General features: G+C 67.8%; 202 protein-coding genes, 1 tRNA gene and 2 pseudogenes (2 of these 205 running past the window's edge). 92 read left to right on the top strand and 113 right to left on the bottom strand.

Annotated elements, in window-relative coordinates; genetic code table 11:
- Positions 1–349: the 5' portion of a hypothetical protein gene (locus ACQY4O_RS18970; RefSeq protein WP_428378006.1), read on the bottom strand. It extends 599 nt beyond the left edge of the window; 349 of the gene's 948 nt are visible here — the first part of the coding sequence; the start codon lies at positions 347–349; the stop codon falls past the left edge of the window.
- A 267-nt stretch (positions 350–616) separates the two neighbouring features.
- Between ACQY4O_RS18970 and ACQY4O_RS18965 the strand changes: the two genes are divergently transcribed.
- From ACQY4O_RS18965 to ACQY4O_RS18955, 3 genes are read left to right on the top strand one after another with little or no spacing between them, the layout of a single operon-like run.
- Positions 617–2077: an alpha/beta hydrolase gene (locus ACQY4O_RS18965; RefSeq protein ID WP_428378005.1), complete on the top strand. Its 1461-nt coding sequence runs from the start codon at positions 617–619 to the stop codon at positions 2075–2077.
- 11 nt (positions 2078–2088) lie between these two features.
- Complete coding sequence (locus tag ACQY4O_RS18960; RefSeq protein WP_428378004.1) at positions 2089–3639, top strand: GMC family oxidoreductase; 1551 nt, start codon at positions 2089–2091, stop codon at positions 3637–3639.
- A gap of 19 nt (positions 3640–3658) precedes the next feature.
- Positions 3659–3985 (top strand): NIPSNAP family protein, encoded by a 327-nt coding sequence (locus tag ACQY4O_RS18955; protein ID WP_428378003.1) that lies wholly within the window; start codon positions 3659–3661, stop codon positions 3983–3985.
- A 161-nt stretch (positions 3986–4146) separates the two neighbouring features.
- Here ACQY4O_RS18955 and ACQY4O_RS18950 read toward each other — a convergent pair whose 3' ends face one another.
- The 7 genes and pseudogenes from ACQY4O_RS18950 to ACQY4O_RS18920 all read right to left on the bottom strand — a co-directional run bounded on the left by ACQY4O_RS18950 (position 4147) and on the right by ACQY4O_RS18920 (position 14087).
- Positions 4147–5256 (bottom strand): IS630 family transposase, encoded by a 1110-nt coding sequence (locus tag ACQY4O_RS18950; RefSeq protein WP_428378057.1) that lies wholly within the window; start codon positions 5254–5256, stop codon positions 4147–4149.
- 84 nt (positions 5257–5340) lie between these two features.
- Positions 5341–5760 (bottom strand): annotated as a pseudogene (locus tag ACQY4O_RS18945) (transposase); the annotation flags it as partial.
- Positions 5694–6110: a transposase gene (locus tag ACQY4O_RS18940; RefSeq protein WP_428375103.1), complete on the bottom strand. Its 417-nt coding sequence runs from the start codon at positions 6108–6110 to the stop codon at positions 5694–5696. The pseudogene ACQY4O_RS18945 and the gene ACQY4O_RS18940, both read right to left, overlap by 67 nt.
- Positions 6111–6306: 196 nt before the next feature.
- Positions 6307–8367 carry an ATP-dependent helicase gene (locus ACQY4O_RS18935; RefSeq protein ID WP_428378002.1) on the bottom strand — a complete coding sequence of 687 codons (2061 nt, stop codon included), beginning with the start codon at positions 8365–8367 and terminating at the stop codon, positions 6307–6309.
- Positions 8368–8408: 41 nt separating this feature from the next.
- Positions 8409–11672 carry an error-prone DNA polymerase gene (locus ACQY4O_RS18930; protein WP_428378001.1) on the bottom strand — a complete coding sequence of 1088 codons (3264 nt, stop codon included), beginning with the start codon at positions 11670–11672 and terminating at the stop codon, positions 8409–8411.
- Positions 11673–11875: 203 nt separating this feature from the next.
- A complete protein-coding gene (locus ACQY4O_RS18925) occupies positions 11876–13399 on the bottom strand; it encodes a Y-family DNA polymerase (protein ID WP_428378000.1) in 1524 nt (507 codons plus the stop codon).
- Positions 13320–14087: an ImuA family protein gene (locus ACQY4O_RS18920; RefSeq protein WP_428377999.1), complete on the bottom strand. Its 768-nt coding sequence runs from the start codon at positions 14085–14087 to the stop codon at positions 13320–13322. The genes ACQY4O_RS18925 and ACQY4O_RS18920 overlap by 80 nt, the downstream gene beginning before the upstream one ends.
- Positions 14088–14344: 257 nt before the next feature.
- On the opposite strand from ACQY4O_RS18920, the gene ACQY4O_RS18915 reads away from it, so the two are divergent.
- Entirely contained in the window at positions 14345–15013 is a 669-nt protein-coding gene (locus tag ACQY4O_RS18915) for a transglycosylase SLT domain-containing protein (protein WP_428377998.1), read from the top strand.
- Here ACQY4O_RS18915 and ACQY4O_RS18910 read toward each other — a convergent pair.
- The gene (locus ACQY4O_RS18910) at positions 15003–16193 is read right to left on the bottom strand and encodes a glycosyltransferase family 87 protein (protein WP_428377997.1); all 1191 of its coding nucleotides are present in this window, start codon (positions 16191–16193) and stop codon (positions 15003–15005) included. The two genes, ACQY4O_RS18915 and ACQY4O_RS18910, sit on opposite strands and share 11 nt — an antisense overlap.
- Before the next feature lie 24 nt (positions 16194–16217).
- The gene (locus ACQY4O_RS18905) at positions 16218–17309 is read right to left on the bottom strand and encodes a glycosyltransferase family 87 protein (RefSeq protein WP_428377996.1); all 1092 of its coding nucleotides are present in this window, start codon (positions 17307–17309) and stop codon (positions 16218–16220) included.
- 442 nt (positions 17310–17751) lie between these two features.
- Here ACQY4O_RS18905 and ACQY4O_RS18900 point away from each other — a divergent pair, with 442 nt between their 5' ends.
- The 13 genes from ACQY4O_RS18900 to ACQY4O_RS18840 all read left to right on the top strand — a co-directional run bounded on the left by ACQY4O_RS18900 (position 17752) and on the right by ACQY4O_RS18840 (position 29165).
- Positions 17752–17937, top strand: a complete 186-nt coding sequence (locus ACQY4O_RS18900; protein WP_428377995.1) for a Flp family type IVb pilin — start codon at positions 17752–17754, stop codon at positions 17935–17937.
- A gap of 87 nt (positions 17938–18024) precedes the next feature.
- Positions 18025–18525: a prepilin peptidase gene (locus ACQY4O_RS18895; protein ID WP_428377994.1), complete on the top strand. Its 501-nt coding sequence runs from the start codon at positions 18025–18027 to the stop codon at positions 18523–18525.
- 3 nt (positions 18526–18528) lie between these two features.
- Positions 18529–19467 (top strand): Flp pilus assembly protein CpaB, encoded by a 939-nt coding sequence (cpaB, locus tag ACQY4O_RS18890; protein ID WP_428377993.1) that lies wholly within the window; start codon positions 18529–18531, stop codon positions 19465–19467.
- Entirely contained in the window at positions 19467–20900 is a 1434-nt protein-coding gene (locus tag ACQY4O_RS18885) for a type II and III secretion system protein family protein (RefSeq protein ID WP_428377992.1), read from the top strand. The genes cpaB and ACQY4O_RS18885 overlap by 1 nt, the downstream gene beginning before the upstream one ends.
- On the top strand, positions 20897–21160 hold the full coding sequence (locus tag ACQY4O_RS18880; protein ID WP_428377991.1) for a hypothetical protein: 264 nt from the start codon (positions 20897–20899) through the stop codon (positions 21158–21160). Before ACQY4O_RS18885 ends, ACQY4O_RS18880 begins: the two co-directional genes overlap by 4 nt.
- Positions 21157–22422 (top strand): AAA family ATPase, encoded by a 1266-nt coding sequence (locus tag ACQY4O_RS18875; RefSeq protein WP_428377990.1) that lies wholly within the window; start codon positions 21157–21159, stop codon positions 22420–22422. Before ACQY4O_RS18880 ends, ACQY4O_RS18875 begins: the two co-directional genes overlap by 4 nt.
- Positions 22419–24044, top strand: coding sequence for a CpaF family protein (locus ACQY4O_RS18870; RefSeq protein ID WP_428377989.1), 1626 nt, complete (start codon positions 22419–22421; stop codon positions 24042–24044). The genes ACQY4O_RS18875 and ACQY4O_RS18870 overlap by 4 nt, the downstream gene beginning before the upstream one ends.
- Complete coding sequence (locus ACQY4O_RS18865) at positions 24041–25003, top strand: type II secretion system F family protein (protein ID WP_428377988.1); 963 nt, start codon at positions 24041–24043, stop codon at positions 25001–25003. The genes ACQY4O_RS18870 and ACQY4O_RS18865 overlap by 4 nt, the downstream gene beginning before the upstream one ends.
- Positions 25000–25938, top strand: coding sequence for a type II secretion system F family protein (locus tag ACQY4O_RS18860; protein ID WP_428377987.1), 939 nt, complete (start codon positions 25000–25002; stop codon positions 25936–25938). Before ACQY4O_RS18865 ends, ACQY4O_RS18860 begins: the two co-directional genes overlap by 4 nt.
- 4 nt (positions 25939–25942) lie before the next feature.
- Positions 25943–26710: a tetratricopeptide repeat protein gene (locus tag ACQY4O_RS18855; protein ID WP_428377986.1), complete on the top strand. Its 768-nt coding sequence runs from the start codon at positions 25943–25945 to the stop codon at positions 26708–26710.
- A 208-nt stretch (positions 26711–26918) separates the two neighbouring features.
- A complete protein-coding gene (locus tag ACQY4O_RS18850; RefSeq protein ID WP_428377985.1) occupies positions 26919–27413 on the top strand; it encodes a TadE/TadG family type IV pilus assembly protein in 495 nt (164 codons plus the stop codon).
- Positions 27410–27976: a TadE/TadG family type IV pilus assembly protein gene (locus ACQY4O_RS18845; protein ID WP_428377984.1), complete on the top strand. Its 567-nt coding sequence runs from the start codon at positions 27410–27412 to the stop codon at positions 27974–27976. Before ACQY4O_RS18850 ends, ACQY4O_RS18845 begins: the two co-directional genes overlap by 4 nt.
- Before the next feature lie 7 nt (positions 27977–27983).
- Positions 27984–29165, top strand: coding sequence for a pilus assembly protein TadG-related protein (locus tag ACQY4O_RS18840; protein WP_428377983.1), 1182 nt, complete (start codon positions 27984–27986; stop codon positions 29163–29165).
- A 3-nt stretch (positions 29166–29168) separates the two neighbouring features.
- On the opposite strand, the gene ACQY4O_RS18835 is transcribed toward ACQY4O_RS18840, so the two are convergent.
- The 4 genes from ACQY4O_RS18835 to ACQY4O_RS18820 are packed head-to-tail and all read right to left on the bottom strand — an operon-like array spanning position 29169 to position 32987.
- Entirely contained in the window at positions 29169–30227 is a 1059-nt protein-coding gene (locus ACQY4O_RS18835; RefSeq protein WP_428377982.1) for a sulfate/molybdate ABC transporter ATP-binding protein, read from the bottom strand.
- On the bottom strand, positions 30224–31066 hold the full coding sequence (locus tag ACQY4O_RS18830; protein WP_428377981.1) for a sulfate ABC transporter permease: 843 nt from the start codon (positions 31064–31066) through the stop codon (positions 30224–30226). The genes ACQY4O_RS18835 and ACQY4O_RS18830 overlap by 4 nt, the downstream gene beginning before the upstream one ends.
- Positions 31063–31980: a sulfate ABC transporter permease subunit CysT gene (cysT, locus tag ACQY4O_RS18825; protein ID WP_428377980.1), complete on the bottom strand. Its 918-nt coding sequence runs from the start codon at positions 31978–31980 to the stop codon at positions 31063–31065. The genes ACQY4O_RS18830 and cysT overlap by 4 nt, the downstream gene beginning before the upstream one ends.
- Complete coding sequence (locus tag ACQY4O_RS18820; protein ID WP_428377979.1) at positions 31977–32987, bottom strand: sulfate ABC transporter substrate-binding protein; 1011 nt, start codon at positions 32985–32987, stop codon at positions 31977–31979. Before ACQY4O_RS18820 ends, cysT begins: the two co-directional genes overlap by 4 nt.
- A gap of 273 nt (positions 32988–33260) precedes the next feature.
- On the opposite strand from ACQY4O_RS18820, the gene rpmI reads away from it, so the two are divergent.
- The 8 genes from rpmI (at position 33261) to ACQY4O_RS18780 (ending at position 42463) form a co-directional block, all read left to right on the top strand.
- Positions 33261–33464, top strand: a complete 204-nt coding sequence (gene rpmI, locus ACQY4O_RS18815; protein WP_114729229.1) for a 50S ribosomal protein L35 — start codon at positions 33261–33263, stop codon at positions 33462–33464.
- Between the two features lie 14 nt (positions 33465–33478).
- Positions 33479–33835, top strand: coding sequence for a 50S ribosomal protein L20 (gene rplT, locus ACQY4O_RS18810; protein ID WP_428377978.1), 357 nt, complete (start codon positions 33479–33481; stop codon positions 33833–33835).
- Between the two features lie 76 nt (positions 33836–33911).
- Positions 33912–34979 carry a phenylalanine--tRNA ligase subunit alpha gene (pheS, locus tag ACQY4O_RS18805; protein WP_428377977.1) on the top strand — a complete coding sequence of 356 codons (1068 nt, stop codon included), beginning with the start codon at positions 33912–33914 and terminating at the stop codon, positions 34977–34979.
- Between the two features lie 3 nt (positions 34980–34982).
- On the top strand, positions 34983–37499 hold the full coding sequence (pheT, locus tag ACQY4O_RS18800) for a phenylalanine--tRNA ligase subunit beta (protein WP_428377976.1): 2517 nt from the start codon (positions 34983–34985) through the stop codon (positions 37497–37499).
- 47 nt (positions 37500–37546) lie between these two features.
- Complete coding sequence (locus ACQY4O_RS18795; protein WP_428377975.1) at positions 37547–39613, top strand: DNA/RNA helicase domain-containing protein; 2067 nt, start codon at positions 37547–37549, stop codon at positions 39611–39613.
- A gap of 48 nt (positions 39614–39661) precedes the next feature.
- Entirely contained in the window at positions 39662–40432 is a 771-nt protein-coding gene (locus ACQY4O_RS18790) for an SDR family oxidoreductase (RefSeq protein ID WP_428378246.1), read from the top strand.
- A 60-nt stretch (positions 40433–40492) separates the two neighbouring features.
- Positions 40493–42298 carry a translation elongation factor 4 gene (gene lepA / locus ACQY4O_RS18785; RefSeq protein ID WP_428377974.1) on the top strand — a complete coding sequence of 602 codons (1806 nt, stop codon included), beginning with the start codon at positions 40493–40495 and terminating at the stop codon, positions 42296–42298.
- A 75-nt stretch (positions 42299–42373) separates the two neighbouring features.
- Positions 42374–42463 (top strand) — tRNA-Ser (locus tag ACQY4O_RS18780).
- A 565-nt stretch (positions 42464–43028) separates the two neighbouring features.
- On the opposite strand, the gene ACQY4O_RS18775 is transcribed toward ACQY4O_RS18780, so the two are convergent.
- Positions 43029–43682, bottom strand: a complete 654-nt coding sequence (locus ACQY4O_RS18775; RefSeq protein WP_428377973.1) for a hypothetical protein — start codon at positions 43680–43682, stop codon at positions 43029–43031.
- 538 nt (positions 43683–44220) lie between these two features.
- On the opposite strand from ACQY4O_RS18775, the gene ACQY4O_RS18770 reads away from it, so the two are divergent.
- The 4 genes from ACQY4O_RS18770 (at position 44221) to ACQY4O_RS18755 (ending at position 50413) form a co-directional block, all read left to right on the top strand.
- Complete coding sequence (locus ACQY4O_RS18770; RefSeq protein ID WP_428377972.1) at positions 44221–44400, top strand: hypothetical protein; 180 nt, start codon at positions 44221–44223, stop codon at positions 44398–44400.
- A 217-nt stretch (positions 44401–44617) separates the two neighbouring features.
- Positions 44618–44992 carry a hypothetical protein gene (locus ACQY4O_RS18765; protein ID WP_428377971.1) on the top strand — a complete coding sequence of 125 codons (375 nt, stop codon included), beginning with the start codon at positions 44618–44620 and terminating at the stop codon, positions 44990–44992.
- Positions 44993–45519: 527 nt separating this feature from the next.
- Complete coding sequence (locus ACQY4O_RS18760; protein WP_428377970.1) at positions 45520–47847, top strand: hypothetical protein; 2328 nt, start codon at positions 45520–45522, stop codon at positions 47845–47847.
- Positions 47848–48481: 634 nt separating this feature from the next.
- Complete coding sequence (locus ACQY4O_RS18755) at positions 48482–50413, top strand: hypothetical protein (RefSeq protein WP_428377969.1); 1932 nt, start codon at positions 48482–48484, stop codon at positions 50411–50413.
- A gap of 269 nt (positions 50414–50682) precedes the next feature.
- Here ACQY4O_RS18755 and ACQY4O_RS18750 read toward each other — a convergent pair whose 3' ends face one another.
- The 5 genes from ACQY4O_RS18750 to ACQY4O_RS18730 all read right to left on the bottom strand — a co-directional run bounded on the left by ACQY4O_RS18750 (position 50683) and on the right by ACQY4O_RS18730 (position 56005).
- Positions 50683–51042, bottom strand: a complete 360-nt coding sequence (locus tag ACQY4O_RS18750) for a hypothetical protein (protein WP_428377968.1) — start codon at positions 51040–51042, stop codon at positions 50683–50685.
- 187 nt (positions 51043–51229) lie between these two features.
- Entirely contained in the window at positions 51230–51886 is a 657-nt protein-coding gene (locus ACQY4O_RS18745; RefSeq protein WP_428377967.1) for a recombinase family protein, read from the bottom strand.
- A gap of 762 nt (positions 51887–52648) precedes the next feature.
- Positions 52649–53095, bottom strand: a complete 447-nt coding sequence (locus ACQY4O_RS18740) for a hypothetical protein (RefSeq protein WP_428377966.1) — start codon at positions 53093–53095, stop codon at positions 52649–52651.
- Positions 53096–53356: 261 nt separating this feature from the next.
- Complete coding sequence (locus ACQY4O_RS18735; RefSeq protein ID WP_428377965.1) at positions 53357–54610, bottom strand: hypothetical protein; 1254 nt, start codon at positions 54608–54610, stop codon at positions 53357–53359.
- Positions 54611–54682: 72 nt separating this feature from the next.
- The gene (locus tag ACQY4O_RS18730; protein ID WP_428377964.1) at positions 54683–56005 is read right to left on the bottom strand and encodes a DUF6538 domain-containing protein; all 1323 of its coding nucleotides are present in this window, start codon (positions 56003–56005) and stop codon (positions 54683–54685) included.
- Between the two features lie 429 nt (positions 56006–56434).
- On the opposite strand from ACQY4O_RS18730, the gene ACQY4O_RS18725 reads away from it, so the two are divergent.
- From ACQY4O_RS18725 to ACQY4O_RS18715, 3 genes are read left to right on the top strand one after another with little or no spacing between them, the layout of a single operon-like run.
- On the top strand, positions 56435–57229 hold the full coding sequence (locus ACQY4O_RS18725; RefSeq protein ID WP_428377963.1) for an ATP-binding cassette domain-containing protein: 795 nt from the start codon (positions 56435–56437) through the stop codon (positions 57227–57229).
- Positions 57229–58263: an ABC transporter permease gene (locus ACQY4O_RS18720; RefSeq protein WP_428377962.1), complete on the top strand. Its 1035-nt coding sequence runs from the start codon at positions 57229–57231 to the stop codon at positions 58261–58263. The genes ACQY4O_RS18725 and ACQY4O_RS18720 overlap by 1 nt, the downstream gene beginning before the upstream one ends.
- A 51-nt stretch (positions 58264–58314) precedes the next feature.
- The gene (locus ACQY4O_RS18715) at positions 58315–59259 is read left to right on the top strand and encodes a sugar-binding protein (RefSeq protein ID WP_428377961.1); all 945 of its coding nucleotides are present in this window, start codon (positions 58315–58317) and stop codon (positions 59257–59259) included.
- A 39-nt stretch (positions 59260–59298) separates the two neighbouring features.
- On the opposite strand, the gene ACQY4O_RS18710 is transcribed toward ACQY4O_RS18715, so the two are convergent.
- Genes ACQY4O_RS18710 through ACQY4O_RS18690 form a run of 5 tightly spaced genes read right to left on the bottom strand, consistent with a single transcriptional unit; the run spans position 59299 to position 64034 of the window.
- On the bottom strand, positions 59299–60465 hold the full coding sequence (locus tag ACQY4O_RS18710; RefSeq protein WP_428377960.1) for an amidase: 1167 nt from the start codon (positions 60463–60465) through the stop codon (positions 59299–59301).
- Positions 60462–61385 carry an acetamidase/formamidase family protein gene (locus ACQY4O_RS18705; RefSeq protein ID WP_428377959.1) on the bottom strand — a complete coding sequence of 308 codons (924 nt, stop codon included), beginning with the start codon at positions 61383–61385 and terminating at the stop codon, positions 60462–60464. Before ACQY4O_RS18705 ends, ACQY4O_RS18710 begins: the two co-directional genes overlap by 4 nt.
- 24 nt (positions 61386–61409) lie before the next feature.
- Positions 61410–62186, bottom strand: a complete 777-nt coding sequence (locus ACQY4O_RS18700; RefSeq protein WP_428377958.1) for an ABC transporter permease — start codon at positions 62184–62186, stop codon at positions 61410–61412.
- Positions 62187–62217: 31 nt separating this feature from the next.
- A complete protein-coding gene (locus tag ACQY4O_RS18695; protein WP_428377957.1) occupies positions 62218–63003 on the bottom strand; it encodes an ABC transporter ATP-binding protein in 786 nt (261 codons plus the stop codon).
- Positions 63004–63029: 26 nt separating this feature from the next.
- Entirely contained in the window at positions 63030–64034 is a 1005-nt protein-coding gene (locus tag ACQY4O_RS18690; RefSeq protein WP_428377956.1) for an ABC transporter substrate-binding protein, read from the bottom strand.
- A 198-nt stretch (positions 64035–64232) separates the two neighbouring features.
- Here ACQY4O_RS18690 and ACQY4O_RS18685 point away from each other — a divergent pair, with 198 nt between their 5' ends.
- Complete coding sequence (locus tag ACQY4O_RS18685; protein ID WP_428377955.1) at positions 64233–64892, top strand: GntR family transcriptional regulator; 660 nt, start codon at positions 64233–64235, stop codon at positions 64890–64892.
- Positions 64893–65062: 170 nt separating this feature from the next.
- Here the strand turns inward: ACQY4O_RS18685 and ACQY4O_RS18680 are convergent, their stop codons facing one another.
- A complete protein-coding gene (locus ACQY4O_RS18680; RefSeq protein WP_428377954.1) occupies positions 65063–66025 on the bottom strand; it encodes an NAD(P)H-binding protein in 963 nt (320 codons plus the stop codon).
- A gap of 197 nt (positions 66026–66222) precedes the next feature.
- Here ACQY4O_RS18680 and ACQY4O_RS18675 point away from each other — a divergent pair, with 197 nt between their 5' ends.
- The 7 genes from ACQY4O_RS18675 to ACQY4O_RS18645 are packed head-to-tail and all read left to right on the top strand — an operon-like array spanning position 66223 to position 74559.
- The gene (locus ACQY4O_RS18675) at positions 66223–67443 is read left to right on the top strand and encodes an SfnB family sulfur acquisition oxidoreductase (protein ID WP_428377953.1); all 1221 of its coding nucleotides are present in this window, start codon (positions 66223–66225) and stop codon (positions 67441–67443) included.
- Positions 67444–67448: 5 nt separating this feature from the next.
- Positions 67449–68837 (top strand): LLM class flavin-dependent oxidoreductase, encoded by a 1389-nt coding sequence (locus ACQY4O_RS18670; protein ID WP_428377952.1) that lies wholly within the window; start codon positions 67449–67451, stop codon positions 68835–68837.
- The gene (locus tag ACQY4O_RS18665) at positions 68834–70030 is read left to right on the top strand and encodes an SfnB family sulfur acquisition oxidoreductase (RefSeq protein ID WP_428377951.1); all 1197 of its coding nucleotides are present in this window, start codon (positions 68834–68836) and stop codon (positions 70028–70030) included. The genes ACQY4O_RS18670 and ACQY4O_RS18665 overlap by 4 nt, the downstream gene beginning before the upstream one ends.
- Complete coding sequence (locus ACQY4O_RS18660) at positions 70027–71538, top strand: sugar ABC transporter ATP-binding protein (protein ID WP_428377950.1); 1512 nt, start codon at positions 70027–70029, stop codon at positions 71536–71538. The genes ACQY4O_RS18665 and ACQY4O_RS18660 overlap by 4 nt, the downstream gene beginning before the upstream one ends.
- Entirely contained in the window at positions 71535–72572 is a 1038-nt protein-coding gene (locus ACQY4O_RS18655) for an ABC transporter permease (RefSeq protein WP_428377949.1), read from the top strand. The genes ACQY4O_RS18660 and ACQY4O_RS18655 overlap by 4 nt, the downstream gene beginning before the upstream one ends.
- On the top strand, positions 72572–73555 hold the full coding sequence (locus tag ACQY4O_RS18650; protein WP_428377948.1) for an ABC transporter permease: 984 nt from the start codon (positions 72572–72574) through the stop codon (positions 73553–73555). Before ACQY4O_RS18655 ends, ACQY4O_RS18650 begins: the two co-directional genes overlap by 1 nt.
- 20 nt (positions 73556–73575) lie before the next feature.
- On the top strand, positions 73576–74559 hold the full coding sequence (locus ACQY4O_RS18645; RefSeq protein WP_428377947.1) for a sugar ABC transporter substrate-binding protein: 984 nt from the start codon (positions 73576–73578) through the stop codon (positions 74557–74559).
- Between the two features lie 54 nt (positions 74560–74613).
- Here ACQY4O_RS18645 and hemA read toward each other — a convergent pair whose 3' ends face one another.
- Both hemA and ACQY4O_RS18635 read right to left on the bottom strand, forming a co-directional pair.
- On the bottom strand, positions 74614–75843 hold the full coding sequence (hemA, locus tag ACQY4O_RS18640; RefSeq protein WP_428377946.1) for a 5-aminolevulinate synthase: 1230 nt from the start codon (positions 75841–75843) through the stop codon (positions 74614–74616).
- A gap of 39 nt (positions 75844–75882) precedes the next feature.
- A complete protein-coding gene (locus ACQY4O_RS18635) occupies positions 75883–76509 on the bottom strand; it encodes a TetR/AcrR family transcriptional regulator (RefSeq protein WP_428377945.1) in 627 nt (208 codons plus the stop codon).
- A 68-nt stretch (positions 76510–76577) separates the two neighbouring features.
- On the opposite strand from ACQY4O_RS18635, the gene ACQY4O_RS18630 reads away from it, so the two are divergent.
- From ACQY4O_RS18630 to ACQY4O_RS18615, 4 genes are all read left to right on the top strand, one after another.
- Positions 76578–77153, top strand: a complete 576-nt coding sequence (locus ACQY4O_RS18630; protein WP_428377944.1) for a hydrolase — start codon at positions 76578–76580, stop codon at positions 77151–77153.
- Positions 77150–78289: an AbrB family transcriptional regulator gene (locus ACQY4O_RS18625; protein ID WP_428377943.1), complete on the top strand. Its 1140-nt coding sequence runs from the start codon at positions 77150–77152 to the stop codon at positions 78287–78289. The genes ACQY4O_RS18630 and ACQY4O_RS18625 overlap by 4 nt, the downstream gene beginning before the upstream one ends.
- Positions 78290–78397: 108 nt before the next feature.
- Positions 78398–79291 (top strand): SDR family oxidoreductase, encoded by an 894-nt coding sequence (locus ACQY4O_RS18620; protein WP_428377942.1) that lies wholly within the window; start codon positions 78398–78400, stop codon positions 79289–79291.
- A gap of 71 nt (positions 79292–79362) precedes the next feature.
- Complete coding sequence (locus tag ACQY4O_RS18615; protein WP_428377941.1) at positions 79363–79761, top strand: luciferase family protein; 399 nt, start codon at positions 79363–79365, stop codon at positions 79759–79761.
- A gap of 281 nt (positions 79762–80042) precedes the next feature.
- Here the strand turns inward: ACQY4O_RS18615 and purD are convergent, their stop codons facing one another.
- A complete protein-coding gene (gene purD / locus ACQY4O_RS18610; protein WP_428377940.1) occupies positions 80043–81323 on the bottom strand; it encodes a phosphoribosylamine--glycine ligase in 1281 nt (426 codons plus the stop codon).
- Between the two features lie 68 nt (positions 81324–81391).
- Between purD and xseA the strand changes: the two genes are divergently transcribed.
- Positions 81392–82915, top strand: a complete 1524-nt coding sequence (gene xseA / locus ACQY4O_RS18605) for an exodeoxyribonuclease VII large subunit (protein ID WP_428377939.1) — start codon at positions 81392–81394, stop codon at positions 82913–82915.
- A gap of 50 nt (positions 82916–82965) precedes the next feature.
- On the opposite strand, the gene ACQY4O_RS18600 is transcribed toward xseA, so the two are convergent.
- The 5 genes from ACQY4O_RS18600 to ACQY4O_RS18580 form a co-directional block, all read right to left on the bottom strand.
- Positions 82966–83694 carry an SDR family oxidoreductase gene (locus ACQY4O_RS18600; RefSeq protein ID WP_428377938.1) on the bottom strand — a complete coding sequence of 243 codons (729 nt, stop codon included), beginning with the start codon at positions 83692–83694 and terminating at the stop codon, positions 82966–82968.
- Between the two features lie 92 nt (positions 83695–83786).
- The gene (locus tag ACQY4O_RS18595) at positions 83787–84683 is read right to left on the bottom strand and encodes a sugar-binding transcriptional regulator (RefSeq protein WP_428377937.1); all 897 of its coding nucleotides are present in this window, start codon (positions 84681–84683) and stop codon (positions 83787–83789) included.
- A gap of 209 nt (positions 84684–84892) precedes the next feature.
- The gene (locus ACQY4O_RS18590) at positions 84893–85444 is read right to left on the bottom strand and encodes an AAA family ATPase (protein ID WP_428377936.1); all 552 of its coding nucleotides are present in this window, start codon (positions 85442–85444) and stop codon (positions 84893–84895) included.
- A complete protein-coding gene (locus tag ACQY4O_RS18585; RefSeq protein WP_428377935.1) occupies positions 85441–86310 on the bottom strand; it encodes an ROK family protein in 870 nt (289 codons plus the stop codon). Before ACQY4O_RS18585 ends, ACQY4O_RS18590 begins: the two co-directional genes overlap by 4 nt.
- Positions 86311–86380: 70 nt before the next feature.
- Positions 86381–87277 carry a hypothetical protein gene (locus tag ACQY4O_RS18580; RefSeq protein ID WP_428378245.1) on the bottom strand — a complete coding sequence of 299 codons (897 nt, stop codon included), beginning with the start codon at positions 87275–87277 and terminating at the stop codon, positions 86381–86383.
- A gap of 546 nt (positions 87278–87823) precedes the next feature.
- Here ACQY4O_RS18580 and ACQY4O_RS18575 point away from each other — a divergent pair.
- The 3 genes from ACQY4O_RS18575 to ACQY4O_RS18565 all read left to right on the top strand — a co-directional run bounded on the left by ACQY4O_RS18575 (position 87824) and on the right by ACQY4O_RS18565 (position 90927).
- Positions 87824–89173 (top strand): ABC transporter substrate-binding protein, encoded by a 1350-nt coding sequence (locus ACQY4O_RS18575; protein ID WP_428377934.1) that lies wholly within the window; start codon positions 87824–87826, stop codon positions 89171–89173.
- Positions 89174–89291: 118 nt separating this feature from the next.
- Entirely contained in the window at positions 89292–90068 is a 777-nt protein-coding gene (locus tag ACQY4O_RS18570; protein ID WP_428377933.1) for an SDR family NAD(P)-dependent oxidoreductase, read from the top strand.
- A gap of 130 nt (positions 90069–90198) precedes the next feature.
- On the top strand, positions 90199–90927 hold the full coding sequence (locus tag ACQY4O_RS18565) for an SDR family oxidoreductase (protein ID WP_428377932.1): 729 nt from the start codon (positions 90199–90201) through the stop codon (positions 90925–90927).
- A 303-nt stretch (positions 90928–91230) separates the two neighbouring features.
- Here the strand turns inward: ACQY4O_RS18565 and ACQY4O_RS18560 are convergent, their stop codons facing one another.
- The 5 genes from ACQY4O_RS18560 to ACQY4O_RS18540 all read right to left on the bottom strand — a co-directional run bounded on the left by ACQY4O_RS18560 (position 91231) and on the right by ACQY4O_RS18540 (position 97131).
- Positions 91231–92334, bottom strand: a complete 1104-nt coding sequence (locus ACQY4O_RS18560) for an ABC transporter ATP-binding protein (RefSeq protein WP_428377931.1) — start codon at positions 92332–92334, stop codon at positions 91231–91233.
- A 95-nt stretch (positions 92335–92429) separates the two neighbouring features.
- Positions 92430–93251, bottom strand: a complete 822-nt coding sequence (locus ACQY4O_RS18555; protein WP_428377930.1) for a carbohydrate ABC transporter permease — start codon at positions 93249–93251, stop codon at positions 92430–92432.
- Between the two features lie 3 nt (positions 93252–93254).
- A complete protein-coding gene (locus tag ACQY4O_RS18550; RefSeq protein ID WP_428377929.1) occupies positions 93255–94169 on the bottom strand; it encodes a carbohydrate ABC transporter permease in 915 nt (304 codons plus the stop codon).
- Positions 94170–94268: 99 nt separating this feature from the next.
- A complete protein-coding gene (locus ACQY4O_RS18545; protein ID WP_428377928.1) occupies positions 94269–95576 on the bottom strand; it encodes an ABC transporter substrate-binding protein in 1308 nt (435 codons plus the stop codon).
- 85 nt (positions 95577–95661) lie between these two features.
- Positions 95662–97131, bottom strand: coding sequence for a carbohydrate porin (locus ACQY4O_RS18540; RefSeq protein ID WP_428377927.1), 1470 nt, complete (start codon positions 97129–97131; stop codon positions 95662–95664).
- Positions 97132–97440: 309 nt separating this feature from the next.
- Between ACQY4O_RS18540 and ACQY4O_RS18535 the strand changes: the two genes are divergently transcribed.
- Positions 97441–98883: an ROK family protein gene (locus ACQY4O_RS18535; protein WP_428377926.1), complete on the top strand. Its 1443-nt coding sequence runs from the start codon at positions 97441–97443 to the stop codon at positions 98881–98883.
- Positions 98884–98972: 89 nt separating this feature from the next.
- Here the strand turns inward: ACQY4O_RS18535 and ACQY4O_RS18530 are convergent, their stop codons facing one another.
- Positions 98973–99356: an MAPEG family protein gene (locus tag ACQY4O_RS18530; protein WP_428377925.1), complete on the bottom strand. Its 384-nt coding sequence runs from the start codon at positions 99354–99356 to the stop codon at positions 98973–98975.
- Positions 99357–99449: 93 nt separating this feature from the next.
- Between ACQY4O_RS18530 and ACQY4O_RS18525 the strand changes: the two genes are divergently transcribed.
- Positions 99450–99875, top strand: a complete 426-nt coding sequence (locus ACQY4O_RS18525; RefSeq protein ID WP_428377924.1) for a hypothetical protein — start codon at positions 99450–99452, stop codon at positions 99873–99875.
- Positions 99876–99917: 42 nt separating this feature from the next.
- Positions 99918–100490, top strand: a complete 573-nt coding sequence (locus ACQY4O_RS18520) for a DUF4112 domain-containing protein (RefSeq protein WP_428377923.1) — start codon at positions 99918–99920, stop codon at positions 100488–100490.
- 129 nt (positions 100491–100619) lie between these two features.
- Here ACQY4O_RS18520 and ACQY4O_RS18515 read toward each other — a convergent pair whose 3' ends face one another.
- The 9 genes from ACQY4O_RS18515 to hpnA form a co-directional block, all read right to left on the bottom strand.
- On the bottom strand, positions 100620–101921 hold the full coding sequence (locus ACQY4O_RS18515; protein WP_428377922.1) for a restriction endonuclease: 1302 nt from the start codon (positions 101919–101921) through the stop codon (positions 100620–100622).
- A gap of 161 nt (positions 101922–102082) precedes the next feature.
- Positions 102083–104737, bottom strand: a complete 2655-nt coding sequence (locus ACQY4O_RS18510) for a glycosyltransferase family 2 protein (protein WP_428377921.1) — start codon at positions 104735–104737, stop codon at positions 102083–102085.
- A 235-nt stretch (positions 104738–104972) separates the two neighbouring features.
- A complete protein-coding gene (locus ACQY4O_RS18505) occupies positions 104973–105626 on the bottom strand; it encodes a hypothetical protein (RefSeq protein ID WP_428377920.1) in 654 nt (217 codons plus the stop codon).
- Positions 105627–105630: 4 nt separating this feature from the next.
- Positions 105631–107598, bottom strand: a complete 1968-nt coding sequence (shc, locus tag ACQY4O_RS18500; protein ID WP_428377919.1) for a squalene--hopene cyclase — start codon at positions 107596–107598, stop codon at positions 105631–105633.
- A gap of 202 nt (positions 107599–107800) precedes the next feature.
- On the bottom strand, positions 107801–109129 hold the full coding sequence (hpnE, locus tag ACQY4O_RS18495) for a hydroxysqualene dehydroxylase HpnE (RefSeq protein ID WP_428377918.1): 1329 nt from the start codon (positions 109127–109129) through the stop codon (positions 107801–107803).
- 47 nt (positions 109130–109176) lie between these two features.
- Positions 109177–110043 (bottom strand): presqualene diphosphate synthase HpnD, encoded by an 867-nt coding sequence (gene hpnD / locus ACQY4O_RS18490; protein ID WP_428377917.1) that lies wholly within the window; start codon positions 110041–110043, stop codon positions 109177–109179.
- Positions 110043–110960, bottom strand: a complete 918-nt coding sequence (locus tag ACQY4O_RS18485) for a squalene/phytoene synthase family protein (protein ID WP_428378244.1) — start codon at positions 110958–110960, stop codon at positions 110043–110045. The genes hpnD and ACQY4O_RS18485 overlap by 1 nt, the downstream gene beginning before the upstream one ends.
- Positions 110961–110965: 5 nt before the next feature.
- The gene (locus tag ACQY4O_RS18480; RefSeq protein ID WP_428378243.1) at positions 110966–112144 is read right to left on the bottom strand and encodes a glycosyltransferase; all 1179 of its coding nucleotides are present in this window, start codon (positions 112142–112144) and stop codon (positions 110966–110968) included.
- Positions 112141–113178, bottom strand: a complete 1038-nt coding sequence (gene hpnA, locus ACQY4O_RS18475; RefSeq protein ID WP_428377916.1) for a hopanoid-associated sugar epimerase — start codon at positions 113176–113178, stop codon at positions 112141–112143. Before hpnA ends, ACQY4O_RS18480 begins: the two co-directional genes overlap by 4 nt.
- Positions 113179–113298: 120 nt before the next feature.
- Between hpnA and ACQY4O_RS18470 the strand changes: the two genes are divergently transcribed.
- Positions 113299–114312: a lysylphosphatidylglycerol synthase domain-containing protein gene (locus ACQY4O_RS18470; protein ID WP_428377915.1), complete on the top strand. Its 1014-nt coding sequence runs from the start codon at positions 113299–113301 to the stop codon at positions 114310–114312.
- 4 nt (positions 114313–114316) lie between these two features.
- Here the strand turns inward: ACQY4O_RS18470 and ACQY4O_RS18465 are convergent, their stop codons facing one another.
- Together ACQY4O_RS18465 and ACQY4O_RS18460 are read right to left on the bottom strand one after the other, a co-directional pair.
- Positions 114317–116353 carry a putative bifunctional diguanylate cyclase/phosphodiesterase gene (locus ACQY4O_RS18465; protein ID WP_428377914.1) on the bottom strand — a complete coding sequence of 679 codons (2037 nt, stop codon included), beginning with the start codon at positions 116351–116353 and terminating at the stop codon, positions 114317–114319.
- Positions 116354–116373: 20 nt separating this feature from the next.
- Positions 116374–117222: pseudogene (locus tag ACQY4O_RS18460) on the bottom strand (GAF domain-containing protein); the annotation flags it as partial.
- Between the two features lie 193 nt (positions 117223–117415).
- On the opposite strand from ACQY4O_RS18460, the gene ACQY4O_RS18455 reads away from it, so the two are divergent.
- A complete protein-coding gene (locus ACQY4O_RS18455; protein WP_428377913.1) occupies positions 117416–118303 on the top strand; it encodes a prephenate/arogenate dehydrogenase family protein in 888 nt (295 codons plus the stop codon).
- Between the two features lie 8 nt (positions 118304–118311).
- Here ACQY4O_RS18455 and ACQY4O_RS18450 read toward each other — a convergent pair whose 3' ends face one another.
- Positions 118312–119349: an aldo/keto reductase gene (locus ACQY4O_RS18450; RefSeq protein ID WP_428377912.1), complete on the bottom strand. Its 1038-nt coding sequence runs from the start codon at positions 119347–119349 to the stop codon at positions 118312–118314.
- A gap of 281 nt (positions 119350–119630) precedes the next feature.
- Between ACQY4O_RS18450 and ACQY4O_RS18445 the strand changes: the two genes are divergently transcribed.
- Positions 119631–120251 carry a TetR/AcrR family transcriptional regulator gene (locus tag ACQY4O_RS18445; protein ID WP_428377911.1) on the top strand — a complete coding sequence of 207 codons (621 nt, stop codon included), beginning with the start codon at positions 119631–119633 and terminating at the stop codon, positions 120249–120251.
- Positions 120252–120412: 161 nt separating this feature from the next.
- Here ACQY4O_RS18445 and ACQY4O_RS18440 read toward each other — a convergent pair whose 3' ends face one another.
- From ACQY4O_RS18440 to ACQY4O_RS18420, 5 genes are all read right to left on the bottom strand, one after another.
- Complete coding sequence (locus ACQY4O_RS18440) at positions 120413–120733, bottom strand: hypothetical protein (protein ID WP_428377910.1); 321 nt, start codon at positions 120731–120733, stop codon at positions 120413–120415.
- A 236-nt stretch (positions 120734–120969) separates the two neighbouring features.
- Positions 120970–122433 (bottom strand): pyruvate kinase, encoded by a 1464-nt coding sequence (pyk, locus tag ACQY4O_RS18435; RefSeq protein ID WP_428377909.1) that lies wholly within the window; start codon positions 122431–122433, stop codon positions 120970–120972.
- Positions 122434–122558: 125 nt separating this feature from the next.
- Positions 122559–123347 (bottom strand): SH3 domain-containing protein, encoded by a 789-nt coding sequence (locus ACQY4O_RS18430; RefSeq protein ID WP_428377908.1) that lies wholly within the window; start codon positions 123345–123347, stop codon positions 122559–122561.
- Positions 123348–123403: 56 nt separating this feature from the next.
- Positions 123404–123793 (bottom strand): hypothetical protein, encoded by a 390-nt coding sequence (locus ACQY4O_RS18425; RefSeq protein ID WP_428377907.1) that lies wholly within the window; start codon positions 123791–123793, stop codon positions 123404–123406.
- Positions 123790–124599 (bottom strand): HesA/MoeB/ThiF family protein, encoded by an 810-nt coding sequence (locus ACQY4O_RS18420; protein WP_428377906.1) that lies wholly within the window; start codon positions 124597–124599, stop codon positions 123790–123792. The genes ACQY4O_RS18425 and ACQY4O_RS18420 overlap by 4 nt, the downstream gene beginning before the upstream one ends.
- Before the next feature lie 140 nt (positions 124600–124739).
- On the opposite strand from ACQY4O_RS18420, the gene ACQY4O_RS18415 reads away from it, so the two are divergent.
- Entirely contained in the window at positions 124740–125315 is a 576-nt protein-coding gene (locus ACQY4O_RS18415; RefSeq protein ID WP_428377905.1) for a DUF2939 domain-containing protein, read from the top strand.
- 103 nt (positions 125316–125418) lie between these two features.
- Here the strand turns inward: ACQY4O_RS18415 and ACQY4O_RS18410 are convergent, their stop codons facing one another.
- The 3 genes from ACQY4O_RS18410 to ACQY4O_RS18400 form a co-directional block, all read right to left on the bottom strand.
- The gene (locus ACQY4O_RS18410; protein WP_428377904.1) at positions 125419–126624 is read right to left on the bottom strand and encodes a purine-cytosine permease family protein; all 1206 of its coding nucleotides are present in this window, start codon (positions 126622–126624) and stop codon (positions 125419–125421) included.
- A 183-nt stretch (positions 126625–126807) separates the two neighbouring features.
- Positions 126808–128139: an NtaA/DmoA family FMN-dependent monooxygenase gene (locus tag ACQY4O_RS18405; RefSeq protein ID WP_428377903.1), complete on the bottom strand. Its 1332-nt coding sequence runs from the start codon at positions 128137–128139 to the stop codon at positions 126808–126810.
- 156 nt (positions 128140–128295) lie between these two features.
- Positions 128296–130512: a TonB-dependent receptor gene (locus ACQY4O_RS18400; protein ID WP_428377902.1), complete on the bottom strand. Its 2217-nt coding sequence runs from the start codon at positions 130510–130512 to the stop codon at positions 128296–128298.
- Positions 130513–130756: 244 nt separating this feature from the next.
- Between ACQY4O_RS18400 and ACQY4O_RS18395 the strand changes: the two genes are divergently transcribed.
- Positions 130757–131275, top strand: coding sequence for a MarR family winged helix-turn-helix transcriptional regulator (locus tag ACQY4O_RS18395; RefSeq protein WP_428377901.1), 519 nt, complete (start codon positions 130757–130759; stop codon positions 131273–131275).
- A gap of 24 nt (positions 131276–131299) precedes the next feature.
- Here the strand turns inward: ACQY4O_RS18395 and ACQY4O_RS18390 are convergent, their stop codons facing one another.
- Positions 131300–132457 carry an AGE family epimerase/isomerase gene (locus ACQY4O_RS18390; RefSeq protein WP_428377900.1) on the bottom strand — a complete coding sequence of 386 codons (1158 nt, stop codon included), beginning with the start codon at positions 132455–132457 and terminating at the stop codon, positions 131300–131302.
- Between the two features lie 211 nt (positions 132458–132668).
- Here ACQY4O_RS18390 and ACQY4O_RS18385 point away from each other — a divergent pair, with 211 nt between their 5' ends.
- Both ACQY4O_RS18385 and ACQY4O_RS18380 read left to right on the top strand, forming a co-directional pair.
- The gene (locus ACQY4O_RS18385) at positions 132669–133910 is read left to right on the top strand and encodes a putative DNA modification/repair radical SAM protein (RefSeq protein ID WP_428377899.1); all 1242 of its coding nucleotides are present in this window, start codon (positions 132669–132671) and stop codon (positions 133908–133910) included.
- A gap of 7 nt (positions 133911–133917) precedes the next feature.
- Positions 133918–135423 (top strand): UdgX family uracil-DNA binding protein, encoded by a 1506-nt coding sequence (locus ACQY4O_RS18380; protein ID WP_428377898.1) that lies wholly within the window; start codon positions 133918–133920, stop codon positions 135421–135423.
- Here ACQY4O_RS18380 and ACQY4O_RS18375 read toward each other — a convergent pair.
- Both ACQY4O_RS18375 and ACQY4O_RS18370 read right to left on the bottom strand, forming a co-directional pair.
- Positions 135390–136037: a hypothetical protein gene (locus tag ACQY4O_RS18375; protein WP_428377897.1), complete on the bottom strand. Its 648-nt coding sequence runs from the start codon at positions 136035–136037 to the stop codon at positions 135390–135392. The two genes, ACQY4O_RS18380 and ACQY4O_RS18375, sit on opposite strands and share 34 nt — an antisense overlap.
- A 50-nt stretch (positions 136038–136087) precedes the next feature.
- Positions 136088–137038 carry a Dyp-type peroxidase domain-containing protein gene (locus ACQY4O_RS18370; RefSeq protein ID WP_428377896.1) on the bottom strand — a complete coding sequence of 317 codons (951 nt, stop codon included), beginning with the start codon at positions 137036–137038 and terminating at the stop codon, positions 136088–136090.
- Positions 137039–137209: 171 nt separating this feature from the next.
- Between ACQY4O_RS18370 and ACQY4O_RS18365 the strand changes: the two genes are divergently transcribed.
- Genes ACQY4O_RS18365 through ACQY4O_RS18345 form a run of 5 tightly spaced genes read left to right on the top strand, consistent with a single transcriptional unit; the run spans position 137210 to position 141259 of the window.
- Positions 137210–137362 (top strand): hypothetical protein, encoded by a 153-nt coding sequence (locus tag ACQY4O_RS18365; RefSeq protein ID WP_428377895.1) that lies wholly within the window; start codon positions 137210–137212, stop codon positions 137360–137362.
- A 43-nt stretch (positions 137363–137405) separates the two neighbouring features.
- Positions 137406–138695 (top strand): LarC family nickel insertion protein, encoded by a 1290-nt coding sequence (locus ACQY4O_RS18360; protein ID WP_428377894.1) that lies wholly within the window; start codon positions 137406–137408, stop codon positions 138693–138695.
- Complete coding sequence (locus tag ACQY4O_RS18355) at positions 138685–139515, top strand: hypothetical protein (RefSeq protein WP_428377893.1); 831 nt, start codon at positions 138685–138687, stop codon at positions 139513–139515. The genes ACQY4O_RS18360 and ACQY4O_RS18355 overlap by 11 nt, the downstream gene beginning before the upstream one ends.
- Positions 139515–140192 (top strand): nickel pincer cofactor biosynthesis protein LarB, encoded by a 678-nt coding sequence (gene larB / locus ACQY4O_RS18350; RefSeq protein WP_428377892.1) that lies wholly within the window; start codon positions 139515–139517, stop codon positions 140190–140192. The genes ACQY4O_RS18355 and larB overlap by 1 nt, the downstream gene beginning before the upstream one ends.
- Positions 140189–141259 carry an aldo/keto reductase gene (locus ACQY4O_RS18345; protein ID WP_428377891.1) on the top strand — a complete coding sequence of 357 codons (1071 nt, stop codon included), beginning with the start codon at positions 140189–140191 and terminating at the stop codon, positions 141257–141259. Before larB ends, ACQY4O_RS18345 begins: the two co-directional genes overlap by 4 nt.
- Positions 141260–141275: 16 nt before the next feature.
- Here the strand turns inward: ACQY4O_RS18345 and ACQY4O_RS18340 are convergent, their stop codons facing one another.
- From ACQY4O_RS18340 to ACQY4O_RS18310, 7 genes are all read right to left on the bottom strand, one after another.
- Positions 141276–141524 carry a hypothetical protein gene (locus tag ACQY4O_RS18340; protein WP_428377890.1) on the bottom strand — a complete coding sequence of 83 codons (249 nt, stop codon included), beginning with the start codon at positions 141522–141524 and terminating at the stop codon, positions 141276–141278.
- Positions 141511–143019 carry an ATP-binding protein gene (locus ACQY4O_RS18335; protein WP_428377889.1) on the bottom strand — a complete coding sequence of 503 codons (1509 nt, stop codon included), beginning with the start codon at positions 143017–143019 and terminating at the stop codon, positions 141511–141513. Before ACQY4O_RS18335 ends, ACQY4O_RS18340 begins: the two co-directional genes overlap by 14 nt.
- A 22-nt stretch (positions 143020–143041) precedes the next feature.
- The gene (locus tag ACQY4O_RS18330; protein WP_428377888.1) at positions 143042–143719 is read right to left on the bottom strand and encodes a response regulator transcription factor; all 678 of its coding nucleotides are present in this window, start codon (positions 143717–143719) and stop codon (positions 143042–143044) included.
- A gap of 135 nt (positions 143720–143854) precedes the next feature.
- Entirely contained in the window at positions 143855–144916 is a 1062-nt protein-coding gene (locus ACQY4O_RS18325) for a purine nucleoside permease (RefSeq protein WP_428377887.1), read from the bottom strand.
- Positions 144917–145082: 166 nt separating this feature from the next.
- On the bottom strand, positions 145083–147677 hold the full coding sequence (locus ACQY4O_RS18320; protein WP_428377886.1) for an MMPL family transporter: 2595 nt from the start codon (positions 147675–147677) through the stop codon (positions 145083–145085).
- Between the two features lie 8 nt (positions 147678–147685).
- Positions 147686–148366: a CDP-alcohol phosphatidyltransferase family protein gene (locus ACQY4O_RS18315; RefSeq protein ID WP_428377885.1), complete on the bottom strand. Its 681-nt coding sequence runs from the start codon at positions 148364–148366 to the stop codon at positions 147686–147688.
- Positions 148363–149409, bottom strand: coding sequence for a lysylphosphatidylglycerol synthase domain-containing protein (locus ACQY4O_RS18310; RefSeq protein ID WP_428377884.1), 1047 nt, complete (start codon positions 149407–149409; stop codon positions 148363–148365). Before ACQY4O_RS18310 ends, ACQY4O_RS18315 begins: the two co-directional genes overlap by 4 nt.
- Positions 149410–149520: 111 nt before the next feature.
- Between ACQY4O_RS18310 and ACQY4O_RS18305 the strand changes: the two genes are divergently transcribed.
- The gene (locus tag ACQY4O_RS18305; protein WP_428377883.1) at positions 149521–150624 is read left to right on the top strand and encodes a 2-aminoethylphosphonate--pyruvate transaminase; all 1104 of its coding nucleotides are present in this window, start codon (positions 149521–149523) and stop codon (positions 150622–150624) included.
- A 53-nt stretch (positions 150625–150677) separates the two neighbouring features.
- Entirely contained in the window at positions 150678–152258 is a 1581-nt protein-coding gene (locus tag ACQY4O_RS18300) for a S53 family peptidase (RefSeq protein WP_428377882.1), read from the top strand.
- A gap of 14 nt (positions 152259–152272) precedes the next feature.
- Here ACQY4O_RS18300 and ACQY4O_RS18295 read toward each other — a convergent pair whose 3' ends face one another.
- Positions 152273–152515, bottom strand: a complete 243-nt coding sequence (locus ACQY4O_RS18295; protein ID WP_428377880.1) for a hypothetical protein — start codon at positions 152513–152515, stop codon at positions 152273–152275.
- 112 nt (positions 152516–152627) lie between these two features.
- Here ACQY4O_RS18295 and rutA point away from each other — a divergent pair, with 112 nt between their 5' ends.
- Genes rutA through ACQY4O_RS18265 form a run of 6 tightly spaced genes read left to right on the top strand, consistent with a single transcriptional unit; the run spans position 152628 to position 158238 of the window.
- Positions 152628–153716, top strand: coding sequence for a pyrimidine utilization protein A (rutA, locus tag ACQY4O_RS18290; RefSeq protein ID WP_428377878.1), 1089 nt, complete (start codon positions 152628–152630; stop codon positions 153714–153716).
- A complete protein-coding gene (gene rutB / locus ACQY4O_RS18285; RefSeq protein ID WP_428377876.1) occupies positions 153717–154475 on the top strand; it encodes a pyrimidine utilization protein B in 759 nt (252 codons plus the stop codon).
- Entirely contained in the window at positions 154475–154873 is a 399-nt protein-coding gene (gene rutC / locus ACQY4O_RS18280) for a pyrimidine utilization protein C (RefSeq protein ID WP_428377874.1), read from the top strand. The genes rutB and rutC overlap by 1 nt, the downstream gene beginning before the upstream one ends.
- Positions 154870–155640, top strand: a complete 771-nt coding sequence (rutD, locus tag ACQY4O_RS18275) for a pyrimidine utilization protein D (protein WP_428377872.1) — start codon at positions 154870–154872, stop codon at positions 155638–155640. Before rutC ends, rutD begins: the two co-directional genes overlap by 4 nt.
- Before the next feature lie 30 nt (positions 155641–155670).
- Positions 155671–156723: an aldo/keto reductase gene (locus tag ACQY4O_RS18270; RefSeq protein WP_428377870.1), complete on the top strand. Its 1053-nt coding sequence runs from the start codon at positions 155671–155673 to the stop codon at positions 156721–156723.
- Positions 156724–156753: 30 nt separating this feature from the next.
- A complete protein-coding gene (locus ACQY4O_RS18265; RefSeq protein ID WP_428377868.1) occupies positions 156754–158238 on the top strand; it encodes a tetratricopeptide repeat protein in 1485 nt (494 codons plus the stop codon).
- Positions 158239–158254: 16 nt separating this feature from the next.
- Here the strand turns inward: ACQY4O_RS18265 and ACQY4O_RS18260 are convergent, their stop codons facing one another.
- The 14 genes from ACQY4O_RS18260 to ligD all read right to left on the bottom strand — a co-directional run bounded on the left by ACQY4O_RS18260 (position 158255) and on the right by ligD (position 175902).
- Complete coding sequence (locus ACQY4O_RS18260; protein WP_428377866.1) at positions 158255–159838, bottom strand: aldehyde dehydrogenase (NADP(+)); 1584 nt, start codon at positions 159836–159838, stop codon at positions 158255–158257.
- 92 nt (positions 159839–159930) lie between these two features.
- The gene (locus tag ACQY4O_RS18255) at positions 159931–161619 is read right to left on the bottom strand and encodes a hypothetical protein (protein ID WP_428377864.1); all 1689 of its coding nucleotides are present in this window, start codon (positions 161617–161619) and stop codon (positions 159931–159933) included.
- Between the two features lie 176 nt (positions 161620–161795).
- Positions 161796–162944: a sensor histidine kinase gene (locus tag ACQY4O_RS18250; RefSeq protein ID WP_428377862.1), complete on the bottom strand. Its 1149-nt coding sequence runs from the start codon at positions 162942–162944 to the stop codon at positions 161796–161798.
- Positions 162945–162958: 14 nt separating this feature from the next.
- The gene (phoB, locus tag ACQY4O_RS18245; protein ID WP_428378242.1) at positions 162959–163633 is read right to left on the bottom strand and encodes a phosphate regulon transcriptional regulator PhoB; all 675 of its coding nucleotides are present in this window, start codon (positions 163631–163633) and stop codon (positions 162959–162961) included.
- 81 nt (positions 163634–163714) lie between these two features.
- Entirely contained in the window at positions 163715–164479 is a 765-nt protein-coding gene (gene phoU / locus ACQY4O_RS18240) for a phosphate signaling complex protein PhoU (protein ID WP_428377860.1), read from the bottom strand.
- A 173-nt stretch (positions 164480–164652) separates the two neighbouring features.
- A complete protein-coding gene (gene pstB / locus ACQY4O_RS18235; RefSeq protein WP_428378241.1) occupies positions 164653–165399 on the bottom strand; it encodes a phosphate ABC transporter ATP-binding protein PstB in 747 nt (248 codons plus the stop codon).
- Positions 165400–165497: 98 nt separating this feature from the next.
- Entirely contained in the window at positions 165498–166385 is an 888-nt protein-coding gene (gene pstA, locus ACQY4O_RS18230) for a phosphate ABC transporter permease PstA (RefSeq protein ID WP_428377858.1), read from the bottom strand.
- Positions 166386–166390: 5 nt separating this feature from the next.
- The gene (gene pstC / locus ACQY4O_RS18225; protein WP_428377856.1) at positions 166391–167323 is read right to left on the bottom strand and encodes a phosphate ABC transporter permease subunit PstC; all 933 of its coding nucleotides are present in this window, start codon (positions 167321–167323) and stop codon (positions 166391–166393) included.
- A 9-nt stretch (positions 167324–167332) separates the two neighbouring features.
- Positions 167333–168370, bottom strand: a complete 1038-nt coding sequence (pstS, locus tag ACQY4O_RS18220; RefSeq protein ID WP_428377854.1) for a phosphate ABC transporter substrate-binding protein PstS — start codon at positions 168368–168370, stop codon at positions 167333–167335.
- Between the two features lie 114 nt (positions 168371–168484).
- Positions 168485–169801, bottom strand: a complete 1317-nt coding sequence (gene ahcY / locus ACQY4O_RS18215) for an adenosylhomocysteinase (protein ID WP_428377852.1) — start codon at positions 169799–169801, stop codon at positions 168485–168487.
- Between the two features lie 72 nt (positions 169802–169873).
- Entirely contained in the window at positions 169874–170878 is a 1005-nt protein-coding gene (locus ACQY4O_RS18210) for a DUF2891 domain-containing protein (RefSeq protein ID WP_428377850.1), read from the bottom strand.
- Positions 170875–172263 carry an amidohydrolase family protein gene (locus tag ACQY4O_RS18205; RefSeq protein WP_428377848.1) on the bottom strand — a complete coding sequence of 463 codons (1389 nt, stop codon included), beginning with the start codon at positions 172261–172263 and terminating at the stop codon, positions 170875–170877. Before ACQY4O_RS18205 ends, ACQY4O_RS18210 begins: the two co-directional genes overlap by 4 nt.
- A gap of 163 nt (positions 172264–172426) precedes the next feature.
- Positions 172427–173365, bottom strand: a complete 939-nt coding sequence (locus tag ACQY4O_RS18200; RefSeq protein ID WP_428377846.1) for a Ku protein — start codon at positions 173363–173365, stop codon at positions 172427–172429.
- Between the two features lie 11 nt (positions 173366–173376).
- On the bottom strand, positions 173377–175902 hold the full coding sequence (gene ligD / locus ACQY4O_RS18195) for a DNA ligase D (protein ID WP_428377844.1): 2526 nt from the start codon (positions 175900–175902) through the stop codon (positions 173377–173379).
- 124 nt (positions 175903–176026) lie between these two features.
- Here ligD and ACQY4O_RS18190 point away from each other — a divergent pair, with 124 nt between their 5' ends.
- From ACQY4O_RS18190 to ACQY4O_RS18180, 3 genes are all read left to right on the top strand, one after another.
- On the top strand, positions 176027–178318 hold the full coding sequence (locus tag ACQY4O_RS18190) for an amylo-alpha-1,6-glucosidase (RefSeq protein WP_428377842.1): 2292 nt from the start codon (positions 176027–176029) through the stop codon (positions 178316–178318).
- Between the two features lie 207 nt (positions 178319–178525).
- A complete protein-coding gene (locus ACQY4O_RS18185) occupies positions 178526–180769 on the top strand; it encodes a putative bifunctional diguanylate cyclase/phosphodiesterase (protein WP_428377840.1) in 2244 nt (747 codons plus the stop codon).
- A 249-nt stretch (positions 180770–181018) separates the two neighbouring features.
- Positions 181019–181426, top strand: a complete 408-nt coding sequence (locus ACQY4O_RS18180) for a response regulator (protein ID WP_428377838.1) — start codon at positions 181019–181021, stop codon at positions 181424–181426.
- 19 nt (positions 181427–181445) lie between these two features.
- On the opposite strand, the gene ACQY4O_RS18175 is transcribed toward ACQY4O_RS18180, so the two are convergent.
- Positions 181446–181796, bottom strand: coding sequence for a hypothetical protein (locus ACQY4O_RS18175; protein ID WP_428377836.1), 351 nt, complete (start codon positions 181794–181796; stop codon positions 181446–181448).
- A gap of 208 nt (positions 181797–182004) precedes the next feature.
- On the opposite strand from ACQY4O_RS18175, the gene ACQY4O_RS18170 reads away from it, so the two are divergent.
- From ACQY4O_RS18170 to ACQY4O_RS18160, 3 genes are all read left to right on the top strand, one after another.
- The gene (locus tag ACQY4O_RS18170) at positions 182005–182355 is read left to right on the top strand and encodes a DUF485 domain-containing protein (RefSeq protein WP_428377834.1); all 351 of its coding nucleotides are present in this window, start codon (positions 182005–182007) and stop codon (positions 182353–182355) included.
- Positions 182352–183941, top strand: a complete 1590-nt coding sequence (locus tag ACQY4O_RS18165) for a cation acetate symporter (protein WP_428377832.1) — start codon at positions 182352–182354, stop codon at positions 183939–183941. The genes ACQY4O_RS18170 and ACQY4O_RS18165 overlap by 4 nt, the downstream gene beginning before the upstream one ends.
- 97 nt (positions 183942–184038) lie before the next feature.
- Positions 184039–185724: a TonB-dependent receptor gene (locus ACQY4O_RS18160; RefSeq protein ID WP_428377830.1), complete on the top strand. Its 1686-nt coding sequence runs from the start codon at positions 184039–184041 to the stop codon at positions 185722–185724.
- 9 nt (positions 185725–185733) lie between these two features.
- On the opposite strand, the gene ACQY4O_RS18155 is transcribed toward ACQY4O_RS18160, so the two are convergent.
- The 13 genes from ACQY4O_RS18155 to ACQY4O_RS18095 all read right to left on the bottom strand — a co-directional run bounded on the left by ACQY4O_RS18155 (position 185734) and on the right by ACQY4O_RS18095 (position 201631).
- Complete coding sequence (locus ACQY4O_RS18155; RefSeq protein WP_428377828.1) at positions 185734–187638, bottom strand: ABC transporter ATP-binding protein; 1905 nt, start codon at positions 187636–187638, stop codon at positions 185734–185736.
- Between the two features lie 153 nt (positions 187639–187791).
- Positions 187792–188598: a transporter gene (locus ACQY4O_RS18150; protein ID WP_428377826.1), complete on the bottom strand. Its 807-nt coding sequence runs from the start codon at positions 188596–188598 to the stop codon at positions 187792–187794.
- A 143-nt stretch (positions 188599–188741) separates the two neighbouring features.
- Complete coding sequence (locus ACQY4O_RS18145) at positions 188742–190709, bottom strand: sigma-54-dependent Fis family transcriptional regulator (RefSeq protein WP_428377824.1); 1968 nt, start codon at positions 190707–190709, stop codon at positions 188742–188744.
- 42 nt (positions 190710–190751) lie between these two features.
- Positions 190752–192389: a molecular chaperone GroEL gene (locus tag ACQY4O_RS18140; protein ID WP_428377822.1), complete on the bottom strand. Its 1638-nt coding sequence runs from the start codon at positions 192387–192389 to the stop codon at positions 190752–190754.
- A gap of 80 nt (positions 192390–192469) precedes the next feature.
- Positions 192470–193282 (bottom strand): iron-sulfur cluster assembly protein, encoded by an 813-nt coding sequence (locus tag ACQY4O_RS18135; RefSeq protein ID WP_428377820.1) that lies wholly within the window; start codon positions 193280–193282, stop codon positions 192470–192472.
- An 18-nt stretch (positions 193283–193300) separates the two neighbouring features.
- Positions 193301–194320: an amidohydrolase family protein gene (locus ACQY4O_RS18130; protein WP_428377818.1), complete on the bottom strand. Its 1020-nt coding sequence runs from the start codon at positions 194318–194320 to the stop codon at positions 193301–193303.
- 202 nt (positions 194321–194522) lie between these two features.
- Positions 194523–194873: an MmoB/DmpM family protein gene (locus ACQY4O_RS18125; RefSeq protein ID WP_428377816.1), complete on the bottom strand. Its 351-nt coding sequence runs from the start codon at positions 194871–194873 to the stop codon at positions 194523–194525.
- A gap of 35 nt (positions 194874–194908) precedes the next feature.
- Entirely contained in the window at positions 194909–196009 is a 1101-nt protein-coding gene (locus ACQY4O_RS18120) for an aromatic/alkene monooxygenase hydroxylase subunit beta (RefSeq protein ID WP_428377814.1), read from the bottom strand.
- A gap of 31 nt (positions 196010–196040) precedes the next feature.
- Positions 196041–197099 carry an NADH:ubiquinone reductase (Na(+)-transporting) subunit F gene (locus ACQY4O_RS18115; protein WP_428377812.1) on the bottom strand — a complete coding sequence of 353 codons (1059 nt, stop codon included), beginning with the start codon at positions 197097–197099 and terminating at the stop codon, positions 196041–196043.
- A 74-nt stretch (positions 197100–197173) separates the two neighbouring features.
- The gene (locus ACQY4O_RS18110; protein WP_428377810.1) at positions 197174–198799 is read right to left on the bottom strand and encodes an aromatic/alkene/methane monooxygenase hydroxylase/oxygenase subunit alpha; all 1626 of its coding nucleotides are present in this window, start codon (positions 198797–198799) and stop codon (positions 197174–197176) included.
- A 443-nt stretch (positions 198800–199242) separates the two neighbouring features.
- Positions 199243–199419 carry a hypothetical protein gene (locus ACQY4O_RS18105; RefSeq protein ID WP_428377808.1) on the bottom strand — a complete coding sequence of 59 codons (177 nt, stop codon included), beginning with the start codon at positions 199417–199419 and terminating at the stop codon, positions 199243–199245.
- Entirely contained in the window at positions 199416–200591 is a 1176-nt protein-coding gene (locus ACQY4O_RS18100) for a WD40 repeat domain-containing protein (protein WP_428377806.1), read from the bottom strand. The genes ACQY4O_RS18105 and ACQY4O_RS18100 overlap by 4 nt, the downstream gene beginning before the upstream one ends.
- Positions 200588–201631, bottom strand: coding sequence for an NAD(P)-dependent alcohol dehydrogenase (locus ACQY4O_RS18095; RefSeq protein WP_428377804.1), 1044 nt, complete (start codon positions 201629–201631; stop codon positions 200588–200590). The genes ACQY4O_RS18100 and ACQY4O_RS18095 overlap by 4 nt, the downstream gene beginning before the upstream one ends.
- 322 nt (positions 201632–201953) lie before the next feature.
- On the opposite strand from ACQY4O_RS18095, the gene ACQY4O_RS18090 reads away from it, so the two are divergent.
- A complete protein-coding gene (locus tag ACQY4O_RS18090; protein WP_428377803.1) occupies positions 201954–203909 on the top strand; it encodes a sigma-54-dependent Fis family transcriptional regulator in 1956 nt (651 codons plus the stop codon).
- A 22-nt stretch (positions 203910–203931) separates the two neighbouring features.
- On the opposite strand, the gene ACQY4O_RS18085 is transcribed toward ACQY4O_RS18090, so the two are convergent.
- The gene (locus tag ACQY4O_RS18085; protein WP_428377801.1) at positions 203932–204438 is read right to left on the bottom strand and encodes a UPF0262 family protein; all 507 of its coding nucleotides are present in this window, start codon (positions 204436–204438) and stop codon (positions 203932–203934) included.
- Between the two features lie 101 nt (positions 204439–204539).
- Here ACQY4O_RS18085 and ACQY4O_RS18080 point away from each other — a divergent pair, with 101 nt between their 5' ends.
- The 7 genes from ACQY4O_RS18080 (at position 204540) to pqqD (ending at position 212073) form a co-directional block, all read left to right on the top strand.
- Entirely contained in the window at positions 204540–205940 is a 1401-nt protein-coding gene (locus ACQY4O_RS18080; protein ID WP_428377800.1) for a helix-turn-helix domain-containing protein, read from the top strand.
- Positions 205941–206103: 163 nt separating this feature from the next.
- Entirely contained in the window at positions 206104–208785 is a 2682-nt protein-coding gene (ppdK, locus tag ACQY4O_RS18075; protein WP_428378240.1) for a pyruvate, phosphate dikinase, read from the top strand.
- Positions 208785–209678 carry a pyruvate, water dikinase regulatory protein gene (locus ACQY4O_RS18070; RefSeq protein WP_428377798.1) on the top strand — a complete coding sequence of 298 codons (894 nt, stop codon included), beginning with the start codon at positions 208785–208787 and terminating at the stop codon, positions 209676–209678. Before ppdK ends, ACQY4O_RS18070 begins: the two co-directional genes overlap by 1 nt.
- A complete protein-coding gene (locus ACQY4O_RS18065; protein WP_428377797.1) occupies positions 209675–210145 on the top strand; it encodes an acyl-CoA thioesterase in 471 nt (156 codons plus the stop codon). The genes ACQY4O_RS18070 and ACQY4O_RS18065 overlap by 4 nt, the downstream gene beginning before the upstream one ends.
- A 10-nt stretch (positions 210146–210155) precedes the next feature.
- Positions 210156–211082 (top strand): pyrroloquinoline quinone biosynthesis protein PqqB, encoded by a 927-nt coding sequence (gene pqqB / locus ACQY4O_RS18060; protein ID WP_428377796.1) that lies wholly within the window; start codon positions 210156–210158, stop codon positions 211080–211082.
- Positions 211079–211804 carry a pyrroloquinoline-quinone synthase PqqC gene (pqqC, locus tag ACQY4O_RS18055; RefSeq protein ID WP_428377794.1) on the top strand — a complete coding sequence of 242 codons (726 nt, stop codon included), beginning with the start codon at positions 211079–211081 and terminating at the stop codon, positions 211802–211804. The genes pqqB and pqqC overlap by 4 nt, the downstream gene beginning before the upstream one ends.
- Positions 211804–212073: a pyrroloquinoline quinone biosynthesis peptide chaperone PqqD gene (gene pqqD, locus ACQY4O_RS18050; RefSeq protein ID WP_428377792.1), complete on the top strand. Its 270-nt coding sequence runs from the start codon at positions 211804–211806 to the stop codon at positions 212071–212073. Before pqqC ends, pqqD begins: the two co-directional genes overlap by 1 nt.
- Here pqqD and ACQY4O_RS18045 read toward each other — a convergent pair.
- From ACQY4O_RS18045 to pqqA, 4 genes are all read right to left on the bottom strand, one after another.
- Positions 212062–212433, bottom strand: coding sequence for a DUF779 domain-containing protein (locus tag ACQY4O_RS18045; RefSeq protein ID WP_428377790.1), 372 nt, complete (start codon positions 212431–212433; stop codon positions 212062–212064). The genes pqqD and ACQY4O_RS18045 overlap by 12 nt on opposite strands.
- Positions 212433–213443, bottom strand: a complete 1011-nt coding sequence (locus ACQY4O_RS18040; RefSeq protein ID WP_428377788.1) for a GAF domain-containing protein — start codon at positions 213441–213443, stop codon at positions 212433–212435. The genes ACQY4O_RS18045 and ACQY4O_RS18040 overlap by 1 nt, the downstream gene beginning before the upstream one ends.
- Positions 213444–213484: 41 nt before the next feature.
- Positions 213485–214612, bottom strand: coding sequence for a pyrroloquinoline quinone biosynthesis protein PqqE (gene pqqE / locus ACQY4O_RS18035; RefSeq protein WP_428377787.1), 1128 nt, complete (start codon positions 214610–214612; stop codon positions 213485–213487).
- A gap of 161 nt (positions 214613–214773) precedes the next feature.
- The gene (gene pqqA, locus ACQY4O_RS18030) at positions 214774–214854 is read right to left on the bottom strand and encodes a pyrroloquinoline quinone precursor peptide PqqA (protein ID WP_428378239.1); all 81 of its coding nucleotides are present in this window, start codon (positions 214852–214854) and stop codon (positions 214774–214776) included.
- Between the two features lie 426 nt (positions 214855–215280).
- Between pqqA and adh the strand changes: the two genes are divergently transcribed.
- The 3 genes from adh to ACQY4O_RS18015 are packed head-to-tail and all read left to right on the top strand — an operon-like array spanning position 215281 to position 217932.
- Positions 215281–216810, top strand: coding sequence for an aldehyde dehydrogenase (adh, locus tag ACQY4O_RS18025; protein WP_428377786.1), 1530 nt, complete (start codon positions 215281–215283; stop codon positions 216808–216810).
- 49 nt (positions 216811–216859) lie between these two features.
- The gene (locus ACQY4O_RS18020) at positions 216860–217282 is read left to right on the top strand and encodes a hypothetical protein (protein WP_428377784.1); all 423 of its coding nucleotides are present in this window, start codon (positions 216860–216862) and stop codon (positions 217280–217282) included.
- Positions 217282–217932, top strand: a complete 651-nt coding sequence (locus ACQY4O_RS18015) for a c-type cytochrome (protein ID WP_428377782.1) — start codon at positions 217282–217284, stop codon at positions 217930–217932. Before ACQY4O_RS18020 ends, ACQY4O_RS18015 begins: the two co-directional genes overlap by 1 nt.
- A 323-nt stretch (positions 217933–218255) precedes the next feature.
- Here ACQY4O_RS18015 and ACQY4O_RS18010 read toward each other — a convergent pair whose 3' ends face one another.
- From ACQY4O_RS18010 to ACQY4O_RS18000, 3 genes are all read right to left on the bottom strand, one after another.
- Positions 218256–219311 (bottom strand): IS110 family transposase, encoded by a 1056-nt coding sequence (locus ACQY4O_RS18010; protein WP_428374762.1) that lies wholly within the window; start codon positions 219309–219311, stop codon positions 218256–218258.
- Between the two features lie 253 nt (positions 219312–219564).
- Entirely contained in the window at positions 219565–219891 is a 327-nt protein-coding gene (locus ACQY4O_RS18005; RefSeq protein WP_428377781.1) for a hypothetical protein, read from the bottom strand.
- Positions 219892–219998: 107 nt separating this feature from the next.
- Entirely contained in the window at positions 219999–220514 is a 516-nt protein-coding gene (locus ACQY4O_RS18000) for a CBS domain-containing protein (RefSeq protein WP_428377779.1), read from the bottom strand.
- 429 nt (positions 220515–220943) lie between these two features.
- On the opposite strand from ACQY4O_RS18000, the gene ACQY4O_RS17995 reads away from it, so the two are divergent.
- Entirely contained in the window at positions 220944–221114 is a 171-nt protein-coding gene (locus ACQY4O_RS17995) for a hypothetical protein (protein WP_428377778.1), read from the top strand.
- 367 nt (positions 221115–221481) lie between these two features.
- On the opposite strand, the gene ACQY4O_RS17990 is transcribed toward ACQY4O_RS17995, so the two are convergent.
- Entirely contained in the window at positions 221482–221628 is a 147-nt protein-coding gene (locus ACQY4O_RS17990; RefSeq protein WP_428377776.1) for a hypothetical protein, read from the bottom strand.
- 284 nt (positions 221629–221912) lie between these two features.
- On the opposite strand from ACQY4O_RS17990, the gene ACQY4O_RS17985 reads away from it, so the two are divergent.
- Complete coding sequence (locus ACQY4O_RS17985) at positions 221913–222236, top strand: hypothetical protein (protein WP_428377775.1); 324 nt, start codon at positions 221913–221915, stop codon at positions 222234–222236.
- 53 nt (positions 222237–222289) lie between these two features.
- On the opposite strand, the gene ACQY4O_RS17980 is transcribed toward ACQY4O_RS17985, so the two are convergent.
- Both ACQY4O_RS17980 and ACQY4O_RS17975 read right to left on the bottom strand, forming a co-directional pair.
- Positions 222290–222487 carry a hypothetical protein gene (locus tag ACQY4O_RS17980; protein ID WP_428377773.1) on the bottom strand — a complete coding sequence of 66 codons (198 nt, stop codon included), beginning with the start codon at positions 222485–222487 and terminating at the stop codon, positions 222290–222292.
- Positions 222488–222619: 132 nt separating this feature from the next.
- Positions 222620–222874 (bottom strand): hypothetical protein, encoded by a 255-nt coding sequence (locus ACQY4O_RS17975; protein ID WP_428377772.1) that lies wholly within the window; start codon positions 222872–222874, stop codon positions 222620–222622.
- A gap of 1092 nt (positions 222875–223966) precedes the next feature.
- Here ACQY4O_RS17975 and ACQY4O_RS17970 point away from each other — a divergent pair.
- On the top strand, positions 223967–224593 hold the full coding sequence (locus ACQY4O_RS17970) for a tyrosine-type recombinase/integrase (RefSeq protein WP_428377771.1): 627 nt from the start codon (positions 223967–223969) through the stop codon (positions 224591–224593).
- A gap of 4 nt (positions 224594–224597) precedes the next feature.
- Here ACQY4O_RS17970 and tnpC read toward each other — a convergent pair whose 3' ends face one another.
- From tnpC to tnpA, 3 genes are read right to left on the bottom strand one after another with little or no spacing between them, the layout of a single operon-like run.
- Positions 224598–226172: an IS66 family transposase gene (gene tnpC, locus ACQY4O_RS17965; protein WP_428377769.1), complete on the bottom strand. Its 1575-nt coding sequence runs from the start codon at positions 226170–226172 to the stop codon at positions 224598–224600.
- A gap of 42 nt (positions 226173–226214) precedes the next feature.
- A complete protein-coding gene (tnpB, locus tag ACQY4O_RS17960) occupies positions 226215–226535 on the bottom strand; it encodes an IS66 family insertion sequence element accessory protein TnpB (RefSeq protein WP_428378238.1) in 321 nt (106 codons plus the stop codon).
- Between the two features lie 23 nt (positions 226536–226558).
- The gene (gene tnpA, locus ACQY4O_RS17955; RefSeq protein WP_428377767.1) at positions 226559–226921 is read right to left on the bottom strand and encodes an IS66-like element accessory protein TnpA; all 363 of its coding nucleotides are present in this window, start codon (positions 226919–226921) and stop codon (positions 226559–226561) included.
- 169 nt (positions 226922–227090) lie between these two features.
- Between tnpA and ACQY4O_RS17950 the strand changes: the two genes are divergently transcribed.
- Positions 227091–227605 carry the 5' portion of a tyrosine-type recombinase/integrase gene (locus ACQY4O_RS17950; protein WP_428377766.1) on the top strand. 19 nt of this gene lie beyond the right edge of the window, so only the first 515 of its 534 coding nucleotides appear in the window; the start codon lies at positions 227091–227093; its stop codon lies off the right edge, out of view.

The raw sequence follows: 227605 nt of genomic DNA, 5'->3' as shown, positions 1-227605 counted from the left end.
CCTGCTCGGTGTGCTTGAGGATGACGATGGAGTTGTTGTGCGCAATGTTGCGGACCGTGTCCTGCAGCGAATGCTTCTCCGCCCGCCCCTGCTCCCACCGCGCCGTCACGTCGATCGGTCCGTTCGACCAATAGACATACTCGTCGGTCTGCGGCAGCCGCTCGGCGAGCGCCGCCACGCCCGGCACGTCGAAGCCGTCGCCGGCGCGGATGCCATGCGGGAACATGAAGCTGCTGCGGTTGTAGTGACGCGCGAACGATCCGTCCGGATCGGCAATCAGCGCCCGCGCCGGTGCGGACCGCGCGGCACGATCGAGAAGCGCTTCGGGTGTGGTATCCATGGCCTGCATCTGGATCTGTCCTGCCTCGCATGACGCCGCCGGCCGATCACGTCGTGCCGCCGCTTAACATACTTCTTCCAGCGCCGGATCGGCCTTCATTGTCTAGCCAATGTATGCCGGCATTTCCAGCCGCGTAAGCCGCCTCGGGCGCCCCTGGGACGCGACAGGATGTTATTACCGCGCCATGCGTCAGGGGCCGGCTCGCACCGCCCAACAAGCCTGTGAGGCGGCCGCCGTCACCTTGTGCGGCGCAAAACCGGTCCCAACCTCTCGGCCATGCACCCTCCCGACGCGATCGGCCCCGAGCGGCCGACCCTGTTCTGCCTGCATTTCCTTGGCGGAAGCGTTCGGAGTTGGCAGGCGGTCGCCGGTGGCCTGGCGGACGTGTTCCGGGTCGTGGCGATCGACCTGCCGGGCTTCGGCGACGCCGTCGGCCTGACCGGCTTCTCGGTGTCGGACATGGCCGACCATGTCGCAGACCGCATCCGCGCCGATGCGCCGGCACGCTGGCTGCTGGCAGGCCACAGCATGGGCGCCAAGGTCGCAATGGTGGTGGCGCGGCGGGCCGAGGATGGCGCGCCAGGACTGTCCGGCCTCGAGCGGCTGGTGCTGCTGGCCGGCTCGCCGCCCGCCCCGGAGCCGATGGACGAGGTGCAGCGCCGGAATCTGCTGGGCTGGTTCGCCGGCACCCCGGAGCAGTCGCGCCGGCAGGCGGACGGGTTCATCACGCGCAATGTCGGCCAGCCCCTGCCCGCCGGCCGGCATGAACAGGCGGTGCAGGATGTGCTGCGCTGCCGGCGCGATGCCTGGGTGGCATGGTTCGATCGTGGCAGCCGCGAGGACTGGCGGCAGCGCATCGGCGTGCTGCGGACGCCGGCGCTGATCATTTCCGGCACGCAGGATGCCGAGCTCGGACCGGCCGCGCAGCAGGCGTTGATGGAGCCGCATGTCGAGCATGCGCGGCTGGTGGCGTTGCCGGGCGCCGGGCACCTGCTGCCGATGGAGCGCCCGGCCGAGGTGGTCCGGCTGGTACGTGAAGCCGCGGCGGATCGCGGGCAGGTGCCGGCAGCCGCGGATCCGACCGGGCCCGATCCGGACGACTATGCCGCACTGATCGCCTCGCCGCGTGTCAGCGCGGCCACCCGCGCGGCGCTGCTTGCGCGCGGGCGCCCCGACGGGCCGCCGGCGCCTCGGGCGCTCGACCATCATGAGTTCGCCATCCTGCAGGCGCTGGTCGATCAGGTCCTGCCGCAGCCGGGCCGAAAGCACATCGACCTCGCCAGCCGGATCGATGCCATGCTGGCGGACGGTGCCGGGGATGGCTGGCGCTTTGCCGCCCTGCCGCCGGATGCCCTGGCCTACCGGCGCGGGCTCGCGACGATCGATGCCGTCGCCCGCGACAGGCACGGCCAGGGTTTTGCCGCACTGGATAACGCCACCCGGGATCTGCTGCTGGGGGACGCCGCGGCGGGATCATGCGCGGACCGGGCCGGCGCGGCGCAGGCAACCCGGCTGGATGCGGCGCAGATGCGTCTGTGGTTTGCGGACGTCTGTGCGGACGCGACCCGGCTCTATGCCTCGCATCCGGCGACCATGGCGCGTATCGGCTACTCGGGCATCGGCTATGGCGGCGACCAGCAGCGCCTGGCCGGCTATCGCGAGATCGGCATCGGGGCACGCGAACCCTGGGAGCCGGTCGCGGGCACCGCTCGCGCACGCGCGTCGCCCGGGCGATGAGGCTCGACGGCATGCGGCACTATCGCGAGCACGAGATCGTGGACGTCGCGGTGATCGGCACCGGCGCCGGCGGGGCACCGCTGCTGGCACGGCTCGCCGGGGCCGGCCTGTCCGCGGTGGCGCTGGAAGCCGGCCGGAACTGGAACCCGCGCGACTTCCCGGCCGACGAGGTGGCCGCCGACGGCATCTACTGGCTGGGCGAGCGGCTGAGTGCCGGCGACACCCCGGAAGCGTTCGGCGCCAACAACAGCGGCACCGGCGTCGGCGGCTCAACCTTGCACTGGGGCGCCTTCACCCCGCGCGCCGATGCGCGCGACCTGCGGCTCGGAACCGAGTTTGGCAGGGCGGTCGACTGGCCGCTCCGGTACGAGGAGCTGGTGCCGTACTACGAGGCAGTCGAGACCGCGATCGGCGTGTCCGGACCGGCTGCATATCCGTGGGATACCGGCCGCCGCTACAAGCTGCCCCCGGTGCGGCTGAACGCGCCGGCGCAAATCATGCAGCGAGCCTGCGAGGCGCTCGGCGTACGCAGTTGCGCGGCACCGGCCGCGGTGCTGCCGCAGGATGTCGTGTATCCGAAGGCGGGGCAGCCGGAGGCGGGATTGCGCCGGGCCTGCATCAATTGCGGCCACTGCCACCAGGGCTGCCGCATCGGCGCCAAGGCGAGCATGGATGTGACCTATCTGCCGCGGGCGGTGGCAAGCGGTGCCGAGATCCGCCCCGGCTGCATGGTGCATGATCTCGAGCGCGACGGCACCGGCCGGATCACTGCGGTGGTGTATCGCGAGGCCGGGTGCGTGCGTCGGCAGCGGTGCCGCGCCGTGCTCCTGTGCGCGGGGGCGGTCGAGACGCCGCGCCTGCTGCTCAATCTCGGGCTGTGCAATTCGAGCGGGCAGGTCGGGCGCAACTACATGGCGCATGTGGCGACCCAGGTCTGGGGCACCTTCGAGCAGGAGATGCGGCCGAACAAGGGCTATCCGTCCTCGCTGATCACCGAGGACATGATGCGCGCGCCCGATTGCGGGTATGAAGGCGGCTACCTGGTGCAGACCCTAGGCGTGCTGCCAGTGACCTGGGCCAACATCCTTGCCCGCGGCGGCGGGCTGTGGGGACAGCGACTGGTCGACATGCTGGACCGCTACAACCATGTCGCCGGCATCGGCATCAACGGCGAATGCCTGGCCCAGGATCGCAACTTCCTTGAGCTGGCCGACGAGCACGACGAAGCCGGCCTGTGCAAGGCGCGTATCCATTTCAGCTATGGCGAGGGCGAAATCGCGATGGATCGTCATGCGGTCGCCTGCATGACCAGGCTATGGGAGGCGGCCGGAGCCAGCGATATCATCGCCGTCGCCCGCTCGGCGCACACGATCGGCACCTGCAGGATGGGGACCGACGCAGACCAGGCGGTGGTCGATCCATTCGGACGCAGCTTCGACATCGACAATTTATGGATCTGCGACAACTCGGTGTTCCCGACCTCGCTCGCCGCCAACCCGGCGCTGACCATCATGGCATTGAGCCTGCGCACGGCGGACGCGTTCCTGCGCGTCGCAAGGTGACAACAAGAAGGAAACACCGATGATCCACGAATTGCGTCTCTACACGGCGGTCACCGGCCGCCTGCCGGACGTACTGGCCCGGTTCCGCGACCACACGCTGCGGATCTGGGACCGGCACGGCATCCGGCAGGCCGGGTTCTGGACCACGCTGGTCGGCGGCGACAGCAACGAGCTCACCTATCTGCTGGCCTGGGAGAGCATGGCCGAGCGCGAGACCCGCTGGGCCGCGTTCCAGGCCGATCCGGAATGGATCAAGGTCAGGAGCGAGACGGAAGCCGACGGCATGATCGTGGCGCGGGTAGCGAATTCGTTCCTGACGCCGACCGCATTCTCATCGGTACGCTGATCACCGCGTCTCGCCGACCTCTATCGTGACGGCATAGAGAATGCACATCCAGCCTTTGAAATCCTTGAATTCAAGAATCGGGGTCTGGGGCCCCCACTGCTCCAGGACGGGGCCCCAGCGGGACCGGGGCAGCGCCCCGACCTCGCTTCTTCAGCGCCCTGCTAGTGTCCTGAACCCGAAGTTCGCTCATTAACTGTATAAGTGGTTCGGGTGCAGAACCTCTCGATGGTTGCGAGGATGTCGTCGGCGGACTTCGTCCAACGGAACGGCTTCGGGTCGGCGTTGTGCTGGTTGATGAAAGTCTCGATCGTCTGGTGGAGGCTGGCGACGCTACGGTGAACGCCGCGTCTGATCTGCTTCTCGGTCAGCAAACCGAAGAACCGCTCGACCTGGTTCATCCACGACGCGCTGGTCGGCGTGAGGTGGATGTGCCACCGGGGGCGCTTGGCGAGCCAGTTGCGGATCAAGGGCGTCTTATGGGTAGCGTAGTTGTCCATCACCAGGTGGACATCGAGCTGGGCCGGAACATTGGCCTCGATCTCGTCGAGAAACTTGCGAAACTCGCCAGCACGATGCCGGGGATAGCAACGGCCGATGACATGTCCGGTGGCGATGTCGAGGGCAGCAAACAGCGATGTCGTGCCGTGCCGTTTGTAATCATGGGTCTGCCGCTCGACCTGCCCCGGCCTCAACGGCAACATCGGCTGGCTTCGATCGAGCGCCTGGATTTGCGACTTCTCATCGACGCAGAGCACAACCGCATGCCGGGGCGGCGAGACGTAGAGGCCGACGACGTCCCGGGTCTTGGCGACGAAATCCGGATCGGTCGACAGCTTGAACGTCTCGACGCGGTGCGGCTGCAGGCTGAACGCCCGCCAGATCCGTTGCACGCTCGTGCTCGACAAGCCCGAGGCGCGGGCCATGCTGCGCGAACTCCAGTGGGTCGCGCCGAGCGGCAGGCTCTCAAGGGTCCGGACAATCACATCCTCGATCCGGGCATCGTCAAGGGTGCGCGGCGCTCCGGAGCGTGGCTCGTCCAGCAGCCCGTCCATGCGATGCGCTGCAAAGCGTCGCCGCCATTTGCTGACGGTGACCTGATCCACGCCGAGGGACGCTGCGATGTCCTTGCCGTAGCCACCATCGGCGCAAGCAAGAATGATCCTTGCACGCATCGCCCGGCCTTGAGCGGTCGACCGCAGCTGGCTTAACGTCAGCAGCTCCGCACGCTCCGCATCGCTCAACACTATGGCGGCAGGCGGTCGACCTCTCATGTTCCGCTCCTCACCAACCAAAGGAGTATCCCATACACAAAGGTCGAGTACAAGAGTTCTCAAGCGAACTTCGGGTTCAGGACACTAGGTCATGTGGACGGATTTGGACAAGATGAGGCCGCAGGCGAAGGCCACGATTGACTCGTAGTTCTGCCGGGTTTTCTCGCATCGCAATGTTACTCGCTTGAAGCGCTTGAGCTTGCCGACTGCCTGCTCGATACGGGCGCGAGTTTTGTAGAGCAGCCTCGGGAAGTGCCTGGGGCTGTGGACGGTGATCTTGCGGACCGGAATCAGTGGGACGATGCCAAGCTTTCGTGCTGCGCTTCGGTTGCTCTTGGCGTCGTAGCCTTTGTCAGTCAGCACGGCACGCGGCTTGATGTCGGGACCGATGCCGAGCAACAGGGGGAACTGCGGGCTGTCGTTGGCCTCGCCGCCGGTCAGATGGAAGGCGAGTGGCTGCCCATCGAAGTCGGTCTTGAGGTGGATTTTGGTCGAGAAGCCGCCGCGCGACCGGCCAAGCGCCTGATTTTGCTGCCCCCTTTTGCACCTGCGGCCGAGACATGAGCGCGAACCGTAGTGCTGTCGAACATCTGCACGAGGTGCGCTCTGGGGCTGAGTTCGGCCAGCGACTGAAAGAATGCCTCGAAGACACCGCTGTTGCTCAGCCGCGAGAACCGCTTCCAGACCGTGTTCCAGAGCCCGTATTCGGCTGGCAGCGCCCGCCACGAGACGTTCTGCAGCGTGAAGAAATGCAGCGCCTCGAGAAAGCGTCTGTCATCACGAGCCTTCTCGCCCCGCCTCGGAAGACAGCCCCGGAAGACCTCCAGAACGATCTCCCAATCCTCCTCGCTCATCCGCGTCAGCATCAAACAGGTCCACTTCTGCCGACCCGCTATGAATCACTGATCGACCGTCTTGTGAATCCCTGGCCGATTCCGTCCACATGACCTAGAGCATGATCCGATCGATCATGCTCCGTTTGTCGTTTGACAGAGCAGCTTTATCGGTCACTTGGGATCGCGAAGCGATTCCAAGTGATCGGATGCTGCTCTAGCGCCACATGCCGCGCATGGCGGCGCCAACATCGACACGGTGCTGGCGGAGCGCCGTCGGGGCCGGTTCTGCCGTGGCCATCGGCCAGGTCACCGCCTCGAACAGCGGCAGCAGGGCCGCGGGGATGAAGCGCGTGCGCGCGGCGTACACATGGCGGTCGCCCTGCCAGTTCTGGCCGTGCGTGAAGAATCGGTGCGGCGTGACCAGGTGCAGGCTCTGCCTGGCCCGGGTCATCGCGACATAGAGCAGCCGCCGCTCCTCCTCGAGATCCGCGGTGGTGCCGGTGCCGAGGTCAGACGGCATGCAGCCATCGACCACGTTCAGCACATACACGGCGTTCCATTCCTGACCCTTGGCGGAGTGGATCGTGGACAGGATCAGGTAGTCTTCGTCGTGCAGCGGCACCCCAGCCTGGTCGCTGGTGGCATCCGGCGGGTCGAGCGTCAGCTCGGTCAGGAACTGGCGGCGCGACGCATAGCCGGACGCGATCTGTTCCAGCTGCAGCAGGTCGGCATGGCGCATGACGGCATCCTCGTGCAGGCGCTCGAGATGCGGCGCATACCACAGGCGCGCGCAGGCGAAATCGGCGGGCCATCCGGCGGCGCCCGAGCGTAGCCGCTGCAGGGCCTGCACGAGGTCGAGCCATGCGGCCCCCGAGCGGGGTGGCTGCGGCAAATCGGCAAGAGCGCCGATCGGGTCGGGCGACGCGGTCATCTGGTCGAGCACGCGCCTTGCCGCGGCCGGCCCGATCGCGGGCAGCAGTTGCAGGACACGGAAACCCGCGACCCGGTCTCGCGGGTTCTCCGCAAAGCGCAACACCGCCAGCAGGTCCTTGACGTGAACAGTGTCGAGGAATTTCAGGCCGCCGAACTTCACGAACGGAATGTTCCGGCGCGTCAGCTCGATCTCCAGCGGGCCACTATGGTGCGAGGTGCGGAACAGCACCGCCTGCTGCCTGAGAGCGATGCCGGCCTCGCGCTGCTCCAGCACGCATTCGGCGATGTAGCCGGCCTGGTCGGCTTCGTCGCGCACGCTGACCAGGGCGGGACGAACGGCCGCCGCGCGGTCGGTCCAGAGCGTCTTGGCGTAGCGCTCGGCCGCCAGCGCGATCACGCCGTTGGCGGCGGCGAGGATCGGCCGGGTCGAGCGGTAGTTGCGATCCAGCGTGACGATCGCGGCCGGCGGGCTGAACTGGTGCGGGAAGTCCAGGATGTTGCGCACGGTGGCGGCACGAAAGGCATAGATCGACTGCGCGTCGTCGCCGACCACGGCGAGACCGGTGCCGCGCGGCTTCAGCGCCAGCAGGATGCTGGATTGCAGGCGGTTGGTGTCCTGGTATTCGTCGACCAGCACATGATCGAAGCGATCGCCGATTTCGACGGCGAGCCACGGATCGGCCATGGTCTGCGCCCAGTACAGCAGCAGGTCGTCGTAATCGAGCACGCCCTGCGCCTGCTTGGCCTGCACGTAGGCGCCGAACAGGGCGCGCAACTGGTCGTGCCAGGCGCCGCACCAGGGGAAGTGCGCCTGCAGCACGTCCTCGAGCGGCATCTCCGCATTCACCGCGCGCGAATAGATGGCAAGGCAGGTGCCCTTGGTGGGAAACCGGCTCGTGGTCTTCGAGTAGCCCAGTTCGTGCCGGACCAGGTTCATCAGGTCGGCGGAGTCTTCGCGGTCGTGGATGGTGAAGTCCGGCGCCAGCCCGATCTGCTCGGCATGCTCGCGCAGCAGCCGCGCGCCGATGGCATGGAAGGTCCCGGCCCAGGCCAGCGCGTCGGTCATGATCCCGGCGGTGTTGCCCGGCTGCTGCATGCCGATCCGCGTTACCCGGCGCGTCATCTCGGTGGCGGCGCGACGCGAGAAGGTCATCAGCAGGATGCGCCGCGGATCGACGCCATGCGCGATCAGGTGCGCGACCCGGTGCGCCAGCGTGTTGGTCTTGCCCGACCCGGCGCCGGCGATGATCAGCAGCGGTCCGCAAGTCTCGTCGGCCAGGCCATGCTCGACCGCCTGCCGCTGCTCGGCGTTCAGTTTATCGAGATGGCTGGTCGAAATCATCGGGCGCAGTTGACCACCATTCGGTTTTTATTCGCAAACATCTACCGGAAGTCCCGAGTCGGGACCTTAATGCCCGACCCGAGTCGCAGGTCCGGCACATAGATATCCCGCGGCGGCCTTCCCACCGGAGGCTGGTCGTCGCGGGCGTCGCGCGCGCCGGACGGATGCGTCGCGACATCGCCGCGGCCGTGCCGGATCGGGAAGCTGCCGTCCTGCCGCCCGACACTGCGCAGCAGGCCGGTCAGGTCCTCCAGCCGGTCGGTCACCACATGGATCACCTCGCCCTCGCGCTGCACCTTGCCGTGGCAGGCGATCATGGCCGCCGACAACACCAGGCGACGCTGCCGCTCGAAACGGTCCGGCCACAGGATCAGGTTGGCAACCCCGGTCTCGTCCTCGATGGTGATGAACATCACCCCCTTGGCCGAGCCCGGCTTCTGCCGCACCAGCACGATCCCGGGCACCACCACCCGCCTGCCGTCGCGGATCTGCCGCAGGTCGCCGCACGCGATCATGCCGCCCGCCTGTAGCGTGGTCCGCAGGAACGAGACCGGGTGCCGGCGCAGGCTCAGCCCGACGCTGCGATAGTCCTCCACCACCTGGCACCCGTCGGTCATCGGCACCAGGGGAACCACCGGCTCGACCAGTTCCGGCTGCGGACGGCGCCCGGCATCGGCGGCGGCGAACAGCGGCAGCACGCTGTCGGCGAGGCCCTTGACCTGCCAGAGCGCCTGCCGCCGGTCGAGCCCGAGCGAGCCGAACGCATCCGCCTCGGCGAGCCGCTGCAGCGCCGCCGCCGGAAGCCTGCTACGCCGCCAGATCTCCTCGACGCTGCGATACGACGCCTCGCCCCGGGCTGACACCAGTTGGGCTGCATGCTGGTTGGCCAGCCCCTTGGTCATGCGCAGGCCCAGTCTCATCGCCATGAAGCTTCCCTTCGCCGGCTCAAGCGTGCAATCCCAGCGCGACGCATTCACGCAGACCGGCCGTATCTCGACGCCATGCTCGCTTGCATCGCGCACCACCTGCGCCGGCGCATAGAAGCCCATCGGCTGGCTGTTCAGCAGCGCCGCACAGAACGCATCCGGATGGTGGCATTTCATCCAGGACGAGGCGTAGGCGATCAGCGCGAACGAAGCGGCGTGGCTCTCCGGAAACCCGTACGAGCCGAACCCCTCGAGCTGACTGAAGGTGCGTTCGGCGAACGGCTGCTCATACCCCCGCGCAACCATGCCGCCGATCAGCTTGTCGCGGAAATGGCTGACCCCGCCGGTGAACTTGAAGGTCGCCATCGAGCGGCGCAGCTGGTCCGCCTCTCCCGGCGTGAAGCCGGCGCAGTGGATCGCCACCTGCATCGCCTGCCCCTGGAACAGCGGCACGCCGAGCGTCTTGCCCAGAACCCGGCGCAGCTCCTCCTTGGGATATGTGACGGCTTCCTTTTTCTCACGGCGCCGCAGGTACGGATGCACCATGTCGCCCTGGATCGGGCCGGGCCGCACGATCGCCACCTGCACCACGAGATCGTAGAAGGTGGTCGGCTTCAGCCGCGGCAGCATCGACATCTGCGCCCGGCTCTCGATCTGGAAGGTGCCGAGCGTGTCGGCGCGCCGGATCATCGCGTAGGTGGCCGGATCCTCGGCGGGAATGGTGGCGACATCCAGGCTGATCCCGCGATGCTGCTCGACCAGCTCGAACGAGCGGCGCATGCAGCCGAGCATGCCGAGGCCGAGCACGTCGACCTTCATGAAGCGCAACGCGTCGATATCGTCCTTGTCCCACTCGATCACCTGCCGGTCGGTCATCGCCGCCGGCTCGATCGGCACCAGGTCGTCAAGACGATCCTGGGTCAGCACGAAGCCACCCGGATGGGTGCCGAGCTGGCGCGGAAACCCGATCAGCGCACGGGCGATCTGCAGCGTGAGTTGCAGCCTGCGGTCTGCAAGGTTGAGGTTGAGCTGCTCGGCATGCTCGTCGGACACGCTGTCGCCGGACCAGGCCGACACCTGGCCGGCGAGCGCTGCGGTCACGTCCTCGGGCAGCCCCATCACCTTGCCGACGTCGCGTATGGCGCCACGCGCGCGGAACCGCATGACGGTGGCACACAAGGCCGCGCGGTCTCGCCCGTAGCGGGCATAGATCCACTGGATCACCTCCTCGCGCCGCTCTGACTCGAAATCGACGTCGATGTCCGGCGGTTCGCGCCGTTCCGCCGACACGAAACGCTCGAACAGCAGGCCGCTGCGCACCGGATCGATCGAGGTGATGCCGAGCACGTAGCAGACCGCGGAGTTGGCGGCGGACCCGCGGCCCTGGCACAGGATGCCCTGCGAGCGGGCGTAGCGGACGATGCTGTGCACGGTCAGGAAATACGGCGCGTACTCGAGTTCCGCGATCAGCCGCAGCTCGTGCCGGAGCTGCTTGTCGACACCCGCCGGCAGCCCGTCCGGATAGCGGAGCGGCAGGCTGGCCGCGACCTGCCGCGCCAGCGCCTGCTGCGGGGTCTCGCCCGGCAGCTCGGCCTCGTCGGGATACTGGTAGCGCAGCGCCGAAAGCGAAAACCGGCAGCGTTCGGCAATCTTGCATGTCTGCGCGAGAGCGTCCGGATAGGAAGCGAACAGCCGCGCCATCTCGGCCGGCGCCTTCAGATGCCGGTCGGTGAACCGCTCGCGCCGGAACCCGGCCGCATCGATGGTGCAGCCCTCGCGTATGCAGGTCACCACGTCCTGCAGGATCCGCCGCTCCGGCGTGTGGTGCAGCACGTCGCCGGTCACCACCGTAGGCACACCGGCCGCCTCGGCGAGGTCGGCGAGCTGCCGCAGCCGGACCGCATCGCCCGGGCGCCGGCGCAGGCCGAGCGAGAGATGGCAGCGCCCGTCGAAATCGCGGCGCATGCGGCGCAGCTCGTCCGCCAGCCGCGCGTCGGGCGCATCCGGCAGCAGCACCAGCAGCAGCCCCTCGCCATGCGCCGCCAGATCCTTCCAGCCAAGGTCGCAACCCCCCTTGCCGGTGCGGCCCTTGCCCAGGGTCAGCAGCCGGCACAGCCGGCCGTAGCTGGCGCGATCCATCGGGTAGGCCAGCACCGGCAGCCCGTCGGAAAGGTCGAGCCGGCAGCCGACGATGAGCCTGATGCCGACCTCCTCGGCACGGGCATGCGCACGCGCGATGCCGGCAAGCGTGTTGTGGTCGGTGATCGCGATCGCCTGCAGGCCAAGGTCCCTGGCCTGCACGAACAACTCCTCGACATGGCTGGCGCCGCGCAGGAACGAGTAGTTCGACGTCACCTGCAGTTCGACATAGTCCGCCATCGGCGATCAGTCCGCGTCCGGATGCCGATGCCGCGTGTGCCGCACCAGCCGCTCGGCGGTGAAAGCCAAGGCCAGGGCTCTGCCCTGGACCCGCTGGGGCCTGAGGCCCCAGACCCGCTTTACTAAGTTAAAGGATTTCAAAGGTTCCGCCTTTGCTGGGCTTGAGCCGCGAAGCGGATCGAGGGGGCAAAGCCCCTGCCTTATTAAAAAAGACCATGCAGGAACCAGGCAAGTTGACCGGTGGCGGGATCGACGCCGTCGCCCTGGCGGAACAGCCAGAAGCGCCGTCCGTGTTGGGTCTCGACGATCCAGTAGTCGCGCACCGCGGCGACCTCGCAGGCATGCCGCCACCATTCGCCGTGGATGCGCTCGGGGCCGTCCGCGCGCACGATGCGGTGGCGCACCCGCCGCCAGGTGAAGGCGCGCGGCGGGTGGTCCGGCAGCATCGCCATCGCCTCGACCGGCTCGGGCGGATCGAGCAGGCGCACCGGGCGCAGCCACACGGAAACCGTTGGAGCAGACGTTTTTTCCATCAAAGCCTGGGCCGGCACCGGCTGCTGCGAGCGTTCCGGCACATCGCTCTCGACCGGCTGCAGGCGATAGACCTTGCCGGAGCCGAGCCGGTTCACCAGCCGGTCGATCAGCTCAGATAGATCGGCTGCTTGCGTCGCATCCGGCGCCAGATCGCCGGCTCGCTGCACATAGGCGAGCGGCTCGACCGAAGGGAGCACGAGGCGCATCGCCTCCACCCCCAGTCCCGGATCGACCGTGTCGATGCGCTCGTCCAGCAGCCGGGCCAGGTGGCGCACGTCGCGCACCGGACGGGCGGTGCCGATGCGCACCACCTGCATCGTCGCATCGATGCGCTCGAACACCAGGTCGAGCCGGCGCGCGCCCTCGCCGCGCTGCTCCAGTTGCGCACACGCCGCGCCGACCAGGGTCAGGATGACGCTGGCGAAGGCCTCGGCGGTGGCGATCGGCTCCACGAAGCTCCGACGCACCATGATCGTCTCCGGCGGCAACACCGGCCGGATCGGTTCGCGCACCCGCCCCAGCGCCTGGTCGAGCCGGGTCAGCGCGGCGTCTCCAAAGCGGCGGGCCAGCGGCCCGCGCGCGGTGTCGGCCAGTTGCCCGATCCGCTCCAGCCCGAGCCGTCGCAGGCCGTCCACCATCCGGGCCTCGAGACGCAGCGCCTCCACCGGCAACGACGCCAGCGCCTGCGCCTGGCGACCGGGTTCGACCACCGTGATCGCCTCGGTGCCGAACCGCGCCATCGCATGCGCGGCGCCCGGCGTGTCGGCGATCGCCACCCGGCCGGAGAGCCGGTGCCGCGCCAGTTGTCCAGCCAGCAAGTCCAGCATCGGCCGCTCGCCACCATGCAGGTGGGTGCAGCCGGTGGCATCGATCCAGATGCCGTCCGGCGGATCGGGCGCGGTCAGCGGCGACAGCCGCAGGCACCAGGCCGCCAGACGCGCCAGCGCCTCGGCATCCTCGGCCGGCGTCGCATCCATGACCAGCAGGTCCGGCACCATCGCCTGCGCATGCGCGAGCGGCATGCCGGCGCACAGGCCGAGCGCGCGCGCAGGCTGGTCGGCGGCGGCGATCACCATGCGGCGCCCGTCATGGCCCTTGGTGACCATTGGACCATCAGCCGGCGCGCTGCCACGCAATTTCCGCAGCCGGTCGGTCGGCCAGAACGGGAGCCAGAGCGAGACGACCCTGCGCATCGCAGCCCTCCACGGTCCAGGTTGCAGCCTCAGCACCTCGGCAGCGGAGCAGTTCGAGCCGCCAGATCGGCCGGCCGACGCCGTCGACCTCCGGCGCATGCCTAAGCGGCGACGGCGACGGCAGGCCGGTGATGCGCCAGCGGCTCCAGGCGCCGGACGGGGCGACCAGCGCCGGATCGTCGAAGCGCCGGCTGCGCCGCAGCACGATGCCCAGCACGTCCGAGGCTTCCGCGGCCAGTTGCAGCCGGCGCGAGGCAACAAGGTCCAGCCTGCCCTCCAGCTCGCAGACCACGCCGGCGAGGTCGGGATGGCGCAGCCCCTCCTCCATCGCCGCCAGCGCGCCTCGCCGCGCCTGCACCAGCACCAGCCGGCCCGGATCGAAGCCGACCTGCGCCAAGGCGGCCGGAAACAGGTCGTGCCGGCCCAGGATCCACAGCACCGGCCCCGGATGCCGCCCCAGCAGCCCGGCCGCGAACAAGGCAGCGGCCGCGCCATGCTCCACCTCCGGACCGCCGCCAGCGACCTCGTGCACCGCGCCGAGGGCGAGGCCGCCGCCGGGCAGGTGCCGGTCGATCGCCTCCACCCCGAACGGCAGCGCGGTGCGAGCCGAGACGCGGCCGCTGCCGTGCTCGATAGCGGCGATCCGCGAGCGGAGAGCTGTAATCCTACCGTTCTGCCCATTCCGCATTGCGCGCCCTCCCCCTCCGGATCGCTTCAGAGACAGGAACGTATAGTGAACATAGAGGCAGCGGGAAGCGCGATTTCAGACGGCCGGTGGCACTTTTTCGGGAAGCCGAGCGAGGTCAGGGGGATAGCCTGCGGTCCGCAGGCAGGGTCTCAGGAACGGACGCACAAGGGAGTTGCGGTTTCGTATCGAAAGGCCGCCCGGCGTGCTATTGTCAAAACGATACCGGATCGATCGGTGGTTGATTTCGTGGACTGCTGATGATGCGCCTGCCCCGCCTGGCCAGGATCAGTCTGGCCTGGATCACCCTGGTCGTACCCAACCAGGCCTTTGCCGACACCGCCTGCAGCGATGCGGCGCGGGACGCCGAGCGCAGCGCCGGGCTGCCGTCAGGCCTGCTTTCGGCCATCGGCTATGTCGAGAGCGGCGGCCGGCCCTGGAGCGTCAATTCCGGCCAGCAGGGCGTGCAGTTCACCACCCGCGACGCGGCGAGCAGCTACGTGCAGGGCCTGCTCGACCAGGGACGCCGGATCATTGATGTCGGCTGCTTCCAGGTCGACCTCTATTACCACCCGGAGGCATTCGCGCGCTGGCAGGACGGGCTCGACCCGATGGTCAACGCGACCGCCGCCTCGCGCATCCTGCAGGACCTGCACGCCCGCACCGGCGACTGGAACCAGGCGGTGGCACTGTACCACTCCGCCGATCCGATGCGCGGCATGCCCTACATGCAGGCGGTGCTGCGCTCCTGGTCCGGCGGCGCGGGTACCGACGCGCCACCGCTGCCGGCCTGGTCCGACCCGTTCACCATCCTGGTCTCGGCGCAGGCCTCGGCCATCACGGTGTGGACGCCGGAGGGCGCGCAGAACGGTGCGCGGGGCCGCAACCGTGGCACCCCGCGCGGCCTGCCCAGGATCATCACGCCGTAGCGACCAACACGTTCGCTCCGCCGTTCACTACAGCACCCTCGTTGCGAACCGCCTGGATTCGGCGAAGAATCACGCACAGCACGGCGAACACCAAGACGCTGCTGAACCGGAAAATCGTCGGGGAGATGGCGCACCAGGGGAGCAGGAAGCCCAGCACCAGGATCGCGACCTCCGGCAAACTGAAGCTGCCGTGCCGCCGCCAGCGCTCGCTGGCGGTGACGATCACCGCGAGATTGAACACCGCGAGGTCGTAGCCGAACGCAAACGGCGTCGCGAGGAAGGTGCCGGCCCCGACGAGTGCCGCCCCAAGCATGCAGACGCCGCCGCGAAAGCAGCGCCACACCAAGATTGCGATTGCCAGCGAACAGACCGCCTGCACCGCATGCGCCTGCAGCGGGTTCGCACCGAACGACAGCAGGTTGGACGTGACGGTTGCCATCAGGAAGCGAAACTCCACCGTCTTTGAGGCGATGGTGGCGCCGATCGAAGGAAGATGCTGCCACCAGCTCACCCAGACCGAGACGCCGAACACGGCGGCACTGGCGAGAAGGAACAAGACGGCGGTAACGCATGCGCTGGCTATTGTGCGCCATTGACGCGAAGCGAGCAAAGCTACCGGCACCAGGACACCGAGTTGCGGTTTGTAGATCATCAGGCCGAACAGGACTCCGGCAAATACCGGCCTTCTAGGCAGCAGACCGAAGCCGCCAAACATCAGGGCCGCCGCGATCATGCTGCTCTGTCCGCAAATCCAAACCAGCAAGGTGGACGGTCCGACGAGCACTGCGAACACAGCGGCCGGATTGCGTGCGACAAATCCGGTGACGGTGGCGCAAGCGACTGTCCCGGTCAGCATCCAGAGCGCATAGCCGAGGGCATACGGCAACTGTGCCAAAGGCCAGACCACGAGCAGCATCTGCGGCTGGTAAAAGTATGGAAAGAATCCGTTCGGCAAGTGCTGGAAGCTGCGAAGCAAGTCATAATCATAGATCAGGCCTGGCGAATGCAGCTTGACGAACGTCGCAAACGACCAGAACGCGAAGTAGTCGTTCTTGACGCCCATCGCCAGAATGTGGCCGCCGACATAAGGCGTCGCGAAGGCAAAGAAGATCAGGAGCATTCTGTAGAGCGTGCGCGCCGGCTGATCGTGGGTTTGCCAGTGGGTCGAGGATTGGGTCATCGCGGTTTCCGTATTGATCGAGCTCTAGGAGGCAATTCGAGACAGCGCTTGCACACGACAAACGATCAGACACAAGAGGGCAGCGACAACCGCACTGCTGAAGCGAAACAAAACCGGTGACATGAAGCACCACGGCATCAAGAAGGCGACGACAAGAACCGCCACCTCCAGAAACGTAAAGACATGGTCCTCCTGCCAGCGCTCTTTGAGCAGCACGAGGACCGCACCGGTGACGAGGACTAGATCATAGTCGAAGGCGAACGGTGTCGTCAGGAAAGTCCCAACCGCGACCGCTGCTGCCGTGAGCATAGGACTGCCACGCCTGGCACAAAACGTAACGGCGACGATGGCAAGCAGTGACGCCACGGACTGTATCAAAGCCGCTCGGTGCAGATCGACCCCAAACACCAGCAGGTTCGATGTCACCGTTGCCATCCAGAAGCGGGATTCCACACCCTTGGCCACGATCGTAGCCCCGATCATCGGCAGATGAGTCCACCAGCTCGCCCAGACAGAGAACCCGAACAAAACGATGCTGGCGAGGATAAACAGCATGGCGGTGACCCCCCCAACGACAATAGTGCGCCACCGGCCACCGGCCAGCAGCGCCACCGGCACCAGGACAAAGAGCTGCGGCTTGTAGATAAGCATGCCGAAAAATACACCGGCCAGTACCGGGCGGCGCTCCAGGAGGCTGAAACCGCCGAACAGCAAGGCTGTAGCAATCAGGCCGCTCTGCCCATTGATGGCAACAACGAGCGTTGATGGCGCAACAAGGAGCGCCATCATGGCTGCGGCACTGCCTTCCATGACGCAGAAGACGAACAGACAGCCGCTCAGCCCAACTGCCATCCAAATCACATACCCGATCGAGTAGGGCAAGTACGCCAGCGGCGAGACCAGGAGCAGCATCAACGGCTGGTAGAAATACGGGAAAGTGCTCCAGGGCGGCAGGCCCTGGAAGCTGTGCAGCAACCGATAGTCATATATCGAGCCGGCCGGATAATGGCGGGCAAAGGCACTGAAAGAGTGGAAAGCGAAAAAGTCATTGACCCGGTGTGGCGGCTTGACCTTCCAAAGCATTGCCGGCGTAACAAAGCTGAACAGCAAAAGCACGGAAATGCAGATCGAGCGGACGTGCGGACCGCGGGCAGGCCAATGGGAGAACGGGCTTCGCATCTGCTTCCAAACCAGCACCGATTGGCTGCTTGCTGAGGTGACCGTGCAAGTATGTTTCCGGGACCGGATACGACCGGATCTGAACATGGTCAGCGCCCGCTAAAGGAGGAGAAGGCGACCTGCCATGTTGCCCGTTAGAGCTAAGTCACGAGTTTTTCAAGCAAGATTTATTCGCTATTTCTGAGCGCTCAAAATCCTCGGTTTGAATATATTTTGGGACGTCCGCCTCGTTCTAAATATCTAGGCCCCGCAGGCTCTACAAAGTTCCGGTACCAAGACGTTTTTCCCTTGAGGTTAACGAACAATTTATAGTTATGTCGGCTGGCGGTTCGGCGCGTTCTGTTTCCGGCTTTCGGCGAACCGTCCAAATGAGGAAGAGATGACCATGATCCAGTATTTGAAGACGTGGCTGCAACTGAAGCCGGACGAGCGTGCCGTCACCGCTCTCGAGTATGCGCTTATCGCCGGCCTCATTGCCGTCGTCATCATCGGTGCAGTCACAACGCTCGGGACCAACATGAGCGCCGTGTTCACCAAGGTCGCCAGCAGTATCACTACTGCCTGACGCGTAAAACGAAAGCCGGGACCGCCGATGGAACTGTCTTGGTTTCATCGGTGTCGGCTCTGAGGACATCGATACGACTACCTGGCCATGCACGCGATGATTGCCGACGCTGCCGTTTTCATTGCGGTCTTGCTGCTGCTCGTCGCAGCGGCTGGTGACGTCGCGACCCGAATGGTTTCGAACAAGCTGTCCATTCTGATCGCTCTCGATGGCATCCTGCTGCAGTCGACAGCCGGGGCGGGTCTTGCTCCCTATGGCGCAGCGCTGGCTGTCTTCGTTGCCGGCGCCATCTGCTGGCGCGTTGGCCTGATGGGCGGCGGTGACGTCAAATTGCTGGCGGCCGCTGCCTTGCTGGTGCCGGCACCCCTGGTGCCCGGACTGATACTCTCAGTCGCCCTCGCAGGCGGCATTCTTGGATTGCTCTATGTCGGACTGCGGCTCCTGGTCGGGAAGCCGTCGGTCCGTCGGTCGCGTGTCCTGCTCTGGCGCCTGCTGCGGATCGAGCAGTACCGCATCTCGCGGGGTTTCTCGCTGCCGTACGCGTCTGCCATCGCCGCCGGCGCCGCTTTTGTTCTGCTGGAGGGCTGATCGATGCTGCTGCGTGTTGCCCTGTTCGCCCTGATGGCAATCGGACTGGCGGGCTTCGGCGCCGTGACCTGGCGCGCCACCCATCTGCCGCCACCGCCGCCGCCGCCGGTCGTGGCAAGCGTGCAGCATGCCGCCCCGCCGCCGCCCGTCACCGCTGCCGTGCTGGTCGCGGGCGCCAGCCTGCAGGGCGGCAGCTTCCTGCGACCGGAAGACATCTCGACCGCGACGCTGGAAAAGGCGACCCTCGCCGCAAGCGTCGAGCTGGACACGAAAGCCAACCGGGCGGCGCTGAACGGCGCCCTCGTGCGACATTCGCTGGCGTCGGGCCAGACGATCACCTCGGCAGACGTCATTCTTCCCGGCGAGCACGGATTTGTCGCCGCCATCCTCGCACCGGGAATGCGCGCGATCATGGTCGGCTCCGCCGAGATCGACGGTGACACGTCACTGCTCTCTCCGGGCGACCGGGTCGATCTCATCCTGACCCAGATGCAGGACGGCGGCGCCGGCGGCAAGGTTGCCCTGGCCCGCGGCTTGTCCGCGGAAACCGTGCTGTCGAATATCCGGGTCCTGGCCGTGGACCAGCAGCTCGTGCAGCGCGCAACCGCGGACAAGGACAAGGACAAGAAAGTCGGTCTGGCGGCTCCCGGGCCGACCGCCGGTGGCCTGACGCTGGAGGTCTCGCCGCTGGACGCCGAGCATCTCGTGCTGGCGCTGAAGCTCGGCAAGATTGCGCTCGCGGTGCGGCCGGCGGAGACCATGGCCGGCACCGGCGGCATCACGCTGGCGCGCGCCGACATCGCAAGCGGGATGGCGCCACCGCCGCCGCCGATCCGCGCCGGGGACGTCATGCACACCCTGAACGCGCCGACGGATGGGCACGGAGCGATCACCGCGGTGCACGTCTTTGACAGCACCGGCGAAAAGGATTTCCAGTTCTGATGCGCCTCGGCCGCGAAACCATGCGCTGCAGCCTGGCTGCCGGCCTGTGCCTGCTGGCGCTGCGCCCGGCGGCGGCCGAGCCGTTCAACCTGGCCCCGGCCGGACACGACTCCGCATCCCGCTCGAACGTGCCGATGGCGTCGGACGAGGACGGCCAGCCGGCGCAGCGCGCCTTCTCGATCGAGGCCGGCACCGGCCGCGTGATGCCGATTGCCGGCATCGCCGCCAACGTCTTCGTGGCCGACCCCAAGATCGTGCAGGTGCGGCCGGCGAGTGCCTCGGCATTGTTCGTGTTCGGCCTGATGCCCGGACGCACCACGATCGCGGCACTCGACGCGTCGGGCCATCCGGTCGGCCAGTACGAGATCACCGTGCGGCCCGGCACCTACGGCGCGGCGAGCGCCGGCCAGGCGATCGCCCGGGCGTTGCCGGACTCCCACATCACCCTGACGACGACACCGGGCGGTATCACCATCAATGGTGACGTCGCCTCCGCCGCCGATGCGCAGGAAGCCCTGGATATCGTGCGCAGCTATATCCCTACCGGCCAGACCGTCACCAACCAGATCAACGTCGCCGGCTCGGTGACCGTCGGCCTGAAGGTGCGCATCACCGAGATGGATCGCCAGGTCACCCGCCAGCTCGGCGTCGACTGGCAGGCGATGGGCCAGCTCGGCAAGTATGCGATCGGCTTTGCCACCGCCAACGGCGTCGCCGCCACCGTTACCAGCGCCTTCGTCAACAAGGGGATCACGGTCGACACCGTGCTCGAGGCGCTGTCGCAGGACAACCTGGTGCGCGTGCTGGCCGAGCCGAACCTCACCGCGCGCAGCGGCGAGAGTGCGAGTTTCCTCGTCGGCGGCGAATATCCGGTTCCCGTGGCGCAGGGCGGCTCGTCGAGCAACGCGATCTCCATCACCTACCAGCAATACGGCGTGTCGCTGTCCTTCGTGCCGACGGTGCTCAGTTCCGGACGCATCAGCCTGCATGTCCGGCCCGAGGTCAGCGCGCTCGCCACCACGGCGGCGGACGGCGCCGTGACCCTCAGCCAGGGCTCCGGAAGCCTGCAGATCCCGGCGCTGACCATCCGTCGCGCCGAGACCACGATCGAGCTCGGCTCGGGCCAGAGCTTCGCCATCGCCGGGCTGCTGCAGGACAACACGACGCAGGCGAACAACGCGCTCCCCGGCCTGGGCGAGGTGCCGGTGCTCGGCGCGCTGTTCCGCTCCGACAGCTACACGCACAACCAGACCGAGCTGGTGATCATCGTGACGCCGTACATCGTGGGCTCGGTGAACGATCCCGACGCGCTGCAGAACACCGACAACCACTACAAGGCGCCAAACGATATCGAGCGGGTGCTGCTGCTGCGCCAGCATGGCGGCAGCTCGGACGTCACGGTTCCCGGCGATGCAGGATTTGTTGTGCAATGACCCGCTTGATCCTGGCTCTCCCGCTGCTGCTGGCTGCCTGCGGCGACCCGTACCAGCGTCCGGGAACCTGGCAGGCCACCGGTGTGAATGACGCCAACCTCAAGACCGAGGCGACCAACAAGACCGACGTCGTCATGGGCCACGGCGATCCCGGCTCGAATGGAACGCTGGATGCCGCCGCCGTCGACCGGCTGCAGCAGGACAAGGCCAAGAAGCTGACCGTCGATCCGACCTCCAGCCTCGCCGGAGGCGGCTCGTGAGCGGCGCCGGAACTCCCGGCCCGTCGGAACCGACGCGCCACGACCGCGCCTCGATGATCGCCTTCGTGACCGACGGCGAGACCGAGACGGCGCTGCGCGAGGGTCTCGCCGAGGTGGCGGGCATGACGCTCGACGTGCGACGCGGCGGCGTGAAGGGCGCCGTCGCCGCCCTGCGCAAGATCGCAACACCGCGCATGCTGATCATCGACGTGTCGGGCGAGCCGCATCCGCTGACCGCGCTCGCGGCGCTGGCGGACATCATCGAACCCGAAGTCCAGGTGCTGGTCACCGGCGACCCGCGCGATGTCGATTTCTACCGGCAGGTGACGCGCGGCCTGGGCAGCGCCGAGTATCTGCCGAAGCCGCTCACCCGCGACATGGTGTCGCGGCATTTCGCGCCGCTGATGGCCGGCCAGACCGCCAGCCACGAGATCATCCAGGGCGGCCGCATGGTCACCGTGACCGGCGTGCGCGGCGGCACCGGCGCCACCACCATCGCGGTGCATCTCGCCTGGCATTTTGCGGTCGACATGCGGCGTCATACCGCGCTGCTCGATCCCGACCTGCACATGGGCAACATGGCCATGCTGCTCAACAGCAAGGCGACCGGCGGCCTGCGCACGGCGCTGGAGAACCCCGACCGGCTCGACGAGCTGTTCGTCGAACGCGCAGCGCAGCCGATCGAGAACTCGCCGCAAGCCGAACGCCTGCATGTGCTCGCCGGCGCCTGCCGCATGACCGACGACCTGAACTACTCGCCGGGTGCCGCGACGCGCCTGACGCAGCTGCTGCAGCGGCGCTACGGCTTTGTCGTCGCCGACGTCCCGTTCCGGCCGTCGCCGCTGTACCGCGACCTGATGGCGCTGGCGCACCAGCGCGTCCTGGTGATGGAACCGAACCTGAGCTCGATCCGCGACACGCTGCGCCTGCTGTCGCTGCCGAACAGCCCAAGCCAGTCCCGCCGCGCGATCATCGTGCTGAACCGCCTGGGCCAGAACGGCGGCCTGAGCCGGCGCCAGGTCGAGGACGCCCTGAAGATGGCGCCCGACGTGGTGATCGCCGACCTGCCCAAGCAGATCTCGGCCGCCGCCACCCTGGGCGAGCCGGCGGCCGCGATGAAAGGCGGGTTCCGCGCCGGCATCCTGGAACTGGCCCGCCAGGCGGCGTTCGAGCGCCTGCTCGACGGTCCGAAGGCCCGCGCGCACGCCGAGAGCAAGCAGAGCGTGCTGCCGCGGCTGCGCCTGTTCGGGCGCGCGGCATGAGCCTCGCTGCACGCAGCTTCGGCCGGCGCGCGGCCGGCCTGCCGCGCGTCCATGACCCCGAGCCGGAGCCCGGCGTCCCGGCCCCGGCGGCCGCCGACCCAGCGAACCCGGCGGAGGATGTCGGGGCGGGCCTTGCACCGGAGCCGGCCCGCGCGCCGCCGCCCATTCCCACCGCACCCCCCGCCATCCCGGCCGGCATCCTCCCGGGCACTGCCGAGACCGTGCCGGCGAGCGTTGCCGACGCCGCTGCGCCGGAGCCGGCCGCCTCGCCGCCGCTGACCCAGGCGCCGCTGAAGCAGGCGCCGTCCGGCGGCTCGTCTGGCGGGTCTTCTGGCGGGTCTTCTGGCGCCCCCTCGCCGACCGCGGCGTTGCGCGAGCTGCGCACGCTGTGCCTAGGCCGGGTCGATCCGGCGGCTGTCGCCAAGATCCCGCAGCACCGGCTCGCCTCCGAGATGGAGCGCCTGGTCTCCGAGATCGCCACCTCGCACCGGCTGCAGCTCAACGGCCGCGAGCAGCGCAAGCTCGCCGAGGAGCTGATCGACGACATGCTCGGGCTGGGTCCGCTGCAGCCGCTGCTCGCCGACGACACCATCGCCGACATCATGGTGAACGGCCCCGACAAGGTGTTCATCGAGCGCAACGGCAAGGTCGTGCTGACCGACGTGCATTTCCGCGACGCCGCGCACGTCACCAACATCTGCCAGCGCATCGCATCGGGCGTCGGCCGGCGCGTCGACGAGAGCAGCCCGACGGTGGATGCGCGCCTCAAGGACGGCTCGCGCGTCAACATCGTGCTGCAGCCGCTAGCACTCGACGGCCCCTACATCTCGATCCGGAAATTCAGCAAGAAGGCGATCGATTTCCCGCGCCTGATCGGCTACGGCGCGCTGACCGCGCCGGTCGCGCGCGTGCTGGAGATCGCCGGGCGCGCGCGCCTCAACATCGTGATCTCCGGCGGCACCGGCTCCGGCAAGACCACGATGATGAACGCGATCTCGCGCATGATCGATGTCGGCGAGCGCGTGGTGACGATCGAGGACGCGGCCGAGCTGCAGCTCCAGCAGCCGCATGTCGTGCGTCTGGAAACCCGACCCGCCAGCCTGGAAGGACGCGGCGAGATCACCCAGCGCGACCTCGTGCGCAACGCGCTGCGCATGCGCCCCGACCGGGTGATCATCGGCGAGGTGCGGTCGGGCGAGGCGTTCGACATGCTGCAGGCGATGAACACCGGCCATGACGGCTCGATGTCGACCGTGCACGCCAACACCACGCGCGACGCGCTCACCCGCATCGAGAACATGGTGCAGATGGGCAATACCGGCCTGCCGTCGCGCGCCATACGCCAGCAGATCGCCAGCGCCGTCGACCTCATCGTGCAGGTCGAGCGCCAGCGCGACGGCGGCCGCCGGGTGACGCAGGTCACCGAGGTCTGCGGCATGGAGGGCGACGTCGTCATCCTCAACGACGTGTTCCAGCTCGAGTTGATCGGCGAGGACCAGAACGGCAAGCTGATCGGCCGCTACAAGACCAGCCTGAGCCGCCCGCACTGCCAGCAGCGCCTGGCCTATTTCGGGCTCGACCGGGCCTGGATCACGGCCCTGGGCGATTCCGCTGCGCAATGAACGCGTTCCTGCTGCCGCTGGCGTTCCTGCTGCTGTCGGTCGTCGGCATCGGCGCGTTCCTGCTCAACCAGCTGCGCGAGCGCCAGCGCAGGCTGCGGCGACGTTTCTCCAAGGCGCTCGACCCCTATGCCAGGCGCCGACGCGACGACCCGGGTGCCGCGTCGACCGCGCGGATTTCCACCCAGGCGCCGAAGCCGACGATGGCCGCCCGCTATGCGCGCACCTTCGGCTTCAATGCGACGCGGCTCGACCTCTATCCGGCGCGCCCGCCGATCATGATCGGGGTCGCCGCGATCGCGGGTTGCCTCGTCGGCTGGATGCTCCAGGTCATCCTGGGATGGATCGCGCTGCTGGGTGTCCCGGTGCTGTGCGTCGTGTTCAGCCGCATGCTGTTCGGCCGCTTCCACCAGCGCCGGGCGCTGACGCTGTTCAAGCAGTTCCCCGACGCGCTCGCGATGATCGTGCGCGCGGTGCGGGTCGGCATTCCGATCAGCGAGGCGGTGCGCGCGGTCGCGCGCGAGAACGAGGCGCCCACCGCCGGCGAGTTCGGCCGCCTCGCCGACCAGATGGCGATCGGGCTGCCGCTCGACGAGGCGTTGCGCAGCATGGCCGAGCGCAACGGTCTGCCGGAATATCGTTTCTTCGCCACCGCGCTGACCCTGCAGGGCCAGACCGGCGGCAACCTGAGCGAGACGCTGGACAACCTCGCCGACGTGATACGCAAGCGCGTGGCCGCTCGGGCCCGCGGCTACGCGCTGGCGGCGGAAGCGCGCACCAGCGCCAATGTGCTGAGCGCGCTGCCGGTGCTGCTGTTCATCGCCCTGCTGTTCATCAATCCCAGCTACGCCGACATGCTGATCGACAGCCATGCCGGGCACATGATCCTCGGGCTGACGCTGATCCTGCTCGGCGGCGGCATGTTCGTCATGCGCCTGATGATCCAGAAGAGCCTGTCATGAACCCGACCCTGCTGATCGGCATCGGCGGCATGACGCTGTTCCTGGTCCCGCTCTGCGCCATCCCGATCATGACGCTGCTGCGCCGGCGCAAGCGCCTGAAGCAGCGTCTGCTGGCGGTCCGGCAGACCGACGGCATCGTGGCGGACACCGGCGTCACGCGGGCCAAGGCGCCGCCGCTGGTCGCCAGCGTGGCCAGCCTCGGTTTCGCCGTCGTGCGCACCGGCCTGCTCTCGAAACGAACGCTCACCGAACTGGAGCAGACGCTGCAGGCGGGGGGCTTCCGCGGCGGCAGCGGGCTCGGCTTGTTCGTCGGCTCCAAGATGCTGCTGGTGGTGATCCTGCCGGTCATCGCCTTCGTGCTGCTGGGCCACGTCCATATGCGGCCGATCCTGCATATCGGGGCAGTCGGCGCCGCCGCGGTGATCGGCCTGCTGTCGCCGGACTATGTGATCCGCAACATGCGGCAGAAATATCTCAAGGCGGTCGAACGCGGCCTTGCCGACGCGCTCGACATGATGATCATTTGCGCCGAGGCGGGCCTCGCGCTGGAAGCCGCGATCCGCCGGGTCGGCATCGAGATCGTCCATGCGCATCCGAAACTTGCCGAAGAGCTCTCCATCACCTCGGGTGAACTGAACATGATCTCGGACAGCCGCGTGGCGCTGACCAACATGGGGGCGCGCACCGGACTGGTCAGCCTCAGGCGGCTCGGCGGCACGCTGGTGCAGACGATCCAGTACGGCACGCCGCTGAGCGTGGCACTGCGCACGCTGGCCACCGAACTGCGCCAGGAGACGCTGACGCGCTACGAGGAAAAGGCCGCCCGGCTGCCGGTGCTGCTGACCGTGCCGATGATCCTGTTCATCCTGCCCTGCGTGTTTCTCATCGTGGCCGGCCCGATCGCGGTCCAGGTCATCCAGAAGTTCAGGCACTGACCGCATGCATAGCCGCTCGACCGTCCCTCTGCTCGTCTCCCTGCTCGGGCTGCTCGCCCTCGCCGCCTGCACGTCCGACAGCCATCAGCCGGCGACCATCAGTCTGGGCCTCGCCGACAGCGCGCTGGCCGGCGGCTCACCGCAACTGGCGCTGCATGTCAGCCAGGCGGTCCTGGCGCAGCATCCGCGCGACGTCGCCGCCCTGCTGCGGCAGGGCGATGCGTACTACGCGCTCGGCGATGGCGGCCGCGCCAGTGCCAGCTACGCTAAGGCGCTCGAGATCGCGCCGAACTCGATCCCGGCGATGCTGGGCCAGTGCCGTACGGCGCTTGCCGAGGACCCCGAGCAGGCGCTGCGGCGGCTCGACCGGCTGCTGGCGATCGATCCGCGCAACCGCGCCGCGCTCACCGACCGCGGCATCGCGCTCGACCTGCTCGGACAGCACACCGAGGCGCAGACCGACTACCGGCTGGTGCTGGCGCAGGGCGGCGAGGTGACGGCGGCGAGAGTCGATCTCGGCCTGTCGCTGGCGATGAGCAACGACGCCACCGCGGCGGTGCAGATCCTGCAGCCGATCGCCGCCGAACCCGATGCGTCCGCGCGGGTACGGCAGGATCTCGCGGTGGCGCTGGTGATGGACGGGCGTACTGACGAGGCCCAGCGCGTGCTGCTGACGCAGATGTCGCCCGACCAGGCGCGCGCCGCCATCACCGCCTACCAGGCGCTGCGCGACCGGCCGTTGACGCCGCAACTGCTCGACCATGCCACTTAGAGCCTGCTTGAAAACGCCTGCTGCTGGCGATCCGACGCGCCGTTTCTGCGCTCCGATGCTCACGGCCAATCGGGCCGCTCCGCTTCGGTGCTCGAAACGTCACGCCGGGCGCGACCCCGAGCATGATGCATGCATCATGCTCTCCTTGGGAGTGAGGCAGAGCAGCGAGCGCTGCTCTGCGGGCCGCTCTCATCCAGCATCAGGCGTTTTGAAACAGGCTCTTAGTGCCCTGGACCGGCTACGCGGCTGTCGTCGAGGCAGCACGGCGCTGGAGTTCGCGATCGCCGGCCCGGTGATGCTGCTGCTGATCTTCGCGATCATCGAGGACGGGCTCATGCTGTTCGCGCAGTCGGTGCTCGACAACGCGACACGGGACGCGTCGCGGCAGATCCTGATCGGTAACATCACCACCGCCTCCGCCTTCCAGGCCAAGTTGTGCAGCGACGTGACATCGTTCTTCGACTGCACGAAATTGCAGTTCAACGTCCAGGCCAGCGCGGTCGGGTTCCCGCCGAGCGTAGTCGCCACCAGCGCTACAGCCCCAGTGTCCGCGGCAGTCTTCGGTCCTGGGACCGGCGGCCAATATGTGACCGTCGAGGTGGTCTATAGCCGCCCGTACATGTTTCCCTGGATACAGAGCATCGCCGGTGCCGGCTGGACCTTGATGTCCACCCAGGCCTTCCAGAACGAACCGTTCTCATGATGAGGGTCGCGGCCAGACTAGCCGACGACCGGCGGGGGGTAGCGGCGCTCGAACTCGCGCTGGTGGCGCCGCTGATGCTGATCATGTTCTTCGGTGTTGTCGAGGTGACGCAGTTGATCCGGGTCTCCAACAAGCTCGACTTTGCGAGCCAGGCGATCGAGAACATCGTCGCCGGACAGAACCCGGCGACCGTGGTCAGCGTGACCAATGCCTACCAGGGTGGCGAGCTGGTGATGGCGCCCTTCGTCGGCACGACCAACCTTGCTGTGACGGTGGCGAGTGTCATCTTTGACGCGAGCGGCAACGCGTCGCTGGCCTGGCAGATCACCGAGGGCGGCGCATCCGCCATGTCAGTCGCCACCGCCTGCGGGCTGGCGAAGGGTCTCGGCCTCGGCAGTGACAGCGTGATCCTGGTGCAGGCGAGCTACAGCTACAGCGCCATCACACATTACATCTTGCCGTCCAGCTACGCGCTGTCGCATGTGGCCTATGGCCGACCTCGCAACATCTCGACCATCGCAGGCGTCTCCTCCCCGACAACCGCGCCGGTCGGCAGTTGCTGATCAGCGTATGCAGATGATCAAGACCATGCCGCAATACATCCGCTCGTTAAGAAACTCACGTCAAGGCGCAGTGGCGGTTCTGGTGGCACTCATGCTGACACCGTTGATCGCCGGCGCCGGTGTGGCTGTCGACTATTCGCGAGAGTCACTTCTCAAGGCGTCGCTGCAGAGCATCGTCGACGATGCCGCACTGGCCGGCGCCAGCAACCTGAACCAGACCACCTCTACCAGCGGCGCCATCACGCTCGCCACCAGCTATTTCAACAGGAGCGTTGCGACGATCGCCAACAGCAACACGGTAAGCGGACCAACGGTCCAGGTGCCGAACAGCATCACGGTGACGGTCAGTGCCACGGCACAACTTGGCACGACCCTGATGGGAATTTTCGAGCCGAACATGCAGGTTGCTGTCACTGCGACCGCGATGGGTCCCGGCTACGCCATCAAGGTGAGCAAGACCGGCGGTTTCACATCAACCGCCTATGACGGCGACAGCATCTATTTCTATGTGGTGCCCCCAGGCGGGGGCTATCCAACATCGCTCTCAAGCTACACCCTATTGTTTACCAATAGTTCTGCGGTCGACCCAAACTATGAGTATGACAACGCGAACCCGAAGGCGATCGCGGTGGGTCCAAATGACCAAGTCGGGTTTGCGCTCTACAACACCAATGGCGGCAAAACACCCTATGGCACGAACGGCTATGGCGCCGCGCAGGGTAGTACCCACATCTTTCTCTCGAGCTTGGCGGCACCCAGCCAGGATCCGGCCTTCGGCTACCCGAACCAGCCGACGTATAACACGGGCTCATACAGCTACCCGCGTTACGGCCGCGCCACATGTAACCCGACGCCGATCGGTTCCACCAACCCGACCTTCGCATCGACGGCCGTTAATTCCTACTCGACGGACACGACCTCGTGCATAACGCACCCTTGTGTGACGCAGACCGGCGCCGGGCTGATGAACAACAACCTTCTCATAAACGGCGTGTGCTCGACGCAGGCGACTGCTGTGCAAACGTGCCTACAGCTCTACAACAACCCGACCGCATTCAGATGGAACGATATGGGCGGAGGTTCCGACGACTTCAACTATAATGACGCCAATTATACGGTGAGCTGTCAGCCCAATACGACGGGCACGAGTATTCTCGGGCAGCCGAAAGCTGTTATCCTCACTAATTAAGATTCAGTTCGTTGCCCCGCTGAAAACATGCGCCCGCGACAAATCGATCACGCAGCGTGCGCCGGGGCTGAGTGGCACGTCGATCGCCGGCGCCAGCGCCTCGATCACCCGGCCGGAGATGTCGATCTCGTAGCGGGTGAAGGCGCCGATACGGCGCGCCAGCAGAATCGTTCCGGGGCCGTTGCCGCCGCGCAGCCCGATCTCGTACGGCCGGATCGACACCAGCGCCGGCCCGTCCGGCAGCGCCGAAGGCAGCGACGACGCCTCCAGCCCGAGCGGCACCGCGCGGCCGCCCATGACCGTCGCCTCGAAGCGGATGCTCTCGCCGAGGAACTGGTGCACGAAGGCGTTCACCGGATGCCGGTCGAGCTGTTCCGGCGTGCCGACCTGCTCCAGCGCGCCGTCGCGCAGCAGGGCGATGCGGTCGGCGACCTCGATCGCCTCGCCCTGGTCGTGCGTCACCAGGATGCTGGTCAGGCCGAGCCGGTCATGCAGCCCGCGCAGCCAGCTGCGTATGTCCTTGCGCACCAGCGGATCCAGCGCCCCGAACGGCTCGTCTAGCAGCAGCAGCTCGGGCTCGATCGCCAGCGCGCGCGCCAGCGCCACGCGCTGGCGCTGGCCGCCGGAGAGCTGTCCCGGACGACGATCCGCGAGATGCGCCACCTGCACCAGTTCGAGCAGCTCGCGCACACGCAGGCCGATGGTGCGGCGATCCGGGCGGCGTCGCCACGGCCGCACCCGCAGCCCGAACGCCACGTTCTCCTTCACGCTCATATGGCCGAACAGCGCGTAGCTCTGGAACACGAAGCCGATATTGCGCTCGCGCGCCGGCACGCGCGTCACGTCCCGGGTGCCGATCGAGAGCCGCCCGGTATAGCCCGGCTCCAGGCCGGCGATGACGCGCAGCAAGGTGGTCTTGCCGGCGCCGGACGGGCCGACGAGGGCCAGGAACTCGCCCTGCGCCACCGACAGATCGATCTCGCGGATCGCCGGCGTCTGGCCGAACAGGCAGCTGATTCCCGCCAGTTCGACGCCACTGCTCTGCAACACGAAGTCCTTCATGCCATCCTGCCCTGGGGCGGGTCGGCCTCGCCGGTGACCTTGTGCTGCCATTCCAGCATGCCGCGGACGCCCACGGCCAGACCCGAGGCCAGCGCCAGCAGGGCGGCGAGCGAGAATGCGGCGACACTCTGGTAGTCGTTGTAGAGCGTCTCGATGCGCAGCGGCACGGTCTCGGTCACCCCGGGGATATGGCCCGACACCACAGAGACGGCGCCGAACTCGCCGAGTGCGCGCGCCGCGCACAGCAGCACGCCGGACAGCAGCGCCCAGCCGATGCCGGGCAGCGTGACACGCAGGAAAATCGCCCAGAAGCCGGCCCCCAGCATGGTCGCCGCCTCCTCGTTCGCACGGCCGCGCGCGTCGAGCACCGGCATGATGGTGCGGACCACGAACGGGAACGTCACGAACAGGGTGGCGAGCAGGATGCCCGGCAGCGCGAAGGTGATCTGGATGTGGTTGTGCGAGAGCATCGGCCCGAACCAGCCGCGTCCGCCGAACAGCAGCACCCAGACCAGGCCGGCCACCACCGGCGAGACCGACAGCGGCAGCTCGATCAGCACCAGGATCAGGCCGCGGCCGGTGAACTCGTACCGGGTCAGGACGTAGGCGGCGAAGATGCCGCAGACGGTGTTGAGCGGCACGCAGAGCACCACCACCAGTAGGCTCAGCCTGATCGCGGACAGGATGTCCGGATCGTCCAGGCTCGCGACCGCGTCGCCCACGCCATGCCGCAGGGCCTCGCTGAACAGGGAGACCAGCGGCAGGATCAGCACCAAGGCGGCCACGATCCAGGCGGCCGAGCCCAGCAGCCATCGTGTCGCGCGGATTTGCGCGCTCACAGGGTCTGCCTGCCGCCGCCGAGCGCCGGCAGCCACGCGCGCAGGATGCCGAGCGCCACCAGGATCAGCGCCGCCCCGAGCAGCATCACCAGCCCGATCGCGGCCGCGCCGGCATAGTCGAACTGCTGCAGCCGGATCACGATCAGCAGCGGCGCGATCTCGGAGACCAGCGGCCGGTTGCCGGCGATGAAGATGACGCTGCCGTACTCGCCGACGCCGCGCGCGAACGCCAGCCCGAAGCCGGTCAGCAGCGCCGGCAGGATCGCCGGCAGCAGCACCCGCAGCGCGATCTGGCCGGGCCGGGCGCCGAGCGTCTGCGCCGCCTCCTCGAGTTCGCGCGGCAGGTCGTGCAGCACCGGCAGCGTGCTGCGCACCACGAACGGCAGGCCGACGAACACCAGCGCGATCATGATGCCGGCCTGGGTATAGGCGACCCTGATCCCGAGGGCTGCCAGCGGCGCGCCGATCCAGCCATGCCGGCCATAGAGGGTCGCCAGGGTGATGCCGGCGACCGCGGTGGGGAGCGCGAACGGCAGGTCGATCATCGCGTCCAGCAGGCGCCAGCCGGGCGGCCGCACGCGAGCGATCGCCCAGGCCAGCAGCAGCCCGGCCAGGGTGCAGATCCCGGCGGCCCGGAAGGCGGTGCCGAACGACAGCCGCAGTGCCGCCAGCGCCCGGGCCTGGGTCAGCGAGTGCCACAGCCAGCCGACGCCGTGCTCCCAGGGCCGCGCCGCCAGCGCCGCCAGCGGCAGCAGGACGAGCAAGGAGACCCAGGCCAGGGTGATGCCGAGCGACAGCCCGAAGCCGGGGATCACGGTGGGCCCGTGCCCCTTGCCGGGTCCCGCCGGTGGAACACGCAGTGGCCGCGCCGGCTCGATCGCCAGGCCGTTCGCAGGGAGGCTGGCCAGGGTCATTGACCGGCCGAGTAGATCTTGTCGAACACGCCGCCATCGGCGAAGTGCTTCGCCTGCACCGCCGGCCAGCCGCCGAGCGAGGCCACGTCATAGACGCGGATCGACGGGAAGTCGGCCCTGTGCTCGGCCAGCACCGTCGGATCGATCGGCCGGTAATGGTGCTTCGCCGCCAGCTCCTGGCCCTGGTGGCTGAACAGGTATCGCAGATAGGCCTGCGCCACCGGGCCGGTATGTTTCTTGTCGGTGACGCTGTCGACCCAGGCGACCGGCGGCTCCGCCTTGATGCTGCTCGCCGGATAGACGATGTCGAACTGGCCGTCGCCGACATCGCGCTCGGCCAGCAGCGCCTCGTCCTCCCAGGCCAGCAGCACGTCGCCCTCGCCGCGCTGCACGAAGCTGTTGGTGGCGCCGCGCGCGCCGGTATCGAGCACCGGGACATGCTTGTACAGCTGGCCCAGATAGGCCTCGGCGCTGGCCTCGGTCGCCCCCGGCTGATGCAGCGCCCAGCTATAGGCCGCGAGATAGCTCCAGCGCCCGCCGCTGCTGGTCTTCGGGTTCGGGGTGATCACCTCGACATCGCCGCGTATCAGGTCGGCCCAGCCATCGAGATGCTTCGGGTTGCCGTGGCGGACCAGGAACACCACGGTGCTGGTGTAGGGGACCGAATGGTTCGGCAGGCGGCGCTCCCAGTCGGCGGCCAGCAGCCTGCGCTGCGTCAGCACGTCGATGTCCCAGGCCAGCCCGAGCGTCACCACATCCGCCTGCAGCCCGTCCATCACCGCGCGGGCCTGCGCCCCGGAGCCGCCATGCGAGGTCCTGATGTCGAGCGTCTGGCCGGACTTCGCCTTCCATTGCGCAGCGAAGGCCTGGTTCACGTCCTTGTACAGCTCGCGTGTCGGGTCGTAGCTGACGTTCAGCAGCGACAGGTCCGCGGCCCGGACAGGCGCGCCGCCCAGCAAGCCGGCGAGCAGGGCCGCGGCAAGGACCCAGGAACGGCGCTGGACCATGGCTTCTCCCAATTCACGAAGATTGCCGTATTATTTCTCCGCCATGTCAGAACTTCCACGTTTTGCTTTGGTTGGTCAAATTGGCCCGGGGATGCGGCACGCTCTTGTCCAGGCGGCCGCTCCCGTCTATACACCCGCCCCTGATCGCGCGTCCGGGCCTGGAATGGGCATGCCCGGCCGCGACGGCTGCCCTGCCGGTCTGTCCCATATCAGTCCGGCCGGCATCGTCTGTCATCGCGGCAGCACGAGGCAGCATTCCACAAGGAGATGCAAATGCCCAAGATGAAGACCAAGTCGTCGGTCAAGAAGCGGTTCAAGATCACCGCGACCGGCAAGGTGCTCGCCGGCCCCGGCAACAAGCGCCACGGCCTGATCAACCGCTCGCAGAAGATGAAGCGGACCAACCGCGGCTCCCAGACGCTGACCGAGATGGACGGCAAGACGGTGAAGCAGTGGGCCCCGTACGGGCTGGCATGAGGAGCATCTGAGCCATGGCACGCGTCAAGCGGGGCGTCACCACCCACGCCCGTCACAAGAAGGTTCTCGCCCAGTCGAAGGGCTTCGTCGGCCGGTCGTCGACCAACTACCGGATCGCGCTCGAGCGGCTCGAGAAGTCGCTGCAGTACGCCTATCGCGACCGCCGCAACAAGAAGCGCGAGTTCCGCGGCCTGTGGATCCAGCGCATCAACGCCGCCGTCCGCGAGCACGGCATGACCTACAGCGTGTTCATCAACGGCCTGCACAAGGCCGGCATCGAGATCGACCGCAAGGTGCTGGCCTCGATCGCCTTCGATGACAGTGCGGCGTTCGCCGAGATCGTGCAGAAGGTGCAGGGCGCCCTGGCCTGAGAGCCCTGCCGTCACACCTTGTCTTTGACGGGCCGTCCTGCGAAGGACGGCCCGTTTGCGTTAGGAGCCGGTTCGCATGTCGGATGATCTGGACGCCCTGCGGCAGGAGACGCTGACCGCGCTGGCGAGCGCCTCCGACATGCGGGCGTGGGATGCGGTGCGCGTCGCGACACTCGGCAAGTCGGGCCGGCTGACCGGGCTGCTCAGGGAGCTCGGGCGGGCGGCGCCGGAGGCGCGACGCGCCCGCGGGGCGGCGCTCAACCGGCTGCGCGACGAGTTGACCCTGGCGATCGAGACCCGTGGCCGCAGCCTCGAAGCCGCGGCGCTGAACGCACGCCTGGCCCGCGAGCGGGTCGACGTCACCCTGCCGGTGTCCGCTTCCGGCATGGGCTCGATCCATCCGATCAGCCGCACCATCGAGGAGATGGTGGCGATCTTCGGCGCGATGGGCTTCCGGCTCGCGGAAGGCCCCGACATCGAGACCGACTGGCATAATTTCTCGGCGCTGAACACGCCGTCGCACCATCCGGCGCGCACCGACCACGACACGTTCTATCTGCCCACTCCCGAGGGTGAAGCGACGCGCCTGCTGCGCACCCAGACCTCGCCGGTGCAGATACGCACCATGCTGGGCGAGGCGCCGCCGATCCGGGTGATCGTGCCGGGCCGCACCTATCGCGCCGACCACGACGCCACCCACTCGCCGATGTTCCACCAGTGCGAAGGCCTGGTGGTGGATCGCGGCATCACGCTCGGCCACCTGAAGGGCTGCGTGATCGAGTTCCTGCGCGCCTATTTCGACCAGCCGACGCTGCCGGTGCGGTTCCGCGCGTCGTATTTCCCGTTCACCGAGCCGTCGATGGAGGTGGATATCGGCTGGGACCGCCGCTCCGGCGAGATCGGCGGCGGTGCTGACTGGCTGGAGGTGCTCGGCAGCGGCATGGTGCATCCGCGCGTGCTGGCCAATTGCGGCATCGACCCGCGCGCGTTCACCGGCTTCGCCTTCGGCATGGGCATCGAGCGGCTGACCATGCTGAGGAACGGCATTCCCGACCTGCGCTCCTTCTACGAGAGCGACATACGCTGGCTGCGGCATTACGGCTCGTCGCCCCTGCTGCCCGCCCTGCTGCACGAGGGGCTGTAGGCGATGAAGTTCACCCTGTCCTGGCTGCGCGACCATCTCGACACCGAGGCACCGCCGCTCGAGATCCTGGCGGCGCTGAACCGTATCGGGCTCGAGGTCGAGGGCGTCACCGATCGCGGCGCGGCCCTGGCGCCGTTCCGCACCGCGCGCATCGTCGCCGCCGACCAGCATCCGAACGCGGACCGGCTGCGCATCTGCCGGGTCGATATCGGCCGCGATACCAGTGCAGGCGGCATCGGGCCGGAGGGCCGCGACCTGGTGCAGGTGGTGTGCGGCGCGCCGAACGCGCGCGCCGGGCTGTCGGTGATCTTCGCGCCGCCGGGCAGCGTCATTCCCGCCACCGGCGCCACCCTGAAGGTCGGCTCGATACGCGGCGTCGAGAGCCAGGGCATGCTGTGCTCGCTGCGCGAGCTGGGCCTCGGCGAGGAGCATGACGGCATCGCCGAGCTGCCCGACAACACCACCCCGGGCCAGAGCTACGCGAACTTTGCCGGCCTGGACGACCCGGTGATCGAGATCGCCATCACGCCGAACCGCGGCGACGCGCTGGCCGTGCGCGGCGTGGCGCGCGACCTGGCGGCGGCCGGGCTGGGCCGCCTGCGCCCGTGGCTGGCGGAGACGGTGGAAGGCCGCTTCGCCTCGCCGATCACCTGGCGCATCGATTTTCCGCAGGCCTGTCCGTATGTGCTCGGCCGCACCGTGCGCGCCCTGCGCAACGGCCCGAGCCCGGACTGGCTGCGCGAGCGGCTGCTCGCGATCGGCCTGCGCCCGATCTCGGCGCTGGTCGACATCACCAATTTCTTCACCTTCGACCTCGGCCGGCCGCTGCACGTGTTCGACGCCGACCGGCTGGCCGGCCCGGAGCTGGTGCTCTGCCGCGGCGGCGGCGAGACATTGCGGGCGCTGGACGGCCGCGACTACATCGCCGACCCGGAGGATTGCGTGATCGCCGACGATGCCGGGGTGCAGTCGTTCGCGGGCCTGATGGGCGGCGAGGCGGCCGGCGTCTCGGACAGCACCACCAGCGTCTTCATCGAGTGCGCCCTGTTCGATCCGGTCCGGGTGGCGCTGTCCGGACGCCGGCATGCGATCAGCTCGGATGCACGCCAGCGCTTCGAGCGCGGCATCGATCCGGCGCTGCCGGTCGCCGGCCTGGAGGCCGCGACCCGGATGATCCTGGAGCTCTGCGGCGGCGAGGCGAGTGACGTGGTGGTGGCCGGCGAGCCCCCCGTCTGGCAGCGCGAGGCGCGGCTGCGGTTCGAGCGCATCGCCGGGCTCGGCGGCCTGGAGGTTGCGCCCGACGCAGCGGTGGCCTCGCTTGAGGCGCTGGGCTTTGCGGTGCGCGAGCGCGACGAAGCCAGCGTGCTGCTCGACGTGCCGTCCTGGCGCAACGATATCGCGATGCCCTCGGTGCTGGATGCCGCACCCGGCCTCGATCCGGCGCGACGGCTCGGCGCCGACGCGGTGTCATCGATCGAGGCGGAGTGCGACCTGATCGAGGAGGTGCTGCGTCTGCGCGGCCTGGATGCGGTGCCGGCGGTGACGCTGCCGCCACCTGGGCTGGTCGCGCGGGGCGCCGTGCCGTTGGCCTCACTGACCCCGCGGCAGGCGCGCACCGCGGCGGCGCGCCGCATGCTGGCGGCGCGGGGCCTCGCCGAGTGTGTCGGGTTCTCCTTCATCTCGCGTGACGAGGCCGAGCAGTTCGGCGCCATCCCGGACAGCCTGCGGCTGCTCAACCCGATCGCCGCCGATCTCGACCAGCTGCGCCCGACGCCGCTGGCGAGCCTGGTGCTGGCGGCGCATCGCAATGCCGCGCGCGGCGTGGATGCGCTGGGGCTGTTCGAGATCGGTCCGGGTTTTGCCGAGATGGGCCCGGGAAGCAGTCAATCGTTGATCGCCAGCGGCCTGCGCACCGGCCACGCGCCGCGTCGTCCGGGCGTGGGTGCCACGCCTGCCACCCTGTGGGATGCCAAGGCGGATGCGCTGGCCGTGCTCGAGAGCCTCGGGGTGCCGATGGACGCGCTGGGTGTGGCCGCCGACGCGCCGGCGCACTACCATCCGGGTCGGTCCGGCACCCTGCGGCAAGGACCGAAGCTGGTGCTGGCGCATTTCGGCGACCTGCATCCGGGCGTGCTGCAGAAGCTTGCGCTGGACGGCCCGGCAGCCGGGTTCGAGCTGTTCCTCGATGCCGTGCCAGATCCCAAGCGGCGCCGTCGCGCGGCACCCGACCTGCCGTCGTTCCAGCCGCTGACACGGGATTTCGCGTTCCTGGTGGGCACGGAAGTGACCGCCGAGGCGATGCTGCGGGCGGCACGCGGCGCCGAGCGCACGCTGATCACCAAGGTCAGCCTGTTCGACGTGTACGAGGGCGAGACGGTGCCGCAGGGACAGAAGTCGCTGGCCATCGAGGTCGTGCTGCAGCCGCGCGAGCGCAGCCTGACCGACGCCCAGATCGAGGCGGTGTGCGCCAAGGTCGTGGCCGCGGTCGGCAAGGCGACCGGCGGGGTGCTGCGCGGGTAGATTTCGTTATTGGTTCGTAAGGAGTCTCGACGCTAGGATGGGCGTCGATGAACGCGATTTCTGCGAGCGAGCCGGTAGCCTCCAGCGCCTGGTGGTCGGACAGCGTTGCAGCCTTTCTGGCAGCGACACCCTCTGATCTGCTGGGGCGTCTGGCGCATGCGGCAACGCGCCATCATCGGGTCAACGAGGCGACGCAGCTTCGCGCCTGGGCGCGTCAGATCGCGATCCTGCGCGCGACGTTCCTGGCGCTGCCGCAGAGCCGGGCCTGGCGGCTGCTGCTGGAGTTCGAGATCCCCCGCTTTCGCCGGCGCATCGATGCGGTGCTGCTGGCGCCGGGCGGCATCTTCGTCCTCGAGTTCAAGGTCGGGGCCAACGCGTTCCTGGAAGACGATCGCAGGCAGGTGGCGGACTACGCGCTCGACCTTCAGGATTTCCACGCCGGATCACGTCGCCATCCGATCCTGCCGGTCCTGATCGCCACCGAGGCGGTCGCGGGCCCGCAGATGCTGCCGTTCGCGTTCGCTGGTTCAGGTGACGTGCTCGATGCAGATCCCGCCAGCCTGCCGCAACTGTTGCAGGATCTCGCACGGTTCCTGCGGGATCGGCCGCGCCCGGTGGACCTGTCCGGTTGGGAAGGGGCTCCCTATCGGCCGGTGCCGAATGTGATCGATGCCGCGCGCATCCTGTTCTCGCGCCAGGACGTGACGGAAATTCTCAGCGCCAGGGCTGACGCCACCAACCTGACCCTGACCACCGACCGCATCGCCGCCCTGATGGCAGGCGCCCGCGAGACCCGGCGCAAGATCATCCTGTTCGTCACCGGCATCCCGGGCGCCGGCAAGACCCTGTGCGGCCTCAACGCCGCCTTCACGACAGAGACCGGGATCGGCGCCGCCTTCCTGACCGGCAATCCGACGCTCGTGCATGTGCTGCGCGAGGCGCTGGTGCGCGACGCGGTCAGGCAGGGCGAGAAACGCGCGCCGGCGGTGCACCGGATCAAGGGCGTGATCCAGGCGTTGCCGGCGTTCCGTGACCTGCATGTCCGTACCGGCGAGGTGCCGGCCGAGCGGGTTGTCGTGATCGACGAGGCGCAGCGCTGCTGGGATGCGGCGCAGGCGGTCGGCAAGACCCGCGACCGCCCCGTGCGGATGACCCTGTCCGAGCCCGCGCATCTGCTCGACATCATGGCGTGCCACGCTGGCTTTGCCGCCATGATCTGCCTGATCGGCAACGGCCAGGAGATCCATGACGGCGAGGGCGGCCTGGCGGAGTGGGGTGACGCGCTGCGCACGCGGCCGGAGTGGCAGGTGGTTGCGGCGCCCACAACTCTGACGGCCAGCGAGCCGCGCAACCGGCTGCCGGAACTACCCGGGCTCGCGGTAGAGCCTGCACTGCATCTGAACGTGCCGGTCCGCTCGCTACGCCACAACGCGGCACCCGAATGGGTGGATGCGGTGCTGCGCGGCGACGCCGAAGCGGCCCATGCGATCATCGCGCGCGAGGGCGAGGTGCCGTTCCGCCTGACCCGCAGCCTGGAAATGCTGCGCGCCGGACTGCGCGCGTGCTGCCGGGGCGTTGTGGAACCAACCCATCGCGCCGGACTGATCTGCAGCGCCAGCGCGCGTCGCCTGCGCGCCGAAGGGCTGGGCGCCGAACTGCCGCACATGGACGCCGATGCCGTCGCCCGCTGGTTTCTCGATCGCTTCCCGTCCGACGTGCGCGCCTCCGACGCGCTGGAGCAGGTGGCGACGCAGTTCTCGGTGCAGGGGCTGGAACTGGACCATGTCGGTCTGTGCTGGGACGCCGACCTGATCCGGATGCCGGGCGCGAGCGCCTGGCGGGTGCGGTCGTTCTCCGGCACCGACTGGCAGGTCCGTCGCGACGCGCAGAAGATCGCCTACCGCCTCAACACCTACCGGGTATTGCTGACCCGTGCCCGCTACCAGACCATCATCTGGGTGCCGGAGGGGGATCGTGCCGACCGGACCCGTGATCCGGCAGTTCTTGACGGAATTGCCGCCTTCCTGCGGCTTTGTGGTGTGCTCGACCTTGCACCTCCCGGACCGATGATGCCGCTCCAAGACGCGCCACTGCCGCAGCTGCTCCTGGCCTGATGCAGCCGCGGCACTACACTACCGCGATAGGGAGAGCGAGGGTGGGTGATGGCGAGACAGAACGGGCGGCTGCAAGGTCGGGTCTGCGTCGCGGCCGGCGCAGTCGGCGCCTTGGGTGAAGGTGTCGCGCGGCGTTTCGCCGCGGAAGGCGGAATTGTCGTCGGCATCGACCGCAAACAGCATGCCGTCGGCACGCTCGCGCTGCAGGCGGACCTCGCCGACGAGGAGCAGGTCCGGGCCGCCCACGGACGCATCAATCGGCAGCTGAAGCGGGTCGACGTCATCTACAACAATGCCGGCCTGGTCGACCCCGCGGACCACTCCGCGCTCACGAGCAGTGTCGAGACCTGGAATGCCATCCTCGCCGCCAACCTCACCACGACCTGGCTCAGCTGCAAGCACGGCATTGCCTGCATGCTGCAGAACGATCCCGCCAAGGGCTCGGTCATCAACACCGCCTCGTTCCTGGCCGGCATGGGCGCCGCGTCGGCCCAGATGGCGTTCAATGTTGCCAAGGCCGGGGTGCAACAGCTCTCCCGCGACCTCGGCGTGCATCTCGCCCGCAGCGGCGTCCGCGTGAACAGCCTCGCCCTCGGGCCGATCGAGACGCCGCAGCTCAGGCAGACCTTCGAGCGCATCGGACCCGACGAGGCCGCTCGTCGCTTCGTCCACATGCCGATGGGACGGTTCGGGACCGTGCAGGAACTCGCGGCCACCGTCGCCTATCTCGCCAGCGACGATGCCGGGTTCGTGACGGCGGCGAGCTTCCCGATCAACGGCGGCATCCAGGGCGCCTTCACCGTGGCCGCGGGAAGCTGAGGCGCCCTCGCCCGGCCGGCACGGCTGACTTTGTGCCGACAAGCGGCTAGAACCTGCGGCATGACCGACACGCCGCTCTCGCTGATACGCAACTTCTCGATCATCGCCCATATCGACCACGGCAAGTCCACGCTCGCGGACCGGCTGATCCAGACCTGCGGCGGCCTGACCGAACGCGAGATGACCAACCAGGTCCTCGACAACATGGATATCGAGCGCGAGCGCGGCATCACCATCAAGGCGCAGACGGTCCGGCTCAGCTACCCGGCCAAGGACGGCAAGACCTACGTGCTGAACCTGATGGACACGCCCGGCCATGTCGATTTCGCCTACGAGGTGAGCCGGTCGCTGGCCGCCTGCGAGGGCTCGCTGCTGGTGGTGGACGCCTCCCAGGGGGTCGAGGCGCAGACGCTGGCCAACGTGTACCAGGCGATCGACGCGCACCACGAGATCGTCCCGGTGCTGAACAAGATCGACCTGCCGGCGGCCGAGCCCGAGCAGGTGCGCCAGCAGATCGAGGAGGTGGTCGGCATCCCGGCCGACGACGCCATCGAGATCTCGGCCAAGACCGGGCTGAACATCATCGGCGTGCTGGAGGCGCTGGTGACCCGGCTGCCGGCGCCGACCGGCGATGCCGAGGCCCCCCTGCAGGCGCTGCTGGTGGATAGCTGGTACGACGCCTATCTCGGCGTGATCATCCTGGTGCGGGTCAAGAACGGCCGCCTGAAGCGGCACTCGAAAATACGCATGATGTCGAACGGCGCCACCCACACGGTCGAGCAGGTCGGCGTGTTCAGCCCGGCGATGCGGCCGCTGGAGGATCTCGGGCCGGGCGAGATCGGCTACATCAATGCCGCCATCAAGACCGTCGCCGACTGCAATATCGGCGACACCATCACCGACGACCGCCGCCCCGCAAGCTCGGCGCTGCCCGGCTTCAAGCCGTCGATCCCGGTGGTCTGGTGCGGCCTGTTCCCGATCGATGCCGACGATTTCGAGAAGCTGCGCGAGAGCCTCGGCAAGCTGCGGCTCAACGATGCCAGCTTCCATTTCGAGGCCGAAACCTCGGCGGCGCTCGGCTTCGGCTATCGCTGCGGCTTCCTCGGGCTGCTGCACCTGGAGATCATCCAGGAGCGTCTGAACCGCGAGTTCGCGCTCGACCTGATCGCCACCGCGCCGTCCGTGGTCTATCGCATCCACCGCACCAACGGCGCCGAGGAGGAGCTGCACAACCCGGCCGACATGCCGGACGGCAGCCTGATTGCGAGCATCGAGGAGCCCTGGATCCGCGCCACCATCATGGTGCCGGACGAGTATCTCGGGCCGGTGCTGACGCTGTGCAACGACCGACGCGGGCGGCAGGTCGACCTCACCTATGTCGGCACCCGGGCGATGGCGGTGTACCGGCTGCCGCTGAACGAGGTGGTGTTCGACTTCTACGACCGGCTGAAGTCGGTCAGCCGCGGCTATGCCAGCTTCGACTACGCGATGGACGGCTACGAGGAGAGCGACCTGGTGCGCATCTCGATCCTGGTCAACCAGGAGCCGGTGGACGCGCTGTCGTTCATCGCGCATCGCAGCGCCGCCGAGAACCGTGGCCGCTCGATCTGCGGCAAGCTCAAGGAGCTGATCCCGCGCCAGCTGTTCAAGATCGCGATCCAGGCGGCGATCGGCGGCCGGGTGATCGCGCGCGAGACCATCGGCGCGCTGAGCAAGGACGTGACCGCCAAGTGCTATGGCGGCGACATCAGCCGCAAGCGCAAGCTGCTCGACAAGCAGAAGGAGGGCAAGAAGCGCATGCGTCAGTTCGGCAAGGTCGAGATCCCGCAGACCGCCTTCCTCGCCGCCCTGAAGATGGACGCCTGAGAGCCTGAGCGGGATCATCGAACCGGTGCCGACAGGCTTGAATGCGGCGCGGCGGCTGCTATGGTCCGCCGCCCTGGAGGGATGGCCGAGCGGTTTAAGGCGCACGCTTGGAAAGCGTGTGTGCGTGAAAGCGTACCGTGGGTTCGAATCCCACTCCCTCCGCCAGTGGAATTCTCTCGAAAAATACTTAGCAAGTACACCGGGTTGCGGAGGAGTCGTTTCGCCGCCTACCCCTCACGTTACCCCCCACGGTATACCCCTCTCAGGCAACAGCGAAGCCGCTCCAGACCAGTCGGGCGCGTCAGACGGCCGCTTTCGATGTCGTTGACCGGGGGTTTGACGGGGCCGTGAAGGCGGCGTTGGAGGACACTGCAGGGGCGCGGCCGGCCATGAAGCGGCTGCTCCCGGCGTTCAGGCGGCGGCAGGGGTAGCCTACTGCCCGTTGCGCGTCTCTCGATCTCCCTCGGCTTGGGCGGCCTTCTCGCACTCGAACAGCCCAGACTTGGTGCGCCCGAACCAACGCTCACCTTTCAAATGATAGATGCCGGTGCGCGTATTGACCCAGACGATATGGTCGGCAGGGCATGAGATGCCTGGAGTAACGTCCGGGTAGCGGTTTTGGTAGCCCCAAGCGGTAGTGGACAAAGATATGAAAGCCGCGCCTACGAGCAATCGAGCGAGCATGTTCAGGCCTTTCACGGGTTCCGTTGGCGGGCGGCGTCCAGGAACACTAGAGGCTCTGATCAGCAGGAAGCGGCGCGGGCGCAGGAGTAGGCACTAGCTGCGATGGTGATGCCGGTGTCTGAGGCGGGCTGAAGGGCTGCGTCGGCCCCGCCTGGTTGCTCGCAAAAGGCTGCGTCGCCTGCGCGGGCAGGATGCGCCGCCGGACGCAGCTCACAAGAGCGTCGTCCACTAACCGGCTGCCGACAAGGCTTTCGACCATCTCGGGTTCGGTGCCCCCCTCGAAGCTTAGCTGGAGCACTGCCGCCTGCCGAAACTCCTTTTCGAATTCCGCGATTGACGGTCCCATGACGTTGAACTGGATCATGCTCGCGTTGCCGAACCCCTGCGCGTTCCAGGGTGCGTGGTCGCCAAGAACAAAGCGGATTGGTATCTGCGTCCCGCTCGGTATCTGCCAGCTCGGCTTGTAAATCTGAACTACGACGAACTTGGTCTTCTCGAAGACCTTGATTGACAGTGTTCGGCCGCCGTTGTCAGCCGTCGAGACGCCGCAGACGCTTAGTCCGTCGTTCGCAGTTCCTTCAAACGCCGTCCAGTAGCCTGCTGAGGCGGTGTTGACGACTATCGCCTGTGCTGACGGCCCTGCAAGCAGTCCCGCTGCAAGGACGTAGGCTCCAACTTTCAGACGCCGAGGCTCGGACATTGATCTGCCGCTTAGAAGGTAAAGGTTACGTTCCTATACCGGAACGTCTTGGCTACTTGAATAGAAATCTGCCTGCGCGGCGGGTCCGCGTATTCCCGCAGCGTTGCAGCGTCCCTCGCGACAAACCATAGCTGCCCGACCAAGGTCAGGACGCGAACAGGCGCCCGCTGGCCGTTCGGCAGGGTGAACCCAAGCTCCGAAACGGCACGGCCTTCTACGGCACACGCAGGTGTCGGTTTGGGCACGTTTCTGGCGGAGGGGCCGGAGCGGGCACATTTGAAGCCGGGTAGCTCGTCGCCATGCCCGCCAATCAACCCTCTTGATAAAGCGGAGCCCATACATCCGAGCCGTATGTAGGGTTTATCTACGCTCTAGATGGAGCGGAGCCTAACGCAGGCGATCCCTGCGCCGGTGGACTGAAAGTCTACGCTCTCGACGAATACAGAGGCCAGGCGCCCCAAGGACGCACCACCAACGGCCGCCATCCTTCCTCTTTTTTCCGTCAGACAACGATCACCCCGAACCTCAAGGAACACCCATGCCCACCCACGCCCGCATCATCTGCCGGATCAATGACCAGGATCAGCAGCGCCTGACGCTCGTAGCTGAAGCCCTCCGGCTGAACGCCGCGAGCGCTGCAGAGCAGTTCCCCAGCCGCTCCCGTGCCCTTCGCGAAGCTATCCGCATCGCCGCAGAGCACCTGTCCGCCGCCCGCTAACACCGCCCAGCTAACCGCGGCCGGCTCGTCCGGCTTTCCCTGTCACCACACCACCATGGGTCCCTTTTCGGGGCGCCGTGGCAATAGTCGTTGAGCAACACTCCTAATGTCCCTCTCGAACACCATCACCAGCCAGGCTACCACCTCCCCGGCGCCCTCCACCCCTGTCCGCACGCGCCGCTTCGCCGGAAGGCAAGTCGCAGACCGCGATCCGGCCGTGACGCCCATCGTCATTGACGGCGAGCCCGCGCTGTCCGTCGAGACTTTCGGACGCCACGGCGGCAAGCCATTCATCATCGACGCAGACCGTTGGCCGGAGGTTGTCGAGTCCTGGGGTGCACGCTGGACCGTTATGACAACCGGAACTGGCCATTTCTACGTGGCGTCCGCCCGCAAGCAGGCCACGCAAGCTGCTACGCGCCGGCGGGCGCATTGTCCCCTCGCCTACCTCGCACGGCTACTCACTAGCGCGGACGAGGATGAGGTCGTGGGGTTCGTCAATGGCAATCCGTTCGATATGCGCGTGTCCAACATGGAGCTGCTGACTCGGGCCGAAGTTCTGTGGCGGCATAGCAACCGCCTGACGGCCTGAGAGGACCTCTCATGGCAACGCAAACGGCACTTTCAGGTGCCTCTCAGGACCCTTCGCAGCTCCCGCCGGGGTTCGTCCGCGACAGCCCCGTCGTGTCCGCTGGCAGCAATTTAAGTCCAGCGTCGCTCCTGGCTCTCCACGCGCAGGCGCAACAGACCGCGTCCAGCGGAGGCGGTAGCCCCCAGCAGCCAACAGATGCCCAGCTACTGGCGGCGCCGGGTCCTAGTACGACCCCTCACTACTCCGACGCCCAGCTCCTAGCCGCACCTGGCCCTACTTCTGCGCCACCGCCGGGATTTGTTCCTGACAATCAGGCACGGGCGTCGTCTGCAGCTCTGCCGGCAGGCTTCACTCTCATTGATCCTGGCCCGGCGCCCTCGTCGTCTACGCTTCCGGCGGGGCTTACGCTCGTTGACTCCGGGCAGCCTCAGCAGTCCTCCACTGCACTACCTCCCGGCTTCACTCGCGACCAGCCGTCCGACCCTGGCGCGAATTACCGCCTCGGCGGCATTGTCGGGCGCGGCCTTGTGGGCGGCGCCACGGGCCTAATCAGCACCGCACAGGGGGCGGGGCGGTTCCTCGCGAACCACTCGGGCTACGACCCGGTTTCCCTCGCGCTGTCCAACCCGATCGCGAAGGCGGTAGAGAACCTACCGATCCAGAAGTGGGCCACCGATGCCGAGAACGCCGCCGGCTGGTATTCTCCCAAGGAAGCGTCGGGCAAGATTCTTGAAGGGGCCGTAGGTGGCGTTACCGGCGCAGCCCTCTCCGGCGGCGTTGGTCTCGTCCCGACCCTCTCGTCTGCCGCCATCGGCGCGGCAGTCCCGACAGCGAAAGCCGCCGGCGCCACGGATGATCAGGCTGACGATATCGGACTGGCCCTCGGTCTACTCCCGGTCGCCGGGGCGGGAGCCTGGGCCGCACGGAACGGCGCTGGGGCTCTTGCCAGAAACGCCTACGCCGCCAGCATCAGCAAAGGCATGACGCCCGAGCAAGCAGCTCAGCAGGTGCTCCTGCACGACGCAGTATCCCAGTATGGCGCTTCGAACGGCCTCAAGCCCGCTCAAGCTTCCCAAGCTTACGGCGACGCAACCAATGCAGCGTTGTCTGCATACCGCAGCACCGCCCTCAAGGCCGGCGCTATCGATCCGGACCAAGCGTCCGCACTAATGGCCGCTCAGCGTTCGGCGGCGGCAGGCACGGGCGGATCGGCCGTCAAAGCGGCGGGCCTAGACGGTTATCACCAAGATGCGGTGGCGAACGGAGTGGGGCAGATCGATGCACTCGCTAATCAAGCGCCGTCATCCGGGACAGTCGGGCCGTTCGCTTCGGTCGGTTCGGCAGTAGGCGCAAAAGCTGCCCCCGTCGTCGGCGGTCTCGGCGCACTGACTGCGGCTGCGGCGGGCAACTACCACACCGCACTGGACATCGCTCTCGGCTCGGCCGCCGGTCACTCGGTCCTACCGGTCGCTGGTAAGGCGGCGGGTGGCGTCATTGATTGGGCACTGGGCGCGGGGATGACCCCACAGCAGGCGCAGCTATTAGCGGCGCGCCGGGTCCTGGCGAAGTCGGGTATTTCGCTGCCCTCTAGTGACCCTCTAGGGGACCTGCAATCGGCCGTCTCGGATGTGAACGGAGACTTCACGGACCAGCAAACGAATGTCGCGAACACCGCGGCTGACGCGCTACGGGCCAAGCAGACGGCTACGGGGTACTCGCAAAACGCTAAGGCCACGGCGGCAGCCGAAGCCGTGTGGGCTGGCGCTTTGTCTCAACAAGCGAAACAGCAGGCCGCCGGCAACCCCGACCCGCTGTCCTCCGCGTTGTGGGCCGACGCGCAACAGCAGGGCAACCCCCCGAACCTGAAGGCGGTGACGAACTCGCAGATTGCAGGCTTCACGGCTGACCAGTCTGCACTCGCCAAGCGGGACACTCAGGAACAGGCGGCCGACGCCGCAGCACAGCAGCGGGGGCAAAGCCTCAATGAACAAGCGGCGGCATGGCTCGAACGGGACGCGATCAGGCAATACAAGAGCAACACGCCCGACGCTCCCGTGACTGGCGTTGGGTCTCTGACCGCTTCCACGCCTCAGCAGCTCTTTGGTGCTACGGCTGGAAAATACGGAAGCCCGGCCGATCCCACGCCGCCGCAAATGCTGCAGCCGCCAGTGGCCCCGTTAGGTGCCGCTCCAAGGCCCGTCGCAGCCCCGCCAGCGGCTCCTACACCTGCCCCGGCTACACCTCTACCTGCCGCCGCTCCAGTGCCTTCTACGGGCCTTGGAGCGGGTCCTTTGACGCCCTCCGGCGGACAGGCGCTCGTCTCGATGCTGCACCAGCAGCACTTTGGCACTCCGCTGCAGACGCCGGACATCACGGCAGCGATTGAAGACTTGGCGGCGGACGGCACGTTGCACCCGTTCCATGCAGATGCAGCCTTGAGCGGCCAGCTCATAGACAGGCAACTTGCGGGGCACATCGCCGCGCGGGCGCAGCTACTGAAGACCCAAGGCCAGACAAGCCTAGACCAGGGAGCGATCAGCTCGCAGGCGACGGCCGATGTTCAGCAGGCAATGGGGAACGCACCGGCTGCGGCACCTACGGCCGGAACACCGAACGGTGGACCACGCGGGCCGATCCTGAACCTCACCCGCTACCAAGGTGCGGTCGGGAATTACCAGCGCCATGCTCAGCAGATGTTCATGCTGGCGACTAGCCCCGCAGAGAAGCAGGCCGTTTCCGAGATCGCTGCGACACCTGCGACTGCGGACAAGGCAGCGATCCGAGACGCCTACGTTCGAACGCATCCCGGAGCGGACCTTTCGAGGTTCACTCCGACGCTGATGAGGGGCACTTAGCGTTGCCCTCTAGGAGCCCGCTAGAGACTCGCTGACGGCCTTTCAACACCCGCTGAAGGAAACCTACAGGGAAACCTGAGAGGCCCTTCAGCGGGCTCTACGGGGCACGTCAGCCGGGTGACGGCCTGAGGACCCGGAACAACCAACGGCCCGCGCGATAGAGCCAGTAAGGCCAGAGGAGCGGCAGCGTAACAACAATTGCGATAGTCTTGAAAAGGTCCCGCACGTAAGACTCCGCCACCGCAGCCGGCAGCAGACCAAAGATTACGACTAGCAAAAGAGTCTGGAGCATGACGGGCTCGCGATGGCGGGGGTGTTTACCCGCAGTGCGCTACTCCCGGCAGGACCAAATGTACAGGTAATTCCACCGACGCCCTGATAACAAACCTTCGAGGCCCTCCAAAGCCGTTGCGGGCTGGCAACAGGGATTTCGAAATACGCTGCCGAACAACCGGACCATAGCTTAGAAGCTGCCAACGACGGTCTGTCGTTCGGCTGAAGACTGCCGCTGAAATCGTGTTCCCAGGTTCCACCGGGCCGTGAGTGTGACAGCGGCTTTCCCTTGCGGCCCAAGTGGCCGATCCCTGACAATATGAGGCCTAGCGCCGTGCCGCGTGGGCCATAGGAGAGACCCTTGCTGTTCGAGAATGACACTGCAGCCGTCACCGGCGGAGATGACGACGCGTCACCAGTGACGGGAACGGGCCTTGCGCGGGCCGCCATGAGGACCCTAGAGGACACCTTCGCGGCCCGTGAACACCGCCCCGGCCCCGACCACCGCGCCGCGCTCCTGCACATCCTCGAAACCTTCGAAGCGATGGCAGACGGCACAGCGGCGGCGAAGGTCTTCCTGGCGTCTCTTGACCCTGGAATTGGCAAGTCGTCTAGCGTTGTCGCGTTCAGCAAAGCGCTAGCCGAGTCTGCAGAGCATCGTAACGTGGGGATGCTGGTTTGCGTTGGCCGCTTGGACGAGGCGCGCGCGCTGCTGGAAGACCTGACCGCCGCCGGGCTTGGTGGTCGTGTCGCCACACGGACGAGCAACGAAGAGCTTAACGCCCTGTCTGGCTGTCCCGCTCCAGAGGCGCAGATACTTGTCGTGACACAGCAGAAGGTGGAGCTGGAGACCCGTCACAGGCCGTTCCAGGCTGCCTCGGTGTTCCATTACCAGGGCCATGCACGGGCCGTGAGGGTCTGGGACGAGGCGTGGTTGCCGGGCGCGCCGATCACGCTGGACCGTGCCGAGCTAGGTCATCTGTTTGTGGTTGCGTCCAGGCTGAACAGCAGGCTTTACGCGGCGCTGGAAGACTTCTTTGTTGACCTCAAGAGCGTTCCGGATGGTGAGCTGATCCGGGTCCCAGACTGGACGACGTTGTCCGGCGTGGAGGAGTCCGAGGTCTTGGCCGGCCTGGAGCGCGGACGTGGCGTCGTTGCCGACCAGCAAAGGCTACTTGCGTCTGCGCTCTTCTTTGTCGCAGGCCGCCAGATCCGGGTGACGCGTGAGCGTTATACCGAACGGGGCGAGGGCCGGGTTCTGATCAGCTACCAGGACACGCTACCCGAGGACCTAGCACCGCTGGTGGTCCTGGACGCTTCAATACGCGTCCGGCAGACATACGAGGATGCAATGGCCTGTCGGGGTGTGGTGGCCCTGCGTTCGGCTGTGAAGGACTATTCGCCGCTGACGGTGCATCTGTGGAAGACCGCCGGCAGCAAGACTGCGTTCCGCAGCAAGGGCGGGGAGCTAGTAGACGGCATGGCGGCTGCGATCCTGTCCAGGCCAACAGAGCGCTGGCTTGTCGTCACTCACAAGAAGGGGCCGAAGGTTGGCGACGTAGCCGGACAGCTTGTGAAGAGACTGCCGGCGGATGTGGCGAAGCTGGTGGACGTGATCACGTGGGGAACGCACATGGCGACGAACACCTACCGCGAGGTAGGCAACGTGATCCTTGGCGGAACGCTGTTCATGCCGGCGTGTCACTATCTCGCCCTGACGCACATGGCCAAGGCGCGTCCGACTGACCTGCATGACTTCGCTAGTCAGGAAGAGGTGCTGAAGACGACGCACGGTGAACACCGCAACCTGATCTTGCAAGCGGCTTGCAGGGGCCGTGTAAGGCAGTCTAACGGGGACCAGTGCCTGCCTATGGATCTTTACCTGATCGCCTCTGCGGCCAGCGCGATCCCGAGCACGTCCAACATGCAGACCATATTTCCAGGAGCGGCGGTTAAACGCTGGTGCCCAGTGGCGCCGAAGCTAGCAGGCAAGGCCCTCGCGGCGTCGCTCGTTCTAGACCGCCTTCTCGCGGACGGAGCCCTGGCGACCGCCGATGGTTTCCTGACTTACGGGCAAATAGCCTCGGTGATGCCGGGGAAGGACGGTGCGGTTAAGCCTATGGCCGTTCGGGATTTCAAGCAGCGGATTGCTGACAGTGACCAGTGGAGAGACCACGTCGCCGCGCTGGGCTTGATCGAGGACTTCCGGGGCGTTGGACAGCGCCATCCGGCGAAGGGTCTTCGCCTGTCGGCGGTGGATGAACTTCCGGACTGGCAGGATGCGGCGGACTGAGCGGGCGTGGATGGGGGGTATTTCCCCAGTAAGAACTCTATGAAGATTTGCACCCCATCGCTAAGTCGTTGATGAAGCTCCTTGGGATTAGGGCGGTGGCGGGGTGACTGTTGAAGGGGCGTGAACGGGCCGTTACGGGCCCGATTTCTGGCTCTTCACAAGCCACCCCGCCGACACTAGGATAAATCCACGGACCTGGGCAGTGCATTAGGCAGACCTACCGACCCGCTGATACACAGGTCGGTAGTTCTGGCGACGGCGCGGCACGGTCACGCCGCCCGTAGGCCCCAGTCCTCCAGCTTGCCAGATACCAGATCGATGATTTGCTGAGCGGCAGCCTTTGCCGTCGCTACTTTTGGCAGCTCGACAGGGTCCGCGTCATAGCTCTGGACGTGCTCGGAGCTGTAACTGCCGTCGCGGTTCCTGCCGAGTAGGAAGGAGATGCCGAAGGCGGGGCCGGCGACCTGCTCTATCGCTAGATACCGATACTCGCCGGCGGTTCCTGGTCCGTTGTGATCAACAACAGTGCTGATGGTGAACCACCCTCTGCGGATGAGGTCTGCAAGCTCTTGTTGGGCTGTCTCAATGTCTGCGGCGGTCAACGTGCCGACGTTATTCGAGTCCTTCATGGATTTCCTGCCTTGGCTAAAATGGTGACAGTGCTGCTGCCAATTCGTTCTGACTGCGCATCGGCAGGAGCGTTATTGTACAAGGTCATAGCCTCGTCAACGTAATTTCAGCGGTGAGTGGCATCGAATTTTGAGCCTGCCAGCAGCGGATGGCGCGGCGGAGATTTCCAAGTTCTTCGCAGGCTTTTCAGGCGCCCTTAACGACCCTCTGAAGCGCGTCCAGGGACAACTTGTGACCATCTGCCGCCAAGGTGGCTTGGATAGCCCTTAGCGGGTGCCCGTCGGCTCGCAGCGCCATCGCCTTGCAGATTACGGCCTGCTGTCCGACCACGGGGACTAGCGACCCGTCCTCCCCGACCATGAAGCCGAACGGGACCTTCCCCCCGAGATACCGACCCCTGCCGCGCTGGTCCTCCTTCACCTGCGACACACGCTCCCTGATCCGATCCCGTTCGGCTTCAGCTACCGCAGACAGGATCGTAAAGACTAGTTTGCTGATGCCATTGCCCGTCACGTCGCCGCCCAGGTCGATCATGTGCAGGCTGACGCCCCGCGCCTTCAGCTCCCCCAGCACACCAAGAGCGTCGAGCGCAGAGCGGAACATGCGGTCGAGCTTGGCAGTGATGACGGTGTCGCCCTGCTTCAGGCCGGCAAGCAGAACCGAACCTTGCGGCCGGTCAATCAGCGGGACGGAGCCCGATACCCCGCGCTCTACGAACATCCTGTCCAGGCTGAGGCCGTGCATTAGGGCATAGCCCGCGATCTGTCGCTGCTGCACGTCGAGGCTCTCGCCTTCCTCTGCCTGGGCTCTGGTGCTCACCCGCGCGTAACCGTAAACCGCCATACCAACCTCTGTCTGCTTGTTCGCTTGCGTCAGACAGAGATAATCATGTTCGGTTCCTATTGCAAGCAGACAAGCTCAACAATTCGCGCGCGCGAGCATCTGCCAGTTGCTGTCAATGTTCCTGGTCTGTTCTACTGCTTCGGCTATGGGCCTAGCGGTAAGGCGTGGAATGACGAGTGCTTCAGCTTTGGCGATCCCGCCGCACGCCAAGCCTAATCCGGAGCCTCTGCACAACGGCAGGCCTCCGGCGCTGCTGACTACCGAAGAAATGTGCGCGGCCATTGCAGCGGCGCTGGAACGGCAGCGTGGGAGTCCCAGACGGGCGCTAGACGCAGTGGCTGCTCGCCTGCTGGCGGCCGAGTTGCGGGGCAGCGGCTACCACCTGGCAAGGCACCCGCCGACCACTGACCCGACAGCGTGACTGACCACCGCATCACCGAGCGCAGCCATCACCTACCGCATCATCAGCACCGCAGCATCACGACGCAGCAACGCGGCGGCGCGCACACGATCTAACCCAGATGCTTTTCGACCCCGTAGGCCCTCCTGAGAGAATTGGTTCAAAGAACCGGGTTGAAGTCGCGGCTGTTGTCGTAGTTGAAAGCCGAGCTTTCTTGACGAGGCAGACCACCGCAAAACTGCCGGCAGCGGCGGACGGGATAGGGGTCCCCCCGTCCGGGGTCGTTAGCAGGCCCCCGACGCCTCGCTCAGGGACCTGTTACAACACCGCCAGGGCCGGCTAGCTAGCCGCCTCCTGTTTGATCACTGGCACGTCGTCGTCGTGTTGTTGCCAAAGGTTTGCCGGGTGCAGGTCGCTGCGGCACCTCCAGGGCCATACATGTGCGTGTAGGTCGTGTTGCCATAGGTCTGCGAGTTACCCGTCAACATCTGACCGCCGACGGTGCCGTTATAATACGACGAGTTGCCGAACGTTTGCTGGTTCATCTGAACTGTCTGTGGTGCGGGTAGGGCGGGCTGGAACAAAGGCGCCGGCGGAGGCGCAGCCGTCTGTTGCGCCTGCTGGTAGAGGAATGCCGCCGCAGCCTGACGGCGTTCGGCCCGCTGATCTTCCTCGTTCGTCCGGCAATCCAGGAAGGCCGTAGTTCCGGCTGTGAACCCTTGCGCTTGGCAGTTGTCCTCGTCCGCCTGCTCTACTTCCTGCGCCTTCTGGTATCCGGCTGTTCCTGGCAGGCAGTCGTCCTCCATCATCCCCATGGCGCAGGCTAGGGGGTGATTTGCGCAGCCGGGAAGGCCCGCCACGAGCAGCAGGGCAAGCAGAGACCGACTACGCCGAACCAGAAGAGCCATAGGACTTGCTCCGCCTCCGCCCCACGCGGCGGGTTGAACGGTTCGTATCTATATCGGAACGGTTCTGTCGTCACGAACTACTGCAGGCGCCCGACGGAGCCGCTGTCGGGCCTGTTAGGTGGCGCGCAAATCAGGCCGTCGGATGCTGGTGGTGTGGCTCTGCTACTGCTCGGTAGCCTCAACAACTGACACACTGGCCTCCTTGCCCTCCTGAGTGGCGCGTATAAGCTGGCTCACCGCCGCCTTCGTCCAGCCAGAACCGCCCCGCAGTCGCGGCACCCCGTTCTCGTTCAACTCCCTCGCCACCTCCGATAGCGTCGCGCCCGCCTCCAGCCTAGGCCGAACCAGTGCCCAGGCGACGGCCCTAGCCGCCCTGGCCTGTTCGGACGCGACTGCACTGCCTCTCGCAGAACGAGCGATCCCGGCTGCAATCAGCCGGTCACTCTTGCCGGCTCGCCCAGCCTCTATCTTCTGCCGCCGTCGAATAGCCTTCTCGCGTTGGCGGTTCTCCCAATCGGCGCGCGCCGCCCTGGCGGCCTCTTCGCGCTGGCGCTCCTGCTCGGCCCAGAAGGCCCGCATCTCCTCCGCGTGGCGCGCCGCCGCCGCCCTCGCCCGCGCAAAGCTGTCAGGAGGAAGAGGCTCAGGGGGAGGTCGGGCTGGTTTTGACGGCGGGGCCCACCCGGCAAGGTCCAAGACGAAATCGGGTGCAACCTGCAGACGCCGCTTCGTGCATGTCGCGATGCCGGCGACCGTGGCCCTTGTCCAAGCCTTCGCCCTTGCCGGCCGCAGACCGATCTTGTCCAGCTCGGCTATGATCGCCTCGTCCAGGAAGTGAAGCTGCCGCATGGTCAGGACGACGTGACCGAGTCGTCGAAGGTAGGCGTCGGAACGTTGCTGCTGGCCCTCTCGCGCTCGGGCGGCCTTCGCGAGTTGCTCGCCGCGCTCATGCAGGGGCAGTTGGGAGACCTTTACGGCCCGTAACGCCAATCGAAGGCGCCGCTCAGCCCGCGCTACCCTCTGCCGGCGCTTGAGGATCAAGCGGGCGAAGGCCCGATTTAAGCAGCCTCCCAGCCGCACAACCCGCTGCCTCTGCTTGATTAGCGTCTCGCGGTCGCGCTCGCGCTGATATTCCTCGGACTCCCTTCGGCGCTCCGCCTGGACGTCGAGGGCTTCGTTCATCTGGTGTGCCTCGAACCAGTCCTCGTTTGGGACCATCCGCCGGCGCCGAAGCCAGAGCCGGACCTCGTGGGTGTCCCAGTGCCTACCGCCGGACGGGTTGAAGAGGCGCCAAGCCGTCAGGGCCGTCGCAATATCCGCCGAGTAATGGCCGCTCTGGTGCAGGCCCTCGATGTGGAGCTTGAGGAGGGGTGCCTGCCGCCTCGCCCGTGCGGCGGGGGTTCTCAAGAGTTTCGGCACGTCGTGCTCCTGCGTCCCGTGCCGCCGCTGCGCTGTTGGAAGAAGGAGCGAGTTGGAGGGACCGTGAACCGGCTACTCGGGCAGCCTGATCGACTCGATTACGCCCCGCAACGCCGCGTCGTCGGGACCCCCCCAGTAGCGGCCCAGCGTCATGCCTTGCCGGCCCTCTATGTGGCCCATGACCACCGAGACCACGTGCGGGGGCTGTCCGGCGTTGATCGCCGCCGTGTCCGCCCAGCGTCTCCACGAGTGAAAATTGACGAGCGACCGTCGGCCGGTTCCGTCTTTGATACCAAGCGTCTCGCGGTATCGTTGAAACTGCTTCCCCAGGGCATCGGTGCGCTCAGCACGATTCGATGTCAGATCGTGGAAGAGGTAGTCTCCCGGAGACTTCCCCGCCGTCCTGCGCTCTACGATGCCGGCCAGCACCGAGTGGATCGGCACCCGCCGCCGCGACGCCGCTGTCTTGCCGGCCCGAATCACGAACATGCCGCCGCAGCAGTCCGCCACCTTCAGCCTGCCGATCTCTTCCCGCCGCATTCCGCTAAGGGCCGCGACCCGCATGAAGTCGTGCAGGATTGGCGTGGCAGAGCCGTTCAGCAGGGCGACAACTTCGGCGTCTTTGAACGGCCGCTCCTTTTCCTCGTCGCCTCCTCCCGCCCTCTTCGCGGGTGCCTGCTCCAGCCACGGATTTGGCCGCTCGAAAGGAACGCGGGCTTTCCGCCGCAGCCACCACCAGTAGGTCGATAGGCTCGAAGCTATCTTGGTGATGGTCTTCGCGGCCCGGCCCGACTGATGCAGGTGTTCAGACATGAACCGTCCCGCCGCCCGCCGGTCCACCGCCTCCAGCGTCGCCGGTAGCTGGGCTTTGGCGAGCCACTCCCCCAGCTCCTTCACGGCCCGCCGATGGTCGCCCTTCGTGCGTTCTTTGAACGCCCCGTGCTGTCCTCCCTCGGCCAACCAGGTCTCCAGGTGAAGACTCAGCGGGGTCGCCGCGCCGGTCGCCAGCCCATCGAAGAGTTTTGCGGCTGCGGTGTCCAGGGCGCGGAGTTGTTCTGAACGCTCGCTGATCAGGTCCCGAACGAAGTCTTCCGGGTCCTCGTGGTCCGCCAGCCCCTTCGGCTCTTCCCCGCGACGGGCGGCCTCTATCGCCTCGCGCCACGCCATCGCCTCGCTGACAATCGGGTCGCCGGCCTTCTCGGCACTGGCATTGGCGATCTGGGCTTTCAGCGCCGCAAGCACCGGCCAGCGCCTCGCCTGCGCCGTGGTCAGGCTTCGCGTTCCCAGCGACTTCCGCAGCCGCTTCCGGCCGACCGCCGCGCGCAGGCTAGGGGGAATCTCTACGACGCAATACCAACCCTGACGACGCTGTTCGAGATAACGACTGTCCGCCATCCGCCTGGCTCCTGCCCCTCACGTGCCCCCTCACGTTCTACCCCTCACATTGGGAGGGTGCAACGGCAGTTTCGAGCCATTCTGCGGTCTGTTTGGTGCCGGAATGGACAGTCCCACTCCCTCCGCCAGTGGAATTAGGGCAGAGCCACTCGCTCCGGATGGCGTGCGCGGCCGCGAAGGGTAGCACCCCGCCTTCACTCCTTACTATCGATGGACAGTATTGCCACGCGAGTTCCCCTGGCTTTATGCTGACCAGTAAGAGCCTGTTTCAAAACGCCTGATGCTGGATGAGAGCGGCTCGTAGAGCCGCGGCCGGCGCGACTTTTCGAGCACCGCAGCGCAGCGGCCTACTGGCCGTGAGCAGCGGAGCGCAAGAAAGGCGCGTCGGATCGCCAGTAGCAGGCGTTTTGAAACAGGCTCCAATAAGAAGTGCACCGGGACGGAAAGTGGATGGACGTTGATCCCAAAGTGCAGACCGATCAAGTCGAACTCCTGAGACTGACCAACATCAGCAAGGATTACGGCGCAATACGCGCGCTGTCCAACTTCGCGCTGACAATAAAAGCCGGCGATGTCGTCGGATTGATGGGCGACAATGGCGCGGGAAAGTCCACTCTCGTCAAGATTATAGCCGGCAATTTCCACCCGACCCACGGAACCATCCATTTCGACGGGCAGGAGCACCGTTTCGACAGGCCGCTCGATGCGCGGTCGGTCGGCATCGAGGTCGTCTATCAGGACCTCGCACTGGCCGATAACGTGAGCGCGGCCGCAAACGTGTTCCTGGGCCGCGAAATGGTACGCAAGATCGGGCCGTTCTCGTTCCTGGACCACAGGGCGATGAACACGCGGGCCCGTGCCTTGTTCGAGGAACTGAAGTCCGAGACCCGCCCGCGCGATCTCGTGAAGCAGATGTCGGGTGGTCAACGCCAGGCTGTTGCCATCGCCCGCACCCGGCTGGCAAATGCCAAGCTTGTTCTGATGGACGAACCCACGGCCGCGATCTCGGTCCGGCAGGTTGCCCAGGTGCTCGACCTCATTCGCCGGCTCCGGGATTCCGAAATCGCCGTCATGCTGATCTCGCACCGCATGCCGGACGTCTTCTCGGTCTGCGACCGGGTCGTGGTGCTGAGGCGTGGCGAGAAGCGGGCCGACAAGCCGATCCTGCAGTCGAGTCCGGAAGAGGTCACGGCACTGATCACCGGCGCCAAGGAATATGCCTGATGTCGGAGAGTGTCAGCCAAGCGGTAACCTTCGACAATATCGGGAGCGTGCGGTGGTACCGCCGCGGCGCGTTCGCGACGCAGACAGCCTATGTCGGGATCGCGTTCATCATCATCACCTTACTGGTCGCGATCTTCACGCACCGTTTCCTGTCCTACGGAAACCTGCTCAATACCTCGAAGAACTTCAGCTATATCGGCATCGTGGCGCTCGGATCGACCCTGGTGATCATCACCGGCGGGATCGATCTCTCGGTCGGCTCGGTCATGGGGCTGGTGGCTGTCATGACCGCCATCCTGATGAAGGTCCTGTCGGCGACAATGCTCGCCGGCATTCCCTACGCGGTGATGATCGTCTCCGCGGCCGGCGGCATGGCGATCGCCGCCGTGGTCGGGCTCATCAACGGCCTGCTGATCGCGAAGGTCAGGCTCTCGCCCTTTGTCACGACCCTGGGCATGCTCTCGATCTGTCGCGGTGTCACCTACGTGATCACCCAGGGCCGCGGCCAGGCGCCGACCGGTCCGTATGTCGACACGTTCTATAACCTGTCCGACGGCAAGGTCTTCGGCATCCCGGTGTCGGTGGTCTATCTCCTGGTGCTGGCAGTGCTCATGGGCGTGGCGCTGCGCCACACCCGGTGGGGACGCTATGTGTTCGTGCTGGGCGCCAACGAGCGTGCCGCACAGCTGACCGGCGTGGCCGTCGCGCGCGTCAAGATGTCGGTCTATGTGCTTTGCGCCCTGAGCGCCGGGTTGTCCGGCATCCTGATTGTCGGCTGGCTGGGCTCGGCCCCCGCCAACCTTGCAACCGGCTACGAACTCAAGATCATCGCCGCTTCGGTGATCGGCGGCGCGGATCTGGCCGGCGGCGTCGGCGGACCGGTGGGCGCGATCCTCGGCGCTGCCCTGATCGAGGTGATCCGCAACGGGCTCGCGCTGTTCGGCGCCGATACCTACTGGGAACAGACCTTCGTGGGATCGATCATCATCCTGGCCGTCCTGGTGGACAAGATCCGTACGCGGCAACCCGAGTAGCGGCCCGGATCCTGGACTGAATCAAGTAATCAAGAACTGGGAGACTTCCAAATGAGAACAATGCTTCTGGCAGCCGTTGCCGTTACCGCGATGATGGCGACCGCGCACGCCGCGGACGCCTACAAGTTCGCCCTGATCCCGAAGGGCATGGACAACCCGTATTTCGACCTGTCGCGCAACGGGTGCATGGCGGAGAGCACCAAGCTCGGCAACGTGACCTGCATCTACAAGGGTCCGGCGACGCACGAACCCGCCACGGAAGTCCAGATCATGCAGGACTTCGTCACCCAGGGGGTCGACGGGATCGCCGTCTCGGTCGCGGACGCAGACTCCGTCATCCGCGTGATCAAGCAGGCGCGTGACGCCAACATCCCGGTGATCACGTTCGATGCCGATGCCGTTAAGTCGGAACGGCAGGCCTATGTCGGCACCGACAACAAGGAGATGGGCCGGGAACTCGGCCGCCAGCTCATCAAGCTGCACCCGCAGCCCAGCAGCTTTGCCACCCAGTCCGGGGGGCCTGCAGCTGCCAACCTCAATGATCGTCTCGCCGGGCTGTATGAGGTCTTGAAGGGTGCCGGGTGGAAGGAGGTGAAGGGTTCGCCCTCCTTCTGCAATGACGACGCGGCCCTGGCGGACCAGCAGCTTTCCGATTTTGCCACCGCCAATCCCGACATCGGCGCCATCATCCCGGTTGGCGGCTGGGCGCTGTTCGCGCCCAAGGCCTACAAGGCGTTTGTCGATGCCAACATGGACCGCGTCAAGGCCGGCAAGTTTCCCCTGGTGATGGCCGATACGCTTCCCGTGGAACTCCAGCTGCTGAAGGACGGATACGTGCAGACGCTGGTCGGCCAACGCCCGTTTGAAATGGGCCAGAAGGCCATGGAGATCCTCCTGGCCCTGAAGAAGGGCGAGAAGGTCGCAACCGTGAACATGGTCGGCCTCGATGTCGTGACCAAAGGCAATGTCGACAAGTTCCTGAGCGCGTCGCGATAACCCGCACGTCCCGACAGCAATGGGCATCCGGGGAGTGTCTCACTCCCCGGCGAGCGCGCGCTCGATCCTGGCGGCGGTTGCCAGCAGCATCGCGTCCTCGTGCGGTCGCGCGATCATCTGCAGCCCCAGCGGCAACCCGGCTGGCCCGTGTGCGAACGGCAGCGTCAGGCTCGGGCAGCCCAGCAGGGTCACGAAGCGGTTGAAGACCGGATCGCCGGTGGATCCGAACGGCACCGCCTCCCCGGTTGCCGACGGCGTCAGCAGCACTTCATGCCTGCCGAACAGCCGGTCGAAATCGAATTCCCATCGTGTGCGCAAGGCTGCCCGATAGTCCTGCCCGGACGGAGGCGCCCACGAGAGCAGGTCACGCAGCGGTGCCGAAACCGCCTCGCGGTGCTGCAACCATTCCGTCGCCAGGTCGCGTGCCATCTCGAAATGCATGACCGCGAGATGGCACGCGTCCAGCGAAGCGGGTGGCGACGCCACCTCGGCTGCCCCGAGGGCCGTGACACCGGTCAGGAACGCGTGCCGCATCGCCGAATCAGCCAGCTCCCAGTGCACGGTCCGGCAGAAGCCCAGGCTGCTGGCGGGACGGGAGCGGGCGTCGCCGCCAAGCGCCAGATGCATCCGCCATGTCGTCGCGACGTCCCGCGTGAGCCAGCCGACGGTGTCGAGAGTCGGTGCCGAGGCGGCAACGCCGGCCAGCCCGAAGCGGCCATGCGTCGGTTTGTAGCCGACGATCCCGCAGAAGGCGGCCGGACGCGCGATCGACCCCGCGGTCTGCGTGGCCAGCGCCGCATCGACATGGCCGTCGGCGACCGCGGCGGCCGAACCGCTGGAGGACCCGCCGGGCGAGCGGGAAAGATCGAGCGGATTGCGCGTCGCCGCCGGCTCGAGGAACGCGAACGGCGTGGTCACGGTCTTGCCGAGAATGATCGCGCCGAGCGCCTTCAGCCGCGCCACGATGGCGGCATCGACGAAGGCCGTGCGGTCCCGGAAGATCGGGCTGCCGAGGCCGCAAGGCAGGCCGCCGACATCGATGATGTCCTTGACGCCGATCAGCAGGCCGCCCAGCGGCGCGGCACGGTCCAAGGCTGCAGCCTGCCGACGCGCACCCGGCGCGTCGACACAGGTCCAGGCGCGCAGATCGCTGTCCCGCCTGGCAATGAGCGCAAGCGCGTCCGCGACACGCGCGGACAAGGTCACGCAGACGCGTCTCGCAGCAGATGCTTCGCGACCTTGCAGATATAGGTATATTTCGGATTGACCATTTGCGTGCAGCGCGCCTCGGCGATCTGGCCGAGAAACAGGTAGGCCTCCGGCTCGGTGAAGCCGTACTCGTCGGCCAGCCAGTAGATCATCTCCTGGAAGGCGATACGCATCGCATCCTCGAGCGGCCGGGCGCAGCCCAGCGTCGCGATATGCGTCGCGGTCTCGATCCTGGGCCAGGTCAGGCGCTTCGGCTTGGGGATGAGCGCCACGCTCAGCGTCACGCGCGCGCCGATTTCGGTCGCCCCCATGCCGACGCATTCGCCGTCGCCCTGCAGGGCGTGGCAGTCGCCGACATAGAGGCCGGCACCGTCCTGGTGCACGTCGAAGGTGACGGTGCTGCCCGGGCCGATCTCCTGCACGTCGAGATTGCCCCCATGCACGCCGTTATCGACGGTGAGCACGCCACCATGCACCGGCGCCACGCCGAGCACGCCGACCATCGGGTGGATCGGCAGCTTCCTGGTCTCGCTCCAGTGCACCACGCCGTCCGAGACACGCATCGCCCGCGTGTGGTGGCCGAACTCCTTGTGCCTGACCCAGTCGGGAAACATGCCCGAGCCGGGGAACAGCGCGGTGTAGCCGATCTCGTCGAGCTCCATCGCATGGATGGTGACCGCGAGCGCGTCCCCCGGCTTGGCTCCCTCGACAAAGAGCGGTCCGGTGGCTGGGTTGACGAACGGAAAGCGCACATTGGCCGACGTGATCCGCGACTCTGTCGAGGTGATCACGCCCGCGTTGCAGTTGATTTCGCACTCGACGCGTATCGTCTCGCCGGGCCGGATCGTCCCGATCCGCACCTCGCCGCTGGCCAGCGCGTATTTGAGGTTGCCGTCTTTGCGTATGGTGTGGGTCATCGGATGGCTTTCTATTCGTAGCAGTCAGGAGAGATCGTGGCGCCAGGGAAGCAGCAGCCGTTCGACGCGGGTGACCACGCCGGACAGGACAAGGGCGAGGAACACCGTCGCCACGAGTTCGGCAAACACTGCGGAGATCGCATACAGGCTGCCCGACTTGAAGATCTCGTGGCCGAGCCCCTGCGTCGAGGACATGAACTCGCCGACAATGGCGCCGACCAGGGCGAACCCGACGGTCAGCTTCAGGCCGGCGAAGATGTCCGTCATCGAGGCCGGTACGACCAGCAACCGGAAAACCTGCGACCGACGCGCCCGCAGCGACAGCATCAGGTTGATCTGGTCGGGATCGACGCCGAGTGCCCCTTTGTAGGCGATGATGATCGAGACGACCACGACCGACAATGTCGACATGGCGACCTTCGAGGCGAAGCCGGTGCCGAACCAGATGATGGTGATCGGCGCCAGCGCGATGATCGGGATGGACCCGAGTGCCAGAATGAACGGCTGCAGCACGTGCGAGACGAAGCGCGAATACCAGAGCAGCAGGCCCAGCGTGGTGCCGATCACGTTGCCCAGCGCAAAGCCGGCCAGGGTTTCCAGCGCGGTCGTCCTGAAGTCCGTCCACAGCGATCCGTCGCGACCGGCGGCAACGAGGGCGTCGGCAACGCCCGCCGGCGACCCGTACAGGAAGGCACTCGCGGCGCCGGTCGCGGTCTGCCATTGCCAGACACCGATGATGGCGGCGAAGCAGAGCATCTGGCAGACGACGATCTGCAGCCGGCGCAGCCTGCGGGCCCGCACGGCCTCCGACGCGCGGCTGCGGCGGCCGGCGTCAACGGATATCGAGTTCGGTCCAGATCTGTCGGACATGATGCGCGAACCCCTTGCTCTCGCGGAGTGCGATGAGATTGCTGCGGTCGCCCTGCAGCTCGATCAGATGCTCGGCGACGATCGTGCAGGGCCGTCGCGACAGCACCAGGACGCGATCCGACAGGCTGACCGCCTCTTCGACATCGTGCGTGATGAGCAGCAGCGCGCGGCCCAGTTCACGGGCCAGCCGGAGCGTGTCGCGCTCGATCAGGATCTTGGTCTGGAAATCGAGCGCCGAGAACGGCTCGTCGAACAGCAGCACGTCCGGCTCGGGTGCCAGCGTGCGCGCCAGGGCCACGCGTTGCCGCATGCCGCCGGACAGCGTCGACGGGTAATGGCCGGCGAACTGCCCCAGCCCGAGCTGGTCGAGCAGGGCCTGGGCGCGCCGCCTGTTGGCAGCCCGCGTGCCCCCTTTCACCTCGAGCCCGATCATGACGTTCCCGAGCGCGGTGCGCCACGGCAGCAGCAGATCCTTCTGCAGCATGTAGCCGACGCCCGGCGGCACGCTGCCGATCTCGCGCCCGTCCCAGAGCACCGCGCCGCGGGTCGGCGCGATGAGGCTGCAGAGCAGGTTCAGAAGCGTGGTCTTGCCGCAGCCGGACGGCCCGACGAGGCTGACGATCTCGCCGCGCGCCAGCGAGAACGAGATCGACCGGATGATTTCGAGTTCCGTGCCGTTGTCCGAGAGGAAATCCTTGCCGAGGTCGCACGCCTCCAGCAGCATCCGGCCGCCGCTGGATCGGTGCAACGGCCTGCTCAGCTTGCGGCGGCCGTTCAGCTTGCGGCGGCCTTTCTGGCGAACGAGTTGTCGACGATCTGGTCGAACGTCGCCGTTCCCTTGATGTTCTTCAGATAGACCTGCATCTTGATCAGGTTCGCCCATTGCGCGCGGTCGACGACGATGGACTCCGACGGGATCCGGTATTTCAGCTCGGTGTCGATCGCACTGTCGATGACGCTGCCGGAAAGCTGCGGGAATTCCAGACGGGCGACCTGCTTGGCGTAGGCCGGATCGCTGTAGGTCCGGTGCATCGCCTCCTCGAAGCCGTTGCACAGCGACTGGATGATGTCCGGGCTGGCCGCCACGGTCTGGTTCAGCACCATGATCCCGGTATTGCAGAACGGGCCGATCGCGTTCGAGAAGTCGAACACGATTCTTGCACCCTGCGACGCCGCCTGGGCGACGCCCGGCTGGTAGGCAATGGCGACATCCGCCTGGCCCGCCAGCATGGCGCCGATCTCGGTGCCGGGGGTGACCTGGATGATCTGCACGTCGGTGCCGATCACCAGTCCCGCCTGTGTCAGCAGGCGCTTGGTGACGCTGTAGTTGGTGTTCGGATCCGGCGAGGTGACGATCTTCAGGCCCTTGAACTGCACCGGATCGGTGATCGGCTTGAGGGTCCTGGACACGCCGAAATACTGCGCCCGCTGCACGACGCTGCCGACCACCTTGCCGGGACCGCCGCGCTCGACGGAGATCGGCACCATCGTCGGGTCGCCGATACCGAACAGCGCCGATCCGCCGAGCACCGCCGCGAAGGCCTGGGTGTCGCCACCGGCCGCGGACACGTTCAGGCGGATCCCGTGCTTCTCGAAGGTGCCGGCATGCTGGCCGACATAGAGGTCGATATAGCCGAGATTATGCACCGCCTCCACGAAGGCCACGTCGCGAACCGCGGCGCGGGCGAGGCGAGGTGCTGCCAGCACGCCGAGTGCGGACGCTCCCGCGAGCTGCAGGGCGTTGCGACGCGAGATGGTCTGGAAAGGCTGTCCGGTCACCGTTGAAACTCCGCCCTCTTGGCAGGCACCGAGGCTGCAAGGCATGTGCCAGCCTCATCCGGCTGTCGGCTTCCATCCCGGCGCCCGCGTCGCGGGCAGACGGTGACCATGCATTGTGCATAATGCATGAAACTCGGGGCCTGGAGCCCGGGTCGCAGGCTGCGGTATCAGACCCGACCGGAGTCCGAGGGTCCTGGGATGAACATGGCGAGCAAGCGTCCGCAGACCGCCCGGCAATACGTGGTGGGCGTGCTGCGGACCGAGATCCTGAAAGCAACCCACGAGGCCGGCACCAGGCTCCGTCAGGAGGAGGTCGCGGCTCGCCTGGGTGTCAGCACGACCCCCGTGCGCGAAGCCTTTCGCGACCTGCTGGCCGAGGGACTGATCGAGCTGGACACGCATCGTGGCGTGCTGGTGCGCGGCCTCACCCTCACCGATGTGCGCGAGCTGTACGAGCTTCGCATCCTCCTCGAGCCGAGGCTCGCGCTGAAGGCCGTGGCCTTCGCCTCGCCGGCGCATCTGGATGCGGCGGCGACGACCCATCGCCAGCTCTGCGACGAGCAGGAACCGGAGCGCTGGGCCGCCCTGAACGTGATCTTCCACCGCGAACTGACCGCGCCCGCGCCCGAGGGCCGGCTGTCCAGGATCGTCGAGAGCCTGGCCGCCGCCGCGGGCGCCTACGTCACGCTCTCGATGCACGCGACACCCGAGCTGATGGCGCTCAACAATGCCGACCACGCGGAGCTGCTGCGTCACTATCGCGACGGCAACGCGGAACGGGCCGCACGCAAGACGGCGCAGCATCTCGAGCAGACACTGCTCGCGATCGAGCAGGACGTGCGGACGCGGTCGGTGTAGCCGGGTGGTGCGAAAGCAAGGCCAAGGGCTTTGCCCCCTCGATCCGCTTCGCGGCTCAAGCCCGTCAAAGGCAAGCCTTTGAAATCCCTTCTTTTAAGAGAGCGGGTCTGGGGCCTCAGGCCCCAGCGGGTCAAGGGCGGAGCCCTTGCGCCTGGTGTTTCAGGAGCCTGCTAGAACACGGCGTGATCGCCGCGCTCGGGCGGCGTTCCTCCCGCCATCAGTGTCGCGTAGAACCCGGACAACGTCTCGGTCCCGGTCGAGGGCGTGGCAGCCGCGTCATAGCGGCCGGTCTCGGGATTCAGCACCAGCATCGATTCCGTCGCGTAGTAGCGACCGATCCGCGCCAGCTCCGCCTTGTCGGCGAGCGCCGGCAGCAGGCGGCCGGGGGCGGCCAGCGCCGCGATGATGATGTCGAGCAGCGCCACCGGCACCTTGCGGAAGCGATGCTTCCGGCCCGCCAGCGCGAACAGCAGCTCGCCTTGCTGGCGCGGGGTGATCGCGTCCCCGGGGCCGCCGATCGGCAGCACGCGATTCCAGCGTCGATCGTCGTCGAGGCAGTCCGCGAGATAGGCGGCGACATCGCCGTCGCTGATCGGCTTGCATGCTGTCAGGGCGCCGTCGCCGAACAGCAGGAACGGCCGGCCACGCCTGACGCGCTCGACCTGTCCGGACAACGACTTGAAGAAGGCGGTCGGCCGGACGATCGACCAGGTCAGGCCGGACGCCACCAGGGCGGCCTCGAACGCCAGCTTGGCATGCTGGAACCCCAGCAGCGGCTTCTGCACGCAGATCGCCGACAGCAGGACGAAATGGCTGACACCGGCGCTTTGCGCTGCGTCGAGCACATCCACATGCGCCTGGTGGTCGACGGCCCAGGCATCCGCAGGCGCACCGGTGCGCGATGCCATGCACGACACCACCGCGTCGAAGCGTTCGCCGCGAAAGCCGTCGCGGGCGATCCCGGCCGGGTCGGACATCGCGACGATGCGAATCTCGGCGCCATCGACGGCCGGCGCGCGGTCCGGACGCGGACGCACGAAACACACCACCTCATGCCCGCGCAGCAGCAGCGCCCGCCTTGTCGCCCGGCCGATGGTGCCGGTGGAGCCGAGCAGGCAGACCCGAAGAGACATATTCGCCCCTAATCCACGAATTTTCGCAGTGTTTTATGACGATGGCCTCGCCTGATCGCGCATGAAGGCCGAGATGTGTCTGCGCCGTAAATAGCACTTCGCGCTGGCGGTAGTTGCACGATCAACTGTGGCATGTGATGGTCCATCCCGCCTGCCGGCTTGCGGGCGGTCGGGCGCGGCATTCGGGAGAGCTGAAATTGGGTCTCGCAAACGCTCCCCTTGCCACGGCCAGGCGTCCGCCGGCAACGCTGCTGCGTACCGACGCCGAGGCCATCGAGGCCGCCCGTTCCCTGGCACCCGTGCTTGCGGAAGGCGCCGTGCAGCGCGATCGCGACCGGATCCTGCCACGCGCGGAACTCGACCTGTTCTCCGCCAGCGGGCTGTGGGGCATGACGGTGCCGCGTGCCTATGGCGGCGCCGGGGTCTCGTTCGAAACGGTGTCGGAGGTCATCGCGATCATCTCCGCAGCCGATCCCTCGATCGGCCAGCTGCCGCAGAACCATCTCGGCGTGGTGGAGGCGCTGCGTGTCACCGCGAACGAGGAGCAGAAGCGGCGATACTATGCGGGGGTCCTGCAAGGCCTTCGCTTCGGCAACGCGTTCTCGGAAGCCGGCAGCCGCAACGCCGGCACCTTCGACACCCGGCTGGTCGCGGACGGCGACGGCTACCGGGTCAGCGGCCGCAAGTTCTATGCGACCGGCGCGCTGTTCGCCGACATCATTCCCGTCGCGGCCACCGGCGACGACGGCCACGTCTATCTGGTGTTTGCCGATCCCCGGGCGCTGGGCCTCACGATCACCGATGACTGGTCGGGCTTCGGCCAGCGCACCACCGCGAGCGGCAGCGTGTCGCTGGAGGACGTGCGTGTCGCGGCAACCGACATCGTGCCGGCGCATCTCGGCTACGACCATCCCTCCGCGAACGGGCCGGTGTCGCAGATCATCCAGGCGGCGGTCGATCTCGGCATCGCGCGGGCGGCCATCGGCGACACGATCCACTTCGTGCGCACCCTGTCGCGGCCCTGGATCGATAGCGGGCAGGACCGCGCCGCGGACGATCCGTACACGATCGCGGCGATCGGCGACCTGCAGATCCGCCTGCACGCGGCGGAAGCGGTGCTGGCCATTGCCGGTCGTGCCGTCGATGCGGCGATTGCGGACGCGACCATTGCCACCGTCGGGCACGCCTCGCTCAAGGTGGCGGAAGCCAAGGTGCTGACCACCGAGATCGCCGTGCTGGCCGGCAACAAGCTGCACGAGCTGGCCGGCACGCGGTCCGTGCTCGCCGCGTATGGTCTCGACCGTCACTGGCGCAATGCGCGCACCCACACCCTGCACGATCCGGTACGCTGGAAATACGCCCTGGTCGGCAACCACGCGCTGAACGGCGCACTCCCGCCGCGCCACGCCTGGGTCTGATCGCGATGGCTGACACCGCACCGGCCCGGCGCGAGATCCTGCTCAACGCCTTCGACATGAACTGCGTCGTGCATCAGTCGCCCGGCCTGTGGCGCCATCCGCGTGACCGCGCCGACCGCTACGTTGATCTGTCGTACTGGATCGATCTCGCCCGCACCCTGGAGCGCGGAAAATTCGATGCGCTGTTCCTCGCCGACGTGCTTGGCGTCTATGATGTCTATGGCGGCAACACCGACACCGCTTTGCGCGAGGCGACGCAGGTGCCGCTGGGCGACCCGACCCTGCTGGTCTCCGCGATGGCGGCGGCGACCGAGCATCTCGGCTTCGGCGTGACCTGCACGCTCTCGTACGAGCCGCCCTTCACCTTTGCGCGCCGCATGTCGACGCTGGACCACCTGACGCGCGGACGGATCGGCTGGAACATCGTCACCGGCTATCTCGACAGCGCGGCGCGCGGTGTTTCGGGGGACGCGCGCCAGAAGGGCCACGACACGCGCTACGCCGTCGCCCACGAGTATCTCGACCTGGTCTACCGGCTCTGGGAGGAAAGCTGGGAGGACGGCGCGGTCCTGCGCGACCGCGCCAGCGGCGTGTTCACCGATCCGGCGCGCGTGCATCGCATCCGCCACGACGGCGAGCATTTCCGGCTCGATTCGATCCACCTCTCGGAGCCCTCGCCGCAGCGCACGCCGGTGCTGTTCCAGGCCGGCACCTCAGGCAAGGGCCGGGATTTCGCCGCACGCCACGCGGAATGCGTGTTCATGGCGGCGCCGAGCAAGGCCGTGGCAGCCGGCTACGTCTCCGACATCCGGCGCCGCACTGCCGAGACCGGCCGAGGTGCTGACGCGGTCCGGATCTTCAACCTCACCACCGCCATCGTCGGCCGCACCGATGCCGAGGCGCGCGAGAAGCACGCGGACTATCGCCGCTATGTGAGCCACGCCGGCGCACTGGCCCTGATGTCGGGTTGGACCGGCATCGACTTCTCCGCCTACGACCTCGACGAGCCGATCCGCTATATCCGCAACGAGGCGGTGCACTCCGCCGTCGAGAGCTTCACGACGGCCGATCCGGACCGCATCTGGACGGTGCGCGAAGTTGCCGAGTGGGTCGGCATCGGCGGCTTCGGGCCGCTGCTGGTCGGATCGGCCGCGACCGTCGCGGACGAGATGGAAGCCTGGATTGCCGAGACCGGCATCGACGGCTTCAACCTGGCCTACGTGGTGACGCCGGAGACCTTCACCGACATCGCCGACCTCCTGGTGCCCGAGCTGCAGCGGCGCGGTCGCTACAAGACCGAATACCGTCCGGGCACGCTGCGCGAGAAGCTGTTCGACAACGGCCCTCGCCTCGCCTTGCCGCATCCCGGCGCCGCGCGGAGGCACCCGGCGTGACGCACATCATACGCGACGACGCCGAGGCGATCGCCGTCGCGCGCACGCTCGCCGACGAGTTCCGGCGCGAGGCCGCAACCAGGGACCGCGAGCGTCGCCTGCCGCGCGACGAGATCGAGCGGTTCTCGCAGAGCGGCCTGTGGGCGATCACCGTGCCGCGCGAGTACGGCGGCGCCGGAGTGGCTGCCGGGACGTTGGCCGAAGTCACCGCACTGGTCTCTGCCGCCGATGGCAGCCTCGGACAGATCCCGCAGAACCATTTCTTCGTCGTCGAGGCGATCCGCCTTACCGCCACCGCGGAGCAGAAGCGCCACTGGTTCGGACGTGTGCTGGACGGCGAGCGCTTCGGCAACGCGCTCAGCGAGACCGGCACCAGGGACGTGCACGACTACCGCACCACGCTGCGTCGCGAGCGTGGACGGCTGCGCCTCGACGGGCGCAAGTTCTACTCGACCGGGGCACTGTTCGCGCACACGATCGCCGCTCTCGCCAAGGACGCCACTCTTTCCAGGGCGGGAGACGACCGGATCGTATTCGCCCTCGTCGATCCGGCGACGCCGGGGGTGGCACTGCACGACGACTGGACGGGCGTCGGACAGCGTACGACGGGCAGCGGCACGACGGTTTTCGAAGACGTGACGGTCGATGCGGCGAACGTGATTGCCTTCGGCGACGCCTTCGAGCGTCCGACCCCGATGGGACCACTCGGGCAGATCATCCATGCGGCCGTCGATATCGGCATCGGCCGCGAGGCGATCGCCGAGACCATCGATTTCGTGCGCCGCCATGCGCGCCCCTGGATCGATAGCGGGGTCGAGCGCGCGTGCGACGATCCCTACACGATCGCGCAGGTCGGCGAGCTGGTCATCCGGCAGAACGCGGCGGAGGCGCTGCTGGCGCGGGCCGGCCTGCTGGTCGACGCGGCGACGCGCGAGCCGGACGAGGAGACGGTCGCGCGCGCCTCGGTCGCGGTTGCCGAAGCCAAGGCGCTGGCCACCGAGGCGGCGCTGAATGCGGCGAACCGGCTGCACGAGCTCGGGGGCACCCGCTCGACGCTGGCGGTGCACGCCCTCGACCGGCACTGGCGCAACGTGCGCACCCACACGCTGCACGACCCGGCGCGCTGGAAATACGCCGCCATCGGCAACTACCACCTGAATGGGACGAAGCCGCCGCGGCACGGCGCGCTGTGACGGCAGCGCTCGAGATGCGCGGGCTGGTCAAGAGTTTCGGCGCGACCCGCGCGCTGGACGGCGCCGATCTCGTCGTCAGCCGGGGCAGCGTGCACGGGCTGATCGGGCAGAATGGCGCCGGCAAGTCGACCATCGTGAACATCCTGAACGGGCTGGTGATCCCTCAGAAGGGCACGATCGCGATCGACGGCGAGCCGGTCGGGGCCGCTTCCCCGCGTGCGATCGAGCGGCTCGGCGTCACCATCATCCACCAGGAGCCGCTGCTGGTGCCCGGCTTCACCGTCGCCGAGGCGTTGTTCCTCGGCGACGAGCCGCGCATGGCGCGCCCGCTCGGGGCGCTGGTGTCCTGGGGCAGCATGCGCCGGCAAGCCGAGGCGGCCATCGCGCGGCATTTCGGGTTGCGGCTGCGCGGTGACGAGCCGGTCGATACGCTGGGCGCCGCCGAACGGCAGGTCGTGCAGATCACCCGCGCGCTGCTCAGGCAGCCGCGAGTGCTGGTGTTCGACGAGCCGACCGCGTGCCTGGTGCGCTCGGAAGCGGATCGCCTGTTCGCCATCATTCGGCAGCTGCGCGACGCGGGCACCGCAGTGGTGTACGTGTCGCATTATCTCGAGGAGGTACGCGACCTCTGCGATGTGGTCACGGTGCTTCGCAACGGCCGCAACGTGGGTACCCTCGATCCGCGCCGCAGCACGGTCGCCAGCATGGCGTCGCTCATGGTCGATCGAGACATCGGCGAGATGTATCCGCAGCGCACCGCGAAGCTCGGGGCGCCCGTGCTCGAAGTCCGCTCGCTCGGCAAGGACCGCGCGTTCGCCGATATCTCGTTCTCGCTGCACGTAGGGGAAATCCTCGGCCTCACCGGCTTGATCGGGTCCGGCGCCAAGGAGCTGGTGAACTGCCTGTTCGGCCTGTCGGCACCCGATCGCGGCAGCATACTGCTGCGCGGAGAGCAGGTGACGCTGCGCACCCCGGGGGACGCGGTGCGGCACGGCATCGGCCTGGTGCCGGAGGACCGGCGCCGGCAGGGCGTGGCGCTCGATGCGTCGGTGGCCGAGAACACGACGCTGCCGAGCCTCTCGCACCTGATGCGGAATTTCCTGATCGACCGGCGTGCGCAGCGCAGCGCGGTGGCCCGGCTGATCGCGCGCCTCGCGATCCAGACGCCGGGCCAGGACGCGCCGGTCGCGGCACTCAGCGGCGGCAACCAGCAGAAGGTGGCGCTGGCGAAGTGGCTCGGCGCCGGGGCGACGGTGTTCCTGCTCGACGAGCCCACCGTCGCCGTCGACGTCGCGGCCAAGGTCGAGATCTACCGGCTGCTGGCCGAACTGGCGGCGGAGGGTGCCGCGGTGCTGCTGCTGTCGACGGACCTTGCCGAACTGCAAGGGCTCGCCGACCGCGTGCTCGTCATGCACCGTGGGCGCCTCGTGCGCGAGGTGCCGGGGAACGAGGCCACCGCCGACGCGCTTCTGTCGGCCGCCTCCGGCACAGCCAGACGCGCAGCATGAGGTCCGAGGCCATCGGCCACGCGTCGCCTGGTCTGGCCCGCAGGCCGGTCGCAAGACGGCGCCCGGCGACGCGCACGCTGGTGCGGGCGGCGGCCCTGGTAACGCTGGCGCTTGCGGTTGCGGCCTTCTCGTTTGCGGCACCCGGCTTTGCCACCGCGACCAACCTCGCCAATGTCGTCGAGCAGTCGACGGTGCTGGCCCTGCTCGCCTTCGGCATGACCATCGTGGTGATCGCCGGTGGCCCGGACGTCGTGCGCGGCGGCATCGACCTGTCGCTCGCCGCCAATCTCGGGCTGTGCAATGCCGTCTATGCGTCCCTCTCGAACGCCGGCACCGGCGACATCGTCGCGTCCGGTCTCGCGGTCGGCGTCGGCGGACTGGTCGGCATGGTCAACGCCGCCGCCGTGACCGGCTTCGGCGTGCTGCCGCTGCTGGCGACGCTCGCCACCATGAACGTGTGCACCGGCGCCGAGCTGGTGATCACGCAGAACACCGTGCTCACCACCAGCTCGCCGCTCCTCGGCTTCATCACCAGCACCTCCGCGCTCGGCCTTTCGCTGACCGACTGGATCCTGGTGGCGGCCACCGCCATGCTCCTCTTCGTCATGCACGCAACGCCGGTGGGACTGCGCCTGCGCGCCGTGGGCGGCCACCATCGGGCCGCGCGCGCGGCGGGACTGCCGGTGCGGGCGATCGGCGCCGGCGCCTATGTCGCAGCCGGCCTGCTGGCCGGTCTCGCCGCCATCGTGCAGGCGGCGCGGCTGTCCGGCAGCTCGCCCGGATCGGGCGACATCCTGCTGTCGGTGGTGCTGACCAGCCTGCTCGGCGTGGTGTTCTCGCGCCGGCTGCAGCCCAGCATCGGTGGCACCCTCGTCGCCGTGCTGTTCATCGGCTGCCTGGTCAACGGCTTCCAGCTGGTGAACGTCTCGAGCTACTGGGTGAACGGCATCGAGGGCGCGCTGATCCTCTCGGTGGTGGCGCTACGCTCGGCGGTCCAGCGTGGCGGCCGGCGGCCGGCGGCGGAGGCCGCGTGATGTCCGCCACCGCGTCGCCGTCCGCGCCAGGCCGCTTGGCGCGGGCCGTCCGCGTCGTGCTGCCGGTCGTCATGCTGGCGCTCGTCGTCGTCTTCGCGCTCGCCTCGCCGACGTTCCGGACGCCGGGCAACCTCGTCCATATCCTCGTCAACGACGTGACACTGGCCGCCATCGCCGCACTCGGGATGACCCTGGTCGTCTGCACCGGCGGCATCGACCTGTCGGTCGGCACCGCGGCGGACCTCGCCGCCATGGTCTGCGCGATCACCGTCTCGGCGGGCGGCGGCGTCGCTCTGGCGGTGGCCGGCGGCGTCGGTGCGGCACTCTGCGTCGGCCTGCTGAACGCGATCCTCATTGCCGGGCTCGGCATCGCGCCGTTCCTGGCGACCCTGGGCGTGCTGTTCATCGGCGAGAGCGTGCAGCAGCTTGCCACCAACGGGGGCGCGCCGATCTACATCGTCTCCGACTTTCCACCGCTGCTCGACCGGCTGGCGCACGGCACGGTCCTGTCCGTCCCGGCGCCGCTGCTCCTGCTGTGCGCGGCGGCGGCGCTCACCCGGCTGCTGCTGGCCCGCACCGCCTACGGACGGCGGGCCCGCGCGATCGGTGTCGGACCCGCCGTGGCGCGCTATTCCGGCGTGCCGGTGCGACGCGTGCTGTCCGTGACCTACATCCTCTCGTCGCTGCTGTGCGGGATCGCCGGCCTGCTGCTGCTCGCCACCGTCCGCTCCTATGTGCCGATGTCCGGCAATGCCTTCCTGCTCGACGCCATCGGCGCGGTGTTTCTCGGCACCACGATCAGCCATGACGCGCGCCCGAACATCGGCGGCACGCTGCTCGGGGTGCTGCTGTTCGGGGTGCTGAGGAACGGGCTGCTGCTGGTGGGCTGGAACTTCTACTGGCAGCAGGTCGCGATCGGCCTGCTCGTGCTGCTGGTGCTCGCCGCCAGTTTCGGCGCCCGCCGCGCCCAGCAGGAACAATGATCTTCAAGGGAGACTCCGCGATGCACTTCCGACAGCTCCGCTCGGCGTTGCTTGCGACCGTGGCGTCCGCGTGCTGGACCGCCGCCGCATCCGCGCTGGCGCAGGCACAGGTGCCGAGCCTGCAGGGCAAGCGGGTCGGCATCACGGTGATCGGCACCGAGCACACCTGGGACCTCAAGGCCTATCAGGGCCAGATCGACGAGGTGAAACGCCTGGGCGGCACGCCGATCACGCTCGATGCCGGGCGCAACGACAGCCGGCAGATCGGCCAGATCCAGACGCTGATCGCGCAGAAGCCGGACGTGATCATCGAGCAGCTCGGCAACGGCCCGGTGCTGCAGCCCTGGCTTGCGAAGATCAGGGCGGCCGGCATCCCGCTCTTCACGGTCGACACCGTGTCGCCGTCGAGCCTCAACGACACCACCTCGGACAATTACGGCATCGGCGAGAAGCTGGCTTTGCAGATGGCGAGCGACCTCGGCGGACACGGCAGGATCCTGGTGTTCAACGGGTTCACCAGCGTTCCGGTCTGCGCCATACGCTATGACGAGCTCCGGCTGGTGCTGAAGGCGTTTCCCGGCATCACCATCGTGCAGCCCGAGCTTCGCGACGTGATCCCCAACACGGTGCAGAACGCCTACGCGCAGATCACCGACATGCTGGCGAAATACCCGAAGGACGGCGACGTGTCGGCGGTCTGGTCGGCATGGGACGTGCCGCAGGTCGGCGCCACCCAGGCCATCGCCGCGGCACACCGCGCCGGCATCAGGACCTACGGCGTCGATGGCAGCCCGGACGTGGTCAAGATGGTCGCCGATCCGGCCTCGCCGGCGGCCGCGGTGGTCGCGCAACAGCCTACCGTGATCGGACGCACGGCGGTCGACAACGCCGCGCGCTACCTCGCCGGCGACCGGAGCATCCCGGCCTATACCTTCATCCCCTCGGTGCTCGTCACCAAGGCGAATGCGGCGGAGGCGGCGAAGGCTATCGGCCAGCGCGGCTGAGTGCCGGCACGGGGCTTGCTGTCCAATCGACGCGGCGGCCGACCTCCGCAAAACCTACGCGCTGCGCTGCAGCCTGAACGCCGCCCACTCCTCGCCGACCGCACTCGCGAGGTGTGCCACATCCGCCTCGCTGTGCAGCGGCGTCGGCGTCAGGCGCAGGCGCTCGCTGCCGCGCGGCACCGTCGGGTAGTTGATCGGCTGCACATAGATGCCGTGCCGCGACAGCAGCCGCTCCGACATCATCCTCGTCGCGACCGGATCGCCCACGATCACCGGGACGATGTGCGACGGGTTGTCGAGATGCGGCACGCCTTGCCGCTCCAGCGCGCGGCGCACCTGCGACACACGAACCTGGTGCAGCGCGCGCAGGTCGTCGGCCTCGCGCAACGCGCGGATGCTGGCGATGGCGCCCGCGGTCAAGGCGGGCGGCGGTGCCGTGGTGAAGATATAGCCCGACGCGAACGAGCGCACGTAGTCGCACATCGCCGCCGACCCCGCGATGTAGCCGCCGACGATGCCGAAACCCTTGGCCAGCGTGCCCTCGATGATGGTGATGCGGTCGGCAACGCCGTCGCGGGCCGCGATGCCGGCGCCGTGCGGGCCGTACAGCCCGACCGCATGTACCTCGTCGAGATAGGTCATCGCGCCATGCCGATCGGCGACGTCGCACAGCTCGGCGATCGGCGCGATGTCGCCGTCCATCGAATAGACGCTCTCGAACACCACGAATTTCGGCGCATCCGGCGGCAGGTCGCACAGACGGCGCTCCAAGTCGCGCGGATCGCTATGCGCGAAGATCTGCCGCTCGGCGCGGCTGTGCCGGATGCCCTCGATCATCGAGGCATGGTTGCCGGCATCCGACAGCACGATGCAGCCGGGCACCCTTGCTGCGATGGTGCCCAGCGTCGCCCAGTTCGACATGTAGCCGGAGCCGAACAGCAGCCCGGCTTCCTTGCCATGCAGCCGGGCCAGCTCCTGCTCCAGCAGCACGTGCTGGCTCGAGGTGCCGGCGATGTTGCGGGTGCCCCCGGCGCCGGCGCCGAGCCGGTCGATCGCCTCGTGCATGGCGGCCAGCACCGACGGGTTCTGGCCCATCCCGAGATAGTCGTTCGAGCACCAGATCGTCACCTCGCAGGTGTCGGATTGCGCCCCGTGCGCCCGTGCATTCAGCAGCGTCGCCCGCGGGAAGCTCCCGACATGGCGCTCGAGCTCCGCGAACACCCGGTAGCGGCCCTCGGCGCGCAGCTGGTCGAGCTGCCGGCGGAAGAAGCTTTCATGGTCCATGGCGGGCAGATCCCTGTCCGAGGCGGGAGCCAAATCTGATCACGACCCGGCCTCTGCGCAAGCGGTTCCGCCAGGCGCCGGCATGCTGCCCGCAATGTAGGTGCCGATCATGCGCTTTGCCTCCGCCAGGGTCGCCTGCCGGTCCAGGCCCTCGCGCAGCAGGAACGGCACCGCCTTCATCGCCTGCAGCACCATCGGCGCCATGCGCGCTGCCTGCGCGGCCGGCAGCCCGGTCGCCGCCAGGACATGGCCGACCTTGTCACGGATCGACGCGCGCAGGCGCAGGCGCAGCATGGGACCGTCGTCGCGCTCGTCGGCCAGGGCCACCGCCGCATCGCGATACGGCCGCTGCTGCATCATGCACTCCACCAGCGCCTCGGCCAGCGCAGCCGGATCGAGCCGCGGCGCCCGTTCCGACAGGGCGTCGAGCTCAAGCAGCATCGCATCCGCGTAGCGGCCGAAGACGGCATCGGCCAGCAGCTCCTTGGTGGGGAAGAAGCGATACAGCGAGCCGATCGCGGTGCTGGCGGCCTCTGCGATCTCGGTCATCGTGGCCGCGTGGAAGCCGCGCCCGGCGAAGACATGGGCACCGGCCTCGATGAGCGCTTCCACCCGATCGCGGCCACGCTGCCGCGTCGGCACCACGCCGGTCCTGGCGGTTGACATTTGCGAGGGAGTCCTCAACTTTAAAAGGCGAGCCTGCCCTCGCATACCACATCACCCAGGAGGCGCCGATGCCCGACCTTGACCCTGCCACCACCGCCCTCGTGCTCATCGACCTGCAGAACGGCATCATCGGCATGGACGTCGCGCCGCGCACCGGGCCCGACACCGTTGCGGCCGGCCAGGCACTCGCGACGCGCTTTCGTACGGCCGGCGCGCCGGTAGTGCTGGTGCATGTCGCCTTCGCGCCCGACTTTTCCGATGCACCGCCGGGACTCGTCGACCAGGCCTTGTCGGCTCCCCCCGGCGGCCTGCCGGCACAGTGGTCGGAACTGGCCGAAGGCCTGGCGCAGCCCGGGGACCTGCTGGTCAGGAAGCGGCAATGGGGCGCCTTCACCGGCACCGAGCTCGACCTGCTGCTGCGGCGACGTGGTATCGGGAGCGTCGTGATCGGCGGCATCGCCACCAACTTCGGTGTCGAATCCACCGCCCGGCATGCCTGGGAGCTCGGCTACCACGTCGTCATCGCGGAGGATGCCTGCACCAGCGTTTCCGCCGAAGCGCACGGCTTTGCGATCACCCATGTGCTGCCGCGCGTGGCCCGCGTGGTGCAAATCGCCGACATCTCCCTGCCGCGCCGCGCATGATCCGGCTGCCCGCGCCGCAGGGCTGGCCGCGCTCCGCGCAGGCGTTGCTGCTGCTCGCGCTGTCGGCGCTGCTGGTGCTGCCGCTGCAGGCCTTGCGGCTTCCGGCGGCGCTGCTGCTGGGGCCGATGGCCGCCGCCGCCATGCTCGCAGGCGCCGGCACCGCGCTGCGGATACCGCCGCCGCTGTTTGTCGCAGCACAGGCCACGGTCGGCTGCATGATCGCCCGCATCCTGCCGCCTTCGCTCGGCATCGAGATCGTGCATCACTGGCTGGTGTTCGCCGGCGGCGTGGTGTCGGTGGTCGCGGCGGCCGCACTGCTCGGCACCCTGCTGATGCGCTGGCGCGTGCTGCCCGGCACCACCGCGGTCTGGGGCGCGATGCCCGGCGCCGCCACGGTGATGACGCTGATGTCCGAAGCCTACGGGGCGGACATGCGCCTCGTCGCCGTCATGCAGTATCTGCGCGTGGTGTGCGCGGCACTCGTCGCCTCGCTGGTCGCGCGCCTGTGGCTGCCGGCCGGAGCGGCGGCGCACACGGCCGGCTTGCACTGGTGGGCAGCGGTTCCGGCCACCGGGTTTGCCGAGACGACCCTGCTGGCGGCTGCGGGCATCTGGCTCGGCCGCGTCCTGCGCATCCCGGCCGGCCCGCTGCTGGTGCCGATGTTCGCCGGCATGGTGCTGAAGGGCACCGGCCTGTTCTCCATCGTGCTGCCGGCGCCCCTGCTGGCCGTGGCCTACGCGCTGCTCGGCTGGACGATCGGCCTGCGCTTCAGCGCGGACATGCTGCGCAATGCCGCCGCGGCATTGCCCCGGATCATCGCCTCGATCCTGGCGCTGATTGCGCTGTGCGGCGGGTTCGCCTTCATCCTGCATCGGATGGCCGGCGTGGATCCGATGACCGCCTACCTGGCGACAAGTCCGGGTGGTGCCGATTCCGTCGCCATCATCGCGGCTGGCAGCCAAGTCGACCTGCCGTTCGTGATGGCGATGCAGGTGCTGCGCTTTCTCCTGGTCCTGCTGGTCGGGCCGACGCTGGCCCGCCTAATAACAAGGCTGCACCGGGCCCCCGCCATCGCACCGCCGGCTGCGGATTCTTCTCGACTGGTGCTGGAAGACTCGGAAACAAGCTGCCCGTAGCGCAACACCTAGCGCGATCCAGGTAATAGCTATACCATGATAAGCTCACTACTTTAACAGGACGCCGGATCGGCCGATATGCGGTCTCTGACACCATCGGAGACCATCATGCGCGTATTCCTCACCGGCGCGACCGGCTTCATCGGCTCCCGGATCGTGCCCGAACTGATCGATGCCGGGCACCATGTGCTCGGGCTGACCCGCTCCGACGCCGGCGCGCGCTGGCTCGAGCAGGCCGGCGCCGAGGCACGTCGTGGAACGCTCGAGGATCCGGACGGCATCGCGAGCAGCGCGGCGCAGGCGGACGCGGTGATCCACACCGCCTTCGATCACGACTTCTCGCGTTTCGTCGAGAACTGCGAGAAGGACCGTCGCGTGATCGAGGCGATCGGCGCCGTGCTGGCCGGCTCGGACCGACCGCTGATCATCACCTCCGGCACCGGCATGGGCAGCCCCGGGCCCGGTGCGCTTGCCGTCGAGGACGTGTTCGACCGCAACAATCCCAATCCGCGCCGACTGTCCGAGTTGACCGGCGAGGATTTGGCGAAACGGGGCGTGTCTGTCGCGGTGGTACGCCTGCCGCAGGTACACGATACCGCAAGACAGGGGCTCATCTCGCCGGCGATCGAGATCGCTCGCCAGAAGCGCGTGTCGGCCTATATCGGCGACGGCGCCAACCGCTGGCCGGCGGCACATGTGACCGACGTCGCGCGGCTCTACAGACTGGCGTTGGACAAGCATCGGCCGGGCGCGCGCTGGCACGCGGTCGCCGAGGCGGGCGTGCCGGTCCGCGCGATCGCCGAGGTGATCGGCGCCGGCCTGGACGTGCCGGTCAGGTCGCTCTCGGCCGACGAGGCAACGGAGCACTTTGGATGGCTTGGCGCCTTCGCCGGCATGGACCTGCCGGCTTCGAGCGCGTTGACCCGTCAACGGCTCGGCTGGGAGCCCGAAGGGCCCGGCCTCATCGAGGATCTGCGGAACATGGATTACGGTTCGGCGTAATCCTGACGATCCGCACGACAGCGGCTTCGCACCGTCAGGCTTCGGCCCACTCACCAAACCAGGAATGCATCATGACCGACCAAGCGCTCTCCACGCTTCCGCGCGAGGCCAAAGGCCCGCTCGCTCCACCACCCACGCTCGACGGACCGATCAAGGCGGTGGTCGATGCGATCGCCGCCTGGCCGGAGGTCGAAGCCACCACGCATTGGCACCTCCGGGACCGCAACCGCATCGACGGCATCGACTTGTATGTCGGCCCGGACGAGCTCGGCCACATCCATCTCGACGGCTCGATCCATCTGGCCACCACCCCCGAACTCGGGGCAAAGCTGGTGGCCGAGGGGCTCGGGCGACCCTTCCCCTGGGCCCAGGGCTGGACGATGACCAGCGTGAGCCGTCTGGGCGTCGATGCTGCCGTGGCACTGTTTCGTCGCAACTACGATCGGCTGCGGCCTTCGGCGATCAGCTGAAGCGTTAGCAAGCCTGCAACCCTGGTTCGGCCTGCATCTTTAGCAGCCAGCCGGGGTGTCATGTCTGACGATGCCGGCTCGGTTGAAGATGCTCTGAGGATCGTCGACGAGGCACCGCGTTCTCCAACGCAGCGGGATCGTCATGAACGCGGACAGGGGCTTCTCGCACCCGAGCGGCGCCGGACCGGCCCCGGCCAGGTGTCAGCGCCCCGGCTGGGCCGCCGGTTCGCCGCATCCTGAACGGCCATTCCGACGTAGTCCTGCTCCATGTTGTGCCCAAATTAGGCAGAGCAGCCAAGCGCCCGGACGCCGATGTCGCGCCGCCAGATGCCGTCCGGCCACGCGATCCGCGCAATGCCCGCATAGGCCGCGTCGCGCGCGTCGGCCAGGGTGTTCGCACGCGCGCACACGCTCAGCACCCGGCCGCCGGAACCGCGCAGGACGCCCTGGGCATCCAGGGTGGTCGCCGCCTGGAACACCCGCACGCCTGCGATCGCCTCGGCCGCCTCGATGCCGGTGATCGCGCCGCCCGTGGCGGGCTCGCCCGGATAGCCACGTCCGGCCAGAACCACCGCGATCGCGGCCTGCCCGCAGAAGCGCAGGCCGCTCTCCGACAGCCGCCCCTCGCACATGGCGACCAGCGCCGCCAGCAGGTCGCTCTGCAGACGCAGCAGCAACGCCTGCGCTTCCGGATCGCCGAAGCGGACGTTGAATTCGATCAGCTTCGGCCCCTGCGCCGTCAGCATCAGGCCGGCGAAGATCACGCCGCGGAACGGCGTGCCACGCCGCGCCAGCACTGCCAGCGCCGGCCGCACCAGCAGGTCCAGCGCCCGCTCCTGCGCCTCACGCCCGAAGCCGGGCGGCGGCGAGATCGCGCCCATGCCGCCGGTATTGGCGCCGGTGTCACCCTCGCCGATCCGCTTGTGATCCTGCGCCGCGCCGATCAGCACGGCGTCGGCGCCGTCGCAGAAGGCGAACAGCGAGACCTCCTCGCCCTGGAGGCACTCCTCGATCACCAGTGACGATCCCGCGCCGCCGAGCGAGGCATGCTCCATCATGTCGACGATGGCAGCCTCGGCTTCCGCCACGCTCTGCGCCACCACCACGCCCTTGCCCGCCGCCAGCCCGTCCGCCTTGATGACGATCGGCGCGCCGCGCCTGCGAACGAAGGCATGCGCGGCGGTGGCCTCGGTGAAGCGTTCCCAGCGCGCGGTCGGAATGCCGGCCTCGTCGCAGATCTCCTTGGTGAAGCTCTTGCTGCCCTCGAGCCGGGCAGCGGCGGCGCTTGGCCCGGCGCAGGCGATGCCGGCGGCGGCACAGGCATCGGCCAGCCCCGCCACCAGCGGCGCCTCCGGTCCCGGCACCACCAGGTCGACGTGCTCTGCCCGTGCGAATGCCACCAGGGCAGCCACGTCGTCCGCCGCGATCGGGACGTTGGTGCCGAGGCCTGCGGTACCCGGGTTGCCGGGTGCAGTGAACAACGCGCCCAGCAACGGCGAGCGCGCCAGTGCCGCCGCCAGCGCATGCTCGCGGCCTCCGGACCCGACCAGCAGAACACGCATCGCCAACCCCGTCCTCGCGACCTGCGGCAATACTACCCCGTCGCCATCCCGCAGGCTAACCTGCGGGGATGGATACGCCCGCGCCGCTTTCGAACCTGCCCGAGTTCTCGGTCTCCGAGATCTCCGGCGCCATCAAGCGGGTGCTGGAAGGCTCGTTCGGCCGGGTGCGGGTGCGCGGCGAGATCACCGAGTTCAAACGCTACCCGTCCGGCCACCTGTATTTCTCGCTCAAGGACGCGGGCGGCAAGATCTCCGGCGTCTGCTGGAAAGGCACCGTCGCGCGGCTCGGCCTGGTCCCCGAGAACGGGCTGGAGGTAGTGGCGACCGGACGGGTCTCCTCCTATGGCGAGCGCTCCTCGTACCAGCTCGTCGTCGAGCGCATGGAATATGCCGGCGAGGGCGCCCTGCTGGCCCGCATCGAGCGGCTGCGCGTCAAGCTCGCCGCCGAGGGCCTGTTCGACACCGACCGCAAGCAGGCGCTGCCGATGCTGCCCGCGGTGGTCGGCATCATCACCTCGGGCTCGGGCGCGGTGCTGCAGGATATCCGCACGACGTTCGCGCGCCGCTTTCCGCGCCGCCTGCTGGTCTGGTCGGTGCCGGTGCAAGGCGAAGGTGCCCCCGCGCGCATCGCCGCCGCCATCGCGGGCTTCGACCGCCTTGAGGGCAGCGGGGGCAGCGGAGGCACCGGCGGCATCCCGCGCCCGGACGTGCTGATCGTCGCCCGTGGCGGCGGCAGCCTGGAAGACCTGATGGCCTTCAACGACGAGGCCGTGCTGCGCGCGGTCGCCGCCTGCCGCATCCCGCTGATCTCGGCGGTCGGGCACGAGACCGACACCACGCTGATCGACTACGTCTCAGACCGCCGGGCGCCGACGCCGACCGCCGCGGCAGAACTCGCGGTTCCCGCCCGGGCCGATCTCGCCGCCGACCTCGCGCATCGCGCGGCCCGGCTGATCAGCGCGCTGAATCACCTGGTGCAGGGGCGCCGGCGCCGGCTTGACGTGGCGGCGCACGCGCTGCCCGACCTGCCGACGCTGCTCGGCGTGGTGCGCCAGCGGCTCGACGATCGCGGCTACCGGCTGTCGATGGCGCTGCCCAACCTCTTCGCCACCCGCCGCAACCTCTCGGTGCTGGCGGCGCGCGGGCTCGCGACCGCCCTGCCCCGCCTCGTCGCCCTGCGCCGCACCGGCCTGATCACCGCCGAGCGTCACCTGCAGCCGCCGCGCGCCCGGATCGCGGCCGGTCGGGGCCGTTCCGGTCTCGCCGGCAACCAGCTCGACGCGGCACTGCGCCGCGCCATCGCCCTCGGCCAGGCACGCGTGGCCGCCCGGCCGGTCTCGGCGTCGCCGGTGCTGGCCCTGCTGCGCCAGCGTCGCACCCAGCTCGACGGCCTGCGCGCACGGCTGGAAGGCGCCAACCCGATGGCGCTGCTCGCGCGCGGCTACGTGCTGGTGCGTGACAGCGCCGGGCGCGCGGTCACCCAAGCCGCCGGGCTGCGCACCGGCATGCGTCTCGGGCTGGTGTTTGCCGATGGCGAGCGCAGTGTGAAGGTCGAAGGCGACCGCGACAGCCAGGGCGCGCTCGAGATCTAGCTAGCCGGGGTTCCAGTGCGTTCGACACCAGTGCGTTCGACAGGGGCCATTCAGCAGCACGCAAAACCTCCGTCGATCGGGAGCGAGACGCCGGAGATCATCGCGGCGCCGTCGCCGAGCAGGAACACGATCGGCGCCGCGATCTCATCTTCGGTCGCCCACCGATGCAGCGGCATGCTGTTCAGGAACGGCCCACCGATCTCCGGGCGCCCCCAATAGAACGCGGACATCTCGGTCATGACCACGGTCGGATTGACGCTGTTCACGCGGATGCCGTGGCGACCGAGCTCGAGGGCAGAAACGCGAGTAATGCTGTCGAGCGCCGCCTTCGAGGCCGCGTAGGATATGTGGCCGGACAACGCGACCAGGGCTGCCTGGCTCGACACATTGACGATGGCGCCGCCCTTCCCGAGGCGGATCATCGACTGCGAGGCATATTTCGTCACCAGTAACGCGCCGCGCGTGTTGATGGCGATTACCTTGTCGAACACGGCGATGTCCGTATCCATTGGTGTCGCGATCTCACCGCCAAAACCGCCGCAGTTCACCACGCCCCACAGATCAAGGCCCTCAACGGATCGACGGACATCCTCCTCGGAGGACAGCTCGAAGCTCAGGGTTCGACACCCGGTTGCAGCGGCCAGCTCGCTGAGGGCCGCCTGCGCCCGGCCGGCGGCAATCACGTCGGCACCAGTCGCGACCAGCTGGCGAACGGTCGCCGCTCCAATGCCCCCGCTCGCACCCGTGACGAGAACGATCTTCTTCTCCAATCCCCACATGGTCCCTCTCCGCAAGCTCATACGCCGTCCAGCGTTTCAGAACGCCACTTGACCGGTGCGAGCGGGCGCCTTGATCGCTGCCTGACCAGCAATCAGGCAGAGCCCGGCTCGATCTCAATCTTCGCAAGGATGGCGGCAGCGGTCGCTCGATCGGTGACGATGACGTTGATGAGCCTCGCTCGAACGGCCCCGATGATGGCGTTCGCCTTGCCAGGCGAAGCGGCAACTCCAATCACGATTGGAACGGCTCTGAGCTGCTCCACGGAGATCGATATGACCCGCTCTCCGCCTTTCCACGGGATGATGTTCCCGTTCGCATCGAAGTAGTGGCGCACGACATCGCCCGCGACATTGGTGAGGGCCAACTCACTTGATGTCGCGGCACCCGCATGGACCGGATCGACCTTATGTGGAAGACCCACACCGACGACCGCAGCGTCGACTTTGTCCCATAGCTCGACGCGCTCCCGGATCGAGGCCTCTCGGAGAAAAGCCTCACGAGCTTGGCTCGATGGCAAGTATGGAGCGTGTATGAACTGAGGTGTGCCCCCGAGTTGCTCGGCCGCAAGCCGCACGAATTCGTTGATTTGGAAGTGAGGCGCAGCCTGCTGCATGCCACCTGTCGCTGGAATTGTGATGACCCCGGGCAATCCAGGGAGACCCATCCTGATCACGTCGCGGACAGCACGCCCCCAACCAAGCGCAAGAATGGAGCCGTCCCCAACCTTTCCGTCCTTGAGAACCGATCCGACCGACGACGCCAAGCCTGGAGGGATACCCGCTTCCGGGCCATCTACGACCTCGACCCGCCGCACGCGGAGCAGTCGCTTGATGCGTTTTGCTGTATCGGCGGTAGTCTCATAGGCTCTGATCTCGATATTGACGATGCCTTCGTCGCGAGCACGCCGAAGCAGCCGCGAGACGGTTGCAGTCGAGAGGCCCAACTGGCGAGCGATTTCGTTCTGCGGAAGATCAGCCTCATAGTGCATACGCGCGACCGTGTGCACCAGAGCCCTGTTGTGCCTACCTACGCTCGCCTGAGAGATAGCGTCCTCGCCGATCTGTATGCCCGATCGACAGATTGTACCTCGGTCATCGACAGCCGTCTATCGTGATGTCAGAAGCAGTAGCGTATTGGTACAGTCGGTGTTCAGGGTGGATATTACTTTGACAGATTGGTGGTACACGAAGAGTATCTTCATGAAGCAGCGACCTTCTGTAGTGGACTTATCCTAGAGATCTCCTTTACCAGGGCTTCCGTCTCAACGGGCGCCGTCGTATCGACTTCCAGGCAGGGGAAGACGCCCAAAGGGCGAGCGCTCTTCGCCAAGGCGCGCAACTCCGAAGCGTATTCTTCGCCAAGGTGGCCGGCATGTCGAACGCCGCAACGTCTCAGATAACGTTCGACCACGACCTCAGGATCGGCTCGACACCATACCTCGACGACTGCTCCAACACCCGCATTTTGTAGATGTTGCTGCAAAAGCTGCAAGGGTTGAAATCCGAACCAAGCATCGACCACTACGGTCTGGTTTTCAGGAAACCCACCGACCAGAGCCCATATGACAGCGTAGCTCGCCTTGCCCATCTTCCGGTTGTAGAGGCGGTCGCCGATACCCAGCTCCGAGAACAGTGCTTCCTTTGCCGTGTCGAGCCCGAGGAGCGGAACCTCCAGCCTGCGTGATATCGCGACCGCCAGGCTGCTCTTCCCGGATGCCGGCACTCCATTGACGAGCACGGCCCGCCTCATGACGAGAATCCTGCTCCCACGTAGTCACTCCCTGCGCTCAGAGCGTAGAGGCCAGCACCGACGACACCGGCCCGATCGCCAAGATCGGCAGCCAGCACCGGCCTTGCAAACCAGACCGATCCAGGAGGCACGAACTCCAGTGCTGCGCTCGCCTCGCTACCCAACCCACCGCCTATGATGATCATGTCCGGGTCGAATGTTGCACTCAGACTGTCGATGCCGCTGCGAAGGGCAGCCGCCCAGCGGTGGACGACGCGATAGGCGGGGCCTACCTCACCTCGAGCTTCGCGGAGCAGCTCGAGAGCCTGGATGCCCGGGCGGGTTCCCTCCTCTTCGACAAGTCGTCCAAGTGCTGTACCCGAACCTACAGTCTCAAGACAGCCTAACCGCCCGCATTTACAGCGAGGCCCGGTCAAGGCGGCAACCGAGATGTGCCCGAATTGACCTGCGAAAGCGTTTCCGCGGAGCATGCGATGGTCCAGTGCGCAGGCACCTCCGACACCCGTCCCGATTGTGATCATGACGACATTGCCGAGGCCACGGGCAGCACCGACCATCATTTCCGCTCGCAGCGCCATGGCGGCGTCGTTATCAAGGAAGACCCTGCGCTCTGGCCCGACGAGATGAGCTAACGGCAAACCGGCGATGTCGAGATAGCCCGCCGTTACAGGCATGTTGGTCGACGTGTCAACGCGCCCGGGCAACCCGATCCCGACTGGCATTTTTCCGGAAGGATCAAGGTGCGAGACAATCTCTCTGACGCGTCGAACGAACGCGTCACGGTCTAGAAATACACGCTCTGATAGCGCCTTGTGGCTGCCTCCCTTTGCATCGACCACGGCTGCTCTCAGCTTGGTTCCGCCCACGTCAATCCCGACTGCAGTATCGCCAGTGCTGCTAGACATGGCCGTTCGCTACCTGCCGCCTGACGACGTCCTACACGCTGGCCCGATGCGCCGCGACGATCGACTTTAGTTCGCGAAGTCGAGGGACGGCAATCTCGGAAAGGCGCTTCGCCGAGACGTCCGAGTCGAGGTGGATGCAATCCTTCCAAAGCGAGCGCCCAGCAATGATGCCTGACGCACCGTTCTGCATTGCGATCTCGACTTGTCCAACGAAGGTCTCGTGATTGACACCAGCAGACAGAACTGCCCAAGGCACTGGACCGCAAAGAGCGGTGATCCGAGAACAGGCTTCGGCCGTTCCCGGATAGGGCATTTTCAGGACCTTACTACCGCATTCCAGAGCAAGTCGGGCACATTCGACAATAATGCTCGGGAACCGGGCCTGATACTCATCCTCCATCTCTCGGTCCAGCTGGTAGGTCAATATCTCGACAACCAGGAGCAAGTCCTCCGCCGCGAAGTCAGCGACGCAATCGCGAATGATCTTGAGGTTGTACTCATTTGCTCCCTCGGCGTCTGGTCTAAGATAGACCATCAGCTTTGCGCCAGTACCCCCGAGCTCGCGTACCCGCCTCGCGTTGATGCCGGGACAGAGCTTCGAGAGACGGAAGCCTTCAGGGGACACGTCCCAGCCTGATTCATCAAGACCGATGAGCAGGCCAGTCGACCGCGAAAGCGTTGCGTCCCGGACCACGTCGGGGACAGCACATACGGGATCAAGCAGGACACATGATGCAGCGGCGTTGGCCAGGTGGCGGACGATATCACCCTTCACGCGCCCCAGGACAGCTGTGGATATCTTCTTCTGATCCGCCTCATCAGATGCGAGCAGCTTCCGCATGCCGCCACGCTGATCAGCCGCAACGACCAGCATGAAGCCCTCGGCGTCACAGATCTGCTGATAGCCACGTCGTTCTGAAACAGTCATCTCATACAATGGCTTGCCCTCCTTCCGGCCCCAGCACCGCATAACTGCCAGTCGCTATGGGTGGCCTGAGAGCCTGTTTGCAAACAGGCTTCGAGCGTGGCTCACCTCCCAACTTGGTGACTGTCTCGTGCTGCATCTTGTTGACCGCCGCCGAACAGATACCGGGCTTCAGTGTGGATTGGAAGACGTTTCTGCAACATGTTTCCGGCAGGATGCAGGCGGAGGAGCGGCGGGGCCAGCCAATCCAGACTTCCCGGGTAGTTGAGGCGGCAAATCGCTGGCGGGATTGCCGGCTCAGCCGGCGCTGCGACGGACCGACCCACTCTCTTGCAACTTATTCCTGGAAGATGTTACGGTCACCGGTGTCAGGCGGTTATCCAGGAAAGGAGTACTGGCAGCGCCCGTGATGAAGGTGCCCCGCAGATCTGAGTCCGGGCCCGTGAACAGTCGGGGCCGGATGTGCCGGCGTCGGATACGACAGGCTCGCCTTCGTCTGCCCGGCAGCGAGGGCATAAGTTGCTGCGACAATCTGACCTGGTCACGTTCATGCGGGCCAGCCGCCATGTCCATCAACCGGAGGAAACAATGAAGAAACGTCTTGCTTTTGCGCTTGCCGTGATCGCCTCGACTTCGATAGCCGGCATCGCCAGGTCCGCGACGATTACGATCGCGACGGTCAACAACAAAGACATGATCATCATGCAGCGACTGACACCGAAGTGGGAGAAGGCCACAGGGAACAAGGTCAACTGGGTCGTACTTGAGGAGAATGTGCTTCGGCAACGCGCGACAACCGATATCTCGACGCAGGCCGGATCGTTCGATGTCGTGACGATCGGCGCATACGAAACTGCGATATGGGGCAAGAACGGCTGGCTGACACCTCTGAACGATTTCGGATCTTCTTACGACTATGGCGACATTCTCAAGCCAGTTCGTGACGGTCTCTCGATTGGTGGCAACTTGTATGCCGTCCCATTCTACGCCGAAAGCTCCTTTACAATTTACCGGAAGGACATCTTCGCCAAAGCTGGCCTGACGATGCCCGACCGGCCGACCTGGGCTCAGATCGGACAACTGGCTGACAAGCTGACCGATCGATCGAGTGGTCAATACGGGATCTGCCTCCGTGGGAAGCCTGGATGGGGCGAGAACATGGGCCTGATAACAACTATGGCGAACACCTTCGGCGGTCGCTGGTTTGACATGCAATGGAAGCCGCAGCTCACCTCTAATCCCTGGCGAAAGGCGATCGGCTTTTACGCCTCGCTGCTAAGACGCGATGGTCCTCCCGGCGCAAGCTCTAACGGCTTCAATGAAAATGAAGCACTGTTTGCTACGGGGCATTGCGCGATCTGGGTAGATGCCACCTCTGCTGCCGGCCGGCTGTACGACACTGCGACCTCAAAGGTCGCTGACGACCTTGCGTTTGCCTCCGCACCCACCGCAGCGACTCCGAAAGGGGCGGCCTGGTTCTGGGCGTGGTCCCTCGCCATTCCGAAGACAACGAAGAACGAGGCGACGGCGAAGGCGTTCGTGAAATGGGCGACGTCCAGGGAATACGTAGCTCTCGTCGCCGCTAGTGACGGATGGGTGGCTGCACCCCCCGGCACTCGGAAGTCCACCTACGACAGCGCCGATTACCAGAAGGCGGCGCCGTTCGCCAAGATGACGTTGGACGCGATTATGACCGTCGATCCGGCTCATCCGACGATGCTCCCGGTTCCCTATCAAGGTATTCAATACGTCGCCATCCCACAATTTCAAGGTATCGGGACTCTGGTAGGACAGGATATAGCGGGAGTGGTTTCCGGCACATCGAGTGTTACATCGGCGCTCGGTGCTGCTCAGAGAAGCACCACACAAGCCATGATCAAGGCAAATTACCTCCACTGACGATCACCTAGGCGCTGGTCCTGACGACGTCGCGACCGGCGAACCTCCTCAGCGAGACGAGTAGCCCGAAGCTGAGGAGCTTTGGTTTCGGCCTAGCAACTAGTGACGTGGAGAATTGATGACCTACGCGAAAAAGCAGCGTCTTGATGGCCGAACCGCTTTCATAACCGGTGGCGGCCGGGGTATCGGCCTGGCGGCTGCCGAAGCACTGCTTGAGGGCGGCGCGAGGGTCATGATCGCTGACGTAAGGGCTGACCTCCTCGTGGACGCCCAGAGTGCTCTGGGGTCTCGAGGGTATCAGTGCGGAACCGTCGTTCTAGATGTTCGAGATCCGGCGGCCGTTGCCCGGGTGGCGGCAGAGACGAACCGGAGCTTTGGCCCGGTCGACATTCTCGTCGCCAATGCTGGCATTGCATTGCCGGATACTCCCGGAGAAGACATTTCCGACGAGGACTGGCTTCGTATCTACGACGTGAACGTCAACGGTGTTTACTGGAGCTGTCGCGAGTTCGCCAAGCCGATGCTCGATCGCGGATATGGCGCAGTCGTGACGCTCGGCTCGATTTCGGGTATGGTCTCGAACAAGCCGCAACGCCAAGCTCATTACAATTCAGCCAAAGCGGCAGTTCATCACCTGACCAAGTCGCTAGCCGGGGAGTGGGCCGAACGAGGGGTCCGGGCGAATTGTGTCGCGCCAACTTACGTCGACACGCCCATGTCGAATACAAGCTTTGTGGACCCAGAGCGCTTCCCGACGTGGATGGATTTCACACCCATGCGACGTGTCGCCCGCCCAGATGAGATTGCGTCTGCAATCCTCTTTCTCGCATCCGAGGCCTCAAGTGCTATCACAGGAACGACACTCCTGGTCGATTGCGGCTACACTATCTGGTAAGTCGCCTGAAGTCGTGGCCAAAAGCTTTTCGACTGGTTCGGGGCGATCGCCAGACGTGGTGATCGCTGTCGTGGCCGGGGCAGGTAGTGTTCCTTGAGACTTCGGCATAACCAAGTCAAGGAGAGGTCTGTTGTCAAACGGGGTAGCGGGTAAGATTGCCGTAGTCACTGGTGCCGCATCAGGGATCGGACTTGCCACCGCCACAGCCTTGATGGCGGCTGGTGCAACCGTGGTGATGGTCGATCGAAACCAGTCTGCCTTGCAAAGTATTGCAGCTGCCGGTGGTGGCAACGCAATTACGCAGGTGAGCGACCTGCTTGATGCTGACAGCTGTGCCGCGATGGTGCCGGAGATACTGGCTAAGACCGGACGGATCGACATCCTGCACTGCAATGCCGGGACGTATATCGGGGGTAATCTCATCGACACCAATGCGGCAGCGATCGACCGAATGTTAAATCTGAATGTAAATGTCGTCATAAAAAACGTCCACGCCGTTCTCCCCCACATGATCGGCCGAGGGTGTGGCGATATCATTGTCACAAGCTCGCTTGCGGGCCATTCTGCAATCAAGCATGAGCCTGTGTATTCAGCGTCGAAGTGGGCCATCACCTGCTTCACTCAGGCGACGCGCCGTCAAGTGAACAGGCATGGCATCCGTGTTTCCCAGGTGTCACCAGGGCCGGTGATCTCGGCGCTCCTCGCCGACTGGCCGGCTGCTCAGCTTCAGGCAGCCAAGGATGCCGGTGCTCTTATCGATCCGTCCGAGGTCGCCGAGGCAGTACTGTTTATTCTCGGGCGACCGCGCAATGTCACCGTCCACGATATAATCGTCTTGCCAACGAACGTGGATGCCTGAGGCCTCTGTTCTAGAACGGGCGTTTAGCCGGTCATCGGCTGCAGCGCCGCGAACAGCGCGGGCTCGAGGCCAGCCCGTCGGCAACCGCCAGCGCAGCGGGCGCCACGGCCCACTTCGGACCCGCCGGTGTCGTGATCGCCCTGATCCGATGAACCTTAGCCATGGGCGCCCGCTGGCGATCAGATGAGCACGCTCGGTCCAGCCTCGGCGACCGGTTGCGCATGTGCAAGCCTCTTCAAGTTCCCGTGACGGAAAACGTATGCTCGTGGCCAGCGTGGCGTGCGGCGCCGGTCCCAGCGCGGCTCACGCGGTGAGCGGATTGCGCTGCAGGTGCTCGGCCGCCAGCCCGTCGGGTCCGAACACGTGCGAGTGCTGCGCCGAAATCGACAGCCGCACCGGCTCGTGCAGGCGGGTCGCATCCGCGCCATCGGTCTGCACCACCAGCAGCGTGCCATCCTGCAACTCGACATGCAGCAGGGTCAGGCCGCCGAGCCGCTCGGCGATCAGGGCGCGGCCGTTCAGGGTGCCGTTCGGGTCGACCGTCAGATGCTCCGGCCTGATGCCGAAGGTGACCTTGCTGCCGCTCCGTAGGCTGCCGGCCTCCACCGGCACGACGACATTGATGCCGCCGGGTCCGGAGATGCTGACGCCGGTCGCGTCGACCCCGTTCACCGTCGCCGGGATCAGGTTCATGCGCGGCGAGCCCATGAAGCCGGCCACGAACACGTTGCGCGGATGGTGGTACAGCTCCAGCGGCGAGCCGACCTGCTCGACCACGCCCGCCTGCAGCACGACGATCTTGTCGGCCATGGTCATCGCCTCGACCTGGTCGTGCGTCACGTAGATCATGGTGGCGTTGAGCTGCTCGTGCAGACGGGCCAGCTCGATGCGCATCTGGCCGCGCAGGGCGGCATCGAGATTGGAGAGCGGCTCGTCGAACAGGAACACCTTGGGGTTGCGCACGATCGAGCGCCCGATCGCCACCCGCTGGCGCTGGCCGCCGGAGAGCTGGCCCGGCTTGCGCTGCAGATACGGCTCGAGCTGCAGGATGCGCGCCGCCTCGGCCACCTTGGCGTTGCGCTCCGCGGCCTTCACCCCGGCCAGCTTGAGCGCGAAGCCCATGTTGTCGGCGACCGTCATGTGCGGATAGAGCGCGTAGGACTGGAACACCATCGCCAGCTCGCGCTGCGCCGGCCCCACGTCGTTCACCCGCTTGCCGTCGATCATCAGGTCGCCGGCGCTGATCTCCTCGAGCCCTGCGATCATGCGCAGCAGGGTGGATTTGCCGCAGCCCGAGGGGCCGACGAACACCACGAACTCGCGATCCTCGACGTCCAGGGTGACGCCCTTGATCGCCTCGTGGTTCGCATAGGATTTGCGCAGGTCGCGTAGGGCCACAGTCGCCATTGGAGTTTCCCCGGCCTTCGGCCGGCCTTCTTATGCCTTGGTGGATACAAGCATCATGGATGTGGGGGGCACCCGCCGTATTTCACCGCCCCGCCCTACTTCACCGCGCCAAACGTCAGGCCGCGCACCAGCTGGCGCTGGCTGAGCCAGCCGAAGATCAGGATCGGCGCCACCGCGAGCGTCGAGGCGGCGGAGAGCTTGGCGAAGAACAGCCCCTCCGGTGAGGAGAACGAGGCAATGAAGGCGGTCAGCGGCGCCGCCTTGGACGAGGTGAGGTTGAGCGACCAGAACGCCTCGTTCCAGCACAGGATCAGCGACAGCAGGCCGGTCGACGCGATGCCCGGCAGCGAGAGCGGCATCAGCACATGGCGCAGTTCGCCCATCCGGCCGGCGCCGTCCATGCGCCCGGCCTCCAGGATCTCGCGCGGCACTTCCTTGAAGAAGGTGAACAGCATCCAGACCACGATCGGCAGGTTCATCAGCATGTAGATCAGCACCAGTCCGGTGCGGGTGTCGAGCAGGCCGGTGGCGCGCAGGATCAGGTAGATCGGGATCAGCACGCCGACCGGCGGCAGCATCTTGGTGGACAGCATCCATAGCAGCGTGCCGCGTGTGCGATGGGTCGGGAAGAACGCCATCACGTACGCCGCCGGGATCGCCAGCAGCAGGGCGAGCACCGTGCCCCCCACCGAGATCACCACGCTGTTCATCGCGAAGTGCCAGTAGTTCGCGCGGCTCTGCACCTCGACGTAGCTCGACAGCGTGGGGTGGAAGAACAGGTGCGGCGGCGTCGAGACCGCGTCGACCTCGGTCTTGAAGCCGGTGATGAACATCCAGAAGATCGGGAAGAACATGATGATCGCGATGCCCCAGCCAAGCAGGGCAATGCCGATCTTTTTCGCAATCGAGGGTCGCATGTCTCAGACCTCCAGATTGCGCGCGAACGAGCGCACGAGAAAGAAGGCCACGATATTGGCCAGGATGATCGCCACCACGCCGCCGGCCGAACCCCCGCCGATATCGAACTGCAGCAGCGCGCGGGCATAGATCAGGAAGGCAAGGTTGGTGGTCGCCACCCCGGGTCCGCCGGACGTGGTCACGAAGATCTCGGCGAAGATGGTCAGCAGGAAGATCATCTCGATCATCACCACCACGCCGATGGCGCGCCGCAGGTGCGGCAGGGTGATGTAGAAGAACGAGGCGATCGGGCCGGCGCCATCCATCCGCGCGGCCTCGCGCTGTTCATGGTCCAGGGACTGCACCGCGGTCAGCAGGATCAGGACCGCAAACGGCAGCCACTCCCACGACACGATGCCGATGATGGTGAGCAGCGGCACCTGGGAGAACCAGTCGACCGGCGTGAGGCCGATGCTGCGCAGCAACGCCGACACCACACCGTAGATCGGGTGCAGCATCAGGTTCTTCCACACCAGGGCGGCGACCGTCGGCATGACGAAGAACGGCGCGATCACGAAGAGGCGGGCGACGCTGCGGCCGAAGAATTCCTGGTCGTAGAGCACGGCCAGCAGGGTGCCGCCGCAGACGGTGATCACCAGGACGCCCGCGAGCAGCTCCAGGGTGTTGATCAGCGACGACCAGAAGTCCGGGTCGGTCAGCAGATACTGGTAGTTGTCGAAGCCGGCGAAGCCGGTCTGCGTCGGATCGACCAGGTTGTAGTGCTGGAACGAGTACCACAAGGTCATGACCAGCGGCACGATCGACCAGATCAGCAGGATCACCACCGCCGGCGCGATCAGCGGCAAGGTGACGCCGGTGCGGCTGCTCTTGCGCCCGAACCTGCGTCCTCGCACCTCGTTGGCTACGGTTGTCGACATCTCGGACGCACTCCCCGGCTTCTTGGAAGCCTCGTTTCTTTATGGTCTAGGCCGCGCCCTCACTTCAGGTAGCCGGCCGTCACTTAAGGTAGCCGGCCGTCACTTCAGATAGCCAGACTGGCGCATCGTCCGGGTCGTGCTGGCCTGCGCCGAATGCAGGGCAAGGTCGACACTCTGCTGCCCGCTCAGGGTTCCCGCAAGGGTCTGCCCGACCTGGGTGCCGATCGCCTGGAATTGCGGGATGTCGACGAACTGCGCGCCGTGATAGGGCCGCGGGCTCGCGGTCTGGCCGTTCGGATCGGCGGTCTCGATCGCCTTGTCGACGAAGGCCGCGAACGGGGCCGCCTTCTGGTAATCCGGGTTGGCATAGGTCGAGCTGCGCGTCCCCGGTGGCACCGCAACCCAACCGTTCTGCTTGGCGACGAGTGCGATGTACTCCTTCGAGGTCGCCCAGGTCACGAAGCTCTCGGCGGCATCGATCTGCTTGGACGAGGCAGGAATGGCGAGGTTCCAGCTCCACAGCCAGGTCGGGCCGCGGCCATATGGGCCCTTCGGGATCGGGGCGAAGCCGACCGTGTCTGCGACCTGCGACTGCTTCTTGTCGTAGAGCAGGCCCGAGGCCACCGTGCTGTCGATCCACATGCCGCAATGGCCGGAGGCGAACAGCGCCAGGTTCTCGTTGAAGCCGTTCGAGGTGGCGCCCGGTGGGCCGTCCGCCTTGAGGATGGCGTCGTAGTAGTTCACCGCCGCGTGCCACGGCTTGCTGTCCAGCGTCGGGTGCCAGGACATGTCGAACCACTGGCCGCCGAACGTGTTCAGCAGCGAGGTGAAATAGGCGACGTTCTCACCCCAGCCCGGCTTGCCGCGCAGGCACATGCCGTAGATCTGGTGCGAAGGGTCGCTGACCTTGTCGGCATACTCACGGATCTGCTTGTAGGTCGGGGCAGTCGGCATGGTGATGCCGGCGTGCTTGAACAGGTCGGTGCGGTAATAGGTCATGGCACTTTCGGCATAGAACGGCAGCGCGTACAACTTGCCCTTGTAGGTGAGGCCCTGACGCACCGGCTTGATCAGGTCGTCGACATCGTAGCTAGCCGCCGGCGTGATCGGGTGCAGCCAGTTCTGCTTGGACCAGATCGGCACCTCGTAGTTGCCGATCGTCATGATGTCGAACTGGCCTGCGCGGGTGGCGATGTCGGTGGTCACGCGCTGGCGCAGCACGTTCTCCTCGAGGACCACCCAGTTCAGGTGAATGCCCGGATGCGTGCGCTCGAACTCCGGCGACAGCTTCTGCATGATGACCATGTCGCCATTGTTCACCGTCGCGATGGTGAGCGTCGTGTCGGCCAGCGCGGGCGCCGCTGCCGCCAGCATGAGAGCCGCCATACTGCAGGCATTCAGGCGCATCGTGCGATCTCCCGGGGCCACTAAAAGAAAAACCGGGCAGGTACAAGTACCTGCCCGGCCGGAGTTAGGCGAAGTCTAGGCCGCCTTAGAACAGCTCGATGACGCTCTTGAAGCCGAGCAGAGCCGCATCCGGCAGGCTCTTTTCCGCGTTCGGACGGATGAAGTACTGGAAATCCGGCGCGAGCGTGACACCACGGAACACGTGGATCTGGTAGTTGAGTTCGATGTTCATCGTGTGCGACTGGACACCGTTGGGGATGGATGGATCGTTGTTGCTGACGTAGGTGCCTCCGGTGCCGACGACCGGCTCACCGAGCTCCTGCTGCAGCGCCTCAAGCTTGCCGAGCGAGCCCGCCACCGAGGTGTAGGCGAACAACAGACCGACGGTATCGAACGGACGCGCCTTCCAGAAGCCGCGGTCGAGGGCGGTGAAGATGACCTCATCCGCCCGCGTCGAGTAGCGCGGGTCGTTATGGACGTAGTCGCCCTTCACGATGATGCCGTCGGTGGCACCGGCACCGTTGCGGATGACCATCTGGTCGGCCGACACCCAGGCCTGCGACCCGCCCTTACGCACCTGGGCCGGCAGACCGGTGTAGGCGATCGGAGCGCCGTTCTGGTCCAGATAGTTGGAATTGTGGTTGTCGTTGTCGTAGCCGAAGCCAACCTTGTAGTGGCCGGGCAGCTTGTCAGGACCGAATGCAGGCTCGAACCCGAGCTCGACCGGGAAAAACTCGCCGTTGATGTGCGAGCTGTCCAGGTGGAAGCCCGAACGCATGCCATCGGCGGCGTTGTAGATGTTGTCTTCGGTGAAAAAGATACCGGCTTGGATGTAAACCGGCGCAATCGGGCGGATGCGCAGACGGGCCGCCCAGTTCGCGTCGGGGTAGGACGAGTTCGCGACGTTGTCGCCGACTGCCTTCGGATTGCCGCAGAGCGAGTTCTGCTGGAAGTTGCAGTTCAGTGGCGATGCATCGAAGTCGTTCTGCGACGGGAAACGACCGAAGGCCAGATTGAACCGGCCGTGCGCCATCGTTTCTTCACCGTAGAAGAACACCAGATGGATCGCGGTGTTACCGCCGGCGCCGTAGATTTCCTGTGACGGGTTCAGGTTGTCACCGAAGATCCGGCTATCCGGAATGCCGTAGCGGCCCACGGCAACCGCATGGGTCTGGAAGCCATGGATGCCGGCAAGAATGTCCCAGTCCTGGTCCCATTCCAGGCCGTACTGGCCGGAGTTGGCGGAGCCGGTTTTGGCACCAGTGACGTTGGCGTCAAATTCGTCGACGCTGCTGAGCAGCACCGCCGTGCCATACTGCTTGAGGTACTGGTTGACCTGCGGAACCAGCGCTTCGGGTGCCGGCAGGGGTGGCGCCCCATAATCAGCAGCAGGCGCATTCGAGAGCTTCTGGCTCGCGAACGTGCCCTGGCCGGTATCGACGGTCTGCGCAATCGCAGAACCCGAAACGAAGCTGACCATCGCCCCGGCGGCGAGAAGCAGGTCGCGGCGCGCACGCCACCCGAAGCGGGACTTCGCCCCGTTGTAGCCCGACATGTTGTTTCCTCCAAAACTCTTCTTGACGTCTTTTTCTCTACACCACGGGCGATCAGATTGCTGTGATGTTCCCGCCACACTGGGCCGAATAAGCAACGAAACCGGCTTGACCCCACTCCCCGCGGAAGGATGATGCGCTGGCCCTCACGGTACCGCAGCGAAATCGCCCGTCCGGCAGTCAGTCTCATGCGCAGGACATGACGTCAAGTTAACTAATTCACCGAGAGTTAAGAATTCGTCTTTCCTTGCCGCGGGTGAGGTGCGATCAGGACAGCTGGCCGGCGGCAAGATCGGCGAGCGAGCGTCCTGATGCGTAGAGCGGATCATCCCGGCAGCGATCTGAGCAGCGAGCCCGAGCCGAACGTTGCCCGGCAGGGCAGCAATTCCAGCGCCGTGCGGCGCTTCAACGAGCGCCGCCTGCTGACCTGGCTGCGCCGGCTGGGCGAGGCCTCGAAGGCAGACCTCGCGCGCCACCTCAACCTGACCCAGAACACCGTCGGCCAGATCGTGCTCGGACTGGCGGCGCAAGGCCTGGTCAGCAGCCGCGGCCGGCGCATGGGCCAGCGCGGCCAGCCGGCGACGCTGCTGCGCCTGGAGCCGGGGGGTGCCTATTCGATCGGCATCAAGCTGGGCCGCCGCTCGGTGGATGCGCTGCTGGTCGACCTCACCGGCGCGGTGCTGAAGAGCCGGCGCTATGACTGCCTGTTTCCGGAACCCGCGCAAGCGCTCGAGCTTGCGATGCGCGGCATCAGCGAGATCCGGCGGTCGGTCCCGAAGGGGCGCCGCGACCGCCTGGTCGGCGTGGGCCTCGCCTTGCCATTCAACATCGGCACTTGGCGTAGCGCTGAGCTCGATCGCGGGCTGCAGGACGGTGCCGATGCAGGCGCTGACGCGGGTCATTCCCAAGCAGGCGCTGACGCGGGTCATTCCCAAGCAGGCGCTGACGCGGGTCATTCCCAAGCAGGCGCTGACGCGGGTCATTCCCAAGCAGGCGCTGACGCGGGTCATTCCCAAGCAGGCGCTGACGCGGGTCATTCCCAAGCAGGCGCTGACGCGCCGGCCTGGCTCGGCTACGACCTGGCGGCGCACCTGCAGCCGCTGCTCGACCTGCCGCTGCTGGTCGAAAGCGAGGGGGCCGCAGTCGCGATCGCCGAGCTGTTCCACGGCCACGGCCGGCAGCTCGACGACTTCGCCTGCATCTACATCAACAGCTCGATCGGCGGCGGCGCGGTGCTCGACGGCGCGTATCGTCGCGGGGTCACCGGCAATGCCGGCGATATCGGCCTGATCCCGGTGCAGCACTCGTCCCTGCCGGTCAACCGTCCAGCCGGGAGCAGATCGACCACCCTGCAGGACCGCGCCTCCGGCTCCGCCCTGATCCGCCACCTGCAGGCGAACGGCATCACCATCACCAAGGCCGCCCAACTGCACGCGGTACTGCGCGACCATCCGGGCCTGGTCGATGCGTGGCTGCAGGATTGCGCCGACGCGCTGGTGATGCCGATGCTGTCGATGGCGATGGTGCTCGACGTGCAGGCGATCATCCTGGACGGCAACCTGCCGCGCGCGATCATCGCGGCCCTGCTGGGCCGGCTCGGCCCGCTGCTGCAGGCGGCCACACCGAGGTCACGCAAGGCACCCGGACTGCTGCACGGCAGCAGCGGCGACCATGCGGCAGCGCTGGGGGCGGCATTGCTGCCGCTGCATGATCGGCACGGACAGACCGGTATCGCCTCGGTGGCAGCGGCCTGAACACGAATCTCGTCAGGTGCGGCGGCTGCCTGTCGACCGGGCCTGGCGACCGGGACCGCCGACCGGGCCTGGCGACCGCGGCGCCCGGATCAATGCAGCGGGCCGAGCAGTGCCAGCAATTCGAGCACGATCCCGATCAGCGCCGCGAACCAGGCCAGGCCGCGCAGGACCGGCAGGTTCAAGGCATAGAGCGGCACATAGACCGCGCGCGCAACCACGTAGAGCCATGCCCCCGCCAGCGTGGTCGCACCGGTACGGCCCAGGGCGACGGCGGCGAGCACCGAAGCGGCGAAGAGCGGGAACGTCTCGAGGAAATTCGCCATCGCCCGGCGCAGCCGCGCCGCGGCGCCATAGATCACCTGCGGCTCATTCTGGTGGCTTGCCGCCCAGGCAAGCTGCAGCAGTCCGATCACCACGGCGACTCCGAGCAGCCGCAGCTCGGTCAGGCCTTCCACCAGGGGCTTCGAGATCATAGTCGCACACTCAGCCAGTCGATTTGCGGACATGGCTGGAGCAACCGGCGCCGGAATGCAAACATCCCGTACCCGATCCGAGTCGCGACAGCCATGATCCCCTTCCCGGCCGGCTTTGCCGGCGCGTTCCAACCCTGTCGCACGCTGCGCGTCCTGTCGGTGCTGCTTGTCGCAGCAGGCTGCTCGGCGGCGCCCCCCGCGCCGAAGCCTCGGCAGCCGCTGACAAGCGCGGCTCCGGCGCCCCCCGCCGGCCCGCTGGCACCCGCGCAGACCGGCACGCCGCTCCCCACGGCCTCGGCACCGCTCGACGAGAACGGCAAGCCGATGCTGTTCAACGACCCGCCGGCGGCCCCCGACACGCCGCTCTGCGGTCGCGAGGCACGCGAGCGCAATGCCATCGGCAGCCAGGTCCAGGGCGCCCGTGTCGCCTCGAGCGGCATCTGCGCCAGCTTCGCCTGCTACGATCCGCTGACCGCGACCTATATCGGCGCCGACGGCTACACCCACGTGTGCCGATAGGTTGATCGGCCGGCCGAACGATCCACCGGCCCGTGACCATTGATGCGGCAAGCCGGCAGCGCCATCTCTGGATTTCCGGTTATGGCTCGAAGGACCCGCCGCATGGCCCGCCTCTATGACGGAGATTTCGACGGCGTCCTGCGCGATGGCGGCTTTGCGCGAGGTCGCACGGCCGCCGGCGCTGCCGATGTCACGCGCCGGCTCGCGCGCCTGCGCCGCCTCGCCTGGCTGATGGACGGCGCGTTCCGCCTGCCGGGCAGCCGCTTCCGGTTCGGCCTCAACAGCGTCATCGGCCTGCCGCCGGGTGTCGGCGATGCGGCCCTGGGGGCGATCTCGCTCTACATCGTCTATGAGGCGTGGCAGCTGGGCCTCCCACGCACCGCACTTGCCCGGATGCTCGGCAACATCGCCATCGAGACGGCCGCCGGCAGCGTCCCCATCGCCGGCGACCTCTTCGACGTCGCCTTCAAGGCCAATCTGCGCAACATGGACATCTTCCGCGTCGGCTGCGTCCGTCTTGCCGCGCTTGATCGACCGCCACGTCCGCGGCGGGACCTGACGCCGAGCCCGATCCGGTGCCTCAGAGGCTGTTTGAAAACGCCTGATGCTGGATGAGAGCGACACGCAGGGTCGCGCCCGGCGTGACTTTCCGAGCACCGGAGCGGAGCCGCCTCCTGGCGGTGAGCACCGGAGCACAGAAAGGGCGCGTCGGATCGCCAGCAGCAGGTGTTTGCAAACAGCCTCTCAGGCGGCGAAGGCTGCCAACTCGTCTGCATGCAGCAGGGCGATGCCGGCCTGCAGGGCCAGCCGTTTCGCCGGCGCCGTGAACGAGGCGTCCGACACGATGGCCGCCGAGTCCGCCTGCTGCCGTTCGCGCGCCATGCAGGCGCAATCGACTGCCTCCTCGTCGACTGCCGGTTCGACCGGCAGGCATTGCAGGGCCATCACCCGTCCGTCACGCTCGGCCACCAGATCCGGCATGCCCTGGCCGGCGATCGGCCGCACGCTGGTCTGCCAACCCGCTTTGTCGAGCAGGGCGATGCAGTGGCGGCCGAAGTCCGTCGCATCCGCCGGTGGCGGGGCCGTCGCCGGTGGCAGCGCAAGCTCGGGGTGCGACGGTTGCGGCGAGGCCCGCGAGGCCGGATGCGCGGGTGTCGTCTCCAGGTGACGGGTCTCGTCGCTCAACACGATGCGCCGTGTCGCGGTCGGGGCCGCCCCCGCCAACAGCGCCGGCGACAGCCCGGCGGTCGCGTGCGGGCCATGGCCCGGCAGGCGCGCTGCACGGGACAGCCGGGTGTTCCGCAGGATCGCCCAGGCAATGCCGGCGACGATTGCCAGCAAGAGCACGATCAGCAGCATCGCGGCGGCGAAGCCGACGACGTAGCCCTGCTGCATCGCCCGTCCCAGAGTCGCGGAGTTGGTGGTGACGTCCATCAGCGACACGTCGGCATCGCCCTGGGATCCGGGCATCGGCAGGGCCTCTGCCTGGGTTGACGGGAAGGCTGACGGGAAGGTGGACGGGGGAGTTGCGGTGGCTGGCGCCGGCAGCGGCTCGGTCCGGATCGGGCTGTCTGCGGCACCGGCCGCGTCGGTGGCAGGCTCCGGCTCCTGGGCGGGCGGACCCGCGGCCGCCACGGAATTTGCCGGGCCGGGATCTGGCTGGTCGGGTGCAGGCTTGCCGTCCGGAACCAGGCTCGCCGACCCGGCGGGGAAATACAGCGGCGGCAGGCCCGGCATCGGCGGCGTGCGGCGCAGCAGCATCAACGGGCCGGCGCCGAGGATGCGCTCCCAGTGCGCACCGGGCTCGATCGCGACGCAATGGCCCTGGCGCTGCACCGCCCCCCGCCATGCCGGCGAGCGCTGCCCGACGCGCGCCGCCCCGCTGAGCGCCGCATCACTGAGTGCGAGGGTCGAACGCGGATCGATGCAGGCGGTCACCGGCGACACGATCCGGTAGCTCGCCGCATCGGCAGGCCGGTAGCTCGCCGCATCGGCAGGATGCCCCGCAACCAGCAGGACAACGATGCCCGGCATGGCCTGCCGCATCCCTCACTCCACACGATAGGTCTTTGCGATACGTTAACGAAAACGGCGACGCAAAGCCATCGCGGAGTGCAACCGGCCATCACTTTATGGTGGCGACGAGGCAGACAAGCCCGGGCATGAGGCACGCCGCAGGCTCGGCTTGGGGGTGAAAATAAGCGGCTCTATGAGTGGGTTGCGATCGCGGAGCGGTCCTGACCCAGGTCAGGCTGCTCCAGCAGCGCCGGATCCACCAGGTCGAAGAACGGCTGCCGCTGCACCGTGAAGAACGGACTGTAGAACGGGTCGTGCCGGAAGATCGCCACGTCGCTCCAGCGCTTGAGCATGACCTGGGTCTCCCGGAAGAAGCGGGCCTCGTGCGCCGGCTGGTCGTCACTGCCGCGCGACAGGCTCTCGTGATGGGCTGCGATGAATTCCGCGCACCAGATCACCCGATGCCCGGCCATGCGCACCTTCAGGCACAGGTCGATGTCGTTGTAGGCGATCTTCAGCTGCTCCTCGTCGAAGCCGCCGGCCTCGCGGAACGCCGAAGACCGGATCAGCATGCCGGCCGCGGTCACCGCACTGACCTCGTGGCTGAGCATCGCGCGTCCGATATAGCCGTAGTCGGTATCGGGCAGCCCGCGATGCGCGTGCGCCGCGACCCCGTCCGGACCCACCACCACGCCGGCATGCTGGATGGTCTCGTTCGGATACAGGAACTTGCCGCCGACGATGGCGACCTCCGGCGAGGCCTGCGCTTCGGCCACGATGGTGGCAAGCCAGGACGCATCGCTCACGAACACGTCGTTGTTCATGAAGAACAGGAAGTCCGACTGGCTCTGCCTTGCCGCGATGTTGTTCAGGCGGGAGAAATTGAATTCTTCCTGCACGGTGATGAACTTCACCCGGCTGCGCCGCGCCAGCCGCTTGCGGAAATCGAGCGCCTCGCTGGTCACCGACCAGTTGTCCACCAGGATGATATCGAAGTTCTTGTACTGGGTGTTGGCCAGCAGCGCGTCCAGACAGCGCTGGGTCGTCTGGATCTGGTCCTTGAATGGAATGATGATCGTGACCGAGGGCTGCGCCTGGTCGAGCCACTTGATGCCATACAGGGTAAGTCCGCGGATCGAACTGACCTTGGCCCGGATGCCGCGCCGGCGCAGATGATCGGACACGCATCGCACCCCGGCACTGATGGCATAGCCCTTCCTGGAGACATCCACCGCCGTCGAGTTCGGAGTCTTGCGCCAGTGGTAGAGTACTTCCGGGACATGGTGGATTGCCGAGGCCGGCACCGCCTCAGAGAGGCGCAGGATCAGGTCGTGGTCCTGGGCACCGTCATATTCCGGACGCAACGGACCGACCTCCGACAAGGTGGCGGCGTGGACGAACAGCAGGTGGCAGACATAGTTGCAGCCCAGGACATAGCGGTAGTTCCAGTCGGGCTTCAGGTTCGGCTCCAGGAAGTAGCCGACCTGGTCGATCTTGTCCTCGTCCGAATACAGCACGCGCGCGCCGGTCGCCGTTGCTGCCGTCAGCATCACCTCGATCGCCACATCGACCAGCAGGTCGTCATGATCGAAGAACGCGACATACTCGCCGCGGACGGCCTCCAGACCCGCATTGGTGGCGCCGCTGATGCCGACATTCTTGTCCAGCGTGATGCAGCGTATGCGGGGATCGGCCGCGCAGTAGGCCTCGATCCGCGCCGTGATCTCCGGCGCGCGTCCGCCATCGTCGATGATGATCAACTCCCAGTGACGCCAGGTCTGGGCCACCACGGAATCCACCGCCGCCACGAAGTCCGACAGCATCGGCCGCCAGGTCGGGCACAGGATGCTGACCAGCGGCTCGGCCGCCCCGCCGCCCGTCCCCGCGCTATCCGTCCCTGGCCTGTCCGTCCCTGGGCCATCCGTCCCTGGCCCATCCGTCTCGGCCGCGCGCCGCTCCCGGGCGCCGGCGACGCGGGCGCGCAACCGGTCGTAGTAGCGCCGCGCCCAGCGGTCATAGTCGCCGAGCGAGTAGGTCGGCGTCGGCATGACGTTGGCGATGCTGGTGCGCAGATGCGTGATGTCGCCATACAGCCGGTCCACCATGTCCTGCATGTCGAGCAGGCGGGCCTCGAGCGCATCGTCGACCAGCAACGTCGTGAGCGGACTGCCCGACAGCTCGTGGTTGTCGGGAGTCACCACGAAGCGCAGGGTCTGCGCGCCGCCGCGCCGGTACTGCTGCGGCAGGATGATTTCGAAGCCGCAATTCGGATCGCCGCCGAGTGCTGCGGCGACATCGCCGCGATAGCGGTCCGCCTTGACCTGCGCGATGCGCGCGCCGTTCGACGTGAGCAGGATGTGGCAGCCGCCGGTGCGCTCGCGCGTATCCGCATCGACCCGCTGCACCCAGCCGCGCAACGCGCCCTGCTTCATGCCGTCGATGAAGCTCGAGAACTCGTAGGCCCGGTGCAGGACGAACTCGAGTTCCTCGGCGAAGTCCTCGGGACGCGCCGGATCGATGAACGGCACCACGCTGCGGTCGGTGAAGCGGAACGCCAGGGCGTGCAGTTCGCCATCCACGAAGCGGTCCGGCACCATGAACGAGAAGCCGAGCAGCCCCGTCGGATGGCCGAGTGCCGCCTGCACGTCGTGGCGGAGCCGGTCGCACAGGATGGTCGCGACCTCCTGGTGGTCGATCAGCACATGCAGGCGCACGGCTTCCGCGGCCGGCCGCGCATCGATCGCCCAGCCGCGCGCCTCCCGCTCGGAGAAGCCGTCGAAGTAGCCCAGAAACGGCTGGGCCGCGCCCTGATGCGCGCTCTGGCGCGCCGCGATCGACTTCGCCATGTCAACGCTGGTCCTATGCTGCATCGGGCATGATCGGGTCGGCCGTGCCCGTCTCGCCGGCGTGAAGCGCGCCGCCTGTCGGTCCCGGCGCCGAGTCACGCATCGCGCTGTCGCGCGGACATGGCACTCGATGCGGCTTCGATGAGCGGCCGGACCGCCCGGACCGTTAGTAGCACGTTACAACGGCCAGCAGTGACCGATCATGGAGCTGATCCGGTGGGCCTATTGTCCTGCCTCAGGCCAGCCGGATCCGGGGGATCCGCCCGGCCAGCGCGCGGCGCGCCATCGAGGCGTGGCTGGCGAGCCCGACGAGCGCCGGCAACTGCTGCGGCCGGCGCAGCAGGGAAGCGAGGATGGCGCGCGGCCGCAATCTTCCGTCGGCCCCCAGCGCCACCAGGGCCGCAGCCGGCAGCCCGGAGCCGGCGGGATCGCACACCGCACGCAGCGCGGCGAAGGGCAGGCCGGCCTCGGATGCGGCCGCGGCCAGGATGCCGCTCTCCATATCGAGCGCCGTGCAGTGGCTGGCCGCGAACAGCTCCCGCTTGGCCTGCGGGGTCGTCACCGCGACATCGCTGTGCAGCAGCGCGCCCGGAGTCATGCCACCAAGCCGCGCGCACAGGGTGAGGTCGGTGAAGTAGTCGCGCGAGCCCGTCGCAGTGGCCACGACGATGCGCGACGGCACCAGCAGGTCGCCGGGTCGCGCATCCGGGTCCAGGCCGGCCGCGACTCCGAGGCTGACCAGCGACGTCGCCCCGGCGGCGATGAGACGCGTGACAGCGGCACTCGCACCTGCCGGGCTCGCACCGCTGATCTCGACCAGGACGTCGCCGCCGCCGCCGAGCGGGCGCAGCAGGCGCGCCTCGGCCCGCAGGCCGACCAGGAAGCCCATGCACTCAGAAGCCGTATGCGACACGCCGGCTATTGCCCTGGCCCAGGTTGCGGTAGCGCGCCAGGGCCATCAACGGGAAGAACATCCGGTAGCCGTGGTAGCGCAGGTAGAACACCTTCGGGAACCCGACGGCATTGTACGGCAGTTCCCGCCATTCGCCGGACCGCTCCTGTGCCGCCGTCAGCCAGGCAATGCCACGCGCCACCGCCGGATGGTCGCGCTCGCCGGCGGCCATCAGGCCGAGCAGCGCCCAGGCGGTCTGCGAGGGCAGGCTCTGGTTGTAGCGCCCGGGTGCGGCACCTTCGAAGCTGGCGCAATCCTCGCCCCAGCCGCCCTCGTCGCGCTGCACGGACAGCAGCCAGGCCACCGCACGCCGCACCATCGGGTCGGCGTGCGGCACCCCGGCGGCGTTCAGCGCACACAGCACCGACCAGGTGCCGTAGATGTAGTTGGTGCCCCAGCGGCCGAACCAGCTGCCGTCGCGTTCCTGCTCGCGCTGGAGGAACGCGATGCCACGCTCGATCACCGGCCGGTCCGCGGCATGGCCGAGCTGGGCCAGGAACGAGATGCAGCGCGCCGCCACATCCGCGGTCGGCGGATCGAGCAGCGCCCCGTGGTCGGCGAACGGGATGTGGTTGAGGATGTCGTGGTTGTTGTCGACATCGAAGGCGCCCCAGCCGCCATTGCCGCTCTGCATGCCGACGACCCAGGCCCGCGCGCGCGCGATCGCCTGGTCGTTGGCGGGATCGCCCTGGCGGTGCAGCAGCATGCCCACCACCGCGGTGTCATCCACATCGGGATAGTAGTCGTTGCGATACTGGAAGGCCCAGCCGCCTGGCGCGAGATGCGGGCGCTGCACCGCCCAGTCACCCTTCACGTCCAGCACCTGCCGGTCGCGCAGCCACGCCCCGGCCGCAACCAGACGCTCGCCGGTGGCCTGCGGGCTCTCGCCCCTGGGCAGGTCGGACAGCCCGCCAGCCGCCTCCATCATCGCGTGCCCGGCCAGCCCGGTGTCCCAGATCGGCGAGACGCAGGGCTGGCAGTAGCTCTCCTCGCCATGCCGCACCAGCAGGTTCTGCACCGAACGCCAGGCGATGGCGGCCCCCGGGTGATCGGCCGGCACGCCGAGCGCCTCGAACATCATCACCGAGTTCGCCATCGCCGGGTAGATCGCACCGAGCCCGTCCTCGCCGTTCAGCCGCTGCTCGACGAAGGCCACGCCCCGGGCGATGGCGCGCCGGCGCAGGACTTTCGGCGTCAGCGGATCGACCAGGCGCAGCGCGTCGTCGACGCGCTTGAACACCCGTCCCCAGAGCGAACGATACGGCCCGCGGGTCCAATGCCGCACGGTATCCGGCGACTGCCTGAACAGCTCCCGGATGCCGATGCCGCGCGGATTGCGGGCGCGCGGACGCAGCGCCGCCAGCACCAGCAGCGGGCAGGTCACGGTCCGCGACCAGTACGACATGTTCCAGATATTGAAGAAGAACCAGCGCGGCAGCAGCATCAGCTCGACCGGCATCATCGGCGTCCCGCGCCAGGGGATCTGCCCGAACAAAGCGAGCTGGAAGCGGCAGAACACGTTGGCGCGCTCGGCGCCCCCCAAGGCGAGGATCGCCGCGCGGGCCGCGCGCATGTGCGGCGCCTGCGGGTCGTCGCCGATCGCCTTGAGCGCGAAATAGGCCTTCACGCTGGCCGAGAGGTCGATACGGCCGTCATGGTAGAGCGGCCAGCCGCCATGCGCGCCCTGGATACGACGCAGATAGCGGCCGATGCGGGCCTGCAACGGCGCATCGATGCGATCGAGATAGTGCTCCAGCAGCACGTATTCGGCGGGGATGGTGGCATCCGCCTCGAGCTCGAAGACCCAGTGCCCGTCGGCGCTCTGCGCTCCGGCCAGCACGCCCTGCGCCGAGGCGATCGCGCGGTCCAGCGCGGCATCAGAGAGGGCTGCATCCGGTGTCGTCAGCATGGCCTGGTCGAACCGCAAGACGAGGAACGCGACCTGGACAAATGCATTCGCTCCGTTTCCGTTCAGGGCCGGGCTGGCTCAGGACCTGGCACGTCTAGTGGTCCGATCCTGACGCTCACTACCCGAGCGGCAGGTTCAACCGGCCCATCAAATCAAAGGCTAGTGGTGCGAATCTGACGGTACTTTCCGTCAGATCGCACCACTAGGGTCGGGCCAGAGCACGAACCGCAGTCTTGCCCGACCTGATTGCACCTTCAATGGTTGCGGGCAACCCTGTGTCGGTCCAGTCGCCGGCCAGGACGAGATTCCTTAAATCAGTGCGGCTTCCGGGCCGCAGCTTCTGTTGCGCGGTGGTGGCCGCGAAGGTCGCACGCTTCTCGCGCAGCACCCGGTAGGGCGGCGCGTCGTGCGGCAGCGACACGACCAGACCGTCCGCCTGACGCTTCGGACGCAGCGCCGGTTGCAGCACCCGGCTGATCTCGGTCCAGACCTGTGCCGCAACGGCCGCATTGTCGCGTCCGGCCAGATGATTGGCGGCGCTGATGGTGACCGACACGATCCCGGGCCTGACGAACACCCACTCGGCGATGCCGCCGACGATGCCGGCAAAGCCTGCGCGTGCGAGATCCCCGCCGAGATGGTCCTGCAGGGCGATCCGGTAGTGCAGGTTGAGGATGCTCTCGAAGCTGTCCGGCAGCGCCAGCCCCGGCAGCGGCCCGGCCAGCAGCTCGGCCGCGACCGGCGCGGTCACCGCCAGCACCACCGCATCGCCCGCTCCCAGCACCTGCTCGCCCTCGGGCAACACCAGCCGGGTGACCCGGCCGCGGTCGGTGCCGAGCCCCCAGACGCGGCAGCCGGTGCGCACGCTGGCGCCGTGCGCCCGCAGCCGCGCCAGCGCCGGCTCCACCAGGCTCTCCGACAGGCCAAGACGCGGAAACCAGGGAATGCAGGCATCGCCGCCGGCCGCCAGGCTCTCGCGCATCGCCGCCGCCATCAGCATGGCGCTGCCGACCTCCGGTCGGGTGTTCAGCACCGAGATCGACAGCGGCACCAGCAGCCGGTCGGCAAGCATGCCCGGCGACAGGCACTCGGACACCGTGGTGCCCTCGCGCGCGCGCAGCATGCGCACCAGCGACAGCAGTTCGCGCAGCCGCATGCCGGGAACCCGGCGCGCGGGATCCAGCACCCACCACGGCGTGCGCCCGCGCGACAGACGCAGCGTCCAGTGCAGGTCCGCCCCCCGATCCGGCGAGATATCGGCGAACGGGAACATCGGCACGCCCGGCCCGGCGAGGGTGTGACGCGCGCCGATGCGGTCGAGATAGTCGAAGGTCGCGCGGTTGCCCGACAGCAGCAGGTGATTGCCGTTGTCGATGCGGCAGCCCAGCTGGCGGTCCTCGTACGACCGCGCCCGGCCGCCGCAGGCCGGGCCGGCCTCGTACAGCACCACCCGCCGCCCGGCGCCGGCGGCTGCGAGCGCCGCCGACAGCCCCGCCAGGCCGCCACCGATGACGTGCAGGCAGCCACTCATGGCAGGCTGGCGTTCATAGCAGGCGGGCCCTCATGGCAGGCGGACGGTCATACCGGCGCGAGGGCCCTTGCCGCGATCAGCGCCTTGCGCCAGCGCGCCACCCTGATCCGCCGGCGCGGCGGCTGCCACCCGGCCCGCTCCTGGGTGGCCAGGATCGCCGCATAGCTGGCCGCCATCAGTCGCGCGGGACGCATCGCGCGGCGGTCGCACCGCCGCATCGCGCTGCGGGCCTGAGTGAAATGATAGTGCGCGAGCGCCGCCATGCCCCGGCAGACGGTTTCCAGCCCTGGCGCCCCCAGCGCCGCCGGCAGCGTCCTGGGAACACCAGCCGCCGCCAGCCGCTCGCGCGGCAGGTACAGCCGCCCCCGCCCGGCATCCTCGTCGAGATCGCGCAGGATGTTGGTGATCTGCAGCGCGCGGCCGAGATGGTGCGCCACCTGGTCGGCCGCCGGCGAGCTGTCACCGAACGCGCGCACCGACAGGCGGCCGACGGCGCCCGCCACCCGGTCGACATAGAGATCGAGCTCGGTCTCGGCGGGTGCGACGATCACCTGCTCGGCGTCCATCTGCATGCCGTCGATGATCGCCTCGAAATCGGCCTCGCGCAGCCGGTAGCGCTCGATCGCGGCCAGCAGCACGCGATCGAGCGCATCGTCGGCGCAGCCCTCGTAGAGGCCGGCGATGCGCCCGCGCCACGCGCGCAGCCGCGGCAGCTTGTCCTCGAACGGGCTCTCCTCGTCGGCGACATCGTCGACCAGCCGGCAGAAGGCATAGATCGCGAACATGGCGTAGCGCCGGTCGGGCGGCAGCACGCGCATGCCGCGCGCGAACGAGGTGCCGGAGCGCACGACGATCGCTTCCACCAGCGCCAGATCGGCCGGATCGCAACCGAGAGCCGCGCGCCGCTTCGCCATCACCGGGTCCACGCGCGGGCGGCGCCGAGCAGGCTGCGCGCCACATCGACGCGGTGCAGCTTCACCCGTCCTGCAAGCGGGTCCTCGCGACGCAGCCGTGCCGCCAGCCGGTGCGACAGACGCACGATCACCGCCGCCTCCAGGCGCATGCGCCGGTCGGCGACCAGACCGGGCAGGCGCGCGGCCGTGCGGTTCAGCGCGTCCACCTCGTCGAGCAGCCGGTCGAGCACCCGTCGCAAGGCGGCCGGCGCGATCCGCCCGCGCAGCACCGTCTCGTCCAGTCCCGCCTCGGCGAGCCAGGGCAGCGGAATATAGCAGCGATCGAGCGTCGCCAGGTCGTCCGCGCAATCCTGCAGGTGGTTGAGCACCTGCAGCGCGGTGCACAGCGCGTCCGACGCCGCCATTCTTGCCGCGCTGTCGCCCCTGGCCTCGCTGTCGCCACTGGCCTCGCCCTCGCCGTGCAGCGCCAGCAGGTAGCGGCCGACCGGGTTGGCGGAATAGCGGCAATACCAGGCAAGCTGGTCCCAGCTCTGGTAGCGCGGCTGCACCGCATCCTGCCGGAACGCCACGATCAGGTCGGTTGCGGTCGCGGCGGGCACGCCGGTCAGCGCCAGCGAGGCACGCAGCCGCAGCGCATGCGCGAGTTCCGCCGGATGCGCCGCCTCGATGGCGGCGTCACCGGCGGGACGGCCGAGCAGCGCCGCCTCCATCGCATCGAGGCGCGCGAGCTTGTCGTCCGCCGACAGCACGGTGTTGTCGGCGATGTCGTCGATGGCGCGCGCGAAGCCGTAGTACGCATGCACATGCGGCCGGAGGCGGCGGTCGATCAGCAGCGAGCCGACCGGGAAGTTCTCGTCCTGCCGCCGCTTGCCGGACGCCACCTCAGGTCCCGTTGCCCGGAGCTTGCGGGCGCCCATCTGGTTCATGGCGGAGTAGAGATCCTCTCGCGGTAGGCACGCTGCTTCCAGACGACGCCGCGTCCGCGATGATGGTCCACCGCCGAGCCGATCGCAGCCAGGGTGTAGAACGCCGCCACCGCGGGCAGCAACAGCGCCCAGAACGGCACCAGCTCGAACCGGCGCAGCGTCGGCAGGAACGAGATCGTGGCGATCGCCCAGGCCAGCAGGCCGGCCAGCCTGGCATAGCCCTCGCCGAACAAGGCGGCGGCAGGGGGCACCAGCCAGACCAGGGCCATGCCGAGCACGGTCGCCAGCAGCAGCAGCGGCGACTGTCGCAACTGCACGTAGGCGGTGCGCGCCACCATGCGCCAGATGTCGGCCGGCCCAGGATAGGGGCGCACCGAGCGCGCCAGCAGGCTGTGCCCGAGCCAGATCCCGCCGCCGCTGCGCTTGACGCGCCGCGCCAGTGCCACGTCGTCGATCAGCGCGCCGCGCAGGCTCTCGATGCCGCCGATACGCGCGAGCGCGGTGCGCCGGATCAGGATGGTGCCCCCCGCCGCGGCGGCAACGCGGCTGCGGCGTTGGTTCACCCGCGCGAACGGATACAGCAGCTGGAAGAAATAGACGAAGGCCGGCACCAGCGCCCGCTCCGCCCGGCTCTCGGTGCTGAGCGCCACCATCTCGGACACCATGTCGAGATCGTCGCGCAGCGCCTTCATCACCAGGGTCGCGACATGCGCCGGCTCGTGGATGATGTCGGCGTCCGCCAGCAGGATGTAGGCTGCATCCGAAGTTCCGGGGGTGCCCGGCATCAGCCGTGCCACCTCGGCGGTGCCCTGCGCCACCGCCCACAGCTTGCCGCTCCAGCCGGCCGGCGGCTCGGCTCCGTCCACCACATGCAGGTGCGGCGAGGCGAGCCCGCGCGCGAGCGCGCCGGTGCCGTCCTCGCTGCGATCGTCCACCAGCACGACGCCGTAGGGACCGGGGTAGTCCTGCGCCAGCAGCGAGCCGATGCTGTCCTCGATGGTCGCCGCCTCGTTGCGCGCCGGCACCACGACGCAGACCGCGGGCCAGGTGCCGGCGACCGGGCGGACCGCCCTGGGCACCGGCCCGAGCATCGGACCGGCCTGCCAGAATCGCCCATGCGCGAAGGCCAGCCCGAGCCAGACCAGCAGCGACAGCGTGGCCAGTATCAGCATCAGGCGGCGGTGTCCCGGGCGGCATTGCAGCACTTGCTGCCGCCCTTGGCGGGATTGGCCTGGAACCAGGCGACCGCATCGGCCACGGCCTCGCGCGCCGGGCGCGGCGCATAGCCCAGCTCGCGGATCGCCTTCGCCGACGAGAAGAACATCTTCTTGCGCGACATCGCCAGCATCTCCCGGGTCACGCGTGGCTCGACGCCGAACCCGCGCGACGCCCATTCGGAGGCCACCGCGACCGGCCACAGCACCGACTGCGACAGCCGCAGCCGCGGCGGCCGGCGGCAGGAGGTCTCGGCGACCAGCGCGAACAGGTCGCGCAGCAGCATGTCCTCGCCGCCGAGGATGTAGCGCTCGCCGACCACGCCGCGCTCGAAGGCAAGCGCGTGGCCCTCGGCGACGTCGTCCACATGCACGATGTTCAGCCCGGTCTCGACATAGGCCGGCATGCGCCCGGCGGTGGCATCCGCGATCATCCGCCCGGTGGGGGTCGGCTTGATGTCGCGCGGGCCGACCGGGGTCGACGGATTGACGATCACCGCCGGCAGGCCCCGCTCGCGCACCAGCCGCAGCACCTCCTGCTCGGCGCGGTATTTCGACTTCTTGTAGATGCCGATCACCGCATGCTCGTGCACCGGGGTGGCCTCGTCGGCGATGCTGCCGTCGCCGACCAGCCCGAGGGCGGCGACCGACGAGCAATAGACGATGCGGGCGATACCGGCCTCCTGCGCCGCCAGCATCAGCCGCCGGGTGCCCTCGACATTGGCCTGCATCATCGAGGCCGGGTCCGGCACCCAGAGCCGGTAGTCGGCGGCGACGTGGAACAGCGCCGCGCAGCCCGCCAGCGCCGCGGCAAGGCTTTCGGGTCGGCCCAGGTCGCCCTCGACCAGCTCGGCATCGAGCCCCTCGAGGTTGCGCCGGTCGCTGCCATGCCGCACCAGCAGGCGCAGCCGATGGCCACGCGCCGCGAGGGTGCGCGCCACCGCCGAGCCGACAAAGCCGGTGGCGCCGGTGACCAGGATCGGTGATGCATTCATGCGCCTTGGTCCGCTCCGAGGACGTGCCCGAACGGAAGCTCGTTCGAACGCGAGGCGGCTTATAGCCTTGCGATCCGCGCTGGTGTAGAGCCTGCGCCCCTCCTGCCAAGCAGGTACGCGTTGAAGACAGCCTCCATCCTGCTTGCCCTGCTCGGCGTCGCGCTGATGACCGGCTTTGCCGTGTGGCTCGGCGCCGGCTCGATCTTCAAGGCGACGCTTTCGGTGGGCTTCGGCGGCTTCGCGCTGCTGGTCGGCTGGCAACTGCTGTGCGACGTCGTGCTGGCGCTGGCGTGGCGCACCTCCTGCCCGCGCGCGCTGCTCAAACTCGGCATCGGCCGGCTGCTGCTCGCACGCATGGTGCGCGAGGGGGCGATGACCTGCCTGCCGTTCTCGCAGGTCGGCGGCATCCTGATCGGCATGCGCGCCACCGGCTTCGGCCGCGCGCTCGCGTGGCCGCTCGCGGTCAGCGCGAATGTGGTGGATCTCACCACCGAGGTGATCGGCCAGATCGGCTTCGTGCTGCTCGGCCTGCTGTTCCTGGTCGATCGCCGGCCGGACACCGATCTGGCCGGACCGCTCGGCCTGGGAGTGCTGCTGGCAGTGGCGGCGATGGCCGGTTTCATCTGGGCGCAGCGCGGCGCCGGCGGCCTGTTCCGCCGGCTGGCCCGCGGGATGGGCGACCGTGTCGCAGGCGGTGCGGCATTCCGGCGCTCGGTGCTGGACGGCATCGACAGCCTGCAGGGCGACCTCGATGCCTTCTACGCCCGGCCCGGCCGGATCACCGGCGCGTGCCTGATCCACCTCGCCGGCTGGCTCGGCAGCGCCGCCTGGGTCTGGATGGCCTACCGGCTGCTCGGCGCGCCGTTGCAAATCGGCACCGCGCTCGCCATCGAGGGGGGCGCCAGCGGCGTGCTGGCGGTCTCGTTCCTGGTTCCCGGCGCCCTCGGCGTGCAGGAAGCGGCCTACGTGGCGCTCGGCAGCCTGTTCGGACTGGACGCCCACCTCTCCTTCGGCCTGTCGCTGCTGCGGCGCGCGCGCGATCTCGCCATCGGCGCTCCCATCCTGCTGCTCTGGCAATGGGTCGAGGTCGTCCGCTTGCGCCGCGGCGCCAAGTCGGTGCGCCAGGCGGCCTGACGGGTCAGTCCGCGGCACCTGCGACCGAAGGTGCCGCGGCGTCGAGCACCCGGTGCGACAGGACGAGGGCCGAGGCGGCATTGGCCGAGAGCGGCGGCGCAAGGAAGAAGCCCTGCACCATGTCGGCTCCGGCCCGGCGGGCGATGTCGTGTTGCGCCTGGGTCTCGATGCCCTCGAACACCACCGGCTTGCCGGCCGCGTGGGCGAGCGCGATGACGGCCACCACGAACGCCTCGCCGCCCGAGCCGCAGCCGACATCCTCCAGGAAGCTCCGGTCCAGCTTGACCACGTCGACCGGAAGACGACGCAGGTAGGACAGCGAGGAATAGCCGATCCCGAAATCGTCGATTGCCACCTGGACCCCGAGCGCCCGCGCCTCGGCCAGCACCGATGCCGCGCCGGCTCCGGTCAGCACGCTTTCGGTGATCTCCAGGCAGAGCTGCCTGGCGGCCAGCCCCTCGGCCTCGACGACGCCGGCAAGGCCCGAACAGAAGCCCGGCTGCGACAGCTGCAAGGCGGAAACGTTGACATTCATCTGCAACCCGGCATTCGGGGCCGCTGCGTGGAACAGCCGCCCCTGCCGTAGCGCGCGCTCCATGACCCATTCACCGAGCGGCAGGATCAGGTCCGACTTCTCGGCGACCGGGATGAACAGCGGCGGCGACAGCCAGCCGCGACGCGGATGCCGCCAGCGCAGCAACGCCTCGAACCCGGCCAACACCCGCCCTCGCTGTTCATCCCGGTCGACGCCGAGCCGGAACAATGGCTGGTAGAGCATCACGAACTGGTCGCCGTCGCGCAGCGCGTCGCGCATGTCGCCTTCGAGCTCGAACTGCTGCGCGGCACTATCGAACAGCGCGGGCTGGAACACGACACCGCGGTTGCCGCCGGCCTGCTTGGCCGAATACATCGCCATGTCCGCCGCCCGGACCAGGTCGAGGCCGCCCGCATGGTCCGCCAGCACGATGCCGATACTGGCCGAGATGTGGCAGGGGCGCCCCATGATCGCGAACGGTGTCACCATCGCCTGCCGCACCCGCTCCGCGAGATGGACCACCGCCTCCTGCGGCAGCCCGTAGCAGAGCACGACGAACTCGTCGCCGCCGAGGCGGGTGACAAGATGGACCGGTCCGGTGACCGCAACCAGGCGCCCGGCCACCTCGACCAGGAGCGCGTCTCCGGCATCGTGCCCCATCGTGTCGTTGACCATCTTGAAGCGGTCGAGATCGAGGAACACCAGCGCCGTCGGCGGCCGGCCTTCACCGTCGTGCGATTCCAGACGTTCCTGCAACAGGCTCCGGTTCGCCAGGCGGGTGAGCGGATCATAGTAGCGGAGCAGGGCCAGCTCCGCCTCCGTACGCCGCGCCGACGCCGCCGCAACCACCGCGCCGAGCTGCCTCGCCGCTGCCAGGTCGGCGTCGCTCCAGCTCTGGGAATGGCCGCGGACGGTCTCTCTCCAGGCTGCGAACGAGCCACGCGGGGAGAGCCGCCCGGTATGCGGGTCGCGGGCGGCATGCTGTCCGGGATCCCCGGCCCACGTGACGGTGCGCAGCATCTCCGGGCGCAGCCACAGGATGGCGTCGCCGGCCACGTTGCCCAGCGGCAGCAGCAAGGCGCCGGCGGCATCGCCGGCGCCGTCCGGAAAATCGGCCTGCCGCAGTCCGAGGTCGTCACAGGCCAGCACCTGGTTCCCGGCGGCCGACAGCAGCGTCGAAGCATCGGTTCGGCCGCCTCCGGCCGTGGCACGATGCCGACGCCCATGATCGTGCCGGACATCCGGACGATGGCGCCGGACGCGCCCACGCAGCGCAGCAGTTCCCCTCCCGGCTCCGCCAGTGCCCGCACCAGCGGCATCCCGGACTCCAGCCGCGCCGCCAGCGCGCCGAGGAGGTCGTGGCGCTGCAGCCGGTCGGCATGCGCCTCCGCCTCGCCCATGCTGCCCAGCAGCAGCGAGACGACCTTGCCGATCATGTCGATCGCCGCCCGCAGTTCGAGCCCCGCGACGCGTGGCCTCGCCTGATGGCAGATCAGCATGCCCCAAAGCTGGTCACGATGGAGCTGGTCACGATGCACCAGTGCCACCGTCAGGCACGCGCCGACCTGCATGTTGCGCAGATATTCGCAGAAGATCGGCGACACGCTGCGCAGCGCGCTGAAGGTCAGGTCGAGCGGCTCCCCATCGGACAGCGACGGGTCGACCAGCAGTGCTGCCGGCCGGTAGCCGGTATCGGCGACCATGCCGACGCGCTTGAGAACGATCAGCCGCCGGGCCTGCGCGGGGATATCCGCCGCCGGATACCGCAGCCCGAGATAAGGCGCATCGCCCGGGCGGTGCGACTCGGCGATGACCTCGCCGTTGCCCTCGGCATCGAAGCGGTAGGCCATGACGCGGTCGTAGCCGCTGATCGCTCGCAGCGCGCGAACGGCAAGTGCGCAGACCTCGCCGCGGCTGGTCGCCGACTTGAAGGTCTCCAGGGCGGGGAGCACCGCCATGATCGCCGGCATCGCGCCCGGGTTCTGTGCCAGCGGCTCGATGTCCACGCACAGACGCGACCCGGAGCGATGCGCCTGCAGGTGCAGCAGGACGCCATCCGCGCGGGCCAGTGTGGGAAGATGCCCGAGAGTGACCTCGTCCTGCGCGAGGGTCGCGCCGGAGGCGGCGCACAACAATCCGCAGGCTGTCTCTCCGATCGCCTCATGCAGCGGCCGCCCGAGCATGGCTCCCGCGTCCAGGCCCAGGATCTTGGACAGGTTCGCGCTGGCATGGCTGATCCGCCAGTCGACGCTGCTTGCGGCGAGCAGCGCACCGTGCGGCTGTATCGCACCGGGGATGTGGATCGGCTCGCGATCGCAGACGCTCAGATCGGCGTCCGTGGCCAGACGGTCGAAACGCTCCTCGATCGGGTGCATCGGCACAGAGCGCTTCCTCCTGACGGGCGCACTATGTCGGGCAATGCTTAATGTTGCGTTGACGCGCCGCGGCGGACTGGTGTTCAGGGTCGTCCAGTGACGGCCAGGGGCCTTGCCCCTGGACCCCATCAAAGGCTAGCCTTTGAAATCCTTGACTTTATGAGGTAGTGTTGGAGCCCAGCGGGACCACGACATGACCGAGCCGATCTTCCAGCGGCTGACCCTGATCGGCATGGGACTGATCGGCAGTTCGCTGTCCCGGCGGGCGAAGCAGTCCGGCGCCATCGCGCGCGAGGTCGTGGCCTGCGACCTGTCCGCCGACGCCTGCGAGCGGGTCCGGCTGCTCGGGATCGCGCATCATGTCGAGCCGGACGCGGCACTCGCGGTGCAGGGCGCCGACGGCGTCGTGCTGTGCGTCCCGGTCGGCGTGCTCGGGGAGGTCGCGGCGCGGATCATGCCGCACCTGGCACCCGGCGCCATCCTCAGCGATGTCGGCTCGACCAAGCAGTCCATGCTGCGCGAGATCGAGCCGATCCTGCGCCGCGACGTGGCCCTGGTGCCGGGCCATCCGCTCGCCGGCACCGAATATTCGGGGCCCGATGCCGGTTTTTCGACGTTGTTCGAGAACCGCTGGTGCCTGCTGACGCCGCCCGACGGCACCGACCGGGGCGCGGTTGCCCGCATCGGCGCGATGTGGGTCGCATGCGGCGCCCGGGTGCGCGAGATGGATGCGGCGCATCACGACCGGGTGCTGGCCATCGTCAGCCACCTGCCGCACCTGCTCGCCTTTACCATCTGCGGCACGGCAGACGACCTCGCCGACGAGACCCGCGGCGAGGTGCTGGAGTTCGCGGCCTCGGGGTTCCGCGACTTCACCCGGATCGCCGCCTCGGACCCGGTGATGTGGCGGGACATCTTCCTCAACAACCGCGAGGCGCTGCTGGAGATGCTGGCCCGCTTCACCGAGGACGCGCAGGCCATGGCGCGCGCCATACGCTGGGGCGACGACGCCTTCATCGTGGACAAAATCGAACGCGGCCGCGCCATCCGGCGCAGCCTGATCGAGCTCAACCAGGCCTGAGGCCAGCTCTAACCCTGGGCGATCTGGTCCCGCCGGTAGGCGCCCTGGCGCTCGAACATCCAGCCGGGATACTCGGGCGGCAGTCGGCTCGCCTCGTCGAGCGTCGCCAGTTGTCTGGCGTCGAGCCTCACCTCGGTGGCGGCGAGATTGTCTTCCAGCTGCTCCGGACGCTTGGCGCCGACGATCACGCTGGTCACCACCTCCTGGTGCAGCAGCCAGGCCAGCGCGATCCGTGCCACCGAGACGCCATGCGCCTGGGCGATCGGCCGCATCGCGTCGACGACCGCATAGCCGCGCTCGGCATCGACCGGCGGGAAGTCGAAATCGACCCGTCGGCCGCCCTGCTCGGACTTGCCGTCGCGACCGTACTTGCCCGACAGCAGGCCGCCGGCCAGCGGGCTCCAGACCATCAGCCCGATCCGCTCGGCCTTGAGCATCGGCACGATCTCGCGCTCCAGGTCCCGGCCAGCCAGCGTGTAGTAGGCCTGCAGGCTCTGGAACTGCGCGAGGCCACGATGCTGCGCGATGCCCTGCGCCTTGACGATCTGCCAGGCGGCCCAGTTCGAGACGCCGGTATAGCGGACATGCCCATGCCGGACGAGGGTATCGAGCGCCTCGACCGTCTCCTCGATCGGGGTCGCCGGATCGAAGCCGTGGATCTGGTAGAGGTCGATATGGTCGAGCCGCAGCCGCTTCAGGCTCGCCTTCACGCCGTCGATGATGTGGCTGCGGGTGTTGCCGCGCGCATTCGGCCCCTGGCCGGTCGCCCCGAACACCTTGGTCGCGACGACGATCTCGTCGCGCGGCAGCTTGAGGTTGCGGATCGCGTGGCCGGTGATCTCCTCGGACAAGCCTTCGGCATAGACGTCGGCCGTATCGAGGAAGTTGACGCCGCCATCGACCGCCGTGCCGACCAGGCGCTCGGCCTCGTTCTGCTGCAACGCGCCGATCTTCTGCCACATCCCCTCGCCACCCCCGAAGGTCATGGTGCCGAGACAGAGTTCCGAAACATAGAGGCCGGTCCGGCCGAGTGCCCGGTTGCGCATGCTGGTTCGCCCTTCTTCAGGTTGCCCTTGCCTGCTTCAACGAAGCGGCGCCCGGAAGGATGCGTGCGGCGATTTTGTGCGCTGCGCCATTACGGCCCAACAACGTTGGGTCACACAAGCGTGCGGGTTTGCAGCCGGCCACATGGATTGACCGGCGCGGCGGCGGACGCAAATCTGGTCTCAATCAATAATCAAACTGGGTAGGCCAGGTACAAGGCCGGAAGCACGGGATGGACATTCATACGCGATCGCATCGTTACCAGTCCTCGCGGGACACAATCATGGCTACTTCTCGCGAGATATTCATGCGCAACGGCTACGTCGAGGCCAGCATGGACACCATCGCGCAGCACTCCGGGGTTTCCAAGACCACGCTCTACGCGCATTTCGACAGCAAGGAGGCGCTGTTCAACCAGGTCGTGGCGCGGGTGGTGGCGGAACGCGGCAGTCATGCGCTCGACGCCCTGCTCGACGTGGCACCGGGGCAGACCCTGCGGCAGCGACTGGTGGCGATCGGCTGCCACATCCTGGAGCGCCTGCTCGATCCCGAGACCAGCGCCCTGATGCGGCTGTGCGTGATCGAGAGCGCGCGCATGCCCCGCCTGACCTATGACGGGCTCGGCGAGGCGCACCGGCGGCTGGTCGCGACGCTCGCGCGGTTCTTCCGCGATCACGCGCAGCCGGCGGGTCTGCACATCGATGACGCGCGCGAGGCGGCCGACCTGTTCGTGGTGCTGACGATGCGCGACTTCATGCTCGAAGCCATGCTGCCCTGGTCGGAGGTCAACACGCCGGACGCCCACAGGCAGAACGCCGAACGGGTCGCCGACATCATCCTGCGGCTCTACAGCTCGCCCGGCGGCGCCGCGGTGACGCCGTCGGTGCGGCTGGAGAGCGTGTAAGAGCCTGTTCCAAAACGCCTGCTGCTGGCGATCCGACGCGCCTTTCCTGCGCTCCGCTGCTCACGGCCAGTAGGCCGCTGCGCTGCGGTGCTCGGAAAGGCACGCCGGCCGCGGCCCTTTGGGCCGCTCTCATCCAGCATCAGGCGTTTTGAAACAGGCTGCTAAGGCAGGCGGTCGCGCTGCCAGCCGCCGCCGATCGCGATGGTCGTCCCGTCCATGAACTGCTCCTCGATGCCGACCGTGCCGCCTTGTGACGAGATCCGGGGTCCGCCGCCCGAACGGTCCGGCAGGTCGGTACGGGCCTGGCCGAGCGCCACGAACGCCCGTGTCCCGGTATTGCCGAGCAGGCCGCTCTCCAGCGCGATCGAGCTGGTCTGGGTGTTGCGCGAGCCGAAGCCAACGCTGGCGACGCCCCCGAGTGCCGGACTGGCCGGCACCGGCTGCACCGGCGCAAGGCTGTAGGACCCAGGCGACGCCAGCAAGGCGGCCTGCCGGGCGCATGCGGCGTCGCAGGCCAGCGCGGCTGCGCACGCCGCGACGAGAGCAGCAGCCGCCCTCGGAGCCTGTTTCAAAACGCCTGATGCTGGATGAGAGCGGCCCAAAGGGCCGCGGCCGGCGTGACTTTCCGAGCACCGCAGCGCAGCGGCCGTCTGGCCGTGAGCAGCGGAGCGCAGGAAAGCCGCGTCGGATCGCCAGCAGCAGGTGTTTTCAAACAGGCTCAAGGCACCCGGACGATGCGTAGGGAGTTGGTGCTCCCCGCCTTGCCGAACGGCACGCCGGCCACGACCACGACCGCATCGCCGGTGGCCGCAAGGCCGTTCTCGCGCGCCAGCACCGCCGCCACCTGCACCACATGGCCGAAGGTCACGTCGTCGGAGCCCTGGTCGGCCACGCACGAGCGCACGCCCCAGACCAGCGACAGCCGGCGGGCCGCCTCCGCATTGCCAGCCAGGCCCAGCACCAGGCACTCCGGCCGCTCGCGGGCGATGCGCAGCGCGCTGCGCCCCGAGAGGGTGTAGGCGACGATCACCTTGGCGGCGACGGTCTGCGCCACCTGCTGCGCCGCGGCGGCGATGGCGTCCGCCGCATAATGCTCCGGGGCCGGGCGCGAGGCCTGCATCAGCGCCTGCCAGCCGGCGTCGCGCTCCACCCTGGTGACGATGCGGCCCATGATCTCGACCGCCTCCTCGGGATACTGGCCGGCGGCCGTCTCCGCCGACAGCATGACAGCGTCGGCGCCGTCGAACACCGCGGTGGCGACGTCGGATGCCTCCGCGCGGGTCGGGGCCGGCGAGGAGATCATGCTCTCCAGCATCTGGGTCGCCACCACCACCGGCTTGCCGAGCAGCCGCGCCTCGCGGACGATGCGCTTTTGCACCAGCGGCACCTCCTCGGGCGGCAGCTCCACGCCGAGGTCGCCGCGCGCCACCATGACGCAATCGGACAGCGCCAGGATCTCACCGAGATTGTCGAGCGCCTGCGGCTTCTCGATCTTGGTCATGATCCAGGCGCGGTTGCCGATGATCTCGCGCGCCTCCTGCACGTCGGCGGGACGCTGCACGAACGACAGCCCGACATAGTCGACGCCGTGCGCCAGGGCGAAATCCAGGTCGATACGATCCTTGGTGGTCAGCGCCGGGATCGGCAGCACCACGTCGGGCACGTTCACGCCCTTGCGGTCGGACAGGATGCCGCCGGTGATCACCTCGGTGGCCAGATAGTCGGTTCCCTTCTCCAGCACCCGCAGCCGCAGCTTGCCGTCATCGAGCAGCAGCAGCGAGCCGACCTGCGCCGCCTGGATGATCTCCGGGTGCGGCAGGTTGACGCGGTCCGCGGTGCCGAGCGCCGGATCGAGGTCGAGGCGGAACCGGGTGCCGTGCGCGAGTGCGGCGCGTCCCGCGTCGAACTGGCCGACCCGGAGCTTCGGGCCCTGCACATCGGCGAGGATGCCGATCGGGCGGCCGCTGCGCGCCTCCAGGTCGCGGATCATCGAGATCCGGGAGGCATGGTCCTCGTGGGTGCCGTGCGAGAAGTTCAGCCTGAACACGTCGACGCCGGCGTTGAACAAGCGCTCGATCATCGCCGCCGTCGAGCTGGCCGGCCCGAGCGTGGAGACGATCTTGGTGCGGCGCTGATGCCCGGGCTTGCTCGTGGCTGACGCGGGCTTGCTTATGGCGGACATGTCGAGGCCTCTTCTTCAAGTGTCTAGAGCATGATCCGATCGATCATGCTCTGCTTGGCGTTTGATAGAGCAGCTTTATCCGACACTTGGCATCGCGAAGCGATCCCAAGTGGTCGGATGCTGCCCTAGGGCGGCGTGATCGTCTCGTTCGGCAGGAGCCCGAACAGGGCCGATCGCTGCAACCACCCGCTGTAGTTATGCACGGACACCCGACACCAGGCCGAACCGGCCGGACAGGCACGCAACCGGCCTATTACCCCTGGTCGCAGGATCGCCACAACACCCCCATCCTCCTGCGGGTCGTCGCGCATGATGGTTCCGGGGCCGCGATCGGTGGCACCTGACGCGGTGACGACGAAGCTGCGGTTGCCGACCAGGGTGGCCTGGTGCACCCAGCCGCGCACCCCGTCCGCATCCTCGACCAGGCGCCAGACATCGAACTCGCGCATGATCTCGACCGGCAGCTCGCGCCGCTTGTAGAGCCACAGGATCGGGTAGCGGGTGCCCGGACCCGACCGCATGTTGACCTCGTCGGCGCGGAGCGAGGCGAAACGCGGCAGCGGCAGGTTGGTGTTGGTGCCGCGGTTGGCAGGTATCGCGGGAGGCGCGGGTGCGGGCGGCGGCGCGGGTGCGGGAACGGCGACCAAGGGTGGCGCCGCCGGATGGGCGGGATGCACCGGATGGTGCGCCGGATGGCCGTGCGACGCCCGGTGGTGCCGGTGCCGCGCATGCGGATGCGACGGATGATGCTCGCCCCCGGCCTGCGGGATTCCGGTCTGCGGGACTCCGGCCTGCCGGGCCGCGGCAGGCAGCGGCGGGGCCGTGACAGCGAGCAGGGCACACGCCGACAGCAGCGCCACCCGCGGCAGGCGCGCCGCAACCCTCGATGACCTGCGGCACATCTGCATCAGCATTGGGGCATCCGTGCCAACACCGCGCCGGTTGGGCAAGAGGCGGCGACGCATTCACTCTAGAATGCGACGATCTGGCCGCCGGCCACCGCCTCGAGGAAGCTCGCAATGCCCGAGACCTGGGCGGCGTCGAGCAGCAGCCCCGGATCGATCGCCTCGCCGCGCAGCCCGGCCTCGCAGGCCAGCAGCCGGACGTCGAGTGCCAGGGCCGCCTCGCGCAGCGCCTCCAGCCCGGCCACCCCGCGGCCGGTCAGCACCGCGTCGTGCCCGGCATCCGCGAGCCCGCTCCAGTCCCGGCACAGGGCGCGCACGCCGGCGCCGCTGGCGAACAGGATGACGCCGCGATCCATCGCAGCCGCTCCGGCCGCCATCGAAAAGGCGAAGTGCGCCCGGGCATGGCTGCCGTCCAGCAGCACCACCCCGAGTGTTGCGGCCGGAGCGTGGATCATCCTGGCGGCGATGCGGCGTGGCCGAGCGGGCAGTGCGGATCGGCCGGCACCCGGATCATGGTGAAGCGCATCGAGAGGGCATCCCACAGCAGCAGCCGTCCGGCCATGCTCTCGCCGATGCCGACAATCTCCTTGACGACCTCGCTGGCCTGCAGAGTGCCCAGCACGCCGGTGACCGCGCCGAGCACGCCGGCCTCGGCGCAGGACGGCACCAGTCCGGCTTCGGGCGCCTGGGGATACAGGCAGCGGTAGCACGGGCCGCCACGATGCGGGCGGAAGGTGGCAAGCTGGCCCGCGAAGCGCAGCACCGAGGCCGAGACGAGAGTGCGGCCGGCATGGACGCAGGCGTCGGCCACGAGGTAGCGGCTGGCGAAGTTGTCGGTGCCGTCGCAGACGAGGTCGTAGGCGCCGACCAGCGCCTGCACGTTGGTGGCATCGAGGCGCTGCGCGTGCGCCCGCACCGACACCTCCGGATTGATCGCCAGCATCGCCTCGCGCGCGGATTCCGCCTTGCTGGCGCCGATGCGCGCGGTGCTGTGCGCGATCTGGCGCTGCAGGTTGGAGAGCTCGACGACGTCGTCATCCACCAGTCCGATGGTGCCGACGCCCGCCGCCGCAAGGTAGAGGGCGAGCGGCGAGCCCAGGCCGCCGGCGCCGACCACCAGCACGCGCGCGGCGCGAAGCCGGGCCTGGCCGATGCCGCCGACCTCGGCAAGCAGGATGTGCCGGGAATAGCGCCGCACCTCGGCGTCCGAAAAGGCCAGCGGCTCCGGGGTGCCGCACGACGCGAAATTTCCCAGGTCCATCCGGCTCCCGCCTCGCTGCGACACCACTCTGATCCGAGTAAATGTGGGTGAACGAGCGAAAAATCCATACAGTCTCACCATGCGGTGAGTCATAGTAGCGGGGCCGGGGTCATCCGGCGGACGCCCGAAGGACGCCTGCGATGCTTCGATTCGGATCCACGCCCCCGGTCGCACGGTGCCGCAGGAGCCGTCGCGCACGCCGGGTCGCGCTCTCGACCCTGGCGTTGTCCGGCATGATCTTCGCCGCGTCCCCCTATGTGGCGCTCTGGTCGGCCGGCTACGCCGTCAGCCACCATGATCGCGCGGCGTTGCGCGGATCGCTCGACTGGCAGCAGGTCCGGCTGAGCCTCAAGCATTCGTTCGGGCTGACCTCGCCCGGGATGGGGGTGCGGCAGGTCGCGCAGCAGGACGAGCTTCCCGATTTCGGCGAGAGTTTCGCCACCAACGTCGCCTCCGGGATGATCGACGACGACATCACCCCCGAGCGGCTGGACGGCATGCTGAGCCGCATCCCCGCCGGTGCCCGCACCACGCGCATGCCGCACGGCTTCTTCACCGGTCCGGCCAGCTTCATCGCGGACATCCCGGTCGCCAACTCGCCGCCGGTGCGGATCTCGATGCGCATCGAGCAATGGCACTGGAAGATCATCGCGATCGGCCTACCGGCGTCCCTGCTGGCGCCGGCGTCCCAGACCCGGTTCGCCCAGCGCAGCTGAGCGCCCGCCTGGTCATGCTACGAAGCGGCCGGCCCCACGCTTCTCTGGCCGACGCGGAGATCGCCGCGCCTGACGTCCGGATGCGTGGCGGCGGCCCTGCTGCTCAACTCCCAAGCTCGGCGACGGGCTGACGCTTCCTGCCTCGATTGGAACTCATCAGATAGAGACCGGTCTGCCCGGCCGCGGCGATCAGGCTGGCCATCGAGACCGCCGCTGGGCCGAACATGCCCATTTGCAGAAAGCCGCCGCACGCTGTCGCCGCGACCAGCGAGACCACGGCGCCCCAGCGCCAGTCGGGACCGGCGGATGCGCCGGCTTCCTCGTGGCTGATCGGGCGGAGGATATAGACGTCAACCAGCACGAGACATGTGAAGCAGGTCATGAACATCCCGATCACCCCGAGTGCCACGGTCAGGTTGGAAAGCAGGTTGGACATCATTGCGAGCGCGCAGCCGACGCCGAACAGAACGACCATGAGGTGCCGGCTGACCTCCAGGTTCGCGACCTGGCGGAAGACATTCAGGAACGACATCGAACCGGAATACATGTTGGTCAGGTTAATCCGCAACTGCGTCGCGATGGCGAAGACCGTACCCCAGCCGGCCAGCATGGTGACGAAGTAGCTTCCCGGATTGTTGTCGAGATAGCGCACAGCGAACCACAGGCCGAGCAAGCCGGAGAAGGCGAAGCAGAAGGCCTGGAAGCCGACGCCGACGAACAGCGAGGCGATACCGATGTCGGAGCGGCGCACGAAACGCGCGTAGTCGGCGCTGACCAGGCCTCCGGTGAAGAGCACGCTGTTCATGGTTCCGATCGCGGCCACGAGGGCGATCGGCCAGGCGGGCGCGTTGCTGGGCATGTAATTCAGCCAGTCGCGGTCTGAGGCGGGTGCCACGATGCTGATATAGAGCGCACAGACGAGGAGGACGCCGTAGAGAATGAAGGTCAGGAACTGCAGCTTGGCCAGGACTTTGATCCCGAACCAGACCAGCGGCATCATCGCCAGTGCGATCGTGGGCAAAACGATCGAGAGGGCGACGTGCGGGAAGAGTTGCCTGAGCGAACTGCCCATGATTGTCGCCTCGGCGGCAAAGTAGATCACCGAGTTGACCCCGAACATGAGGCTGAAGAGAAAGGCGCCGCGAAAACCCAGCACACGCCGCGCGAGAAGATTCATGCCGTAGCCGGTCCTGACGGAGATCCTGACAATCCCGAGACCGACGATGGCCGAGGCGATGCTGGCATAGACGATGGCGACGAGGGCGACCCGGCTGCCAAATCGCAAGGTGAGGATCGAGGTCACCTGCATGAAGAACAGCGCCGTGGCGATACCCATCTCGGCGAAGAAAGCCACGTGCCACGCCATGCGTTTGGCATCCGGCACCGGGTCGGCCGCATAATCTTCATCATATTGTGCCGCCATGGTCCATCCTTGCAGACGTTATCGGGATACGGTATCGGGAGCAGCCGATCGCGACGGCGTGTTGGCCACTCAGAAGGCCAGAAGATTCTCCCTAAACGTTGCTTTGTCGTATCCCTTCCGAATGGAACCCCGGCGCTGCAAGACAGGTGCCAGTCCATCGGCGACATCGGCAATGTCGCGTCGCGTGGTCGGCAGGTAGAACAGGAAGCCGTCTCCGCCGACTTCGTTCATGATCTCGTCCATGCGCGACGCCACGAACTCGGGAGAACCGACCATGCCCTGGTCGTTCAGCGAGAAGCGGGTTGCGGCGATCTCACGCAGGCTGAGACTGCCGCGGTCCTTGAAGATATTCTCCATCGAGACGCGCTCGCCATTGCCGCCGGCGATCATCAGGTCGGAAACCGGCCTGTCCAGATCATAGGCGCGGAAATCAACCCGACCGCCGCTGACATAGCTCATATTCCACAACGCGTAATCGAGTGCCGGCTCGCTCCAGCGGGCTTCATCCATCGCCTGCTTCTTGGCGATGGCCTCGGTCTCGGTGCCGGCGATCACCGGCATCACGATGAACAGCATCTTGAAGTCCTGCGGCCGCCGGTTGTAGCCGGCGAGGCGCGTATGCATGTCGGCGCGAAAGCGCTTCATCTGCTCGACCGAGGTGGCCGCGACCAGCATCGTGTCGGCGAAACGGGCGGCGAAGTCGCGCCCGGCAGGCGAGTTGCCGGCCGATGCGACCAGCGTCGTCCCTTGCGGACCAGGAATGGTATTCAGCGGCCCTCTGCAGCTGAAATACTTACCCTTGAAGTCGATGGTATGGACCTTGGTGTAGTCCGCATAGCCTCGTCCGGCCACATCTGCCAGCACGGCACCCGGCTCCCACGAGGTCTGCAGTCGCCGCACTACATCCGACCATTCCGAGGCCAGCACGTAGCGTTCATCATGGTCGAGATGCTGCTCGTAGCCAAAATTCTGTGCCACCCGGTCGGTAACCGAGGTCACGACGTTCATCCCCACCCGGCCTTCGGTGAGATGGTCGAGCGTCGTGAACAAGCGAGCAGCAAGATAAGGCGGATACTGGATCGTCGAGACGGTGGAGATGATGCCGATATGCTTGCTCCGTTGCGTCATCAGCGGCACCAGTGGCAGCGGATCGTTTTTCGGAGCAAAGATGCCGCGCTTCAAGGTGGTTTCCGCCGTGCCGCCGAGCGTGTCCTCGACCATCGCGGTATCTTCGATAAGGATATAATCGAAGCCGGCGCGCTCGAGCGAACTCGCCAGATCGACATAGAGGTCCGGCTTCACCCAGTCATAGAGATTGCTCCCGGACCAGGCCGGTTCCAGGGTTCCCAGCCAGCTTTGGATCCCAAAACCGTTCCCGAGGAACCATCCGAGATGATACATGTCACGTGCCTCGAAGCTCGATGTGAGTTCAACTGTTTTGTCAAGGAATGAGCACTAGAGCCTGACCCGATCGATCAGGCTCAGCTTGTCGTTTGAGAGGGCAGCTTTATCCGACACCTGGCATCGCGAAGCGATTCCAATTGATCGGATGCTGCTCTAGAACCGATAGGTCAGATCGGCACCGTACGTGCGCGGGGGGGCCAGATAGACGACGTCGGTAAGGGTCGAAGGTGTGCTGAAGAGCGAGATGACGTCCGAGTTGTAGCGAACGTCCGTCAGGTTCTTGCCCCAGAAACCGAGCTCCAGACCGGTCTTGCCCAAATCGAAGGCAACCCGCGCATCGAGGAAGTCCAGCGCGTTGCGCTTTGTCCATGGCGTGTTGGTCGCCGTGAAATACTCCGACCCCCAATGACTGTAGGTGAAGTTTGCCGTCATCTGGATACCGCGGGGGAGTTCTCGCGTGTAGGTCGCACTCACGGTGGCGCTGAGGTCGGGGACATAGGGAGATCGATTGCCGACCAGGCTGCCGTCGGCATGATCCGATCCGATCGTCGAATGCGTGTAGCCGAGCGATGCGGCGAGCGTCAGTGCGTGGATCACTCGCCAATCCGCCTCTGCCTCGAACCCCTCCGAGTCCGTGCGGTCCAGGATGGTGACGGCGTTCAACGCCCCCGACGGGATGAACTGAAAGAGCTGCGAGTTGTCCTTGATCGTATAGAATCCGGTGACGTTCAAGGTGACCTGCTTGTCGAACAACTGGCTCTTGACGCCGCCCTCGAAGTCGTAGGACTTCTCGGACGGGTATTCGTTGGGCACCTGTCCGGACGTGACGGTGAAGCTCTGCGCTGCGTTGAAGCCACCTGCCTTGAAACCTTCGGCGTACATAACATAGCCCATGATATCGTCAGTGAAGTGGTAGGCGAGATTCACCTTCGGCTGGAACGCGTAGTACGATTCCTGCCGCTCTTCGTTCGCGGTCGCGGAGAAGGCAGTGGGTGAGACGTCCGTGTCGCTCTTTGTCTCATAATCGTACCGCCCGGCGACGGTCACGATCAGCTTCGGCAGGATACGGTAACTGAGATCTCCATAGAATCCGGCTGCCTTCGCATAGAGGTCGTCGCTTGAATACGTGGCCGTGGTGTCGATCGGGCCGGTGACGGGTGTGTCCGCCTTGAGCACGGTGCCGTCGGAACTGTTGGAGGTCGCCGCGAGCAGGAACGGGCTCTGCCTGATCAGTGCGCCGTCCACCCCGACGATATATTGCAGCCGGTAGGTTTCGGGTGACCTGTAGCGAAGATCCTCGCTCCAGGAGGTGTTGGCACGCTGGTTGTACTGGGTCGCAGTCGAAGCGGCCGCATACGGGAAATTCGCGCTGGCGAAGATCGTGTTCTCGTCTTCATAGGCGGAGATGCTGCGAATATCCCCCCAGGGCTTGCTGTAATCGATGTTGACGGAATAGAGCTGGTCGAGAACCTTGCTATAATCCTCGACCGGGGACACGAAGATTGGCTCGGCGAAATTCGCATTGACCAGTGATGAACGTTCGCCGTCGGTCTGCAAGCTAGGCTCGACCGACTGACTGGCGTATGCCGTAGCGCCAGACCGTACATGTGAGGCCATGCCCTCGAAGCGAACCGTAAGGTCAGGAGTTGCGAGCCAGTCCAGCCTGCCGCGGCCGACCACCGATTGATAGGGATCGACATCCTTGCCGGTCGTTTCGTCCTGGTAGTACCCGTCGGTGTTGCGGTAGCCGATCGCGGCACTGAACAGCAGTTTGTTGGGTATCAGCGGTCCGGACAGCATGTAAGACGTCTGTTCGGTCCCGCCATTGCCACCTCCAACAACGGCGGCGCCGTGGAAATCATTGCTCGGCGCAACCGTGTTGATCTCGACGGCGCCGGCGATCGCATTGCGGCCGAACAGAAAGCTCTGCGGCCCCTTGACGACGGAAATATCCTGCAAATCCAGCAGATCATTGTTCAATCCGGTCGCCCCGGTCAGCTCGACCCCATCGATGACGACGGCGACAGGCGGATCGGTATTGAGCGCCTGCGCATCGCCGCGAATGGTGATCCTGAGGTCACCGGGATTGTTCGCCTCAATCACGGTCATGTTCGGCGTCTGCGCGATGAAATCGACCGGTCGGGTTATGTGACGTTGCCGCAAGGTCTTCGCCGAAAAGCTGGTCGCAGCCTCCGGAGCGTTCCGGGTCCTCACCTTGGAATGGACCGTGATCTCCTCAGCGGAGCGGGCCGCCGGCCGGTGATGTGGGTTGATACAGTCATTTCTGGCGGCAATGCCTTTCTCGCAAGCTATTCCGGCAGACGCGAGGGCGGCAGAATCCGGCAAGAGCGCCGCGCCACCGATCGTCAACAGGGCGAAGTGTCTGTACGTTATTCGGGCAATTGGATGACATTTGTGCATTCCGGCAATCACCTCCTAGGCTTGAGGGGCATAATCTTCAGAACTGGTTAACTTACGGTCATGCTGGACCGCTGAGTCAACCTTTATCTAAAGGTTGATTGCGAAATTTGTCCGGTGCTATTTTTTGGGAAGGGCGGCGGGATGCGGCGTCGGGTCACGCCGCGAACGCTCGCCCGTTGCTGGAGAGACGGCCGTGCACATCAAAGACCGACTTGATTTCTTGATTGAGCGATGGGGCGATGCGAGGCCCGGTCTTGATACCTCGCCCTGGGCCGTCTGCGGCCGGTTGACCCTGATCAACGAACTCTTCATGGCTCGCGTGGGACAGCTTCTGAAGCGGCACCGGCTGACATTCAACGAGTATCAGTCGCTGGCGGCGATCTATCTTTCAGGTCCACCCTACGAGTCGAGCCCGAACCAGATTGCGCACCACAACCTGTTGACGTCCGGAGGCATGACCAACCTTCTCAACAAGATGGAGGCCGCGGATCTCATCAGCCGGCGACCGGCGGAACAGGACCGACGTGGCGTGGTCGTGAGCCTGACCGCCGAAGGACGCGAACGCCTTGACGCGGCGCTGATCGATGAAAACGGCTTCGAGCATGAATGGATCAGCAGCCTGACCGCGCAGGAAGCAGAGATCCTGTCCATCCTCCTGCGCAAACTCCTGGTTTCGATCGAGAGCTTGCCCGACAGGACAGAAAACGTTTGAAACAGGATGATGTGCTGGAGATCATCACGGGTCGGGAGCGTCGCCCGCGATACGCAGCAGGTCCTCGAACGCCACCACCAGGTGGTAGAGCGTGCTGGCCGGCACCACATCGGCGCGCGCCTCGCCCTCGGCGTCGAACTGGTCGATCCACAGGCCCGGCACCCGCGTGCCGAGATAGGTCCGCAGCACCGCATCGGTGACCCGGGCGGCATCATCGAACGCCCCGTTGGCGAGATGCGCCTTGATCAGCTCGGTCTGCGGCCAGGTGCGGCGCGACCGGCGGAGCTGGTGGCCGGACTTCCGGCACTCGTCGATGGCGAACCCGTCGGCGCCGATGCCGTGCCGCAGGCCGAAGCTGTACAGCGCGTTGGCCTGGTGGCGGAAGTTGCGGCCACCCAGGTCGCAGAGCCGGTGCAGCAGCCAGGACCATTCGAAATGATGCCCCGGCTCGACGGAGTCGCCGGCCTCGCCCTCCGCCAGCCTGAGGTCCGGGGTGAAATACTCCCCCAGGGTGCCGGCGGCACGATCGAAGAAGCGGGTCTCGAACAGGCTGGCGATGGCGTCGGCGCGGTCCAGCCAGCTTCGCTCGCCGGTGGCGGCGTGCCAGACCAGCATCGCCTCCATCAGGTGCATGTGCGGGTTCGACCGGCGCGGCAGCGAAGCCGGCAGCCCCTCGAAATAGCCGCCCGCCTTGGGGTCGGCCACGTCGCGGTCCAGGAATGCCATGGTGCGCTCGGCCAGCGTGCGCGCCTCGCTGAAGCCGACCCGGTAGGAAGCCGCCAGCCCGAACAGCATGAAAGCCTGGTCATAGGTGTCGCGCAGGGTGTCCAGGGTCTGGCCGTCCGGCGTCAGCATGTGGATCCAGCCGGGCTTGCCGTCGGGACCCCAGCAGCGCGCCTCGACCGTCGTCAGGCCGAGCTTCAGCTTGTCGCGCGCCGCCTGGTGCCCGGCGGCGAGCGCCTGGGCAAAGCAGAACAGCTGCCGGCCCTGCACGCGCACCCGCCGCCGCGCGGAGAGGTCCGGGTGGCCGGCGAAATCCAGCTGCTCGTAGAACAGGCCGTCGCTGTCGATGCCACGCTCAATCCAGAGCGGCCAGGCCACTTCGTTCAGCCAGCGCCGCACGCGCCCCGCGGTCTCGCGCAGCCGGGTCAGGTCCGCCAGGCTGCTCGTCTCGGTCGCCATCCACCCGTCTCCACCGCCGGCCTCCGGCAGGCGCACCCAGGCGGCAGCCGGTCGGCTCGTATTGCCGGTTGTATCTCTACCGGGACCGTCGCGCCTGTCGAGGGAAACCCGGAGCGGTGGCCTACCCGGGCGGCGCAGCCGGAAGTCTGGTGACCCGGGGACACATCGGCGAGCCCTTGCCTTGGCACGAACAATACAAGAACATGATTCCGTGGACTTGCTCAACAAGCTCGAGATCCTGGCGGATGCCGCCAAGTACGATGCGTCCTGCGCGTCGAGCGGCACCGAGAAGCGCGACAGCCGTGGCGCCAGATCGGGCGTCGGATCGACCGAGGGCATGGGCATCTGTCATGCCTATGCGCCGGATGGGCGCTGCATCTCGCTGCTGAAGATCCTGCTGACCAATTCCTGCCTGTACGAGTGCGCCTACTGCATCAACCGTGCCTCCTCGAACGTGCGCCGTGCCCGCTTCACGGTGGACGAGGTGGTCCGACTCACGCTCGGCTTCTACCGGCGCAACTGCATCGAGGGGCTGTTCCTGTCGTCGGGGATCATCCGCTCGCCGGACTATACCATGGAGCAGGTCATCGGGGTGGCCCGCGCACTGCGCGAGACGCACGGGTTCCGGGGCTACATCCATCTCAAGACCATCCCGGACGCCGATCCGCTGCTGCTCGAGGCAGCCGGGCGCTGGGCCGACCGGCTGTCGATCAATGTCGAGCTGCCGACCGAGGCGACGCTCGCGGACTACGCCCCGGAAAAGGACATGGGCGGCATCCGGCGCTCGATGGGCCGCATCCGGCTCGGCATCGACGCCGCCCGTGAGAAGACCGCGCCCGGCCGGGCGAAGCCCCAGCGCTTTGCCCCCGCCGGCCAGTCCACCCAGATGATCATCGGCGCGGATGCGAGCTCGGACCGCACCATCCTGCGCACCAGCACCAACCTGTACGGTTCGTACGGCCTCAAGCGGGTGTACTATTCCGCCTTCTCGCCGATCCCGGACGCCGCCGCGGCGCTGCCGCTACGCCCGGCGCCGCTGCTGCGCGAGCACCGGCTCTACCAAGCCGACTGGCTGCTGCGGTTCTACGGCTTCGGCGTCGAGGAGCTGGCCACCGACAATTCCGGCAATCTCGACCTCGAGCGCGATCCCAAGCTCGCCTGGGCGCTGGTGCATCGCGAGATGTTTCCCGTCGATGTCAACCGGGCCGACCGCGAGGCGCTGCTGCGGGTGCCGGGCTTCGGCGTGAAATCGGTGGGACGCATCCTCGCGGCGCGGCGGCATCGCCGGCTGCGCCTGGACGACCTCGCCCGCCTGCGCATCTCGCTGGCCACCGTGGCGCCGTTCGTGGTGGCGGCCGATCACACGCCGCGGGCGGAGCTGGACAGTGCGCGGCTGTCGGCGCGCCTGGCTCTGCACCCGGGCAGGAAACCGGCGCAGCTCAGCCTGCTTTGAAGCCGGCATGCGCAGCATAGTCCTTGCCCATGAAGTGGATTTCGCGGGCTGGCGCGCTGCCGCCCGAGAGCTTGCCGTCGAAGGGGTGCCCCCGGAGGCGGTGCTCTGGTCGGTCGGCATGCCCGACGACCTGTTCGCGGGCATCGATCAGGAGGACGCGGCCGCCGCCCCTGCTCCCGCCACCGCCTTCACCGTGCCGAGACCGCTGGTCGAGCTGGCGCAGACGGTGATCCAGGCGCGCGACCCGGAGCGGTTCGCGTTGCTGTACGGGCTGATCTGGCGCACCAGCCGCGGCGAGAAACGCGTCGTCGAGGACCTAGCCGACCCGCAGGTGCAGCGGACGCTCCGGCTCGCGCAGGCGGTGCGGCGGGATACCCACAAGATGCGCGCCTTCGTGCGCTTCCGCGCGGTCGAGCCGGACGCGGGAGCCGGCCACGATGCGGCCACCCGCTACGTCGCCTGGTTCGAGCCCGACCACTACATCGTCGAGGCCAACGCCGACTTCTTCGTGCGCCGCTTCGCCACCATGGTGTTCTCGATCCTGACGCCGTACCGCTGCCTGCACTGGACCGGCACCCAGCTCGATTTCGGTCCGGGTGCGGATCCGTCGCAGGTGCCGGACGACGATGCGCTGGAGCGCTACTGGCGCGCCTATTTCAGTTCCATCTTCAACCCGGCCCGGCTGAAGGTCTCGGCGATGACCTCCGAGATGCCGCGCAAGTACTGGCGCAACCTGCCGGAGGCCGCCGTCATTCCCGAACTCGTCCGCGCCGCGCACGAGCGTACCCGGACCATGCTGGAGACCGCCCCGATGCCCCGCATTGGCCCGCGTCCCAAGGCTGCCGAGGCCTCCCTGGTCGAACCGGGGGACCCGCCCATCGGCGACCTGCTGGCCGCCACCGCCCCCGCCACGATCGCAGCACTGGCGCGGGACGCGGCGGACTGCCGGCGCTGCCCGCTCTGGCAGCCGGCGACGCAGACGGTGTTCGGCGAGGGGCCGCAGGATGCCGCGATGATGATGGTCGGCGAGCAGCCAGGCGACCAGGAGGACCTCGCCGGCCGGCCGTTCGTGGGCCCAGCCGGGCAGGTGCTCGACCGCGCCATGCGCGAGGCCGGGATCGACCGGCAGGCGGTCTATGTCACCAATGCGGTGAAGCACTTCAAGTTCGAGCCGCGCGGCAAGCGGCGCATCCACCAGAAGCCGGACCAGGGCGAGATCACCGCCTGCGGCACATGGCTGGCGGAGGAACGCCGGCTGGTGCGGCCGGGGTTGCTGCTGATGCTGGGCGCCACCGCCGCCCGCGCGGTGCTGGGGCGCGCGGTGACCATCGCACGCGAGCGCGGCCGGCTCATCCCACTGCAGGGCAATACCCAGGGGCTGATCACCGTGCACCCGTCCTACCTGCTGCGCCTCCCCGACGAGGAGGCGAAGCAGCGCGAATATGCCGCCTTCGTCGCCGACCTCAGAGCAGCATCCCGTCACCTGGAATCACTGGCGGCCCAGGCGGGCTGATCCGGCGGGGGGAAAGCTGGCGCCGACAGCAGGGGCGGCTGGGCGAAGATGTCGATCACGACGCCGCCGAAGGAGCGCAGCGGCAGCGCCTGGCCCGGCGGCAGGCCCGGCGCCTGGGCCGCCGCCGCCTCGACCGCCATGATCGTGGAGCGTGCGACGGTTGCCGGCGTGCCGGACAGCAGCGCGATGCTGCCCCGGTATTGCGAGGCCGAGGTGGAGCTGCTCAGCGTCGCGATCTCCTGGCTCAGGTAGCCATCGATGCCGACATAGTCCTTGAGCGTCTGTTCGAGGTCGGGCTGCGAGGGCAGCAGGATCAGCGCCTCGCAGATCGCAAGCTGCTGCAGGTCCAGGCCGCGGATCCGGTCGGAGATCGCCTGCGTCGTGTCGGTGAACGAAACCCCGCCGACCTGCGCCTTGATCACCGCGCCGAACGGCAGCGTGATGCCACTGATGCTGAAGGTATCGGAACGCGGATTGTCGAGCTCCCGGCAGACGAGGCGGACCTGCTGCACCGCGCCGCCCGGCTCCGGCACATCGACATAGCCGCGCATGACGACATTCGGGTCGCAGGCGGCAACGCACAGCAGCAGCGGAATCGCAGCAAGCCTGTTCACGCCTGTTTCCCGGACATGCCCGCCGCCGACCGGCGTGCTTCGCCTGCAGGCTAGCCTGACCCAAGGTTTCGGGGGGCGCGCGTCGCCTCCGCCAAGGCCGCCCGGAAGCTGGCGGCGGTCTCGCGCAGTCCGGGCAGCACGAAGAACAGCCCGCCGCCGCCGCATCGCTCGCGGCCCATATCGGCCGCCGCCTCGGGCCAGGCGCCTGGTTCCCGGAGATAGCGGCAGGAGATCCGGCCCATGTCGAACTGCCCGGCCTCGTCGATCCCGTGATCATAGGCAAAGTGGCGGAGCACGCTCGCCGGATCGCCGGCCAAAGCGCCCGTATCGGTTCGGGCATCCGCATCGCCGCGTTCCACCGGGTACCGCCGCTTGCGGACCTCGACATAGCTGCCGCCCTGCATCCAGGCGGGCTCCCCCAGCGGCCCCGGCTCGACCCCGGGCAGAGGCCCTCTCGCCCGGACATCGGGATCGCGCGGCCGGAATCCGTTCACCTTCCAGCGCGGCGCGAGCAGCGCGTGCGTGTGCCGGACCACGTCGCGCAGCGCCGCGGCGGCCGGCCCCGGGGAGGCGGCCTCGATCTGCAGCAGCAGGTCGCCGTGCCAGGGTGCGGGGCCGACATCACCGGCATTGATCGCGGCGGGCAGCGCGAGGTGACGCGGTCGCAGCCGTGCCAGGCCGAAGCGCCGGTCGAACAGAGCGCCACCGACCGCGAGCGTCAGGGCGGCATCGGCGTCGGCCGCGACCGCCGCCCGATCCGCCAGCAGGTGCAGGAGCCGCTGCAGTTCCGCCGGCCGTTCGGCCAGCACGTCGAAGGCCACGAACAGGGCGACCGCCGCCACGCTGCCGGCGCCCCCGGGGGCGCCGGCCACGGCCGGCCGCAGCAGGCCGGCGATGCCGGCGGCCGCCGGAGCCAAGCCGCGCAGCAGCGAGCGGCGCGACGCAGTAAGCGGCGCGAAGACTGGCGCGCGGAGTGGCGCGAAGCTTGGGAAGACCGCCATGCGGATGGCCTATCACGGGTCCGCCGCCGCGTCAGCCGCACCGGAACGATGGCCAAGCTGCAACGCTGACAGCAACGCGGCATGGCCGCGTGAGGGCTGACAGCAACGCGGCATGGCCGCGCGAGGGCTGACAGCAACGCGGCAGAGCCGCGCGAGGCACAGGAGGGCTGCATGGCCGAGAGCGACAAGACCATCACCAACACGCCGGTGTCGGACATCGATCCGGGCGGGACCCATCCGGCGCCTCCCAAATCCACACCGGAGCAGCCGCCGGTGCAGAGCGGCGACCAGAACGCCGACCCGCCGCGTGGCACCGACCGCTGAGAGACCGCTGGCCTGTGGTATCGGACGGGTGGAGTGACGGTCGATGATGCACGTCCATCTCGATGCGATCGGCGGGGTCGCCGGCGACATGTTCGCCGCCGCAATGCTCGATGCCTTTCCGCAGCACGCCGGTGCGGTGATCGCCTGCGTGCAGCGCTCGGCGCCGGTGTCCTGCACGCTCGTCCGGCACGATGACGGCATCCTGGCCGGTGCGCGCTTTGCAGTTGCCGATACGACCGCAGCACCCGACGACCCGGTTCACGAGCATCATCACGAGCACGGGCATCACGAACACCAGCACGGGCACGGGCATGTCCAATGGCGCCGCATCCGCGACGACCTGCTCGCCTGCGGCCTGCCGCCTGACCTGGCGCGACACGCGGTCGGGATCTTCGGCGCGCTGGCCGAGGCCGAGGGCCGCGTGCATGGCGTGGCGCCCGACGCGGTCGCGTTCCACGAAGTCGGCGCCGCGGACTCCATCGCCGACATCGTGGCCGCCGCTTCCCTGGTCGCAGCCCTCGGCGACGCCACCAGCTGGAGCGTGTCCGCCCTGCCGCTCGGGTCCGGCCGCGTGCGCACCGCGCACGGCATCATGCCGGTGCCGGCGCCGGCCACCACCCTGCTGCTCGACGGCTTCGCCGTCATCGATGACGGCGTGGCCGGCGAGCGGATCACGCCCACGGGTGCCGCCATCCTCGCCTGGCTGCGCACGACTGGCCGACTGCAGCCGCGGCCGCCCGGCCGGCTCGGGGCAACCGGCATCGGCTTCGGCACCAGGCGGCTCCCCGGCATCAGCAACTGCCTGCGCGCCTTGGTGCTGCATACGGACGGCTCGGCGGAACCGGTGACGCAGGCGGCGCATCGCCTGCTCGGCGTGGTGGCCTTCGAGGTCGACGACCAGTCCGGCGAGGACCTTGCCGCCGGCCTGGACCGGCTGCGCGACATGCCGGAGGTGCACGACGTCGTGCAATGGGCCACGATCGGCAAGAAGGGGCGCCTCGCGGTCCACGTGCAGGTCCTCGCGGCGCCGGATCGACTGGACCGGGTGGTCGAGGCCTGCTTTGCCGAGACCACCACCATCGGGCTGCGGACCCATCTGGTGGAAGGGCGCGCCCTGCATCGGCGGATGCGCCAGGTGCGGGTCGACGGGCATCCGGTGCAGGTCAAGCTGGTGGATCGTCCCGGGGGCCGGACCGGCAAGGCGGAGGCCGACCATCTCGGGGCGGCGCCGGGCCATGCCGGGCGGCAGGAACTGAGACGGCGGGCGGAGCAGGCCGCCGAGGGAGATGTTGATGGAGGCCGAGCGGATGGAAGCCGAGAGGATGAACGCTGAACCGTCGGCGGCCGACGCGCTGGCGCGGCTGCAGCAGGTCCTGTCCGGGTTGCACGGGTCGGGTGCGGCGGTCGCGGTGAGCGGCGGCATCGACAGCCTCACCCTGTCGGCGGCGGCCCACGTATCGCTCGGCGCGGCCGTGGTCATGCACCATGCGACGTCGCCTGCGGTGCCGGAGGAAGCGACCGGTCGGACCCGGGCGCTGGCGCACGCGCGCGGTTGGCGCCTGGCGATCTTCGACGCCGGCGAGTTCGCCGATGCGGACTACCGTGCCAATCCGGTCAATCGCTGCTTCTTCTGCAAGACCAGCCTGTACGGCAGCATCGTCAAGCGTCTCGGTGCGACCGGCGTCACGGTGCTGTCCGGCACCAACACGGATGATCTCGGCGACTATCGCCCCGGCCTGCAGGCAGCCCGCCTGCACGGCGTGCGGCATCCGTTCGTCGAAGCCGGGATCGACAAGGCCACCGTCCGGCGCATCGCGCGCCTGCTCGGGCTCGGCACGCTTGCGGAACTGCCGTCGGCGCCATGCCTGTCGAGCCGGATCGAGACCGGGATTGCCATCGAGCCGGCGACGCTCGCCCTCGTGCATGACGTCGAGCGCACGGTCACCCGGCGCCTGCGGCCGGCCACCGTGCGCTGCCGGGTGCGCGCCGAGGGCATGGTGGTGGAGCTCGACGCGCCGAGCCTGGAGGCGTTGCCGGCCGGCCGGTCCGACCTGCTGCGCGAGATCGAGGCGATGGCGCGTCGCGCCGGCGAGCTGCGTCCGGTTCGGTTCGCGCCCTATCGCACCGGCAGCGCGTTCCTGACGGCGCGCTGATGAGCGAGTTCAGGCTCGATCTCGAACGCACCGCGCGCATCGGCTTCGGCGAGGCGATCTACTGCGCCGGCAAGTCGGTGGCCCAGGTCACGGCGATCCTGGAGTCGGATCCGGCGCGCGCGCTGCTGCTGACCCGCCTGGAGCCTGCGAAGTTCGAAGCGCTGCCCGCGACGGTGCGCGTGCGGCTTGACTGGGACCCGGTCTCGCACACCGCCTGGCAGGGCGATCCGGCTCCGTTGCCGGAAGCGGCCGGACCCCGCATCGCGATCGTCACCGCTGGCACCTCCGATGTTCCGGTCGCGCGCGAGGCGACGCGCACCCTGCGCTTCTCCGGCCACGCCAGCACCGAGATCGTCGATGTCGGCGTGGCCGGCCTGTGGCGGCTGCTCGACCGGGTGGCGGAGCTGCGGCGCTACCAGGTGGTGATCGTCGTGGCCGGCATGGATGCGGCACTTCCCAGCGTAATCGGCGGCCTGGTGCCGGGCGTGGTGATCGCGGTGCCGACGTCGGTCGGCTACGGCGTCGCCGCCGGCGGACGTGCCGGCCTCGATGCCATCCTCGCAAGTTGCGCGCCCGGCATCACGGTCGTGAACATCGATAACGGATACGGCGCCGCCTGCGCCGCGTTGCGGGTCCTGAATGCCCTCCTGCTCCACAACAAGGAAGTGCCCTCATGAACAGACGCGACTTCATCAAGACCACGGCCGTCGGTGTCGGCGCGACGGCCGCTCTCGATGCGATGCCGGCGGCCCCGGCGGCAGCCGCCATGCTCGACGATGCGGCGAAGCCGGCGCCCGGCACCGTCACCGCCTCCATTGCGCAGCATCCCGAGATGAAGTACCGCCCGCTCGGCCGCACCGGCGAGGCGGTCTCCCTGGTCGGCATGGGCGGGTTCCATCTCGCCAGGCCGGGCGGCATGACCAACGCCGAGGCGATCCGCGTCGTGCATGCCGGCCTCGATGCGGGCATCAACTTCTGCGACAATTGCTGGGACTATAATGGCGGCGAGAGCGAGGTGCGCCTCGGGCGTGCGCTGTCGCAGGAAGGCTACCGCAACAAGACCTTCCTGATGACCAAGATCGACGGCCGCACCGCGAAGGCGGCGATGGGCCAGATCGAGACCAGCCTGCGCCGCCTACAGACTGACCATCTCGACCTGCTGCAGTTCCACGAGATCATACGCATGGACGATCCGGAGCGGGTGTTTGCGGGCGGTGGCGCGCTCGAGGCGGTGCTGCGCGCCCGCGAGCAGGGCATGCTGCGCTATATCGGCTTCACCGGGCACAAGAGCCCGAAGATCCACGCCCACATGTTCGCGGTCGCGCAAGCGCACGACTTCCATTTCGATACCGTGCAGATGCCGCTGAACATCATGGACGCGCACTTTGACAGCTTCGAGCAGATGGTGGTGCCGATCGCGGTGGCAGCCGGCACCGGCATCATCGGCATGAAGGCGTTCGGCGACGACTTCATCCTGAAGTCGCGCGTCATGCCGCCGATCCAGATGCTGCAATATCCGATGGGGCTGCCGATCAGCCTGCAGGTCACCGGCATCGACAGCATGCCGATCCTGCACCAGGCCTTGGAGGCGGTGCGCAGCTTCACGCCGCCGACAGCCGAGTTCCGCGATGCCCTGCTGGCGCGCAGTGCCGAGATCGGCCGCACCGGCGCGACCGAGCACTACAAGATCTCGCCGCACTTCGACGGCACCGGCAAGAACCCGCAATGGCTGACCCAGGTCTGATCGCCCCGGCGGCCGCTCAGTCGTCCGTCGTGTGACGCACGGGGACGATGCCGTGCGCCGCCAGCAGGGCATGCAGGCAGGAGAGCGCCACGGTGTAGTCGCCGAAGGTCGTCAGGTGGCGCGCCAGCACGATCTCGATGTCCGGTATCGTGCAGGCGCCGCGGTCCGGCAGTTCCGGCGAGATCGCATCCGCCGTCGCCTGCATCCGCTCGGTCGCGTGTTGCAGGTTGACGACGCAGCGGCGCCAGTTCTCAGCGGTCTTCATGTGCGGCCGGTCTGTCATGCAAGGCGGGTCCGTGCTGGTGGTTGCGAAGGATCCATGGCATCGCGGGCGAGCAATGCAGGTCGACGACGCAGCCGGGCGCCGCGTCGCCGATCTCGAGCTTGAACCCGTGCAGCGCCATCACCGACGCGACCAGACTCAGGCCCAATCCGCTACCCGGAACACTGCGGCTGCGCTCTGACCGGTAGAACCGCTGCAGCACGCGGTCGCGCTCACCCGGCAGGATCCCGGGCCCGCTATCCTCGATGCGAATGCGCAGGCCGTACACCTCGGCCGTCAGCGCAAGCGTCACCGCGGTATGCACCGGCGCGAACTTGATCGCATTGTCGAGCAGGTTGCCGATCGCCTCGAGCAGCATGTCATGGTCGCCGACGACGATGGACCCGGGCTGGAGCTCCAGCCTCAGGATGACGTCCTTCTCCTCGGCCAGGGGCTCGTAGAGTTCGGCCGCTTCCGTCAGCACCTCGGCGAGATCGACGCGGGTGAAGGCCTCCCGGCGATGGCCATGGTCGATCGCGCTGATCCGTAGCAGGCTCGAGACCACGGCCAGCGCCTGATCCACCGACGCGATGGCCCGGTCCGCGGCACCCTGGAAGTCCTCACGCGTGAGCGCTTCCTCGCGCGAGCGCTCGAGCCGGTTGCGCACGCGTGTCAGCGGGGTCCGCAGGTCGTGCGCGATGCTGTCGCTGACACCGCGGATGCCTTCGATCAGGCGCTCGATCTGATCGAGCATGCCGTTCACCGCAGCCGCCAGGCGGTCCAGGTCATCGCCGGTTCCGTGAACCGGCAGGCGCCCGTTCAGGTGGCCCTGCATGATCTGGGCGATCGCTTCGTGCACGGACGCGATCCGACTCTGCGCCCGCCAGGCGAGGCAGGTTCCCCCGACCAGCGAGAGCAGCAGGGCCGGCACCAGGCCCAGCGTCAGTGCCCGACGGATCATCTCCTGAACGTCCTCGAGCTCCTCGGGATCGTAGCCGATGACCAGCACCCGGGAGGCATCCGCCGGCGTCGCCACCGCTCGCACCACCTCCGGGTCATCGCCGTCATGGTCCTGGTCGATTTCCTTGAACACGGCGCGATGGGCACGCCCGTCGACCGGAAGATGCTTCGGGAACCCGAGGAGATTCCCCGCCAGGTGGCCGCCATCGAGCCGGAACAGCCCGGCGTAGCGCACACCATGCGGATCGTCCGCGAGCCAGGCCGCCAGCCGGGCTGCGATCTCCGGCTTCGGGGCCCGCGTCAGCAGCCCTGCCTCGAGCACGACCGACTTGTCGAGCTTCTGGCGTTCGAGCACGGCGGTCTGCCAGTAGATGAAACCGAACAGCATCAGGGCCATCGCCGCGAAGCCGGCGGCAATGGACAGCGTCCAGCGGAACACCGACGTGGCGGTGGCACGGCGCAGCCGGCGTATCAGGCTGGCTCCCGGGACCGATACCGACGCGCGGCTTGCCTGCTGTGACAGGTTATGGTCCGACAACGGCAAGTGCCAATGCCTCAGCTTAGGACGGCGATCTCAGGACGAAGCCGACGCCGCGCACGTTCGAGAGCAGCTCCTCCTCGCGGTTGAGATCAAGCTTGCGGCGCAGGCGGCCCATATGCACGTCCACCAGGTTTGAGCGGGGCGTGAAGTTGTAGCCCCAGACATCCTCGAACAGCATGGTCCGGGTCACGGTCTGGCCGACGCGCCGCATCATGTATTCGAGCAGCCGCAATTCGCGCGGCAGCAACTCGAGCGTCCTGCTGCCGCGTCGTGCGGTGTGGGTGATCAGGTTGAGTTCCAGCGGCCCGACGCGCAGCATCGTCTCCGCACCGGTGACCGGCCGGCGCAGCAGGGCCTCGATCCTCGCGGCAAGCTCGCTGAGCGCGAACGGCTTGCCGAGATAGTCGTCGCCGCCGGCGCGCAATCCACGCACGCGATCGTCGAGCTCGGACAACGCGCTCAGCACCAGCGCCGGCGTCCGGATGTCGTTGCGGCGCAGCGTGCCGAGGATCGCCAGGCCATCGAGCCCGGGCAGCATCCGATCGACCACCAGCACATCGGCGCTTCCGGCGGTGGCCTGGGTCAGCCCGTCAGGGCCAGTGGTGGCGCAATCGACGTCATAGCCCCGGCTGCGGAAATAGCCCGCCACCTCATCGACCGTCTCCACATCGTCCTCGATCAGCAGCATGCGGCTCATGATGGTTCCTGCGTCGCCGTCGCGGTCCGCGGAAATATTGATCGCCCGGCAAGCCCGGCGTTCCAGTAAATTCGGGTTCAGAGTCAGCCGCGATCGATGCGGATACTGTCCCGCTTCTCGCCTGCTCCCGACGACCTATCGGCCCGGCAGGTGGCCCCGATAGCGGCTCCAGTGCTTCGCGAGTTCGAGCACCACCGGGCTTGCGACGCGATAGGCACTGTCCAGCGAGGGGACGTACGCGGAGTAGCCCGCCTCGCCGCCTTCCTGCGCCAGCAACGAAGCCGGGCTCTCGCCCGGCGGCGGCATGTCGTAGTTGCTCGCGGTGCGCAGTACCAGCACCCGGGAGAGATCGACCTTGTGCGCCTGCGACAGGAAGGTCAGCGCCTGCATCATGCCGCCATCCTCCTCGGCGGTGGTGGCGAACACGCCCTGGCCATGCGTCCAGTAGCGCACCCACTGTTCGGCCCAGTCGTTCATGCGGCCGCCGACCCAGAAGATGCCGGATGCCAGCGTATCGCCCTCCAGCACGAAGGGCGGCCGCCGCGCCGCCGCGTCCTCGGTGTAGCGCGCCCGGATCGCCTGCAGCGGCGCGCTGTCCGGCAGTGCGATGTCGCGCGTCAGCCGGTACGCCCAGTCCACCAGGCCGCCATCGAGCGTGTACAACGAGGTGCCCCAGATCCCGGACGCGTCGGGTGCCGGCTGCTCGAACGGGGTGGTGCGGGTCAGCGGCACGGTGCCGGTGCTCCAGCCGGACGGGATCTCGCGGGCGTCGATCTCGTGCGCCTCGCCGGTGACGACGTGCTTCGCCCAGGCAGCGGACGCCACCGACCCTGCCCTGGGGTCGATCCCGGCAATGCCGGCCAGCACGAAATAGGCGCGGCTCAGGTCGAAGCGAGGGTCATCACCCAGCGCAGTCATCGAGGCCGCCATACGCGCCGGCCCCTCGCCGCTGACCATGCCGAGGACCCCAAGCGAAGCATTGTAGCGCAGCGGATGATAACCCTGCGGAAATGGGAGCACGGTGCGCAGCGGCAGCCGCTCCACCCAATCCTGAAACTCCCCCGGCTTGTCCCCGGTATCGGCGCCCAACTCGAACGTGGTCACCACCACCACTCGCACGGGGATGCGCCCCGCCGCTTGCGCCGCACCTCCCAAGAGCACCAGGGAGGCAAAGACAGCAAGCAGCGTGCCCCGCATCAGGCGAGGAGACCGTCCGAGAATGCGCTACGCTGAGTCAGAGGCGCCTTGGCGCCGCCCGTCGTGGCGGTCGAGAACCGGAGCGGAGCGGCCTCCTGGCCGTGAGCAACGGAAGCGCAGACAGCCGCGTCGGATGACCAGCGTAGTAGCATTATCGGATGGTCTCCTAGTGGGGGTCCTGGCGGCGGCGGGGTAGCAGCGCCGGCTCAAACACCAGGGTTGCAAGAAGCGTGCAGGCAAGGCTCATCAGCAGCAGCCGGCCCATGCTGGCGGTGCCCGGATGGTGCGACAGCGCCAGCGAGCCGAAGGCGGTTCCGGTGGTCAGAGCCGAGAAGAGCACGGCCTTCGCCGTGGGGGAGCCCAGCGGATCACGCATGCCGGCGCGCCAGTTCATCATGAAATAGATGTTGAAGCTGACGCCGACACCGAGCAGCAGCGGCAGCGCGATGATGTTGGCGAAGTTGAGCGGCTGGCGCAGCACCAGGCACAGGATCACCGTCAGCATCGCCGACAGCAGCAGCGGCGCCAGCACCAGCGCCACGTCGCGCAGCCGGCGCAACGCGATCAGCAGGATCAGCGCGATCATCGCCAGCGCCGACAGCGCCGCGATCTTGAAGGCCGAGACGATCGTGCTGGCGCTGGCGATGATGGTCACCACCGAGCCGGACACGTTCGGATAGACGCCGCGGACCTCGCGCAGGAACCGGTTCAGCGTGGCGCTGTCCGACGCACCGTTGCGGACATGCACCTCCATGTGCGCCTGCCCGTCCGGCAGGATCCAGTCACGCGCGATCCCGGGCGGGACATCCCCGAGGCCGGTGGGCTTGGCCTGCAGCACCGTCCGCAGCTGGTCGAGTGTGACCGGCAGGTATTGCACCAGCGCCCGGTTGGCGGCGAGCAGGTCCGCGTCCGGACGCTTCGACAGGATCTGCAGCGCCGCGGTGATGGCGCGCAGCGGGTCATCGGCGGTCAGCTTGCCCAGCACCGGCGCGAGGCTGGCGACGGTTTTCAGCATCGCGGCGCGTATCGCCGCCGCGTCGGGAGCCGGCGCCACCTGGTACGGCAGCAGGGTCGGCAGCAGGAGCGAGGCGGCGTCCTGGATCAGCGGCAGCTTCTGGTCCTGGTCTGTCGGCACGAAGCTGTCCAGCGTGCGCACGTCGCTCACCAGCGGCAGCTTTTCCAGGCGCACGGCGAGCGCCCGCGCGGCGGCCAGGTCCGGCACCAGCATCTCGGCGCTGTACGGGCTGGTCTGCGGGTTGTTCATCAGCAGGTGCAGGGCCCGCATGCCGGGCCAGTTCGGGTTCTTGGTGTGCAGCGGGTCGCCGTCGAAGCGCAGCAGCGGCAGCAGCGCGGCGCCGGCCAGCCCCAGCACCGCGAAGCCCGCGATCAGCCGGCGGCGGTTGCGGCGGAACAGCCGGTCGTAGCGACGGGCCCAGGCGAACCCCTCGTCGACGCCGGTCGGCAGGTAGCCGAACAGCATCAGCAGCGCCGGCAGCACGGTCAGCGTACAGGCGAACGCGATCAGCATGCCGACGCCGGCGATCAGCCCGAGCTGCGCCACGCCCCGGAACGCGGTCGGCGTGAAGGCGAGGAAGCCGGCGGCGGTCGCGGACGCCGCGATCAGGATCTGCACCCCGGTCTCGCGACCGGTTTCGGACAGCGACAGCAGCAGCGGCAGCGGCTGGCCGGTGCCATGGCGCTGGGCGCGGAACCGCACCGAGAACTGGATCGCAAAATCCACCGCGATGCCGACGAACAGCACCGCGAACGCCACCGACACCAGGTTCAGCGTGCCGACCGCGATCGCCGCGAAGCCGGTGGTGAGCAGCAGGCCCAGCAGCAGCACGATGACGATCGGGATGATGATCCGCCAGCTGCGCACGGCGAGGAACAGCCACAGCGTCACCAGCACCAGCGACGCGATCAGCTCCTTGACGGCGCCCTCCGCCACCGAGGCGAACTCCTCGTCGTCGAGCGCCACCTGGCCGGTGATATAGACCTGCGCGTGCCCGGCGCGGACCTCGGGCAGCGCTGCGATCGCCGCCCGCATCGCGTCGGTGGCGACTCCGCCGGGCGCGAACGAGCCAAAATTCAACCGCGGCTGGGTCTCGACGAACTGGTACTGGCCGCCGAGATCGCTCAGCGAGCTGGTCAGCAGGCGCTGCCAGGACAGCGGCGTCGGATGCCCCGCGGCGGCTTCGCCGAGGTTGCGGGCGAACGCCCGCAACGGCGCCTGGAAGTTCGCGAGGTTGGCCTGCCCGTGCGCGATGCCGTCGCCGATCAGCCCCAGCGCCTCGAACAAGCCGCGCGAGGACGGATCGGCGGCGAGCTGGCCCAGGAACGGCTGCGCGTCGATGGTGGCGTTCAGCAGCGCCTCGAGCGGCTTCGGAGCGAGGAACAGCAGCGCGTTGCGGGCCAGATAGGGGTCCGCGTCCGGGCGCCGCACCGACTTGAACCGCGCGGTCTGCGCGGCGAGCACCGCTGCGAGTTGCCGCGCGGTCTCCTGTCCCTCCTCGGGGATATCCGCGCGGATCACCGCGACCAGCAGGTCCTCGTTCTGCGGGAAGTCCCGCTTCAGCACATTGGCGCGCTGCTTCCAGGGCAGCGACGCGGAGAACAGGTTGCCGGTATCGGTCGAGACACCGAGGCGCGCGCGGGTGACCAGCAGCGCGCCGGCGGCGAGCACCGTCGCCAGCACCACCACCAGCAGCGCCCGACGCGAACAAAAGGCGACCAGTCGCCCGAGAGGAGCTCTCAGCATGCGTCGGCTCAGCGTGTCGCGGCGGAGGCGGAGGCGGCGGTCCCCGGCACACGAACGCCGTCCCGGACGCTGTCCTGCCTGCGGATCAGCAGCCGCAGCCGGACCAGGATCACCAGCGCCATCACGCTGGTCGCGGCGTCGGACGCCACCAGGATCGGCAGCAGCCAGCCGAGCCACGCCGCCGGCCCGAGCAGGTAGAGGGCGTCGTCCGGGTGGAACCCGCAGGCGCCCGACCAGGTGCGCTCGCCCGGCAGGCGCTGCTCGTAGCGCTCGGACATCCAGTTGCAGAGCATCAGCGCGGCACTCGCCGCGACGCCCATCAGGATTGTCCAGAGGCCGAGCTGGTGGCCGAGCAGGGTCGCGTGCCGCAGGCCGACGCCGATTGCCAGGAAGAACAGGCAGTTCACGCCGTTATCGACCATGTAGTCGTAGCGGTGGCCACCCGGGCTCATCATGTTGCCGACGCGCGCCAGCTCGCCATCCATGCGGTCGAGGAACGCCGACAGCACCCAGAGCAGGCCGCCCCACAGCATCGCCCCGTGCACGTTCGGGCCGGCGGCGAGTGCCGCACAGGCGGCGATGCCGGTCAGCAGCCGCAGGGTGGTCAGATGGTTCGGCGTGACGCCGGTGCCGATCATCGGACGGACCACGCCGCGCGCCATGGCATGGGTCCAGGTGTCGTTGCTCAAGGCGCGTCTCCGTAATCCAGTGCGGCCTTGATGCGGCCACCCCGCTCCGGTGTTGATCCCGGCACTTGCGACGCAGCAGGCGTCGCGGTCCAATGATGCTCCAGCCACTGCCACGCGGCCAGCGCCGGCAGGCCGAGCCCGATCTCGCGCAGCCGCTTGACCAGGGACAGCGCGATCGAGACCTGCGGCGACAGGCCGAACAGTCCGCCCACGACAATGTAGCCGCCCTCGGACACGCCGAGCGCCCCGGGCACCACGAACCCGGCTGCCTTGACCGCCTGGCACAGGCTCTCGATCACCAGCGCCGCGGCCACGGACACCTCATGGCCGAGGAAGTGCAGCGCCAGCCAGACCTCGAACGTCCCGAGCAACCAGGAGATCGACTGGTGCAGCAGTGCCGCGGCGAGCGGCCCGGGTGCGCCGTAGAGCGTCCGGATCGCCCGGTGCAGTCCGGCAATCTCCTCCATGCCCTGCCAGCCGAACTGGCCGGCGAGGCGCATCAGCCCGCGCTCGAACAGGCTGGCCAGGCCCAGCCACTGTCCGGCGACGAATCCCAATGCCGCCATGCAGGCCAGGAGAATCGCACCCACCACCTCGTCGGTGACCTGGCTGCGGCCGAGCAGGGCGAGCAGGATCAGCAGGCCGGTGATGGTGAAGGCGATCTGGGTCACCATCTCGGTGGTGAGGTCGCAGACGGTGCAGGCGGTGGCCGAGGCCAGGCTCATGCCGCGCCGCCTCAGCAGGCGGGCCGAGACGAACTCGCCGCCGACCTGCGCCACCGGCAGCAGGCTGTTCACGCCTTCGCGCACCCAGCGCAGCAGGACGAAGTCACCCAGCCGCGGCCTGCCGGGGCTACCGCCCGCGATGGCTCGCCACGCCAGTGCCGAAAACCACACCTGCACCAAGTGGAACGCCAGCACCAGCACGATCCCCCAGCCGGCCTGGTGCAGCAGCCCGAGCACGTGGCCAAGGCCGAAGCGCGCCAGCAGCCAGACGGTGAGGCCGGCACCGAGCGCGCCGGAGATGAGGGTCAACAGCTTCATGCGCGCTTTTGCATCTCCACAGGCTCGGGCAAGGTTGAGCTCGGGCTAAGCTGCCCCGCCTGAAGCCGGGTCTGCCGGATCAGAGCGGACACATAGTTGGAACGCCAATTCTTGAGAACCCTGCTCCTCACGCCCGGCCCTCTCACGACCTCGGAAGCGACCCGGTCCGCACTTGGTCGGGACTGGGGTTCGCGCGATCCCGCCTTCGTCGCGCTGACCACACGGCTGCGTCAGCGGCTGGCCGCTGTGGTGCACGGCGAGGCGACGCACGAGGCGGTGCTGCTGGCAGGCTCGGGCACCTTTGCCATCGAGGCCGCGATCGGCACGCTGGTGCCGCGCGACGGCCGGTTGCTGGTGCTGGCGAACGGCGCCTATGGCGAACGGATGGCGGCGATCGCGCGCCAGATCGGGCGCGCGCACGCGGTCGAACGCTGGCCGGAGACGGCGCCGGTCGACCCCGACCGGGTCCGGACGATCCTGCGCGAGGACCCCTCGATCACTGACGTCGCCATCGTGCAGTGCGAGACCACGACCGGCCTGCTGAACCCGATCGGGTCGGTCTCGGACATCGTGGCCACAGCCGGGCGAAGGCTGCTGATCGACGCCATGAGCGGGTTCGGCGCGCTGCCGCTCGACCTGCGCCGCATCCGTGCCAGCGCGGTCATGGCCTCGTCCAACAAGTGCCTGGAAGGCGTGCCCGGGATTGCCGTCGTGGTGGCGGAGCGGCAACAGCTGGCGCAGTCCGCCGGCCAGTCGCACAGCCTCGGCCTCGACCTGCATGCGCAGTGGCACGGCTTCGCCGCCAACGGCCAGTGGCGCTTCACGCCGCCGGTCCAGGTGGCGGCGGCCCTCGATGCGGCGCTGGACCAGCTCGACGCCGAGGGCGGTCCGGCGGCGCGTCTCGCCCGCTACCTCCGCCTCCACGCGATGCTGACGGCCGGCATGGCGCGGCTGGGCTACCGCACGACGCTGCCGCCGGCGCTGCAGGCCCCGATCATCGTCACCTTCGACGAGCCCGGGCCGGAGTTCGACTTCGCCCGGTTCTATGCCGCCCTGCAGGCCGACGGCATCGTGATCTATCCGGGCAAGCTCACCCGGGCGCCGTCGTTCCGCATCGGCTGCATCGGGGCGATCGACCAGCACGACATCGCGCGCGCCCTGGAAAGCATTGCCCGGATCACGGTATGGCAGGGGGAGCCGGCTGGGTCACCATGAGTGGGTCATCCTAGACTGCCGCCCGACACCGTCCCAGAACAGGATCACATGGCATGAGTTCGACGACAGAAGGCGCCACACCGCTCGAACTGCCCGGCAGCCGGCACGACGCCCCGGCCGGGGCGCGCCTGGTCGGCCCGGCGCCGCGCGACCAGCAGGTCGAGGTCAGCATCTACCTCAAGCCGCGTGATGCGCACCAGACCACCGAGACGGCGCTCGCCGGCAGCGTGCAGGAGCGCCGCGAACACCTGGCCAGGCACCGCCGGACGGCCCATCGCGACGACATCCAGCGCATCGAGACGTTCGCGACCGGCCACGGGCTCAGCGTGCTGGAGGCCGATCCGGCCCGGCGGCTGATACGGCTGGGTGGCACCGCCGACAGGATGGAGGCGGCGTTCGGCACCAGCCTCTCCACCTACGAGCGCGACGGCGGCACCTTCCGCGGCCGCACCGGCAGCGTGATGGTCCCCCGGCACCTGCACGGCATCATCGAGAGCGTACTCGGGCTCGATGCGCGGCCGGTGGCGCAGGCGCGCATCGTCCGGCCGCGGACCGCGCAGCCGCAGAGCGTGCTGCCGAACAAGCTGGCCGAGCTGTACGATTTCCCGACCGGCGTCGATGGCAGCGGCGTGACCATCGCCCTGATCGAGCTGGGCGGCGGGTTCAAGGACAGCGACACCCAGCAGGCCTTCCAGGCCATGCGCCTGACGCCGCCGAAGGTGGTGGCGGTGCTGGTCGACGGTGCCACCAACGACCAGTCCGCCTCGGATGCCGACGGCGAGGTGGCCCTCGACATCCAGGTCGCCGGCGGCGTGGCCCCCGGGGCGGCGATCGCGGTCTATTTCACCCCGAACACCAATGCCGGCTTCGCGGATGCGATCTCGCAGGCGGCGCACGACACCACCAACAAGCCGTCGGTGATCTCGATCTCCTGGGGCGGTCCGGAATCGACCTGGGACGGGCAATCCGTCACCACGATGAACTCGGTGCTGCAGGAGGCGGCGGCGCTGGGCATCTCGGTCTATGTCGCCTCCGGGGACAGCCTGGCCACTGACGGCGTCAGCGACGGCAAGGCACATGTCGATTTCCCCGCCTCCTCGGTCTATGCGACCGGCTGCGGCGGCACCCACGTCACCGAGACGGGCAGCACGATCAGCCATGAGGTGGTCTGGAACGACGGCGACAGCGGCACCGGGGGTGGCATCAGCGACCTGTTCGACGTGCCCGCCTTCCAGTCCGGCGTGACCCTGCCGCCCAGCGTCAACGCGGGCCGCAAGGGCCGCGGCGTGCCGGATGTGGGCGGCGATGCCGCGCCGGCCAGCGGCTACAGCGTGGTGGTGGATGGGCAGACCGAGATCGTGGGGGGCACCAGCGCGGTGGCGCCGCTCTGGGCCGGTCTGACCGCGCTGATCAACCAGAAGGCCGCCAACCCGGTCGGCTTCCTGCCGACCTGGCTCTACGCCCATATCGCGGCGAACCCGGCGCTCACCGCGCCGATCACCAGCGGCAACAACAAGCCGACCGGCAGCGAGATCGGCTACAACGCCGGCGCCGGCTGGAATGCCTGCACCGGGCTCGGCCGCCCAAATGGGCAGGCGCTGTTCGACGCCCTGACCGGTGGCGCCGGAGTCTGACCGCCGGGACTGTCTCAGCCTGAATGTCGCATCAGTTCGAGGGCCAGGGCCAGCGCGCTGCCGACGAACACCGCGACGAGAAGGGCGTGCAGCGTCATCGCCGCCCAATACAGGCGCGGCCGCGACTGGCGAGCCATGAACTGGTCCGAGTAATAGCTCAATCGAACCCGGTGACGGCGATAGCTGTTCCAGCCTTGGAAGGCAGAGCGAGCCGCCGCCGCCAGCAGAATGGCGATCAAGAGAATGCGCACAATCATCAGGCAACAACCCCCCTTCTCCTCGAATTGAGATCCTACCTGCCCACCGGAGCCTGACCAATTGGCATGGCGCTTGCTGCTTCATCGGCAGCAAACGCCAGCGAGGCCAGTGATGAAAATCGGCGTCTTCATCCCCATCGGCAACAATGGCTGGCTGATCTCCAGGAACGCGCCGCAATACATGCCGAGCTTCGACCTCAACCGCGAGGTCGTGCAGCGCGCGGAAAAACACGGTCTCGATTTCGCGCTGTCGATGATCAAGCTGCGCGGCTTCGGCGGCGAGACCGAGTTCTGGGACCACAATCTCGACAGCTTCACCCTGATGGCCGGCCTCGCCGCGGTGACCAGCCGGATCCAGCTGTTCGCCACCGTCGCCACGCTGACCATCCCGCCGGCGATCGCGGCCCGCATGGCCTGCACGATAGACAGCATCTCGCACGGACGCTTCGGGCTCAACGTCATCACCGGCTGGCAGAAGCCGGAATATTCCCAGATGGGCCTGTGGCCGGGCGACGAGTACTTCTCGCGGCGCTACGAGTTCGTGGCGGAGTACGTGCAGATCCTGCGGGAATTGTGGGAGACCGGCCGCTGCGACCGCAAAGGCGAGTTCTTCCAGATGGACGACTGCCGGGTCAGCCCGCGGCCGCAGGCCGACATGAAGCTGATCTGCGCCGGGCAGAGCGACGCCGGCATGATGTTCTCGGCGACCTACGCCGACTATAATTTCTGCTTCGGCAAGGGAGTGAACACGCCGACCGAATTTGCCCCGGCTGCGGCCAAGCTGCAGGACGCCACCGCGATCACCGGCCGGTTTGTCACCACCTATGCGCTGTTCATGATCATCGCCGACGAGACCGACGCGGCGGCGATGGCGAAGTGGGAGCACTACAAGGCGGGTGCGGATCACGCGGCGCTCGCCTGGCTCACCACGCAAAGTGCCGCCGACACCCGCTCCGGCGCCGACACCAACGTGCGCCAGATGGCCAACCCGACCTCGGCGGTGAACATCAACATGGGCACCCTGGTCGGCTCGTACGCGACCGTCGCCGCCCTGCTCGACGAGGTCGCGACCGTGCCCGGCACCGAGGGGGTGCTGCTCACCTTCGACGAGTTCATCGAGGGGGTCGAGCAGTTCGGCACCCGCATCCAGCCGCTGATGCGCTCGCGCTCCCATATCACCAACACGGTGGAGGCCGCCTGAATGACCGTCGAGACTCCGGGAACCGGAACGCTTGATGGCTCCGGCCCCAATGCTGGCAAAGGCGGGCGTGTGACGCTGCCCGCACGCCCGGAGGCGCTGTCGCTCGATCCGCGCCAGTCGGCGCTGATCGTGGTGGACATGCAGAACGCCTATGCCAGCAAGGGCGGCTATCTCGATCTCGCCGGCTTCGACATCAGCGGCGCGCAGGCGGCCATCGACCGCATCGTGGTTGCGGTCGCGGCGGCCCGCGCGGCCGGGATGATTGTGGTCTGGTTCCAGAACGGGTGGGACCCGGACTACATCGAAGCCGGCGGTCCCGGTTCGCCGAACTTCCACAAGTCGAACGCATTGAAGACCATGCGGCAGCGTCCGGAACTGGACGGCACGCTGCTGGCGAAGGGCGGCTGGGACTACGCGCTGGTTGATGCCCTGGTGCCGCAGCCGGGTGACCTCGTGATTGCCAAGCCGCGCTACAGCGCCTTCTACAACACCCAGCTCGACAGCCTGCTGCGCGCCCGCTTCATACGCACGCTGGTGTTCACCGGCATCGCCACCAACGTCTGCGTCGAGAGCACGCTGCGCGACGGGTTCTTTCTCGAATATTTCGGCATCGTCCTGGAAGACGCGACGCACCAGGCCGGTCCCGACTACGTGCAGAAGGCGGCGCTGTACAATATCGAGACCTTCTTCGGCTGGGTCTCGAACGTGGCCGATTTCTGCGGCGCGGTCAGACAAGCCGCTCCTAAGGACGCAGCGTGATGCCGATGCAGGCGATCATCCCGCCGGGCACCGGGGTGCCGATCGCGCCGTTCTCGCCCGGCACCATGGCCGACGGGGTGGTCTATGTGTCGGGCACGCTGCCGTTCGATGCCGCCAACAAAGTGGTGCATCCGGGTGACGCGGCGGCGCAGACGCGCCACGTGCTGGAGACCATCAAGCGCGTCATCACGGCGGCCGGCGGCAGCATGGCCGACATCACCTTCAACATGATCTTCCTGACCGACTGGGCCAACTATGCGGCGCTGAACAGCGTCTATGCGGAGTATTTCCCTGGCGACAAGCCGGCGCGCTACTGCATCCAATGCGGCCTGGTGAAACCCGAGGCGCTGGTCGAGATCGCCAGCATCGCGCATGTCGGCAAGCCGGCAGCGGGATGATCCATTTCGACTGCACCGGCCCCGAGGATGGCGAGGTGCTCCTGCTGTCCTCCGGGCTCGGCGGCTCGGGCGGCTACTGGTCTGCCAACCTTGCGGCACTCGCGCGGCATTACCGCGTCGTCACCTACGATCAGCGCGGCACCGGCCGCAGTCCCGCCGCACTTGAACCCCCCTATGCCATCGCCGACATGGCCGATGATGCAGCATGGGTGCTCGACGCCCTCGGCGCGCGCGCCTGCCGGTTCATCGGCCACGCCCTGGGCGGCCTGGTCGGCCTGGCGCTGGCCGCCCGGGCGCCGGGGCTGGTCAGTCATCTGGTGGTGGTGAATGGCTGGATGCAGCCGGACCCGCATACCGTGCGCTGCTTCGACGTGCGTCGCGACCTGCTCCTGAAAGCCGGCATCGGGCCATACCTGCGCGCGCAGCCGCTGTTCCTGTATCCGTCCTCCTGGATGGCCGCCAACGCCACCCGGCTCGCCACCGACGAGGCCCACGCGGCGGCACATTTCCCTGGTGTCCAGAACACGCTGCTGCGCATCGCGGCCCTGCTCGGCTTCGACGCCGCGCCGCTGCTGCCGGCGCTCGCCTGCCGGACCCTGCTGGTGGTCTCGCAGGACGACCTGCTGGTGCCCCCGGTCTGTTCCGAACGCCTGCACGCAGCGCTGCTGCCCGGCTCGCGGATGGCGCGCCTGGACGGCGGCCATGCCTGCAATGTGACCGATGCTGCCGCCTTCGCGGCACTTTGCCTGGAGTTCCTGGCGGCGTAGGAAGCTACCCTCTTCCGCAGGAGGTATCCGATGGACCAAGCCCAAACCCTCACGAGCCCGGCGCTGCCGGTGACGCGCGTGGACGATCCGGCCGACCTGCCGTTCGTGACCGATCCCGGCGAGCGGCGCGGCGAGATGCTGTATCGCCGCTTCGGACGCAGCGACGAGATGATCTCGGCCATCGGCATCGGCGGCTTCCATCTCGGCAAGAAGTCGCTGAGCGATGCCGAGGCCGTGCGCCTGCTGCACGAGGCGATCGATCGCGGCATCAACTTCGTCGATAATTGCTGGGACTACAACGAGGGCCAGTCCGAACTGCGCGTCGGCCTCGCACTCGACCAGGGCGGCTATCGCGACCGCGTGTTCCTGATGTCCAAGATGGACGGCCGCTCGAAGGCGGAAGCGGCAAAGCAGATCGACACCTCGCTCAAGCGCATGCGCACCGACTGCATCGACCTGGTGCAGCATCACGAGATCCTGCGCTACGACGATCCCGACCGCATCTTCGCCGAAGGCGGCGCGATGCAGGCGTTCGTCGAGGCCAGGCAGGCCGGCAAGCTGCGCCATATTGGCTTCACCGGCCACAAGGACCCGCGCATCCACCTGCAGATGCTGGCGGTCGCCGCCGAGTGCGGTTTCCATTTCGACGCCGTGCAGATGCCGCTCAACGTGATGGACGCGCATTTCCGCAGCTTCGCGCACCTCGTGCTGCCCTACCTCGTCGAGCACGGCATCGCGGTGCTGGGCATGAAGGCGTTCGCCGACAGCGTGCTGCTGAAGAGCGGTGCGCCGATCAAGCCGGTCGAATATCTGCAGTACCAGCTCAACCTGCCGACCGCGGTGGTGATCACCGGCATCCAGAGCCAGCGCGACCTGGACCAGGCGTTCGCGGCGGTGCGCAGCTTCAAGCCGATGGACAAGGCGGCGGTGGCCGAACTGCTGGCCCGCAGCCGTCCGTACGCGCTGGAAGGCAAGTACGAGCTGTTCAAGACCAGCGCCACCTTCGACGGCACCGCAAAGAACGCAGCCTGGCTCGGCGATGAAGTGGAATCGGTCACCGGGCTGGCGCCGGACATGCAATAGGCCGCGCCGCACGCGAACAAGCCGGGCGCGGTGACAACGGACGCCAAGGCGGCCGCGCGGCTGCTGCGGCGCGCCGACATCCTGTCCGGACGCGGCCGGCTGCAGGAAGCGCTCGAGACGTGCCGGCAGGCGCTGGCGGCCGATCGCGGCATGGTCGAGATCTATCGCCGTATCGGCGCGCTCGCCTTGCTGCTGCACCAGCCGCAAGCGGCGGTGGAGGCGCTGGACATCGCCCTCACCCTCGATCCCGGGGACGCGGTAGCGCTCTCCAATTCGGGCGCGGCCCTGCGCGCGCTCGGCCGCCCGCGGGAGGCCGTGCAACGGCTGCGCGCAGCCCTGCAGATCGGCCAGTCGCCCTCTGCCTGGTTCAATCTCGGGATCGCGTATGCCGACCTGTCCTGCTGGGAGGATGCGGTCCTCTGCCACCGGCGCGCCCTGCACGGGGCTCCGGCTCACCATAAGGCTACCGCCGCCCTGCCGCTCGCCCTGATAGCGCTGGGTCGCGCCGCGGAAGCGTCCGCCATGCTCGAACACGCCCTGGCGAGCGCGCCGCAGGCCGCGCAGCTGCATACGGTCCTGGCGCAGGCGCTGTTGATGCAGGGCGACTTCGAGCGCGGCTGGCGCGAGTTCGAGTGGCGCTGGGCGGTTCCCGAGAACGCCGGCAACCGGCGCCATGCCGATCACCCGCTCTGGCTCGGCGAACCTCTCGACGGTCGACACCTGCTGATCCACGCCGAGCAGGGCCTCGGCGATACCCTGCAGATGTGCCGATATGTGCCAGCGATCCGGGACGCCGCTCATGTCGTACTGGAAGTGCAGCCGGGCCTGGTGCGACTGCTCGCGAGCCTGGCCGCGCCGTCCGGCGCCACTTTGCAGGTGGTGGCACGTGGGGCCCCGCTGCCGCAGTTCGACCTGCAATGCCCGATGATGAGCCTGCCGCTCGCGGCGGCAAGCCGGCATCCGCAAGACGTCCCGCGCCGCGTGCCCTATCTGCAGGCGGCGGAGGAGGATGTGGCGCGCTGGGGCCGGGCGCTGCCTGCGGGAACTGGCCGCAAGATCGGGCTGTGCTGGTCCAGCGGCATGCGCCCCGAGCTGGTCAGCCGCATCATCCATGCCCGCAAGTCGATCCCGCTCGCGCTGCTGGCGCCCCTCGGCGGCATCGTCGGATGCCGCTTCGTCTCGCTGCAGAAGGGCGAGGCGGCCGAGGACCTGCGTGCGCCGCCCTCGGCGCTTGAGATCCTCGACCGCTCCGACCTGATGACCGATTTCGCGCAGACCGCGGCGCTGATCCGCACCCTCGACCTGGTGATCACCGTCGACACCGCGGTGGCACACCTCGCCGGCGCTCTCGGGGCACCGGTCTGGCTGCTGAACCGCTACGATGCGGACTGGCGCTGGTCGGAGGCGCATCGCGACGCACCCTGGTATCCGACGCTGCGCCAGTTCCGCCAGCCGGCGCCCGGAGACTGGGCCGGCGTGGTGCAGCGCGTGGCGCAGGCGCTGGCCAGCGCCTGAACCGAAAGGCCGCTGCCTACTCCCGTCCCGGCTTGCCGTCGAGCATGCGTGGCAGGCCGAGCGGATTGCCGTCGCGCAGGGTTTCCGGCAGCAGTGCCTGCGGCAGGTCCTGGTAGCTGACCGGGCGCAGGAACCGGCGGATCGCCAGTGTGCCGACCGAGGTGCTGCTTCCGTCGGAGGTGGCGGGGAACGGGCCGCCATGCACCATTGCGTGGCTGACCTCGACGCCGGTGCCGAAGCCGTTGACCAGGATGCGGCCGACCTTGCCTTCGAGCAGCGGCAGCAGGCTGCGTGCCGCCTCGAAGTCGGCCTCGGTGATATGCAGGGCGGCGGTCAGCTGCCCCTCCAGCGCCTCGATCACCTGGCGCAGCGACGCGAGGTCGGGGCAGCGCACCACCAGCCCGCTGGCGCCGAACACCTCGTCCTGCAGTTCGTGCTGCGCCAGGAAGGCAGCGGCGGTGGTCTCGAACAGCGCCGCCCGCCCGGTGTTGGAGCCGCCCTGCTTGCCGCGCGCCAGCGTCTGCACGCCGGCATGCCCGGCGAGCTTGGCCACCGCGCCGTCATAGGCGGTTTGGATACCGGGCGTCAGCATGGTGGCGGCCGCGGACGCCGCGATCGCCTCCGAAGCGGCGGCGATGAAGCCATCGAGCCCCTCCCCTTCGACGGCGAGGATCAGGCCGGGATTGGTGCAGAACTGGCCCGCTCCGAGGGTGAGCGATGCGGCAAATGCGGTGCCGATCGCAGCCCCCCGCGCCGCCAGCGCGCCATGCAGCAGGATCACCGGATTGATGCTGCTCATCTCGGCATAGACCGGGATCGGCTCCGGACGGCCCTGCGCCACGCGGGTCAGCGCGGTGCCCCCGGCGCGCGAGCCGGTGAAGCCGACCGCCTTGATGCGCGCATCCGCCACCAGCGCCTGCGCCGCACCGGTGCCATCGGTGAAGATCAGCGAGAACACGCCGCCCGGGAGTGCGGCATCGGCGACCGCCTTGGCCACCGCCTGCCCGACCAGCTCGGAGGTGCCGGGATGCGACGGGTGCGCCTTGGCCACGACCGGGCAGCCGGCGGCGAGCGCCGAGGCGGTATCGCCGCCGGCCACCGAAAAGGCGAGCGGGAAGTTGCTGGCGCCGAACACCGCAACCGGGCCGAGCGGAATGTTGCGCAGCCGCAGATCGACGCGCGGCAACGGCTTGCGGTCCGGCAGTGCGGGATCGATGCGCAGGTCGAGGAAGGAGCCTTCGCGCAGCACCGCTGCGAACAGCCGCAACTGCCCGGCGGTGCGCGCCCGCTCGCCTTCGAGACGCGGGCGCGGCAGGCCGGTCTCCAGCATGCAGCGCTCGATCAGCGTCTCGCCGAGGCCCTCGATGTTGGTCGCGATGGCCTCCAGGAAGGTCGCGCGCTGCGCCAGGCCGGTCTCGCGATACGTCTCGAAGGCGTCGTGCGCGGCGGCGCAGGCTGTCTCCAGCTGGGCCGGGCTGGCGCCACCGAAGGCCGGCTCGATCGCGGCACCGGTTGCCGCCGCGATCCCGTGCACGGCACCCTCGGTGCCCCGCTCGAAGCGGCCCGCGAGCAACAGGTTTCCGGTGATGGATCCAGACATGCGGCATCTTTCCTGTGGTCCGATGCCGATGCAATGCGCCCGCAGGTCCGGCCGCGCAAGGTCAGCCGGGACCTGCGGGAGTTCAGCGTGACCTACTGGAACGGCAGATAGCGGAAGCTGAGATAGACCATGTTCTCGTCGGTCTTCGGACTGCCGCCGACACCCTCGAACGCGGTCTTGCGGGTATAGGAATACTGGATACCGGTCTGCATGGTGCCGAAATCGCCGCGCAGGAAGCGCCACCAGCCGCCGATCGTGCCCTGCACCACGCCCGAGGTGTTGGCCGTGCACGGCGCCGCCAGTGTGGACGCGATCGGCTGCTCGGTGTTGCAGCCGACATTGCTGTATAGCGGGCTGCCATAACCGTAGCCCTTCTTGCCCTCGGTGTACGCCTCGCGATGGGTGATCTGCTCGGTGCCGACATAGCTGTACAGGTCGATGCTCTTCACCGGATGCGCGACCAGCCCGACCATGGCGATGACCTCCGGCAGCGGCAGCGGTGCCCCGGTGCGCGAGAAGGTCGCGTCCGGGAGCCCGACCGACCCGTAGCGGCCGATGCCCTCGCCGACCAGCACGTTGCCCTGCAGGTCGAGGCGGCCCTTGATCACCGGGAGGATGGCGCCAGCACCGCCGCCGCCGGCCAGCACGGTGTGGTTGTCGCCATTGCCGACCACGGTCGTGCGGTCGTGCAGGAAGCGGGCGAGGCCGAACGCCTCGTAGTGGCCCCAGCCGGGGTCAGCGGTGCCCTTGAGGATCACGTCGGGCGCGATATCGTCGGAATAGCTGGTGTCGGGGTTCAGCGTGCCGCTGCCGGTGTTGGTGGCATCCACGGTGCCGTCGAGCGAGCCGGTGCCGTTGCCGCCGGTGAAATAGCTCGCCTGCGGGCTCTCGAACGACAGGCCGAGATCGAACCGGTCATTGTCGAAGCCCTTGACGAAGCGGAGCTGCGCGTTGCGGGTCCAGGCAAAGCCCGGCACGTACTGCGCGTCGATGGTGAGCGGGACATCTTCCAGGCGCGGCGTGATGCCGACCTTGTTCATGGTCAGCAGCGACCAGGCCTGGCCGCCGAGCACATAGAAGTCCCAATCCTTGCGGGCATAGGTGGCGTAGAGCTGGCGATCACGCAGCACGTAGCTGTTGCTCTCGGTGCTGTTCGAGCCGGAGCCCGAGCCCAGGAAGTCCGCCTCGTAATAGGCGCTGAGCTTGGTCACGCTGTCCGGGTCGCCCTCGGCCAGCAGCGAGATGCGGCTCTGGCGGGCGGATTCGCGGAATTCCGGCGTGTGGTAGTTCGGGCTGCTGGCATACGGGATCGAGTTGTTGAAGTTGCTGCCGATATCGAGCGTCTCGTTGCGCGACCGCGCGACGCTCTCCGCCGCGATGAAGCCGCCGAGGGTGATGCGGATGCCGGCGAGCTCGAACTGGCCCTTATGCAGCGCCGGGCCCGGATACAGCACCGGCGTCGGCACGCCGTCGACATAGACGTACGGTCCGTATTTCGGGATCGTGCCGCTGCCTGCGAGGTTCACGCTGTAGCCCGGCGGCGCCGACAGCGCCTGCGGTGCCAGCGGCTGGCCCAGCGCATTGGTGCGGCGGTCGGAGACCGACATCGCTTGCCGGTTGGCCGCCGCCGCCTCCGCGCGCGCGGCGCGCACGTCCGCGTCGCGCTGCACCAGGCTGTGCTTCATGTGGCCGAGTTCGCCCTGCAGCTGGCGGATCTGCTTCTCGATCGAGCTGATCTGCGCGCCGGTGTCGTCCGCCCGCGCCGGTGCTGTGCCGGCCATTGCAGCACCTGTCAGCGCCGTTGCTGCCATCAGGCCGGCCCTCGCGAAGCGTCGTCTATTCATGATGAGGAATTCCGTGCCCGGCAGGGACCTCCCCCCACCGTTCGGGCGCATTCTCAATAATGTTTTGCGTCCCTAACGTATCGCGATGATTTGCTTACGGTTGGGCGACAGTTCTATGACAACGCCGCCGGCAGCCAGACACTGAACAGGCTGCCCTGGCCCGGGATGCTCTCGACCAGCAGCCGCCCGGCATGCCGCCCGACGATGTGCTTGACGATGGCAAGCCCGAGGCCGCTGCCGGCGCGTCCCGCCTGGCCATCCTCGACCCGGTAGAAGCGCTCGGTCAGCCGTGGCAGGTGATGCTCGGCAATGCCCGGCCCGTCATCGCGCACCGACAGCACCACGCCGGGTGCTGCCGGCCATGCGCCGCCCTGCACCGGGCGCGCCGACACCACGATCTCCCGCGATGCGTATTTCAGCGCATTGTCGAGCAGGTTCTGCAGCACCTGCGCGATCTGGTCCCCGTCGCCGCGCACCGGCGGCAGGCTGGCGGGCATGTCGAGCCGGAGTGCGACCTGCCGTCCGGCGACCAGCGGCTCGAAGCCGTCGGTCACGGTGGCAATGACTGGCGCCAGCTCGACCCGCGCGCGCGGCCGCTCGTGCTCCATGAGCTGGATGCGCGACAGGCTCATCAGGTTGTCGATCAACCGGCGCATGCGGGCCGCCTGCGCCTGCATGATGGCCAGGAAACGCCGTTGCGCCTGCCAATCATCGGCGGCCGGGCCGAGCAGCGTGTCGATGAAGCCGATCAGGCTGGCCAGCGGGGTGCGCAACTCATGGCTGGCGTTGGCAATGAAGTCGGCCCGCATGCGCTCGACCGCCTCCTGCTGGCTATGGTCGGCCAATGCCAGCACCAGCAGGTCCGGGCCGAAATTCGGCAGCGCGCGGATCGAGACCCGCACCACGCGTGCCACCGGGACATCCATCCTGACGGTCGCGGTGACGATCTCGACGCCCTCGATGCGCGACAGGGTGTCGTCGAGCACCGGGTGGCGCAGCAGCGCCGGGACCGCGTCGCCGAACATCTCCCGGACCGCCAGGTTGGCGTGGATCAACGCGCCCTGGCGGTCGATCAGCAGCATCGGGCACGGCAGCGGCTCGATGACGTCGCCCGGCCAGCGGAACGGCTCCGGCGCGAGCCCCGGCTCCGGCGCAGCGCGGTCCGCGCCGGCGGCCGGCCTGCCCTGCCGGCGGCTCCGGAACAGCCGCACGCAATAGCCGCCGATGAAGGCGACGGTTGCGATCGGCAGGTCGATCTGCAAGACCCGGTCGGTGGTCAGCTCTGCTCGACGTCCAGCGCGTAGCCCGCCGAACGCACCGTGCGCACCAGGTCCGCCTCGCCCGGCGCATTCAGCGCCTTGCGCAGCCGGCGGATATGCACATCCACGGTGCGCACCTCGACATGGATGTCGGCACCCCATACCGCATCGAGCAAGTCCTCGCGCGAGAACACGCGGCGCGGATGGCGCAACAGGAATTCCAGCAGTCGGTATTCGGTCGGTCCCAGATGCACGGCCCGTCCGTTGCGCTGCACCCGATGCTCGCCGGGATCCATGACGATGTCGTGGAACTGCATCATGCGTCCGGCCGGCTGCGGCTGCGCGCGACGCAGCAGCGCCCGCATGCGCGCGGTCAGCGCCTCGATCGAGAACGGCTTGGTGATGTAGTCGTCTGCCCCGGTATTGAGGCCGCGGATGGAGTCCTGCTCCTCCATGCGCGCCGTGATCATGATCACCGGCAGGTCGCGTGTCTGCGGGCGGCGGCGTATCTGCCGGCACACCTCGAGACCGGACAGGCTGGGCAGCATCCAATCGAGCAGCACGATATCGGGCGAGAACTCCACCACCCGCAGCAACGCCTCCTGGCCGTCGCCGGCCTCGTCGACGAGGTAGCCGAGCTTCTCGAGGTTGTAGCGCAGCATCACCGCCAGCGCCGGGTCGTCCTCGACCATCAGCACCCGAGGCTTCTGCGCATCGTCACGAGAGGTCGCCACGTCGCTCCTGTACAGGCTGTCGGTTGCGGACTGCATCATCTATCTCCCCAAATCTTCGGCCGCCCCGTCCTCGCCCGTCGCATCCTCGTCCCTGCCCTGGACACGGTCCTGCGCCGGGCTGCCGCGCGGACGCGCGGCCGGCAGCAATTCGCCGGTCACCGAATAATGCACCTGTTCGGCGATGTTGGTGCAGTGGTCGCCGATACGCTCGAGGTTCTTGGCAATGAACAGCAGGTGCGTGCAGGAGGTGATGTTGCGCGGGTCCTCCATCATGTAGGTGATGAGCTCGCGGAACATCGAGTTGTACAGCTCGTCCACCGCCTTGTCCGAGTGCCAGACCTCGATCGCCTTGGCCTCGTCGTTCTGGCTCAGCGCGTCGATCGCCAGCCGCAGGCTCTCCTGCACCAGCCGACCCATGTTGCGCAGCGCGCCGAGCGAGAGCCCGGCATCGCTAGGACCGATGCGCAGCGACCGCTTCGCGATATTGGCGGCATAGTCGCCGATGCGCTCCAGGTCGCTGGTGACCTTCAGCGCGGAGACGATCTCGCGCAGGTCCTGCGCCATCGGCGCGCGCAGTGCCAGCATGCGGATCGCGCGCCCCTCGATCTCGCGCTCCACCGCATCGACGTCGGGATCCTGCTCCATCGCCAGCTGCGCCGCCTCGCCGTCGCGGTTCAGCACCGCGGCCAGCGCATTGGCGGTCTGGCTCTCCACCATGCCGCCCATGCGCGCCATCATCGCGCGCAGCTGGTTGAGTTCCTGCTCGTAGCTGCGGACAATGCGCCGAGGATCGTTGCTGCTCATGGCTGGACTTTCAACCGAAAGGCAAGGCTAGGGCTCTGCCCTGGACCCGCTGGGGCCTCAAGCCCCAGACCCCGATTCTTAAAGTGATGGTTTTCAAAGGCTCCGCCTTTGATGGGGTCCAGGGGCAACGCCCCTGACCTTCGTCCGCCACGGATGTCTCGCTTCAGCATTTTCTATCCAAAACGGCCGGTGATATAGTCCTGCGTGCGTTTTTCACGCGGCGCGGTAAACAGCCGGTCGGCGGACGCGACCTCGACCAGTTCGCCCATGTAGAAGAACGCGACCTGGTCGGCGCAGCGCGCAGCCTGCTGCAGGTTGTGGGTGACGATGGCGATGGTGAACTCGACCTTCAGCTCGTCGAGCAGCTCCTCGATACGCGCGGTGCTGATCGGGTCCAGCGCCGAGGTCGGCTCGTCGAGCAGGATCACCTCGGGACGGGTCGCAATCGTGCGCGCGATGCACAGGCGCTGCTGCTGGCCCCCGGACAGCGCCGCCGCCGGGGCGCGCAGCCGGTCCTTCACCTCGGCCCACAGCGCCACCCGGCGCAGCGCGTCCTCGACGCGCGCCTGCATGGCCGCGCGGTCGAGGCTCTCGTGCAGCTTCACACCGAAGGCGACATTGTCGAACACCGACATCGGGAACGGCGTCGGCTTCTGGAACACCATGCCGACCCGCGAGCGCAGCCGGTTGGTGTCGGTGCCCGGCGCGATGATGTTCTCGCCGTCGAGCAGCACCTCGCCGGTCGCGCGCTGACCGGGATAGAGGTCGTACATGCGGTTCAGCACGCGCAGCAGCGTCGACTTGCCGCAGCCCGAGGGACCGATCAGTCCGGTCACCTGCTGCTCCGGCAGGTCGATGGAGATGTTCTTCAGGGCGTGATTGCTGCCGTAATAGAAATCCAGGGCGCGCAGGCTGAGCATCGCCCGCGCGGCAGCCAGCGCCGCATCGGGACGCGTCTGGGCGAACGAGATCCCGCGCTGCTGGCGTGATGCGGCGGCACCGTTGCCGGTCTGATCGTTCATGTGCTGTCCCGTCCGCCGAGGCCGGCGCGTGCAATGATGTTGATGAGCAGGACACCGGCCGTGATCAGCAGCGCCGCGGTCCAGGCGAGTTGCACCCAGTCGTCGTACGCGGAGCCCGCATACTGGTAGATCGTCACCGGCAGGCTGGCCATCGGCGCGCGCAGGTCCACCGACCAGGAGAGGTTGCCGAGCGAGGTGAACAGCAGCGGCGCGGTCTCGCCGGAGATGCGCGCCACCGCCAGCAGGATGCCGGTGGCGATGCCGCGGCGGGCGGCGCGCGCGCAGATCAGCACCACCACCTTCCAGCGCGGCGCGCCCAGGGCGGCGGCGGCCTCGCGCATCGAGGTCGGCACCAGCCGCAGCATGTCCTCGGTGGTGCGCACCACGATCGGCACCACCAGGATGGCGAGCGACATCGCACCCGCGAAGCCGGAGAAGTGCCCGACCGGGCCGACCAGGATCAGATAGACGAACAGCCCGACCAGGATCGACGGCGCCGACAGCAGCATGTCGGAGACGAAGCGCACCACGCCCGCGACCCAGGAGCCGGTGCCGAACTCGGCGAGGAACACGCCGGCGAGCAGCCCGACGGGTGCGCCGACGAGGACCGCCAGCAGGGTCTGGATGATCGAGCCCACGATCGGGTTGAGCAGGCCGCCCCCGGCGCCAGGCGGCGCGGTCATGCGGATGAAGGTCGAGAGGTGCAGGCCGCCGAGCCCGCGCGAGACCAGCGTCGCCAGGATCGAGGCGAGTGCAGCCAGCACGATGGCGGTCGCGATGCCGCACATGGCCGTCGCCGCCCGGTTGGCCAGCCGCCGCCGGCGGGCGCGTCCGGCCTGAGGCGCCGTCCGCTCCACCAGCGAGCTGCGCGCGATGGCCGACATCGGGCTCAGGCCCCGCGCTGGCGCAGCAGCAGCCGCGAGCAGGCCAGCGTGATGAACGAGATCACCATCAGGATCAGCCCGAGTGCGAGCAGCGCCGACAGCTTCAGGCTGCCGGCCGGGCTTTCGGGGAATTCCAGCGCGATCAGCGACGCGATGGTGTTGCCCGGCGAGAACAGGCTGGCGCCGATGCGGTTGGAGTTGCCGATGACGAAGGTGATCGCCATGGTCTCGCCGAGCGCGCGGCCGAGCCCGAGCATGATGCCGCCGCTCACCGCGATGCGCGACCACGGCAGCACCACGCGGCGCATCACCTCCCAGCGGGTCGAGCCGAGCCCGTAGGCGCTCTCCTTGAGCACCGCCGGCATCGAGTTGAACACGTCGCGCATCACGGCGGCGATGAACGGCGTGATCATCACCGCCAGGATCAGCCCGCCGGTCAGCAGCCCGGTGCCGAATGGCGCTCCCGAGAACAGCCGGCCGATGACCGGAGCGTGGCCGATGCTGTCGATCAGCGCCGGCTGCACGTCCTGGGCCATCACCGGCACGATCACGAAGAAGCCCCACATGCCGAAGATGATCGACGGCACCGCGGCGAGCAGTTCGATCGCCGTGCCGATCGGGTTCGACAGCCAGTCGGGCGCCATCTCGGTCAGGAAGAACGCCACCCCGAACGCCAGCGGCACCGCCACCAGGAGTGCGATCAGCGAGGTCACGATGGTGCCGTACACCGGAGCCAGGGCCCCGTAATGGTCGACCACCGGGTTCCAGACCGCATGCACCAGGAAGCCCGGGCCGAACACGCGCAGCGCGTGGCTGCCGCCGGCCAGCATCACCGCGATGATGCCCAGGATCAGCAGCAGCACCACCATGCCGCACGCCCAGGCGATGCCGGTAAAGAGCCGGTCACCTAGCCTGTCGTTCCGCTCGGAGGCGCTCATCGAGGTGCACTACCTGACAGCGGCAGACGCTCCCGTGGTATGGCTCCAGGCTTGCCGCACGCTGGCCTGCACCGCCGGCGGCAGGCTGACGTACTGCAGTTGCGTGGCGATATCGCCACCATGGGTGAACGCCCAGTCGAAGAACTTGATCACCGCGGCGCCGCGCGCCGGATCCTTCGGGTTGGTCGGCAGCAGCACGAAAGTGGTGGACACGATCGGCCACGCGCCCGCGCCGGCGGTGTTCAGCATGTCGACCGCAAAATCGTGCGCGTCGGTCCAGTCGGCGGCAGCGGCGGCCTTGCTGAAGCTGTCCAGGTTGGGAGCGACAAACGCCCCGGCGGCGTCCTTCAGCTCGACCGTGGTCAGGTGGTTCTTGTCGGCGAAGGCGTACTCGACATAGCCCAGCCCGCCGCGGGTGTTGCGCACCACCGCGGCCACCCCGTCATTGCCGCGCGCGCCGGCGCCGGACGGCCAGGAGATCGAGGTCGCCGCCCCAACGTTCGACTTCCAGCCGGCGCTGACCTTCGACAGGTACGAGGTGAACACGAACGTGGTGCCCGAGCCGTCGGCGCGATGCACCGGGGCGACGGCGATGTCGGGCAGCGCCAGGCCTGGGTTGAGGGCGGCGATCTGGCGATCGTTCCACATGGCGATATCGCCGTTGAACAACCCGGCCAGCACCGCGCCGGTGAGGCGCAGCTGGTTCGGGCTGATGCCGGGCAGGTTCGCGATCGGCACCACGCCGCCGATCACCGTCGGGAACTGCAGCAGCGCGTTGGCACTCAGCTTGGCACTCGCGACCGGCGCATCGGAGGCGCCGAAATCCACCGTGCGCGCCATCACCTGGTTCTGGCCGGCGCCCGAGCCGAGCGCCTGATAGTTCAGCGTAATCCCGAGCGTGCCCTTGGCGGCGGCCCCCCAGGCGCCGTAGATCGGGGCGGCGAAGGTCGAGCCGGCGCCAGTGATGTCGACCGCCCGAGCCGCATCGGGTGCGAGCGGCAGCAGACCGGCGAGGCTGGCAGATAGGGCAAACAGCACAGCACGCATGCAGAGGGCCTCCCGTTGTCGAGGCGGCTTTACAGGGTGGCGATGGCGTCCATGTTTCAGTGATGTGACGGTTGCATGACAGTCGCGACCCGGGGGCGCCCCGGGACAGCCGGCTCAGTAGCGGTAGAGGTCGTGCTTGAACGGGCCCGAGGCGCCGACATCGATATAGGCCGCCTGCTTCTCGGTCAGCCTGGTCAGCTCGGCGCCGACCTTGGCGAGATGCAGCGCCGCCACCTTCTCGTCGAGATGCTTGGGCAGCGTATAGACGCGGCGCTCGTACTTGCCTTCCGGTGCGGTCCACAGCTCGATCTGCGCCAGGGTCTGGTTGGTGAACGACGCCGACATCACGAATGACGGGTGGCCCGTGCCGTTGCCGAGATTGACCAGCCGCCCCTCGGACAGCACGATCAGCCGGCGGCCGTTCGGGAACTCGACCTCGTCCACCTGCGGCTTGACGTTGTCCCACTTGTGGTTGCGCAGCGCGTCGATCTGGATCTCGCTGTCGAAGTGGCCGATGTTGCAGACGATGGCGCGGTGCTTCATCTCGCGCATGTGCTCGATGCGTATCACGTCCACATTGCCGGTCGCGGTCACGAAGATGTCGCCTCTGGGGGCAGCGGTCTCCATCGTCACCACCTCGTAGCCCTCCATCGCCGCCTGCAGCGCGCAGATCGGATCGACCTCGGTCACCAGCACCCGGCAGCCGGCATTGCGCAGGCTCGCCGCCGAGCCCTTGCCCACGTCGCCGTAGCCTGCGACGACCGCGACCTTGCCGGCCATCATCACGTCGGTGCCGCGGCGGATCGCGTCCACCAGGCTCTCGCGGCAGCCGTACAAATTGTCGAACTTCGACTTGGTGACGCTGTCGTTGACGTTGATCGCCGGCACCGCCAGCGTGCCCTTCTTGGCCATCTCCCACAGGCGATGCACGCCGGTGGTCGTCTCCTCGGAGATGCCGCGCACCTCGCGGAGCAGCTCGGGATACTTGTCGTGCATCAGCACGGTCAGGTCGCCGCCGTCATCGAGGATCATGTTCGGGGTCCAGCCATCCGGGCCGCGCACGGTCTGCTCGATGCACCACCAGAATTCGTCCTCGGTCAGGCCCTTCCAGGCGAACACCGGAATGTTCGCGGCCGCGATCGCGGCGGCGGCCTGGTCCTGGGTCGAGAAGATGTTGCACGACGACCAGCGCACGCTCGCGCCCAGCGCCATCAGCGTCTCGATCAGCACCGCGGTCTGGATCGTCATGTGCAGGCAGCCGGCGATGCGGGCCCCCTTGAGCGGCTTGCCGGTGCCGAACTCGTCGCGCAGCGCCATCAGGCCGGGCATCTCGCCCTCGGCGATGGAGATCTCCTTGCGGCCCCATTCCGCGAGGGAGAGATCCTTCACCTTGTAGTCGGCCGAGGTGGCGGCGGTGCTGATGACGTTCATGGATGTCCTGATGCTGGTCCGGCGATTTCGCTACGGCCTATACAGTCTGGCGCACGCGGATGGAACCGCAAGCTAGGGGTCGGGGTCCTGGGCGGTCTCCTGGGCCGCGAGCGCCAGCACCGCGAAGCTCGCCAGCCAGTGCTCGCCCATGTAGTCGCCGGCAACGTGCGGCAGGGCGGCGGCGAGATGCGCCTCGGCGGCGTCCAGCATGACGGGGCGCCTCGGATCCCGGTCGGGCAGCGCGCGAGCCAGCCGGCGCAGGCACCAGGCGCGGCTGAGATTGAGGCCGTCGAGATGCGCGATCTTGCCGTCGCTGCGGTCGCTGACCGTGGCCGGCTCGAACAGCGTGGCGGGGAGGCGCGCAGCCAGGTGCGGCAGGAAGGCGTCGAACCAGGGCAGGAACTGCCCGGGCGGCAGCACCCGGCGCATGCACTCGGCCTCGATCAGGGCCGGCGAGAGGAAATCGTCGCCGCCCGGCTCCCAGGCCTGGATCGCGCGGTCGTTGCCATACCAGCGCCCGGCGGTCTCGTGCAGCAAGGGGCCGAGCCCGCCATGGTCTGCTGCCAGCGCGAGCGCGAAGGCGGTGTTGAAGTGGGTGCCGGCGCGGACCGGATAGGTCGCCCTGGGCAGGAAGTCGCGAAACCGGGCCAGCATGACGGCTTCGAGTGGGGCCAGGGCGGCGCTCCAGCGCTCGCAGCCGGGATGCCGCAGTTCGGCCGCCAGCTGCAGCAGCCACGCCCAGCCATACGGACGCTCGAAGGACCCTGTGCCCGGTCGCTCGAAGTAGGCGCACTCGACACCGACATTGGGCTGGACCAGATGCTCGTCGAACAGCGCCCGGATCGCCGGCGCCGGCGGCGTGTGCGGATACAGCCGCAGCAGGTGCGCCAGCATCCAGTACGAGTGCACGCAGGAGTGCCAGTCGAGGCTGCCATAGAACACCGGATGCAGCGCGCGCGGCGTGCAGGCGTCCCGGGAACCGTGCAGCAGGTGCGCCAGATGGTTGGGATATTCCCGGGTGACATGACCGAGCGCCACCTGCGCCAGCCGGGCCGCGAGGTCCGCGTCCAGCCTCATGCGCGTGTCCCGGCAACCCGCCTGCCATCCACCCAGACACCGGCCATGTTTGCCCGGGTCGCGCCGAACAGCGCCTGCAACCGGTCGTCGTCGCTCTCGCCCGGGTGCAGCCTGATGTTCGATCCCGGCGCATCGGCGTCGAGCAGGATGGCATCGAACCGGCTGCCCTGGGTGAACCGCCCGACCGGCAGCCCGAGCGCGTCGCCACCGCCCGCCGTCGCCAGCCAGAACGCCTCGCGGAACCCGATCCTGGCCGCATCGCCCTGGCCTCGCATCGACCGGTCGCGATCGGGATCGACGCCGGAGGCCAGCAGGCGTGCCGACAGCACCGCCTGGCGCGCATTGTCCAACACCGACGGGCTGTAGCCGCCGGCGAGATCGGTGCCGAGGCCGACCAGCAGGCCGCGTTGCAGCGCCTTGTGCAGCGGGAACACCGCGTCCGAGAAGAACACGTTGGAGATCGGGCAGTGCGCGATCGCGGCACCGCTTCCTGCGATCAGGTCCATGTCGTCGTCGCCGATGAGGTTGCCGTGCGCCAGGATGCTGTGCCGGCGCAGCAGGCCGAAGCCGTCCAGGCTCGCGGTATCGGAGCGGCCGGTGCGCGCGGCCACGAATCCATGCTCCCAGTCGCTTTCCGAGCAGTGCGTCTGCACCAGGCAGCCGGTCTCCTGCGCGAGCCGGCCGAGGCCATGCAGCAGCGCGTCGGTGCAGGCCGGGATGAAGCGCGGGGTGATGATCGGACGCACCAGGCCTGCTTCGTTGCCCGGCAGGTCGCGCACGCCGTCGATGTGCCGGCGCGTCGCCGCGATCGCCTGCGCCGCATCCGCGTTGCGATAGAAGTCCGGGCACTCTGCCGCATCGTCCATCGCCACCAGCCCGACGAAGGCGCGCTGTCCTGCACGCAGGCAGACCCGCGCCAACTCCAAGCTGGGCGCCTCGTGGATGGTTGCGAAATAGACCGCGCTGGTGGTGCCGTTGGCGAGCAGGCAGCCGACCAGGTCGTCATAGACCGCGCGCGCGAAGTCCAGGTCGGCATACCGGCTCTCGAGCGGAAAGGTGTATTGCTGCAGCCAGCGCTCGAGCGGCAGGTCCAGCGCGCGACCGGCCTGCGGCCATTGCGGCGCATGCACGTGCAGGTCGACGAAGCCGGGGATCAGGGTGTGGGCCGGGCTCAGCGCCAGCAGCGTTCCCGCGCGCGCGGCCGCAGCCACGGCCGCGGCAAAGCCCTCGCTGCCGGCCGGATGCAGGGCAGCGACGGCGCCATCGGCCGCCACCTCCAGCGCCGCGTCCTGGTGCCGCTCCAGGCCGCCGAGGCACGGCGTGTGCATCACCGCCCCCCTGATGGTGAAGGGTCCGGCCGGCGGACGGTCGCGCTCGTCGGGCAACAGAGGGCTCCTGCGTATGATGAGCGGCGCCGCTCGGCCGTCAGCACCTGTCGGCCTGGCGCAGACCGCCATCCTCGGAGTGCAGCATGCGCTGGCGATGGATGTCTATGTCACAACCTGATGACGATGCCCTGGCTGTCTGGTGGCAACCTGTCGGTAGTGCTCAGGCCCGGCGTTTGGCGGCCGCCTTGCGCGGCGGTGCGGCCTTTGCGGCAGGCTTGACCGGCTTCGTGGCCGATGCGGACTTAACGGTCCCGGCCTTGGCTTTCGCTTTCGAGCCGGCCGAGGCTTTCGCAGCAGCCCCGAGCGTCTTGGCCGAACTCTCGCCGAGGCTCTGGCGCAGCGCCGCCATCAGGTCGACGACGTTACCGCGCGCCTCCTCCGGCTCGGGTTCCGGCGCAACGCCCTTGAGCTTGGCCTCGATGACCGCCCGCAGGCGGCTCTCGTAGCGATCCTCCATGTCGGCAGGCTCGAAGCGGGTGGTCTGGCGGTCGATGAGCTGGGTGGCCAGCCCGACCATCTCCTTGTCGGCGACCGCCTTCGGCAGATCGGCGAACAGGTCGTCCGGATCGGCGATCTCGCGCATGTCGTGCAGCGTGTGCAGCACCAGCCCGTTCTGCATCGGCAGGATCGCGACCGCGCGCTCGCGCCGCGCGATCACCAGGCGCGACAAGGCCACCCGGCGGGTGCGCCCGATCGCCTCGCGCAGCACGACATAGACATCGTCCTGCCGGTCGCGCGCATTGCCGTCCGGCACGACATAGTAGCTGGCATCGTAGTAGATCGGATCGATGCTGTCGGCCGGCACGAACTTGTCGATCTTGAGCACGCCGGAACTCTCGATCTTCGCACTCTCGAAATCCTCGTCATCGAGCACGACGTAGCGATCCTTCTCGAACTCGTAGCCGCGCTTGAGGTCGCGACGCGACAGTTCCTGGTCTGTCTCGGCATCGAGCGTGACGGTGCGCACGCGGTTGTTGGTCTCGGGATTGATGAAGTGGAAATGCAGCGTCTCGCTCGGCTGGCGCACGCTGTACAGCGCGACCGGACAGGAGACGAGCGCCAGCCGCAGCAGGCCGCGCCAGATCGGACGTTCGGCCATCGCCGGTTCCTCTATTCCTTAGCGGGTCTGAGTTCGCGGCGGTCGCGCTCGAAATCGCGCCAGGGATCGGCGCGGCGCACGCGATCCGGCACCGTGCGGATCGTGAACGCCTTGATGTCCAGCTTCGGCGTGACCTCGCGCCAGGACAGCGGCGTCGCCACGGTGGCGCCGGGACGCGCACGTGGCGAATAGGACGCGACCGCCGTGGAGCCGAGGCCGTTGCGCAGCCAGTCGACCAGGATGCGCCCGCTGCGCCGGGTCTTGCGCGTGCTCGACACATAGAGCTCGGGCGCATCGCGCTGCATGCTCTCGGCAAAGCGGCGGGTCCAGGCGCGCACCGCATCCCAGTCCATGCGCGTGCTGACCGGCGCCACCACATGCAGGCCCTTGCCGCCGCTGGTGCGCGGATAGCAGGCGAGCCCGGCCGCCTCGAGCCGCCGCCGGACCTCCAAGGCTGCCGCCACCGTGCGCGCGAACGGCACGTCGTCGGCCGGGTCGAGGTCGAACACCAGCCGGTCGGCATGCGCCGGATCGCAGCCCGGGCTGCCCCAGCCATGCAGCTCTATCGCCGCGATCTGCGCCGCCGCGACCAAGCCCGCCACGTGGGAGAGCGCAAGGTATGGCGCATCGTCCTGCGTGCCCTCGCGCAGCGCGTCCGGCATGCCGCGGGTCTTGTGCTTTTGGAAGAAATGCTCGCCCGCGATGCCGTCCGGGCAGCGCACCAGGGCGAGCGGGCGATCCGCGATCTCCGGCAGCGCCCGCGCCGCGACCGCCTCCCAGTAGGCGGCAAGATCCGCCTTGGTCACACCCGGGTCGCTGCCCTGGCGGGGCCAGAGCAGCCGGTCCGGATGGGTCAGGCGCTGGCCCGCGACCTCGCGCACGTCGCGGCTTGCCGGCTGCGTCGCTGTCACGATGCGGCTCGGCTTCGGGTGTTCCGGCACCACGTCCGCAACCACTTCGCCGGCGGGCTTGTCCTCGCGCAGTCCGAGGAAGCTCGCCTGCCGGAACATGCCGTCCTCGGTGATCCCGGCGAAGCGCAGTTCCGCCACCAGCTCCGGCTTCACCCAGCGTGCATCACGCGGCGCCGCGGCGCGGTTCTGCAACTGCTTCGGCGCGGTCCGGGTGGCCAGCGCGCGCAGCCTCTCGTCGAGCATGCGCAGCGTCTGCCCGGAGAAGCCGGTGCCGACGCCGCCGGCAAAGCGCAGCCTGCCGAGGGCGTCGTGTCGCGCCAGCAGCAAGGCGCCGAGATGCGCGCGGCTGCCCTGCGGCGGCGTCGAGCCGATGATCACCGCTTCCTCGCGGTTCTCGCATTTGAGTTTCAGCCAGTCCCGGCCGCGACCGGCCTTGTACGGCGCGTCGAGCCGCTTGCAGACGATGCCCTCCAGCCCGACCTTGCAGGCCTCGCGGCCGACCTGCGCCGCCTCGGAGGCGAGGTGCTCGCTGAGCCGGATCAGGCCGGTGGTTCCCTCCAGCCCGGTGCTTCCCTTAAGCAACGCCGCGAGCGCCTGCTTGCGCTCGCTCAGCTTGCGTGACCGGAGGTCGCTTCCGTCCCGGTGCAGCAGGTCGAAGGCGTAATATACCAGGCTCCTGGTGCGTCCCGTCCGGAGCACTTCCTGCAGCGCCCCGAAGGACGACCGGCCGTCGCGGTCCAGCGCCACCAGTTCCCCATCGAGCAGCAGCGTGGAGGCCGGCAGCGCCGCGACGGCGGCAGCCAGGGCAGGCACCCGGTCGGTCCAGTCGAGGCCGTTGCGGGTGAACAGCCGCACCGCGTCACCATCGCGCCGGCACAGCATGCGGTAGCCGTCGAACTTGATCTCGCTGATCCAGCCGGCTCCGGCCGGCGCCTCGGTGACCAGCGTGGCAAGCTGCGGCGCCTGTGTCTCCGGCAACGGGTCGCGCGCATCCTTCGGCTTGCGCTTCGCGCTGTTGCCGGCGGGCACCTTGACCGGCTTGCGCGGCAGCTGGCGCTCCAGCGCAGCCGCATCCGCGCCGGGCGCGACGGCCGCGTCCTGCTCCTTGATCAGCAGCCAGCTCTCGGCCTTTTCCGGCACTCCGGTCTTCGACAGGTGCTGCTTCAGCCGGACCAGCACGAAGCCGCCATGCAGCCGGTTGCCATCGAGGACGAACTTCAGCTCGCCCGCGCGCAGCGCCGCCGCGGGGTCGTCGGCCAGCGGGCGCCAGTGTCCCTGGTCCCACAACTCGACGGTGCCGGCGCCGTAGTTGCCGGCCGGAATGGTGCCCTCGAAGCCGGCATAGTCGAGCGGATGATCCTCGACATGCATCGCCAGCCGCTTGTGCTTGGGATCGAGCGAGGGTCCCTTCGGCACCGCCCAGCTCCACAGCACGCCGCCATGTTCGAGCCGGAAGTCCCAGTGCAGGCGGCTTGCGTCATGCTTCTGGACCACAAAGATCGGGCCGGCCTTCGGAGCGCCGCCCCGGGAAACCCCGCCGCGCGGCTCTGGCGTGCGGGAGAAGTCCCGCTTGTCGTCGTATGAGCGGGGCGGCTTGCTCCGCGATGCTGCGGTTGTTCGGGCCATAACGGCGCAGCAACGTCCTCCACGCTGGCCGGTTGCCGCCGCTTCGGTTAACCCTGCCGCCATCGCCACTCCGATCGCTCTGCGACCGGGGACAGCAGCAGTGCGCGAAGACAGGAGCCGCCTTTTGGATAACCAACCGGACGCCAGCCCGAACCCGAGCCCGGCCCCGACGCCGCCATCCGCCGCGGCCATCCAGTCGGTGCCGAACGCCTATGTGGTCGGCGCCACCGCGCAGATCTCCGAACGCGGCCAGCACACGCTCAAGCACGGCGACCTGTTCGGGGTGTTCGACCATAGCGGCAACATCCTGTTCGGTCCGGGCATCGCCGACGGCCTCTACTACCTGGACACCAGGCACCTGTCGGCGCTGTCGCTCAGCCTGTGCGGCGTGCGGCCGATCCTGCTGTCGTCCACCCTGCGCGAGAACAACGCGACGCTGTCGTGCGACCTGACCAACCCGGAACTGCAGATCCAGGCGCCAAAAGACGCCAAGGACGCCCGCAAAGACGCACCCACCGCCTGCGAGACGCTGTCGCACGACCTCATCCACGTGCGCCGCACCCGGTTCCTGTGGAACCGCGCCTGCCACGAGCGGCTGCTGCTGCGCAATTTCGACGTGCAGACGCGCGATGCCAGCATCGAGATCGAGTTCTTCGCCGATTTCGCCGACCTGTTCGAGGCGCGCGGCACGCCGCGCGCCAGGCACGGCACGCTGTCGCCGGCGTTGGTCGACGAGGACAGCGTGCTGCTGTCCTATACCGGCCTGGACCGGCGCGTGCGGCGCACCCGGCTGCGCTTCGAGCCGCGCCCGGCCCGGCTGACGGCGACCAGCGCCCGGTTCGACCTGTCGCTCAGACCCGGCGGCCGGCTCCTGGTGCATCTGGTGATCGAATGCGATCCGGACCTCGACGAGGGCCAGGCCAGCGCCGTCAACCGGGCCCGCCCGGCGGAGCAGTTCCTGTTCTCGATGGTCGAGGCGCGCCGCGCGCTGCGCGTCTCGTCGGCCCGCGCGGCCGCCATCGCCACCTCGAACGAGATCTTCAACGAGGCGATCCGGCGCTGCATCTCCGACATCTACATGCTGGTGACGGACAAGCCGACCGGCCCGTATCCCTATGCCGGGGTGCCCTGGTACAGCACCGCGTTCGGACGCGATGCGCTGATCACGGCGATGCAGATGCTCTGGCTCGACCCGGCGATCGCCCGCGGCGTGCTGGCCTTCCTGGCGGAGAACCAGGCCAGCACGGTCGATCACGTGGCCGACGCCGAGCCGGGCAAGATCCTGCACGAGACGCGTCGCGGCGAGATGGCGGAACTCGGCGAGGTGCCGTTCCGGCATTACTACGGCAGCGTCGATTCCACGCCGCTCTTCATCATGCTGGCCGGGCAGTATCTGGAGCGCACCGGCGACGTCGCCAGTATCGCCAGCCTGTGGCCCAACATCGAGCGCGCCATAGACTGGATCGACCAGTACGGCGACCGCGACGGCGACGGCTTCGTCGAGTACGGCCGCCGCAACGAGAACGGCCTCGCCAACCAGGGCTGGAAGGACAGCTTCGACTCCGTCTTCCACGCCGACGGGGCGCTGGCGGACGGGCCGATCGCGCTGTGCGAGGTGCAGGGCTATGTCTATGGCGCCAAGCTCGCCGCGGCGGCGATCGGCCGCCGGCTCGGGCACACCGCGCTGGCGCAGCGGCTGGAGACCGAAGCCGCCGCATTGCGGGTCGCCTTCAACGTCAAGTTCTGGCTCGACGATCTCGGCACCTATGCCATCGCGCTCGACGGCAGCAAGCGGCCGTGCCGGGTGCGCTCCTCGAACGCCGGACATACGCTGCTGACCGGGATCGTGCCGCCGGAGCGTGCCGCGCGCATCGTCTCCGGCCTGATGAGCCGCACCTTCTTCTCGGGATGGGGGATACGCACCATTCCGGTCGGCGAGACCCGTTTCAATCCGATGGCGTATCATAACGGCTCGGTCTGGCCGCACGACAATTCCCTGATCGCGCTCGGGCTGGCGCGCTACGGCTACAAGGACGAGGCCGCGCGGCTGTTCGCAGCCCTGTTCGACGCGGCGCTGTACGCCGATCTGCGTCGGCTGCCGGAACTGTTCTGCGGCTTTGCCCGGCAGCGCGGCGAAGGACCGGTCCGCTACCCGGTGGCCTGCTCGCCGCAGGCCTGGGCGGCCGCCACCCTGCCCTCGATGGTGCAGGCCTGCCTCGGCCTGCGCTTCGATCCGGCGACGGTGACGGTGCATTTCGACACCCCACGCCTGCCCGCCTTCCTCGACGAGATGACCCTCTACAACCTGGCCGTCGGCGGCGGCAGGGTCAGCGTGCATCTCTCGCGCCTCGGCGGCGAGGTGGCCATCAACGTCCTGGAGCGCGAAGGGCCGATCAAGGTGCAGATCACCAGCTGATCACTAGTGCATTGCTATAGTGCAGCTTTAGGAGCCATCGTCTGATCGGATCACGATCCCGTCATTCTTATATGCATGCGATCCCGAAACGATATATCCTGGGCAATCCGAGGCTTGACAGCGAGGCGACCCGAGGTGCGAGCAGATCCGGACGTAGCAGCGTCCCTCGTGCCAGGTCCCCCTCCCGTTGTGCCCGATCCGCTCCCCTTGTCGCCTGCCCCGCCGGCCACGCACGCCATCGCCGCCTCGCCTCCGGTCGCCCGCCTCGCAGCAGGTGCGACGCACCTCGCAGAGCAGATGCTGGAGGTGGCGCTCTGTGCGGCCGATCTCGGAAGCTGGTGGTGGGATCTCGAATGCGATGTCGCACTCTTCGACGATCGACTGCTGGCGATGGCAGGCTACGAGGCCGGCGAGCTGCGCCACCGGGACTGGCGCGAGCTGCTGCACCCCGACGACCGCCTGCACCTCTACGAGAGCGTGCAGGCGCATCTGGAAGGGCGCGCCGCGCAGTACCAGGCCGAGTTCCGGCTGCAGCATCGCGAGGGCCACTGGCTCTGGCTGCTGTCGCGCGGACGGCTGATGCCGCATGACGGCCGCTCGAAAATGGTCTTCGGCATCCAGGTCGACCTGACCCGCCGCAAGCGTGACGAGATTGCCCTGGCCGAGGCTCGCGATCTGCTCGAGGGCGTGCTGGACGGCGCCCAGCTTGCCTCCTGGCGCTACGACTGCCGCACCGGCCGCACCACGCGCAACCGGCGCTGGAGCAGCCTGTTCGGCTATGCCCGCGGCGAGATCGACGAAAGCGGCTCCGGCTGGCTGTCGCTGATCCATCCCGACGACCGCGCCACCGCCGAGCGGACGGCCCGGGATAACCTGCTCGGCCTGAGCGAGAGCACCCGCAGCGAATATCGCATGCGGTGTGCCGACGGCGGCTATCGCTGGGTGTTGGACTGGGGCCGCATCATCCTGCGCAACGCCGAGGGCGAGCCGCTGGTGATCTCCGGCACGCTGATGGACATCGACGCCGATCGCCGGGCCAAGGAGCAGATCGAGACCAGCCGCCGGGCGCTGGCGCAGAGCGAGGCCCGCGCCCGCTACGCCGCACTGCATGACAGCCTGACCGGCCTGGCGAACCGCGCCGGCTTCAATGCGGCGCTGCATGAGCGGATCGCAAGCCTCGGCGCCGGCGGCTCGCTGGGCGTGCTGTATCTGGACCTCGATGACTTCAAGCTGGTCAATGACGGCTCCGGCCACCAGGCGGGCGACCATGTCCTGGTGGAGGTCGCCCGGCGGCTGCGCGCGACCTGCTCGCGCAAGAGCCTGGTGGCGCGCATCGGCGGCGATGAATTCGCGGTCCTGGTATCGGACATGCACAATGGCGAGTTGCGTACGCTGGCCCAGGCGCTGGTGGGGGCGATCTCGGGCACGCTGAGCCTGCCGTCCGGACGGGTCCGCCTCGGGGCCTCGATCGGCGCCACCCTGCTGAGCGGCCCGGCGCCCCCGGACGCATCGCCGGCCACCGTGCAGGCGTCCGGCGATGAATTGCCGCCGCAGGGGGCGCCCGCCGACGCCGCGCTGTACGAGGCCGACCTGGCACTCTACCACGCCAAGAAGAACGGCCGGGGCCGCTACTGCATCTACCGGCCCGAGATGGGTGAGGAACTGCGGCGGCGCCGCGCGCTGGAGATGGACCTGCGTGGCGCGCTGCCGGCCGGCGGCCTGGAACTCGCCTACCAGCCGCAGCGCAGCGGCAGCGGCCGGCTGATCGGCGTCGAGGCGCTGGCGCGCTGGACCCATCCCGACTACGGCGCCGTCGGACCCGACCAGTTCATTCCGATCGCCGAGCAGGGCGGCCTGATCGAGGATCTCGGCCTGTGGGCGATCCGCCGCGCGATCCGCGATACCCACGCCCTGGGCGCGCTCCGGGTCGCGGTCAACGTGTCGCCGCTGCAGCTGCGCGCGCCGGGCTTCGTCGATGCGGTCCGTGCCGTGCTGGCCGAAACCGGCTTCACCGCCGGACGGCTCGAGATGGAGATCACCGAAAGCGTCCTGATGACACGTGACGCCCAGACCAGGACCAACCTGCTCGGCCTGCAGCAGGCCGGCATCCTGCTGGCGCTGGATGATTTCGGCAACGGCTATTCCAGCCTCAGCTACATTGCCGACATGCCGATCAGCCGTCTCAAGATCGACCGCTCCTTCACCAGCCAGCTCGAGACCAAGCCGGCCATGCCGGCGATCATGCGGGCCTTCCGCGACCTCGGCGCCGGGCTCGGCATCGCCGTGATGGCGGAGGGCATCGAGACCGTCAGCCAGCAGCAGACGCTGGAGGCGCTCGGCATCAACGAGTTCCAGGGCTGGCTGCACGGCCGCCCGATGCCAGTCGCACAGCTCACGGAACTGGTGGCGAGCGAGAGCCGCCGGCACGGATTGCGCGCGATCGTCGCGTAGCAGGCTAAAGCTTTTGGCCTGCACTCGCGGCATTCCGGCGCGCGTTATCGGTTCGCAACATGGCAGCGCAGTGTTCCGAAATTGAGCCGGCGGACTACAGTATTATCCGGACAGCACAATTAAGACTTCGGCCTGAATACATGTGCCGCTCGGCCGGATCGACCGGTTACTTCGATCAAGGAAACGTTAATTGGCCTGATCTCTGCCTGCTGCAAGACTGCTTCAGCTGATGAGACTACAGGTAGAGCCATGACTGCCAAGCCGGTTATCCTGATCGTGGAAGACGACGAATTGATCCGAATGCTGGTGGCAGAAATCCTGCGCGAGAACGAGTTCGACGTCGTCGAGGCCGCGAATGGCGGGGCCGCGATGGTCGTCGTCCTCAAGCGCCCGGAAATCGGTTGCGTGTTCACCGATGTCAGGATGCCCGGCGAGCCGGACGGTTTTACCCTCGCCAAATATGTGCGGAGGATCCGCCCGGATTGCCCGATCGTGCTGACCTCCGGCCACGCGAGGCCGCAGCCAGGGGACCTCGATCAGGGCACCTGTTTCGTCAGCAAGCCATATAGCGGCTCGCAGCTGCTCACACTCATCAACAGCGTGATGGCAACGGCCCCGGCCGGCCAGGCCGCGGCGTCGATCGCGCGCCTACAGTAGCGAACAGGCGACAGGCTTTTCATTCTTCCTCGTGCGGGATCTGAGCCAATTCGGCTATACCGCTGACGGAATAGGCAACGAATTCCTCGTCGCCGATCCTGAGGCGGACCTGACGCCTGGCATGGGCGGTGACATACTGGCTCAGCACCGCCGCCGTTCTCGGCCCGAAGACCATCTCCGACCTCGCGCCGTGCCGCTCGACGAAAAACTGGCCCACCTGCTTGAGATCTCCGGTGCGGCGCCCACGCGAGATGCGCAAGCCCTGCGCCTCCAGCTCCTGCACCACCCGGACGACCTCTGCCTGGAACAGATGGCTATGGCGTTCCTCGTCTTCGGCGGGCTCTAGGACAAGCTGGTAATTGCAGCTCATGGTGCTGGACGATCCAAGCCGGGATTGTCTGCAAGCTTAGTGAGTGGACGCTTCTACTGCCAGGTAATATCTCGTTTCATCACGACGAAATACGGATCACCGCCTGCGCAGCATCCGATCACCTGGGATCGCTTTGCAAACATCCGCGGCGGCTGCCAAGCTGCCGCCGAAGCGGCACCCAAGAACCGCCGCGACGGGAGAAACCTTCATGCTGGACCGGATCGCGGTCGCCGCGCTGCGACGCGACAGCCACTTCCTGGCCTTGGCCGAGGCGCGCGCGCGTGTGGGCTGGACGCTCGCCGGGGCGATGATCGCGCTCTATTTCGGTTTCGTCTTCCTGGTCGCGTTCGCGCCCGCCGTGCTGGCGATACCGGTCTGGGGCGTCATCACGCTCGGCTTCCCGCTCGGACTGCTGGTCATCGTGTCGGCGGTGGTGCTCACCGCGGTGTATGTCTCGATCGCCAATGCGCGCTTCGACCCCATGCAGCGCGAGATCCTGCAGCGCGGGCCCGGCGAGCGCGGGTTAGGCGAGCGCGGGTTAGGCGAGCGCCAGCCATGACGCCGGCGCCGATCGCCCAGCACGGCGCCAACTGGACCGCGATCCTGCTATTCGGCGGCTTCGTGCTGCTGACCCTGCTCATCACCGGCTGGGCATCGCGACGCACCCGGTCGGCGGCGGACTTCTACGCCGCCGGCGGCGGCATCGGCGGCGCGCAGAACGGCGTTGCCATCGCCGGCGACTTCATGTCGGCGGCTTCCTTCCTCGGCATCTCGGCGCTGGTCTATGCCAGCGGGTTCGACGGGCTGCTCTATTCGATCGGCTTCCTGGTCGGCTGGCCGATCATCATGTTCCTGATCGCCGAGCGGCTGCGCAACCTCGGCCGCTACACCCTCTCCGACGTGGTCTCGTACCGGCTCGCCGAGACGCCGGTGCGCTGCCTCGCCGCGGTCAGTTCCCTCGTGGTGATCGCCTTCTACCTGATTGCGCAGATGGTCGGCGCCGGGCAGCTCATCCAGCTGCTGTTCGGGTTGCCCTACGTCTATGCCGAGATCATCGTCGGCGGGCTGATGATCCTGTACGTGACCCTCGGCGGCATGCTGGCCACGACCTGGGTGCAGATCATCAAGGCGCTGCTGCTGCTGGCCGGCGCCAGCTGGATGGCGTTCCTGGTGCTGTACCAGTTCGGTTTCAGCCTGCCCGCCTTGTTCGCACGCGCGGTCGCGGTGCATCCGAAGCATCTCGGCATCCTGCGGCCGGCGGCGCTCGCGAAGGACCCCATCTCGGCGATCTCGCTGGGCGTTGCGCTGATGTTCGGCACCGGCGGCCTGCCGCATATCCTGATGCGGTTCTTCACCGTCCGCGATGCGCAAGAGGCGCGCAAGTCGGTGCTCTGGGCGACCGGGCTGATCGGCTATTTCTATGTACTCACCTTCATTATCGGCTTCGGAGCCATTGTCCTGGTCTCGACCGACAGCGCCTACGTGACACCGGCGCATCTGCTGCGCGGCGGCAACAACATGGCAGCGGTGTTCCTGGCCCAGGCGGTCGGTGGCGACTGGCTGCTCGGCTTCATCTCCGCGGTCGCCTTCGCCACCATCCTCGCGGTCGTCTCGGGCCTGACCCTGGCAGGCGCTGCTTGCGTCAGCCACGACCTGTACGCGCGGGTCATCGGGCGCGGACGCAGCACGGAGGCGAGCGAGCTGCGCGTATCGCGCTACGCTACGGTCGCCCTCGGCATCGTTGCCATCCTGCTCGGCATCCTGTTCGAGAAGCAGAACGTCGCCTACATGGTCGGCTTGGCCTTTGCGGTGGCGGCGAGCGCCAACTTCCCGCTGGTGCTGCTCTCGATGTACTGGCGCGGCCTGACCACGCGCGGCGCCCTGCTGGGTGGCTGGATCGGGCTGGTCACCGCCGTCGCGCTGACCGTCCTCAGCCCGGGCATCTGGGTGAAGGTGCTCGGCCACGCGCACGCGATCTTCCCGTACGACTCACCCGCCCTGTTCTCGATGCCGCTCGCCTTCCTCTGCTGCTGGCTCGGCTCCAGGGTGGGCCGCGCGCGCGATGCCGGCGAGGCGGCGGCGTTCGACGAGCAGTACGTGCGCAGCCAGACCGGAATAGGTGCTACCGGCGCCGAGGCGCATTGAAGGCCGGCCCGGAAGGCGGGTCTTCGCCGGCGCCGTAGCAGTATCAGAGAGGGCTCTCAGGCCATCCCGATCGCCAGCCGGAAGACTACGCCTCGCCATGCGTGCAGCACGTGCCCTGTCTCCCCCGCTTCACGGCCTGATGCTCGGTCTTCCGGCGATCCCGGTTCTCGCCCAAACTCCGGTTCTCGCCCCGACGGCGCCACCGCAGCAGCAGGTCCTGGTGATCGGCACCTCGCCGGTCGAACTGCTGGCGGCGGACCCGTCGGCACAGTTCACCGCGCCGAACGCGATCTCCAACAAGTACATCGCGACCAACCTCGACGGCACCTACGCGCTGTCGGACAGCACGTCGCTACAGGCGGTCGCCTACACCCAGTATCTGCTGCAGCGGGTGGAGAACGGCAACGACGCCAACGACGCACCCTGCGACGACGGATCCAGCCTGCTGTGCAGTAGCCCGGGCACGCCGTCCACGACACGCAACGGCGTTCCCATTCCCGACTTCCTCAATGGCGGCCCGTATGCCGAGCTCGACATGCAGACCACCAATACCAGCGGCTACGGCGTGTCGGCGCAGATCACCAACACCGCCGGCCGCTTCGGCCTGCACAACCATTTCGTGGCCGGCGGCAGCTTCGATGGCGCGCAGACGATGTTCAGCGCCGACAGCTTCATCGGCGGCCTGACACCGCTCACCCGCGTCTTTGTCGGCCCGGGAATCGTGATCGATGAGCCGGGCCGCGACATCCCGGTGCGTGTGGCGGCCAGCGACGCCTATGCCGGGGCCTTCTTCGCCGACACGCTGGACCTCACACCGGCGATCGCCGTCACCGCCTCCGGTCGCTTCAACAATGCCGAGATCAACCTGTCCGACCAGGAGGGCGGCGACCTCACCGGACAGCACAGCTACAGCCGCTTCAACCCGGCGATCGGCGCCACCTGGGAGGCGAGGCCCTGGCTGAGCGCCTATGCCGGCTACTCGGAGGCCAATCGCGCGCCGACGCCGGCGGAACTCTCCTGCGCCAGCCCGGCGGAGTCCTGCAGCCTCGCGAATTTCTTCACCGGCGACCCCAACCTCAAGCAGGTGGTGGCCCATACCGGCGAGGCCGGGCTGCGCGGCAGGGTCCAGAGCGGGACGCACATCCGGACGACCTACGATCTGAGCCTCTACCGCACCGACCTCGACGACGATATCGGCTTCGTCAACAGCGTGACGCTCGGACGCGCGTTCTTCCAGAATATCGGCAGCACGCGGCGGCAGGGGCTCGACGCGAGCCTGGTGGTGCAGGCGGATCGCTGGCGGGTCTATGTCGATTACAGCGACACCGATGCGACGTATCGGAGCGGCTATGTGGAAAGCACCGGCAGCAACCCGGCCGGGAGTGCTGGCGGCACCATCACCATCATGCCCGGCGACCGGCTGCCCGGGCTGGCGCCGAACCAGATCAAGTTCGGCGCCAGCCTGCAGCTGACCGACGCCTGGCTGGTCGGCGGCAGCGGCCTGTACCAGAGCGGGCAATATCTCTTCGGCGACGAGGCCAACCTGACGCCGCGCCTGCCGGGCTTCGTCTCCGCCAACTTCTACACGCGCTACCAGCTCACGCCCCGCATCCAGCTGTTCGGCCAGATCCAGAACATCGGCGACGCGCGCTACGACACCTACGGCACGTTCTCGCCGACCAGTTCAGTGTTTCTGGCGCAGGCACCGAATGCCAGCAACCCGCGCAGCTATTCACCGGCAGCGGCGACCGGCGGCTTCGGCGGTGCGAGGGTCACGTTCTGACGGAGAACGTCATCCGGCCGTCTCGTTCTGCCGCGCGGCGGCTTCGGGCAGGAAGCCGCCCGACTGGCGCTGCCACAGGGCGGCATAGGCACCCCGTCGCTCCAGCAGCGCCGCGTGCGTGCCGGCTTCGACGATGCGGCCGGCATCGATCACCGCGAGGCGGTCCATGCGCGCGATGGTGGAGAGCCGGTGCGCAATCGCGATCACCGTGCGGCCTCGCATCAGCGCGTCGAGCTGTTCCTGGATCGCCGCCTCGACCTCGGAATCCAGCGCCGAGGTCGCCTCGTCCAGCACCAGGATCGGCGCGTTCTTCAGCACCACGCGGGCAATGGCGATGCGCTGGCGCTGGCCGCCGGACAGCTTGACGCCACGCTCGCCGACATGGGCCTCGAAGCCGCGACGGCCCTGCCAGTCCTCGAGCTGCTCGATGAACTCGAGCGCATGCGCCTGCCGCGCCGCATCGATGACCTCCGCCTCGCTCGCCTGCGGGCGGCCGTAGCGCAGGTTGTCGCGGATCGAGCGGTGCAGCAGCGAGGTGTCCTGCGTCACCATGCCGATCTGCGCGCGCAGGCTCTCCTGGGTGACGCCGGCGATGTCCTGCCCGTCGATCAGGATGCGGCCGGAGGCAGGGTCGTGGAACTTCAGCAGCAGGTTGACCAGGGTCGACTTGCCGGCGCCCGAGCGGCCGACCAGCCCGACCCGCTCGCCGGCGCCAATCGCGAGATCGAGGTCGCGCAGCACGCCGCCGCGCCGCCCGGTGGGCGCCTCGAGCTCGGGACCGACCCTGCCATAGTCGAAGCCGACATGCTCGAAGCGGATCGCGCCGCGCAGCAACTGCAGCGGCACCGCCCCGTCGCGGTCGGGCATCTGCCGCGGCACCGCGATCGAGCGCATGCCGTCCTGCACCACGCCGACATTCTCGAAGATGCCGGTGATGTTCTGCGCCACCCAGCCGGCCATGTTGGAGATCTGCCAGGCCAGCGGCAGGGCGGTGGCCACCGTGCCGACCGGCACCCGCCCCGCACGCCAGGCCAGCATCGCCAGCAGCCCGGTGCCGACCACCATGGTGGCGTTCATCAAAGCCAGGGTCACGCTCCACAGCGTGATCAGCCGGAGCTGGCGGCGGAACGCCCCGGTATGCAGATCGACCGCCTCGCGCACGAAGGCGTCCTCGTCGCTGGAGCGGGCGAACAGCTTGACGGTCAGGATGTTGGTGTAGCTGTCGACGATCCGGCCGGTCAGGTTGGAGCGCACCTCCGACATGTGCCGCGAGCGCTCGCGCATGCGCGGCACGAACACACGCAGCAGCCCGGCATAGGCGATGAACCACAGCACGATCGGGATCGCCAGCCGCCAGTCGGCGCGCGCCAGCAGCACGATCGCGCTGCCGCCATAGACCATGATGTACCAGACCGCGTTGGTCCCGGCGACGACGCTTTCCCGCAAGGCCGGGCCGGTCTGCATGACGCGGTTGGCGATCCGGCCGGCGAAGTCGTTCTGGAAGAAGGTCCAGCTCTGCCGCACCACGTGCCAGTGGTTCTGCCAGCGGATCAGGTTCGACATGCCGGGAGCGATCGCCTGGTTGGTGACCAGGTACTGCGCGAGCAGCGCCACCGGCCGCGCCACCAGCAGCACCGCGGCCATGCCGAGCAGCTGCCGCCCCGCTGTTGCGAACAGGCGACCGGGCGCCACCGAGGACGCCATGCTCACCACGCGGCCGATGAACACCGGGATCATCGTGTCGAGCAGCGCCACCACGAGGCCCGCTACGAACAGCGCCGCCACCAGTCCCGGCGCCTGGCGGACGAAGTGCCAGTAGAACCGCGACAGCGCCCTGGGACTGTCCACCGGCGGCGGCGGATGGTCGGGCGGCAGGGCGGTAGGCGACAGCAGGCGCTCGAAGAAACGTAGCATGCCCAAGCCGATGCCCTGCCGCCGCCGGCCCGTCAACGGGTCGCGCGGTTGTGGCGCCGTTGCCGCTCCCCGGGCGGCCACTCGAGAGTAAAATAGAGCAGCTTTATGAGTTGGTTGGCATCGCAGGGCGATCCCAACCAACGTCTTGCTGCTCTAGAAGGCCTTCAGGAAGCGCAGGGTGAAGCCGATCTCGTCCTTGAAGCCGCCGACGACGTTGATGTCGTGATAGATTTTGGCCAGAAACTGGGTCGTGGGCGTCGGCCGGAAAGCGTATTCGGCCCGGACTTCCTGAAACTCCGTCTTGCTGCCGGTCGGCACGCCATTGATGGTCTGCGTCCCGCCAAATTCGCCCAGCCAGCCGACCGCGGCGAACGAGGTCTTGGTTATGTCGTAGTTGAGCCAGCCCTCGATCTGGTAGCTGCTCTTCTCCTTCAGCGTCTGGCCGAGGGCGTTGGCGTTGGTATTATCACCATTATATATGTAATCGAGATCGATATCGGTTCCGAGGCCCTTCCACCAGCCCTGCGTGTAGTTCGCCTGGATATCCTCGGACCAGCTGTTGGTGCCGATCGAGAGTGCGCGGGTCGAACTGTAGCTGCCGATCGGCAACGAGGTGAAGCTGAACAGCGTCACGTACTGCTTTATGGCCGGATTTGAAACACCCCACAGCCCGACACCGAGGATCGGATCCGCTGCTCCGAAGGTATTGTTCAGGTGCGCCCCGCCGATCTCGACATCGTTCAAGCTGGCAACCGGAACCAAGAACTCCAGAACATACGGAACGTGGGCTATCGAGTTGTAATAGACATATCTGAATATCGCAGTGTTCTGGTCAAGGTTGGTCTGCCTTGTGGACGTTCCGGCAACCGTGCTGTTATACTTGTTGGCATTCTGGAACGAGTAGTAGCCAAGCACGACGTTGGTGCCGTCGGGTGCGTCGACATAGTCGTTCGCTTCCACGTCGATCGCGTACGATCTGGAACCGCATACGAATATCATCGCAGTGGCGATGACAGCCGACGCAGCTGTCCATCCTGGTTTTTGAAACATTATGGTTATCCCCACTCTTTATCATCGACGCTTTTATTACGTCTTCGTATTGCTCAGAAGTGATAGCTATCCATTTTCCGATACAATGTGCTCCGTGAAACGCCGAGTAGCCTTGCAGCAGCTGCAAGGTTACCGTTGCATTCACGTATCGCCTGCTGGATGGCGGCATGCTCCGCCATTTCCAGGCTTGTCCCGGCGGCAGCTGCCATATTGCTGGCCGCCGCCGGCGCGGTCTCCATCGCAAGCTCGCCCACATCCACATCGGGACGCTCCGCCATCAGTAACTGACTCTCGACCATGTTGCGCAGCTCGCGGACATTGCCGGGCCACCCGTAGGCCTCGACCAGCCGCATCACCTCGGGTCCGAACCGGCGCATCGGCACCCCGTGCCGCAACGACAGGGTCTTGTTGAAGTGCTCGATCAGGGCGGCAACATCTCCGCTGCGCTCGCGCAACGGCGGCGGCCGCACGGTGGTGACACTGATCCGGTAGTACAGGTCCTGGCGGAACCGTCCCGCCGCAACCTCGGCCAGCAGGTCGCGGTTGGTCAGCGACAGCAGCCGGACATTCACCGGGCGCGGATGCCCATCGCCCAGGCGGTAGATGACGCCCTCCTCCAGCGCCCGCAGCAGGAACGGCTGCAGCTCCAGAGGCAGTTCGCCGATCTCGTCGAGACACAGCGTGCCGCCATTCGCCAGTTCGAAGCGCCCCGGCCGCCCCTCGCTGGTCGCCCCGGTGAAGGCGCCTCTGACATGGCCGAACAATTCGCCGGCCAGCAGGTCCTTCGCGATCGCGCCGCAGTTGAACACCACGAACGGACGACGCTCGGAGACCTCTCCATGAACCGCGCGCGCGAACAGCTCCTTGCCGACCCCGGTCTCGCCATGGATCAGCACCGGCACCTGCTTGCCGACCAGCTTGCGCGCCCGCGCCACCGCGTCGAGCATGACCGTGCTCTGGCCGATGATGCGGTCGAACGCGCTATCCGACACCGCGGCGGGAGCCTCGCGGACAACACCCGCGCGCCCATGGCCCGGCACCACCAGCACGGCGCCGATCGCGCGACCGTCGAAGCGCACCGGGCTGAACCATTCCGGCCGCAGCCCCTCCGGCAGCCGGTCCGCCCAGGCCTCCACCGCGCACCCGTCATCGAGGCCCGGGACACGCTGGCCGATCGCCACCATCGACGGCACCCGGCCCGTGCTGTGCACCAGCCGCCCGCGCCGGTCGATCGCCACCATGCCGGCCACGTCGGCGGCCGAGACGCGGTCGAGGCAGATCTCGAGCAGGCGCATGCGCTCGTTCATCGCCCGCTCGGCCAGCACCATCTCGATCTGCCGCGCGGTGGAGACCGCGAGCGAGAGGTTGTTGCGCTGGTAGGTCGCGGGCGGCCCGGAGATGTCGATCACGCCGAGCATGGCCCCGGTGCCGGGCTCGAACACCGGCGAGGCGGCGCAGGTCCAGGCCTTGATGCCCTCGCAGAAATGCTCCGCCGCATGCACCTGCGCCGGCCGGCCGGTCGCGAGCGCGGTGCCGATGCCGTTGGTGCCGACGGTGTCCTCGCGCCAGTCGCCGCCCGGCTTGAGGTGGATGTCCTCGCCCTCGCCCAGCGTGTGCGGATCGCCGACCACGTCGAGGATGACGCCTTCGGGGTTGGTCAGCAGCATCATCGAGCGCGACCCGCTGAACATCTCGCCGACCTCGGCGAACACGCCGGCGCTGGCCGCGAGCAGTTCCGCGTTGCGCGCGCGCAGCAGTTCCATCGCACCCCCGGCGGCCACGATCGGCGCCGAGCGCCCGGTCGGGTTGATGCCGAGCTGCCGGCTGCGCAGCCAGGACGCCACCACGAAGTTGCGCGACGGCACCGTCACCGAGCCGTCGCCGGTCAGGAAGCGCTCCCATGCCTCCATGGTGTCGCTGGCTTCGGTGCGCCGCCCGATCGCCGGCGTCGCCAGCAGCACCGGCTCCGCAAGACGGCTGCGACCCGAAACTGCCCGGCGCGAGGTGATGCGGCCCGGCATCCGACTACCGGAGCCACCCGGGAGGCAAGGTGGCCGCCGCCGTCATGCCCGGCCCAGCCGCTCGCCGCCGCCGCCGAGTGCCACGCCCGCCGTCGGATCGTAGTTGTCCGGTTTGGTCGCAATCAGCGTCTGCGTGGTCAGGATCAGCCCGGCCACCGAGGCCGCGTTGCGGATCGCCGTGGTGCTGACCCGCACCGGGTCGATCACGTCGGCCTCGATCAGGTCGCGAAAGCTGTTGGTGCGGGCGTCGAAGCCGGTGCCACGCGGTGAGCCTGCCACGCGGGCGATGATCTCCTTCGGCGAGAGCCCGCAATTGGCCGCGATGCAGGCGAGCGGCTCGGCCAGCGCGGCCAGCAGCAGGCTCGCACCCTCGCGCGTGCTGCCGGCCAGGCGCTCGACCAGGCCGGCCAGCTCCGGCACGACCTGCAGCATCGCGGTGCCGCCGCCCGGCACGATGCCCTCCTCCACCGCCGCCCGGGTCGCGTTGATCGCGTCCTCGATGAGCTGCACCCGGCGCTTCTGCTCGACCGGGGTGACGCCCCCGGCATGGATCGTGGCCGACCCGCCCGAAAGCTTGGCCAGGCGGTCCTGGTACTTGTCGCGCTCGATATTTTGCGGCGCCGCGTCGAACTGCCGGCTGATCTGGGTGCGCCGGGCGGCGATCGCGCCAGCTTCGCCGCCGCCGGCGATGATCAGCGTCTGGTCCGCCGACACCCGCACCTGGCGCGCGGTGCCGAGGTCGCGGCGCTGGATCTCGGCGATGCTGCCGCCGAGATCGCGTGCGATCACGCGTCCGCCGGTGGCGATCGCGATATCCTCCAGCATCGACTTGCGCCAGTGCCCATATTCCGGCGGATGGATCGCCGCCACCGGCGCCTGCTCGCGATCACGGCGCCCGAGCAGCGCCACCACGCAGGCGGGTGCGACCTCCTCGGCGATGATCAGCAGCGGCCGGTGGCTGCCGGCCAGCAGCGCATCGATGGCGGCCACGTCGGCCGGGCTGCTCAGCTTGCAGTCGGTCATCAGGATCAGCGGGTCGTCGAGCACGACCTGCATGCGTTCGACGTCGGTGACCATGTGGTGCGACAGGTAGCCACGGTCGAACGCCATGCCGTCCACCACTTCGAGCGTGGTCTCGACATTGGTGCCGAACTCGACGGTGACGATCCCGGTCTCGCCGACCCGCTCGATCGCCTCGGCCACCATGCTGCCGATCGCCGCGTCGTTGGCGGCAATCACCGCGACCGCGCGCGTCTCGCGCAGGCCGGACACCGCGCGAGAATCCCGCTTGAGGGCTGCCACCGCTTCGACGACCGCCTGATCGAGACCGTGCACCAGCTCGACCGGATTGGCGCCGCCGGCCAGCGCCGCCAGGCCCTGCTGCACCAGCGCGTCGGCGAGCACGGTGGCGGTGGTGGTGCCGTCGCCCGCCACCTCGTTGGTCTGCTTGGAGACCTCGCGCACCACCTGCGCGCCCATGTTCTCGAACGGGTCCTCAAGCTCGATCTCGTGCGCGATGCTGACGCCGTCCCGCGAGACCAGAGGCGTGCCGACCGGCCGGTCGATGATGGCGTTCATACCCTTCGGCCCGAGCGTGCCGCGCACCGCCCTTGCCAGCTTCGCGACCCCGCGTCCGAGCGCTTCGCGCGCGGCCTCGTCATGCAGCATCATCTTGGCCATGTCGTGCTTCCCCCAGGCTTCTTATTCGAGGCGATCTTGTTGGCTTCTTGGCGTTGGAAGTGGACGCGGGCGGGACGATCTCAGGCGGAGACGGGTCTCCCCGCTCTCGGACCCTGGGTGCCCTGCCCGCGCACGAAGTCGAGCAGGGTCGGTTCGCCTGTCGATGCCGGTTGCTCCTCGCCGAAGCGGGCGGCCAGCAGCCCGCGGCAGAGCGCGCCGTTGAACTCCACGTTCACCGTCACCCGGCGCAGCGCGCGGCGATGCGCGGCGAACGAGGCGACACTCACCACGCGGCCCTGCTCGTCGACGAAGGCCGGATCCCCGGCGCCGGCAGGCCCCGGCACCGCGCGCCTATCGAGATAGCGCTCGATCAGCCTGCGACCCTCGGGGGCCACGCCGAGCCCCCGCAGCCCGCCGATCGACAGGCCCAGCACGGCCTCCTCGGCATGGCCGTCGTCGCTCAGGTGGTTGAGCACCGCAAGCTGCCGACGCTGGAACGCCTTGAGTGCGAAGATCCGCCGCACCTCGTCGAGATTGCCATCCGCCTCCTCGGCGAACGCCTGCTGGAATGACTGCCCGGTCGCCATCGCCCGGTTGATGGTGTCGGCATACATGTGCGCACCGAGTTCGATCCGGATGCGGCCAACCCAGGGCAGGGAGCCGACTTCACGCCGCATGTCGTCCGCCATCAGGAAGGCGAAGTTGGCGGCGCACCAGTAGGTCGGTAGCCGGAAGCCGAGCTCCACCCCGCCCGCCTCGTCAACCGCGACACCGGTCACGAAGCCGAGCTCGATGACGCTCTCGTCGAGTTCCGGGTCATCGACCCTGGCGAGCCGTGCCAGCACCTCGCTGACCCGGTCGCCGTTGCCCCTGGTCTGCACGGCGCTGGCCATGTTTGCTCTCCTGGGCTGTTACTCTGCCGCCACGCGCTCGCGCTGTCCGAGCTTCTGCTTCTGCTCCTCGACATTGATGTCGTAGATGCGCGCCGCATTCAGCCCGAGGATCTTCTTCTTGGTCTCGCGGGTGAGCGAGACGCCGGTTTCGCGGGCCACGTCGTCCGGCAGCTCGAAGTTCATGAACCTCTCGACCAGCCATTTCGGCGTCCAGATCCCGTAGTCGCTGCCGTAGAGGATCTTGTCCTCGCCGACCCAGAACAGCAGCTCCGAGATGATGTGCGCGAAATAGGCCGGCCGGCTGTGGATGAACGGCAGCGCCACCGCCAGCCCGGCATAGACGTTGGTCTCCTGGGTCGCGATCCAGCAGAAATCGTCAAGCCGCGGCAGGCCGCAATGCTCGACGATGAAGTTCAGGCCCTGGAAGCCAGTGGCGACATCGTCGATGTCGGCCACGTCGAACGCGTCCCGGTTCAGCGGCAGGATGGTCGGGCCCTTGTGGACGTGGATATTCTTGATGCCGAGCTTCTGCGCCGCCTCGACATAGCGGTAGCTCTGCTTGTCCGACAGCTTGTAGCCCTTGCTCTCGCCCTTCCACTCCGCCGTGTACAGCTTGACGCCCTTCAGGTGGTACTTCTCGGCCAGCGCATGCAGCGCCTCGATGCCCTTCTCGCCGTCGCGCGGGTCGAAGGCGCCGTTGAGGATGAAGCGGTTCGGATGCCGTTCGGCGACCTCGGCGTTCTGCTCGGTGGTGTTGAAGCCGTTGGTATAGAAATCCTTCAGGTAGGTCGGCTGCAGGATCGCCATGTCGTCCGGGCCGTCGATGAACAGGTCGCGCACCATCTGCTCGGCGCCATAGTGCTCGAACTTCTCCCGCGGCCAGAGCTCCTCCTTCGGGCTCAGCCCGGTATGGTAGGCATAGAAGCAGTTGATGAACTCGGCGCCGTGCACGTTCCTCTGGTTTTCCGGCCTGGCATCCCAGTTGTGCACATGCCCGTCGATGATGAAGATGTCTTCGCCGTCTTTGGTGCGATACATCGTCAGAACTCCCTCTTTGTTGTCTTATTTCGTTCGACCAAAAGCCCGTCTGAGAATGCGCTACGCTGAGTCAGAGGCGCCCCCTCGGCGCCGCCCGTCGTTGCTATCGAGAACCGGAGCGGAGCGGCCGTCTGGCCGTGAGCACCGGAAGCGCAGAGAGCAGCGTCGGATGACCGGCGTAGTAGCATTATCAGGCGGACTTTCAGATGAATTCCTTCACATCATCCATGTTGCCAAGCAGCGCGACGGTGTTGTCGTCGATCAGCACCATCCGGCCGTAATGCGTCGAGGTCGAGATCTCGAACAGATGCGGCGTGATCTCGCGGCCCAGGCGCTCGCTGATCTCGTCCATCTTGAACTCCATCCGGCCCTCGCCGTCGATCCGTATCATCGCCGGCATGTACGTGACCCTGATGCCGGGCTTCTCTCCCATGACCTCGGCGATCGCGCGCGCCTCGACGCTGTCGTTCATGGTCACCCCGCACTGGTGCGAGATGGTGTCCTCGAACTTGATGTCCTTCATCGACTGGAAAATATTGTCCGTATGGGACATGGATCTGTTCCTTCAGAAGGGGCTTCGCACAGGGTTCAGCGGCCGGGAACCACCGAGCGCACGTCGAGGCCGATCTCGCCCCCGATCGCGCGCAGACGGTCATGCGACTGCGCCAACGCATCGACGAACGGCGCGATCTTCACCCGCGGCTGCGACCAGATCGGCTGCAGCTGGTAGGCGGCCTCGGTGGCCAGCGTGCCGTACTTGTTCAGCCAGCCCTCGAACAACACCCGGTTGGCCTCGGCATTCTGCTCGTCGTTGACCAGGATACCGAACAGCTCGATGGTGTTGGCGAGGTTGCGCTCGAAGTCGCCCTCGGCCGCGGATACCACCGCGGGCGTCATGAAGTCGTTCTGCGACGCCGCCACCTGCATGATGAAGCCGCTGCGGAACAGCTCGCCGACCAGTGGCTCGAACACGACATTCACCGGGAAATACTGCTCTAGGTAATCCGTGGCGCCCCCGATCGTCTCGATCAGCTTTCGCACGCCCTGCCACACCGGATCGTCGAGCCAGTGTGCCTTGCCGGCCTCCTGGTCGAAGCCATCCAGATCGAGGCCGATCTCGCCGAGATACAGCGTCAGGTCCTGGGCGAAGCGCAGCTTGTAAGACGAGTTGGTCAGGATCGCATTGTTGATCATCTGCGTGTAGCCGTAGCGCTGCGCCTGCATCGTTGCCATGCCGAGGCCGAACTCGGCGTGCTTGTAGGCGCCGACATGGTCCTGCAGGACCTTGACCCAGGCGCGGTCGAAGCGCTTCACCGCCCCCGAGCGGCGGCCGTTCTCGGTGACGTTGGCGATCATGCCGACGATGGTCGACTGCCGCTGGTAGTGCGTGCGCTCCCATTCCTGATCGATGGCGCGGAAGATATGCCAGTTGCTACTTTTCGCTTTGGTCCAGCTCTCGGCGTAGGCACCGTCGCCGTCGGCAAAGTTGATGATCCAGTCCTGCAGCAGATACCGCTTCGGGTCCGGCTGGACGTCGACCGTCATGTCCTCGTAGTGCGTCGCGCGCCTGCCCTTCGGCTCGAAATAATTGTACTTGCGGCTTTCCGAGCCGGCGAACTTCGCGGCCCCGGCTGCGCCCGACTTCGTCACGGTGGTCGCGGGAGCAATCGGCTCTTGTGTCACACTCATGGTCGCGTCCCTATTTTCTTGTTGAGTTGGCTCAGATCGCCGTTGTGAACTTGTCGAAGTAGATGTGCTCCGGCTCGACACCCGCCATCTGGAGCACCGGGAGGACCGCATCGATCATCGGCGGTGGTCCGCAGGAATAGGCGTCGACGCCGTCGCCGAACTGCTCGAGAGCCAGGCGCCGGCGCACGACCTCGTGGATGAAGCCGGTTTCTCCCACCCAGGGCTCTGTCGCGTCCGGATCGGCGTGCGACAAGGCCGGGATGAACTCGAAGTTCGGCTGGCTCGCCGCCAGCTCGGCGAACGTGTCCAGGAGGAACAGGTCGTCGTGCGTGCGCGCTCCGTAGAAGAAGCGCACCGGCCGCTGTTCGCCGCTGGCAACATGGTCTCGCAGGATCGACCAGAGTGGCGACATGCCGGAGCCGCCGCCGATCAGCACCATCGGCCCGGTGCGGGCTTCGCGCCGGAAGCAGGTGCCATAGGGGCCCTTGGCGACGATCGCCTCGCCTGGTGCCAGCGTGCCATCCAGCAGGGCGGAGAACGCGCCACCCGGATAGAGCTTGATGATGAACTCCAGCGTGGTGCCGCCGGTCGGTGGGTTGGCCATCGAGTATGCCCGGGTGGCGCCGTGGCCGGGCAAGGTCAGGTCGACGTATTGCCCGGCCCAGAAGCGCAGCGGCGTGTCGAGCTCGACCGTCAGCAGCCGTATGTCATGGGTGAGCGCGCTCACGGCCGCGACCCGGCCGGGAAAATCCCTGACCGCGATCGAGCGGCTCATCAGGTCTTCGTCGTAGTTCAGCAGTTCGACGGTGATGTCGCTGAAGGCGAGCGTCCGGCAGAGCAGGATATGGTCGGTCTCGCGCTCGGCGTCGGACAGCGCGAAGGTCGAGTATTTCAGCAGTTCGATGTCGCCTTCGACGAGCTTGGACTTGCAGCTCGCGCACTGGCCTTCCTTGCAGCCATGCATGACCGAGATGCCCTGCCGGAACGCGGCATCCAGCACCGTCTCGCCCTCGTGCACGTCCATCTCGACCCCCACGGGCTCGAAGCGGACGGTGAAGCCGGTTGCATCAGCCCCGGTTGCATCAGCCATGGAGCGTCATTCTCCGAGTGTGTGAAGCAGGTCGGGGCCGGCGCGATGCCGGCCCCTTGCCTCTAGGTGCTGCGTCAGCTGAGCGGGTTGATTGTGAAGCCGGCCCGGTAGTTGGCCAGCGACGCCTCGCGGGCCTCCGGCGTCATCTCGCGCAGGCTCCGCAGCGGGCTGGCGAGGGTGTTGCCGCGCACATGGTCGAGCGTCCACATCTTGCTGTCGTCGAAATGCAGATGCGGCTGCGGGGTCAGCGTCTTGCCGTCATTGCGCACGAAGCCGAGATCGACCAGGGCGTCGGCGAGATCCCAGCCGTGATAGCAATCCTCCCACTCGCGGCGACCGCTGAAGCGGCCCATCGCAGGCGTCGGACGCCCCTCGTACTCGGCCGCGAAGGCGGTCTTGTGGGTCCAGCGGCAGACTTCCGAGCAGTAGGTGTAGAGCTTGCCGTCGACCGTGTCGGTCTTGATGTCCTCGCGGATCAGGCAGGGCACCAGGCACGACCAGCAGCGATGCGGATACACGTAGCCGACATCCTGGTTGAACAGGATATTCTGCTCACCCGGCTGGCTAAGCTTGGCATACCACTTCCAGTAGGTGCCGAACTCGGCATACCACCCCGGATACTTGTGCTCGAACCATTCAAAGTCGCGCTCGGTCTGCGCCTCCTGGCGCCAGAACGCCACCGGCCAGCCGACCGAGAAGAACTGCGCCGTCTTGTGCACGTAGTTCTTCTTGACGATCCGGTCCCAGGCCGCATTGACGTCGTCATGATGGATCTTGATGCCGTACTTCTCGAGCGGCAGCATGTAGGTGCGGTAGTAGTCCTCGTAGATCCAGCGATGCCAGAGCTCCGCGTAGCTCTCCTTGTTCTTGTCGCGATTGGTGGTGCCGTATTCGACGATGGTGCCGACCGCGGCATCGATGATCGCGTGGTTCTGCCAGAACGCGTATTTCAGGTCGCGCTCGATCAGCTGGTGGTTGTCGGGATCGTTGATGATCGACATCAGCATCGAGTGGCCGTTGCCGATATGCCGGCTCTCGTCGGACTGTACCGAGAGGAACACGGTCGGCAGCGCATAGTCACCGTTGCGCGCGGCCTCGGAGGGCATCGCCACGAACAGGGTGTTGGTGAAGGCGGTCTCGGCCACGACGGTGAGGTAGATGTTCGCCGACGTGATCGCATCGCCGGTGACGAAGCCCTCGGCGAACTGGCGGCCGATGGTGGTCGCGTAGCACTTGCCGAACGCCGCCTCGGTGATGTCGAAGCCCGACGGGTCGATGTAGTTCTCCATGTACCATTTCTTGAGGTTCATCTGGATGGTCGAGTGGCGGAACTCGTCCACCATCTGCATCGTGAACCCGGTGCGCAGCTCCTCGCCCGGCGCGAGGCGGGCCACCATCGCCATCGAGCGTGCAGCCGAGATCTCCGGGAACGGGATGATCGACAGGAACAGTTTCATCCACTCGACCCAGCGCGGCTCGACATTGCGGAACATGTCGCCGCGCAGCGCCGCGTCCAGCGCCCCATAGACCCGGTTGTCCTTTTCCTCCTGCATCGGGAAGTACGAGCGCAGGACCTGCTTCATCGGGTCGCGCGGGGCCTTCTTGATCTTGTAGTCGGTCGGGAAGGTCATCGCTTCCTGAACGTAGCTCGGCGCCCAGCCAAGATCGGCCGTGCGCTTGGCGGCGTCCGCGATGCTCATTCCTTTCTGGCTGGTGATTTTGGTAAGCGAAAGACTAGCCGACATATTGGAGCTCCTTATGGTTGCGCTGCGCGTAGCATTGGCACTCGATGCAACAATATTTGGAAACCGCGGCCGGTATTTGTAATTGCCGAAAGCTTCAGCACGCACGTCGGTCGCGCCGGACCGATACTCTTTACTCGGCCCACTTAGTGCACCGCAGCATTTACCAAGTATCTTGTGTCTGTGCTCTGGAGATATTGAACTACGCAGATGCCTTCATTGCAAGGGACATGCCAGTCCAGGCGATGCTTTTATTTGAGTGCCGGAGCCGAATTCAAAGCAGGAGATCGGTTTATTGCCGTGCAGCATGTCGCAATCTGGGACACTCCGTCCCGTCACCGCGACAGGATGCGACAGGGTCGCCAATTTGGGCGTCACGCCGGGCGTCGCGGAACCGGCCATCACGGCTGCGTCCCGCCGGCCGGGCGACGTCCGACCGGCTTGCCTTCGGCGATGAACCGCGCGGCCAGCACCAGCGCGCCCATCGTGAAATCCTTGCCGTGCGCCTCGATCATCGCGTCCGAGAGCCGGCCCAGCTGCTCGAAGAAGTGGTCCTTGGACGTGCTCTCGTCGCTCATGGCGCGATGCCTTGCGGGGCGGGGATGCCCTGCGGGGCGGGATTGAAACGAAACAGCAGGCCCGGCAGCGGCACCAGCGCGACTTCGCCGCCCTGCGTCGCCAGGGCCAGCCGGCCGCCGTCCGGCGGCGACCAGGCGAGGGCCGTGACGGAGCCGCCTCCGGAGGCCTTCACGAACAGCACGTCCTCGCTGCCGGGCTGGCAGAGCAGCACGGCGCCGTTGTGATAGCCCGCGGCGATCAGCGGATAGGTCGGGTGGCAAGCGACCTGGCAGACCGGCAGCCGGCTGCTCGGCAGGCCGCACTCCACCGGCGGGGCGCCGGCCCCGGCCGGATCGAGGCCCCAGCGATCGAAGCCCAGGCAAACGACGCGCGGGGCGCCGCTGATGGCCAGCAGCCTGAGATCGGCTGCGAACGACAACGATCGCGGCTGGCCGGGACAGCCGCCGATCTCGATGTCGCCGGCGTCCGACAGCCGCCAGCCATGCAGGGCGTTCTCCTGCAGGCCGCAGACCAGAGTGTCGCCGCCGGGGCTCCAGGCGACCGAGATCGGGCAGCCCGGTGTCGGCAGGACGCGCACCGGCGCATCCGGCGTCCAGACGCTGACACCGCGATCATGCGCCACCGCCAGCCGCGACCCGACTGCGTCGAAGGCGAGTGCCGCCGCCGAGGCCGGGAGTTCCAGCGCGTGCGTGGCTATGCCGCCGATCTCGACTTGGCGGCCGCTGGCGGCAGCGCTCCAGCCCGCGGCACCTGAGGCCACCAGGTCAACGCAACGACCCGGATGCGAGGCGAGCACGCTGACGATGCCCTCCGCGTTGGTCGCAGCCAGCAGCCCGTCTTCGCCGCCGCTCAGGAAGCCTCCGCTCGGATGCCTGGCGATCGACAGGCAGGCGCCCTGGTGCACGCGCAGGCGCGTCACCGGAGGCGGCGGTCGGGCGGCCGGGATCAGCCGCATGCCGCCTTCGACCGGTTCGAGCTGCGGCGAGCCTTGCCAGTCCGCCCGTCCCATCGCCAGCGAGCCGTCGCCGAGCGCGAAGCCGGCGAGATCGCCATCCCAGGCCACCCCGATGACCGGCGCATCGAGTGTCCACGACGCCCCGAGCACATCCAGCAGCGGCGACGCCGCGCCGGTGAGCGCTCCGGGCGGTGGCCGGCGCAGCGGATGGGTCACGGGACCAGCACCGCGCGCCCCTTGATCCTGCCCTGGTGCAGGTCGTGCAGTGCCTGGTTGGCCTGCTCGAGCTTGTATTCGCGCGTCACCAGGTTGACGAGGCCGCGATCCGCCAGCGCCATCAGCTCGACAAGCTCGGGATAGGTGCCGACCAGGTTGCCGACGATGGTCTTCTCGGAGGTGATCATGTCGATGGTCGGGATCTCGATCTTCCCGCCATAGCCGACGATATAATAATATCCGCCGTTGCGCGTCATCGCGAGGCCGCGGGCGATCGCGTCGCCTTCGCCGACGAAGTCGATCACCGCCTCGGCGCCACTGCCGCCGGTCAGTTCCAGGATCGCGGCCACCTCGTTGCCGTCGGCGCGGACGAGGTGATGCGCGCCGCATTCCTTGGCCAGCGCCAGGCCGGTATCGGTGCGATCGATGACGATGATCTCGGCGGCGCACAGCGCGTTCAGCACCTGGATGCCGATATGGCCGAGGCCGCCGGCGCCGATGATCACCGCGAACTGCCCAGGCAGCAGGTGCCGCGACGCCTTCTTGGTCGCGCGATACGCCGTCAGCCCGGCATCGGTATAGGGGGCCACGTCTTTCGGGGTCAGCGATTTCGGCAGCTTGATCAGCGCGCGCTCGCCGGTGAGAAGATACTGCGCGTAGCCGCCATTGGCGTTGATGCCGGGAAACTTGCTGTCAATGGCGTGCATGTCGTCGCCGCGACGGCAGGCCAGGCAATGCCCGCTGGTCACCAGCGGGTGGCACACCACCGCGTCGCCGACCTTGACGCCTTCGACGCCGCGCCCGATCGCCTCGATCCAGCCGGCATTCTCGTGCCCCATGATGTACGGCAGCGCCACCTCGACCTTGCTGCGCCAGATGCCTTCGACGATGTGCAGGTCGGTGCGGCACACCCCCGCGCCACCGATCCGCACGATCACGTCGCTCGGGCCTTCGAGCTTGGGATCCGCGACATCGGTGTAGCGCACGAACTGCTCGCTGGTCAGCGCCTCGTCGTATTTCTCGAGAATGGCAGCCTTCATCGGCTTGTTTCCTCTTCACCCGGCCGTTCGGGACGCAGTTCTGCAACGCGCATGCCAATTTTTGCAACGCGCATGCCATCGCCTAGCGTATTGATCGGATTGGATGTGCCTCCGGATTGTTCAGGGTTGCATGTTCCAGATCGCAACAAAGCTGGCGCGGTCTACTGTTCCGGAACGAAACAGTCCCGACGCCATGCCCGAAATATCGTGCGAGAGCATAGGTCCGGGCGCCGTACGGGATTAAGCTTGCATTCCGGACGACGCCTCGACGTGTCGGCCGCAAGGACAAGGCCGTCCGGCGTGGCGGCTCGCGGGGGATACGATGCGCGGTTCCGTCGATGAACAACTGCGCCAGGCAAGGATCGCACTCGAGCGCGCCGGTATCGCGCAGACCGACCTGGTGGCGCCGGAGATTTCCGCAAGCTGGGCGCGCTGCCTCGATGCCGGCCTCGACCCGCATTGTCCGGTGGCGCTCGAGGAGATCGACGCGGGCGAGCTCGCCGCGGCCCGCGAGCAGTCGGACCTGGTGCGGCGTCTGACGCTCGCCGAGATGCAGGCGCTGTACAACCAGATCGCCGGCTCGAACTTCCTGATCGCGTTCGCCGATCCGAACGGCATCCTGCTCGACACGATTGCCGACCAGAGCTTCCGCGCGGCGGCGCGCACCGCCAACATCCGCGCCGGCACGCTCTGGACCGAACGCCGCTGCGGCACCAACGCGCTCGGCACCGTCGGGCAGATCGGACGGGCGCTGACGGTGCATGGCGGCGAGCATTTCTTCGCCCGCCACGGCACCCTGACCTGTACCGCCGCACCCATCTTCGCGCCCGACCGCAAGCTCGTCGGCGTGCTCGATGCCTCGTCGCATTGCGGCACCCGCCAGCAGCACACCCGGGCGCTGGTCGGCATGGCCGCCACCCAGGTGGAGAACGGCCTGTTCCGCCACGCCCACAGCCGCGACCTGGTGATCGCCTTCCACAGCCGCGGCGAATACCTGCATACGCTGAGCGCCGGGTTGCTGGCGCTGGCGCCGGACGGCACCGTGCTGGGCGCCAATCCGCAGGCCGCCTTCCTGCTGCAGGGCCTGCCGGCGTTGCCGGGCCGGCATTTCGACGACCTGTTCCGCACCCGCTTCGCCACCGTGCTCGACCACGGCCGCAGCCAGGAGCAGCAGCGCCTGGAGGACCGGGTGGGCAGCGTCATGATCGCGACGATCGAGCACCTGCCGCGTCCGGCCGCGCTGCCACTGCCGGTGCCGGGCCGCGAACCGGTCCGGCTGCCGGCGGCGCCGCGCTGCCCGGTGCCCCCCGGCGCTCCCGCTGCCTTCGTGGCAGACGATCCCGCCGTGCTGTCGGTGCTGCGCCAGGTCGCCGCCGGCGCCGCGCGGGGCTTGCCCATCCTGATCCGGGGCGAAACCGGCACCGGCAAGGAGCAGCTCGCCCGCTACGCCCACCATGCCAGCGGCCGCACCGGCGGCTTCGTGCCGGTGAACTGCGCGGCGCTGCCGGACACCCTGGTCGAGGCGGAATTGTTCGGCCATGCCGAGGGCGCCTTCACCGGTGCCCGACGCGGCGGCGCGCGTGGACTGGTCTGCGAGGCGGATGGCGGCACGCTGTTCCTCGACGAGATCGGCGACATGCCGCTCGCACTGCAGGCGGTGCTGCTGCGCCTGCTCGATGACTGGATGGTGCGCCCGGTCGGCGGCGGCCACAGCCGCCGGGTCGACGTGCTGCTGATCGCGGCAACCAACGCGACACTGGACGATGCGATGCAGTCGGGGCGGTTCCGCGCCGATCTCTTCTACCGGCTCGACGCGGTCGATGTGCACCTGCCGCCGCTGCGCGCGCGCCAGGATTTTGCCGCCATCGCGCGCCGGCTGCTGGCCGACATCGCGCCGGGCTGCACGCTGGGCGACGGCGCCATCGCCCAGCTGTCGCGCCGGCACTGGACCGGCAATATTCGCGAGTTGCGCAACGTGCTGCTCCGGCTCACGCTGACCGAGCCGGAGCGGTGTCTGGACGCCGAGGCGATCGCGCCGCACATTGCGGAATGTGGCGCGACCGGGATCTCCGCTGCGGCCTGCAACCCGGGCTCCGGATCGGCCGCGCCGCTGCCGGGGCGGCAGCCGACCCTGCGCGACGCGGTGCGCAGCAGGATCGTTGCCGCCTACCGCGACACCGGCGGCAACCTGAGCGAGACGGCGCGCCGGCTCGGCGTGTCGCGCAACACGATCTACCGCGCGATCGGCAAGTCCACGGCGCCCCGCATCCTGCAGTAGCTCGCACCGTTGCGAACGGTCGTCACGGCTGCAGCAGGCACACCAGGGTGAACAGACGGCGCCCGGTTTCGAAGTCTATCTCGATCTTGCCCGCCAGCCGCTCGATCATCATCCCGGCGCCCTCGTTGTGCAGGCCCCTGCGGCCCATGTCGATCGCCTGGATCCGGAACGCGTTGTTGTCGGCGCGGGCTGCGTCATAGGCGTCGATCAGCAATCGGTAGTCCTTGATGATGCGCCGGAACGGTCCCAGCGCCAGGCCGATGACCCGGACCGGCTCGCCGGTCTCGCGCTTCACCTCCAGCACCAGGCTGCGGCCCTGCGCCGACAGGGAGAGACCGTAGGGCCCGGAATGCCCGACCAGGGCAAAGAAGCTGTCGCGCTGCAGGTCGGTGATCGCCTGCCGCAGGTCGTCCTGGCCGCCCGCGGTGAGCGCCCGGCTGCCGGCGCCATCCGGCAGCACGACGTGCGTGAGCCTGTCGGTCCGGGTCGGCGACCGCGTCAGGCCCGGCCCTTCATCGTCCTGCATCATGGCGAAGCTGTATGGATTTCGCCCCCGCTCCACAAGCCCTGCGCGCGTCGTGCGGCCGGGTCCGGCTTCGCGGCGATTTGTGAATGATGTAAAGCACCGTCATGACCCGTCCGCTGATCGGTCGCACGATCCGTCGCCTGCGGCAGGAACGCAGCCTGACCCAGGCCGGGCTCGCCGTCCGGCTGGGCATCTCGGCGAGCTACCTGAACCTGATCGAGCATGACGAGCGTCCGGTCACGGCGTCGTTGCTGATCAAGCTGACCCGCCTGCTCGATGTCGATCTCGAGGCGCTCGCCGGCAACGAGGAGCGTAGCCTCGCGGTCGCACTCCGCGAGGCGCTGACCGATCCGCTGCTGGGCTCGGATCCCATCAGCGACGAGGCCTTCACCGCGATCGCCGCCTACCCGACCGCCGCGCGCGCGGTGCTGGCGCTGTCGCGTGCCTGGGCGGCGGCGCGCGCGGATGCCTCCGGCCTGGCCCTGCCGTCGGGGCACAGGATCAAGCTGCCGCACGCCGAGGCGCGGGCGCTGTTCGACGCGAACGCCAACTATTTCCCGTCGCTGGAGCAGGCCGCCGACACCGTCCGGCAGGCGCTGGAGCTGGACGGACTGCCGGCCGGGCCGGGCGGCCAGTCGGAACTGAACCATGCCGTCGCCGAGCGGCTGCGCCGGCGGCACGGCGTGGTGGTGCGTGTCGCCCCGCTGGCCGGCGCGCTGCGCGCCTACGATCCGCAGGCCGCACTCCTGGTGCTGTCGGACCTGCTGCGGCGCGAGAGCCGTGGCTTCCACATGGCGTTCCAGCTGATGCTGATCGAAGCCCGCGACGTCATGCAGACGCTGGTGGCAGCCGCCGCCCCGTCGTCGCCGGAGGCGGCCTCGGTGATCCGGATCGGATTGCTGAACTACGCCGCGGCGGCGCTGCTGATGCCGTATGCCGCCATCCTGGAGGCCGCGACCGCGCTGCGCTACGACGTCGAGGTCCTGGCGGCGCGCTTCGCCGTCTCCTTCGAGCAGGCGGCGCATCGGCTCTCGACGCTGCAGCGGCCGGGCGCGCGCGGCGTGCCGCTGTTCTTCCTGCGCATGGATGCGGCCAGCAACATCACCAAAGCGTTCGCCGGCGCCGGCTTCCACCTGACCCAGGCCGGCGGCTCCTGCCCGCTCTGGGTCGCCAACACCGCGTTCGGCTCCCCCGGCCGCATCAACGTCCAGGTCGGACAGCTGCCGGACGGCGCCACCTATCTCTGCTTCGCGCGCGTCGTCACCGGCACCTCGACCAGCTGGCACGAGCCGCCGCCGACGCATGTGATCGCCATGGGCTGCGAGATCGCGCATGCGGCCGGGCTGGTCTATTCCGACGGTATCGACCGCGACGGCGCCATCACCCGCATCGGCCTGTCCTGCCGGCTGTGCGACTGGCGCGACTGCCGCAGCCGCGCCTTCCCGCCGCTCGACCACCGCCTGTCGCTGGACGTCAACCGACGGCCGGGTGCGCCGATGGCCTGAACCCGCCGATGGCCTGAGCCCCATGAAAGGCGGCGCCTTTGAATTCCCTTATTCAGATGGGGGTCCGGGGCCTCAGGCCGCTGGCGACATTCCGGCTTGGTCCGGATGAGAAGGCTGGTCTAGAAATGAGGCCGGCAGCGTCCCGCGGGAAATAAACATGTCGATGGCGAAATGGGTGTACGGCTTCGGCGCCGGTCGCAACGACGGCCATGCCGGATTGCGCGACCTGCTCGGCGGCAAGGGCGCCAACCTGGCCGAGATGGCCGGTATCGGCCTGCCGGTGCCCCCCGGCTTCACCATCACCACCGAGGTCTGCACGGCGTTCTACGATAACGGCCGCCGCTATCCCGAAGAGCTGGACGCACAGGTGCAGGCGGCGCTGACCGGGATCGAGCAGGCGGTCGGGCTCGGTTTCGGCGATGCGGGCAGGCCGCTGCTGGTCTCGGTGCGCTCAGGCGCGCGCGTCTCGATGCCGGGCATGATGGACACCGTGCTCAATCTGGGCCTGAACGACGAGACCGTCGAAGGCCTGGCGCAATCGTCCGGCGATGCGCGTTTCGCCTGGGACAGCTACCGGCGCTTCATCCAGATGTACGGCTCGGTGGTGCTCGGCGTCGGCCACCATCATTTCGAGGAGATCATCGAGGACGTCAAGAACGAGCTCAACACGCTCGAGGATACCGACCTCGACGCCGAGGCGTGGCGGCAGGTGGTTCTGTCCTACAAGGACCTGGTCGAGCGCGAGACCGGAGCCGCGTTTCCGCAGGAGCCGAAGGCGCAGCTCTGGGGCGCCATCGGCGCGGTGTTCGGCTCCTGGATGAACCCGCGCGCCAACACCTATCGCCGGCTGAACGACATCCCGGCCGCCTGGGGCACCGCGGTCAACGTGCAGGCGATGGTGTTCGGCAACATGGGCGAGGATTGCGCCACCGGCGTGTGCTTCACCCGCGATCCGTCGACCGGCGAGAACGCCTTCTACGGCGAGTACCTGGTGAACGCGCAGGGCGAGGACGTGGTCGCCGGCATACGCACGCCGCAGCCGATGTCCGAGGCCCGCGCCAAGCCGGGCGAGGTCTCGATGGAGGCGGCGCTGCCGGACGCCTATCGCGAGCTGCTCGCGGTGCGTGACACGCTGGAGCGGCACTACCGCGACATGCAGGACATCGAGTTCACCGTGCAGCAGAACAAGCTCTACATGCTGCAGACACGCTCCGGAAAACGCACCGCGGCGGCGGCCCTGCGCATCGCCATCGAGATGGCCCACGAGGGCCGCATCAGCCACGAGGAGGCGATCGGCCGCATCACGCCGGCGTCGCTCGACCAGCTGCTGCACCCGACGCTGGACCCGAAGGCCGAGCGCACGGTGATCTCGCGCGGGCTGCCGGCCTCTCCCGGTGCCGCCGCCGGCGCCGTCGTATTCACCGCCGACGAGGTCGAGCAGCGCGCCGCCCGCGGCGAGGCGGTGATCCTGGTGCGCATCGAGACCAGCCCGGAGGACGTGCACGGCATGCACGCCGCCCGCGGCGTGCTCACCACGCGCGGCGGCATGACCAGCCATGCCGCGGTGGTGGCGCGCGGCATGGGGCGCGTGTGCGTGGCCGGCTGCGGCGGCATACGCGTCGACTACAAGGCGCAGACGCTCACCGCCGGCAGCCATGTGATCAAGGCCGGCGACTGGATCACCCTGGACGGCTCCACCGGCGAGGTGTTCGCAGGCCGTGTCGCCACCATCGAGCCGACGCTGTCGGGCGATTTTGCCACCTTGATGGGCTGGGCCGACAGCCTGCGCCGGATGAAGGTGCGCGCCAACGCCGAGACGCCCGACGATGCCGAGACGGCACGGCGTTTCGGCGCCGAGGGCATCGGGCTGTGCCGCACCGAGCACATGTTCTTCGCCCCCGAGCGCATCGGCATCGTGCGGCAGATGATCATGGCCGGCAGCGAAGCCGCACGTGCCAAGGCGCTCGAGCAGCTGCTGCCGTTCCAGCGCGACGATTTTGCGGCGTTGTTCCGGATCATGGCCGGCCTGCCGGTGACGATCCGCCTGCTCGATCCGCCGTTGCACGAGTTCCTGCCGCACACCGACGCCGACCTGCTCGCGGTGGCCGAGGGGCTCGGCCAAAGCCTGGACGCGCTGCACGAGCGCCGCGCGGCGCTGTCGGAGAGCAACCCGATGCTGGGCCATCGCGGCTGCCGGCTCGGCATCACCTTCCCCGAGATCTATGCCATGCAGGCGCGCGCGATCTTCGAGGCGGCGATCCTGGTGGCGGCCGAGACCGGAAGCCCGGTGGTGCCGGAGGTGATGATCCCGCTGGTCGGCACCGCGCGCGAGCTGGAGCTGACCCGCGCCGAGGTGGACCGGGTGGCCCAAGAGGTGATCTCGAAGGCCGGTGTGACGCTGGACTATCAGGTCGGCACGATGATCGAGCTGCCGCGCGCGGCCCTCACCGCCGACCAGATCGCGCAGCACGCCGACTTCTTCTCGTTCGGCACCAACGACCTGACCCAGACCACCTTCGGGCTGTCGCGCGACGATGCCGGCGGCTTCCTGCCGCACTACATCGAAAAGGCGATCTGGGCGCGCGACCCGTTCGTCACCATCGACCGCGAGGGCGTGGGCGCCCTGGTCGAGCTCGCGGTCACCAAGGGGCGCGGGCGCAAGCCCGGCCTGAAGCTCGGGGTCTGCGGCGAGCATGGCGGCGATCCGGCCTCGATCGCCTTCTGCGAGGAGGCCGGCCTCGACTACGTGTCGTGCTCGCCGTTCCGGGTGCCGATCGCGCGCCTTGCGGCGGCCCAGGCGGCGATGGCTGCGGCGATGGCGCGCGCGAAGGCGCCGGCGGCGTAATGCCCGAGGCCGGCGCCCCGCGGGCGGAGAGCGCGGACGAGCATCGCATCAGCCTGCATCTGGTCTCGGATGCGACCGGCGAGACGCTGAATGCGATCGCGCGCGCCAGCGTCGCGCAGTTCCAGCACACCCACGTGGTGTATCACCGCTGGAACCTGATACGCACCCGGCTGCACCTGCACCGGGTGCTGCAAGGCATCGAGGCCGATCCGGGCCCGGTGCTGTCCTCGGTGATCGACCAGAAGCTGCGCAGCGCGCTCGACCTGGCCTGCAAGCAGTTGCAGCTGCAAGTGGTGAACGTGCTCGACCCGGTGCTGACGATGCTGCAGGAGACGCTCGGCGAGGCGGTGCAGGGGCGGCCCGGCATCCAGTACGTGCTCGACGACGACTACTACAAGCGGATCGATGCCATGCACTATGTGCTGGCGCACGATGACGGCCAGGCGGTGGCCGGCCTGCGCGAAGCCGACGTGGTGCTGGTCGGCGTGTCGCGCGCCTCGAAGACCCCGACCTCGTTCTACCTCGCCAATCGCGGCGTCAAGGCGGCCAACGTGCCGCTGGTCCCGGGCGTGCCGGTGGCCCCCGAGCTGCTGTCGCTGCGGCGTCCGGTGGTCGGCCTGACCATCGACCCGCGCACGCTGATCGAGATCCGCCGCCACCGGCTGCGCGCGCTGACGCCCGGAGGAACCATGGGCGGCATCAAGGAGGACGACAACATCTACGTCGATCCGGAGGCGGTGCGCGACGAGGTGGTCTGGGCGCGTCGCCTATGCGCGCGCAATGGCTGGCCGGTGATCGATGTCAGCCGGCGCTCGATCGAGGAGACCTCGGCCGCGGTGATCGAGCTGGCCGAGGCCTGGAATCTTCGCCACGCCGCCGCGCCGGCCCGATGATGCCGGAGCCAATCCCCTCGACCACCCTGTTCACGCAACGACGCGAGATCGTTCCGGACGACACCGATGCCGCCGGGATCGTCTATACGCCGCGCATCGCGAACTTCACCGTCGAGACCGTCGAACGCTGGTTCGCCGAACGCATGCAGGCGGATGCGGCGACCACCGGCCTGCAGATCGTGTTCGCCTCGCTGTCCTGCACGTTCCTCTCGCCGATGCGTGCCGGCGAGATCCTCGAGATCAGTATCGCGCTGCGACGCGTCGGCCGCTCGTCGCTCGGCTTCGAGCTGGTCGGACATGCCGAGGCTGATGACCGGCTCTGCTGGATGGCCGAAACCGTCTGCGTCTGCGTCGACCCGGCGACGCTGTGCAGCCGGCCGATCCCGGCAGCCCTGCACGGGGTCCTGCATGCCGAAGCCGCACTCGCCGACCGCATGCCGTTCGGCGACCGCAGCGTAACCGCCTGATCGTGACGCGATGATCGAGGTGCTCGTGCTCGGCGCCGGCGGCGGCGGCGGCTTTCCGCAATGGAACTCGCATGCGCCGGGCTGCCGCAGGGCGCGGGCCGGCGATCCGATGGCGGCGTCCGCGACCCAGGCCTCGGTCGCGGTCAGTGGCGACGGACGGCACTGGTTCCTGCTCAACGCGTCGCCGGACCTGCGAGTCCAGATCGAGCGCAGCCCGGCTCTTCACCCGCAGGACGGCCTGCGGTCGAGCCCGATCTGCGGCGTGGTCCTGACCGGCGCCGAGGTCGATACCGTGACCGGGCTGCTGAGCCTGCGCGAGCGGCAGGCGTTCAGCCTGCTGGCGACCGCGCCGGTGCTGGCACGTCTCGACGAGAACCCGATCTTCGAGGTGCTGGCCCGCGATGTCGTGGCGCGCATTGCCATCGAGCCCGGCATTGCCGGGCCACTGACGCTGACCGACGGCGCGCCGTCCGGCCTGCGGGTCACGCCGTTCACGGTGCCGGGCAAGGTGCCGCTCTATGCCGAAGGCGCTCTCGCGCAGCCCGAGATGGCCCGCGAGATTGACGAGACCATCGGCCTCGAAATCACTGACGGCACCAGCCGGCTACTGTTCGTGCCGGGCTGCGCCATGATGACGCCCGGGCTGCGGTCTCGTCTGGAGGGTGCCGATTGTGTCTTCTTCGATGCGACGCTGTGGCGGGACGACGAGATGATCCAGGCTGGCCTGGGGGCGAAGTCGGGGCGGCGCATGGGACACATGTCGGTCAGCGGCCCGGGCGGCGTGATCGAGAGCTTTCGTGACCTCGCGGTGCGGAGAAAGATCCTGATCCACCTGAACAACTCCAATCCGCTGCTGCTCGCCGACAGCGAGGAGCGCCGGATCGCGGCAGCCGCCGGCTGGACCGTGGCGCATGACGGCATGCAGGTGACGCTGTGACGGTGCTGACCCCGGACGCCCTGGAGGACGCGCTGCGCGGCATCGGCGCCGAGCGCTACCACCATCTGCACCCGTTCCACCGCGCCCTGCATGACGGCCAGCTGTCGCGTGGCCAGGTGCAGGCCTGGGCGCTCAACCGCTACTACTACCAGAGTCGTATCCCGGCGAAGGATGCAACCCTGCTCGCCCGGCTGCCCACCGCCGAGCTGCGCCGGGAGTGGCGGTCACGGCTGGTCGACCATGACGGCGACGCGCCCGGCACCGGCGGCGTCGCCCGCTGGCTGGTGCTGACCGACGGGCTGGGCCTGGACCGCGACACCGTGACCTCGCTGGCCGGCCTGCTGCCGGCGACGCGCTTCTCGGTCGATGCCTACGTAGAGTTCGTGCGGGATCGCACCGTGCTGGAAGCCGTCGCGTCGTCGCTGACCGAGCTGTTCTCGCCGCTGATCATCGGCGAGCGGGTGTCCGGCATGCTGCGGCACTACGACTTCGTCACCCCGGAGACGCTGGCCTATTTCACCCCGAGGCTGACCCAGGCGCCGAAGGATTCCGATTTCGCGCTGGCCTATGTGCGCGAGCATGCGCGCACCGAGGAGCAGCAGCGAGGTGCGCTGGACGCGCTGAAGTTCAAGTGCTCGTTGCTGTGGACGATGCTGGATGCGCTCGACTACAGCTATGTCTCGCCCGGTCGCATCCCGCCCGGCGCGTTCCGGCCCGCCTGATGGATGAGACAAGCATCCCGTCGTTCCCGCGCGGCGTGCGTTTGCGTCACGACGAGACGCGCGGACAATGGGTGTTACTGGCGCCGGAACGAGCGTTCGTGCCGGACGAGATCGGCGTCGAGATACTGCGCCTCGTGAACGGTGAAACCCGACTTGGACGCATCATCGATGCCTTGGCCGAACGCTATGCCGCGCCGCGCGAGGAGATCGCCGCCGACGTGCTCGCCATGGTCCACGAGCTTGCCGCCAAGCGGGTGCTACGCGGTTAGCATCAGCCGTTCAGTCTCCTCGGGCGTGAAGGTGCGCCCGCGGGTGAGGAAACGCTTCTCGGTGCCGTTATCGAGCGAGAACATGCCGCCGCGGCCCGGGATCACGTCGATGATGAGCTGGGTGTGGCTCCAGACTGCATATTGCTGGGCGCCGATATAGACCGGCGCGCCGCCGATCTCGCCCAGCTTCACGTCGCGGTCGCCGACGATGAAGTCGGATTGCGGATAGCACATCGGCGAGGAGCCGTCGCAGCAGCCGCCGGACTGGTGGAACAGCACCGGCCCATGCTGGCGCTGGATGGTTTCGAGCAGGTCGAGCGCTGCCGGCGTCGCGGTGACCCTTGGCGGTACGGGTGCCATCAGATGCTCCTGTTCGGGTGCAGCCCGAGCCGGTTCATCTTGCGATGCAGCGTGGCCCGGCTGATATGCAGCGCCTTTGCCGCCGCGGACACGTTGCCCTGCGCGCGGGCCAGCGAACGCTGCACCAGGCCACGCTCGGCCTGGTCGAAATCCTCGTGCCGGTCGGCGAAGCTGTCGAGCACGGTGCCGGCCGGCAGCGGCCGCGCCAGGCGGGCGCTGGTGATGCCGTAGGCGGCGCGTGCCGCGCGGGTGGCGCCGATGATGAGATCGTCCGCATCGACCGCCAAGAGCGCCGTGGTGCAGCGATCGGTGTCGGGTGCGAGGATGATGCGTGCCTCCGGGAACGCCTGCTTGAAGTTCTGCGCCTCGATGCGGCGCGCCGCATCGGCGACGGCAGCCGCGATCAGGCCGACGAAGGCGCCGGTCAGGTCGCTGCGGCAGGAGGAGACATCCAGCGCCGCCGCGAGCTTGCCCTCATGGTCGAAGATCGGCGCCACCGTGCAGCTCAGGCCGATATTGCGCGAATGGAAATGCTCGTCGCGGTGGATGGTGAGCGCCCGCTCCTCGGCGAGACACGTGCCGATGCCGTTGGTGCCCTCATGCTGCTCGCTCCAGACCGCGCCGGTCCACAGCCCCCAGCGATGGAAGGTCTCGTTGTCCGCCTCGGCGCCGCGCCGGTCGACGGGCACGCCGTGGCGGTCGGTGAACAGGACGCAGCAGCCGGTGCCGCCGACGGCATGGAACAGGTGGTCGAGGCTCGCCTGCGCCGCCCGCAGCAACGGCTCGACCCGCGCGCGCGCCTCGCGCAGTTCCGCGTCGGTGAGGGTCAGAGGCGGCCGTGTGTCCGTCGGATCGAGGCCATAGCGGGTGAGCGAGCGCACCCAGGAGGCGGCCACCGCCGAGCGCGCGGAGGCGGAGCGGTCCTCGGCGATCGCCAGGATGCGGCCGGCATGGCCGGTCCTGCCCTCCGCGACCACGCCGTCGGCCCTGGTCGCAGCCGCTGAACTCAAAGCGCCTGGCATCCTCATCCCGCCGCAGCCGGACATGCCGATCATTCCACCAGTTCAGGGACCATCGGAGCGACCGGCAGCATACGCTGGCCACCCGGGCGGCGATAGCTGAAGCCGGGCGCGCCACTGCCGGCGGTCCCGACGACGTCCTGCATCGCCGCATGGTGCGGCGACAGGGCGCAGGCCGGATCGGTATTGGCGGCATCCCCGGTCAGCAGCAGCGCCTGGCACCTACAGCCGCCCCAGTCGATCTCCCTGCGGTCACAGCTGCGGCACGGCTCCGGCATCCAGTCGGTGCCCCGGAACCTCAGGAACGCCGGATCATCGCTCCAGATCCCGGCCAGGCTGTGCTCGCGCACCGACGGATACACCATGCCGGGCAGGATCTCGGCGGCGTGGCAGGGCAGCACCTTGCCGACCGGGGAGACATTGAGGAAGCGGCGGGCCCAGCCGCCCATGCAGGCCTTTGGCTGCGACGCATGGTAGTCCACGGTCACGTAGTCGATGACCATGCGACCCTGGTAGTGCGCCCGCGCCGCCTCGACCTGCTGGTTGGCAAGCTCGGACTGCGCCCGCGTCGGCAGCAGCGCGTCGCGGTTCAGCAGGCCCCAGCCATAGTACTGGGTGTTGGCGATCTCGACCCGGGCCGCGCCCAGCCGCTCCGCCAGCAGCAGCATGTCCGGCACCCGCTCGAGATTCTGCCGGTGCACCACGAAATTCACCGTCAGCGCGATGCCGCTGTCCCGGATCAGGCGTGCGGCCTCCAGCTTGAGCGCCTGTGCGCCCTTCATGCCGCCGATGCGTTCGGCGCTCGCGGTCTCGGTGTCCTGGAAGCTGAGCTGGATGTGGTCGAGGCCGGCCGCGTCGAGTGCGGCGAGGCGCGCCTGGTTGAGCAGGACGCCCGAGGTGATCAGGTTGCTGTACAGGTTGCGCCCGGCCGCGTGACGGATCAGGTCCGGCAGATCGCGGCGGACCATCGGCTCGCCGCCGGAGAAATGCACCTGCAGGACCCCGAGTGCGGCAGCCTGGTCGAAGACCGAACACCACTCCCGGGTGGTCAGTTCCGCGGACGCGGCCTCGAGTTCCAGCGGGTTGGAGCAGTAGGGACACTGCAGCGGACAGCGATGTGTCAACTCCGCGAGCATGCCCATGGGCGGCGGCGCACTCATCTGCGTGGCCGGACGCACCACTGTCACAGCACCCCGACGCGAGCCAGCCACAGGGCTCGACTGGACCCTCGCACTCCCCGGCCGCATCGCGTCGGATACAGGCCGGGGAGACAAGGCAGGGGCATCGGCTCCAGGTGCAAAGCCAACGGGCCGAGAGAGATCTACTTCGAGACGGCGCAGGCGTAGGAGTTGATCTCGGCGCCGAGCGCAATCTCAACGACCTTGGGGCGGCTCCACTTCATGCTTTCTCTCCGGTGCTGTGCTCGGGTCGGATACCGCGGCACTACTATGCTCGACCTGAAACCGTCATCGGTCAAGATTCGAATTCTGAAGTAACAACAAAGACTGTTGCCGTTCCCGCCGTCCTCCGGCACCATCCCGAGGCTACCAGCCGCGGCGCCAGAACAGACCGACACCCCTGTTGCGATGCAGCATTCGTTTGTCGTCTTGCCGTCAATACTGCAGCGCAACATCGCTAGCGTCCACGCGGCGAACGGTTTCGACTACGCACCTGTCGCAGGTTTGCGACACATCACCCCGCGCGGTGTGAACCGCAGGGGTGACAGCCGGAACGATGCGGAGGAAAGCTGCGGCAATCACGCCACGGATGGCGCAGCCGGGCGACGCTCCTCCGCAGCCGCCCAAATCATAACGAGGGACACTGTCCAATGAACAAACCGATCACCGATGCCGGCCTGCGCCGCACGGCCGAGCCGAACTTCAAGCCGCGCTACGGAAACTATATCGGCGGCGAGTGGGTCGAGCCGATCAGCGGCCGCTACTTCGAGAACACCTCGCCGGTGAACGGCCGCGTGCTGTGCGAGATCGCACGCTCCGATGCCGCCGACGTCGAGCGCGCCCTCGATGCCGCCCACGCCGCCAAGGATGCCTGGGGCAGCACCAGCCCGGCGGCCCGCGCGCAGATCCTGAACGAGATCGCCGACCGGATGCAGCAGAACCTCTCGGTGCTGGCGGAAGCGGAGAGCTGGGACAACGGCAAGCCGATCCGCGAGAGCACCGCGGCCGACGTGCCGCTGGCGATCGATCATTTCCGCTACTTCGCCGGCGCCATACGCGCCCAGGAAGGCGGCATCTCGGAGATCGACGCCGACACCGTCGCCTATCATTTCCACGAGCCGCTCGGCGTCGTCGGTCAGATCATTCCCTGGAACTTTCCGCTGCTGATGGCATGCTGGAAGCTCGCGCCCGCCTTTGCCGCCGGCAACTGCGTGGTGATCAAGCCCGCCGAGCAGACCCCGGCCTCGCTGCTGGTCTGGGCCGAGATCATCGGCGACCTGCTGCCGCCGGGCGTGCTGAACGTCGTCAACGGTTTCGGCCTCGAATGCGGCAAGCCGCTGGCCTCCAGCCCGCGCATCGCCAAGATCGCCTTCACCGGCGAGACCACCACCGGCCGGCTGATCATGCAGTACGCCAGCCAAAACCTGATCCCGGTCACGCTGGAGCTCGGCGGCAAGTCGCCGAACATCTTCTTCGCCGACGTGCTGGCCGAGGATGACGGATACCTCGACAAGGCGATCGAAGGCTTCGTGATGTTCGCGCTGAACCAGGGCGAGGTCTGCACCTGCCCGAGCCGCGCGCTGATCCATGAGAGCATCTATGACCGCTTCATGGAAAAGGCGCTCGCCCGTGTCGCCGCCATCAAGCAGGGCGACCCGCTCGACATGCAGACGATGATCGGCGCCCAGGCCTCGTCCGAGCAGATGGAAAAGATCCTCAGCTACTTCGATATCGGCCGCCAGGAAGGCGCCGAGGTGCTGGCCGGCGGCGAGCAGAACCATCTCGAGGGCGATCTTGCCGGCGGCTACTACGTGAAGCCTACCGTGCTGCGCGGACACAACAGGATGCGCGTGTTCCAGGAAGAGATCTTCGGCCCGGTGGTCTCGGTCACCACCTTCAAGGACGATGCCGAGGCGCTGTCGATCGCCAACGACACCCTCTACGGCCTCGGCTCGGGCGTCTGGAGCCGTGACGCCAACCGCTGCTACCGTTTCGGGCGTGCAATCAAGGCCGGCCGTGTCTGGACCAACTGCTACCACGCCTACCCGGCGCATGCGGCGTTCGGCGGCTACAAGCAGTCCGGCATCGGACGCGAGAACCACAAGATGATGCTCGACCACTACCAGCAGACCAAGAACATGCTGGTGAGCTACAGCACCAGCAAGCTCGGCTTCTTCTGAGAGCCGGGTTCTTCCGAGATGTGGGCCAGGCTGCTCCACCAGCCTGGCCGTGCTCGAAAACCCTGAGCGCTGCCCTCCAAGATCAAGAAACGCCTTTGCAGGAAAACACCAACGCTTCGCGCCGAAGGGCGCCTACAAGACCGGCGGCAGCGGCACCTGGCTGACCGGCAGCTACGATGTCGCGACCAACACGATCCTCTGGGGCGTCGGCAATCCCGGTCCCTGGCTCGCGACCATGCGTCCGGGCGACAACCTCTATTCCGACTCGCTGATCGCGCCGAACCCCGCAACCGGAAAGATCAAGTGGCACTACCAGTACACCCCGAACGACACCTCGGACTGTGACGGCGTCAACGAGCCGGTGCTGACCAGCCTCAACTACCAGGGCAAGACCTACAAGGCGGTGGTCAGCGCCAGCCGCAACGGCTGGTTCTATGCAATCAACCGAGAGAGACGATCATCAGCTACCTGATGGCGCACAACCTCAACGCGAAATACAAGTTGAACGAGCTGGACGAACCGCACGCACGCTGGAACCTGGTCGGGCTGCACGGCCCGGCGGGATCCGACGCCGCGGCGGCCTTCGACCGCAGCCTCGCGTCGCTGCGCGGCAACGGCGGTCTTGCAAAGCTGCTTGCACCCTACGCATCAATGGTCCCTGGGCCATCGCATGCCTCGGACCACTCGGATGCCTCACCGGCATCGGACTTTTACGATGTCGCCATGACCGCGACGGAAGCGCCGATCCTGCTGGTCTCGGCGGAAGTCGCGATGACGCAGCCGGCGTCCGGCGGCGACGCGGGGGACGCGGGGGACGCGGCCCCGGCGCTCTACACGACCGACCAGGCGATGGCCGGCAAGCGGAAGTTCGCCGACAACTGCTCGCAGTGCCACGGCGACAACCTCGAGGGCATGGCGGGTCCGGCCCTCAAGGGCGAGCTTTTCGCCTCCGCCAAGGCAGATTTCCACGTCAGCGACATCTTCAATATCGTCGTCAAGACCATGCCCTCGACACAACCGGGCAGCCTGTCGCACGACGACTACACCCAGATCATGGCCTATCTGCTGCAGCAGAACGGCTATCCGGCCGGCCGTCGCCCCTGGTGTTCGAGGCCGCGCTGACATCGAAGGTGCGCCTGATCTATCGCGCCAAGTAAAGCGGGCGCGGCTTAGAGGCTTGTGTGGACGGCTCCCTTGACGCAAGGGCAATTTGACTTCGGCGCCGCGGTCGGGTGCGGTCATGTGTCCGGCCTGTTTGCGCGGCCCATGACCGCTGGCCTTGATGCAGTTCGCGGCCTGGCTCCCAATCAGTTTCGCGCGCTCGGAGGCGCAAGACTCTAAACGGGTTCTGCCAAGCCCCGGGTTCGACCGGTTTGCCATCACGTCGTTGCTGCCCTCACACCCTGCCAGCCGCGGCGTTGGCCGGCAGGGATCCTGTTACGCCGTCAAACCACGGCCGGTGTAGCTGCTGCCGGCGTGCAATAGCTTCCGCCCCGGGCCAGCAGCGCCCAAACGATGCGCGCCGTTTTGTTAGCCTGCGCCACGGATGCGAGCCGTGCCGGGCGACGCTCCAGCACACCCTTCAGCCAGGCCACCTCCGGTGTGCTCTTGGTTCGGGCGTGGCGGATTACCGCCGTTGCACCGAGCACAAGCAACCGCCGCAGGGTTCGATCGCCCTGCTTGGAAATGCCGCCTTGGCGTTGCTTGCCGCCACTGCTGTTCTGCTTGGGCACCAGCCCGATCCAGGCGGCAAACTGACGGGCGGAGTGGAACTGGGTGGGATCGGTGACGGTGGCCACGATGGCGGAAGCGGTGATCGGCCCCACGCCGGGAATGGTCGCAAGCCGGCGGCTGACCTCGTTGTCTTTGTGCCAGGCCAGGATTGCCGCCTCGATTTCCTTTACCCGGATGCCCACTGCTTCCAACTCCGCGGCCAGCCCACGCAGGGCGTGGCGGGCCAGCGTCGGCACGCTCGCCGTGTTCTCCCCCATGAGCACGGCGACCAGGTCCGCCACGCGGCTGATCCCTTGGGGAGCGATCACGCCGAGCTCGGCCATATGCCCGCGCAACGCGTTCACCAGCATGGTTCGCTGCCGCACCAGCAGCTCGCGCGTCCGGTGCAGCATCAGCACGGCCTGTTGTTCGGCCGATTTGACCGGCACGAAACGCATGGTCGGCCGGGTGACGGCCTCGCAGATTGCTTCCGCGTCGGCTGCGTCCGTCTTGCCGCGCTTGACGTAGGGCTTGACGTAGCTTGGGGGCTTGACGTAGCTCGCCGGCATCAGCCGCACCTCGTGGCCCAGCGCCTTGATCTCCCGTGCCCAATAATGCGCCGTGCCGCACGCCTCGATGCCGACCAGGCACGGCTTCAGGCTCTTGAAGAACGCCAGCACTTCCGCCCGCTGTAGCTTGCGGCGCAGCACCGCCTGGCCGGACGCGTCAACGCCGTGTGCCTGGAACACGCGCTTGGCGATGTCCAGACCGATCGTGGTAATCTCCATGGTGGACGGCTCCTTTTGCCCGTTGCCTCAACAGCTACGAGCCTGGCACATCGATGCCGCACAGGAGCCGTCCACCGCATCAGTTTGAAAATGCCTGATGCTGGATGAGAGCGGCCCAAAAGGGCCGCGGCCGGCGTGCCTTTCGGAGCACCGCAGCGCAGCGGCCTACTGGCCATGAGCAGCGGAGCGCCGGAAAGGCGCCCATCCTTGGAAAGAGGGGGATCGCCAGCAGCAGGCGTTTGCAAACAGCCTCTCAGGAGATCAGGCCGGAGATCGGTAGCGACGGCATGATCATGTGGCTGGCATCACGGTAGCCCTCGAGCCAGATGAAGTGGTCGTCGGTGCCTTCCTCGTACGGACACTCGGCGTAGAGCGGCTGGCCTGGCGTCCACTCGCGGTTGCGGTCGAGCTGCCCGGCGCTGAGCCCTTCCGCATAGCGCAGGCGGGCGGTGCCCATGCGGACCGTCCGCCGTGCCCGGCGCCCCTGCCGGGCGAAGCCGGCCAGGACCAGGACGAGCAGGACGAGCAGGATCCAGGCGGCGATGGTCTGTGGTTTGGCGAAGGCGGCGAGGTCGGTCATCAAACGACGTGTCTCGTCCAGTTTATGCGACCAGTCTATCGTTTCAACTCGGCGCTTTGAAGCCTCCCGGCCATGGCTTGATCTGCCTGAGGTGGCCGCGGCAGCCGTCAGAATGCTTTGAAGATCAGGATCATGGCCAGGGTGTAGAGCATCATGGCCCCGATCAGGATCGGGATCGGTGCCGATCCGCTTCGCATCGCCTCGCCGGCCTTGGCGCGCAGCGAGCCCAACAGCTCGGGCCAGGTGTAGGAGACGAAGTCACCCTGGGACATCACATTGATCAGCCGTCCCTCCTCGTCGACCACCGGCAGATGCCGGAACCGCTCGTTGGACATCTGGCGCAGCCAGTCGATGATCTCGTCGTCTTGGCGGGCGGTCCGGACCTCCGATGTCATGATCTCGGACAACCGCGTCGTGTCCTGGTCCATGTGGCTGCCGAGCAGGCGGCGCAGCAGGTCCCGCTCGGTGACGATACCCTTCACCTTACGGGCCTCATCGACGATGATGACCGAGCCGATATTCCGCTTTGTCATGACCTGCACGGCGACCGAGACATAGTCAGTGGCCGCGAGCACGACGGGCGCGGGCTTGTTGCTGAACTCCGGCCGATCCTTGATCTGCATCTGAATTCGTCCAACCGGAATGCGTTATTCTTCATCATCGGAGGAGACCTCATGCGAGGCAAGCCAGAAGCACGAGCTCCATTCGATACTGGTACGGCTTCGGCCTGATCCCGATTTAATATCGTGTACTAAGAAGATCCGGCTGGCCTGGCATCCGCGGGCAATTGCGCGGCCGCTACTTCCAACAAAGCCATTTTAGGATCAGAATGTTCCGGACCGGTTGCCGGGGCTGTCGCACGTGTTCTCCTCTCAGATGAGCTGGATCCGTCAGGACGATTGGCAGGACCGACCTGGATACTCTCGTCGTCGCGGCCAAAGTCTCGCAACCGTGTCCTGCATGAGCACGCCTAAGCGCATCTGATCCAGCCTAGAGCCAGTTCCTATAATAGTCGGCGTGAGATCTGTGTAATTACAAATCAGCATGGCATCATGAATACATCAACGAACATCCAATACAGGATCGTCCTGAGGGATGATTTCCTGGAGTTACTGGAGCAGATACGAAAGGAAACCCCGATGCCCAACGGCACACTGCCCATAGCCGGCCAGCGCCACTACCAGGCGGTCATCTATACCTACCTCGAGGACCTGCTGGCCTGAGAGCCTGTTTGCGAACCCCTGCTGCTGGCGATCCAACGCGCCTTTCCTGCGCTACGGTGCTCACGGCCAGACGGCCGCTCCGCTCCGGTGCTCGGAAAGTCACGCCGGGCGCGGGCCTGCAGCCCGCTCTCATCCAGCATCAGGCGTTTCCAAACAGGCCCTAAGAGACCGTTCGATAATGCTACTACGCTGGTCATCCCCCGCTTTCCAAGGACGGGCGGCTTCCTGCGCTTCCGGTGCTCACGGTCCCACTGTCAAGAACGGGGCGGCCGCTCCGCTCCGGTTCTCGGAAGACACGACGGGGGGCGCCGTTGGCGCCTCTGACTCAGCGTAGCGCATTCTCGAACGGTCTGGTTTCAGCGTTCTCCTAGTGGATTAGCGGATCGGGTGCCTCGACCGGCTCCGGCTTCAGGACCCCGTCGGGCAAGGCCGTATCGATCAGCGCCACGAAGAACGAGAACTCCCGGAAAAGCTCGTTCCACAGGCTCACGATTTCCAGATCCTGTTCCAGCATTGGCAGCTCCTGGTCAGGCGGCCGGAGAGCCACAAGCCGATCTCTCCAAGCCGCGCTCGTTGTTATTATGCGCTGTGTCCGGAGCGAGTCTTACGGGACCGGCTGTAGCGGTGGAAGCCTGAATCGAACTAAAGACCAGTATCAAGAACTGCTACATTGTCCAATAAACCGGATCATTGGAAGTCGAATATCCCGCAAGGGCGCCCAAGTCTTAATAAACGAGGCCGCTCTGCATCCAGCGATAGGTTGTCGCCGTAGGCCTGACAGGATCAGGAGCGAAAGCCATGGCGATCGTCGGGCAACGTCGCCTGCAATTCTCTGAGCGCATCATCTCGGCGGCAGACATTGCATGCATCCAGGGTCAGTTCGTTGCTGCAAGGCGGCTGTTGCTGGCCGCCGAGCATGCCCTCGGCAAGACCCTGTTCGACAGGTCACGAAAATTCCGCGATGTGCATGAAGGCCTCGCTGCCGCGCATGCCAGGCTCTGGGAGGCCCAGCATGCCGCCCAGGCCCAGCATGCACCCCAGGCGCAGCATGTGGCCCCAGCCCTCCCGCCGCGCCCGGAAGCGCCGCAGGCAGCGGGCGTGCAGCCGAGCGACGCGGCATAGCGACCGCCTGAGCGGCATCGCACCGGGCACGCGTCGAGACTGCACCAGGAGCGTCAGCCGGACGGCGTGCGCCGTCTCCGGTCGAAGGTCGACCTGGCGTGCACCAGTCGCAGGCGCAGCCAATCCAGATCCGGGGCGGGGTCTCCCGTGGCCGCCAGCCGCTCGTCAGCCGCAATCGCGGCCCGCCAGTAGCGTATGGCATCCGCGATGTTCCCGAAGGCCTCGCAGGCGAGCGCGCAGTCGCGGAGCATGGAAGCGTCATCCAGCGTTTCTGCCATAGACGCCAACTGACACCATACCGCCGCGTCGGCTGGCATCATTTTGTTGACGCCGGAGGGTATTAACGAAGCTTTAACGGATCAAACGCGATCCGGCCCGGAGTTTCAGTTCAGAATTTTGGCAACCAGCCTATCTGTCACGAGGTCCTCGACCGACCTGGCTCGTGCCAGACGGCCATGCAGCCATTTCAGATCCGACGGCGTTCCCGCGACTGCAGCCTGCCGCCGCGCCGCCGTGATCGCCGCTTGCCAGTACAGGACCGCGCCAGAGATATCGCCGACTGCCTCGTGTCGGTAGGCCTGGTCGCGCCAGAACCTGGGGTCGTCAAAAAGCGGCGTCGGCTTGGGTGCGCATGTCATCGTCTGTTCAACCGCAGCCTGAGCAAGACGGAGCGACGCTCTGCTTGATGGAGGAGCCCGGGCGGGGGGGGGGCGTCGCCCGACGCCACAGTGAATGCGGCCTCGTTGTCGTCGCCTCGGGGACCATGGCCATCGGGGATCAGGAAGCAGTAGTCCATCAAAGGCACTTCCCGACACGAGTAAGCCATCGCTAAAATAACTTGTATTTTAGGAAGAAGTTGTCACTGCTCGCGTCAACGTGTTCCGACTGATTGTCCCGGGTCTGCTTAGAGCCCGTCCGGGAATGCGCTACGCTGGGCCAGGAGGCAGCAGACCACAGCAAAGACCGTGATCGCCGCTGCCATCACCACGAGATATTGGCGATGGAGTATCCTGGCCTCGCGGCCCCACTTCTCAACTTCCGCTTTCAGATCTGCTCTCACGGCTGTCATTGGCGCCGGCACGACACTCGGAGGCTTCGGTCCGGATTTTGTCCGGGGGCCGGCGCAATATCCGGGCGCGACGCGCATTCCGCCCGGTTTGCTACACGTCGTCGGGTGACAGCATCGGCGTTGCGCCGAACAGCACCGCGCAGACCGCCCAGAACGCTCCGAACGAGATGAAGCTGAGGAGCATGATGACCATTTCGAGCATGTCGGAAATCCCCGGCTTACCGTTACGATAACGGCTCGACCAGAACGCTACTTATGCCGCGGGCTAACTTTACCGTAGTGAAAAGGACGTTAAAGCGGCGGGGCTGAGCGTTATTACCACGGACCAGGCTCGCGTGGGCCGGGCTTTCTTGCAGACTTGGCCGGAGCGGACTTGGATGTTCTGCGTGTTCAGCCTTGTCTCCCGGGCGCCGCCGCTAATACCACGCAGGCCGACGCTGCTGCTCCTCGGCGATTTCGAAGTGCTTGCACTTGGCGGATGACATCGGGAAACGATGGCGGACCCGAAATCTTCCTAACTGGCGTTTCTCGGCGTGTCCAGGCACGTCAGGAAGGCTGGATTTCAGCCAATGTTCCTGACCTGTTCGTCCCTGGACGTGTCCGAACGTGTCCCTAAAGCGCAAATTTGATCGTATACCTGCCCGTATACTAGCTTGCCCGGATGGTTCGTGGGCTCAATCGACTGACCGCCCTGGCAGCGGCGCGGGCCAAGCCCGGTCTGTATGGCGACGGTGGCGGCCTGTGGCTGCGGGTGCAACCCAACGGCCGCGCCTGGCTGTTCCGATATACCAGCCCCACAACTGGCCGTGAGCGCCGGATGGGCCTCGGTACCCTCCAGGATGTCTCCCTTGCCGATGCCCGAACCGCCGCCGCGGCGGCGAGGAGGGAGCTGCAGGCCGGCCTGGACCCGCTTGTCCAGCGCGAGCTCTTTGCCGCGAAGCTAAAGAGGGAGCGGATCACCTTCCGGAAAGCTGCAGAGGCCTGCATAGCGGCCAAGCAGGTCGGCTGGCGCAACGCGAAGCATGCCGGTCAGTGGGCGGCGACGCTCGAGGCGTATGTCTATCCCAAGATCGGTGACGCGACGGTGGCAGCCGTCACCAAAGCCGACGTGCTCGAGATCTTGACGCCGATCTGGCAGGCCAAGCCCGAAACCGCCACCCGGGTGCGTGGACGGATCGAGACGGTCCTGGACTACGCCAAGCAGCTGGACTGGCGTGCCGGCGAGAACCCCGCTGTCTGGAAGGGCAACCTGCAGCACGCCCGTAACCCTACGGTGAGGGCCCTGTAGTAGCTCAGGCGGCCGACTGCTTGGCGTTGAGCGTGTGCGCGTAGTTCCATGGCAGCAGTTCGTTCAGGCGCTGTGCAGGGTGGTCGGCGATGCGGCGTAGCGTGTCGCCAAGCCAGGCACGCGGATCAACGTTATTGAGCCTCGCGGTCACGATCAGGCTGTAGATCGCGGCGGCTCGTTCGCCTCCACGGTCTGATCCCGCGAACAGCCACGCCTTGCGGCCGATGGCGATGCCACGCAGCGCGCGTTCCGCCGCGTTGTTGGTGAGACAGATCCGGCCGTCCTCGAGGAACCGCGTAAACGCGGTCCATCGCTTCAGCATGTAGTCCATCGCGCGCCCGACATCGTTGTGTCTCGACAGCCGCGCGCGCTCGGTGCGCATCCAGGCTTCCAGCTCGCTGACCATCGGCACGATCATCTCTTGCCGTACTGCCAGACGCTGCTCGGCAAGTTGCCCGAGGATCCTCCGCTCTGCGTCAAAGATGGCGTCGATCCGCCGCACCGCCTCGATCGCAAGCGGCGCCTTGGCCAGGTCGGCGAGGACGAACAGCTTGCGCCTGCCATGCGCCCAGCACGCTGCCTCGACAATGGTCCCAGGCGCGCGCCCCTCACGATAGAGCTCGTTGAACCCGGCATAGGCGTCCGCCTGCAGGATCCCCGTATAGCGGGAGAGATGCCGTCGCGGATGAGCCGCCGTCCGGTCGGGCGTGTAGTGGAACATCGCTGCTGGTGGGCTTGAGCTGCCGAATGGCCCGTCGTCGCGCACATAGGTCCACAATCGACCGATGCTCGTCCGGTTCCTGGCCAGCACCGGCACGGTGGTGTCGTCGCCATGCAGCCGCTCGGCTGCGAGCACATGGGCGCGGATCAGCTCGATGAGCGGCGCGAGAGCCGTGCTGCAGGCTCCGACCCAATCCCCCAGCGTGGAGACGTCGAGGTTGATCCCCTCATGGGCGAACGTCTCGCTCTGCCGGTTCAGGGGCAGATGCTGGCCGAATTTCGCCTCGAGGATGGTCGCCAGCAGTTCAGGTCCGGCGCGTCCGCGCGAGATCGGATGGAACGGCGCCGGGACCTGGGTGATCGTCTCGCAGGCGCGGCAGACCAGGCGCTCGCGCACCGTCTGCACCACCTTCCAGGAGCGTGGCACCACCTCCAGCGTCTCGGTGATGTCCTCGCCAAGCTTCGTCAGTTGCCCCTGGCAGCACGGGCAGGCCGCCGGGCCGGGGATGACGACACGCTCGCGCGGCAGATGCGCCGGGAGGGGACGCCGTGCCGGACGAGGGTGCACGGGTTCCGGCCGATCGCTGTTGGATGACGTGACCGCCGGTGCGCGATCCTCGCTGGCTGCGGCCTCAAGCTCCTCGAGTTGCAGTTCGAGCTGGTCGAGCCTGGCGCCGCGCTCGGCGGAGGCGCCGAACCGCTCCTGCCGCAGCTTGGCGATCAGCAGCTTGAGATGCGCGACCATGGCATCCAGCCCGCTCGCCCGCGCCTCTGCCTCCTGGCGCGCCGCACGCTCGGCCAGGAGGGCCGCGCGCAGCGCCTCGAGTTCGTTCGGGATCGGATCCGCCGCGTCGGTCACGCTGCAAGTGGAGCACGACGCGCACGCGGCGTGTACCCCCTTTTATCCCGCCATCTCCGGCCGCCAGGTGCGCTGCGGATGTCGCCAGTCGATGCCTTCCAGCATGTAGGCGAGCTGCGAGGCCGAGATCGCGACAGTTCCGTCTGCGGGCGTCGGCCAGATGAAGCGGCCGCGCTCGAGCCGCTTGGCATACAACGACATGCCGAGACCGTCGTGCCAGAGGACCTTCACCAGATCGCCCCGACGGCCGCGGAACACGTAGAGGTCGCCTGCATGCGGATCGCGCTCGAGAGCCTGCTGGACCTGAAGCGCAAGGCCGTTCATGCCGCGGCGCATGTCTGTGTGTCCCGCCGCCAGCCACACGCGCACGCCGGATGGGATAGGGATCACGACCGCAAGGCCATCAGCACGCCCCGGAGCACCTTGAGGTCCGCACCACGGCCGACACGCACGCAGACGCCGCCCGGCAACATGATCTCGATCGATCGGTCAACCGGGACCTGCGGCGCCGCCCTGCTGTCGCCAACCACCGTCACCGGCAGGAAAGCAGAGCCCTCGGCCGATGACAGCCCCGCTTGTGATCCATGCATGGCACGCCGCCAGTGCCAGAGCAGGCCGCGACTGATGTCGTGGCGGCGCGCAACGATCGCGATGCTTGCGCCCGGCTCCTCTGTCTCGGCGAGGATCCGCGCCTTGTCCTCTGGCCGCCAGCGACGGCGACGCTCAACTCCAGTGATGATCTCGACCACGCCCAACTGCCTCTAACGCCACATCTAAAAGCGTGCGTAGAGTCGCCTAACTCCGGACGTCACAGCAGGCGGTGTTCACCGGACGGATACGCACGCCCTCGCCCGGCGATCGAAAGTCGCGCGGGTCGAGCACCATGCCGCCCTCCCCTGGCAGCGTATTCGCGAGGTGATGGGCGAGCTGGCGAGATCTGACGGCACGGGGGCGCTGGCAGTGCGCTTCATCGCCCTGACGGCCGCCCGATCGGGTGAGGTCCGCGGCGCAAGCTGGTCGCAGATCGATCTTGAGGCGAAGGTCTGGACGGTGCCGGCGGACCGGATGAAGGCCGGCCGGGAGCACCGAGTACCGTTGTCAGCCGGAGCGATCGACGTCCTCCAGCTGGCGCGGGAGCGTGGCGATGGAAGCGGGCACGTCTTCCCCGGCGGCAGGGCTAGCAGGGGCCTCTCCGACGTCGCGGTATCGAAGGCTCTGCACCTTGCAGCCGGCACAAAGGCCGTCACGGTGCATGGTCTACGGAGCACGTTCAGGGACTGGGTGGCCGACGCGACCAGTCACCAGCCCGATGTGGCCGAGGCGGCGCTTGCGCACGCGTTGGGCGACGCCGTACGGGTTGCCTATCAGCGGGGGGATCTCTTTGAGAAGAGGCGAGTGCTCATGGACGATTGGGCTGCTTTTGTTGCAGTGAG

Source organism: Lichenicoccus sp. (genome assembly GCF_965277665.1).
Taxonomy (GTDB): domain Bacteria; phylum Pseudomonadota; class Alphaproteobacteria; order Acetobacterales; family Acetobacteraceae; genus Lichenicoccus.
Note: the sequence above shows the minus strand (reverse complement) of the source record. Positions and strands in the feature narration are given on the sequence as shown.

What these genes read in the sequence shown, in the direction of transcription:
- xseA (WP_428377939.1), top strand. Translation starts at nt 81,392, where the DNA reads ATGGATACGCCCGCGCCGCTTTCGAACCTGCCCGAGTTCTCGGTCTCC.
- ACQY4O_RS18145 (WP_428377824.1), bottom strand. Translation starts at nt 190,709, where the DNA reads ATGCCGGGCCGCATCACCTCGCGCCGGGCAGTTTCGGGTCGCAGCCGT.
- ACQY4O_RS18600 (WP_428377938.1), bottom strand. Translation starts at nt 83,694, where the DNA reads ATGTGGGGATTGGAGAAGAAGATCGTTCTCGTCACGGGTGCGAGCGGG.
- ACQY4O_RS18380 (WP_428377898.1), top strand. Translation starts at nt 133,918, where the DNA reads ATGCGCAGCATAGTCCTTGCCCATGAAGTGGATTTCGCGGGCTGGCGC.
- ACQY4O_RS18455 (WP_428377913.1), top strand. Translation starts at nt 117,416, where the DNA reads ATGACCGAGCCGATCTTCCAGCGGCTGACCCTGATCGGCATGGGACTG.
- ACQY4O_RS18925 (WP_428378000.1), bottom strand. Translation starts at nt 13,399, where the DNA reads ATGCGCAGGGTCGTCTCGCTCTGGCTCCCGTTCTGGCCGACCGACCGG.
- ACQY4O_RS18070 (WP_428377798.1), top strand. Translation starts at nt 208,785, where the DNA reads ATGCCCGAGGCCGGCGCCCCGCGGGCGGAGAGCGCGGACGAGCATCGC.
- ACQY4O_RS18770 (WP_428377972.1), top strand. Translation starts at nt 44,221, where the DNA reads ATGCCCACCCACGCCCGCATCATCTGCCGGATCAATGACCAGGATCAG.
- ACQY4O_RS18670 (WP_428377952.1), top strand. Translation starts at nt 67,449, where the DNA reads ATGGCTGACACCGCACCGGCCCGGCGCGAGATCCTGCTCAACGCCTTC.
- ACQY4O_RS18685 (WP_428377955.1), top strand. Translation starts at nt 64,233, where the DNA reads ATGAACATGGCGAGCAAGCGTCCGCAGACCGCCCGGCAATACGTGGTG.
- ACQY4O_RS18900 (WP_428377995.1), top strand. Translation starts at nt 17,752, where the DNA reads ATGACCATGATCCAGTATTTGAAGACGTGGCTGCAACTGAAGCCGGAC.
- ACQY4O_RS18795 (WP_428377975.1), top strand. Translation starts at nt 37,547, where the DNA reads ATGAACGCGATTTCTGCGAGCGAGCCGGTAGCCTCCAGCGCCTGGTGG.
- ACQY4O_RS17985 (WP_428377775.1), top strand. Translation starts at nt 221,913, where the DNA reads ATGGCGATCGTCGGGCAACGTCGCCTGCAATTCTCTGAGCGCATCATC.
- ACQY4O_RS18955 (WP_428378003.1), top strand. Translation starts at nt 3,659, where the DNA reads ATGATCCACGAATTGCGTCTCTACACGGCGGTCACCGGCCGCCTGCCG.
- ACQY4O_RS18310 (WP_428377884.1), bottom strand. Translation starts at nt 149,409, where the DNA reads ATGAAGCTGTTGACCCTCATCTCCGGCGCGCTCGGTGCCGGCCTCACC.
- ACQY4O_RS18880 (WP_428377991.1), top strand. Translation starts at nt 20,897, where the DNA reads ATGACCCGCTTGATCCTGGCTCTCCCGCTGCTGCTGGCTGCCTGCGGC.
- ahcY (WP_428377852.1), bottom strand. Translation starts at nt 169,801, where the DNA reads ATGAACGTCATCAGCACCGCCGCCACCTCGGCCGACTACAAGGTGAAG.
- ACQY4O_RS18575 (WP_428377934.1), top strand. Translation starts at nt 87,824, where the DNA reads ATGCGGGCCAGCCGCCATGTCCATCAACCGGAGGAAACAATGAAGAAA.
- ACQY4O_RS18820 (WP_428377979.1), bottom strand. Translation starts at nt 32,987, where the DNA reads ATGGTCCAGCGCCGTTCCTGGGTCCTTGCCGCGGCCCTGCTCGCCGGC.
- ACQY4O_RS18855 (WP_428377986.1), top strand. Translation starts at nt 25,943, where the DNA reads ATGCATAGCCGCTCGACCGTCCCTCTGCTCGTCTCCCTGCTCGGGCTG.
- pheT (WP_428377976.1), top strand. Translation starts at nt 34,983, where the DNA reads ATGAAGTTCACCCTGTCCTGGCTGCGCGACCATCTCGACACCGAGGCA.
- ACQY4O_RS18295 (WP_428377880.1), bottom strand. Translation starts at nt 152,515, where the DNA reads ATGATTGTGCGCATTCTCTTGATCGCCATTCTGCTGGCGGCGGCGGCT.
- ACQY4O_RS18545 (WP_428377928.1), bottom strand. Translation starts at nt 95,576, where the DNA reads ATGCGCCTGAATGCCTGCAGTATGGCGGCTCTCATGCTGGCGGCAGCG.
- lepA (WP_428377974.1), top strand. Translation starts at nt 40,493, where the DNA reads ATGACCGACACGCCGCTCTCGCTGATACGCAACTTCTCGATCATCGCC.
- hpnA (WP_428377916.1), bottom strand. Translation starts at nt 113,178, where the DNA reads ATGAATGCATCACCGATCCTGGTCACCGGCGCCACCGGCTTTGTCGGC.
- ACQY4O_RS18775 (WP_428377973.1), bottom strand. Translation starts at nt 43,682, where the DNA reads ATGTCCGAGCCTCGGCGTCTGAAAGTTGGAGCCTACGTCCTTGCAGCG.
- ACQY4O_RS18010 (WP_428374762.1), bottom strand. Translation starts at nt 219,311, where the DNA reads ATGGAGATTACCACGATCGGTCTGGACATCGCCAAGCGCGTGTTCCAG.
- ACQY4O_RS18655 (WP_428377949.1), top strand. Translation starts at nt 71,535, where the DNA reads ATGAGGTCCGAGGCCATCGGCCACGCGTCGCCTGGTCTGGCCCGCAGG.
- purD (WP_428377940.1), bottom strand. Translation starts at nt 81,323, where the DNA reads ATGCGTGTTCTGCTGGTCGGGTCCGGAGGCCGCGAGCATGCGCTGGCG.
- ACQY4O_RS18930 (WP_428378001.1), bottom strand. Translation starts at nt 11,672, where the DNA reads ATGGCGGACTATGTCGAACTGCAGGTGACGTCGAACTACTCGTTCCTG.
- ACQY4O_RS18865 (WP_428377988.1), top strand. Translation starts at nt 24,041, where the DNA reads ATGAACGCGTTCCTGCTGCCGCTGGCGTTCCTGCTGCTGTCGGTCGTC.
- ACQY4O_RS18625 (WP_428377943.1), top strand. Translation starts at nt 77,150, where the DNA reads ATGATCCGGCTGCCCGCGCCGCAGGGCTGGCCGCGCTCCGCGCAGGCG.
- pheS (WP_428377977.1), top strand. Translation starts at nt 33,912, where the DNA reads ATGTCGGATGATCTGGACGCCCTGCGGCAGGAGACGCTGACCGCGCTG.
- cysT (WP_428377980.1), bottom strand. Translation starts at nt 31,980, where the DNA reads ATGACCCTGGCCAGCCTCCCTGCGAACGGCCTGGCGATCGAGCCGGCG.
- ACQY4O_RS18180 (WP_428377838.1), top strand. Translation starts at nt 181,019, where the DNA reads ATGACTGCCAAGCCGGTTATCCTGATCGTGGAAGACGACGAATTGATC.
- ACQY4O_RS18835 (WP_428377982.1), bottom strand. Translation starts at nt 30,227, where the DNA reads ATGAAGGACTTCGTGTTGCAGAGCAGTGGCGTCGAACTGGCGGGAATC.
- ACQY4O_RS18000 (WP_428377779.1), bottom strand. Translation starts at nt 220,514, where the DNA reads ATGCAGATCAAGGATCGGCCGGAGTTCAGCAACAAGCCCGCGCCCGTC.
- ACQY4O_RS18620 (WP_428377942.1), top strand. Translation starts at nt 78,398, where the DNA reads ATGCGCGTATTCCTCACCGGCGCGACCGGCTTCATCGGCTCCCGGATC.
- ACQY4O_RS18270 (WP_428377870.1), top strand. Translation starts at nt 155,671, where the DNA reads ATGGACCAAGCCCAAACCCTCACGAGCCCGGCGCTGCCGGTGACGCGC.
- ACQY4O_RS17995 (WP_428377778.1), top strand. Translation starts at nt 220,944, where the DNA reads ATGAATACATCAACGAACATCCAATACAGGATCGTCCTGAGGGATGAT.
- ACQY4O_RS18135 (WP_428377820.1), bottom strand. Translation starts at nt 193,282, where the DNA reads ATGGCCAGCGCCGTGCAGACCAGGGGCAACGGCGACCGGGTCAGCGAG.
- ACQY4O_RS18740 (WP_428377966.1), bottom strand. Translation starts at nt 53,095, where the DNA reads ATGATGGAGGACGACTGCCTGCCAGGAACAGCCGGATACCAGAAGGCG.
- ACQY4O_RS18450 (WP_428377912.1), bottom strand. Translation starts at nt 119,349, where the DNA reads ATGCGCAACCGGGCACTCGGCCGGACCGGCCTCTATGTTTCGGAACTC.
- ACQY4O_RS18325 (WP_428377887.1), bottom strand. Translation starts at nt 144,916, where the DNA reads ATGCGGGGCACGCTGCTTGCTGTCTTTGCCTCCCTGGTGCTCTTGGGA.
- hpnE (WP_428377918.1), bottom strand. Translation starts at nt 109,129, where the DNA reads ATGAGTGGCTGCCTGCACGTCATCGGTGGCGGCCTGGCGGGGCTGTCG.
- cpaB (WP_428377993.1), top strand. Translation starts at nt 18,529, where the DNA reads ATGCTGCTGCGTGTTGCCCTGTTCGCCCTGATGGCAATCGGACTGGCG.
- ACQY4O_RS18540 (WP_428377927.1), bottom strand. Translation starts at nt 97,131, where the DNA reads ATGTCGGGCTACAACGGGGCGAAGTCCCGCTTCGGGTGGCGTGCGCGC.
- ACQY4O_RS18715 (WP_428377961.1), top strand. Translation starts at nt 58,315, where the DNA reads ATGAGAACAATGCTTCTGGCAGCCGTTGCCGTTACCGCGATGATGGCG.
- pstS (WP_428377854.1), bottom strand. Translation starts at nt 168,370, where the DNA reads ATGCGTGCTGTGCTGTTTGCCCTATCTGCCAGCCTCGCCGGTCTGCTG.
- ACQY4O_RS18535 (WP_428377926.1), top strand. Translation starts at nt 97,441, where the DNA reads ATGCGTAGAGCGGATCATCCCGGCAGCGATCTGAGCAGCGAGCCCGAG.
- ACQY4O_RS18355 (WP_428377893.1), top strand. Translation starts at nt 138,685, where the DNA reads ATGAACGCTGAACCGTCGGCGGCCGACGCGCTGGCGCGGCTGCAGCAG.
- pstB (WP_428378241.1), bottom strand. Translation starts at nt 165,399, where the DNA reads ATGCTCAGCCTGCGCGCCCTGGATTTCTATTACGGCAGCAATCACGCC.
- ACQY4O_RS18390 (WP_428377900.1), bottom strand. Translation starts at nt 132,457, where the DNA reads ATGGCGACCGAGACGAGCAGCCTGGCGGACCTGACCCGGCTGCGCGAG.
- ACQY4O_RS18140 (WP_428377822.1), bottom strand. Translation starts at nt 192,389, where the DNA reads ATGGCCAAGATGATGCTGCATGACGAGGCCGCGCGCGAAGCGCTCGGA.
- ACQY4O_RS17975 (WP_428377772.1), bottom strand. Translation starts at nt 222,874, where the DNA reads ATGACATGCGCACCCAAGCCGACGCCGCTTTTTGACGACCCCAGGTTC.
- pstC (WP_428377856.1), bottom strand. Translation starts at nt 167,323, where the DNA reads ATGAGCGCCTCCGAGCGGAACGACAGGCTAGGTGACCGGCTCTTTACC.
- ACQY4O_RS18720 (WP_428377962.1), top strand. Translation starts at nt 57,229, where the DNA reads ATGTCGGAGAGTGTCAGCCAAGCGGTAACCTTCGACAATATCGGGAGC.
- larB (WP_428377892.1), top strand. Translation starts at nt 139,515, where the DNA reads ATGAGCGAGTTCAGGCTCGATCTCGAACGCACCGCGCGCATCGGCTTC.
- ACQY4O_RS18915 (WP_428377998.1), top strand. Translation starts at nt 14,345, where the DNA reads ATGATGCGCCTGCCCCGCCTGGCCAGGATCAGTCTGGCCTGGATCACC.
- ACQY4O_RS18635 (WP_428377945.1), bottom strand. Translation starts at nt 76,509, where the DNA reads ATGTCAACCGCCAGGACCGGCGTGGTGCCGACGCGGCAGCGTGGCCGC.
- ACQY4O_RS18015 (WP_428377782.1), top strand. Translation starts at nt 217,282, where the DNA reads ATGGCGCACAACCTCAACGCGAAATACAAGTTGAACGAGCTGGACGAA.
- rutA (WP_428377878.1), top strand. Translation starts at nt 152,628, where the DNA reads ATGAAAATCGGCGTCTTCATCCCCATCGGCAACAATGGCTGGCTGATC.
- ACQY4O_RS18705 (WP_428377959.1), bottom strand. Translation starts at nt 61,385, where the DNA reads ATGACCCACACCATACGCAAAGACGGCAACCTCAAATACGCGCTGGCC.
- pqqE (WP_428377787.1), bottom strand. Translation starts at nt 214,612, where the DNA reads ATGAGTGCGCCGCCGCCCATGGGCATGCTCGCGGAGTTGACACATCGC.
- ACQY4O_RS18005 (WP_428377781.1), bottom strand. Translation starts at nt 219,891, where the DNA reads ATGACCGACCTCGCCGCCTTCGCCAAACCACAGACCATCGCCGCCTGG.
- ACQY4O_RS18365 (WP_428377895.1), top strand. Translation starts at nt 137,210, where the DNA reads ATGGCCGAGAGCGACAAGACCATCACCAACACGCCGGTGTCGGACATC.
- ACQY4O_RS18950 (WP_428378057.1), bottom strand. Translation starts at nt 5,256, where the DNA reads ATGAGAGGTCGACCGCCTGCCGCCATAGTGTTGAGCGATGCGGAGCGT.
- ACQY4O_RS18845 (WP_428377984.1), top strand. Translation starts at nt 27,410, where the DNA reads ATGATGAGGGTCGCGGCCAGACTAGCCGACGACCGGCGGGGGGTAGCG.
- shc (WP_428377919.1), bottom strand. Translation starts at nt 107,598, where the DNA reads ATGCTGACGACACCGGATGCAGCCCTCTCTGATGCCGCGCTGGACCGC.
- ACQY4O_RS18090 (WP_428377803.1), top strand. Translation starts at nt 201,954, where the DNA reads ATGCGCGGTTCCGTCGATGAACAACTGCGCCAGGCAAGGATCGCACTC.
- ACQY4O_RS18370 (WP_428377896.1), bottom strand. Translation starts at nt 137,038, where the DNA reads ATGGCGGTCTTCCCAAGCTTCGCGCCACTCCGCGCGCCAGTCTTCGCG.
- ACQY4O_RS18885 (WP_428377992.1), top strand. Translation starts at nt 19,467, where the DNA reads ATGCGCCTCGGCCGCGAAACCATGCGCTGCAGCCTGGCTGCCGGCCTG.
- ACQY4O_RS18115 (WP_428377812.1), bottom strand. Translation starts at nt 197,099, where the DNA reads ATGGCTGATGCAACCGGGGCTGATGCAACCGGCTTCACCGTCCGCTTC.
- ppdK (WP_428378240.1), top strand. Translation starts at nt 206,104, where the DNA reads ATGGCGAAATGGGTGTACGGCTTCGGCGCCGGTCGCAACGACGGCCAT.
- ACQY4O_RS18425 (WP_428377907.1), bottom strand. Translation starts at nt 123,793, where the DNA reads ATGATCCACGCTCCGGCCGCAACACTCGGGGTGGTGCTGCTGGACGGC.
- adh (WP_428377786.1), top strand. Translation starts at nt 215,281, where the DNA reads ATGAACAAACCGATCACCGATGCCGGCCTGCGCCGCACGGCCGAGCCG.
- hpnD (WP_428377917.1), bottom strand. Translation starts at nt 110,043, where the DNA reads ATGGCGAAGCGGCGCGCGGCTCTCGGTTGCGATCCGGCCGATCTGGCG.
- ACQY4O_RS18590 (WP_428377936.1), bottom strand. Translation starts at nt 85,444, where the DNA reads ATGAGGCGGGCCGTGCTCGTCAATGGAGTGCCGGCATCCGGGAAGAGC.
- ACQY4O_RS18860 (WP_428377987.1), top strand. Translation starts at nt 25,000, where the DNA reads ATGAACCCGACCCTGCTGATCGGCATCGGCGGCATGACGCTGTTCCTG.
- ACQY4O_RS18840 (WP_428377983.1), top strand. Translation starts at nt 27,984, where the DNA reads ATGCAGATGATCAAGACCATGCCGCAATACATCCGCTCGTTAAGAAAC.
- ACQY4O_RS18895 (WP_428377994.1), top strand. Translation starts at nt 18,025, where the DNA reads ATGCACGCGATGATTGCCGACGCTGCCGTTTTCATTGCGGTCTTGCTG.
- ACQY4O_RS18570 (WP_428377933.1), top strand. Translation starts at nt 89,292, where the DNA reads ATGACCTACGCGAAAAAGCAGCGTCTTGATGGCCGAACCGCTTTCATA.
- ACQY4O_RS18345 (WP_428377891.1), top strand. Translation starts at nt 140,189, where the DNA reads ATGAACAGACGCGACTTCATCAAGACCACGGCCGTCGGTGTCGGCGCG.
- ACQY4O_RS18910 (WP_428377997.1), bottom strand. Translation starts at nt 16,193, where the DNA reads ATGACCCAATCCTCGACCCACTGGCAAACCCACGATCAGCCGGCGCGC.
- phoB (WP_428378242.1), bottom strand. Translation starts at nt 163,633, where the DNA reads ATGGTCGAGGACGACCCGGCGCTGGCGGTGATGCTGCGCTACAACCTC.
- pqqD (WP_428377792.1), top strand. Translation starts at nt 211,804, where the DNA reads ATGGATGAGACAAGCATCCCGTCGTTCCCGCGCGGCGTGCGTTTGCGT.
- ACQY4O_RS18940 (WP_428375103.1), bottom strand. Translation starts at nt 6,110, where the DNA reads ATGAGCGAGGAGGATTGGGAGATCGTTCTGGAGGTCTTCCGGGGCTGT.
- ACQY4O_RS18430 (WP_428377908.1), bottom strand. Translation starts at nt 123,347, where the DNA reads ATGCTGATGCAGATGTGCCGCAGGTCATCGAGGGTTGCGGCGCGCCTG.
- ACQY4O_RS18210 (WP_428377850.1), bottom strand. Translation starts at nt 170,878, where the DNA reads ATGAGGCTGGACGCGGACCTCGCGGCCCGGCTGGCGCAGGTGGCGCTC.
- ACQY4O_RS18730 (WP_428377964.1), bottom strand. Translation starts at nt 56,005, where the DNA reads ATGGCGGACAGTCGTTATCTCGAACAGCGTCGTCAGGGTTGGTATTGC.
- ACQY4O_RS18260 (WP_428377866.1), bottom strand. Translation starts at nt 159,838, where the DNA reads ATGTCTGGATCCATCACCGGAAACCTGTTGCTCGCGGGCCGCTTCGAG.
- ACQY4O_RS18750 (WP_428377968.1), bottom strand. Translation starts at nt 51,042, where the DNA reads ATGAAGGACTCGAATAACGTCGGCACGTTGACCGCCGCAGACATTGAG.
- ACQY4O_RS18155 (WP_428377828.1), bottom strand. Translation starts at nt 187,638, where the DNA reads ATGCTACGTTTCTTCGAGCGCCTGCTGTCGCCTACCGCCCTGCCGCCC.
- ACQY4O_RS18360 (WP_428377894.1), top strand. Translation starts at nt 137,406, where the DNA reads ATGATGCACGTCCATCTCGATGCGATCGGCGGGGTCGCCGGCGACATG.
- ACQY4O_RS18085 (WP_428377801.1), bottom strand. Translation starts at nt 204,438, where the DNA reads ATGATGCAGGACGATGAAGGGCCGGGCCTGACGCGGTCGCCGACCCGG.
- ACQY4O_RS17970 (WP_428377771.1), top strand. Translation starts at nt 223,967, where the DNA reads ATGGTTCGTGGGCTCAATCGACTGACCGCCCTGGCAGCGGCGCGGGCC.
- ACQY4O_RS18650 (WP_428377948.1), top strand. Translation starts at nt 72,572, where the DNA reads ATGTCCGCCACCGCGTCGCCGTCCGCGCCAGGCCGCTTGGCGCGGGCC.
- ACQY4O_RS18415 (WP_428377905.1), top strand. Translation starts at nt 124,740, where the DNA reads ATGCTTCGATTCGGATCCACGCCCCCGGTCGCACGGTGCCGCAGGAGC.
- ACQY4O_RS18870 (WP_428377989.1), top strand. Translation starts at nt 22,419, where the DNA reads ATGAGCCTCGCTGCACGCAGCTTCGGCCGGCGCGCGGCCGGCCTGCCG.
- ACQY4O_RS18680 (WP_428377954.1), bottom strand. Translation starts at nt 66,025, where the DNA reads ATGTCTCTTCGGGTCTGCCTGCTCGGCTCCACCGGCACCATCGGCCGG.
- ACQY4O_RS18745 (WP_428377967.1), bottom strand. Translation starts at nt 51,886, where the DNA reads ATGGCGGTTTACGGTTACGCGCGGGTGAGCACCAGAGCCCAGGCAGAG.
- ACQY4O_RS18580 (WP_428378245.1), bottom strand. Translation starts at nt 87,277, where the DNA reads ATGACTGTTTCAGAACGACGTGGCTATCAGCAGATCTGTGACGCCGAG.
- ACQY4O_RS18125 (WP_428377816.1), bottom strand. Translation starts at nt 194,873, where the DNA reads ATGTCCCATACGGACAATATTTTCCAGTCGATGAAGGACATCAAGTTC.
- ACQY4O_RS18920 (WP_428377999.1), bottom strand. Translation starts at nt 14,087, where the DNA reads ATGCGGAATGGGCAGAACGGTAGGATTACAGCTCTCCGCTCGCGGATC.
- ACQY4O_RS18120 (WP_428377814.1), bottom strand. Translation starts at nt 196,009, where the DNA reads ATGAGTGTGACACAAGAGCCGATTGCTCCCGCGACCACCGTGACGAAG.
- phoU (WP_428377860.1), bottom strand. Translation starts at nt 164,479, where the DNA reads ATGAGCAGCAACGATCCTCGGCGCATTGTCCGCAGCTACGAGCAGGAA.
- ACQY4O_RS18550 (WP_428377929.1), bottom strand. Translation starts at nt 94,169, where the DNA reads ATGTCGACAACCGTAGCCAACGAGGTGCGAGGACGCAGGTTCGGGCGC.
- ACQY4O_RS18530 (WP_428377925.1), bottom strand. Translation starts at nt 99,356, where the DNA reads ATGATCTCGAAGCCCCTGGTGGAAGGCCTGACCGAGCTGCGGCTGCTC.
- ACQY4O_RS18200 (WP_428377846.1), bottom strand. Translation starts at nt 173,365, where the DNA reads ATGGCCGAACGTCCGATCTGGCGCGGCCTGCTGCGGCTGGCGCTCGTC.
- ACQY4O_RS18645 (WP_428377947.1), top strand. Translation starts at nt 73,576, where the DNA reads ATGCACTTCCGACAGCTCCGCTCGGCGTTGCTTGCGACCGTGGCGTCC.
- rutD (WP_428377872.1), top strand. Translation starts at nt 154,870, where the DNA reads ATGATCCATTTCGACTGCACCGGCCCCGAGGATGGCGAGGTGCTCCTG.
- ACQY4O_RS18110 (WP_428377810.1), bottom strand. Translation starts at nt 198,799, where the DNA reads ATGAGCATCGCGGACGCCGCCAAGCGCACGGCCGATCTTGGCTGGGCG.
- ACQY4O_RS18045 (WP_428377790.1), bottom strand. Translation starts at nt 212,433, where the DNA reads ATGGCACCCGTACCGCCAAGGGTCACCGCGACGCCGGCAGCGCTCGAC.
- ACQY4O_RS18935 (WP_428378002.1), bottom strand. Translation starts at nt 8,367, where the DNA reads ATGATTTCGACCAGCCATCTCGATAAACTGAACGCCGAGCAGCGGCAG.
- rplT (WP_428377978.1), top strand. Translation starts at nt 33,479, where the DNA reads ATGGCACGCGTCAAGCGGGGCGTCACCACCCACGCCCGTCACAAGAAG.
- ACQY4O_RS18520 (WP_428377923.1), top strand. Translation starts at nt 99,918, where the DNA reads ATGCGGCAAGCCGGCAGCGCCATCTCTGGATTTCCGGTTATGGCTCGA.
- ACQY4O_RS18420 (WP_428377906.1), bottom strand. Translation starts at nt 124,599, where the DNA reads ATGGACCTGGGAAATTTCGCGTCGTGCGGCACCCCGGAGCCGCTGGCC.
- ACQY4O_RS18300 (WP_428377882.1), top strand. Translation starts at nt 150,678, where the DNA reads ATGAGTTCGACGACAGAAGGCGCCACACCGCTCGAACTGCCCGGCAGC.
- ACQY4O_RS18615 (WP_428377941.1), top strand. Translation starts at nt 79,363, where the DNA reads ATGACCGACCAAGCGCTCTCCACGCTTCCGCGCGAGGCCAAAGGCCCG.
- ACQY4O_RS18095 (WP_428377804.1), bottom strand. Translation starts at nt 201,631, where the DNA reads ATGAAGGCTGCCATTCTCGAGAAATACGACGAGGCGCTGACCAGCGAG.
- ligD (WP_428377844.1), bottom strand. Translation starts at nt 175,902, where the DNA reads ATGGCCCGAACAACCGCAGCATCGCGGAGCAAGCCGCCCCGCTCATAC.
- pyk (WP_428377909.1), bottom strand. Translation starts at nt 122,433, where the DNA reads ATGTCCGCCATAAGCAAGCCCGCGTCAGCCACGAGCAAGCCCGGGCAT.
- ACQY4O_RS18505 (WP_428377920.1), bottom strand. Translation starts at nt 105,626, where the DNA reads ATGGGCTTCCTGGTCGGCCTGCGGGCCGAGGCGCGCCTGCTGCGCCCG.
- rutC (WP_428377874.1), top strand. Translation starts at nt 154,475, where the DNA reads ATGCCGATGCAGGCGATCATCCCGCCGGGCACCGGGGTGCCGATCGCG.
- ACQY4O_RS18595 (WP_428377937.1), bottom strand. Translation starts at nt 84,683, where the DNA reads ATGCACTATGAGGCTGATCTTCCGCAGAACGAAATCGCTCGCCAGTTG.
- ACQY4O_RS18405 (WP_428377903.1), bottom strand. Translation starts at nt 128,139, where the DNA reads ATGTATCATCTCGGATGGTTCCTCGGGAACGGTTTTGGGATCCAAAGC.
- ACQY4O_RS18330 (WP_428377888.1), bottom strand. Translation starts at nt 143,719, where the DNA reads ATGAGCCGCATGCTGCTGATCGAGGACGATGTGGAGACGGTCGATGAG.
- pstA (WP_428377858.1), bottom strand. Translation starts at nt 166,385, where the DNA reads ATGTCGGCCATCGCGCGCAGCTCGCTGGTGGAGCGGACGGCGCCTCAG.
- rpmI (WP_114729229.1), top strand. Translation starts at nt 33,261, where the DNA reads ATGCCCAAGATGAAGACCAAGTCGTCGGTCAAGAAGCGGTTCAAGATC.
- ACQY4O_RS18130 (WP_428377818.1), bottom strand. Translation starts at nt 194,320, where the DNA reads ATGTATCGCACCAAAGACGGCGAAGACATCTTCATCATCGACGGGCAT.
- ACQY4O_RS18105 (WP_428377808.1), bottom strand. Translation starts at nt 199,419, where the DNA reads ATGAGCGACGAGAGCACGTCCAAGGACCACTTCTTCGAGCAGCTGGGC.
- ACQY4O_RS18165 (WP_428377832.1), top strand. Translation starts at nt 182,352, where the DNA reads ATGACGCCGGCGCCGATCGCCCAGCACGGCGCCAACTGGACCGCGATC.
- ACQY4O_RS18410 (WP_428377904.1), bottom strand. Translation starts at nt 126,624, where the DNA reads ATGCAGGTGACCTCGATCCTCACCTTGCGATTTGGCAGCCGGGTCGCC.
- hemA (WP_428377946.1), bottom strand. Translation starts at nt 75,843, where the DNA reads ATGGACCATGAAAGCTTCTTCCGCCGGCAGCTCGACCAGCTGCGCGCC.
- ACQY4O_RS18965 (WP_428378005.1), top strand. Translation starts at nt 617, where the DNA reads ATGCACCCTCCCGACGCGATCGGCCCCGAGCGGCCGACCCTGTTCTGC.
- ACQY4O_RS17980 (WP_428377773.1), bottom strand. Translation starts at nt 222,487, where the DNA reads ATGCTCCGCGACTGCGCGCTCGCCTGCGAGGCCTTCGGGAACATCGCG.
- ACQY4O_RS18445 (WP_428377911.1), top strand. Translation starts at nt 119,631, where the DNA reads ATGGCTACTTCTCGCGAGATATTCATGCGCAACGGCTACGTCGAGGCC.
- ACQY4O_RS18340 (WP_428377890.1), bottom strand. Translation starts at nt 141,524, where the DNA reads ATGAAGACCGCTGAGAACTGGCGCCGCTGCGTCGTCAACCTGCAACAC.
- rutB (WP_428377876.1), top strand. Translation starts at nt 153,717, where the DNA reads ATGACCGTCGAGACTCCGGGAACCGGAACGCTTGATGGCTCCGGCCCC.
- ACQY4O_RS18515 (WP_428377922.1), bottom strand. Translation starts at nt 101,921, where the DNA reads ATGCGGCAGGCCATGCCGGGCATCGTTGTCCTGCTGGTTGCGGGGCAT.
- ACQY4O_RS18630 (WP_428377944.1), top strand. Translation starts at nt 76,578, where the DNA reads ATGCCCGACCTTGACCCTGCCACCACCGCCCTCGTGCTCATCGACCTG.
- ACQY4O_RS18790 (WP_428378246.1), top strand. Translation starts at nt 39,662, where the DNA reads ATGGCGAGACAGAACGGGCGGCTGCAAGGTCGGGTCTGCGTCGCGGCC.
- ACQY4O_RS18170 (WP_428377834.1), top strand. Translation starts at nt 182,005, where the DNA reads ATGCTGGACCGGATCGCGGTCGCCGCGCTGCGACGCGACAGCCACTTC.
- pqqB (WP_428377796.1), top strand. Translation starts at nt 210,156, where the DNA reads ATGATCGAGGTGCTCGTGCTCGGCGCCGGCGGCGGCGGCGGCTTTCCG.
- ACQY4O_RS18255 (WP_428377864.1), bottom strand. Translation starts at nt 161,619, where the DNA reads ATGGCCGGCACAGCACCGGCGCGGGCGGACGACACCGGCGCGCAGATC.
- ACQY4O_RS18560 (WP_428377931.1), bottom strand. Translation starts at nt 92,334, where the DNA reads ATGGCGACTGTGGCCCTACGCGACCTGCGCAAATCCTATGCGAACCAC.
- ACQY4O_RS18510 (WP_428377921.1), bottom strand. Translation starts at nt 104,737, where the DNA reads ATGGCGAAGTCGATCGCGGCGCGCCAGAGCGCGCATCAGGGCGCGGCC.
- ACQY4O_RS18080 (WP_428377800.1), top strand. Translation starts at nt 204,540, where the DNA reads ATGACCCGTCCGCTGATCGGTCGCACGATCCGTCGCCTGCGGCAGGAA.
- ACQY4O_RS18555 (WP_428377930.1), bottom strand. Translation starts at nt 93,251, where the DNA reads ATGCGACCCTCGATTGCGAAAAAGATCGGCATTGCCCTGCTTGGCTGG.
- ACQY4O_RS18525 (WP_428377924.1), top strand. Translation starts at nt 99,450, where the DNA reads ATGATCCCCTTCCCGGCCGGCTTTGCCGGCGCGTTCCAACCCTGTCGC.
- ACQY4O_RS18320 (WP_428377886.1), bottom strand. Translation starts at nt 147,677, where the DNA reads ATGCTGAGAGCTCCTCTCGGGCGACTGGTCGCCTTTTGTTCGCGTCGG.
- ACQY4O_RS18485 (WP_428378244.1), bottom strand. Translation starts at nt 110,960, where the DNA reads ATGGGCGCCCGCAAGCTCCGGGCAACGGGACCTGAGGTGGCGTCCGGC.
- ACQY4O_RS18175 (WP_428377836.1), bottom strand. Translation starts at nt 181,796, where the DNA reads ATGAGCTGCAATTACCAGCTTGTCCTAGAGCCCGCCGAAGACGAGGAA.
- ACQY4O_RS17990 (WP_428377776.1), bottom strand. Translation starts at nt 221,628, where the DNA reads ATGCTGGAACAGGATCTGGAAATCGTGAGCCTGTGGAACGAGCTTTTC.
- ACQY4O_RS18960 (WP_428378004.1), top strand. Translation starts at nt 2,089, where the DNA reads ATGCGGCACTATCGCGAGCACGAGATCGTGGACGTCGCGGTGATCGGC.
- ACQY4O_RS18160 (WP_428377830.1), top strand. Translation starts at nt 184,039, where the DNA reads ATGCGTGCAGCACGTGCCCTGTCTCCCCCGCTTCACGGCCTGATGCTC.
- pqqA (WP_428378239.1), bottom strand. Translation starts at nt 214,854, where the DNA reads ATGAAGTGGAGCCGCCCCAAGGTCGTTGAGATTGCGCTCGGCGCCGAG.
- ACQY4O_RS18065 (WP_428377797.1), top strand. Translation starts at nt 209,675, where the DNA reads ATGATGCCGGAGCCAATCCCCTCGACCACCCTGTTCACGCAACGACGC.